The sequence below is a fragment of the Novosphingobium sp. GW821-FHT09E05 genome (assembly GCF_059416165.1).
Genome location: NZ_JBWKOQ010000001.1, coordinates 960,590 through 1,191,275 on the forward strand (window position 1 = coordinate 960,590; position 230,686 = coordinate 1,191,275).

Consider the following 230,686-nt stretch of genomic DNA (forward strand, 5'->3'; position numbering starts at 1 on the left):
TTCGAGGGCTTCGGCATCGGCAACGTCAAGACCAACCGCGACCTCTACGTTGGTGCGCGCGTCGGTTACGTCGTGAGCCCGAGGACGATGGTCTACGCCAAGGGCGGCTACACCAACGCGAAGTTCGACGTGCGCAACGCCAGCGGAACCGTGACCACCGACCGCGACATCGACGCGGACGGCTGGCGCATCGGCGCGGGCGTCGAGCAGGCGATCAGCAACAACGTCTTCGCCAAGGTGGAATACCGCTACTCGAACTACGAAAAGGGCGAACTCGACTACCGCGGCGATTTCGCGGACGGCGATCGCTTCAACCTCGACCTCGACCGTCACCAGGTGATGGCGGGCGTGGGCGTCCGCTTCTGACGATAATCTGATCGGCGTTCATGGCGCGGGGAAGGGCGTGGCCGGAAGGCCTCGCCCTTCTTGCGTCGGGCATCCGGTCTTCGCGGGCAGCATCAATCCTGTCGGTGCGGGTTTCTCAGCGCAGGCGGGCGCAGCCGATCAGGGCGGCGTCCATCGCGGAAGCCGCGCCGGGCAGTGCCCAGGTGTTGGCGAAGGGGCGTCCCCTGGCGTCGCGGGCGTTGGCGGTCATCGAAGGGGCGGAGCGCATGGCGGCGACGATCGCGGCGTTGTCGCCATCGCTGCGCGGCCAGGCGTCGCCGCCGCCGGCGGTCATCACTATCCGCTTGTCGCCGATGCGCAAGGTGACCGGCGCACCCGGGGCCAGCTGGCGCGACAGTCGCAGATGGACCTGATTGCGGACGGCGCGCCGAGGCCATGTGCCGATCGCCGCATAGGGCTGATAGTCGCGTTGCATCGTGCTCGGCTCAGCCATGGCAATGGCGTAGCAGCGGGGCACCAGCGGGTCGCGGAACGCCCCCCAGCCGCCGTAGAGCCCGAGGCTCTCTCGGGCGAGCGCGGGAGCGGCCAGCACCGCGCAGGCAAGCAACGGTAGCACGAGCAGGGATCGAGGGCGGAAAAGGCTCACGGCGCGCTCATGGCACGAAACGCCGCGCGGCAAAACGGTCAGATGAGTTTCGCGATCAGGCTGTCGACGCCGCGCTCCAGCCCACCGGCAAAATCGCCGGACTTGAAGCGCGGCAGCATGTCCTGCTCAATGACCGTGTAGCAGACCTTTAAGGGGAGCGTCTTTTCAAGCCCGCGACCCACTTCGATGCGGACTTTGCGCTCGCCGGGCGCCACCAGCACGACGACGCCATCGTTCTGTTCCTTGCGGCCGATGCCCCAGCGCCGCGCAAGATCGAGAGTGTATTCCGCGATGTCCTTCCCGCCGAGCGAGGGGGCGGTCACGATCACCATCTGGTGTCCGGTACGGTCTTCCAGCCCGCGGAGCCTATCCGCCAGCTTGCGCTCGGCCGCTTCATCCAGCAGGCCGGCGGCATCGTTCACGCGGCGCTGAAGGCGAAGGGCCTCCCCTGCCGGCTGGGTGGTCGATTCGATGAAAGCCGTCGGCGGCGCGACTTCGGTACCATCGCAGGCCGACGCGAGCAGCGCGAGGCAGACGGCAAGCAGCAGCCGGAACGATGCGGATCTACACATGCCCCGCGTCATAGTGCGTGTCCGGCGCGGCGGAAACCGGCAATCCCCTGCCGCTCCCGATTGCCCAGCGGTGGGGGCGGGCCGAAACCCGCCCCGAACGTTTAGAAGCCGTCGACGGCCTTGCTGACGAGCACGTTGACCGCGACGCGGCGGTTCTGTGCCTTGCCTTCTTCGGTGCTGTTGTCCGCCAAGGGGTCGGCTTCCGACATACCGGTGGGCGTCAGCATGCGATAGGGCTTCCAGTGGCAGGCCTGCTGGAGATAGTTGACCACTCCGCCCGCGCGCTTTTCGCTGAGCTTCTGGTTGATCTCGGGGCCGCCGGTGGAATCGGTGTAACCCACGACGAGCAACAGCGCGTTGTCCATCCCCGCAGCCGCGGTTGCCGCCGCGCAAAGGTCGCTCTTCGCCTGGGGGGACAGGACAGCCTTGCCGGTGTCGAAGTTCACGTTGGTCGTGCTCTTGACGTTGTACTGGTCGATGTCGCCCATGCGGCCGCGCAGCGCCTCGGTTGCCGCGCTCTGTTCGGCAAAGCCCTGTTCGGTGCCGTTGCGGATCATGGATGCGGTCCTGAGGTCCTTGCCCTGAAGCTTGATCTGGCTCGCCAGAAGCATGCCGCTGCCTTGCAGCGTCTTGACGGTCACGGGCACGCCGTTGATGAGCGACGTGGCCGCGAGCTTGTTGCTGTTGAGGCCGAACAGGCCTTTCACGGCAGTGATCTTGGTGGCGTCGTCGATGGCGATGACCGTCTTGGACCCGTCCTCCGCCGTGACCTGCATCCGGCTGCCGCTGCGCGCCGAAATGATGCCCTTCACCTCCGGCCCTTCGGTCATTTCAGACCGTTCGGGAGGCCGCGTGTCGGAAACGGTGACCGAGAGATCGGCCTCAGGCGGGTCCTGGGTCTGCGCCGACACGCTGCCTGCGGCCGTCCCGGCCAGCATGGCGAGCGTCAAGAGGACCTTTGGGCTTTTCCTGGAAACGAAACTCATTGCGCTACTCCTTCAAACTCGACCTGTCGGGCCTGCGCAATCGCAGCTTCTCGTCTGGCCGCCGCCCCCGTGATGGCGTATCCGGCTGCCAGAACCCCCTCCAGTAGCTTCGCAAGACATGCGGCTGTTGCCGCACCTGAACGCTATGGATGTCCTGCGTGTTCAGACTAACCTTGCGGACACATGAACACGCATACCCAACCGTTAGTTCCGCGGGTAACGCGAGGCCGAGGTGCGGCGAACCGAGGCAGATCAAGCCCTGTGCACTTCGTTCGAGTAGCGGCGGGTTACCTCGGCGGAATTTAAAAAGTGTAGCCCCGCAAGGTGCCATTGCTGGAAAATTGCGCGGGATAACGGGAATTGCCTGCGGCAACTCCCGAAGTAATCCGGTACCGACCGTGCGGACGAGATAACGGAGCGCCTGCTCCGGTCAGGCGATCTCGCGCTGGACTTCGCCGATCTTCTTGCCGTCCTCGAAGTAGCCGTGGCCGTAGTCGCCCTTTATAGTGGTGCGCAGGGTCTGGCGTTCGTACTTCGCGTCGCAGCCTTCGACCGCATGGAGCATGCGGTGGTTGTCCCAGATCACCATGTCGGTGGGCTTCCATTCGTGCCAGTAGGCGCTGGTCCCCTGGCCGAGGCGGTTGATCTCGTGCGCCGTCTCGTCGAGCAGGCAGTCGCCCGCCTGGTCCTCCTGGTGTTCGAGGCCGACGGCCATCCACGGGCCGAAGTGCATGACCTTCTCGCCGGTTTCGCGCGTCCACACGGCGGGATGCATTGCACGCGGGAACGTCGAGGCTTCCCTCAGCAGGGCGGGCGTCGAGGAATGTTCGGTAAGCGCCGTGAAGTTGACGCCGTACTTCATCGTCGAGAGGCGGGTATCGAGCGTGTAGACCACGTTCGCGCCTTCCAGCCGGGCGCGCAGCGCCTGCGGGAACTGGCGGTACAGCTCGACGCCGTCCATGAAGCCGGTGCGCCCGCCCTCGGGCGCGTTGATCGGCGCGCGCAAGACGCCCGCATAGTTGAGCTCGTCGTTGTAGCAGTGGTCGAAGTGCCAGGGCGAGAAGCGCGCCACCACCGCGCCGTCGAGCTCGACGAGGCCCTCGCCTTTCGCCACGTCGTCGCTCGGACGGTAGTGCATGTCGATGACGCCGAGCGCCTCGTCGCCGGTCTCGCCGTCGCGCGGGGTGGTCTTGGTGGGATGGTCCTTGAGCGGGCCGAACACCTTGCTGACCGCGACGTGCATCTTCGCGCTGGGCTCCATCTCGCGGAAGACGATCATGCCGCGCTCCACGAACAGCTTGCGCAGCTGCGCGCGCACGGCCTCGTCGGCGAGGGTGTCCCAGTCGAGCCCCGCGACCTGGGCGCCGAAGTTCAGGTTCTCGCCCAGCGGCGTCACGACAATGCCCGTCATCTCTCGTTACCCCGTCTCGTTGTTTTCTTGTTCTCGGGCCACCCAGGTATGTCTCCGGATGGACCTGCCGCTATTTGCTAAGCACGCTCACTATAATGCCACGAGCGGCGGGACTGCGCCAAGCGCAAAGATTGGAACGGGCCGCTTCGCTGTTGCGTTGCAGCGTGGCCGGCCGCAGAGTCGGCGCGCAACGGCAGGAGAGGACAGGGGCGGCCTTCGGGCCGTGCAATGCTTTTTGCGAGAAGGTCTTCGATGGCGGCAGTCTACGAATTCATCGTCATCGGTAGCGGACCCTCGGGCCGCCGCGCGGCGATCCAGGCGGCGAAGCTGGGCAAGTCGGTCCTCGTGATCGAAGGGCGCACGCGCGTCGGCGGCGTCTCGGTCCACACCGGCACGATCCCCAGCAAGACCCTGCGCGAGACCGCGCTGAACCTCTCAGGCTGGCGCGAGCGGGGGTTCTACGGCCGCTCCTACCGCGTCAAGAAGGAGATCGGCAGCGAGGACCTGTCGATCCGCCTCGCCAAGACGCTCGACCACGAGGTCGACGTGCTGGAGCACCAGTTCCTGCGCAACGGCGTGGATACGATGGCCGGCTTCGCGCGCTTCGTCGATGCCAACCGGGTGGTCGTGACCTCGCCCGATGGCAGCGAACTGGTGGTCGAGGGCGAGCGCTTCCTGATCGCCGTGGGCACGCTGCCGCATCACCCCGACGCGGTGGACTTCGCCGATCCCGACATCCTCGATTCCGACGAGGTCGTGAACATCCCGCGCCTGCCGCGTTCGCTGGCGGTGGTGGGCGCGGGCGTCATCGGCATCGAATACGCGACGATCTTCTCCGCGCTCGACGTCGCCGTCACCGTGATCGAGCCGCGCGCGACGTTCCTCGATTTCGTCGACCGCGAGATCATTGAGGAGTTCGTCCACCAGTTGCGCGACCGGGGCGTGACCTTCCGGCTCGGCTCACCCGCCGCGAAAGTGGAGAAGGGCACCGACGGGCGCGTGCTCACGACGCTGGGCGACGGGCGGACGGTGCGCACCGAGATGCTGCTCTACTGCGCCGGGCGCATGGGCGCGACCGCCGGGCTCGGCCTCGAGGCCTGCGCGCTGGCCACCGACCCGCGCGGGCGGCTCTCGGTCGATCCGGTCACATACCAGACCGCGGTGCCGCACATCTATGCGGCGGGCGACGTGATCGGCTTCCCGAGCCTCGCCTCGACCTCGATGGAGCAGGGCCGCATCGCTGCCTGCCACGCCTTCGGCCTGCCGCTTCCTCCGGCGCCCGCGTTCTTCCCCTACGGCATCTACGCGGTGCCCGAAATTTCGACCGTGGGCATGACCGAGGAGGAAGTGCGCACGCGCGGCATCAACTACGAATGCGGCATCGCCCGCCTGCGCGAGACCAGCCGGGGACACATCATGGGGCTGCAGCAGGGGCTGATGAAGATGATCTTCTCGAACAAGACCCGCCGCCTGCTTGGCGTCCACATCATCGGCGAGGGCGCGACCGAGCTGATCCACATCGGCCAGGCGGTGCTCAACCTGAAGGGCACGATCGACTACTTCATCGAAAACACCTTCAACTACCCGACCCTCGCCGAAGCCTACAAGATCGCCGCGCTCGACGCCTGGAACCGCATGGCCCGGTGAGGCGGGGTCGGGGATGGCTCTAGAAGCTCAGAGCCTGGCGTTGACGCTCCCCGCGAAAGGGGAGACCCCATCGCGGCCCATGTCCGGTTCCGGAACCGGATTCTCGCCCGCGAGCGTCTTGCGGAGGCGGATGTGGATGAGCCTGTGTTCGAGTATCCGCCCGAGCACCCACAACGCGAAGAAGATGCCCATGAAGACATAGGCGGTGGTCATCGAGGGTTTGCGGTTGCGCTTGCCGATCTCCTCGGCGCCCTTCTTCTTCTCGGGCTTGGGGGCGCCGAGCAACTGGTCGATCGCGCTCATCGGCACGTCTTCGGGCTTGATCTTCGAGCGCTTCTTGGCGGCCTCCTCCTTCGCCTTGACCACTTCGGGCGGGTTGCGCCACTGGTCCATGGCCACGCCGATGTGGCCGACGGCAAAGAAAAGCAACGGGGCCAGGAAGCAGGCGAGCAAGGCGCGGCTCGTCATGTCGTAACGCAGCAGGCCATCGGCGATCCGAAAAGTGCCGTGGTCGAAGACCGACATCTTGTCCTGGGGAAGCTGGGCCTTCTTGCTGAAGCTCAAGGTATCGCCCTGGACCCGGTACGTAGTGTTCTTTTCCTGCATCAGGCCGTCAAGCCGGCCGAAAGCTTCCGCGGCAGACTGAGGCGGGTCGATCGGGAGGGTCCCCTTCACCCGCCAGATCCAATCGACGAAACGTAGCTTCACGAGGTTTTCCTCTGATGGGTACCGGTTTTTAGAATGCGATCCTGGCTGGCCCCGCCGTGACGGCGCGGGCCCCTGGGCTGGGATAGAGCAGCCCCGCGCTCAGGCGCGCGGAGCCGCCTTGATCACTCTGCCGGTATCGCGGTCATCGGCTGGCGGCGGGCGAACTTTTCCTTGAGCAGCTTGTAAGGCTCGGAGAAGGTGTAGTGCATGGTTTCCACGATCGACATGCGGCGTCCGCCTTCCTGACCGAGCAGCTCTGCCTCGCCGTCCCGGCAGGTGCCGTGCATGCGGTCGATGAAGATCCAGGTGCCGGAATAATTGCTGCGGGTGCTTTCGTAGTCCTGTGCGTGATGCAGGCTGTGGTGCTCGGTGGTGTTGAAGATCTTGAACCACCACTTGGGCGTGTTGAAGCGGATGTTGCAGTGCTGATAGCTGCCCACCGCCAGGCCGAAGGCGCCCGCCAGCAGGGCGGCGCGGGGCAGGAAGTCGAACAGGCCGCCGACGCCGAGGCCGATAAGGAAGATCTCGACCGGATTGCCGACGCTGCCCTTCTGCACATTCAACTGGGTGAGGAAGTGGTGCGGCGCATGGGTGACCCACAGGGGATACCAGTTGTGCATGCCGCGGTGCATCCAGTACTGGAAGTAGTCGCCGATGAACGAGATCAGGAACGCCTGAAGCAGCAGCGGCAATCCGATGAACCAGGCGAACTTGGCCATGTCAAAGGTGTCCTGGAACCAGGTGATGATCGCCTCGCTGCTGATCGGGCCGAAAAGAACCCTGACCACCATCATGCCCATGGCGACGTAGAAGGTGTCGCAGGCGAGCTCCTTCCAGGTATGCTGCCAGCTCTTGTAGCGGGGGCTGATCCACTCCATCCCCAGCATCATGAACTTGACGCCAAGGCCGATCCACAAGGTGACCGACGGCTTGATCCACGCCGCTGGCGCGTAATAGTAGAAGGCCACCACCGCAAGCAGGAACGCGGGCTGGAAATGGGTGAAGAAGGCTTGCTTGACCGGCCCGCCCTGCACTCGGCCCAGATTGTCCAGGCCGAGGGTTATTGGGGCGCTCACCATGTACGAGGGCTTTTCGACCGCAACCGTTCCGTTCATTGGGAGTTCTCTCGATGAAGTTTCTTAGCCGATGCCAGCGACACCCGCGCGTTGGTACTTCAGACGAGCGATTATTGCGGTACGTCGTTTGACGTAGGTGGTCGCGTGGTGGGTCTGGATCGCGACGATTATCCTTGTTTTACAGGACTTTTCTGCCAGAAATTTCATGCGGTTCTAGCGTGGATGATTCCCTTCGAAGCCGGCCGGCCTGACCCCCGACGCTCGGCGCACGGCTACGGATACGTGATCCGCACGATCTCCCATTCCTTCTCGCCCGAGGGCAGGCGCACCACGCGCAGGTCGCCCACGGCGGCGCCGCGCAGGGCGCGGGCGATGGGGGCGCTCCAGCCGATGCGGCCCTCGGAGACATCCTGCTCGTCATCGCCCACCACGGTCACGGTCAGGCGCTCGTCATCTTCGTCGGCGAGGTCGACGGTGGCGCCGAAGAATACCTTGCCGCGCTCGGCCTGCGCGGCGGGGTCGACCACGCGCAGCGCCTTCATGCGCCGGGCAAGGTAGGACAGCTCGCGGTCGATCTCGCGCATGCGCTTGCGTCCGTAGAGATAGTCACCGTTCTCCGAGCGGTCGCCGTTGCCTGCCGCCCACGAGACGATCTCGACGATCGCCGGCCGCTCGGTGCCAAGGAGGTGGTCGTAGCGGGCGCGCAGGGACGCCATGCCGGCGGGGCTGATCGGGGGACCGTCTAATTTCATCGCGGTGACCTTAGGAACCCCGGCCCGCGCGGCCAAGCTCCCGCGCGTGCGATCTCCCCGGTTGCATTGCCGCAATTAGTCCGACAAATAAGATGCAACAACCAACGGGCAGAGGACAGCACCACCATGGATTTCTCGCGTCGCACCGCCATTTTCACCGCAGCCGCGACCTCGCTCGCGGGGCTCGCGCAAAGGGCGGTCGCGGACGCGCCGCTGCCCGTGTCCACGCCTTCGGGTTCGCCTTTGCCGCCGGTTTCCGCGCTCGCCCCGCGCCCGCCGATGGGGTGGAACAGCTGGAACAGCTTCGCCGGCACCATCACCGAGGCGCAGGCGCTCGAAACCGCCGCGATCATGCGCGATAAGCTTCTGCCCTCAGGCTACGACGTCTTCACCGTCGACATCCAGTGGTACGAGCCCGAGGCGAGCAGCTACACCTACAACTCCAACCCGGTTCCGGCCCTGGATGCGCACGGCCGGCTGGTGCCCGCGCCCAACCGTTTCCCCTCGGCGAAGGGGGGCAAGGGCTTCGCGCCGCTCGCTGCGAAGGTTCACGCGATGGGCATGAAGTTCGGCATCCACGTCATGCGCGGCATCTCGCGCCATGCGGTGAAGCTGAACCTGCCGGTCCTGGGCACCAAGGTGCGCGCGCAGGATATCGCCGACACCACCTCGATCTGCTCGTGGAACCCCGACATGTACGGCGTCGATATGACGAAGCCGGGCGCGCAGGAATACTACGACGGGCTGTTCAAACTCTACGCGTCGTGGGGCGTCGACTTCGTGAAGATGGACGACATGAGCCGCCCTTACGACGCCCACGCGCCCGAGATCGAGGCGGCGGCAACAGCCATCGCGCGCTGCGGGCGGCCGATGGTGCTCAGCCTTTCGCCCGGCGAGACGCCGGTGCTGCGCGGCGAGCATGTCCGCCGGCATGCGCAGATGTGGCGGATTTCCGATGATTTCTGGGACGAATGGGCGCAATTGGAAGCGCAGTTCACCCGTCTGGAGAACTGGACGCCGTTCCGGGGACCGGGCTCGTGGCCCGACGCGGACATGCTGCCGCTCGGCCGGCTGGCGCTGGGGGAGCGCAATTCCCGCTTCACGCCCGACGAGCAGCAGACGCTGATGACGCTGTGGTCGATCGCCCGCTCGCCGCTCATCATGGGCGGGGACCTGCGCCACCTCGACCCCGCGACGCTGGCGCTGCTGACCAACCCCGAGGTGCTGGCGGTCAACCAGTCGAGCAGCGGCAACCGCCCGCACTTCGTCGAGGATGGCCTGCGCGTCTGGTCGGCGGCGAGCGAGGATGGCAAGGCGCGCTACCTCGCGGTGTTCAACCTTGGCAAGGAAGCGCTTGAAGTCACGCTGCCGTTGCGCACCATCGGCGTGGACGGCCGGGCACCCGTGCGCGACCTGTGGCAGCGCCGCGACCTCGGGCCCGTCGCGGACCGGGTGAGCACCCGCCTCGCGTCCCATGCGAGCGTCCTGCTGCGGCTCGGATAAGGCTTTTCCGGCGCCGGAACCCCCGTGCGGGGGTTGCATGGTCGGCGCTCCGGCGCCAAGCACGCACGATGCGCATTGCTCTTTTCGAACCGGAAATCGCCGGAAACGTCGGCGCCGTCCTGCGCCTCGGCGCCTGCCTCGGGGCGGCGGTGGACCTCATCGAGCCGCTGGGCTTCGCGTGGGACGACCGCCGCGTCCGCCGCACCGCGATGGACTACATCGACCACGTCACGGTCGCCCGCCATGCCGACTTCGATGCGTTCAGGGCGACGATCGGTTCGAGCAGGCTGGTGCTGCTCACCACCAAGAGCCGCCACTCGTCCTACGATTTCGCGTACAGGGCCGACGACGTGCTGCTGTTCGGCAAGGAAAGCGCGGGCGTGACCGCGGCCATCGCCGATGCCTGTGACGCGCAGGTGTGCATCCCCATGCGCGCGCCGGTGCGCTCGATGAACCTCGCCACCTCGGCCGCGCTTGCGCTCGGCGAAGCCCTGCGCCAGACGGCGACGTTGCCCGCTTGAGCAAGGGCGCCGGGCCGAGGCGCGCCGGTCAGCCCGGCTGGCGCTTGCCGGGCATGAGGCGGGTCAGCTTGTTGGCGCCGTTGTAGTCCGACCGCGCCGGGTACATCGTCTCGTAGACGACGGCGTTCTCCAGCACCCGCTGGACGTAGTTCTTGGTCTCATAGATGGGGATCTGCTCCATCCAGTCGATCCAGTCGATCGCGCCGGTGCGCGGGTCGCCGTTGGCGCGCAGCCACTTGTTCACGTTGCCGGGCCCGGCGTTGTAGGCGGCGACCGCGAGCGGGGTAGCGCCGCCATAGTAGGTCATCATCCGGCCGAAATAGCCGTCGCCCAGCTGGATGTTGTAGGCGGGGTCGGTGACCAGCGCCGACTGGTTGTAGGGCAGGCCCATCTTGCCCGCCTGCTCGCGCGCGGTGCCGGGCATCAGCTGCATGAGGCCGCTGGCCCCGGCGTGGCTGAGCGCGTTCTGCGCGAACTGGCTCTCCTGCCGGGCGAGCGCGTGCACCATGGTCCAATTGGTGCCCGGCGGGGTCGGCACCAGCGGGAAGGAGATCTGGCCGAAATCCTCGAACCCGTCGGCATGGGCGGCCTGGCCGAGGATCACCGCGAGGTCGCGGCGGCCGATCTGCTGCGAGAGGTCGGCGACGAGGACATGGTCTTCCGAGGTCGCGGCCTGGTCGGCGATCTCGCGGTAGAACTGGATGCCGGTGCGCCAGTCGGCATCGCGGGCGACGTCGCGCACGGCCTGTGTGATCGGCAGCCCGTTGAACGAACTGCGCTGCGCGGCGGTGGGCACGGTTGTCGGCCGGGTGTCGAGGTTGGGGATCGGCCGTCCCAGTCGCTCGAGCGAGAGCTGGCCGTAGAAATACTGCGGGTACTTCGCCGCCATCTCGAAATAGCGGTTGGCCCCGGCCATGTCGCCGCCGATGGCGAGCGCGCGTCCGGCCCAGTAGAAGCCCTTGGAGCGGGTTCCCGGCGTCTGCGCGGCGGCGCCGTAGCGGTAGAACAGCGGCGCCGCGCGGCGCGCGTCGCCCAGCGACCACAGCGCCTTGGTCCCGCCGAGCCAGACGAGCGTCGTGTAGTCGTCTCGCACGCGGTACGAGAGGCGGCTGACATCGGTGCCGGGCGTGAAGGCGTCGTCGATCGAGCCGGCGATGCGCACCGCGTTGCTGGCGTCGGCGGCGCGTGCGGCGGTGAGCAGTTCCTTAACCCACAGCTCGGGCTCGGGCACAGGGCGAGAGAGCGGCGGGCGGTTGGCGAGGAGCGCCACCGCGCCCATCTGGTTGCCCGAACGGCGCGCCTGCACCGCGCGATTGTAGACGTAGCCTGGGTCGGACGAGATCTGTGCGGGCAGGGTGACGCCCATGGTGCCGGGCGCGGCGCCCTGCAGCAGCGAGAGGCGCTCCATGAACTCGGCCCGGCGCGCGGCGGAGACGAAGGAGACCTGCCGCTCGGCCTGCGCGGTTTCGCCCTGCCACAGCAAAGCGTCCATCCGCGCGTCGTGGTCGGCACTGGTCAGTCGGCTGGCGTAGAGCGAAAGCAGCGCGCTTTCGTCGACCGGGATCAGGCTGCCCTTGCGCCAGGCGGCGACGGCATTGGCGGAGGCATCGGCGCGGCGCATCGTCGACAGCGCCACGGCGTAGCGGCCCGCGGCCTTGCTGGTGAGCGGCGCGTAGCGGTCGAAATAGGCGATGACCGAGCCGGTGGCGGGCGATTCGGTGAGCAGCGCTTTTTCCGCATAGCCGCGTATCTTGTCCTGCTGCGGATAGCCGGGATAGCTCAGCAGGAAGCCGGCGTAGGACGCGAAGCCCATGCGGTCGCTGGCGACCAGCAGCTTCCAGCGGTCGATCGACTGATGGACCGCCATGTCGTGCGACTGCATCGACTGGGCGCGCGCCGCGTCCCATTCCCGGCCATCCTGGGCCAGGGCGGGAACGGCGAACACGGCCGCGAAAATGGCTGGGGAAATGCTCAGCAGCAGGTGGGGGGTGCGCAACATGCTGGACATTTTGGAAAGAGGCTCCTTATCAGGCGCTGAACGTGACGTTCGGGTACGGGGGCGGTTCCCCGGCCGGGCGATCATTGAACACCACCAGAGGTAAAGTCCATGTTCTCCGGCTCCATTCCCGCGCTTGTCACACCGTTTCGCGACGGAGCGTTCGATGAGCAGGCTTTCCGCCGTCTGGTGGACTGGCAGATCGAGTCGGGTTCGTCGGCGCTGGTGCCCTGCGGGACAACGGGCGAGAACTCGACGCTCTCCAACGCCGAGCACCACCGCGTGATCGAAGTCTGCATCGAGCAGGCTGCCGGCCGCGTGCCGGTCATCGCCGGCTGCGGCAGCAACGACACGATGAACGCGCTGCTGCACATGACCTTCTCGAAGAAGTCCGGCGCCGCCGCCGCGCTTCTCGTGGCGCCTTACTACAACCGTCCCAGCCAGGACGGGCTGCTCGCGCACTTCGGCTACCTCGCCGAGGCGATCGACCTGCCGATCGTCCTCTACAACGTGCCGGGCCGCACCGTGACCGACCTGCTGCCCGAGACCGTGTGCGAACTGGCGCGCCGCTACCCGGGTCGCTTCGTCGGCATCAAGGACGCCAGCGGCGACCTGTCGCGCGTGACCGACCACCGCATGGGCATCGGCAAGGACTTTGTGCAGCTCTGCGGCGACGACGAACTGGCGCTGCCCTTCAACGCGGCCGGCGGCGTGGGCTGCATCTCGGTGACCGCCAACGTCGCCCCGAAGCTCTGCGCCGAGTTCCAGGCCGCCTGCGCCGCCAATGATCTGGAGGAAGCACGCCGCATCAACGACATGCTCTACCCGCTGCACTACGCCATGTTCGAGGACAGCTCGCCGGGCCCGTGCAAGTACGCGCTGGCGCAGGTGCACGACTGGATCGAGAACGAACTGCGCCTGCCGCTCGTCCCCTGCGGCGAGAAGGCCCGGACGGCGGTGGACGAAGCGCTGGTCCACGCGGGCCTTCTGTAAGGCGTCACTTCCCGCACGGGAACTTGCAGGGCGCTGCCGGGCCGCAGACACTCTCCTCGAAAAAAGAGGAGAGGAAGACGATGGCTACAATCGCAACCGGCGCGGCGACCTGGACGACGCGTGAGGCCGTGACCGGCGAACATGCGCTCAAGGTCCTGGCCTATACCGACTGCATCAAGCGCACCGTCGAGCGCGCCAAGGAGCCCGGCTTCGACGAAAGCGGCTGGGATGACCTGGCCGCGCTGCTCGACACCGATGCGTTCCAGCGCGTTGGCAACGACAAGGCGGCGATGGGTTGGGAAGTCTATCGGGGCCTGTTGATGCAGTGGGCGACCACCACCGACTTCTGGGCCGAATTCCGTCGCATCAGCGAGGTCGGCGACAGGGTGTTCCTCGAACTCACCGAACACAACTGCCCGCGGGGCCATGCGGAGACGGTGGTCAATTCCTGCACCGTCTATCGGTTCGACGGGGCGGGCAAACTCGTCCACCTGGACATCTATTTGCAGCACGATTGATCCATCCGGCCCGCTTGGGCGATTTCCCGTCCGAAAGCGGGGTGATGGGGCGTTTTCTTTTGCCGCGCACATGCCTACATGCGGGAACATGGCACGCCCCCAGAACTCCCTTTTCGACAAAGCCAAGACCGTCGCGGAAAACCGCAAGGCTCGCTTCGACTACTTCATCGAGGACAAGTTCGAGGCAGGCATCGCGCTGACCGGCACCGAGGTAAAATCGCTCCGTTTCGGCGAGGGTTCGATCGTCGAGTCCTTCGCCGAGATCCGCGGCGGGGAATGCTGGCTGGTCAATGCCAACGTACCCGAGTTCAGCCACGGCAACCGCTTCAACCACGTCCCCAAGCGCCCGCGCAAGCTGCTGCTCCACGAGCGCGAGATTTCCCGCCTGCAGGGCGCGGTGGAGCGCAAGGGCATGACGCTGGTACCGCTCTCGATCTACTTCAACAGCCGCGGCCGCGCCAAGGTCGAATTGGCGCTCGCCAAGGGCAAGAACGCGGCCGACAAGCGCACCACCATCAAGGACCGCGAATGGAAGCGCGACCAGGCCCGCATCATGCGCGACCACGGTTGAGCGGGGAATGAGCACGATGCTTGCCCGACTGGGCGCGTGGCTGCACCGCCAGATGCCCACGCACGAACAGCTTGAGGCAAATCGCTTCACGGCGCCGCTCGCCCGGCGGCAGGAACTGTTCCGCTTCACCCGCCGCTCGGTCCCGCGCGGGGTCGCGGTGGGGTTGCTGGTGGGCATCTTCGCGCTGATCCCCGGCGTCCAGATCGTCGGCGCGGCGCTGATGTGCGTGCCGTGCAGGGGCAACATCCCCCTCGCTGCGGCGATGACCTTCCTGTCGAACCCGGCGACCACGCCCTTCATCCTCGCCGCCTCGATCTGGCTCGGAAACAAGCTGGGCTACCACGCCGATCTTTCGACCTTCTACGCGCTGTACGAAAGCGGCGCGGGAATCGGTGAGTGGGCGCACTGGCTGCTGTCCGACGCCGCACCGGCGCTGCTGGTCGGCCTTTTCGTCATCTCCACCGTCTGCGCGGCGCTGGGCTATCTCCTGTCGATGTGGTTCTGGCGTTGGTGGATCGGACGCAAGCACCATGCCCGCCGCCTGCGTCCCGCGCGTCCCCCCCGCCCGGACGCCGTCGTGGCCGAATCGGAAACTCCTGCATGAAGGCGCGTACCGATCGGGCAGGGAGCTCCTTCGGTTCGGGTTCCGACGCACTGGTGGTCGCGGCCGCCCTGCTGCTGAGCGCGCTGCTGGTGTGGCTGGTCTCGGGCGACGCGCTGCTGATGGCGGTGTTCGTCGCCGCGCTCGCCGCCTTCGGCGCGCTGGCCTGGGCGCTTTCGCGCCGCCGTGCGCCCGCCGCCGAGACCGAGTTCGCGCAGCCCGACTGGTCGGTCACCGTCGCCGCGATCGAGCGTCCCGACATGGCCATCGCCGTGACCGACCGCGCGGGTCGGCTGACATGCGCCAATCCCTGCTTCGAGGCCTGGTTCGGCGCCGGCAGCGCCCCGCCGCGCCTGCCCGTCGTCCACGCCTCGCTCGAACGTCTCGCCGACGCCACGCGCCGGGCCTGGCGCGACGGCCACGGCACCGCCGAGATCGCAGACGAGGAAGGCGGCCACTGGCGCGCCGACCTGCGCCGCGCCGGCCGGGGCGACGACTTCCTGGTCTGGCGCATCTCCTCGATCAGCGCGGTCGACCCGGTCGCCGAACTGGTCGTCCAACTCGACGGCAAGCTGGGGCGCGGTCTTGCCAAGGCGGGCATCGCTGCGGCCCTCGTCGACCCCGACGGCGCCATCCGCGCCGCCAGTTCCGGCTTCGCCGCACGCGCGGTGGGCGACGCGAAGGCCGACATGACCGGCGCGGACTTCGTCTCGCTGCTGAGCCAGGAAGAGGGTGAGCGTATCGGCTGGGCCCGCGACGGCGGACGCGGCGGCGCGCTGGTGCTCTACCACGTGCCCGTCGCCGATCCCGATCTTGCCGGCGAGCCCGACCCTGCCACCACGCCGTCGCTGATGCTGGTGATCGAGGCCGGGCAGGGCATCGGTGCCAGCGCCGGCGGCACCGGCGCGGCGCCGCATCTCGAAGCGCTGCTGAGCCAGCTCCCGCTTGGCCTCGCCATGGCCGACCGCGACGGCCGCCTGCTCTTCGCAAACCCGGCCTTCATGCGCGCGGCCGGCCACGAGGGCCATGCGCCGCCGACCTATCCGACCGACCTCGTCGTCAAGGAGGACAAGCGCGCGCTGTCCGAGGCGATCCGTCGCTTCGCGCAGGGGCCCACGGCCGCTGGCGACCTTGCCATCCGCCTGACCGCGCAGCCCGACGACCCGGTCTCGCTGAGCCTCGCCGGCGTGCGCGGGCTGGGCGAAGCGGCCGTGCTGCTGGGCCTCACCGATACGTCCGAGGAAATCCGCCTCAAGCGCCAGGTGGCGCAGGCCACCAAGATGCAGGCGGTCGGCCAGCTCGCCGGGGGCGTCGCGCACGATTTCAACAACGTGCTCACCGCGATCCTGGGCACCTGCGACCTCATGCTGATGCGCCATACGCCCGGCGATTCGGACTATGACGACATCCAGCAGATCCGCGCCAATTCGAACCGCGCCGCCTCGCTGACCCGCCAGCTCCTCGCCTTCTCGCGCCAGCAGACGCTGCGCCCCGAAGTGATCCAGCTGCCCGACGTCGTTGCCGACGTCTCGCAGATGCTGCGCCGCCTGATCGGCGAGAAGATCCAGCTCGTCGTCACCCACGACCGCGACCTTGGCCCCGTGCGCGCCGATCCGACCCAGCTCGAGCAGGTCATCGTCAACCTCGCCGTCAACGCGCGCGATGCCATGCAGAGCAGGGGCGACGGCGCCGGGCGCCTCGTCCTTGCCACCCGCAAGGTCACCACCACCGATGTGCGCGCGATGCGCAGCGAGATCATCCCGGCGGGCGAGTATACCGCGCTTATCGTCGAGGACAGCGGCGGCGGCATCCCGCCCGAGATCCTCGGCAAGATCTTCGAGCCGTTCTTCACCACCAAGGAGCAGGGCAAGGGCACCGGGCTCGGTCTCTCCACCGTCTACGGCATCGTCAAGCAGTCGGGCGGCTTCATCTTCGCCGAGAGCGAGGCAGGCAAGGGCACGCGCTTCACCGTCTACCTGCCGGTCCACCACGTCGCGCCCGGCTCGGTGCCCGAGATTGCACAGGCCAAGCCCGAACCGCCGCCGAGCCAGTGGGCAGGCGGCGGTTCGATCCTGCTGGTCGAGGACGAGGACCCGGTCCGGATCGTCGCCGAACGCGCGCTCACCCGCCAGGGCTACAAGGTCACCTGCGCGCGCGACGGCGAGGAGGGGCTGGAACTGGTCCAGGAAGGCGGCCAGTTCGACATCGTCGTCTCCGACGTCGTCATGCCCACGCTCGACGGCCCGGCCATGGCGCGCGAGATCCGCCGCTTCGCCCCCAACCTCCCGGTGCTGTTCATGTCGGGCTATGCGGAAGAGCAGTTGCGCCGGCAGATCGGCATCCCCAACGCCTGGTTCATGCCCAAGCCCTTCTCGGTCCAGCAGCTCTCAGAAAAAGTCGGGGAAGTTCTCGCGCGCATGGCGCAGGAGCAAAAGCGGGATTAAAAAACGGAAATCTGCCGAAGTTCCCCTCTTGTTCCCTGAGAACAAAGGTCGTACACCACTTCCCATGACGTTGACCTTTCCGGTCAGCCCGGTAGCACAGGGGAAGAGACATGGCTGCTCAGCTCAAGCTGATCCAGGAAGGCAAGGAAAAGGACGCAATGGACCGTCAAAAGGCGCTCGAAGCAGCGCTGGCCCAGATCGACAAGGCATTCGGCAAGGGTTCGGCGATGAAGCTGGGCTCGAAGGAGACGATGCAGGTCGAAGCGATCTCGACCGGCTCGCTCGGCCTCGACATCGCGCTCGGCGTCGGCGGCTTGCCGCGTGGCCGTGTGATCGAGATCTACGGCCCGGAAAGCTCGGGCAAGACCACGCTCGCGCTCCACGTGATCGCGGAAGCCCAGAAGACCGGTGGCACCGCCGCCTTCATCGACGCCGAACACGCGCTCGACCCGGTCTATGCCAAGAAGCTGGGCGTCAACATCGACGAACTGATCGTCTCGCAGCCCGATACCGGTGAACAGGCGCTCGAGATCGTCGACACGCTGGTGCGCTCGAACGCGATCGACGTGCTGGTGGTGGATTCGGTCGCCGCGCTGGTCCCCCGCGCCGAAATCGAGGGTGAGATGGGCGACAGCCATGTCGGCCTCCAGGCCCGCCTGATGAGCCAGTCGCTGCGCAAGCTCACCGGCTCGATCAGCCGCTCGCGTTGCATGGTGATCTTCATCAACCAGCTGCGCATGAAGATCGGCGTCATGTACGGCAACCCGGAGACGACGACCGGCGGCAACGCGCTCAAGTTCTACGCCTCGGTCCGCCTCGACATCCGCCGCACCGGCGCGATCAAGGACAAGGACGAGGTCGTGGGCAACGCCACCCGCGTCAAGGTGGTGAAGAACAAGGTTGCGCCGCCGTTCAAGCAGGTCGAGTTCGACATCATGTACGGTGAAGGCGTCTCCAAGATCGGCGAGATCCTCGATCTTGGCGTCAAGGCCGGCATCGTCGAGAAGTCGGGCGCTTGGTTCAGCTACGATTCGGTGCGCATCGGCCAGGGCCGTGAGAATTCGAAGACCTACCTGAAGCAGAACCCCGAAGTCGCCGACCGCCTCGAAAAGGCGATCCGCACCAAGACCGACGGCCTCGCCGAAGAGATGATGGCCGGTCCTTCCGAGGATGACGACGTTTAAGCCAGCGCCAGCCCAGGCGATGAATACAGGAACCCCGGCCCTCGCGCCGGGGTTTTTTATGCCGGGCTTGCGGGATGACAAAAGAATGCCCGCCAACCGAATATGTCGGGGCGGGCAGGATTTCCATCCGAGGGAAAAGTCGACCGGCGCGGCTTGGAGGGGGGGAGGGCCGCGCCGGCCTTCACTGAGATAACAACGAAGCCACTGGTCCGTTCCCGGAGACCGGCCTTTTTGTCACGCGCCTACTTCGCGACCGCCCGCAGCGCCTTCTCGATCTCTCCGCCGCAGTAGGCGTCGCCATAGTCTTCGAATGCCCTGGCCTTCAGGGCTGCCAGTGCCGGCACTTCGTGCATGCGCCGCGCCAGGCCTGCGGTGCGAGGGGCGGTCTCCTCCAGCATCCGGCCGATGGATACGAAACGGTCGCTCATGGTCGCCCATAATACGGCACTGACGATATCCGCGATGCCGGCTTCCCTCGTGCCGAGGAGGAAGCCGTCATCCGCGGAAAGTCCGTGTGCCGTGCCGATCGTTTCCCAGAACCCCATCCAGCGTTCGAGACGCGGCACGAATTCGGTCCACGATTCCGGCGTCCACATCTCGCGCCCGCCGTCGAGCGTGATCTCGTCGATCACGTCGTTGGCATCGTTCACGATCTTGGCGGTCATTGCGCGACCCTCGGCGTTGCCCGGCAGCAGGCCCAGCGTTTCACCGAGGTAGAGCGCGATCGCCGGCATTTCGGAAAGCGCGAATCCGCTTGTCCTGTCCACCAGCAGGGGCGGTCCCATGAAAGGCACCGGCTGGTCCGCCGGTGCCTTTTCCATGAGCTTGCCGATGGCGGCGGAATCGTATTCCGCCCAATCCATGCCTGCATATGCAAGGATCGCCCGGATGAACTGGCCGCGAAAAGGCAGCGGCCAGTAGTAGAAATCATAGTCGGCCATGGTCGCAATGCTCCGTCGGCTGCAGGGAAAGCGAGGTTTCCCAAGCTAACGGCCCAGCCGCGGACCCGCTCCCACGGCCCATCGCAGCACTGCCGCAGCCCCCCGCACTGGCGCATGCCTCCACTTCGGGACCATCTTATCGCGATTCCCGAACAGTCTGACCGCAGACAACCGCTTGCCGCCATGCCTCTCGTGATTTATCGGCGCGGGTCATGCAGACGACGAATGAAATCCGCCGGTCCTTCCTCGACTATTACGCCAGCAATGGTCACGAAGCCGTTCAGTCCGCGCCGCTCGTTCCGTACAACGATCCGACGCTGATGTTCGTGAATGCCGGCATGGTGCCGTTCAAGAACGTGTTCACGGGCCTCGAGACCCGTTCGACGCCGCGCGCCACCTCCTCGCAGAAGTGCGTGCGCGCCGGCGGCAAGCACAACGACCTCGACAACGTGGGCTACACCGCGCGCCACCACACCTTCTTCGAGATGCTGGGCAACTTCTCCTTCGGCGACTATTTCAAGGAGCAGGCGATCACCCACGCCTGGACCCTCCTGACCAAGGAATGGGCGCTCCCGGTCGAGAAGCTGCTGGTCACCGTCTACCATACCGACGACGAAGCGGCCGAGCTGTGGAAGAAGATCGCCGGCCTGCCGGAACAGAAGATCATTCGCATCCCCACCAAAGACAACTTCTGGGCGATGGGCGACGAAGGCCCGTGCGGCCCGTGCTCGGAAATCTTCTTCGACCACGGCGACCACATCTGGGGCGGCCCTCCGGGATCGCCGGAGGAAGACGGCGACCGCTTCATCGAGATCTGGAACCTCGTCTTCATGCAGTTCGAGCAGGCCGCCGGCGAGATCGTCGGCAACCTGCCCAAGCCCTCGATCGACACCGGCATGGGGCTGGAGCGCATCTCGGCGGTCATGCAGGGCGTGCACGACAACTACGACATCGACACGTTCAAGGCGCTGATCGCCGCCTCGGAAAGCCTGACCGGCGTGGCCGCGCAGGGTGACAGCCGCGCCAGCCACCGCGTCATCGCCGACCACCTGCGCTCGACCAGCTTCCTGCTGGCCGACGGCGTGCTGCCCTCGAACGAGGGCCGCGGCTATGTCCTGCGCCGCATCATGCGCCGCGCCATGCGCCACGCGCACCTGCTCGGCGCGCGCGATCCCTTGATGCACCGCCTGGTGCCCGCGCTCGTCGCCGAGATGGGCCAGGCCTATCCCGAGCTGGGCCGCGCGCAGCCGCTGATCGAGGAAACGCTCGAGCGCGAGGAAATCCAGTTCCGCCGCACCCTGTCGAATGGCCTCAAGCTGCTCGACGAGGCGACCGTGGACCTGGGCGAAGGCGGCGAGCTGCCCGGCGAGACCGCGTTCAAGCTCTACGACACCTTCGGCTTCCCCTACGACCTCACCGAGGACGCGCTGCGTTCGCGCGGCATCGCGGTCGACAAGGCCGGCTTCGACGCCGCCATGGCGCAGCAGAAGGCCGCCGCTCGCGCCGCTTGGAAGGGCTCGGGCCAGGCCGCCGACAGCGAGGTGTGGTTCGACATCGCCGAGCGCGAAGGCGCCAGCGAGTTCACCGGCTATACCTCGACCGCCGGCGAAGGCCGCGTCGTGGCGCTGGTCCGCGATGGCAAGGAAGTCGTGTCGGCCACGGCGGGCGAGAGCGTCACCGTGCTGACCAACCAGACGCCGTTCTACGGCGAATCGGGCGGCCAGGTCGGTGATTCGGGCACGATCACCGGCGCGGGCGGGCTCACGATCACCGTATCGGACACCTCAAAGCCGCTCGGCCGCCTGCACGCCATGAACGCCATGGTCGAGGCGGGCACGATCAAGCTGGGCGACACCATCAACCTCACCGTCGACGTGGAGCACCGCGACGCGGTGCGCGCCAACCACTCGGCCACGCACCTGCTGCACGCGGCGCTCCGCGGGCGTCTGGGCGAGCACGTCACCCAGAAGGGCTCGATGGTCGCCGCCGAGCGCCTGCGCTTCGATTATTCGCACCCCAAGGCGCTCACGCCCGAGGACATCGCGGCGATCGAGGCCGAGGTGAACGCCGAAATCCGCGCCAACGAAGCCGTGCTCACCCGCCTGATGGCGCCTGACGAAGCAGTCGAGGCCGGCGCCATGGCGCTGTTTGGAGAGAAGTACGGCGACGAGGTCCGTGTGCTGTCGATGGGCCGCCACTCGGGCGACCGCACCTATTCGGTCGAGCTGTGCGGCGGCACCCACGTCAACGTCACCGGCGACATCGGCGTGTTCCGCATTGTCTCGGAAAGCGCGGTGTCCTCGGGCGTCCGCCGCATCGAGGCGATGACCGGCGAGGGCGCGCGCCAGTGGCTGGTCGGCCGCGAGGATGCGCTCAAGAACGCCGCCAGCCTGCTGCGCACCACGCCGGAAGACGTCGAGGCGCGCGTCGCCGCGCTGCTCGACGAGCGCCGCAAGCTGGAGCGCGAGCTGGCCGAGGCCAAGAAGGCGCTGGCGCTGTCCGGCGCTTCGGGCGGCGGCGCCAAGGCCGAAGCCGCCGACGAGGAAGTGAACGGCGTGAAGTTCTCCGGGCAGGTTCTCGAGGGGCTCGACCCGAAGGACCTGCGCGGGCTGCTCGACCAGGCCAAGCAGCGGCTCGGCTCGGGCGTGGCGGTGATCGTTGCGGTGAACGAGGGCAAGGCGAGCATCGCCGCGGCCGTCACTGAGGACCTGACCGGCACCATCAGCGCGGTCGAACTCGTGCGCAAGGGCGTCGAGGCGCTCGGCGGCAAGGGCGGCGGCGGACGCGCCGACATGGCGCAGGGCGGCGGACCCGACGGCACGAAGGCGGCGGACGCCATCGCGGCGGTCAGGGACGCGCTGGCAGGCTAGGGCGATGCGCGAGGGCGCCCGCAAGGCTCTGGCCTTCGCCGGTTGCGGCCTCTGGCTGCTGTCCTCGCTCATGCCCCTGTTCGGCGGGGCCGCCAAGCACCGGGTGCTATGCCGGGGCCGGGAGTTCACCGGTGAGTTCGACGCCTGCTTCAACGACTACATTCCCGTCCTCGAGCTGTGTGCGCCGCTTGCCGCGCTGTTCCTGCTGTACGCTTTCGCGGTCTTTGCCTCGGCGGTATGGGCGCCTGAGCCCGACCGGCGCCGGCAGTTCTGGCGCCTCGCCCCGGCGACAGGGGCGGCAGCGCGGTTTCCGGGATATCCGCTGCTGTGCCTGTTGGGCTGCGGCTGGGCGCTGTGGCGCGCCTGGCTCTATCCGCTCGACCCGGTGACGCTGCCGTTCATGGCATTCTGGGCGATCTTCGCCGCGTGGTTCGCCGGCGGGGCTGTCGCCACCTGGCATGCCGGACGGCCGCGCGCGCGTGGCTGACATCGGGCGCATCGTCGCGGACATTGCCGGGGAGATGCGCGGGGAAGAGCACCGCGGCACGGTCGCCAGCTACATCCCGCCGCTGGCCTGCGTGCCCGCGGGCAAGTTCGGGCTCGCCGTGGTCATGGCCGACGGGACCGTCCACACCGCCGGGGACGCGGACGAGGCGTTCTCGATCCAGTCGATCTCCAAGGTCTTCGCGCTGACGCTGGCGCTCGGCGCGGTGGGGGACCAGTTGTGGGCGCGGGTCGGGCGCGAGCCTTCGGGCAGCGCCTTCAACTCGATCGTCCAGCTGGAGACCGAGCACGGCATCCCGCGCAATCCCTTCATAAACGCCGGCGCCATCGTCGTGTGCGACCTGCTGCTGGGCCGGCTGCAGCCGCGCGAGGCGATCGGGCAGATGCTACGCTTCGTGCGCGAACTGGCGGGCGGGGACGACACCATCCGCATCGACGAGACCGTCGCCCAGGCGGAGCAGGACACCGGTTTTCGCAACATGGCGCTCGCCAACTACATGCGCGCCTTCGGCAACATCCACGGCGACGTGGGCATGGTGCTGGGGACCTACTTCCACTTCTGCGCGCTCGCCATGAGCTGCCGGCAGCTGGCGATGGCGGGGCGCTACCTGATGCACGGCGGGCGGGTAGAGGGCCACCGCGTCATCACCGAAAGCCGGGCGCGGCGCATCAATGCGCTGATGATGTCCTGCGGCCACTACGACAATTCGGGCGACTTCGCCTTCCGTATCGGCCTGCCCGGCAAGTCCGGCGTGGGTGGCGGCATCCTGGCCGTGGCGCCCGGGATCGCCAGCATCGCGGTGTGGTCGCCCGGGCTCAACGAGGCGGGGAACTCGCACCTCGGGCAACTGGCGCTGGAACGGCTTGTGCAGCGCACCGGTTGGTCGGTGTTCGAACCGAGGGCGGGGTGAGGTTTGCGTCGAATGGCCTTCGTCAAGCCGGGGCTGGGAAGGCTGCTTTGGGTGTTTAGCTGCCGCTAGCTTCGCGTGCTTCAACCCACCATGTCCGCCCCGTGATGCTGCCGCTGAAAGCTCCCAATAGCGCAAGCCACCACCCACCGGCCGCTCCCATCCAAACCAAGACGAGCGGTGGTAATGCAAAGCCTATAATGAGCCCAACCAAGACGTATGCAGCCTCACTCTCCGATCGGAACCGAACGAGGATCGCTGTCACAGGCAAGCCCAGCAAGATGCTGGCCGGTAAGACAAATGCTAATGTTAGGGCAATCGGAAAAATGCGAAAATGAGCGAAGATATCAAACTGCCGTGCCCGTTGATCGCGTCTGGAATCAAACAGTGTCACCAAGATTGTGAAGATCATTGGCATCCACGCGCCCGCCAAGGTGCCAATCGCTACTGTTTTGAGAAAGGCGCGCATGTATTCTGTGTAAGCTATCATGCCTGCGCGTCAAATGAGTGAGAAATTAGTTCTGCCTTGGGGCGCAAGCTGCCATGTAGAGCCTTTCACCCCTGTCACTCCGCCAGCTGCCCCGACTTCAGCGTCGGCTTTTCCGACAGTCCGCCGCGCTCCATGATCATCTCGCGGAATTCGTCGCGCTTCTCGTGGATGGAGGCGATCACCGGGCCGACCGCCACGCCGGTTTCCACCAGCGCCGCCTCGCTGAGCTGGAGCGAGCTTTCGAGCGTCTCGGGCACCGCGTAGCTCGCCCCAGCCCGGTAGAGCTGCGCCGCGTGGTCGGCGTCGCGGGCGCGGGCCAGAATGGGCAGGTCGGGGAACTGCATGCGCAGCTTGCGCACGATGCGCTGGGCGGCGACAGGCTCGTCCATGGTGAGAATGATGGCGGCGGCCTCGCCCGCGCCGAGGCGCAGCAGCGCGTCGCCGCGCGCGGCATCGCCGAAAGCGACGGTGTAGCCGCGCCGGCGGCCGTCGGCGACGAGGTCGGTGTTGCTGTCGACCGCGAGATAGGGGCGGCCGTGGCGCGCCAGCATGTCCGCGACAAGGTGACCCACGCGCCCGAAGCCGACGATCAGGGTGCGAGGCTTGCCGGCGTCGACGCCGCCGTCACCGGATGGTTGGTGCGGCACGTCGGCGCTCTCGACCCGGCGGCCCATGATCTTGCCGCCGAGGGCGAGGAGCGGCGTGATCGTCAGGCCGAGTGCGGTGACGATCTGCCAGAACTGCGCGGTGCCGGGCTGGATCAGCTGCGCCGAAGTGGCGGCGGTCAGCACGATCAGCGTGGTTTCCGACGGGCTCGACATGAGGATGCCGGTTTCGGTCGCGGTGCCGCGCCGGGCGCCCATGACGCGCAGCATGAGGCCCGTCACCACGGCCTTGAGCACGACCACCACGATCGTCGCGATCAGGATCGAGCCGAGGTTCTCCCACACCACGGCGAGGTCGATGCTCATGCCGATGGTGATGAGGAAGACGCCCAGCGCCAGGCCCTTGAACGGCTCGATGATCTCCTCGACCTCCGAATGATACTCGGTTTCGGCGATGAGCAGGCCCGCGACCAGCGCGCCGACGATGGGCGAGAGGCCCGCCGCCGCGGTCGCCAGCGAGGCGAGGATCACCACCAGCAGGCTGGCGGCGAGGAACAGCTCGGGGCTCTTCGTGCGGGCGGCTTGGGCGAAGAGGGGGGGCAGCAGGTAACGGCCGAGGATCAGCAGGCCGCCTACCGCCACGGTGCCCCACAGCAGCGTGTGGAGCAGTTCGCCCACGCCGTCCGCCCCGGCATGGGGGGCAAGCGCGCCGAGCAGAAAGATGATCGGCACCAGCGCGATGTCCTCGAACAGCAGCATGGCGAGCGCGGCGCGGCCGACAGGCGTGGTCGTCTCGGTGATCTTGAGCACGAGTGCGGTCGAGGAAAGGGCGAGGGCGAGGCCGAGCGCCAACGCGCCGGAAAAGCTCTGCCCGATGGCGGCGAGGATGAAGGTCAGCGAACCGCCGATCACCAGCAGTTCGAGCGAGCCCAGCCCGAACACCATGCGCCGCATCTGCCACAGGCGGCCGAACGACAGCTCCAGCCCGATCGAGAACAGCAGCAGAATGATCCCGAACTCGGCGAAGACCTCCAGCCCGTCGGGATCGGTGATGGTGAGGTAGGACAGCCAGGGCAGGTCGAAGACGTGACGGCCGAGGCCGAATGGGCCGACCAGGAGGCCCACGAGGATGAAGCCGATGACGGGGGTGATGCGGAACCGGTTGAACACCGGGATGACGATGCCCGCCGCGCCCAGGATCACCAGAGCGTCGGACATCACGGGGGAATAGAGATCGCTGCTGCCTGCCATTCGTCGATCCTAAGGCACGGCGTGTCCCGATGGAACCGGTGAAGTGGCGGCAAGTGATGGAAATTACGCAACATGCGCATAGCATCCGAAGTTTGGCGCAACTTCACTTGGCGTTCAGCAAAGCGCTGGCTATAGACCCAACCATGTTCGAACGCTCGCGCCTGAAGACCGCCCTCCTTGTCGCTGCCGCAGGCGCGATCGTGCTGACCGCCGGCTGCGGGGGGCGCGGGGGCAAGAACCGTGACACCGCTTATGTCGCGCGCGACGTCGACACGCTCTACGCCGCTGCCCAGCAGCGTCTGGAAACCGGCCGCACCAAGCAGGCGGCGGCCCTGTTCGACGAGGTCGAGCGCCAGCACCCCTATTCGCCTTGGGCCCGGCGCGCACAGCTGATGAGCGCGTTCAGCTACTATGCCGCCCGCGACTACAACAAGTCGATCCAGTCGGCGCAGCGCTTCCTGTCGATCCACCCGGGCAACAAGGACGCGCCTTACGCTTACTACCTGATCGCCATCTGCTACTACGAGCAGATCAGCGACGTGACGCGCGACCAGCGCACGACGGAACAGGCCAAACAGGCGCTGACCGACGTGATGCGACGTTATCCCGGCACGCCCTACGCCTCCGACGCCAAGCTCAAGATCGACCTCGTGAACGATCACCTTGCCGGCAAGGAAATGACGATCGGCCGCTCCTACGAGCGCAGCGGCAAGTGGCTGGCGGCGACGCTGCGCTTCCGCAACGTGGTCGATAACTTCCAGACCACCAGCCACGCGCCCGAGGCGCTGTTCCGCCTGGTCGAGGGCTACCTCTCGCTCGGCGTACCGGGCGAAGCGCAGAAGGCCGCCGCCGTGCTGGAGCGCAACTATCCGGGCAGCGACTGGTACGCCCGCGCCTACAAGCTGATGAACCGCCACGCCCCGGAAAACGTCGCGGCCTAAACCGCTCCTCCCTCTCGCTGCGCGGCAGGGAGGTTTGGCATGCGCCCTTTTTTGGCGCCGGTAGCGCAGCGGTTCAGAAGTCTTCGGTGTCGATGCTGGCGAGCAGGCCTGCGGGATAGCGATGGCCCCGGACAGTCTGCTGGTTGATCAGTGTCCCCGCCCGCTCGAGAATCGCGGCGTCTAGCGACAGTTCTCCAGCCGCGTGGTTCTGGTCGAAGTGGGCGATGGTGCGCGTGCCGGGGATGGCATGGACATGGTCCGCCTGCGCGAGCACCCAGGCCAGTGCAAGCTGGGCCGGGGTGATCCCGGCCTCGGCGGCGAGCGCGTCGAAGCGGGCGATCATCTGTGCGTTGTGGTCCCAGTTCTCTCCCTGGAAGCGGGGCATCCCGCGCCGCAGGTCCTGCTCCGACAGCGCCGAGGGATCGCGCAGTTCTCCGCCCAGCGCGCCGCGTCCGACCGGGGAGAAGGCGACGAGGGCGATGCCCAGTTCACGCGTCGTCTCCAGCACGCCCAGTTCCACGTTGCGCGTCCAGAGCGAATATTCGGTCTGTACCGCTGCCATGGGATGCACGCCATGCGCCTCGCGGATGTGGGCCGAAGACCATTCCGACACGCCGTAGGCGCCGATCTTGCCCGCCTCGATAGCACGGGCCATGGCGCCGACCGAATCCGCGATCGGTACCGAACGGTCCAGGCGGTGCATGTAGAACAGATCGATGTGGTCGGTCTTCAGCCGCTTGAGGCTGGCGTCGAGCGAGGCGGCTATGCTGTCCGGGTGGCAGTCCACGCCCCGGCGTGGGCCGTCGACCTTGATGCCGGTCTTGGTGGCGAGCAGGAATTCGTCGCGCCGGTCCATGATCGCCTCGGCCAGGATCTCCTCGCTCACGCCGCCGCCGTAGATGTTGGCGGTGTCGAAGTGGTCGCACCCGGCGTCGAGCGCGTGGCGCATCAGCGCCACCGCATCCTCGCGCGACGGGGCGGCGCCGTAGGCCCACGCGACGTTCATGCAGCCGAGACCGACAGGGGCGACGGCGCGCCCGGCGAGATTGCGTTTGGTCATGGGGAGGGCTGTCCAGTAGTTCGAGATTGCGGGCGGGGTCGCCCATATCGGCAGGGTCGTCAAGATTTCGCCTCGGCCCCGCGAACCCGGAGACCGCTGGCAGGTCTTTAGGAGCGACCTTGCCGAGAGGCCGCGCGGCTCGGCCATCGATCCCCTGTCAAGCCGGGGACGACGCGGGGTCAAATATGCGAATAAGTCGCAATAGCAGTGGAAATGTTGCTATCGCGGCCTATGTAGGGCGCACCCCAAGCGATGGAGACGAACACCCCATGGAAACCCGCCGCGAGTCCGACAGCATCGGCGAGATCGACGTCCCAGTCTCCGCCTACTGGGGGGCGCAGACCCAGCGCAGTATCGAAAACTTCCCCTTCGGCGCGTCCGAGCGGATGCCGATCGCGATCGTCCACGCCCTCGCGCTGGTCAAGCAGGCGGCGGCGCGGGTCAACCGCAAGCACGGGCTCGACGCCAAGGTCGCCGACGCGATCGAGGCAGCGGCGGCGGAGATCGTCGCGGGCAAGCTGGACGACCAGTTCCCGCTGGTGATCTGGCAGACCGGCAGCGGCACCCAGACCAACATGAACCTCAACGAGGTCATCGCCGGCCGCGCCAACGAGGTGCTGACCGGCAAACGCGGCGGCAAGTCGCCCGTCCATCCCAACGACCACGTCAACATGGGCCAGTCCTCGAACGACAGCTTCCCGACCGCACTGCACGTCGCCGCCGCGCGCGCGGTGACTGACACGCTTTTCCCGGCGCTCGACCAGCTGTTCGCCTCGCTCGACGCCAAGGCGAAAGCCTGGGCGGACATCGTAAAGATCGGCCGCACCCACCTGCAGGACGCGACGCCGGTGACGCTGGGGCAGGAATTTTCCGGCTACGCGCAGCAGTTGAAGCTCGCAAAGCTGCGCATCGCGCCTGCCGTGTCCGAGGGCATGGCCGCACTGGCGCAGGGCGGCACGGCGGTCGGCACCGGCCTCAACGCGGCGCCGGGCTTCGACGTCGACGTGGCCGCCGAACTCTCGCGCCTGACCGGGCTGGCGTTCCATCCGGCCGAGAACAAGTTCGAGGCGCTGGCCTCCAACGACCCGCTGGTCCACCTCTCGTCCACGCTCGCGACGCTGGCGGTGGCGCTGACCAAGATCGCCAACGACATCCGCTGGCTGGGCTCGGGCCCGCGCTCGGGGCTGGGTGAACTGGACCTGCCCGCGAACGAGCCGGGCAGTTCGATCATGCCGGGCAAGGTCAACCCGACCCAGTGCGAGATGCTGACGATGGTCTCGGCGCAGGTCATCGGCAATCATCAGGCCGCGACGATCGGCGGTCTGCAGGGCGCGTTCGAGCTCAACGTGTTCAAGCCGTTGATCGGGGCTGCCGTGATCCGCTCGATCGACCTGCTCTCGGTTGGCATGGTCAGCTTCGCGGAGCGCTGCGTCGAGGGCATCGAGCCCAACCGCGCGCGCATTGCTGAACTGCTCGACCGCTCGCTGATGCTGGTCACCGCGCTCGCGCCCGAGATCGGCTACGACAATGCCGCCAAGATCGCCAAGTATGCCCACGCCGAAGGCCAGACGCTCAAGCAGGCGGCGCTGGAACTGGGGCTGGTGGACGAGGCGACCTTCGACCGCGTGGTTCGTCCCGAAACGATGATCTGATCGGTACGCGTTGAACCGCCGTCCCGGACGAGACGGGGAGGGCGGTAGCCTGCTCTAATTTTTGCAACGATCCGTTCCGATCATTGCGTTTGATCGATAGGGGGCAAGCGGGCAGGGAGGGGCTATGATGCGGCGCATGTCGCCTCATCGCCCGTTCCCTGCCGCGCCCGCCGATCGTGAGACCATGGCCGAAACCCCCGCTGAGGCGCCGAATGCCGCAGTTCCCCAGAGCGCCGAAGAGATAGCCGTCGCCGCCGGGGCGCGCGGCCTGTCGATCCTGCCCGCGTGCGAGGCCGGCGTCGCCACCAACCTCGCGCTTCTGGCGCGCCATGCCCGCACCATGCGGCAGGCCCCGACGGAAACGCAGGCATGAGGGGCGTGCGTGAGATCGCCGCCGCCGTGCGTTCGGGCACGTTGAGCGCCCGCACACTGGTCGAAGAACGGCTTTGTGCGCTGGTCCAGGACGACCGCGACCTCATCGCCGTCACCCGCGTCCTTCATGACCGCGCCCGCGCCGAGGCCGACGCGGTCGACGCGATGGTCGCCGCCGGGCAGGACCCGGGTCCGCTCGCCGGCGTGCCCTACGGCGTCAAGGACCTGTTCGACCTCGCCGGCCTGCCGACCACTGCCGGCTCCTCGCTCTATGCCGATGCGCCGCCTGCCTCCGAGGACGCCGAGGCGGTCAGGCGCCTGAAAGCGGCCGGCGCCGTCGTCGTCGCGACGCTCAACATGGATGAGTTCGCTTACGGTTTCGCCACCATCAATGCGACTTATGGCACCACCCGCAATCCCCACGACACGGCGCGGCTGGCCGGTGGTTCCTCGGGCGGCTCGGCGGCGGTGGTCGCGGCGGGACTGCTGCCGTTCTCGCTGGGCTCGGACACCAACGGCTCGATCCGCGTGCCCGCCAGCCTCACCGGCATCTACGGACTCAAGCCCAGCAACCGCGACCTGCCGCTGGAAGGCGTGTTTCCCTTCGCCGAAAGCTTCGACGACATCGGCCCCTTCACCCGCTCGGTCGACGACATGGAGCTGGTCTGGCAGGTGCTTGCCGGGCGCGAAGTCGCTCCGACCGGGAAAGAATTGCGCCTCGCCCGCCTCGGCGGCCGCTTCCGCGAGAACGCCGACCCCGACCAACTTGCTGCCATCGATTCGATCGCGCCCGGTGCCCCGCTGGTCGAACTCCCCGAGATCGCCCGCGCCCGCTCGGCCGCGTTCCTCATCACCGCTTACGAAGGCGGCGCGCTTCACCGCGAGGCGCTGGCGGCCGACGCCATGGCCTTCGACCCGCAGGTTCGCGACCGCCTGCTCGCGGGTGCGCTGCTGCCGGACGCGCTCTATGCGGAGGCGCAGGTGTTCCGCAGCCAATACCGCGCCCGGATCGCTGCGCTGGTGGCCGACTACGACGTGCTGCTCGCCCCCGCGACGCCCACCACGGCGCCGTCGGTGGAGGACCCGCGTATCGAGATCGACGGGGCGCTGTCGCCCGCCCGCGCGGACCTGGGCATTCATACCCAGCCGATCAGCTTCACCGGATTGCCGTCGCTGGCGGTTCCGCTCTACCGTCCGGACAAGCTGCCAATCGGCCTCCAGCTGATCGGCGGACTTGGCTGCGAGGCGGACCTGTTCGCCTTCGCCGCCATGCTGGAAGGGCAGAGTGTGACGGGGTTCTCGGCGCCGCAGAATATCGTCGTCCCCGCGGAGGCGGGGACCGCTGGGTACTCTTGAGGCAAGGGCTCGCCGACAGCCGCCGCCCAGCCTCGAGGTGGGCGGCGGCTCGGCCAGCGGTCCCGGATCAAGTCCGGGACGACGAGTGAAACGAATGCGCCGCAGGGGGCGGTGGAAGGGGCATAGCGTGACGCAGACGACGACCATCGAGGACATACCCGAGGCACCGCCTGCGGGCCGGCTCGACCGCTACTTCTCGCTCACCGCGCGCGGCACCACGGCGCGCACCGAAGTGCTGGCGGGGATGACCACCTTCCTCACCATGGCCTACATCGTGCTGGTCAACCCGGCGATCCTGGGCAGCGCGGGCATGCCGGTTGCCTCGGTGGCGGCGGCGACGTGCTTCGCGGCGGCCTTCGCCTCCATCCTGATGGGCTTCGTCGCCAACGTGCCGCTGGCGCTGGCGCCGGGCATGGGGCTCAACGCCTACTTCAGCTTCACCGTGGTGCAGCAGATGGGCGTGCCCTGGCCGGTGGCGCTGGGCTGCGTATTCATCTCGGGCGTGGCGTTTCTGATCCTGACGCTGACGGGGGTGCGCCAGCTGATCGTCACCTCGATCCCGCAGTACCTTTTCGCCGCCGTCGCTGGCGGCATCGGCCTGTTCATCGGCTTCATCGGCTTCAAGGACGCGGGCATCATCGTCGCCAACCCCGCGACTTTTGTCGCGCTGGGCGACCTCAAGACCCCCGGCGCGGCGCTGGCGATCTTCGGCCTCGTGGTGATCGGCGCGCTGAGCGTGTGGAACGTGCGCGGGGCGATGCTGGTCGGCATCGTCGCGACCACGCTGGTCGGCTGGATCGCGGGCATGGTCTCGGTCAGCCCCGAGCCCTATTCGCTCGCCGCGCTGACCGGCACCGCCTTTCAGCTCGACCTCGGCGGCGTGTTCGGCCTTTCGGGCAAGCACGGGCTGGGCCTGCTCGAAATCCTATTCGTGTTCCTGTTCGTCGACCTGTTCGACAACATCGGCACCCTCGTCGCCGTCACCAAGCGCGCCGGGCTGATGGACGCGGCGGGGCGGATTCCCGGCCTCAACCGCATCCTGATCACCGACGCGGTGGCCACCATGGTCGGCTCGATGGCGGGTACCAGCACCGTGACCAGCTACGTCGAGAGCGCGGCCGGCGTGCAGGCGGGCGGACGCACCGGCCTCACCGCCGTGGTCACCGGCATGCTGTTCCTGGCGACGATGTTCGTGGCGCCCTACGCCCAGCTTATCCCGCTGGCGGCGACCGCCCCGGCCCTCATCATTGTCGGCGGCCTGATGCTGCTGCCGCTCACCGAGGTCGAGTGGGAGGACCCGCTCTCGGCGATCCCCGCGTTCCTGACCGTGGCGATGATCCCGCTGACCTTCTCGATCGCCAATGGCCTCGCCTTCGGCATCACCGCTCACTGCGCGCTCAAGATCGTGCGCGGTTCCTTCGCGAAGAAGGACTGGTTCCTGCTGGTTCTGGCCCTGCTCTTCGTCGCCCGCTTCGTCTGGATGGGAGGCGCCTGATGCGCTCGTTCGCATTGACTGCCGCCGCCGCGTTCGCGCTTCTCGCCTCGCCCGCGCTGGCGGAGGAGCGGCTCGACCTCACCCCGCGGACCTTGGTGATGACCGCCTACCAGCCCGAATGGAACGCGCTCGTCCATGCGGTGACGGGAGGCAAGGAGTACCGGATCAACGGCATGACCTACCTCACCGGCACGTTGGAAGGTAAGCCGATCCTGCTGATGCAGAGCGGCGTCTCGATCGTGAACGCGGCGATGAACACGCAGCTGGTGATCGACAAGTTCACTGTCAAGCGCATCGTCTTTTCCGGCATCGCGGGCGGGGTCGACCCCAACCTCTCGATCGGCGACGTGATCGTGCTGGAGGACTGGGGCCAGTATCTGGAGGCCAACTTCGGGCGCAAGGACGGCTACGGGGACACGCCGGGCTGGAAGTCGCCCGAGGCGGTCGCGCCCGAGGCTCCGGCGAACTGGAACTTCATCTTCCCGCGCGGGGTCTCCGTCGCCAATGCCGCGACGCCGATGAAGCGCATCTTCAAGTTCCCGATGGACCCGGCCTTGCTCGCGCTCGCCCGCAAGGTGGCGCCCAAGGTTTCGATGGAGCGCTGTGTGCCGCCGTCGCCCACGCAGCTTCCCGATACCGAACTGTGCCTCGCCAAGCCGCCCAAGGTCGTCGTCGGCGGCACCGGCGTCAGCGCGGGTATCTATGCCGACAATGCCGAGTTCCGCGAATATCTCTACAAGGCGTGGAACGCCCGCGTGCTCGACATGGAGAGCGGGGCGGTGGCGCAGGTCGCCTATGCCAACCAGGTGCCGACCATCGTGTTCCGCTCGCTGTCCGACCTTGCCGGAGGCGACAGGCACAAGAACATGGAGGACACCTACGAGCATCTCGCCGCGGTGAACTCCGCGCATGTCGTGCGCGCCTTCGTGGCCGCGTTGCCGGATTGAGGACCTGACGACATGAAGACCGTAACCGCCGAGAACGGCATCGTCACCGCACCGCACTTCCTGGCCGCACAGGCCGGGCGCGATGTGCTGGCCGATGGCGGCAACGCCGTCGAGGCCTGCGTCGCGGTCGCCGCCACGCTTGCCGTCGTCTACCCGCACATGACCGGGATCGGCGGCGACGGGTTCTGGGTGATCCGCGAGCCGGACGGGCGGGTCCACTCGATCCACGGCTGCGGCGGCGCAGCTGCGAGCGCCGACCTGTCGCTCTACACCGGGCTGGATGCCGTGCCGACGCGCGGACCGCTGGCGGCGAACACGGTGGCTGGCACGATCTCCGGTTGGGCAGCGGCGCTGAGCGGAGAGGGCTGCACGATGCCGCTCGGCCGCCTGCTGCGCGACGCGATCGAACATGCCGAGATCGGCGTCTCGGTCACCACCGGCGGCGCCGGGATCGCGGCGGCCAAGGGCGACGAACTGCGCGACCTGCCGGGCGCCTATGCCACGATCTTCGAGCCCGAGGGCCGCCCGCTAATCGAGGGCGAGGTGCTGCGCCAGCCGCTGCTGGCCGAGACGCTGCGCTCGCTCGCCGCGAATGGCCTCGACGATTTCTATCGCGGCGACCTTGCCGCCCTGATTGCGCAGGACCTCGCGGCGCTCGGCAGTCCGGTATCACTGGCCGACCTTGAGGCGCACGCGGCCAGTCGCCCCGACCCGCTGCACACGGTGATCGCCGGCGCGGCGCTCTACAATTCCACCCCGCCGACGCAGGGCTTTGCGGCGCTGATGATCCTCGCGCTGTTCGACCGCCTGAAGGCCGACGCGCCCGACGGTTTCGACCATGTCCACGGGCTGATCGAGGCGACCAAGCAGGCATTCCTGCTGCGCGACGTCCATGTCGGCGACCCTGCACACACCGACTTCGATTTCCAGGGCCTGCTCTCGGACCCGGCCGCGCTCGCCGAACTGGCAGGGCGCATCGACCCTGCGAAGGCCCTGCCGTGGCCGCAGCCGCCGCAGTGGGGCGACACGTGCTGGTTCGGCGCGGCCGATAGCGAGGGCAGGGTAGTCTCCTGCATTCAGTCCACCTATTTCGAATTCGGCTCCGGCCTCGTGCTGCCGCAGACCGGGATCACCTGGCAGAACCGGGGCAGCTCGTTCCGCCTTGCCACAAGCGGCTGGAACGCGCTGAAGCCCGGCCGCAAGCCGTTCCACACGCTCAACCCCGCGCTCGCCGTGTTCGAGGACGGGCGCGTCATGGCCTATGGCACCATGGGCGGCGAGGGCCAGCCGCAGACGCAGGCCGCGCTGTTCAGCCGCTACGCCCGCTTCGGGGTGGACCTTCAGGAAGCCATAAGCGCTCCGCGCTGGCTGCTGGGCCGCACCTGGGGCGAGCAGTCGACCACGCTCAAGCTGGAGGACGGCTTCGACGAAGCGCTTTACGTGCAGCTTGCGAAGGCCGGGCACGATGTCGAGCGCGTCGGCCCGCTGACGGCGACGATGGGCCATGCCGGCGCCGTCGTGCGCCTCGCCGACGGCACCTTCCAGGGCGCCACCGATCCGCGCAGCGACGGCGGCGTGATGCCGTGGTGAGCGATCTTCCTCCCGGCGGAGCCCGCGCGGTCGCTCGCTGCGATGCGTTGCGCTTCGCGCCCTACAGCGACATGGAAGGCGGCCTTTTCCGCGCTTACCTGACGCCCGCCTACGCCGCTTCGCAGGAGGTGATCGCTGGCTGGATGGAAGCGGCGGGCATGGCGGTGCATCGCGACGCTGCCGCCAATCTCGTCGGTCGCTATGAGGGCCAGCGTCCTGACGCCCCCGCACTGGTGATCGGCAGCCATCTCGATTCCGTGCGCGATGGCGGACCCTATGACGGCCCGCTCGGCGTGATGCTCGGCATCGAGGCGGTGGCCGCGCTCCATGCACAGGGCCGCCGCCTGCCTTTCGCGATAGAGGTCTACGGCTTCGGCGACGAGGAAGGTTCGCGCTTTCCTGCCGCCATGTTGACCAGCCGCGCGGTCGCGGGAACGCTGGAAGCCGCCGCGCTGGATGTGGCGGATGCCGAGGGGATCACGCTCGCACAGGCGCTGCCGTCCGCTGCTGATTATCTGGCCGCCCGCCGCGAGCCCGCCGCTACGCTCGCCTATCTGGAGGCGCACATCGAGCAGGGCCCGGTGCTGGAAGCGGACGGCCTCGCGGTCGGCACCGTCACAGGGATCGCCGCGCAGCTGCGCTACAGCGTCACCGTCAAGGGCATGGCAGGCCACGCCGGGACCACAGCAATGCGCCTGCGCCGTGACCCGCTCGCCGGCGCGGCCGCCATGGTGCTCGCGGTCGAGCAGCTGGCGCGGGGGGACAATTCCGACGTGGTCGCCACGGTCGGTATGATCGAGGCGCTGCCCGGCGCGGCCAACGTGATCCCGGGCGAAGTTCACTTCACCATCGACGTGCGCTCGGGCTCCGAAGCGCGGCGCAACGGCGTGGCCGAGGCCATCCTCGACCGCCTGCGCGAGATCGCCGGGGCCCGCGCGCTGGAACTAGACGTGGCGCTGGTCCACGACCTTGCCGCGAGCCCCTGCGATCCGGCGCTCATGGACCTGATGGACGACGCGCTTGTTGCCGCCGGACAGCCGGTGCGCCGGCTCGTCTCGGGCGCGGGGCACGACGCCATGGTCATGGCCGCGCTCTGCCCCACTGCCATGCTTTTCATCCGCTGCAGGGACGGCATCAGCCACAACCCCGCCGAACACGTCGAGCCCGCAGACGTCGAAATCGCGCTGCAGGTGATGCTCGGCTTCATCGAACGTCTTGGAGATACCCGTGCCGCCTGAACTGGACCCGATGCTTTTCGGAGAGATCGACCCGCCCCAGCGCCTGCTGATGGGCCCGGGTCCGATCAACGCCCACCCGCGCGTTCTGCGCGCGATGAGCGCCGACCTGCTCGGCCAGTTCGACCCAGAGATGACCGGGTTCATGAACCAGGTCATGGCGCTTTACCGCCCGATCTTCGGCACCCAGAACAAGTGGACCATGCTCGTCGACGGTACCGCGCGGGCGGGGATCGAGGCCGCGCTGGTCAGCCTCGTGGCGCCGGGCGACGTGGTGCTGGTGGTGAACTTCGGCCGTTTCGGCCTGCTGCTGAGCGAAATTCTCCAGCGCATCGGCGCGGTGATCGAGATGGTCGAGGCGCCCTGGGGCGAAGTCGTGCCGCTGGAAGCGATCGAGGCGGCCATCGCCCGCGTCCGGCCCAACGTCGTCGCAACCATTCATGGCGACACCTCGACGACGATGGCGCAGCCGCTCGAAGGCTTCGGCGCCTTGTGCGCGGCGGCGGGCGCGCTGTCCTATGTCGACGCGACGGCGACCATCGGCGGCATGGAAATCGCCGCCGATCGATGGGGCGTGGACGTGGTGACGGGCGGCCTGCAGAAGTGCCTTGGCGGGCCGTCGGGCTCGGCGCCCATCACCATCTCGGACAAGGCCGCCGAGCACATCGGCCGCCGCCGCCACGTCGAGCAGGGCATCCGCGTCGCGGGCACCGTCGACGGGCAGGGCCCGCGCATCGGCTCCAACTACTTCGACCTCGCCATGATCATGGACTACTGGTCCGAAAAGCGCCTTAACCACCACACCGAGGCGACCTCGATGCTCTATGCCGCGCGCGAATGCGCCCGGATCGTGCTGGGCGAGGGGCTTGACGCTCGCTACGCCCGCCACGCCGCCGCCGGCGCCGCGATGACCGCCGGCCTGCGCGCCATGGGCCTCACCGTCTTCGGCGACGACCGCTACCGCATGACCAACGTGACGGGCGTGTACATCCCCGATGGCGTTGACGGCGAGGCGGTGCGGGGCGCCATGCGCGAGCTGTTCGAGATCGAGATCGGCACGGCCTTCGGGCCCTTGCAAGGCAAGGTCTGGCGGCTGGGCGCGATGGGGTACAACGCCATGAAGCATAAGGTGCTGCTGACCCTCGCGGCGCTGGAATCGTGCTTGCGGATGCAAGGCTTCGCGTTGCCCCTGGGCGAGGCGGTGCCGGCGGCCATCGAGGCGTGGGACCGTAGGCCGTGAATATCGCCCGCAACTGCCTCCCAAACCCGTCGTCCCCGCGAAAGCGGGGACCCCGCTTGTTCGTTGAGCGCGGTGTGGAAAACAAGCGGGACGCCCGCCTTTGCGGGGGCGACGATGGTTTTGTTGCGGGCTTTTCGTGCGCATCGACTGGCCTAGCAGGGGTTTGCCCATGACCCGCGATCTCGTCGGCTACGGCCGCACGCCACCCGACCCGCGGTGGCCGAACGCCGCCCGCGTGGCGGTGCAGTTCGTCGTCAACTACGAGGAAGGCGCCGAAAACTCGGTCCTCAACGGCGACATGGGTTCCGAGGCGTTCCTGTCGGAGATGGTCGGTGCGGGGAGCCACCCCGACCGGGCGATGGCGATGGAGAGCCTCTACGAATACGGCAGCCGCGCCGGCTTCTGGCGCCTCCATCGCCTGTTTACGGCGCGCAATCTTCCCGTCACCGTGTTCGGCGTGGCCAAGGCCATGGAGATGAACCCGGAGGCGGTAGAGGCCATGCTCGCCGCCGACTGGGAGATCGCGAGCCACGGTTATCGCTGGATCGACTACCAGTACGTCGCCGAGGACGTCGAACGCGAGCACATCGAGCAGGCCATTGCCTTGCACGAAAAGCTCACCGGCGCGCGTCCGCTCGGCTGGTACCAGGGTCGCACCTCGCCCAACACCGCGCGGCTGGTGGCGGAGGAAGGAGGTTTCCTCTACGACGCCGACAGCTACGCTGACGACCTGCCCTACTGGGACACGCGCCACGGCAAGCCGCAGCTGATCGTGCCCTATACGCTCGATGTGAACGACATGAAGATCGTCGCGCTCAACGGCTTTACCGAGGGCGAGCAGTTCTTCCGCCACATGCGTGACACGTTCGACCAGCTGCGCGAGGAAGGCGGGCGCATGATGTCGATCGGCCTTCATGCCCGGATCGCCGGCAAGCCCGGCCGCGCGCGCTGGGTGGCCCGTTTCCTCGACCACGTGATGCAGAGCGGCGATGCCTGGGTGGCCCGGCGCATCGACATCGCCCGGCACTGGATGGAGGTGCACCCCTATGCAGGTTAACGACCCGGTTCTACTCGCGGAGGTCACCCACGCGTTTCACTCCTACGAGCTGGCGCTGATGGCGGACGATGTCGCGGCGATGGACACGCTGTTCCATGATGCGCCCACCACCAACCGCTACGGCGTGGGCGAAGTGCTCTACGGGATCGAGGACATCCGCGCGTTCCGCAAGGGGCGCGGCGGCTCGCCGCAGCGCAGGCTGGGGCGCGTGGCGATCACCGTCTACGGCGATGCCTTCGCCACTGCCGACGCCGAATTCTTCCGCGAAGGCTCCGACCGCCGCGGCCGTCAGACGCAATCGTGGGTGCGGTTCACCGATGGCTGGAAGGTCGTCTCCGCCCACGTCAGCCTTGAGGGGAGCACATCGTGACGGCCCTGTTCGAACACAGTCCCTGGGTCGAGGAGCGCGCCGACGCTCGCGCTTCCAGCGGAGATCGCCATGCCGACCTGATGGCGGTGATGCATGAGGCCAGCCCCGAGGAACAGCTCGCCTTGATCCGCGCGCACCCGGAACTCGCAGGGAAAGCGGCGATCGACAGGACGCTCACCGACGCCAGCGCCGCCGAACAGGCCAGCGCCGGGCTCGACCGCCTCACGCAAGGCGAGTTCGACCAGTTCCACACCCTGAACGCCGCCTACCGCGAGCGGTTCGGCTTCCCCTTCATCATCTGCGTGCGCCTGACCGACAAGGCTGGTATCCTTGCCGCCATGGAACGCCGCCTCGGCAACGAGCGCGAGGCGGAAATCGCGACGGCACTGGGGCAGATCGGCGAGATCGTGCGCCTGCGCCTCGAGGATCAGAAATGAGCGACGTGATCGGCCTTCCGGCTCTGGAGGCGCAGCTGGCCCGCGACCTCGACCTCATCGGTTTCTACCGCCCCGAATGGGTGCGCCCGCGCCGCTTCGAGGGCGAGCCGGTGCTCGACGTCGCTGTGATCGGCGGCGGGCAATGCGGGCTTTCCGCCGCCTTCGGCCTGCGCCGCGAGGGCGTGTCGAACGTCGTGGTCTTCGACGAGAACGACGCCGGCTACGAAGGCCCCTGGGAAACCTACGCGCGGATGGTCACGCTGCGCACGCCCAAGCATCTCAATCCGATCGATTTCGGCGTCCCTTCGCTCACCTACCGCGCCTGGTGGGAAGCCCAGCACGGGGCCGCAGGCTGGGAAGCGGTCGACAAGATCGCGCGCGGCGACTGGATGGAATACCTGCGCTGGTATCGGCGCGTGCTCGGCCTGCCGATGGAGAACGGCGCTAGGCTCGCCCACATAGAGCCGCTGCCCGAAGCGGGCCTCCACCGCTTGCATTTCGAGGGCCGAGCCCCGGTGCTCGCGCGCAAGGTCGTGCTGGCGACCGGCATCCAGGGCGGCGGCGAGTGGCATACGCCCGCGATGGTGCGCGACAACCTGCCCAAGTCGCTCTGGGCGCATACCAGCGAGCCGATCGACTTCGCGAAGCTTCACGGCAAGCGCATCGCGGTGCTGGGCGGCGGGGCCTCCGCCTTCGACAACGCGAACTACGCGCTCACGCAGGGCGTGGCGGCGGCGGAAGTGTTCATGCGGCGCAAGGAACTGCCGCGCATCAACCCGATCCGCTTCATGGAGCGCGTCGGCTTCACCGCCCGCTACCCCGCGCTCGACGATGCGACCAAGTACGCGGCGATGGACGCCTTCCTCGGCCACAACCAGCCGCCGACCAACGACACCTTCGAGCGCGCGGCGGCCTGGCCCGGCTTCGCCCTGCACCTGGGCGCACCCTGGCTCGACGTGGCCGAGCATGAAGGCATCGTGCGCGTCACCAGTCCGCACGGCCATCACGACTACGACTTCGTGGTGATCTCCACCGGCCTGCTGAGCGATCCCGGCCTGCGTCCCGAACTCTCGGGCGTGGCCGATCTCATCGCCCGCTGGGGCGACCGCGTGACGCCTGCCGGCAAGCGCAACGCCCTGATCGACGCGCACCCCTACCTCGGCAACGCCTTCGAATTCCTGCCCCGCGACGGCGTGGACGGCACCCCGCTGCACGGGCTGTTCGCGTTCAACTACTCGGCGCTGGTGAGCCTGGGCCTCTCCGCTTCGGCGCTGTCGGGCCTGCACAACGCCTTGCCGCGCCTCATCAAGGGCGTCGCCGACCAGCTGTTCCTCGACGACCGCGACGTGCTGGTCGAGGATTTCCTCGCCTACGACGAACCCGAATTCCTGGGGCAATGGCCCCAGCAGGAAACAGTATGAGCACTCTCTCCACTCACGTCCTGGACACGACTCACGGCAGCCCCGCCGCCGGCATTTCCATCGTACTCACCACCGAACTGGGCACCGTCCTGTTCGAGGGCGAGACCAATGCCGACGGCCGCTGCCCCGGCGTGCCCGAACTGCCCACCGGCACCTATCGCCTGACCTTCGCCGTCGCCGCCTACTTCCGCGGGCGCGGTGTGCATCTGCCCGAACCGCCGTTCCTCGACCGCGTCGCGATAGACTTCGGCATCGCCGACCCCTCGGGCCATTACCATGTGCCGCTGCTGGTCTCGCCGTTCGGCTACTCGACCTACCGGGGGAGCTGACTTGAGCGTTCGTTTCCTCCTCGACGGTGAACTGGTGGACCGGGGCGAAGTCGACCCCACCGCCACGCTGCTCGACCATCTGCGCTACACGATGCGCCGCACCGGCACCAAGGAAGGCTGCGCCGAGGGCGACTGCGGGGCCTGCACGGTGCTCGTCGGCTCGCTCGAAGGGGACGACATCGCCTGGCGCGCGGTCAATTCGTGCATCCAGTTCCTGCCGATGGTGAACGGCAAGGCACTGATGACGGTCGAGAGCCTCAAGGCCGATGACGGCGCGCTTTGCCCGTTGCAGGACGCGATGGCAGCCAACGGCAGCTCGCAGTGCGGGTTCTGCACGCCGGGCTTCGTGATGTCGCTTCACGGCCGGACCATCGGCGCTAAGGGCTGCGACTTGCCTGTGGCGGACGTGATCGCGGGCAACCTATGCCGCTGCACCGGCTACGGCCCGATCCTCGAAGCGGGCGAGAATGCCGAGCCGCACCTCCACGACGATGCCGCGCTGGTGGAGGGCCTCAAGGCACTCACCGGGGAGGCCGCCTCGGGCGAATGGCAGGGCCGCCGCTGGTTCGCGCCGCGCTCGGCCGAGGAACTCGCCGCGCTGCTGTCGGAGCATCCCGACGCGCGCCTCGTCGCGGGCGCCACCGACGTCGGCCTGTGGGTGACCAAGGGCCTGCGGACGCTCGACACCGTAATCTTCCTGGGCGACGTCGCCGACCTCGCGCGGATCGAGGAAACTGACGAAGCGCTGACCCTCGGTGCCGGCGTGCGCTATGCCGACGCCCACGCGGCGATGGCGCGCCTGCACCCCGATCTTGGCGAACTGGTGCGACGCATCGGCGGCCTTCAGGTCCGCAACGCCGGCACGGTCGGTGGCAACATCGCCAACGGCTCGCCTATCGGCGACGGCCCGCCCGCGCTCATCGCGCTCGGCGCGCAGCTGACGCTGCGCAGCGCCTCTGGCCGCCGGACGATGCCGCTGGAGGATTACTTCGTCGCCTACGGCAAGCAGGACCGCCGACCCGGCGAGTTCGTCGAGTCCGTCCGCATCCCGCGCCCCGCCGCTGATGCGGTGATCCACATCGCCAAGCTCTCGCGCCGCTTCGACAGCGACATTTCGGCCGTCTGCGGCGCCTTCGCTCTCACCGTCAGCGATGGGACCATCACTTCCGCCCGCGTTGCTTTCGGCGGCATGGCCGCCACTCCCAAGCGTGCCGAGGCCTGCGAGGCTGCGCTGACCGGCCAGTTCTTCGCCGAGGCCACTATCGCCACCGCCGCCGAAGCGCTGAAATCCGACTTCGACCCGCTCACCGACGTGCGCGGCACATCCGCCTACCGCGTCGAGACCGCCGCCAACCTCCTGCGCCGCCTCTGGCTGCGCGAGCAGGGCACCCGCGTCTCGGTGCTGGACGTGGAGGCCGCCCATGGCTGAGCGCGATCCGGCCTGGAAGGTGCTCGCCAAGCCCTCGCACCCGCACGACAGCGCCCGCCTGCACGTCAGCGGCGAGGCGCGCTATGCCGACGACATGGGCGAGCCGGCGGACATGCTCCACCTCGCGTTCGGCCAGTCCACCGAGGCGCGCGCGCGTATCCTGTCGATGGATCTTTCCGAAGTCCGCGCGTCGCCCGGCGTGGTCGCGGTTTTCACTGCCGCCGACATTCCCGGCGCCAACGACGTCGCCCCCGTCGCGGGTGACGACCAGCTCCTCGCGGACGGGCAGGTGCTGTGCCACGGACAGGCGGTGTTCCTCGTCGCCGCCACCAGCCAGCGCGCCGCACGCATCGCCGCCCGGCTCGGCAAGGTCGAGTACGAACCGCTGCCGGCCGCCATCACCATCAGCGATGCACGAGATGCGGATTCGCACATCGAGCCGGTCCAACGCATGTCGCGCGGCGATGCGCCCGGCGCTCTCGAAACCGCACCCCACCGCCTCGCCGGCAGCTTCGAGATGGGCGGGCAGGACCACTTCTATCTCGAAGGCCAGGTCGCCGTCGCCACGCCGGGGGAGGACGGGCAGGTCCATGTGCTCAGCTCCACCCAGCACCCCAGCGAAGTGCAGCACCTGATCGCGCACATGCTGCACTTGTGTTCGGCCGACGTGACGGTCGAGGTGCGGCGCATGGGCGGTGCATTCGGGGGCAAGGAGACGCAGGCCGCGCTCTTCGCCGGAGCCGCCGCGCTGGTCGCGCACAGCACCGGCCGCTCCGCCAAGTTCCGCTGCGACCGTGACGACGACATGGTCATGACCGGCAAGCGCCACGAATTCGAGGTCGGCTACGAAGTCGGCTTCGACGGCGAGGGGCATCTGCTGGCGCTGTCGCTGCACCTCGCCTCGCGCTGCGGGGCTACGGTGGATCTCTCGCCCGCGATCAACGACCGCGCGATGTTCCATGCCGACAACTGCTACTTCCTGCCCAACGTCGATGTCGTCTCCGAGCGGTTGAAGACCAACACCGTCTCGGCCACCGCCTTCCGGGGCTTCGGCGGGCCGCAGGGCATGCTGGCGATCGAGCGCGTGATCGACGATATCGCCGCGCATCTCGGCGTGGACCCGCTGGAGGTGCGGATTGCCAACCTCTACGGTCCGGGGCGCGAGACGACTCCCTACGAGATGGTCGTCGCCGACAACATCGCGCCGCAGATCATCGCGCGCCTTCGCGAGACGTCGCGCTATGACGAGCGCGCCAAGGCGGTGGAGGCGTTCAATGCCGCCAACCCGGTGCTCAAGAAGGGCATCGCGCTCACCCCTGTGAAGTTCGGCATCAGCTTCACCACCACCCACCTCAATCAGGCGGGCGCCCTGGTTCACGTCTATGCCGACGGCTCGATCCAGGTGAACCACGGCGGCACCGAGATGGGGCAGGGGCTCTACGTCAAGGTCGCGCAGGTCGTGGCGGACGTCTTCGCCGTTCCCTTGAGCGACGTGCGCATCACCGCGACGCGCACCGACAAGGTGCCCAACACCTCGGCCACGGCGGCAAGCTCGGGCGCGGACCTCAACGGCATGGCCGCCTACAATGCGGCCACCACGATCCGCGAGCGGCTGACCGAATTCCTAGCCCGCACTTACGGCTGCGGCGAGGACGGCGTCCATTTCACCCCCGGCGGCGTGCTGGTCGGGTCGGAGACGTTCACCTTCGGGCAGGTCGCGCGCAAGGCGCATCTCGGGCGCATATCGCTGTCCTCGACCGGCTACTACGCGACGCCGGGGATCGACTACGACCGGTCGGTTTTCAAGGGCCGGCCGTTCTACTACTTCGCCTATGGCGCCTCGGTCAGCGAAGTGGTGATCGATACCCTGACCGGCGAGAGCCGGGTCCTGGCGGTGGACATCCTCCACGACGTTGGCCGCTCGCTCAACCCGGTGGTCGACAAGGGCCAGATCGAGGGCGGTTTCCTGCAGGGGCAGGGCTGGCTGACGACCGAGGAACTGGTCTACGACGGCAAGGGGCGCCTGCTCACCCACTCCCCCGCGACCTACAAGATCCCCACCGCCTCCGACCGCCCCAAGCACTTCACCATAGACCTGTGGGACGGCGAGAACGTGGAGCCGACCATCAACCGCTCCAAGGCGGTGGGCGAGCCGCCGTTCATGCTGGCGAACTCGGTGTTCTCGGCGCTGAACCGCGCGGTGGCGGCGACTGTGCCGGGCAAGCGCGCGATCCCGCCGCTCGATGCGCCCGCGACGCCCGAGAAAATCCTCAAGGCCATCGCCGGGCACAGGTCCGGCTCATGAGCCAGTGGATCGGCTGGCTGCGGCGGCTCGACAAGGACACGCCGACCGCGATGGTTTCGGTGCTTGCCAGCGAGGGCTCGGCCCCACGCGGCGCCGGCACGCGGATGCTGGTGACGGCCGGGGGGCAGGAAGGCACCATCGGCGGCGGCCAGCTCGAATACCGCGCGGTCGAGCAGGCGCGCGCGATGCTGGGTCATGCGCCGGGGACGTGGCGGGTGCAGGACTATCCGCTCGGCCCGCTGCTCGGCCAGTGTTGCGGGGGGCGGGTGCGGCTGCTTGTGGAGCGTCTCGACCCGGCGGCGCTCGACTGGCTGCACGATGCCGAGCCGGGCCGGATGCTGGCGACTACCTTCGAGCTCGCCAGCGTCGCGCGGCAGGTCTTCGAGCGCGAGACCGCCACCCGCCAGTCCGCGCGCGGCGAGCGCCCCGAGGCAGGCGTCCGCATGGTCGAGCCGGTGGGCGAGCGTCCGCGTCCGGTCTACCTGTTCGGCGCCGGCCATGTCGGCCAGGCCATCGCGCGGCACATGACCGGCCTGCCGCTCCAGCTCGCCTGGTTCGACACCCGGCCCGAGCAGGGCGGGATCGACGGCGTGACCGTAGTCGCCGAGGAGGACATCGCCCATTGCGTCGAGGAAGCACCGGCCGATGCGGCGATCCTGATCCTCACGCACGATCATCCGCTGGACTATCACCTGGCGCTCGCGGCGCTGGGGCGGGCGGAGCCGGCCGCTTTCGTTGGCCTGATCGGCTCGTCGACCAAGATCGCCCGCTTCAAGTCGCGGCTGGCGGCGGACGGGATTTCGCCCGAGGCCCTCGCACGGATGACCGCGCCGATCGGCATGGCCGGCGTCACTGGCAAGGAGCCCGACGTGATCGCGATCTCGGTATGCGCGCAATTGCTGACCTTGAGGGGCAAATGAATAGGCGAGCAAAGTTCCTCCCCGGCACGGGGAGGGGGACCATGCGAAGCATGGTGGAGGGGCACGCGCCGCGTGTCCTGACCTCCCGTAAACCGAGGATGCCCCTCCGCCACCCTGCGGGTGATCCCCCTCCCCGTGCCGGGGAGGAACTGTGATCCACGCCTATCGCGCCGAACTGCTGTCCGTCGCCCACGACCCTCGCGATGCCGGGCCCGAGGCGGTGCGCCACGAACCCGATGGCCTGCTGGTCGTCGAGGACGGCGTGGTCATCGCCCGCGGCACCTACGCCGGGCTTGCGGACAGGTACCCCGATGCCGAGCACCTCCCCGGCCTCGTCGTGCCCGGGTTTATCGACGCCCACGTCCACTACCCGCAGACCGACCGCATCGCCTCCTACGGCGAACAGCTGCTGGACTGGCTCGACAAGCACATCTTCCCTGCCGAAAAGGCCTTCGTCGACAGGGCCCACGCCGACGAGGTGGCGGCCTTCTTCCTCGACGAACTGCTGAAGAACGGCACCACCAGCGCGCTGGTCTATCCCACCGTTCACGAACAGTCGGTCGATGCGCTGTTCGAGGCGGCGCTCGAACGGCGCATGCGCATCGTCTCGGGCAAAGTGCTGATGGACCTCGGGCCCGAGGGCCTGAGCGACACCGTCGCCTCCGGCCGCGCGGCAAGCGAGGCGCTGATCCGACGCTGGAGAGGATGCGGTCGCCTAGGCTATGCGGTGACGCCGCGCTTTGCGCTCGCCTCCAGCGACGCGCAGCTGGCGGACGCGGGCGCGCTGCTGGCCGAGCATCCCGAGGTGCTGATGCACACCCACCTTGCCGAAAACGTCCACGAAGTCGCCGCCGTCGCCGCGCGCTTCCCGGACGCGGCTGACTACCTTGACGCCTACGACCGCTTCGGCCTCGTCACCCCGCGTTCGGTGTTCGCGCATGGCATCCACCTGCCGGAACGCTCGTGCGCGCGGCTGCACGAAAGCGGGGCGGGGATCGCGGTCTGCCCCTCGTCGAACCTATTCCTCGGGTCAGGGCATTTCAATTTCGGGCAGGCGGACCGGCACCGCTTGCGCCTGGGCCTCGGCACCGACGTGGGGGCGGGGACTTCGTTCTCGATGCTCCGCACCGCCGGGCTCGCCTACCAGGCGGCGCTGGCGCGCGAGGACCGGCTCGACCCGTTCCGCGCGCTTTACCTCGCCACGGCGGGGAGCGCGGCACTGCTGCACATCCAGGACCGCGTCGGCGCGCTGGAAGTGGGGCAGGAGGCTGACTTCGTTGTACTGGACTGCGCCGCGACGCCCCTGCTGGCGCGGCGCACCGAAGGCGCCGACCTCGCGACGCGGCTGTTCGCGCTGCAGATCCTCGGCGACGAGCGCGCCATCGCCCGGACTTATGTCATGGGCGAATGCGCGTGGAACCGCGACGGTTGAACACCCCGTCGTCCCCGGCTCGACCGGGGACCGCTGGCAAGACTGCGCCCCCTTGCCGGCTGGGGTGTCCAGTCTCGGTGGCACACGGAGAGTTGGCCCCCTCAAGGGTTCCCAGCGGTCCCCGATAAAGTCGGGGACGACGTGTTGCGATCAACTCTGGCATCTTGCCCCATCAAGCCCGACATTGGACCCTATGACCGACCTCTCCCAGTTCATCGCGGGCCTGCCCAAGGCCGAACTCCACCTCCACATCGAGGGCAGCCTCGAGCCCGAGCTGATGTTCGCGCTGGCGCAGCGCAACGGCGTCGCCATCCCCTACGCCTCGGTTGAGGAGGTGCGCGCGGCCTACGATTTTTCGAACCTGCAGGATTTCCTCGACATCTACTACGCGGGGGCCGACGTGCTGCGTAAGCGGCAGGACTTCCACGACCTCGCCATGGCCTACTTCACGCGGGCGGCGGCGGACGGGGTGGTCCATGCCGAGATCATGTTCGATCCGCAGACCCACACGGATCGCGGCATCGCCTTCGCGGAGGTGATCGAGGGCCTGCTGTCCGCGATGCGCGAGGCGGAAACGGAACTCGGCGTGACGTCCAGCCTGATCCTCTCGTTCCTGCGCCACCTGTCGGAGGATGCCGCGTTCGCCACGCTGGAGGCCGCCGCGCCGTGGATCGACCGGATCATGGCGGTCGGCCTCGACAGTTCCGAGGTCGGCCATCCGCCCGAAAAGTTCGCCCGCGTCTTCGCCGCCGCCCGCGCGCAGGGGCTGAAGATCACCGCCCATGCCGGCGAGGAAGGCCCGCCCGCCTATGTCCACGAAGCGCTCGACCTGCTCGGCGTCGACCGCATCGATCACGGCAACCGCGCGCTGGAGGACCCGGCGCTGGTCGCGCGGCTGGCGGCCGAAGGCATGACGCTGACCGTTTGCCCGCTCTCCAACCACAAGCTCTGCGTGGTGGACGACATGGCCGACCATCCGCTCGACCGGATGCTGGCGCTGGGACTCAAAGTGACGGTGAATTCGGACGATCCGGCCTATTTCGGCGGCTACGTGGCCGACAATTACCGCGCGGTGGCCGAGGCGCGGGGGCTGTCGCGAGAGGACCTGGTAACGCTGGCGCGCAACAGCTTCACCGGGTCGTTCCTGCCGGTCGAGGCCGTGGCAAGGCATCTGGAAAAGTTGGATGCCTACGCGGCCGGTTGATGTCCCGTCGTCCCCGCGTTCGGGGGGACGACCGACAGTCAGACGTCCCTTGCGCCCAGCCAGTGCTCGGTCTCGGGGGGCACGAAGTTGACGATGCGGTCGATCATCTTCTCGGGGTCCTTCTCGACGATCAGCATCGCGCGGTGGCGGGGCTGGAGGAAGCCTTCGTCGACCACGTTGTCGATGAACTGGCGCAGGCCCGAGTAGAACCCGCCGACGTCGAGCAGGCCGACCGGCTTGGCGTGGTAGCCCAGCTGCGACCAGCACCAGGCCTCGAACATTTCCTCGAAGGTGCCGATGCCGCCGGGCAGGGTGACGAAGCCGTCGGCGAGGTTGGCCATCATCGCCTTGCGCTCGTGCATCGTCTTGACGACGTGGAGCTCGGTGATGCCCTGGTGGTCGTGCTCGCGCGCGCGCAGGGCCTCGGGGATGACGCCGATGACTTCGCCGCCCGCCGCGCAGACCGCGTCGGCGATCACGCCCATGAGGCCGACCATGCCGCCGCCGTAGACGAGGCCGATGCCCCGCTTCGCCAGCAGGGTGCCGAACTGTTCGGCGGCTTCGCGGTACACGGGGCTGTTGCCGGCGGAGGAGCCGAGATAGACGCAGATGCGCATCGGCTTATCCGAGCCGCTCGGGCACCGAACGCGCCTCTTCGACGATGGCGTCCTTGGTGCCGACCGATTCCCACGGGAACACGAACCAGCGCTTGTCCTCGTCGCGGTCGATCGCATCGACCCACAGTTCGGCCACGGCCTTGGAGCGGGTGTTGGTGATGAGCACCGCGAACTGCAAGTTCTCCGGCGCGCAGCCGTTGTCGCCCAGCAGCTTGCGGATATATTCGATGGTGCCACCGCTGTCGTTGATGTCGTCGACGAACAGCAGGCGCTTGCCCTCGGCGCTCATGCCCGCGACCTTGCCGAGCAGTTCGTCGGCGAAACCGGGGACCTTGGAGGAATGGTCGATCGACAGCATCGGCAGCTCGAGCTGGTGCGAGATGTAGACCGCCGGCACCAGTCCGCCGCGGCCGACGCCGATGATGAACTCGGGCTTCCAGTCGCCTTCGTCGATCTTGCGCGACAGCACGCGGACCTTGGCGAGGAAGTCCTCGTAGTATTCGAGGTAGTAGAGTTCGGGTTCGGCGCTGTGGCTCATCTCTCGCGAATCCTGTGCGGGCGATGTGGGGAAGGTCCTGCGGATATATTCTGCGGGAGATAAGGGCAATCGCCGCGCGCGCTCATTCCCCGGTTTGCGTGCGCAGGCCCATCGAATCGGGGTAGCTGAGCTGCGCGAAACCGATCTCGATCTCCGAAAGCACGATGCCCGCGGCGTAGGAGGGGGTGCGCGCGGCATTGGTGCACAGCGCGAGGGTCATCGGTCGCAGCAGCGCGTCGGAGATGCGGGTGAAGGTCAGCAGCCCGGCCTGGACCTCGGCGATCACGTCGAGCGAGGAGAGGATGCCGATGCCGACGCCCTCCTGCACCAGCGAGGTGATCATCTGGATGTTGTCCGAAGTCGCCTTGCGGTCCACCTCCATGCCGGTCGCGCCCATCAGGACGGCGATCTGCTGGCCGACGGCGAGCGGTTCGGCGGGCACGATCAGCGGGGTGCCCGCACAGGCGGAGAAGCGGGCCTCCTGCTTCTTGCCCAGCGGATGGCCGGCCGGGGCGACGAAGCCGAGCACGACTTCGACAAAGGCGCGCACCGTCAGGTCGCGGTAGGTCTGCGGCTCGAACAGGATGCCGAAGTCGACCTCGCCGGAGGTCACCGCCTTGCGTACTTCGTCGTTGCCGAGCACGCGCACGCCCACGGTGATGCCGGGATAGCGCTCCTGGATCGTGCGGATGGCGGCGGGAATATGGCCCTTGGCCAGTGCATCGATGATCGCCATCTCGACATGGCCGCGCTTGAGGCCGCGCAGGTCCTCGATCTGGGCGCGGATGTCGACCATGCTTTTCTGCCAGCGGCTGCCGGCGCCCATCATGAGCTCGCCCGCCGCCGTCAGCCTGAGGCCGGTGGGCAGGCGCTCGAACAGCGGCGTGCCGATGTCCGCCTCGACGTTGAGGATCTGGCGCGCGATCGCCGAGGCCGAGACGTTGAGCTCGTCCGCCGCCTTGCGGATCGAGCCGTGGCGACCGACCGCCATGAAGTACCTGAGGAAGCGGGAGAAGGCGGGCATGGTGGGTTTTCGGGACCTGCTCTAATTTTTGCAACACTGTGTGGGATTCATTGCGTTTGCTCGGTGGGAGTCAAGTACCTTACCACCGGCGCAATACCGAAAGGTGCGATCCGAACGGCCCGCGATGCTTCGACCCTCTCCGAAGAACCGCGTCGCCGCAGGACCCGCACTTTCGGACGGGGGCGCATTTTCCAACGGGTTTCCACCGGCCCGTCGGTTGGGCGCCCCCGATTAGGGGTTCGGGGTACACATGACTGCTGTTCGATCCTGTCGCCCCCAGTGGGCCGGTCTGCGTGCGCTCGCCTGCGCGGTTGCGGCAGGTGTGCTGCTGCCCGCCGCGACGGCGCAGGCCGATGCCGTGAGCGAGACGGCAACGGCAGCGCTGGTCGACAAGCTTGCCGGCAATGCCGCGCAGCTGCGCGTGGTGTTTCAGGCGATGCCCAAGGGCGGGGACCTGCACAACCATCTGGGCGGCTCGGTCTATGCCGAGGATTTCCTGAAGGTCGCCGCCGCCAGGGGGCTGTGCGCGGACGAGGCAATCTCGCGCATCGTACCGGGGCCGTGCCCGGCCGAACGCAAGATCGCGGCAATGGCGGTCGCCGATCCGTTCACGTACGCCAGGCTGATCGACGCGATCTCCACGCGCGGGTTCCAGAAGGGCATCGGGCCGGACCTCGTCTCGGGGCACAGCCAGTTCTTCTCCAGTTTCGGCAAGTTCAGTCCTGCATTTCCGGGCGAAACGCCGCGCTGGCTGGCCGACGCCTATGCCAGCGCCGGGCGCAACAACCTCGTCTACCTCGAACTGATGTACAATCCCGACCGGCTGTCGAAGTACATGGCCGATGCCGCCGACGAGCCGCTCGACGCCTCTATGCTCGCCGCGTCGTACAAGCGCGAAATCGGCGCAGTCGAGGCGCTGCTGGGCGACACCATGGCGGACGTTACTCGCAACGACGCGGAGGCCCGCAAGCGCCTAGGCTGCGGTGCGAAAGCGGCGCGGACCGGATGCGAGGTCGCGGTGCGTTACCTCTATTCCGGCATGCGCGGCGTGGCGCCGGCGATGGCCTGGCGCTCGCTGCTCGCGGGCTTCGCGCTGGTGCACAGGGACCCGCGCTTCGTGGGCGTCAACATCGTCATGCCCGAGGACGACCCGGTCGCGCTGCGCGACTACGACCTGCACATGGCGATGTTCCGCTTCCTCGAGGCGAAGTATCCCGACGTGAAGGTGACGATGCACGCCGGTGAACTGGCGCTGGGCCTCGTGCCTCCGCTAGACCTCGAAGACCACATCGCCAAGGCCGTCGATGCCGGCGCCAGGCGGATCGGGCACGGCGTCGACATCGCCTACGAACAGGCCGCCCCGGAAACGCTGGCGCGCATGGCGCGCGAGGGCATCGCGGTCGAGATCAACCTCACCAGCAACGCGGTCATCCTCGGCGTCGAGGGCGGCGAGCATCCGCTGCACCTCTACCGCGCGATGGGCGTGCCGGTCATGCTTTCGACCGACGACGAGGGCGTGCTGCGCTCGGACATGAGCAACGAATACGTGCGCGCCGTCACCCAGCAGGGCCTGCGCTATCCCGACCTCAAGGAACTCACACGCGCCAGCTTGGAATATGCCTTCGTGCCCGGCGCAAGCCTATGGCGCAGCCATCGCTTCGATCATCCGGTCGAGCCCTGCGCGGCCTCGCTGACGGGCGCGAAGTGCGGCGCGTTCCTCGCGGCCAACGAAAAGGCGCGGCTCCAGGCCCGCCTCGAAACCAATCTCGACGCCTTCGAGCAGGGGCTCGGCAGGTTCGGAACAAAACAGGGGTCAAAGGGAGAATAGGTTTCAATACGACTTCGCGGACGCTTAAATCAGTGCAATGATGCGCCGCAGCATATAATGGATCGTGGGGAGAGGAGGGACATAAAAACCAGCTCACGGCGGGCGGGCGAACTTGCCTGGTCCGACCGTATTCAGGGGGCATAACATGATGGATATGATCAGATTCAATACGCGCAAGTTCAGTCGGCCCGCTCTCGCGGCCGCGAGCGCGCTTCTTTGCTGCACTGCGATGACGCCCGCTTATGCACAGGCCGCCGCCGACCAGCCGACCGACGCCGATGGTAACGAGATCGTCGTCACCGGCTCGCTCGGCGCCCTGCCGATCGAAGGGGTGGGCTCGGTGTTCGGCTTCGACAAGACCGTGACGGAGACGCCGCGTTCGGTGTCCACGATCAGCTCGGAGCAGATGGAACGCTTCGGTATCACCGACATCTACGACCTCGTCGCGCAGTCGCCCGGTACGTTCACCAACTCGTTCTTCGGCGTCGGCGGCGCCCTCGACATTCGCGGCACGCCCGGCGAAGTCTACTTCCGCGGCGTCCGCCGTCTCGACAACCCCGGCAACTACCCGACCCCGATCGCCGCGGCCGAGCGCATCGACATCGTGCGCGGCCCGGCCTCGCCGATCTACGGCCCTTCGAAGACCGGCGGCTACATGAATTTCGTGCCGAAATCGGCGCGCGTCCAGAACGGCTCCTACCTCGCGGCCCCCGAAGGCAAGATCAGCTTCACCGGCGGCAGCTGGGAGAAGGCGGACATCGCGGCGGAAGTGCGCGGTCCCGGCAAGCTGGGCACCCAGGAATTCGGCTACAGCCTCTACGCCGAGGTCGAGAATTCGGGCAGCTACTACGAGAACATGTCGACCAAGCAGACCATTCTGCAGGGCTCGTTCGACACCGACATCACGCCTAATCTGCGGCTTGAATTCGGCGGCATGTACCAGAACTACAAGGGCCAGCAGAACGGCGGCTGGAACCGCCTGACGCAGGACCTTGTCGACAACGGCACTTACATCACCGGCGCGGCGCAGTCGCTCGACAGCAATGGCGACGGCCAGATGTCGGTCGAGGAAATCAATGCGGCGGTACCGGGCGGCCTGTCGATCTTCGGCGGCTTCGCCTGCGGCGGCAGCCCGTTCGCGGCTTCCGTCACCGACGCCTGCTTCACCAGCTCGCCGAACAACAAGCTCAACCTTACCAATGTCGGCACCGCCAAGCTGAGCCGGAAGAAGACCCTGACCGGCAAGGACGACCGCCTCGACAACAAGGCGACCACTCTCTACGCCGACCTGATCTGGACGGGTCCGGGCGACATCGAAATCAAGAACCAGATGTTCTACGACAGCTACGAGAACATCAACGAGAATGCCTATGGCTTCTCGCAGTTCCATGACTCGTACGTGTTCGAAGACAAGATCGTCATCTCGAAGACGTTCGAGAACGATGCCGGCAAGTTCGCCGTCCAGATCTCTCCCTCGGTCCGCTACACCAACTTCAAGCACGCGGAAGACTTTAACTACGAATACTTCCACCGCGTCGACCTGACCGTCGGCTACACGCCCGCCAGCGACCGCCTGCTGTCGACCGAGTGCAACTGCAACTACGACACCTACGTCAAGGGTCACTATACCGACCTCGGCTTCGCCGGCCTCGTCGACCTTGACTTCAAGTTCGGCCTCGATGTGACGCTCGGTGCGCGTTACGACACCATCAAGGGCGTTTCCAACTTCCAGGAAGCCTTCATGGAAGCGCCCAAGGACATCGACGGCGCGAAGGACACCGATGGTGCCTGGTCGTGGTCGGCCAGCGCCAACTACAAGCTGCCCTTCGGCCTGATCCCCTACGTCACCGCCGCACGCCAGTCGGTGGTGATCGCCGGGCAGGGCGCCGAAATCGACCCGTTCAACCTCGCGGGCGGGACCTGGATCACCGCATCCAAGCTCTACGAAGCGGGTATCAAGGGTAGCTGGCTCGACGACCACCTCTATGCGGCGGTCTCGGTCTACAAGCAGAAGCGCACCGACTACAGCTCGCAGTCGATGACCGTGAACCAGGCGGTCGAGACCAAGGGCCTCGAAGCCGAGTTCCGCTGGGCGGTGGACGACCACCTCCTGCTGACCGGCGGCTATACCCGCACCAAGGTGTGGAACCTCACCGCGATCGAAGCCGGCTCGACCTTCAGCTTCTTCGGCATTGAGGATCTCGTCAACGTCACCAACCCGGCGCTCTACCTCGGCGGCCAGCCGATCGGCCTGATCCCGATCGCCGACAAGGGCGATGCCCGCCGCGCCGGTATCCCGACCAACCTCTACTCGCTGACCGCGACTTACGCCTTCGACAACGGGCTTGCCTTCGCGGGCAGCATGGTGTCGGTGGACTCGGTCTATTCGGGTGCGTCGCAAGTCGTGAAGCTGCCGTCCTACACCAAGTTCGACGCTTCGATCTCCTATGAGACCGGGCCTTGGGTGCTTCGCGGGGTGGTCAAGAACGTCACCGACAAGAAGTACTTCCGTGCGAACTTCACCGAACTGTTCGGTTCCACGATCGTGCTTCCGGAGCTGCCGCGCAGCTTCCAGGCCACCATCGCGTACAAGTTCTGAGCTGAATGAAGGGAGCGCCGGCTCGTCTGGCGCTCCCGACCTTCCGCTGCGACGGCGGCGGCGGGACAGGTTTTGAAAGGTTTCCCATGCGCTTCCAGACGCTCGCCACCCTTCTCGCGGGCGCCATGCTGTCCATCGCCGCGCCGGCGTTCGCGGCGGATGCCCCGGCCGCTCCCTCCATCGCCGACTGCGAGCCCGGCGGCCCCTGCGCCGCCCCGCTGCCGGTCAAGGTGGTGATCGTCTCACTGTTCGAGATCGGCAAGGACGAGGGCGATGTAGCCGGCGAGTTCCAGCTCTGGAAGGCGCGCCGCGGCTTGACCCAGCGCATTGCCTTCCCGCAGGGCTTCCACGACCTCTACTACAACCCCGAGACGCAGGTCCTGGGCGTGGTGACCGGCGTCGGCACCGCCCGCTCGACCGCGGCGACCATGGCGCTCGGCCTCGACCAGCGCTTTGACCTTTCGCAGTCGTACTGGCTGGTCGCGGGCATTGCCGGCATCGACCCCGAGGATGCTTCCATCGGCTCGGTCGCCTGGGCGCGCTGGACCATCGACGGCGACCTCGCCCACGAGATCGACGCGCGCGAGATCCCGGCCGACTGGAAGACCGGCTATTTCCCTCGCGGCACCAAGGGGCCGAACGACACCGTCACCAAGCCCGACGCTTCCGCTGGCGAGATATTCGCGATCAATCCGACCCTGGAAAAGTGGGCCTTCAACCTCACCAAGGATATCGAACTGCCCGACAGCCCGGCCATCGCCGCCGAGCGCGCCAAGTTCACCGACTATCCCCACGCGCAGGAGCCGCCCTTCGTGCTGGAAGGCGACACGCTTTCGGCGATGACCTTCTGGCACGGCGAGAAGATGAGTGACTGGGCCAACGACTGGACCCGCTACTGGACCGGAGGCAAGGGCGAGTTCGTCACCTCCGCGATGGAGGATACCGGCGTGATGCAGGCGATGACCTATCTCGACACTGCCGGCCGCGCCGACCGCGACCGCGTGCTGGTGCTGCGCGCCGGCTCCAACTTCACCATGCCCCCGCCGGGCGTCGATGCCGCGACCTACCTCCTGCGCGAAAACGAAGGCTATGCGGGCCTCGAGGCGGCGGTGGAGAACCTCTACACGGTGGGCTCCAAAGTGGTCGACGAACTGCTCGGCAACTGGGACCGCTACAAGGACGCGACGCGCTGATGGGGCTTGGGCGTCCCTTCCGCTTCTTTTCTCCCCATTTTCGTCATTGCGAGGGGCGAAGCCTCGCGGCAACCCAGAGCCGCGCAAACCGCCCTGGGTTGCCTCGCTGCGCCCGCAAAGACGAGGTAAGTTCAGCGTGAAGCTACTCCGTCACGCCGACGTCCTCGTCTGCATGGACGACGCGCGCCGGGAGATCGCCGACGGGGCGATCGCCTGGCAGGACGGCGTCATCGTCGCGGTGGGGACGAGCGCCGAACTCGCCCCGCTGGCCGAGGACGCCAACGAGGTGATTGACGCGCGCAGCTGCGTCGTCACCCCGGGCCTCGTCAACACGCATCACCACCTTTACCAGACGCTGACCCGTGCGCTGCCCGGCGCGATCAACGTCTCGCTTTTCGGCTGGCTCAAGCGGCTCTACCCGATCTGGGCGCGCTACACGCCCGAGGACGTGTTCGCGGCGGCGCAGCTGGGCCTCGCCGAACTGGCGCTGTCGGGCTGCACGATGAGCAGCGACCACCACTACCTCTATCCGCCCGGCGTGACGCTCGACGATTCGATCCACGCCGCGAAGGAAGTGGGCCTGCGCTTCCACGCGACGCGCGGTTCGATGAGCGTGGGCGAGAGCAAGGGCGGCCTGCCCCCCGACAGCGTGGTCGAGGAGGAAGCGGCCATCCTCGCCGACACCATCCGCGTGATCGACCGCTTCCATGACCCGCGCGAGGGCGCGATGCTGCGCGTCGCGGTGGCGCCGTGCTCGCCGTTTTCGGTCAGCACCGACCTCATGCGCGATGCCGCGCTGCTGGCGCGCGACAAGGGCGTGATGCTCCACACCCACCTCGCCGAGGACGCCGACGACGTCGCCTTCTCGCTCGAACGCTTCGGCTGCCGCCCCGGCCAGTACGCGGAAGGTCTGGGCTGGACCGGGCCGGAAGTGTGGCACGCCCACTGCGTCCAGCTCGACGCGGCCGAGATCGACCTTTTCACCCGTACGAAGACGGGCGTGGCGCATTGCCCCTGCTCGAACTGCCGGCTGGGTTCAGGGATCGCGCCCTTGCGCGCCATGCTCGACGCCGGGGTGCCGGTGGGCCTCGGCGTCGACGGTTCGGCCTCCAACGATTCCGGGCACCTGCTCGCCGAGGCGCGGCAGGCGATGCTCCTCCAGCGCGTGACGCAGGGCGCCGACCGCTTCGACCCGCGCGAGGCGCTGCACCTCGCCACGCGGGGCGGCGCGCAGGTGCTCGGCCGCAGCGACGTGGGATCGCTGGAGGTGGGCAAGCGCGCCGACCTGGTCATCTGGGACATGGCGGACGTCTCCTCCACCGGCGCCTGGGACAAGGTCGCCGGCCTCGTGCTCGCCCCGCCGACACAGGCGCGCGACGTCTTCGTCGAGGGCCGCGCGGTCGTCCGCGATGGCGACCTCGTGCAGGTCCGCCGCGCCGACGTGCTGCGCGCCGCCAATCGTTCGCTCGACCGCCTCAAGACTTTTGCCTGACAGGAACCCTGCGATGACCGCCCTGATCGCTCCCGAAATCGCCCAGGCATCCGAGCCGAGGACCGCCGCCATCGCCCCGGCCCAGGCGCGCGATCCGAACTGGTTCCCCGGCCTCGCCGTCGCGGTGCCGCTGGGCGTCCAGCACGTCCTCGCCATGTTCGTGAGCAATATGACGCCGGCGATCATCGTCGCGGGCGCGGGTGGCTTCGGGTTCGGGTCGGCGGACCCGTCGCAGATGATCTACATGATCCAGATGGCGATGCTGTTCGCCGGGATCGCGACGCTGCTGCAGACGATCGGCATCGGCCCGGTCGGCGCGCGGCTGCCGCTCGTGCAGGGGACCAGCTTCGCCTACATCCCGATCATGATCCCGATCGTCGCGGGGCGCGGCGTCGAGGCGATGGCGGCGCTGACTACTGCCGCCCTGTTCGGCGGGGTGCTGCACGCCTTCCTGAGCATCTTCGTCGGCCGCATCCGCTTCGCGCTGCCGCCGCTGATCACCGGGCTCGTCGTGCTGATGATCGGGCTGTCGCTGATGCGGATTGGCATCCAGTACGCGGCGGGCGGCGTCCCGGCGGTGGGCACGCCTGCGTTCGGAGCATGGCAGTCGTGGCTGCTGGCAGGCGTGGTCGTGGTGGTGACGCTGGGGCTCAACTTCTTCGCGCGCGGCATCTGGTCGACCGCCGCGGTGCTGCTCGGCCTGCTGGCAGGCTACGGGGTGGCGCTGGCGATGGGACGGATCGACTTTGCGCCGGTCGCCTCGGCGGGGCTCGTCATGCTGCCGATGCCGTTCCACTTCGGCTTCGCCATCTCGGCCTCGGCGATCCTGGGGTTCTGCTTGACCGGCTTCGTCTCCTCGATCGAGACCATCGGCGATGTCGACGCCATCTGCGAGGGCAATGCCGGGCGCCCGGCGACGGACCGTGAGCTTCAGGGCGCGGTCGCGGCGGACGGCGTCGGCACCGCGCTCGCCGCCGTGTTCGGCGCCATGCCCAACACCACCTTCAGCCAGAACGTCGGCCTGATCGCCATCACCGGGGTCATGAGCCGCCATGTCGTGACCGTGGGCGCGCTGTTCCTGATCGCCTGCGGACTGCTGCCCAAGGTCGGCGCGGTGATCACCACGATCCCGATCGAAGTGCTGGGCGGCGGCGTGATCGTGATGTTCGGGATGGTCGCCTCGGCCGCGACCTCGATGCTTTCGGGCGTCGAGTGGACGCAGCGCAACATGCTGATCTTCGGCGTCTCGCTGTCGCTAGCGCTGGGGTTGCAGCTGGAGCCAACGGCGCTCCAGCATGTCCCCGAGACGGCGCGCGTGCTGCTGGGTTCCGGGGTGATGCCGGCTGCGGTCTGCGCCGTGCTGCTGAACCTGCTGGTGCCGGGGCGGACCGGCGCGCGTTAGTTGAACTGGAAGCCCTTGGACACCGCCCAGGCGACGGCAACGGCCAGCACGATGCCGACAAGTGCCAGCACCGGTGACCAGCGCAGATCGGCAGCGGTCTCGCCTTCCGCGGCGGCGCGTCGGCCGGTGATCATGGCGCGCACGAGGTTCTGCCGCTTCCACACCAGGTAGAACGCCACGGCCAGCACATGCAGGCCCACGAGCGCGAGGATGCCGTTGAATATGGTGCCGTGCAGGTCGGCGGCGGTCTCGCTCTGCTCGAACGAGACGTAAGTGGCGAGCGGGCCGGATTCGATGCCATCCACGTCGCTGGCGAAGAGGCCTGCACCCACCATCGCCGCGATCACCGCGAGCATGGCGATGACGCTCCAGCCGCCCAGCGGATTGTGGCCGTCGGCCGCGTGGCCCTTGCGGGTGCCGAGGCTCTTGACGTAGGCGAGCACCGCGCCCGGTCCGCGCACGAAGCTGGAGAAACGCGCGGTGCGGGGGCCGGCGAAGCCCCAGAACACGCGGAACACCAGCAGCGCGAGGATCGCGTAGCCCGAGAGGCGGTGATTTTCCATGTCGTGCTGCTCGCCGCTCCACCACGAGAACGCGATGAGCACGACCAGCAGCCAGTGGAACAGGCGAATGGTCGGGTCCCAGATGCGGGCGGTGGAAACGGCGGGCTTGCTCATTCTCAGTTGTCCGCGCGGAACTGCTTGTGGCACGAGGCGCAGGTGCCGCCAACGGCCTTGAACTGCGCGGTGACGGCATCGACGTTGCCGGTATTGGCGGCGAGGACCAGCTTGTCGGCCTGCGCGATGTAGGCCTTCATCTGGCCGTCGAAGGCGGCGCGGTTGCTCCAGATCGCGGGCAGGGCGTCGGTCTTCACACCTGCAGAGGCGCCGCTGCCGTTCGGGAACAGCTTGGCCTGCGCGCGGCCGGTGGCGGCCAGGGTCTTGGCGGCGGCGACGGCGGCGGGCTTGGAGATCGCTCCGCTGGAGATCTGGTCCTTCAGGACCTTCATCGCGCCGCCCATCTTCTTGAAGTTGGCCTGACGGGTGGTCACGGCGGTGGCGGCAGGCGACGCGGCGATGGCCATCGTGCTGGTGGCGACGACGAGCGCGGCGGACATGCCGAGGGCGGCAAGGGAAAGGCTTTTCGTAAGCGTCATGGTTTTGTCGATCCCGTTCGGTTTGTGTGAATCAAGGATGGGCAATGGCTAACACGGGCGAGGCCTTTTGACCAAAGACTTGATCGTAAGCCGCTTTTACCGTCGCAAGGCCGCCTTCAGCCATCTGCGCGGGCGTGGTGCCCTTCTTGTTGGCAAGGTCCGGGCGAGCGCCATGGGTCGCCAGGACGCGGAGCATCGCCGGCAGTTCGGCATCCATCCCGCCGCCGAGCAGGATATGCAGCGCCGTCGTGCCCTTGCCGTCGGCGACATTGGCGTCGGGCGCGAGGGCCAGGGCTTCCTCCAGCGCGTCGGCGCTATGGCCCGAGGCGGCGGCGAGGACGACGTTGACGCCGTTCTCGGCGACGAAGCCCGGGTTCGCCCCGCCCGCGACGAGACGCTTCATCACCGCGACCTGCCCGTGCTGGGCCGCGATCAGCAGCGGCGGCGTGGGTGGAACGGGCGGCGGCGGCATGCCGAAGTTCGCCTCGGTCACCCACTTGATGCGTGAGGGGCCGGTGAGCCCGTTGGCGTCGGCGTCCTTGGCGAGGAGGACGGCGACCAGTGCTTCGTCTCCGCCGGCGGCGGCGGCTTGGAGCGGTTGCTCGCCGTTGCGGTCGCGTTCGGCGAGGTCGACACTGCCGCGCTCGACCAGCATCTGCGCGGCGCGCCAGTTCTTCTGGTACAGCGCGATCTGGAGCGCGCTGGTGTTCTCCGGTCCGCGATGGGAAGCGTCGGCGCCTGCGTCCAGCAGCAGGCGCGTGGCCTCGCCCGATCCGCTGGCGATGGCGAAGAACAGCGGGGTGAAGCCTTCGGCCGTCACGCGGTTGACCTTGGCGCCGGCCTTGAGGAGCAGGGCGATCGCCTCGACATGGCCCGCCGAGGCGGCCCACATCAGCGGCGTCTGACCGCGTGCGTCGAGCGCGTCGGCCTTGGCGCCCTTGGCCAGCATCTTCGCGACCGTGCCTGCGGTGGAATAGCGGGCGCAGATGGCGAGCGGGGTGGTGCCGTCAGGCCCGGTCTTGCGCACGTCGGCGCGGGCGTCGATCAGCTGGCTGACGATCGCTGCGCTGCCGCGTTCGCAGGCGAGGGCGAGGGGGGTGAGGCCCTCGGCGTCGGCGGTGTTCGGATTTGCGCCGCTTGCCAGCAGCAGCGCGACCATCGCCGGCTCCTGCGTCTCGATCGCGCGGGCGAGGGGGCTTTCGCCATAGGCCAGCGGCTCGTTCGGGCTGGTCCCGGCGTCGAGCGCGGCCTGGGCTCCGGCGAGGTCGCTGGCGGTGATGGCCTGGGCGAGATTGTCGCTCTGCGCGTAGGCTGGGGAGGCGAAGGCGACGAGCAACACCATGCCGAGGGCTTTAAAGAATGTACCACCTCCGTTCGTGTCGAGCGAAGTCGAGACGCGCAGGCGCCGGGTGTGGTGTCTCGACTTCGCTCGACAAGAACGGGACTTGAGTGTGTGATCTCGGTCAGGCATCGGTCAGTTCCCGCAGCGGGCCGGTGCTGTCGCCGAACTTGCCCGCCGGCACGTCCAGCGCGTTCAGACCCGCGAGCATCAGGTTCGACATGCTCGTGCCCTTTTCAACCCGGACGTGACGGCCGCCCTTCACCAGACCGCCGGCGACGACCACCGGCAGGTCCATGAAGTCGTGCTCGTTGGAATCGCCGAAGGCCGAGCCCCGGATCACCAGCGTGCGGTCGAGCAGCGAGCCTTCGCCGTCGCGCGTGTCCTTCATGCGCTGCAGGTAATGGGCGAAGAACTCCATGTGGTAGCGGTTGATCTTCGCGAGGCTCGCCATCTTGTCGGGGTTGTTGCCGTGGTGGCTGAGCATGTGGTGCGAATCCGGCACGCCGATCTCGGGATAGGTTCGGTTCGACAGCTCGCGCCCGATCATGAAAGTGCCCACGCGGGTGATGTCGGCCTGCATGGCGAGGACCTGCAGGTCGATCATCAGCTTCACGTGCTCGGCGAAATCGTCGGGGATGCCGGCGGGCTGCTTGAGGTCGGCGGCCTGCGCGGTGGCGGGCGAGGCGGCGGCGCGCTGGATGCGCTTCTCGATCGCGCGGGTTCCATCGAGGTATTCGTCGAGCTTGTGGCGGTCCGCCATGCCGAGCTGGGTGGAGAGGCGCTGGGTGTCTTCCATCACGAAGTCGAGGATCGAGGACTGGCGGCGCAGCTGGGCGAGGCGGCCCGCTTCGTCGGTGTCACCGTCGCCGAACAGGCGCTCGAACACCGCGCGCGGGTTGGCCTCGACCGGCAGCGGCACGGTCGGGGTGAGCCACGAGATGCCGTTGGTGTAGGCGCAGGAGTAGTTGATGTCGCACGAACCCAGCAGGCTCGCCTGGTCGATGCCCAGTTCCAGCGAGGCGAGCGGGGTGGCATCCCCAAGGTGGGCGGCGAAGACCTGGTCCATCGACACCCCGGCGCGGATGTCCGGGCCCTCGGTCTGGCGGGCGTGGGCACCGGTGAGGAACGCGGGGCAGGAGCGGCCATGGCCGGCGGGACGGTCGCCCATCGCAGCGGCCTGCGGGTGGCCGAGGCCGCTGATCACGGCGATGTGTTCGCGGTGCGGCGCGAGCGGCTCCAGCGTCGGCGGGAGGACGAAATCGGCGCCGGTCGCGGTGGGCTGGAAGCCCAGCATGGTCATGCCGTTGGGGGAGTAAAACACTTGGAGCCGCTTGGGCCGCGCGCCCACGTCTGCGGCGGCGCTGCTCGGCATCATCGCCTCGAGGAAGGGCAGCGCCATGGTGGCGCCGAGCCCGCGCAGTACGGTGCGGCGGGAGAGGGCGGGGCGGGTCACTCTCACTTGCGGAGGCTCCTCTGGGAAGGCTGGGCAAACGCCGCCTTGTAGCGTTCCGGCACCCGGCGCAGGGTGAAGGCGGGGCTGGTGGCGATGCCGCGCACGATAGCCTGGATGCGGTACTGGTCGGCGGCGGCGTCGGCGGAGATGGCGCGCACCGCCGGCATGTCGTTGGCGTTGAGGCCACGGGCGAGGGCGTAGGTCATCAGCCGCTCGGTGAAGGCGCGGGTGAATTCGTCCTTGCGGTCCATCAGCACGCGCTGGAGGCCGGTGATGCCTTCGAACTTGGCGCCGTCCGGCAGCGTCGCCATCGCGTCGATCGACTGGCCGGCATCGACCGTGCGCCAGGCGCCGACCGCGTCGAAGTTCTCGAGGCTGAAGCCGAGCGGGTCCATCTTGACGTGGCAGGCGGCGCAGGTCGGGTTGATGCGGTGCAGCTCGAGCTGCTGGCGCGCGGTGAGCTGGCGGCCGTCGTGCTCGGTCTTGAGCGCGGGGATGTCGGGCGGCGGCGGCGGCGGGGCGGCGGCGAGCATGTTGTCGAGGATCCACTTGCCGCGCTTCACGACGCTGGTGTGGTTGCCGTAGGAGGTGACGGTCAGGATGCTCGCCTGCCCCAGCAACCCGCCGCGATGCCACGCCGGGTCGAGGGCGACGCGGCGGAAGGCGGGGCCGGAGACGCCGGGGATGCCGTAATGTTCGGCAAGGCGCTGGTTGAGGAAGGTGTAGTCCGCCGAGATGAAGTCCAGCACCGGGCGGTTGGCGCGCAGCACGTCCGCGAAGAACATCTCGGTCTCGGTCGCCATCGCGCTCTTGAGGCGGGTGTCGAACTGCGGGAACACCTCGATGTCGGGGCGCTGCTGGTCGAGGTTGCGCAGGTAGAGCCACTGGCCTGCGAAGTTGGTGGTCAGCGCCCGCGCGCGCGGGTCGGCAAGCATGCGCGCGATCTCGGCGTTCATGACGGCGGGCTGGGCGAGCTTGCCCTGCTCGGCGAGGGTCAGCAGGCGGTCGTCGGGGATCGAGCTCCACAGGAACAGCGACAAGCGGGTGGCGAGTTCGAGGTCGGAGACGCGCGCGACGCTGCCGGGCATCGCGCCTTGCGGGTCGCGCTCGACCACGAAAAGGAACTCGGGCGAGACGAGGATCGCTTCCAGTGCGGCCTCGACGCCATGTTCGAAGTCGGACGCTTTCCGCTCCTCGGCGTAGATGCGCATGAGCGGGGCGACGTCGAAGCTGCCGACCGGCCGGCGCCAGGCGCGGCGGGCGAGGGCGGTGACGATGCGGGTGGCGCAGGCCTCCTCCTCGCTGGCCTTGCGTGGGCTGCACAGGAACACCGCGCGGCGGCTGGGGGTATCGGGCACGCCCTTGGCGTCGAACGGGCCGGCGACGTCGACTTGGAGGACGTCGCGCGGGAAGTTCTGCTGCGCATAGCGCGCGTGCATGCGGTAGCTCGGCACGCTCAGCGTCTTCGCCAGCTTGCCGTCCACCCACACGTCGAGGGGCAGCATCTTCGGCGCATCGAGCGGCACGGGCACCTTGTCGAGATCGTTGCGCAGCACCTGCACCTTCTCGGCCGGAGCGAGGGTGCGGCGGAACGACAGCGCGACGAGGTGCGAGCCCGCCTTCATCGGTATGCGTAGCGAAACCTTGTCCTCGGCCAGCCGGTCGGTCTCGTTGTTGCTGTTTGAATTGAGCCAGGCGGCGATCTCGTAAGTGCCGTCGTGGCGCGCGTAGTAGCGCTGGGCGTAGCCCCCGCGCGAGGCCAGCGGGAGGTTGGCCCCGGCGCGCTCGTTCCAGGCGGGGACGCCCGAGTTCTTGACCGAGCCGTCCTTGGGCACCTGCCAAGTGGTGACGATCTCGCGCCGGCTGGTGAGCCCCGTCGCCATACGGCCGACCTTGCCGGCCACCGCGACGTAGCGCTCCATCAGCGTGGGCGAGACGCTGAGCACGTCGGAGATGTTGTCGAAGCCGAAGCCGGAGTTGTCGGCCGGCAGCTCGCGGCTGAAATCGACGTCGAGGGAGAGCAGGTCGCGCACCGCGTTGGCGTATTCGACGCGGTTGAGGCGGCGGATCGTGGCGCGGCCCGGATCTGGGTTGGCGGCGAGGTATCCCGCGCGCGAGGTGTCGAGCCAGCCCACGAAGGCGGCGCGCATTTCGGGGGTGGGCTGGGTCTTGCCGTGCGGCGGCATTTCCCCGGCGGCGACGCGGCGCAGGATCTTCTCCCAGGCCTCGGCATTGCGGCCGGTGCGCAGGTCGTCGGCCTTGAGGTCCTCCACCGAGAGGTCGGCGACCTTGTCGATGTCGTTGTGGCAGCGCGAGCAGAATTCGCCAAGCATCGGCTCGACGAAAGCGGCCTGCTGCGGCCGCGTCATGCTGGCCTGCGCATTGACCGGCGCGTCGTCCTGCGTGGCGGCGTAGACGGTGGCGGCGGTGACCAGCGCGCTCAAAACGAGCGCGCTTCTACCGAGATTCGAATGCCTTGAAAGGCTCATGATGTATGCCAGACCCCTGTGCCGGACCGCTGCCTTGTGCGGTTCCGGTGCCCCGCCGCAGCGAGGTTCCTGTCGGGATTTTGACCTATCGGCGGGGGGTGTTGCCGTCCATTGCCATTAAATGGACAGAGTGCTGCATTTATTAGAGCAGGTCATGCAACGGCCGTCGTCCCGGGCTCGATCCGGGACGACGATTCTCTCAGAGCGAGCCGATCGCCAGGAAGCGGTCTTCGCGCTGGCGGACCAGCTGCGCGCCGCTGAGCGATGCCAGCGCGTCCAGCTCATGCCCCAGCGCATCGGCCAGCGCGCGCGCGGTGGCGGCGGGGTCGCGGTGGGCGCCGCCGGTGGGTTCGGGCACGATGCCGTCGATCACCTTGAGCGCAAGGAGGTCCTGAGCCGTCACCTTCATCGCGGTGGCCGCCTCGGCCGCCTTGTCGGAGGTGCGCCACAGGATCGAGGATGCGCCCTCGGGCGAGATCACCGAGTAGATCGCGTGCTCGAGCATCAGCACCTTGTTGGCGGCGGCGATGGCGATCGCGCCGCCCGAGCCGCCTTCGCCGACGATCGCGGCGACCATCGGCACTTCGAGCGCGAGGCAGGCCTCGGTCGAGCGGGCGATGGCCTCGGCCTGGCCGCGCTCCTCCGCCTCGATGCCGGGGAAGGCGCCGGCGGTGTCGACGAGGGTGACGACCGGCAGGCCGAACTTGCTCGCCAGCTCCATCAGGCGGATCGCCTTGCGGTAGCCCTCCGGCTTGGCCGAGCCGAAGTTGTGCTTGATGCGGCTGGGGGTGTCGTGGCCCTTTTCGTGGCCGATGACCACGACCTTGCGGCCGTCCAGCGTGGCGAGGCCGCCGACGATCGCCTCGTCCTCGCCGTAGACGCGGTCGCCGGCGAGCGGCACGAAGTCGGTGAAGATCAGGCGGATGTAGTCGAGGAAGTGCGGGCGCTGCGGGTGGCGGGCGACCTGCGTCTTCTGCCAGGGCGTGAGCTTGGCATACGTCGCGACGAGCATGCCGGAGCTCTTCTTCTCAAGCTTGCCGATCTCGCTGTCGATGTCGAGGTCGCTGCCGCTGGCGGTCGCGCGCAGTTCGGCGATGCGCGCTTCCAGCTCGGCGATCGGCTTTTCGAAGTCCAGGAACGAAATCATGGCAGTCCAGTCAGTCTTGTTTCAGCTCAGTGGGCCGCGCGCTTGGCGAGCCACTCTTCCAGCCACTTGATCGTGTAGTCGCCGGTCTGGAACTCGGGGTCTTCCAGCAGGGCCTGATGCAGAGGGATCGAGGTCTTGACGCCGTCGATCACCATTTCTTCCAGCGCGCGCTTGAGGCGCATGATGGCGCCGTTGCGGCTGCGGCCCGAGACGATCAGCTTGCCGATCATCGAATCGTAGTACGGCGGCACCCGGTAGCCTGCGTAGAGCCCCGAATCGACGCGCACGTTCATGCCGCCGGCGGCGTGGTAGTTGGTCACGAGGCCCGGCGAGGGCGCGAAGGTCCAGGGGTCTTCCGCGTTGATGCGGCACTCGATCGCGTGGCCCTTGAACTCGATCTCGTCCTGCGTGAAGGCGAGGCCCTGGCCGTCGGCGATGCGGATCTGCTCGCGCACGAGGTCGACGCCGGTGATGGCCTCGGTCACCGGATGCTCCACCTGCAGGCGGGTGTTCATCTCGATGAAGTAGAACTCGCCGTCCTCCCACAGGAACTCGATGGTGCCGGCGCCGCGATAGGCCATGTCGGCCATGGCCTTGGCGACGATGCCGCCCATGCGGTCGCGCTCGGCGGGCGTGATGACCGGCGAGGGGGCTTCTTCCAGCACCTTCTGGTGGCGGCGCTGGAGCGAGCAGTCGCGCTCGCCCAGGTGGACCGCCGCGCCGTTGCCGTCACCGAAGATCTGGAACTCGATGTGGCGCGGGTTGCCGAGGTACTTTTCCATGTAGACGGTGGCGTCGCCGAAGGCGGCCTTCGCCTCCGAACGGGCCTGGCCCATCTGGCTTTCGAGTTCCTCGGCGTTGTTGACGACCTTCATGCCGCGGCCGCCGCCGCCCGAAGCCGCCTTGATGATGACCGGGTAGCCGATCGTCGCCGCCAGCGCGCGCGCCTCGTCGAAGTCCTCGATCGCGCCGTCGGAGCCGGGGACCAGCGGTAGGCCCAGCGCGCCCGCGGTGCGCTTGGCCTCGACCTTGTCGCCCATCGTGCGGATGTGCTCGGGCTTGGGGCCGACCCACTTCAGGCCGTGCGCCTCGACGATCTCGGCGAAGCGGGCGTTCTCGGAGAGGAAGCCGTAACCCGGGTGGATCGCGTCGGCCTGCGTGATCTCGGCGGCCGAGATGATCGCGGCGACGTTGAGGTAGCTGTCCTTCGCGGCGGGCGGGCCGATGCAGACCGCGTGGTCTGCCAGGCGCACGTGCATGGCGTCGGCGTCGGCGGTGGAGTGCACCGCGACGGTCTCGATGCCCATCTCGCGCGCGGCGCGGTGGATGCGCAGCGCGATTTCGCCGCGGTTGGCAATCAGGAGGCGCTTGATGGCCATGTCAGTCCCGTTCTCAGCCGATCACGACGAGCGGCTGGTCGAACTCGACCGGCTGCTGGTTGTCGACGAGGATCGCGGTCACGGTGCCCGATTTGGGCGCGGTGATCTGGTTCATGACCTTCATGGCCTCGACGATCAGCAGGACGTCGCCCTGCTTCACGGCCTTGCCCACCGAGATGAAGTTCGGCGCGCTGGGCTCGGCGGCGAGGTAGACGGTGCCGACCATCGGCGACTTGACCGCATCGACCGGGGCGGCGGCAGGCGCGGCCTCGGCGGCGACCGGAGCGGCTGCTGCGGGGGCAGCGGCGGCGGCAGGCGCGAACGCGGGCGCGGCGGCCATCTGCTGGATCATCTGGCGCGAGACGCGGATCTTGGCGCCGCCGTCCTCGACCTCGATTTCGGACAGGCCGGTTTCGGCGAGCAGTTCGGCGAGTTCGCGAACCAGGGCGCTATCGATATTCACGCGACTTCCTTTCGTGCAAGGTATCCGAGCAGCATGGCCAGCGTGCCTTTGAGGTCCTTGCGATGGACCACCATGTCGACCATGCCGTGGGCATGGAGGTACTCGGCGCGCTGGAAGCCGTCGGGGAGTTTTTCTCGGATCGTGTCCTGGATCACGCGCTGGCCGGCGAAGCCGATGAGCGCGCCGGGCTCCGCGATCTGCACGTCGCCGAGCATGGCGTAGCTGGCGGTGACGCCGCCGGTCGTGGGATCGGTCAGGATGACGATGTAGGGCAGGCCGGCAGCCGCGAGGCGGCGGGTGGCGACCGTGGTCTTGGGCATTTGCATGAGCGAGAGGATGCCCTCCTGCATGCGCGCGCCGCCCGCCGCCGTGCAGATGACGTAGGCGCAGTTCTCGGCGATGGCTTTCTCGACGCCCGCCACGAAGGCGGCGCCCACGGCCATGCCCATCGAGCCGCCCATGAAGGCGAAGTCCTGCACGCCGAGCACCGCCTTGGCGCCCTCGATCGTGCCGAGCGCGTTGGTCAGCGCGTCAGGATAGGGATTGGCGGCGCGGGCAACCTTGAGGCGGTCGGGATACTTCTTGGTGTCCCGAAAATTCAGCGGGTTCTCGGGCACCTTCGGCGTCGGCAGGACCGCATAGCCGGCGTCGAGCAGCTGGTCGAAGCGCGCCTTGGCGCCGATGCGGCCGTGATGCTCGCACTTCGGGCAGACCGAGAGGTTGGCCTCGAAGTCCTTGGCGTAGAGCATTTCGCCGCAGCTCGGGCATTTCATCCAGAGCGTGTCCGGCGTATCGCGTTTCGAAAGGTTCGAAAGCGAATTGCGTACCTTGTCGAGCCAGCTCATTACGGTTTCGTACCAATCCTGCAGATAATAGGGCGACGAAACCCCGCCGTTTGTTCGCTTTCGGCGGCGTTCCGGGCACGTCCGGCAGGCGACCCCGGTTGCCCCTTTTCAAGGTGCCGGCGCCGGTACGAGGCGCGCCCATTAGAGGAATCCTTGCAGGGGCCGCAAGCCAAATTGGGTGCGCCTGTGGGCAACTGCCGCTTGAGGCCATCGCCAGGGCGTAGCGTTGGGGCGATGCAGCAGCGGAGATTGGATGCGTAAATGTGTTTCGCTCGCTATAATTTAGCAGAAAACCCATATATTGGATACATTGAGCGCCACCGGGGGTCGTGGCCAGTCCCCCCGCAATTTCATTGCGCCCCCCATCAGAAACCGTGTGCCCCGCGTAGGCGGGCACCGCTGAGAAGCCTTAAGACGCTCGCTCGACGACAGCCGCCCGCAAGGCCGGGGCGGCCGTGAGCTGGGCCCGCGTACGCGCTGACGACGGGCTTCGCGGGGGTGACGTGCCTTGCCAACGGCCGCGTCATCGCCGAAACGGGCGCGAGGCACAGGAGCACGGCAAGCTGGACGCAACACCCCATTCCGGAGCGCACCGCGTGCCCGCACAGCGCAGCGACTATAGCGCCGCTGCCGGCGAGCCGCGCGAACTGTCGGTCCCCATCGAAGCGCCCGTCGCCATCGAGACCAACGGCATCGCCTATGCGGTGATGATGGCGACCCCGCTGGACCTCGCCGATTTCGTCACCGGCTTCCTCATGGCGGAGGGACTGGCCGAGGCCGACGAGGTGGGCGAAGTCGCGATCCATGCCACCGACCACGGCGAATGGGGCACAGGCTATGTTGCCCGCGTCAACCTTCCACCGGAGCGCCTCGGCCCGATCCTGGAACGCGCGCGCCGGCGGGTGGGGGACAGTTCCTGCGGCATCTGCGGGATTGAAGGCGTCGAGGCGGCGCTTCGGCCGCTGCCGCCGCTGACCCGCCGCTCCGAGGCTCGCCCGCAGGCGATCCGGCTCGCGCTGGAGGCTATGCGCGAGGGGCAGGCGCTCGGCCGCGCAACCCGCGCCACCCACGCGGCGGCCTTCTTCGACGAGGCGGGCAGCGTACTGATGCTGCGCGAGGACGTCGGCCGCCACAACGCGCTCGACAAGCTGGTCGGTGCGCTCGCCCGTGAAGGTATCGAGCCGTCACAGGGGTTTATCGTCATGACCTCGCGCTGTTCCTACGAGCTGGTCGAGAAGACCGTGCGCGCCGGTTGCCCGCTGCTGGTGACGATCTCCGCCCCCACCGACCTCGCGGTGCGGCGGGCTCGGGCAGCGGGGCTGGCGCTGGCGGTGGTGGCGCGCGACGATTCGATGCTCATAGTCGATCCCCATCCGCCGTTCGTCGAGGAATGAGGGCTCGGACCGTCCGGTTTTCCTTGTAGTCGGACCACCCCGCTCATAGATTTCCCGGCATCCGGGTTTTTCACGAGGATTTGGCTTAAAATGGCAACCACTGCCACCGATACCGCGACCGAACTCAAGCTGACGCCGCCCGATCCGGTGCCGACCGTCCAGCCCGAACGCGCGGCGGGCCTCGTGCCGGTGGGCGAAGAGGCGAAGACCAAGCTGCAGGTGCGCGTGGAGGAGTTCGTCGCGGACCTCGTATCGCAGGACGCCAGCTCGCCCGAGTTCGGCCGCCGCGTCGACCAGCTCACCAACATGGGCCGCAAGGAGATCGCCGAGGCATCGGGCCATTCCAACCGCTTCCTCGACCGCCCCGTCCGCGCCATGGGCAAGGACGAGGGCGTCGGCGCCGACCTCGCCGAACTGCGCCGCACCGTCGAAGCGCTCGATCCCAGCCGCCAAGGCAACCTGATGGCGCCGCGCAAGCTGTTCGGGGTGATCCCGTTCGGCAACAAGCTGCGCAACTACTTCGACAGCTATTCCAGCTCGCAGAGCCACATCAGCGCGATCCTCGCCCGCCTGCAGGGCGGCAAGGACGAGCTGCTGATGGACAATGCCGCGATCGACGTGGAGCGCCAGAACCTGTGGGCCGCCCTCGGCAAGCTGGAGCAGATGATCTTCATGTCCCGCGCGCTCGACACCGCGCTGGAGGAGAAGGCCGAGGACCTCGACCATAGCGACCCGGCCAAGGCCAAGGCGCTTCGCGAGAGCGCGCTGTTCTACGTCCGCCAGCGCACGCAGGACCTGCTGACGCAGCTCGCGGTCTCGGTGCAGGGCTACCTCGCGCTCGATCTCGTGAAGAAGAACAACATCGAGCTGGTGAAGGGCGTCGACCGCGCCTCCACCACCACCGTCGGCGCGCTGCGCACGGCGGTCACGGTGGCGCAGGCGATGATGAACCAGAAGCTGGTGCTCGAACAGATCACCGCGCTCAACACCACCACCGCCAGCATCATCGACGCCACCGGCCAGATGCTCAAGGACAACACCGCGCGCATCCACGAGCAGGCGGCGAACTCGACGATCCCGCTGGAGACGCTGAGCCGCGCCTTCCAGAACATCTACGACACGATGGATTCGATCGACACCTTCAAGATGAAGGCGCTCGATTCGATGAAGCAGACGGTCACCGCGCTCGAGGGCGAAGTCGGCAAGTCCAAGGCCTACATCGCCCGTGCGCAGGGCCAGTCGGAAGGTCTGACCTCGGGCGACGGCGCCGGCGCGAAATCGCTGCTGGAGGCTCTGGACTAAACCGCGATGGCGCAGGTTCCCGCAAGAGTGTCGCAGGAGATCGTGCGCGCCGCCCGGCGGCAGCGTTCGATCCGGCTCTACAACGCCCGCAAGGAGCAGTGGCGGCACCGTGGCCGCCGCCTGCGCCGCGCGTTCCTGGCGATGGCGGGCATCTACATCGCGGCGCTGGTGGCGGCGCTGGCGCTCGGCGGCATCGGCTTCACGACGACGCTGCTGACGATCCTGCTGGGCCTCGCGGTCTTCACCGTGCTGTCGATCTACCCGGCGACGCCGCGCACGCACGTGGACGACCTGAGCACCGCCAGCCTGCCCGAACTGGCCGGCTCGACCGAGCTGTGGCTGGAAGGCCGCCGCCGCGCGCTACCGAACGCCGCCGTCGATACGATCGACATGATCGGCGTGCGCCTCGAACAGTTGGCGCCCCAGCTCGCCACGCTCGACGAGCGCGGTCCCGCCGCGCGCGAGGTGCGCAAGCTGCTGGCCGAGCACCTGCCCGAGATGGTCAACAGCTACACCCGCATCCCGCCTGCGCTCCGCGCCAAGCCCGGCAGCGCGGGCACCAGCCCGTCCGAGCAACTGGTCGACGGCCTGTCGGTCATCGCCGACCAGATCGAGGCGATGAGCGCGGATCTTTCGCAGGGTGATGTCGATGCCCTGGCCACCCGGCGCCGCTTCCTCGAGGTCAAATACCTCGACCATGATTGAACTGCTGACGCGCGACGGCAGCCTGCCGTTCACGGCCGCGCTGGGCGTGATGCTGGTGCTGGCGGTGATGCAGATCGTCGGGCTCGGCGACCTGCTCGGCGGGGACCACGACCTCGACGTCGACGGCGACCTGTCGGTGGACGCGGGCCTGCTGTCGATCGCCGGGAACGGGCGGCTGCCGTTCCTGATGTGGCTGATGCTGCTGCTCGGCCTGTTCGGCGCCATCGGTCTGGCGGGGCAGGAACTCATGGTGTCGCTCACCGGCCACCCGCTGACCGCCTGGATCATGGGGCCGCTTGCCGCCGTCACCGCGCTGCCGGTGACCGGTGCCGTCGCGCGCGCGCTCGGCCGCATCCTCCCGCACGACGAGACCACCGCGATCGACGTGGCGCAACTGGTCGGGCGCGAGGCCGAGATAGTCATCGGCACCGCCCGCCAGGGCTCGCCCGCGCGCGGCCGGGTGATCGACCACCACGGGCAGGCGCATCACCTGATGGTCGAGCCCGACAATGCCGACCAGCGCTTCGTCGCCGGCGAACGCGTGCTGCTGGTCCGGCGCGAGGGCGAACTGTTCAAGGCCATCGCGCGCGGGGACCACTATCTGCCGAAGCTCGATTGAGCGGAAGACGGGTTCCACGCGGAGGCGCGGAGAAGAAAAAGCAAGGGATGGTTCGCGCAAAGGCGCAAAGGCGCCAAGAGGGCGCGCTTGCGGCGAAGCCGCTTTCTCCATTTACGTTGCGTTTCGCGCACGCATGAGAAGGGAATGAAGCCTGCGGCGCAGTCCGACCCCTTCGCGCCTTTGCGCTTTGCGCGATTCCCATCCTTGTTCTTCTCCGCGTCTCCGCGCCTCCGCGTGAACCCCCTTTCTGCAATTCGTTCGCAAAAAAGCCGCTTTTCCAGTGGCGCCCCACCGATTCCCCTGTACCCTTTCGCCCAAGGGGGGTGCGATCGAGAGCGGGGCGAGGGGCGGGCCGCGGCATCCCGATCAAGGAGATGATACATGGACGGCCTTTTCGACATCGGCATCATTGTCGGCGTTGTCGTGGTCCTCTTGCTGGCGTTCGGCGTGATGCTGGCGCGGCTCTACAAACGCGCGAGCAAGGAGATCGGGTTCGTCCGCACCGGGATAGGCGGCGAGAAGGTGGTGATGAACGGCGGCGCGATCGTGCTGCCGATCTTCCACGAGACCATGCCCGTCAACATGAACACCGTACGCCTCGCGGTGGAGCGCAAGAACCAGGACGCGCTGATCACGCTCGACCGCCTGCGCATCGACGTGAAGGCCGAATTCTACGTCCGCGTCCGCCCTGATGCGAGCGCGATGGCGATGGCCGCGCAGACGCTGGGCCAGCGCACCATGCACCCCGAGGCGCTCAAGGAACTGGTCGAGGGCAAGTTCGTCGACGCGCTGCGCTCGGTGGCGTCGGGCATGACGATGAACCAGCTCCACGAACAGCGCGCCGACTTCGTCCAGAAGGTGCAGCAGGCGTCTTCGTCGGACCTGGCGATGAACGGGCTGGAGCTGGAATCGGTGTCGCTGACCGGGCTCGACCAGACCTCGATCGAGCATTTCAACGCCAATAACGCCTTCGATGCCGAGGGCCTGACCAAGCTGACTGAGCAGATCGAGCTGCGCAAGAACGCGCGCAACGACATCGAGCAGGAAACTCGCGTCCAGATCGAATCCAAGAACCTCGAGGCCGCGCGCCAGTCTTTCTCGATCCAGCGCGACAACGAGTTTGCCCGGCTCGAGCAGGAGCGCGAGGTCGAGATGCGCCGCGCCGAGCAGGCGGCCGAGATCGGCCGCGAGCAGGCCGCGCGCGGGCGCGAGGCGGACGAGGCGCGCATCCTCGCCAAGCAGCAGGTCGATGCCCGCCAGATCGAGGCCGACCGGACCATCCAGGAGGCCCGCATCGCGCAGGCCCAGGCGGTCGAGCTGGCGCGTCAGGAGCAGCAGATCGCGGTCCAGAACAAGAGCCGCGAGGAAAGCCAGGCCAAGGCCGAGGCCGATGCCGCCCGCGCCAAGGCGGTCGCCGCCGAGGAGCAGGTCACGACCAGCCGCGAAACCGAGATCGCCGAGCGCATCAAGCGCATCGAGCTGATCGAGGCCGCCAAGGAAGCCGAGCGCCAGGCCATCTCCGTCCGCGTCCATGCCGAGGCCGAGAAGGAGGCGGCGACCAACCGCGCCGAGGCGGTCCGCGTCGAAGCCGAGGGCGAGGCCGAGGCCGAGAAGCTGCGCGCCGACGCGGCGCGCGTGCGCTTCGAAGTCGAGGCGGCGGGCCAGCGCGCCATCAACGAGGCGGCCAACCTGCTGAGCAGCGACCAGATCTCGCTGCAGATGAAGCTGGCGCTGCTCAAGGTGCTGCCGGAAGTGGTGCGCGAGAGCGTGCGCCCGCTGGAGGCGATCGATTCGATCAAGATCGTGCAGGTCGACGGCCTCACCCAGCGCGGCGGCGGCTCCGGCGGTACGGCCTCGGGCGGCGGCTCGGGCAACCTTGCCAACGACGCGGTCAACGCCGCGCTCGCCTACCGCGCGCAGGCCCCGGTGATCGACGGATTGATGAAGGAACTCGGGCTGGACGGCGCCTCGCTGGCGACCATGGTGAAGGGCGCGGTGGAACCGGAAGACGAGGTTTACCGCCCCAAGGCGAAGTGAGCGCGTAACCCATACACCGTCATCCCGGTGAAGGCGGGGATCCCGCTTGTGCCTTTGCGCGCGCACAAGGACGCGGGGTCCCTGCCTTCGCGGGGGCGACGTGGCGGTCGGGCCAGGATCGCGCCGACACCATCGCGGGGGCGGCGCGCCTCTGCTGCGCCATCGTGATACTTCTCCCCGGCAAAACGACCGGGAGAGAACACCATGGCCGATGCCTACAAGATCCTGCTGTTCATGAAGCGCCGCCCCGACATCTCGGTCGAAGCCTTCCGCGACTACTACGAGACCCGCCACGCCCCGCTGGCGGAGAAGTATTCAAGCGGCGTGAGCCGCTACATCCGCCGCTACGTCGACCCCCATCCGCACCCGGAGACCGGCGCCTTCACCGATGGCCCCGACGTCATCACCGAGCTGTGGTTCGAGGACGAGAAGGTCTACCGCGCCACGCTCGCCTACATCACCACCAGCCTGATGCCGGAAGAGATCGTGGCCGACGAGAAGAACCTCTTCGACCGCGCCTCGTTCAGGATCGCCACGGTGGTGGAACGGGAGTCGGATTTCGGCTGATCCTCCCTGTTTTGGGGACGCCTTACCAGCGCAGGCCTTCTTCCTTCGGCTTCCACGCAATCGGGCGTTCGTAAGAGGGGTCTTCCCTGCTCCACTGGGCTTTCAGGAACCCCTTCACGGCATCGGAGAACACCCAGCTGGGATCGGCGTCGGCGGTCATCTCGATGGTGCAGCGGCGCACGGCGATGCGCCATTCGTCGCCGCGCTTCTCCAGCTGGTCGAGGTAGCGGCCGAACGCGATCGAGGTCTTGCTCGAATCCTTCCAGAACAGCCCGCCGACGACGTAGCTTTCGCAGTAGGCGCGATCGCCGTCGATCTCGCACAGGTGGTTGGTGATGTTGTGGCTGGTCATGTGGAAGGCGCCGCGGTGCCCGGCATTGGCACGCGCGGGATAGTCCGGCGCGAACGTGACCACCGCGCCGTGCTCGTCGACGCCGTCGTCCCACCAGCACGAGGCGATCTGCTCGACGTCCTGCCGGTCGCGAGCGCGGCATTCGCGCACGATGCAGTCGTGGATGTCCTGCTGGTCCTTGAGGTGGGTCACGGTGGCGCGCAGGTCGTCGAGTTCGCTCATGGTCGTCCTATCCCTTCGTCGAAAGCAGCCCGATGATCCCACCGTCGACCCGGATGTCGGTGCCGCTGATGTAGGAGGCGGCGGGAGAGCAGAGGAATTCGGCGACCGAGGCGATCTCGTCGCCGTGGCCCATGCGCTGCTGCGGCACCATGGTGATGAGCCCGCGAAGCTGGGCGTTTTCCTCCGCCTCGGCGCGGCCCATGGGCGTGTCGATGAAGCCGGGCGCGATCGAGGCGATGCGCAAGCCCCGCGTGCCGAACGCCGCCGCCTCGCGCTCGACGAAGTTGATGACCGCGCGCTTGGACACCGCGTAGCTCATGCCCGGGTCGTCCATGAAGCGCGCGATGCCTTCGTCGTTGCCGGTCTGGACGAAGTCGCGGATGGCGCCGAGCAGGGCAGGGTCTGCCAGCATGTAGGCCGAGACCGAGGAGATCAGGACCGCGCAGCCGCCGGGCGCAAAGCGGGGAAGGAGGCCGGCGACGAGGCGCTCGGTCGCATGGTAGTTGACCGCGAAGATTCGGCGCCCGCCGCTCATCGTGGGTGAAAGCCCGGCGGTGTGCACTAGCGCCGAGAGCGGGGCGTCGCCGAGCGCGGCGATGACCTGGGCCGGATAGTCCTCGGCGGCGATGTCGGCGGCGAGGATATCGACTTTGCCTGCAGCGGGGCGCAGTTCCCCGGCCAGCGCTTCGAGACGCTCCGCATTGAGGTCGCACAGCAGGAGCGGGCGGCCCTGCGCGGCGAAGCGCTGGGCGGCGGGGCGGCCCATGCCGCCGGCGGCGCCGGTGATGACGACGGTACCTGCGGCGGTTCCGGAAACGGTGCTCATGCTCTCTCCTCGCTTGCCTGCGCCGCTGCTGGCGCTGTCTTGCGGGTGCTAACGCGGCGACAGGCGCCGGGCCAGCCATGCGGGCGCTGCATCGCTCGGGCGTGGGCCGGGCGCATCGCCGGGGCGTCAGCCGAGGTCGAAGCGGGTGGGCGCGATCTTCACGCCCGCCACCGCCGAGCGCCCGCGCTGGAGCGTCGAGGTGCCCGACAGCGGCCGCCCGGTGCGCAGGCAGTCGCCGGCGTCGGCGGGGACGAGGGTGATGTAGACGTCGCGCCCGTCCGCGCCGCCGAAGCGGACCTGCGTGGTCGCGCCGGGCGGGGTGGGGACGGGGTCCAGTTCCTCGCCCGCCGGGGTGACGCGGCGGATGATGCCGGCGGAGTAGACGCCGGGAATCCAGATCGTGTCCTCGACGTCGATCGCCAGCCCGTCGCAGTCGTCGCGGTCGAGCAGGACGCGCTTGTCGGTGAGCTGGAGGTCCGGCGTGACGTCCCAGGCGAGGCCCTGGCCGAACGTCTCGGAGCAGTAGAACTGCGCGAGGCGCGGGTTGTAGGCGATGCCGTTGGTGAAGCGCAGGCCCTCGGCGAGGCGGATCGTCCGCCCGTCGCGCGTCAGGCGCCACAGCTCGGTCGGGCCGGTGACGCGCGCGGCGATGACGCTTTCGATATCCAGCGTGCCGAAGAACATCCCGCCTTCGCCATCGGGCCACATCTCGTTGATGCCGTTGACCGGCTGGCCGCCGAGCGTGTCGATCAGCCAGCCCGAGGCGCCGGTCTGCGGGTTGTTCCAGCGCACCCCGCCCTGGCCGCTCGACAGCACGGCGCCGTCGGCGTTGATCATGATGCCGCCCGTCCACATCCGTTCGGGGTCGAGCACGCCGACAGGGGTGCCGTCCGGTTTAACGCCGTGGATGCCGCCGCCGACGACATCGCTGTACCAGATGACGTCGCGCTCATGATCGACGGCGAGACCTTCGAGGTACACGCCGCCGGCAAGCGCGGTGTATTCTCCCGGCGACAGCTGGGACATCTCTGCCTCTCCTCGGTGCGCGGCATGTTTGCGCCGCGTTCGTCACTATAGTAGCAATCAAATATCTAAGGGCGAGAGGGGTCGTAGAGGCAACGCCGTGGCGGTATCGCCGTCGGGCAAAAAATAAGATCCATAGTCACTCATAAGCGCTTGCATCGAAGGCTGTCCCGGAGTTCAATCCGCGTCAAATTGCGGAGCTGCCAACCAGCGGCCGCCTGCGCGCAGAGAACTTTGGGAGATACCGGAATGCAGATGACAGGGGAGCAGCGCATCGCCGCGCCGCGCCGGAAGGTCTGGGAAGCGCTCAACGATCCTGCGGTGCTGGCCCAGTGCATCCCCGGCTGCCAAAGCCTCGAGCGCGACGGCGACGACCGCTTCCTGGCCGTCGCGGAAGTGAAGATCGGCCCCATCGGCGCGCGCTTCAAGGGCAATGTCCAGCTCTCCGATATAGACGGTCCGAACGGCTACACGATCACCGGCACCGGCAACGGCGGCATCGCCGGTTCGGCCAGGGGCGGGGCCAGGGTGCGCCTGTCCGATGTGGACGGCGGGGGGACGTTGGTGTCCTACGACGTCGATGCGGAAGTCGGCGGGCGCATGGCGCAGCTGGGCGGGCCCATCATCGACGCGACCGCGAAGAACCTCGCCGGCAAGTTCTTCGCCAGGTTCGGCGACGTGGTGAGCGGCGTGGCGCCTGCCGTGGGGGCACCGGGAGTCAGCGCCGCCGCCACCTCGCCTGCGAGCAGCGGCGCAGTGCCTGTCGTCGCATCGGCAGCGGGCGCACCGGTGCCGCTCTGGGGCTGGGTCGCCGCCGTCGTGCTGGCGATCGTCGTGGGCTATATGCTGGGGCAGGTCGGCTCGACCGTGACCACGCTGCTGGTCCTCGTCCTGGTGGTCGTCACCGCCGCCGCCGCCTACGAGGCCGGGCGCCGGGGGTGCGGCACATGAAGCCCGCGCCGTTCGACTACGTCCGTCCGACCAGCGTCGATGAGGCCTGCCGCATCCTCGCGGAGTCGGGCGGCGGGGCGACCGTCATCGCCGGCGGGCAGACGCTGATGCCGCTGCTCAACCTGCGGATGAGCCAGCCGTTCGTGCTCGTCGACATCAACGGGATACCCGAACTCAAGGGGGTTTCGCGGGTCGAGGGCGGCACCCGCGTCGGCCCGGCGACGCGGCAGGCCGACGCGCTGGTCGACGGGACGCTGGCGCGCCACCTGCCGGCCTTCATCACCGCGCTCGGCCATGTCGGGCATTACCAGACGCGCAATCGCGGCACGATCGGCGGCTCGGTGGCGCTGGGCGAGCCGGCGGCGGAAATGCCCGCGACGGCGGTGGCGCTGGGTGCGCGGATAGAGATCACCTCGTCCGCCGGCACCCGCACCGTCCCGGCGGACGAATTCTACGTCGGCCCGTACATGACCGTGCTCGAACCCGATGAACTGGTCACCGGGATCGTCTATCCCGACTGGCCCGACGGTCACCTCGTGCTCTTCCGTGAAGTGGCGCAGCGGCCGGGCGACTTCGCGCTCGTCGGTCTCGTCGGCGCGCTGGCGCTGGAGGGCGGGGTCGTCAGCCGGGCGGGGATCGCGTGGTTCGGCATGGGTCCGACCCCGATCCGCGCGCGGCAGGCGGAAGCGATACTCATCGGTGCCTCGCTCGCCGGGATCGACGCCGCCGCAGTGGCGCGCGCCGCCGTCGCCGATACCGCGCCGTTCGACGACCATCACGCCAGCGCCGAATACCGCCGCACCGTCGGCACGCGGATCTTCGCGCGCGCGCTCACAGAGACGATGGACCTCAGGAGCGCCGCATGAGCGAGCACAGCATCGAACTCACCGTCAACGGCCACCGCCACGCCGCCCGGGTCGAGGCACGCACCAGCCTCGGCGAATTCCTGCGCGACGGGCTGGGCTACACCGGCACCCACCTCGCCTGCGAGCACGGCGTCTGCGGCGCCTGCACCGTGATGATCGACGGGCGGGCGATGCGCTCGTGCCTGATGCTGGCGGTCCAGGCCGACGGCGCCGAAGTCACCACGGTCGAAGGCTTGGCCGAGGCGGACGGCACGCTTCACCCGGTCCAACAAGCGCTTAAGGACAACTTCGGCCTGCAGTGCGGCTTCTGCACGCCGGGCGTCGCGATCACCATGGCCTGCGTCACGCGCGACAACGCGGGCGTGGAGGCACACCGGATGGAAGACGCGCTGACCACCGCCATGTCGGGCCACATCTGCCGCTGCACCGGCTACCAGGGCATCCGCCGCGCGATCCGCCAGCTGGCGGGAGCCACGACATGAACGTGCAGGCCAAGAGCGTCGGCGCCGTCCGCTACGTCGGCACGCGCCAGCCGCGCAAGGAGGATGCGCGCCTGCTCACCGGACGCGGGCAGTTCACCGACGACGTGCGCATGCCCGGCATGCTCCACATCGCCTTCGTCCGCTCGGCCGTCGCGCGCGGGCGGATCGTCTCGATCGACCTGGCTGCCGCCCGCGAGATGCCGGGCGTGCAGGCGATCTATACGCAAGGTGACCTGGCCGCTGTGCCGGTGCAGATGCTCAGCTTCTTCTTCACCAATATCGAATCGCCGGTGACGCTGCTGGCCGACGGCCGCGTCGCCTGCGTCGGTGATCCCATCGCCATGGTCATCGCCGAAAGCCGCGCGCAGGCGGAGGACGCCGTCTCGCTGGTGGAAGTGGTGGTTGACGAGGAAACCCCGCTCGTCACCATCGCCGACGCCAAGACCGGCGCCAATGTCCACCCCGACCGCGACGACAACATCGCCGCCGAAATGGGCGACGAGGACGCGCTGGAAGCGATCCAGCCGCTGCTCGACGGCGCGGCGCACGTCGTCTCCACCCGCATCCGCCACCAGCGCATCGCCCAGTCGCCGATGGAGGGGCGCGCCTGCGCCGCCTCGCCCGACGGGGCGGAGGAAATGACGGTGTGGATGGGCTGCCAGAGCCCGCACCTCGCCGCGCGCTACCTGGCGCAGGCGCTGGGCATGCCCGCCGGGGCGATCCGCGTCGTCGCGCGGGACGTGGGCGGCGGCTTCGGCCTCAAGAACATCCCCTGGCGCGAGGAAGTGGCCGTGGTCGTTGCCGCCAAGCTGCTGGGCCGCCCGGTGAAGTGGATCGAGGATCGCTTCGAATCGCTCACCGCCTCCAGCCACGCGCGCGAGCAGGACGTTTCGCTGAGCCTTGCGCTCGACGAAGAGGGCCGCTTCCAGGCCGCCTGGTGCGACTATGCGTGCAACAACGGCGCGTGGCCGATGGGCGAGGATGCGAACATCGCCGTCCACATGTTCATGTGGCCCGCCTACAAGATGCCCGCCTACGGCTTCATCACGCGCGGCTGGTACACCAACACCATGGGGCTGGGCGGCTATCGCGGGCCATGGGCGATGGAATCGCTGGTGCGCGAGACGCTGCTCGACAAGGCCGCGCGAAATACCGGCATCGATCCGGTCGAACTGCGCCGCCGCAACCTGATCTACCTCACCGACCAGCCGCACACCTCCAGCATGGGCATCCCGGTCGAGGACATCACGCCCGGCGAGTGCCTTGAAAAGCTGATGGCGAACATCGACTACGCCGGTTTCCGGCGCGAACAGGCGGAGGCGAGGCTGGAGGGCCGCTACCTCGGCATCGGCTTCGCGACCTACATCGAGCCGACCGGATCGGCAGGTTCGATGGCGCCGATGACCGGCGAGACGGTGCAGCTGCGCATCGAGCCGACCGGCAAGGTCGTCGCCATGCTTTCCACCCATTCGCAGGGCCACGGCACCGCGACGACGATGGCGCAGGTCATCGCCGAGCAGCTCGGCGTCGCCTACGAGGATATCGCGGTCTACGAGGGCGACAGCGCCATCGGTGCCTTCTCCCCGGGCGCCGCCGGCAGCCGGCAGGGGGTCATTGCCGGCGGCGCCACCTGGCGTGCGGCGGAAATGCTGGCGGAGAAGGTCAAGGTGGTCGCCGCGCACCTGTCGAACGCCAGCGTCGAGACGGTGACCATCGACGGCGGCATGGTCCATATCGCGGGCGCGCCGGAAATGTCGCGCTCGATCCGCGAGATCGCCGAGATCGCCTATGGCGAACCTGGCCGCCTGCCGGAAGGCGCGGCGACGGGGCTGGAGGCGCAGTACCGCTACCAGCCGCCGCCGATGACCATGACCAGCGCGGCGCACTGCTGCATGGTCGAGGTCAGCGCGGAGACCGGCTTCGTCAAGATCCTGCGCTGGATCAGCGCCGAGGACTGCGGCACCGTCATCAACCCCGGTGTCGTCGAGGGCCAGATCGCGGGGGGGCTCGCGCAGGCGATCGGGCAGGTGCTGCTGGAGGACATGCCCTACGACGCGCGTGGCAATCCGCTGGCGGCGACGTTCAAGGACTACCTCATGCCCTCGATTTCCGACGTGCCGGACTTCGAGTATCTCCACGCCAACACCCCGTCGCAGACCATCGGCGGCATGCGCGGCGTGGGTGAGGGCGGGGCCATCGTCGGCCCGCCGACGCTGGTCAACGCCATTGCCGACGCGCTCTCCCCCTTCGGCGAGATCGACGAACTGGTGCTGCCGCTCACCCCGGCGCGGGTACTCGACGTGATCGAGCAGCGCGACGTTTCGGGTACGCGCGCGCATCTGGACGGGGCCCATGCGGCGGCCGTGGTCGCGGAGGCCGTGCCGGTCGAAGTCGCCGCACCGGTTGCGGCGGCCGGGATCGACGGCGACTGGAACATGGTGCTCAAGACGCCGATGGGACCGCAAGAGATGGTCGCGCACTTCGACACCGAAGGCACAGCGGTGTCCGGCTATCTCGAAGCGCCCGAGGGGCGGCAGGACTTCTCCGGCGGGACGCTCTCGGGCAGCCAGGTGAAGTTCGAGATGAAGGTCGACAAGCCCATGAAGATCACGCTCAAGTATGACCTTCAGTTCGACGGGGACACCGTTTCAGGCAAGTGCAAGATGGGCATGTTCGGCTCGGCCAAGGTGAGCGGGGAGCGGGCCTGAGCCTACCCGGAACCGGTGGGGGTGCGGTTCACCCGTACTTTCGTCATTCCCGCGAAGGCGGGAACCCAGCTGATGACAATGCGAATGGGCAAGGCATCAGATGGGTCCCCGCCTTCGCGGGGATGACGAAGAAAAAGGGACGGATCGGGCCCCCTAACTGCTCGCATCCTTCACCGTCTCCATCGCCACGAAGGTCGAGGTGCTGGCCACATGCGGCAGGCTCGAGATCTTCTCGCCCAGCACTTCGCGGTAGCGGCGGATGTCGGCGGTGCGCACCTTGAGCAGGTAGTCGAAGCTGCTGGCGATCATGTGGCACTCCTCGACCTCGGGAATGCGCCGCACCGCGCGGTTGAACTCGGTGAGCGCCGCCTCGCGCGTGTCGGACAGCTTGACCTCGGCGAAGGCGACATGGTCGAGCCCGAGGCTGGCCGGATCGACCACCGCCCGGAAGCCCCGGATCACCCCGTTCGCGATCAGCCGACGCAGCCGCACCTGGCACGGCGTCTTCGACATGCCGACGGACTTGGCGAGGTCTGTCACGGTGATCCTACCGTCCACCCTCAGTACCGCGATGATCTTGCGATCGAGTTCGTCCAGTTCGACTGGTTCTCTGGTCCTGGTCATGCAGATTGCTTTAAGATGTGCTCGATATAAGTCGAATTGATCATCTGAGTGGCGCTGAAAAGTCTGATCGACAAGGATAAATCGGTTAGATTTTTGCCATGACCACGCAGCCGCCCTTCGCCGCATTCGCTCCCGCCGTCCGCGACCTGTCGCCGCTCCGCGCCGCCATCGCCGATGCCCGCCGCCGTGACGAGGCCGAGTGCCTCGCCCCGCTGCTCGACGCCGCAACGCTTCCCGACGCCACGCGCGATGCCGTGCGCGCCACGGCCAGCGCGCTCGTCACCACGCTGCGCGCCAATCACAAGGGCACCGGGGTCGAGGGACTGGTGCAGGAATACGCGCTCTCCAGCCAGGAGGGCGTCGCTCTGATGTGCCTCGCGGAGGCGCTGCTGCGCATTCCCGACAACGCCACCCGCGACGCCCTGATCCGCGACAAGATCGCCGACGGCGACTGGAGCGGGCACCTGGGCGGCGGCAAGTCGCTGTTCGTCAACGCCGCGACCTGGGGGCTGGTGGTCACCGGCAAGCTGGTCGGCTCGGTCGATGACAAGGGCCTCGGCGCCGCGCTGACCCGCCTGATCGCGCGGGCGGGCGAGCCCGTGATCCGCCGCGGCGTGGACCTTGCCATGCGCATGATGGGCGAGCAGTTCGTCACCGGCGAGACCATCGACGAGGCCGTGAAGCGCGCCCGCGAACTGGAGGCCAAGGGCTTCCGCTACAGCTACGACATGCTCGGCGAGGCGGCGACCACTGCCGCCGACGCCGCGCGCTATTACGCGGATTACGAGAACGCCATCCACGCCATCGGCAGGGCGGCAGCGGCCAAGGGCATCTACGAGGGCCCCGGCATCTCGATCAAGCTCTCGGCCCTCCACCCGCGCTACGTCCGCGCGCAGGCGGGGCGCGTCATGGGCGAGCTGCTGCCGATGGTGAAGGCACTGGCCGTCATGGCCAAGGGCTACGACATCGGCTTCAACATCGACGCCGAGGAAGCCGACCGGCTCGAACTCTCGCTCGACCTGCTCGAAAGCCTCGCGCTCGATCCCGAGCTGGCCGGCTGGAACGGCCTTGGTTTCGTGATCCAGGCCTACGGCAAGCGCTGCCCCTTCGTGATCGACTGGATCGTCGACCTCGCGCGCCGCGCCGATCGGCGCATCATGGTGCGTCTCGTCAAGGGCGCCTACTGGGACGCCGAGATCAAGCGCGCGCAGGTGGACGGGCTGGCCGACTTCCCGGTCTATACCCGCAAGGTCCACACCGACGTCGCCTATGTCGCCTGCGCGAAGAAGCTGCTGGCCGCGCCCGACGCGGTGTTCCCGCAGTTCGCGACGCACAACGCGCAGACGCTGGCGACGATCTACCAGCTTGCGGGCCCGGACTTCGCAGTGGGCCAGTACGAGTTCCAGTGCCTCCACGGCATGGGCGAGCCGCTCTATTCGCAGGTGGTCGGCAAGGACAAGCTGGACCGCCCCTGCCGCATCTACGCGCCGGTCGGCACGCACGAGACGCTGCTCGCCTATCTCGTGCGCAGGCTGCTGGAGAACGGCGCGAATTCCTCGTTCGTCAACCGCATCGCCGATCCGGCGGTGCCGGTATCGGAAATGGTCGCCGATCCGGTCGAGGTGGTGCGTGCGATGCCCCGCCCCGGCGCGCGGCATGACCTGATCGCGGCACCGGCCGACCTCTATCCGGGGCGCCGCAATTCCGGCGGCATCGACCTCACCGATGAGTTCGCGCTGACCGCGCTGGCGGATGCTTTGGAGGCATCGGCGCGGACCGACTGGCGCGCGCTGCCCGCAGGCGCCGAAGGGACGGGTCTCCCGGTCCTCAACCCCGCCGATCACCGCGATGTCGTCGGTACCGTGATCGAACTCGCGCCCGGGGACGCGGTGGCCGCCGTCATCCGCGCCGCCGGGAGCAGTTGGCCGCAGGTCCCCGTCGCGCAGCGCGCGTCGATCCTCGAACGCGCCGCCGATCTCATGCAGGAGCGCATGGGCGCGCTGATGGGACTGGCCATCCGCGAGGCCGGCAAGTCCGCCGCCAATGCCATCGCCGAAGTGCGCGAGGCGATCGACTTCCTGCGGTACTATGCCCAGCAGGCGCGCGAGACGTTTGGCCCTGCGCAGCTGCCGCTGGGCCCGGTGGTCTGCATCAGCCCGTGGAACTTCCCGCTGGCGATCTTTGCGGGGCAGGTCTGCGCGGCGCTGGTGGCCGGCAATCCGGTGCTCGCCAAGCCCGCCGAGGAAACCCCGCTGATCGCCGCCGAAGCCGTGCGCATCCTTCACGAAGCCGGCGTTCCCGCCGATGCGCTGCAACTGATGCCGGGCGCGGGGGAACTGGGCGCAGCGCTTGTCGCGGCGCCGCAGGTGGCGGCGGTGATGTTCACCGGCTCCACCGAAGTCGCGCGGCTGATCCAGCGCCAGCTGGCCTCGCGCGTTTCGGCGGAGGGTCGTCCGATCCCGCTGATCGCCGAGACCGGAGGCCAGAACGCGATGATCGTCGACAGCTCGGCGCTGGCCGAGCAGGTCGTCGCCGACGTCATCGCTTCGGCCTTCGACAGCGCCGGCCAGCGCTGCTCGGCGCTGCGCGTGCTGTGCCTGCAGGAGGACGTGGCAGACCGCACGCTGGTCATGCTCAAGGGTGCGCTGGCGCAGCTGCGCGTGGGCAACCCGGAACGCCTCGCCGTCGACATCGGCCCGGTCATCACCGCCGAGGCGCAAGGCAACATCGTGCGCCATATCGAGGCGATGAAGGCTAGGGGTTGCCGCGTGGAGCAGGTCGAGATCGGGCAGGAAGCGGCGCCTGGCACGTTCGTCGCCCCGACCATCATCGAGATCGGCTCGATCGCCGAGCTGGGACGCGAGGTGTTCGGCCCCGTCCTCCACGTCGTGCGTTTCCGCCGCGACGACCTCGGGAGCCTGATCGAGGCGATCAACGGGACCGGCTATGGCCTTACCTTCGGCCTCCACACCCGGCTCGACGAGACGGTGGCGCGGGTGACCTCGCAGGTGCGGGCGGGCAACCTCTACGTGAATCGCAACACGATCGGCGCGGTCGTGGGCGTCCAGCCGTTCGGCGGGCGCGGGCTTTCGGGCACCGGGCCCAAGGCCGGCGGGCCGCTGTACCTCGGGCGGCTGGTCAAGGATGCGCCCGGCGTGCTTGCGGCGGGCGGCGGCATAGCCCCGCAGCTGTCGGCCTTCGCGGACTGGCTGGAGTCGCGGGGCGAAGCCTCCGCTGCCGGGGTCGCCCGCGATCTGGGCGCCTCGTCGGCGCTCGGCTTCGGGATCACGCTTTCGGGACCGGTGGGCGAACTGAACCACTATGCGCTCCATCCGCGCGGGCGCGTCCTGCTTCGTCCGGCGACGCGCGAAGGGCTGTTCGGTCAGCTCGCGGCCGTCCTGGCGACGGGCAACAGCGCCGTGGTCGAAGGCATGGACCTGCCGGAAGGACTGCCCGCCGCGATCGCCGAGGCGCTGCGCGGCGACGCGGCCGAACCGTTCGCGGCCTGCCTCGTCGAAGGCGGCGCAGAGGCGGTGCGGGCGGCCTGCGGACAGGTTGCCGCGTTGGCGGGGCCGATCGTGCCGGTCCACGCCTGGGATGGACGGGGCGCCGGACCGCACTGCGCCTGGCTGCTCGAGGAGGTGTCCGTCTCGGTCAACACCACTGCTGCTGGCGGCAACGCCAGCCTGATGATGATCGGGTGACAAACGTTTGTAATAATAGGAAATTGCCGAAATAGGGCCGAGTCGGTTGCAGATATGTCGTCGCAATGCTGGCTCGGCCTGGCCGATTCGTGCAACTCTAGCGCCGATTCGACGTTGGCACCGTTACGACTTCACTGCATCACCAACCCCGAGGGCAGGAGTAGACGAGATGGCCAGGATGATCATCGATGCCGCTACCAGCCTCGACGGCTTCTGGGCCGACACCGGCGGGCAATGCGTATTCTCCACGGGCGATCTGGATGGATCGGGGCTGTCGGGCCGGCTGTCCGACGTCTGCGGCGCCGTGGTGATGAGCCGGCGCTCGTTCGAACTGTCGGACGACACCGGCTGGATCGGCGATGCCTACGCTGCCCAGACGCCTGTCTTCGTGGTGACGGACGCCCCGCCGCCTGACGGGCGCAGGTTCCGGTTTCTCGACAGCTACGCAGGCGCGTTCGCGGCCGCCAGGATGGCCGCCGGTGACCGCGCGGTGCTGGTCGTCGGCGAGGCGGGGGCGCTCAAGGCGGCGATGCGCACGGGCGAGGCCGACGAAATCTGGCTACGCCTGATGTCGCACACGCTGGGCGGCGGCGCTTCGCTGTTCGAGGACGGCATCCCGGTCGAGGACTACTTCGTCTCGGAGATGGAAACGACGAGCGAGGCCGTTCACATGCACCTTGAAAAGCGCCTGAACGCCTGAAACGGCCTCAGACGGGGCACGCCTGCAGCGTGTCGCGCCTGTGCAGCGAGATCGTCACGAGGAATATCGCGAGCCCGCCCAGTGCCAGTCCCGAACCGATCCAGCCGGTCGAGGTCAGTCCGTAACCCGCGGAGATCGCGAGGCCGCCAAGCCAGGGACCCAGGGCGTTGGCCATGTTGAAGGCGCTGTGGTGCGCGGCGGCGGCGAGGGCCTGCGCATCGCCGGCGACGTCCATGAGACGGGTCTGCAGGATCGTGCCGAGACCGCCGCTGAAGCCGATCAGCAGCACCACCAGCGACAGCGTCCAGACATTGCCGGCAAGCAGCGCGAACAGGGCGAGCGAGGCCGCGCTGAACAGCAGGGCGGCGATCGCGGCCTTGGTCTGCGCGCGGTCGGCTACCCAGGCCCAGAACAGGTTGCCCACGGTCATGCCCACCCCGAACACCGCGAGCACGGCGGGGACCAGGCGCTCGGAGACGCCGGTGACCTCGATCATGGTCGAGGCGACGTAAGTGTAGACGCAAAAGAGGCCGCCGAACCCGATCGCGCCGGTCAGCAGCGTGAGCAGCACCTGTGGGCGGCGCAGCGCGCCCAGTTCGCGCAAGGGGCTCGCCAAAGCGTCGGGCTGCTGCACCGGGGCGTAGAGCGCGACGAGCGCCATGGTCACGAGCGCCAGGCCGGAGACGACGCCGAAGCCGCTGCGCCAGCCGAGTTCCTGGCTCATGAAGTTGGCCGCCGGAACGCCGATGATGGTCGCCACGGTGAGCCCGGACATGACCATCGCCACGGCCTGCGCGCGCTTGTTGGCAGGCACCATCGAGGCGGCGACGAGCGCGGCGATGCCGAAGTAGGCGCCGTGGGGCAGCCCGCTCACGAAGCGGCAGAGCAGCAGCAGTGGATAGCTCGACGCGAAGGCCGACAGCCCGTTGCCGATGGCGAAGACCGCCATCAGCGCGATCAGCAGCATGCGCCGCTCGATCTTGGCGGCGAGCACCGCGATGACCGGCGCGCCGACCACCACGCCCAGCGCATAGGCACTGATCGCGTGCCCCGCCTCGGGTTCGCTGAGGCCGAGGTCGCGGGCGAAGAAGGGCACGAGGCTCATCGCCGCGAACTCGGTGGTACCGATCGCGAAGGCACCCATCGCCAGGGCAAGGGTGACGAGGGCGGGATGGGTGTGGCGGGGCGTTATCTGGGTCATGCTGCACTGCAAAATAAAGGGTTGTCACGATCTAGACAACAAGCGCGACGATGAAACCTCTTCATTGGTGCGATTACTGCATGCGAGCGGGCGCGCAGGGCAATCGCCGATGACAGGGGCCTCCCCATTGCTTTGCAACAGGGAGGATCCGGCGTCAGAACACCGGATCGAAGCCGGGGGGCAGTTCGCTGGCGGGGCCGTCTTCCTGGCCGGGGACGTGGATGCCGCATTCGGTCTTGTCCCAGCCCTTCCAGCGGCCCGAGCGCGGGTCTTCGCCGGGCGCCACCTTGCTGGTGCAGGGCATGCAGCCGATCGAGGGATAGCCTTCGGCCACCAGCGGATGCGGAGGCAGGGCGTGCTCCTCGATATAGGCGGCGAGGCGCTGCGCCGACCAGTCGATCAGCGGGTTGATCTTGAGGCGGCCCTGGCTGTCCGAGGTGTCGATCTCGAAGCGCGGCAGACTGGAGCGGGTGGCGGCCTGGAACGACTTGCGACCCGTCAGCGAGGCGTCGAAGCCGAGCAGCGCCTTGGCCAGCGGCTTGACCTTGCGGATTTCGCAGCAGCCGTCCGGGTCCCACGACCAGCGCAGCCCGTTCTCGTCCTTCCTGGCCAGTTCGGCCGCGTCGGGGGTCAGGTTGACGAGGTTGGTCAGGCCGATGCGCTCGACCAGCAGGTCGCGGTAGGCCAGCGTCTCGGGGAAATGCTTGCCGGTCTCGAGGAACAGCACCGGAACCCCGGGATCGACCTGCGCGACGAGATGCAGCAGCACCGCGCTTTCCGCGCCGAAACTGGACACGATCGCGAGCTCGCCCGCCATGCGTTCCTTGAGCAGCGTCTCGAGCATCTCGCTCGTGTCGGTGCCGCGGAACAGGCGGTTGAGGCGCACCGCATCGGCCTCGGCGAACCGGGGGCCGGTGTCGATGAGGTCGCGGACGCGATCGGTTTCGGTTTCAGCACGGAGCATGGGTTATCCTTAAGCCGGGCTCAGGCGGGGTGCCGCCTGGCCCAGATCGCCTGGCGGCCGTCGACGGCGGTCGCCTGGTAGACGTTGTCCCAGCGGCCAAACGCATTCTGCGCGTCGCCGGGGTTGAGCGCCTTGTCGGGCGCGAAGGCATCGAAGCCGCAGCGCTGGAGATGGGCGAGCATGTCGATCACCAGATCGCCCACGGCGCGCAGCTCACCCTTGTAGCCGGCTTCGCGCAGGATGCGGGCGGACGAGTAGCCGCGCCCGTCGGTCCATGCCGGGAAGCTGACTTCGACCAGCGACAGGCGGTCCAGCTGCGGCAGCAGGGTGCGCGCATCGTCGCCCGGCTCGATGCGGACGGCGGTGGCGTTGGACTGCTCGGCGAAGGAATCGACCGTCACGGCGGGGTCGTTGACCGGCTCGTCGTCACGGAAGCGGAACTGGACTTCAACCATAGATAGCCTCCTTGAACGGATCCATGCCGATACGGCGATAGGTGTCGAGGAAGCGCTCCTCGCCCTGCTTGTTGGCGAGGTAGACTTGCGTGGCCTTTTCGATCGCGTCGACGACGCCGTCCTCGGTGAAGCCGGGGCCGATGATCTTGGCGAGCGAGGTGTCCGCGCCCTCGCTGCCGCCGAACAGGAGCTGGTAGTTTTCCAGGCCCTTCTTGTCGACGCCGAGGATGCCGATGTGGCCGGCATGGTGGTGGCCGCAGGCATTGATGCAGCCCGAGATCTTGAGCTTCAGCTCGCCGATCTCCGCCTGCTTCTCGGGCGCGGCGAAGCGCTGCGAGATCTTCTGCGCGAGCGGGATCGAACGCGCGTTGGCGAGGCTGCAGTAGTCGAGACCGGGGCAGGCGATGATGTCGCCCACCATGTCGAGGTTGGCGGTGCCGATGCCGGCTTCGTCGAGCGCCTTCCACACGGCGTAGAGGTCGGCCTTGCGCACGTGGGGCAGGACGATGTTCTGCGCGTGGGTGACACGCAGTTCGTCGAACGAATAGTCGCGGCCGAGGTCTGCCATCAGGCGGATCTGGTCGGCGGTGGCGTCGCCCGGAATGCCGCCGACGGGCTTGAGGCTGATCGTCGCGACGACGTAGCCCGGCTGCTTGTGGGCCTGCGTGTTGCGCTGGACCCAGAGGCGGAAATCGGGATCGGAGAGGTCGATGTCATCCGACAGGCCGGCCTCGAAGGCGGGATCGGCGAAGTGCGCCTTGATGCGCTCCAGCTCGGCGAGCGGGGGCTCGATCGGCTGTGTGAGCAGGTGGGCGAACTCCTCCTCGACCTGGCGGACGTATTCGTCGCGGCCCAGTTCGTGGACGAGGATCTTGATGCGCGCCTTGTACTTGTTGTCGCGGCGGCCATAGCGGTTGTAGACGCGCAAGGCGGCTTCGGAGAACGTGATCAGCTGGTCGAGCGGCACGAATTCGCGGATCATCGGCGCGATCATCGGCGTGCGGCCCATGCCGCCCCCGGCGTAGAACTGCGCGCCGATCTCGCCGGCGTCGTTCTTCACCATCTTGATGCCGATGTCGTGGAGGCGCATCGCCGCGCGGTCGGTGTCCGACGCGATGACGCAGATCTTGAACTTGCGCGGCAGCACCAGAAACTCGGGGTGGAAGCTCGACCACTGGCGAAGCAGTTCCGCGTAGGGGCGCGGGTCGATCACCTCGTCGGCCGCGGCGCCGGCGAACTGGTCGGAGCTGATGTTGCGGATGCAGTTGCCGCTGGTCTGGATGGCATGCATCTCCACCTTCGCCAGCTCGGCGAGGATGTCGGGCGTGTCCTCCAGCTTGATCCAGTTGTACTGGATGTTCTGGCGCGTGGTGAAGTGGCCGTAGCCACGGTCGTACTTGTCCGCGATGTCGCCCAGCAGGCGCATCTGCACGCTGCTCAGCGTGCCGTAGGGCACGGCGACGCGCAGCATGTAGGCGTGCAGCTGGAGGTACAGGCCGTTCTGCAGGCGCAGCGGCTTGAACTGGTCCTCGGTCAGCTCGCCAGAGAGACGGCGGCGCACCTGGTCGCGGAATTCCTCGACCCGGGTATCGACCATCTGCTGGTCGTATTCGTCGTACTTGTACATCAGATCACCCAGTTCAGGTCGGCGGGGTGGGAAGGCTTGACCGTCAGGTCGAGGCGCACGGTGGGGCCGAAGGCGCGGATACGCTCCTTGATGTGGCCCGGGCGCACGCCCTCGTCGGTCTTGGTGGCATCCACCACATAAGCGGCGAAGACGTTCTGGACGCCTTCCTCGCGCGCGATGATCGCGGCGCCGTGCTCGCCCACGTCGGCGGATTCGTCGACGTCGAGCGACCAGCCCACGCCGGTCCACCAGGTGACCGCACCGGTCTTGAGGTCGTTGCCCGTCAGGATCTTCACTGTACTGCCTCCAGCGCAGCTGCGCGAATGGTGTTGTCGTTTTCAACGGCGACCTGGCCGATAACGATAAGCGCGGGGCTTTGCACCCTCTCGCTTTCCACAAGATGCGAAAGACCGGCCAGCGACGAGCGCAGCACCCGCATGTCGGCGCGCGTGGCGTTTTCGATCACCGCGACGGGCACGTCGGGGGCGAGGCCGTCGGCGATCAGCTTCTCGGTGATCTGGGCGGCGGTGGCGAGGCCCATGAAGATCACCAGCGTGCGGCCCCTGCCGGCAAGGCCCGACCAGTCCTGGTCCGACAGGCCCTTGCACTGGCCCGCCACGAAGCTGACGATCGAGGCATGGTCGCGGTGGGTGAGGGGGATCTGCGCGGCGGCGGCGGCGCCCATCGCCGAGGAGATGCCGGGCACCACCTCGACATGAACACCGGCGGCGCGGCAGGCTTCGGCTTCCTCGCCGCCGCGTCCGAACACGAAGGGATCGCCGCCCTTGAGGCGGATCACGTCGTTGCCCGCCAGTGCCTCGCGCACGAGGAGGGCATTGATGTCGTCCTGCTTCATGGTGTGGCGCGAGCGGCTCTTGGCGACCGAGACCATGCGGGCAGACGGGCGGACCATCGCCAGGATCGCCGGATCGACGAGTCCGTCATGCACCACCAGCGCGGCGCCCAGCAGCAGCCGCGCGGCGCGCAGGGTCAGCAGATCGGGGTCGCCGGGGCCGGCGCCGACCAGATAGACCTTGCCCGCGATGGGCTCCTTGCGGCCGACGGAGGGGAAATTCGATTCCATGGTGGCGCAGATGGCGCTGAACGCCCCGCCGCGCCAGCCATAATGGCTTTCCCGGTGGTTAGGGGAGCTTTACGGTGATCGGCCCGGCGATGGGGCCATTCCGGCAATAATCGGAAAAGTCCGTAAATCGCACGGGGGAAGCCGCATTAATCGGGTCATTTAACCGAATCTTAACTGCACCAGTGGACGCTTCGCGCTATCCTAGGAGGCGCTATAATGCCCATTGCGGCTCATTTCGAAGTTAACAAGGCTGACGACGGACGCCCGCGAGCCGAGCGCCGCCGTCTGCTGCTCGAAACGCAAGGCGCGCTGGCATCCGGTGCCGAGACCCAGGTCGTCCTGCACAACTTCTCGCAGACCGGCGTCCTGCTCGAAAGCCAGGTCGACCTCGAGATAGGGGAATTCCTCGAGATCGACCTGCCCGAGTGCCCCCAGGCCCGCGCCCGCGTGATCTGGGCCAGCGGCCGGCTTTATGGCTGCGCGTTCGAAACGCAGATACCCGCCGCGACGCTGAGCGCCGCGCAGTTGCGTAGCGCCGTCCAGGCCGAGGCGCCGCCCACGCCGGCCGGACCCAGCCCGATCGGCGGGGAAAGCCTGGGCGAGCGGCTCCACCGCCTGCGCAAGCTGCGCGGACTGACGCAGGGCGAACTCGCCAGCCGCCTCGGCGTCAGCAAGCCGACGGTATGGGCGTGGGAACAGGGCCGCGCCCGGCCGATCGAGGAGCGCATCGAGGCCATCGCCGAAGCGCTCGGCGTCGAAAGCGCGGACCTGCGCCCCAGCCGCACGGTGCCGGGCCTGAGCGACCTGATCGCCCGCTGCCGCGACCAGATCGCCTCGGCCATGGAAACCGCGCCGGAAAAGGTGCGGATCATGATCGAGCTGTGACCGGGGTGCGCTGCGGTTGTCTACGGATCGCGGCGCCAATCACAATTTCATATGTCGCGGTGAAGTTTCGGTATTTCCGAGAACGTGGATCAATGGTAAACAAAATTATAAGAATATAATTTGTATAATCCAGTTAGCTAACAGAACTAATTTAAAAAAATATGATGTTGATTTGAAGGATGACGGGGAAATTTGGGATCTTGATGCGTTTGACAAACTCATGGCTGATGGATTGCTATTTCAATAACGGTCTTCACGGTCGTTCATTCCGTCGATTCGTTGCAGGCGGGACATTCGGGACGCACTCGGCATGGGCATGAATTTCACGTTTCAGGAAAGCTCCGTCCTCTACGGCATGCTGGCCGAGAGCACGACCGACGTCATTCTCAAGACCGACCCCAAGGGGTTCATCGTCCACGCCACGTCCGCGATCTCCGACCTCGGCAACGGCGAGCCTGCGCCGGGCGCGCTGGTGGGGCCGCATCTCCTCGATCTCGTCGCGCCCGAGGCCAAGCAGCAGGTGTCGCGCGCCCACGCCCGCGCCATGGCCGGGGAGGATGTCGACTGGATCGAGTTCCCCGCGCTGACCCGCGACAGCCGCAAGCGCTGGTTCGAAATCCGCCTGCGCGCGCTGCTGCGCCACGACGGCGCGCCCTACGGCGTGCTCGGCGTGATGCGCAACGTCGACGAACTGCGCTCGCTCAGCGAGCGGCTGTTCACCGCGACCTACACCGACCCGCTCACCGGACTGACCAACCGCACCGCGTTCATCTCGATGCTGGAGCACATGCTGGAAGCCGGGATGGACGGCTGCCTCGCGCTGTTCAGCATCGATTTCTTCCGCACCATCAACATGCAGTACGGGCAGACCGTGGGCGACGAGGTGCTCATGGTGTTCTCCGATCTCCTGCGCGAGATGCTGCGCACCGAGGACATCATCTCGCGCATCGGCTCCGAGCGCTTCGCGGTGATCCTGCCGCGCGTCTCCGCGGTGGAGGCGGAAGGCATTTGCCGGCGGGTGGTGACCACCCTGGCGGAACTCAAGCAGAAGGTCGGCACCAGCCACTTCGAGATGACCGCCAGCGCCAGCGTCGCCCGCATCGGCACGAGCCTCGATTCCACCATCGAGCGCGCCGAGATGGCGCTGTTCGTCGCCAAGGCCAAAGGCCGCAACCGCCTGGAAATGGAAAAGCCGGTCAGGCTGGCGGTGGGGTGAGGCGGGGCGCGCGGCCGTCCTGAGGTCTGCGTGGAATGCCGTGCGGAACGGCACCCGTGACGCGGCCGGTGCCCCGCTTTTCGCCGGGATCAGACAGGCTCAGGCGGAAATCCGGAAAACCCGTCGCCCTCGCGAAGGCGGGGTCCCCGCTTCCTCTGCAAACCCATCTGTGACCTCGACATTGGCTACGATGTTCGCATGTCGCATCGACGCCGTGGGTTCAAGCCTTGTGGCTTGCGAGCACGCAGCCTGTAGAGCGGGTTGGATCGGGATTTGTGCTTTCATCGGCGGATGGTTCGTGGTTGTGTTGTGGTGGAAACCAAAGCGGTAGTTTCCCGCCCTATGCGATCACCGTTTTTAGGGCGTGACGCGACAGCTCGTTCTCCCTCGCGGGCCGAGGCGCACGCTGTAACCGGAATCAAGGAGGGCACCATGGGCGTGACGGGCATCGGCGGCATGTTCTTCCGGTCGGAAAACCCCGACGCCCTGCTGAAGTGGTACCGCGAGCACCTCGGCGTCGTCATGGCAGGGCACGAACCCTGGCAGCAATCGGGCGGGCCGACGGTGTTCATGCCCTTCGCGCGCAGCACCAGCTACTGGCCCGACGACAAGCAGTGGATGATAAACTTCCGCGTCACCGATCTTGACGACATTCTGGTCACCTTGCGCAAGGCCGATATCGAGGTGGTCACGGACCCGGCATGGGACTCGGCGGAGGCCGGCCGCTTCGCCCACATCCACGATCCCGAGGGCAACCCGATCGAGCTGTGGGAACCGCCGGCCGAGTAGCCGGGGCGACAATCCGTTTTCCTACTGATCCGGCGCGGGGTTACCCTCGCCGGCATGGTCCAGCCCGGCGTTTTTCCTTCGATGCAAAGGCCTTGCGCGCCCCGCAAGGCGACAGGTTTACACGCAAGGCGACAGCGGCGAGCCAGGGTGGCACTTTTCTCTCTGGACCGTGTAAACCGTGTAAACCTGTGTCGCCTTGCGCCGACTTGCCGAGCGGGACTCTAGGGTGCCTCGTCGCTGCCCTGCCGGCCGCGAATCGCCTCGATCAGGTCGCGCATCGCCTCGGTTTCCCGCAGGTTGAGGTCGCGCTGGGGGAAGGGCACCTTGATGCCGCTCTCGCGCATCAGCCGCCAGAGCGTCTTGAGCACGTCGGAGCGCACGTTGCCGATGCCTTCCTCGGGGTCGGTGATCCAGCAGTGGATGACGAAGGCGATGCCGTTCTCGGCGAAGCTGTCGAGCCAGACGGTCGGCGGCGGCGCCGCCAGCACCCGCGGGACCGAGCGGGCGGATGCGAGCATCAGCTCCTCGGCCTGCTCGATGTCGCAGGCGTAGGGGATCACGACGGGGACCTGGATGCGCACGTTGCGGCTGGAGTAGGACCAGTTCTCGACCTGATTGATCATCAGGTTCTCGTTCGGGATCAGGTATTCCTTCTGGTCGCGCGTGGTGAGCGAGACGGCGCGGATGCCGATCCGGCGGATCTGGCCGAAGGTGTACTGGCCGCCCTGGTCAGTAATGGCTATGACGTCGCCGGGCTTGATCGACTTGTCCATCAGCAGGATGATCCCGGCGATGAGATTGCCGAAGGTCTTCTGCAGGCCGAAGCCGATGGCGAGGCCGAAGGCGCCGGAGAACACCGTCAGCGCGGTGAGGTCGAGGCCCAGCACGTCGATGCCGACGAGGATCGCGATCGCCCAGATGAACAGGCTGGCCATCTTCTCGGTCAGCAGCCGCTGCGTCACGTCGAGCCCGGTGGCCCGCGCGAGGATGCGGCTGGACAGGCGGCTGGCGCTCCAGGCCACGGTGATGACCAGCGCCAGCACCGAGACGACGACGACGAAGTCCCAGACCGAAAAGCGGGTGGCGCCCACCTGCAGGGCGAGCCGGTCGAGCGTGTTGACGACGTCGCCCACCGTATCGCTCCGCGAGGATACGGCGTCCTTGATCCCGTCGGCGCCGGACATCTGCGGCTGGCGGATCACCACCGCCGTCGCCGTGGCGGTGGGAGAGGGCGTGGCGGCGGCGACCGCGGCGCTCACGGCTCGCGCCAGGCGGCGAGCGCCCGCTCGATGTCGGCGATGAGGTCGGCCGGGTCCTCGAGCCCGATGGCGAGGCGCACGCCGTGACGGTCGCCCTCCTGCGCGGGCCCGGGCGGCCAGGGCATCTGGCTGCGGTAGCCCGATGGCTCGATCGGCAGCGCGAGGCTCTCGAACCCGCCCCAGGAGTAGCCGATGCCGAACAGCTGCAGCGCATCGACGAAGCGGTTGCGCGCGGCGGCCGTGGAGCCCTTGAAGACGAAGCTGAACAGGCCGCAGCCGCCGGTGAAATCGCGGGTCCAGATATCGTGCCCCGGCGCGCCCGGCAGCATCGGGCAGAGCACTTGCGCCACTTCCGGGCGCCCGGCGAGGTAGCGGGCGATGGCAAGCGCGCTGTCGGTCTCGTGCCGGAGGCGCAGGTGCAGCGTGCGCAGGCCGCGCAGGACCAGCGCCGCGTCGTCGGGCGAGACGACGGTGCCCAGCTGCTGCGCGCGCTGGCGCAGCCGGGCATACAGCGCCGGGCCGGCGCTGGCGCTGCCCATCATGACGTCGGAATGGCCGCCGACGTGCTTGGTCAGCGCCATGAGCGAGATGTCGATCCCGCGCTCCAGGGCGGGGAAGCCGAGCGAACTCGCCCAGGTGTTGTCGAGCACCGAGACCACGCCCTTTTCGCGAGCGATGCGGGCCAGCGCGGGCAGGTCGGCCATCTCCATCGAGAGACTTCCGGGGGCTTCGAGCAGGACGGCGCGGGTGCGATCGCAGAACAGCGCCTCGTAACCGGCGATGTCGAGCGGGTCGAAGAAGCGGGGCTCGATGCCGAGGTCGGTCAGCAGGCCCTTGCCCATCGTCCGGGTGGGATCATAGGCGTTGTCGCTGATCAGCACGACATCGCCCGGCCGCAGCAGGGTGAGCATGACGCCGGCGATGGCGGCGACGCCCGAGGGATAGAGCACGGTCCCCGCCGCACCCGGCTCGATCGCCGTCAGCGCGTCGCTGAGCGCCCACTGCGTCGGCGCGCCGCGCCGGCCGTAGAAGAAGCGCCCGTCCTCGTTGCGGCTTGGTCCCTCGGCGAGCGCGGCGGTGTCGGGGTAAAGGTGGGTGCTGGCGCGCCAGACCGGTGGGTTGACCACCGGCCCGGTCCACTCGCTGCGGCGCCCGGCACCGACGATCCGGGTCGCATCCGACAGGTCGCCCGGGCGCTTGCTGCTATCCAATGTCATCTCCGCATGTGGTCACGCTGGACCCTAGGACACTTTCGGGGGGCGGGGAAACAGCCGAAGCGGGCTTTGTTCATCCGGCCGCGCGGTGCTGGTCGGGCTTCAGCGGATAGGCGCGGGCGGCCTCCACCTCACGCGCCGCCAGCTGGCGATGCTCCTGCGGCCCGGTGTCGAGACGTACCGGGGACAGGGCCGCGGCGCCGCCGTCGACGCCGACGGTGAAGACGCGGCGCAGCGCCGGCAGGCCGCTTTCGCCAACCAGGCAGAGGCGAACGAGCGGCACGAAGAACGAGGCGTTGGCCTGCTGCAGCGGGCGGATCGCGCTGAGGGGCAGTTGCAGCTCGCCCTTCAGCGTCAGGGTCTCCCCGGCCGGGAGCGCAGGCACGGCCTTGAGCGAGGCCAGCGACTCGAGCGGGGGCGCGAGCTGTTGCTCGGGCGGGATCGAGGCATGGGCGCCGATCATGTCGCCCAGCAGGTGCCCGGCCGGAAGATCGGTCGTAGCGGTGATCGACAACTGGTACTGCAGCGTCGCATAGACCAGCGACAGCCGCAGCCCGAGCGGCTCGAACGAAAGCGTGACGGGTGCGGGAACAGGCGCCGGTTCGCGCGGGGCAAAGGCAGGTGGCGGAACGACCGGAACAGGCGCCGCGGGCATGTTCACGAGCTTCGGAGCGGGCGGCGTTTCGGCGGCGAGGGGCGGGGTGTCCTCGGGCTCGGTCCCGTCCGAACTCTCCGCAGCGGCGCGACGGCGACGCAGCAGGGCGGCGAGCGCGCCCAATGCGACGAGCAGTGCCAGTGGCGCTGCCCACCACCAGATCGGCCAGGAAGTCTCCGTGGTCCCGGCAGGAGCCGCTTCGGCCGGTGGAGCCGAGGCTGGAGCCTCTGAAACGGGCGCTTCCGGCGGTTCTGAAACGGTGGGTGCGGGAGGGGCGGCGGTGGCAGGCTCGGTCGCTTCAGGCGATGGCGGGGCGAGTGCGTGGCGTGGGGACGGGGAAGGTTGCGGGCCGGGCGCCGTACTCGCGGGAGGCGGCGGAGCGGGTCTCAGGGTCGGGACGGGCGTGGGTGCAGGCCGGACAGGCGCGGGGCTCTGCGTCCGGGCAGGCTCCGCGCTGGGGCGGACGACCGGGTTCTGCCCATCGACAGGCCCCTGCACACGCGGAGCGCTGGGCGTTGCGGTCGGTTCCGGCAGCGTCCAGGTTTCTGCCGACTGGGCGATCGCCGGGCCGGGGCCTACAAATGCGAACGCCGAAATCGCGGTCGCCATCGCCGCGCGTGAAAATATGATGTTGCTGCCCCTCATGACCCTGTTACCGTCGCCCAATCCGCTGTGAACCGCGTGTTAATGCCATGCCCACACGCGGCGAGCCGTTGCAAGCCCCGGTCAATCGACGCCATACTTGTCTTGTCGATAGCTTGGAGGCATGGCCTGACACATGAGCGATACCCCGAAAGCCCCCTCCATGCCGCTGCATCTCGGGCAGCAGAGCGCACTCCCCAATTCGCCGGAACAGGCGATCCTCGATTACGTGCCCAATCCGCGCGTCGGCAGCCTCTATCTTGTGCGTTTCGCGGCGCCCGAGTTCACCTCGCTCTGCCCGGTGACCGGCCAGCCCGATTTCGCGCATCTAGTGCTCGATTACGCACCCGGTGATGCCATCGTCGAATCGAAGAGCCTCAAGCTTTTCCTCGGTTCCTTCCGCAACCACTGCGGTTTCCACGAAGACGTGACAGTCGGGATCGGCCAGCGGTTGTTCGACGAGATGAAGCCCAGGTGGCTGCGGATCGGCGGATACTGGTATCCGCGCGGCGGCATACCCATCGACGTGTTCTGGCAGTCAGGCGCTCCGCCGGAAGGGCTCTGGGTTCCCGATCAGGGCGTCCAGGGTTATCGCGGTCGGGGCTGAGGCTCAGTACGCGTCGGCGAAACGTACTCCGTTGACGCGGGTCAGGTCGATGACACCGTCGCCGATGGACGCCATCTGGCGAGCGCTCAGGCACTGCGCATAGACCGTCGGCGCTTCGGCGCGGCGAGCCGCGTCCGTGTCTAGCGCTTCGTCGAGCCCGGCGGTGCACATCGCGCGCGTTTCGTAGGTCTGGACGGGAGTGGCGAGACGCTCGCAGGCCTTGCCGTCGTCGGAGCAGGCGAACAGGGCGAGGGCGAAGAGAGTAGCGCTCATAAGATGTCTCCTTCCTGTTGAGAGAACGAGGCGCCGCCGACTTGTATCCCGCCGGCCCGAGAAAAAGCCGAGTCCGATCAATATGCTGCGCTGCGATGAAAGCGCTGGAACCTCCGGCCTCCCGGCGCGTACTACGTCCACCCATGGACCAGACAAAAGCCAAGCTCGTCATCCGCCAGGCCACCGTTGCGGATGCGCCGGCGATCGCCCGCCTCTCCGTCAAGGTCTACGGCAAGGCGGACGCCTTCACCCGCGCCGAGATACGCGGCCAGGTCATCAATTTCCCCGAAGGCCAGTTCGTCGCCGAGTACGAGGGCAAGGTCGTCGGCCACTGCGCCACGATGATCGTCACCTCCGAACTCGCGTTCAAGCCGCATACCTGGGAAGAGATCAGCAACGGCGGCTACGGCCGCCCGCCCGCGCCCGAGGGCGACGTGCTCTACGGTTTCGAGGTCTGCGTCGATCCCGACTATCGCCGCCTGCGCATCGGCCAGCGCCTCTATCGCAAGCGCCGCGAGGTCTGCCAGTACTTCGAGCTCAAGGGCATCGCCTTCGCGGGTCGCATGCCGGGATACTCGCGCCGCAAGCGCCAGTATCCCGATCCGGCGGACTACGTGCAGGCGGTGCGCGACAAGAAGGTCCGCGACCAGGTCGTCAACTTCCAGATGAACGAGGGCTACGAGCCGCGCGGCATCCTGCCCGACTACATTCCCACCGACCGTGAAAGCGGCGGCAACGCGGTCCTGATGTACTGGAGCAACCCGCTCGCCCCCCGCGATACCGGCAAGGCGGTTCCCGGCCTCAAGGAGCGCGTGCCCTCCAGCGTGCGCGTCGCCACCGTCCAGTTCCAGATGCGCAAGATCGAGGCGATCGACGAGTTCGAGGCCCAGGTCGAATACTGGATCGACGTCGCCGCCGACTACGAGAGCGACTTCGTGGTGTTCCCCGAGCTGTTCACGCTCGAACTGCTCTCGATCGAGGAAACCAAGCTCGAGCCGGTCCAGGCGATCGAGAAGGTCGCCGAATATACCGAGCGTTTCGTCGAGTTCATGCAGCGCATGGCGGTGAGCTACAACATCAACATCATCGGCGGCTCGCACCCCACCCGCGTCAAGCTGGGCGGCGGCAAGAGCGAGATCCGCAACATCGCCTATACCTTCCTGCGTGACGGCGCGGTCCACGAGACGCAGAAGCTGCACCCCACACCGTCCGAGCGGCGCTGGTGGAACGTGCGCGGCGGTTACGGCGCCAACGTCATCCAGACCGACTGCGGCCCGATCGGCGTGATGATCTGCTACGACAGCGAGTTCCCCGAGCTTGCCCGCCACCTCGTCAACCAGGGCGCGCTGATGCTGTTCGTGCCGTTCTGCACCGACGAGCGGCGCGGCTATCTGCGGGTGCGCTACTGCGCCCAGGCCCGCGCGGTGGAGAACCAGTGCTACGTCGTCACCTCCGGCGTTGTGGGCAACCTGCCCAACGTCGAGAACATGGACGTCCATTACGCCGAAAGCGCGATCCTGACGCCCAGCGACTTCCCCTTCGCCCGCGACGGCGTGGCGGCGGACACCGCGCCCAACACCGAGACCATCGCCATCGCCGACCTCAGCCTCGATGCGCTGCTGACCGCGCGCCAGTCGGGCGCGGTGCAGAACCTCAAGGACCGGCGTTTCGACCTCTACCGCGTCGAGTGGACGCAGACGAACGGCTGAGCCCGCCCAAGCGTCGGAGCGGATATTGCCGCTCCGGTGCATTCGTGATTTGGCGCGGCGCGCGCATGGGGTTATGCGCGATCGTATACCGCTTGATGGAATATCCATGATCAAAGACCCGTCTCCCCTGGCCGTACAGGGCGTCGCCAGCCAGCGCGTCGCCGATATTCTTGCCGAGCGCATCCTGTCGGGCGACCTCGCGCCCGGCGCCCGCATCAAGCAGGACGAACTGGCCGACGAACTCTCGACCAGCCGCATCCCGGTGCGCGACGCTCTGCGCATGCTCGAGGCGCGGGGGCTCGTCACCATGCGGGCCAACGCAGGCGCGCGCGTCACCAGCCTGACCCGCCGCGACCTCGAGGTGTCCTACGAAATCCGGGAGCGCATCGAGCCGCTGCTGCTGGCCGACAGCGTTCCGCACCTGACCGACCAGGACATCGCCGACCTGCGCGTGGTGATGGAGCGCAACGAGTGTGTCACCGACGTCGACGAGGCGATCGCGCTCGGCCGCGAATTCCACTGGATCACTTACCGCCGCCACTCAACGCCGCTCCTCGCCCAGATCGTCGAGCGGGTCTGGGACACCACGCAGAGCTACCGCCGCGCCTACATGAAGCTCGCGATGGGCAACACCACGACGGGCGGCGGTCGCACCCACGACATCGAGCACCAGCTGCTGTTCGACTGCATCGCCAAGCGCGAGGTCGAGACCGCGCAGGCCGCGCTCGTCATGCATATCCGGCGCACCCGCATCGGGCTCGTGCGCTATGGCCACCTGCTGAGCGGCAGCGGCGACGCGGCGCCCTATCCCCCGCCGCTCGCGGCCGAGTGACATCGCCAACGTATACATTAGCCGCTTGCACCACGCGGCAGGTAGGTTAGGCAGGCACGAGTTTCGGCCAACCGGAGAGAGCCCATTCCGATGATAACCCTCGACCAAGCCCGCACCCTGATCGCTGCCACCCGGGCCAAGGGCCGGGAGATGAGCCTCAATCCGCTGACGATCGTCGTGCTCGATTCGGGCGGTCACCTCGTCGCTATGGAGCGCGAGGACGGCTCGGGCTACGGCCGTCCCGACGTGGCGAGCGGCAAGGCGGCGGGCGCGCTGGCGATGGGCGTGTCCAGCCGCAAGCTCGGCGACATGGCCGCTGATCGCCCGCAATTCATGGCCGCGCTCTCCGCCGCCTGGAACGGCAGGCTGATCCCGGCGGCCGGCGGCGTTCTGGTCAAGGACGAGGCCGGCAACCTGCTCGGCGCCATCGGCGTCAGCGGCGACCTGTCCGACAAGGACGAGGAAGCCGCCTTCGCGGGCGTCGACGCGGCGGGTCTCGTCGCCGGCTGACGGTCTTCGCGCGCCGCAAGGCGACACCAAGTTTACACGGTTTACACGGTCCAGGGGGCAAACTGCCGTCCCGGGGCCGGAACGTGTCGCCTTGCGCGGGCAAGGCGACACGCTTGCCTTGGCGCCGAGGATCGTGCGGTAACGGGGTTGCCGGATCATGCGATGGATATACCGCACCGTCAGGCAGGTAGGAAAGCGGACTGCCCGGACGTGCCCCAAAGCGCACCTTGCCTGTAATGGCGGGTCAGCGCCCCGTTCGGGCCATTGAGCTTGGGCCGGTCCCGCTATTTCGGCAGCGTCGTCATGGGATCAGTCGTTCGGCGCGCAAACGCTCGAAGAGGGCGAAAAATGCATCGTCGGTGGGCTGATATGCGGTGAACCCCAGCCGCCGGCTTTTCGACATATCGGTCACGACCTCGATCGGGCGCCCCAGATCAGCGTCGGTGTGCCAGGGTGAGGCGAGGCGTGCGAGATCCGGCTCCGACAGTCCCTCCCGGGTCGCAATTTCGGTCCAAAGCGCCGCGTCTTGCGCCATCTGCCGTTCCAGAGGCCGCACCGTGCCGTCAAACGACGCCGCTTCGATCCCGAACCAGTCGGCGATACGGCTCCACATCCACTGCCAGCGGAAGATGTCGCCGTTGACGACGTTGAACGCTTCGTTGTGCGCGACCTCGGTCTCCGTCGCCCACAGCAGGTGACGGGCGAGTTGACCGGCGTCGGTCATGTCGGTGAGCCCCGACCATTGCGCCGCGGATCCCGGGAAGGTGAAGGGCCGTCCGGTTTCGCGGCACAGCGTCGCATAGACCGCCAGCGTCGTGCCCATGTTCATCGCATTGCCGAGGGCGAGGCCGATTACGGTGTGGGGGCGGTGCACGCTCCAGGTAAAGCAGTCACGCGCCGCCGCGGCGAAGAGCTCGTCTTCCTGTGCGTAGTAGAAATTTTCGATGTCGAGCCGATCTTGCGTCTCACGGAAAGGGGTATCGGGCAGGGCGCCCTTTCCATAGGCCTCGAAGGGCCCGAGGTAATGCTTCAGGCCGGTGACCAGCGCGACATGGCGCGGGCCGGTGGGCTTGGGCAGGCCATCCAGCATGTTGCGGACCATGGCCGAATTGACGCGGATATTCTCCGCCTCGCTGTCTTGCCGGAGCCAGGTCGAAATGAATACGGCGTCGGGATTGATCGTGCGCAGCGCCTCGGCTGTACCGGCCGGGTCCTGCAGGTCCGCCGCGACAGGTCGCACCCCGACCTGATCCGTCGGCCGTCGTGCGAGACCGTGTACCCTCCAGCCTTGATCGACCAGAAGCTTCGCCGCCGCGCTGCCGACGATGCCGCTTGCGCCTACCACCAATGCCGTCTTCGTCATGATTATCTCCTTGCGCCATCCGAACTAGGCATTGTCACCCGCACGTTCTAGACGGCACCATTTGCGACCCCAGGCACCGAAAGGTAAACACATGCAGCCCGGAACGTCCGACGATGAATGGCGGGAAGACTGCGCGCCGCGCCGCGTGTTGGAACTCTTCACAACGAAATGGACCAGCATGGTCCTGCACACTCTGCATGCCCGTCACGGTGGAAGCGCACGTACCGGCGTACTGCTGCGCAGCCTGCCGGGGATTTCCAAGAAAATGCTGACCCAGACCGTGCGGGACATGGAGGCCAGCGGGCTGCTCAGCCGGCATGTGCAGAGCACTATTCCGCCCATGGTCGAATATCACCTCACATATCTTGGCCGAAGGTTCGTCGAGCCGGTGGAGCTTCTGTATGAATGGGGCCGGGAAAACGCCGACGCGCTGGATCAGCTCGTTCCCCGTCCAAGCTCGCGCCGCTCGTAAGCAGGCCTTCGCGCCGTTCGGCCCCGCAGATAGTTGAGTGCCGGCAGTCGGCGGCTTATGCTGAACCGGCGATCGGCGCGGTTTGCTTGCTGTCTGACGGGGCGGCTTGCCCGCGCGAACGGCCGCCTCCCACCCATTGCCGCCGCGCTTCACACGCTGGCGCTGAAAACCTCCCGTCCTGCCACCGGCATCTCGGCCTTGTAGACCGTCCCCGTGCTCGACTCGGTGAAGAACAGCCACTTGTTGTCCAGCCCGCCGTACGCCGCGTTCGTGGTGTATCGACCCTCGGGCACGTTGATCCGCAACAGCGGCTCGCCCCGGTCGGAGAACAGCCATACCGCGCCGAAGCCGACATGGCAGACGACGAGGTTGTCGTTGGCGTCGATGGTCAGCCCGTCGGGACCCGAACCGCCGGACATCTGGATATAGGTCCCGACCTTGGAGATCACTTCGCCCCCCGGCTCGCCGCTGGCGTTCACCAGCGGGCAGCGCCACACCGCATTGGCGCGGGTGACGGCGAGGTAGAGCGCGGTCTCGGCCCTGTTGAGCACGAGGCCGTTGGGGCTGGGGATGTTGTCCAGCATCAGTTCGAGGCGCTTGCTTCCGGCGCGCACGCGGAACAGGCGGCCGTTGGGGTTGTGCCACCCGGACTGGCCCTGGTCGGTGAACCAGATGTCGCCGTTCTTCGCGATCGTCAGGTCGTTGCAGCCCAGGAACGGCTCGAGCAGGTAGCGTTCGAACCACGGCTCCGTCCTGCCCGTCGCGGGGTCGCAGATGACCATGCCCTTGTGGTGGTCGGCGACGAGCAGGCGGCCGTCGGCGAGGAACTTCATGCCGTTGGGCTGGCCGTCGTATTCGAAGCCGACCTCGCATGTGCCGTCCGGGCTGATCCTGAACAGGCGGCCCCAGGGAATGTCGGTGACCCACAGGTTGCCCGCCGCGTCGAACACCGGGCCTTCGAGGAAGACCGGGGCGGCGGCGCCGTGGAGCTGGACCTGCGCCCATTCGGTGGTCTCGCCGAAACGGCGGAAGTGATCGGGAATGCGGCAGAAGACCTCGGCCGTGACGGCGGGGGGCGCGGCGAACATCGCTCTCTCCTAGAAGTGATCGCCCGGACGGCTTACGCCCGGATCGGATACATGTTTATCCCGGTGATCCCTATTACGCCTTGACCGCGAGGCAAAGTGCTTTCACCAGAATGACCAGCACAGGTCGCCCGATGGTATACATAGCGCGGGCGCAGGAGGGGAAAAACGATGGGTTCGCGTGAACTCGTCTGCATAATAGATCCAATCCATCCGGCCGGAACGGAACGCATCGCCTCGGCGCATGACGTCATCGGTCCGGACGGGTGGCGCGATGATCCGCGGCTGGCCGGGACGAGCGTGATCGTGATCCGCACCAGTCCGCTGGGTCCCGATATCTTCGGGTCGATGCCCGGCCTCAAGGCCATCGTGAAGCACGGCGCGGGGGTGGACAACATCGCCATTCCCGCCGCCAGCGCGCAGGGCGTGATGGTCGCCAACACGCCGGGCGGCAACAACTCCACCGCCGTCGCCGAAGGAGCGGTGGCGATGATGCTGGGCCTGCTGCGCCGTACGCGCGACATGGACGCGCTGGTCCGCGAAAACCGCTGGGACGAGCGCTGGGGCATCCGCCTCGGCGACCTGACCGGCGCGAAAGTCGGCCTGATCGGTTTCGGCCGCATCGCGCGCTACGTGGCGAAGATCTGCGGCGCCGGCTTCGGGGCGGAGGTTGCCGCATACGATCCGATGCTGTCCGACGACGATGTCCGCGCCGCCGGGGTCGAACCGATGGACCTCGCCGGCATCCTCGGGCGCGATATCGTATCCATTCACACGCCCCTGACCGAGGGCACCCGCAACCTCATCGACACCGTCGAGCTGGGCATGATGAAACCGCACGCGATCCTCGTGAACTGCTCGCGCGGGGGCATCATCAACGAAGCCGCGCTGGCGGAGGCGCTGCGTGTCGGGCAGATCGCGGGCGCCGGGATCGACGTGTTCGACGCCGAGCCGCCCGCCGCCGACCATCCGCTTTTCGGCCTGCCCAACTGCCTGCTCTCGCCCCACGTCGCCGGTGTCACCGAGGCGGGGATGAAGGACATGGCGCTGAACGTGGCGGCCGTCATCGAAACCGTCAGCCGGGGCGAGGTCCCTGAAACGCTGCTCAACCCGGAGGCTCTCTCGTGACCGTGCCCGTCAAGTCCGTGATCTATGCGAAGATCAACCGCCCCGACCCCGCGCTGCTCGAACGGGCCGCGAAGTTCGGCATTGCCGACCTTCACGAGGGGCTCGGCGAGATCGCCGGGCGCATGTGCCTGATGAGCCCCGGCATGGTCCCGATCGCGCCAGGCCAGAAGGTCTGCGGCCCGGCGGTGACGGCGTGGAACTTCCCCGGTGACAACCTCGCCATCCATGCCGCGCTCTACACCGCCGAGGCGGGCGACGTGCTGGTGCTGACCAACGGCGGCGGCAGCCAGGGCGCGCTGTGGGGCGACGTCGCCTGCGGCTTCGCGAAGAAGAAGGGCCTCGCCGGCACCGTCGTCCATGGCGCCACGCGCGACGTCGATGCGATCCGTGAACTGGGCTATCCGGTATGGTCGACCGCCGTCTCGGTCGAGCATCCCAAGAAGCGCGGACCCGCGGCGGTCAACGTGCCGCTGGTGGTGGACAACGTGCTGGTCGAGCCGGGCGACGTCATCGTCGGCGATTCGGACGGGGTGCTGGTGATCCCGCGCGCGCTGCTTGAACTGGCCGTCACCAACGCCGAGGCGCGCGCGGCCAAGGAAGTCGAATTCCGCCGCCGCATCGCCGAGGGGGAAGTGCTGTTCGATATCCTCGGGATGCGCCAGCTGGTCGAGGATCTCGGCATCGAAATCAAGGACTGCACCTGGGAGGAGGACCGCTAAGGTCCATGCAGGGAGGCCGGGTCCGTCCGAAAGGGCGGGGCCGGCCTTTTTTTGTCGGGCGGGACTAAACGCAATATACTCGTCGTCCCCGCGCAGGCGGGGACCCCGCTTGTTCTTTCTGGCGAGGCGCAAGGAAGCGGGGCCCCCGCCTGCGCGGCGGCGACGGGGTTTTCATACCGTGGGCTGGCGGCTTGCGGTTGTCGTGAGCCTCACTTCCGGCTGAACCGCGCCAGCCGTTCGGCATGGTCGGGGGCGAAGCCGGGGTAGTTTTCGAACTCGTATGCAAGCCCCTGCGCCAGCGTCATCCCATCGGTGGCCGCGAGCAGCTTCTTGGTCTCCACGTTGGTGTGCCACGAATTGCCGAGCACCTGCGCCGCCAGCTGCGCCACGCGCGCGTCGAGTTCCCCGTCCTCCACCAGCACGTCGACCAGCCCCAGCGCCGCCGCCTCGGGTGCCTCGATGGCCTGCGCGGTGAACATCAGCCGCTTGGCCTGCGCCATGCCGATGCGGCGGGGCAGGCGCTGGGTCATGCCCCAGGCGCCGACGAGGCCCCACTTGCCGTGGGTGTCGGCGAACCGCGCCGAGCGCTCCGCCGCGATCAGGTCGGCAGCGAGCGCCAGTTCCAGTCCGCCGGTGAAGCACGCCCCGTGGATCGCCGCGATGACGGGCTGGGGCAGGGCGGCGAGGCGGGCGACGACGCCGGGCTTGAAGCGGTTGTCGGTGAAGCCCTGCCCGATGCCGCCGATGTCCGCGCCTGCGCAGAACGCCCGGCCGGCGCCGCGCAGCACCACGCAGCCGATGCGGTCCAGGTCGGCCGCCAGAGCGGCGCAGTGGGCGTCCAGTTCCTCGAACGTCGCGGTGTCGAGCGCGTTCAGCTTGCCGGGCCGGTTCAGCGTCAGCGTGCAGAGGCCGCCGCGGTCCTCGCGCAGAATTCGTGATGTCATCGGCCTCTCCCGGGGTGTCGCAAAAGGATAGCGCGGCGCGGCGGCGCGGCCAAACGCCCCGGCGGTTAGGGTGGGCAGCTAAATTCATGCGGCACTGCACAATGGCTCTTGCCGCATCGCAGCCCTGTGGTAGCCATGATGTTCAGGAGACGAGGAGAGGGGCGTAAAACCCGCTTCCTGACCCCGGTCCTGTCGATAACCGGCGCCGTCCGGGCGAGCCGACGAACGGTGCTCGTGGCGGCCTGACAAGGAGTGCTCCCGTGGCCAGCGAACCCGTGTCCGACACCAAGCCCGTCACTTCCTCCGACCTCGACAAGCACATCATGCGCGTGCTGCGCAACCGTGTCGGCAAGGACGAGCGCGCGGCGCGGCCGCACGACTGGTATCGCGCCGCGATCTACGCCCTGCGCGACGAGATCATCGACGCCTGGTTCGCCTCGACGCGGCGCACCTACGATGCCGAGGGCAAGCGGGTCTACTACCTCTCGATGGAGTTCCTGATCGGCCGCCTGCTGCGCGATGCCCTGTCGAACATGGGGCTGACGCGCGAGATGGAGCAGGCGCTGGCCGCCCACGGTCTCGACCTCGCCGAGCTGGAGGAAATGGAGCCCGACGCGGCGCTGGGCAACGGCGGCCTCGGCCGTCTCGCCGCCTGCTTCATGGAGAGCCTCGCCACGCTCGACATCCCGGCCTACGGCTACGGCATCCGCTACGTGAACGGCATGTTCCGCCAGCGGATCGAGGACGGCTGGCAGGTCGAACTGCCCGAGACCTGGCTGGCCCACGGCAATCCCTGGGAGTTCGAGCGGGTGGAGAGCACCTACCTCGTCGGCTTTGGCGGCGAAGTCGCGGCAGAGGGCGACGGCGTGGTCTGGAATCCCGCCGAGAAGGTCGAGGCGACGGCGGTCGACACCCCGGTGGTCGGCTACAAGGGCAAGCGCGTGAACACGCTGCGCCTGTGGACCGCGAACCCGATCGACCCGCTCAAGCTCGATGCCTTCAACGCCGGCGACCACCTCGGCGCGCTGTCCGAGCAGATGCGCGCGCAGAGCCTCGTGCGGGTGCTCTATCCCGCCGATTCCAGCCCCTCGGGCCAGGAACTGCGTCTGCGGCAGGAGTACTTCTTCACCGCCGCCTCGATCCAGGACATCGTGCGCCGCCACGTCCAGTACGCGGGCGATATCCGCACCCTGCCGGACAAGGCGGCGATCCAGCTGAACGACACGCACCCTTCGGTCGCCGTCGCCGAGCTGATGCGCCTGATGGTCGATGTCCACGGGCTCGAATTCAACGAGGCCTGGGAGGTGTGCAAGAAGACCATCTCCTACACCAACCACACGCTGCTGCCCGAGGCGCTGGAAACCTGGCCGCTGCCGCTGTTCGAGCGGCTGCTGCCGCGCCACATGCAGATCATCTACGCGATCAACAGCCGCGTCCTGCGCGAGGCGCGCAAGGCCGGGCTGACCGACGCGCAGATCGCCGCGATCTCGCTCATCGACGAGAGCGGCGAGCGGCGCGTGCGCATGGCGAACCTCGCGTTCGTGGGTGCGCACTCGATCAACGGCGTCGCCGCGCTGCATACTGAACTGATGAAGGAGACGGTCTTCGCCGATCTCCACGCGCTCTACCCGACGCGGATCAACAACAAGACCAACGGCGTCACCCCGCGCCGCTGGCTGCAGCAGTGCAATCCGGGGCTGACCAAGGTCATCAAGGACGCCATCGGCCCCGACTTCCTGGACGATGCGGCGAAGCTCACCGACCTCAACGCCATGGCGGGCGACGCCGCGCTGGGTGAGCGGATCGGCGAGGTCAAGCGCGCCAACAAGGTCGCGCTGTCGGACCATATCCGCAGGACCATGGGCATCCGTCTCGATCCCGATGCGCTGTTCGACGTCCAGATCAAGCGCATCCACGAATACAAGCGCCAGCTGCTCAACCTGATCGAGACGGTCGCGCTCTACGACCAAATCCGCAGCCATCCCGAGCGCGACTGGGTGCCGCGCGTGAAGATCTTCGGCGGCAAGGCGGCGCCGAGCTATCATAACGCCAAGCTCATCATCAAACTGGCGAACGACATCGCCCGGCGCGTCAATTCCGATCCCTCGGTCGGCGGGCTGCTCAAGGTGGTCTACGTGCCCAACTACAATGTCAGTTATGCCGAGCGGATCATCCCGGCCGCGGACCTGTCGGAACAGATCTCGACGGCGGGCATGGAAGCCTCGGGCACCGGCAACATGAAGTTCGCGCTCAACGGCGCGCTCACCATCGGCACGCTCGACGGCGCCAACGTCGAGATCAAGGAGCACGTCGGCGACGACAACATCGTCATCTTCGGGCTCACCGCGCAGGAAGTCACCGACAAGCGCGCCGCAGGATACAATCCGCGCGAGGTGATCGAGGGTTCGCGCGAACTCGCTCAGGCGCTGTCGGCGATCTCGTCCGGCGTGTTCTCGCCCGACGATCCGACGCGCTACGAGGGCCTCGTCAACGGCATCTACGACCACGACTGGTTCATGTGCGCGGCCGACTTCGACGCCTATGCCGCCGCCCAGCGCCAGGTCGATGCGCGCTGGGAAGACGTCGCGGGCTGGCGGGCCTCGGCGATACGGAACATTGCGAATGTCGGGTGGTTCTCCTCGGACCGGACTATCGGTGAGTACGCCAAGGAAATCTGGAAGGTCCTGTGAAGCCAACGGAAAGCGCCATCGAGTCCCTGCTGCAAGGAACGAACGCTGACCCGTTCTCGCTACTCGGCACCCATCCCGGCCCGGATGGCACGCACCTGCGCGCGCTGCTGCCGGGTGCCGATTGCGTCGAGGCGTTCAGTCTCGACGGGCACTGGCTGGGCAAGCTCGACAAGGTGGACGACCGGGGGCTGTTCGAAACCCGCCTGCGTATTCCGCCGCAGCCGATCCGCTACCGCTGCACCGCGGGCGGGCACGACTGGCTGGTCACCGATCCCTATACCTTCGGCCCTGTGCTCGGCCCGGTGGACGACCTGCTGATCGCGCAGGGCACCCATTTGCGCCTGTTCGACAAGCTCGGCGCCCACCTGATCGAGCACGAGGGCGCGGACGGCGTCCACTTCGCGGTCTGGGCGCCGAACGCCCGGCTGGTCAGCGTCGTGGGCGATTTCAACGACTGGGACCCGCGGCGCCACGTGATGCGCAGCCGGACCGACATCGGCGTCTGGGAAATCTTCATCCCCGACATCGGCGACTACCGCGCCTACAAGTACCACATCGTCGGCACCGACGGATCGGTGCAGCCGCTGAAAGCCGATCCCTTCGCCTTCATGGCCGAGATCCGCCCCTCGACCGCCTCGATGACCGCCATTCCGGCCAAGCTCGACTGGGGCGACGAGGCCCACCGCGCGCACTGGGCGGCGGTGGACGCGCGCAAGGTGCCGGTCTCGATCTACGAGGTCCACGCCGGCTCGTGGCAGCGCGACCGGTTCAACTGGTTCCTCAGCTGGGACGACCTTGCCGACCAGCTCATCCCCTACGTCGTCGAGATGGGCTTCACCCATATCGAGTTCATGCCGATCAGCGAGCACCCCTACGATCCTTCGTGGGGCTACCAGACCACCGGCCTCTACGCGCCGTCCTCGCGCTTCGGCGAGCCCGCCGGTTTCGCCCGCTTCGTCGACGGCGCCCACCGCGCCGGGATCGGCGTCCTGCTCGACTGGGTGCCCGCCCACTTCCCCAAGGACGAGCACGGCCTCGTCCGCTTCGACGGCACCGCGCTCTACGAGCACGAGGACCCCAAGCTCGGATTCCAGCCCGACTGGAACACGCTGATCTACAACTTCGGCCGCCGCGAGGTCACCAGCTTCCTCGTCAACAACGCGCTGTTCTGGGCCGAGCGCTACCACGTTGACGGCCTGCGCGTGGATGCGGTCGCCTCGATGCTCTACCGCGACTATTCGCGTAAGGCGGGCGAGTGGATTCCCAACCTGGAAGGCGGGCGCGAGAACTGGGAGGCGGTCGATTTCCTGCGCGCCACCAACCGCGCGGTCTACGCCCAGCACCCCGGCTTCATGACCATCGCCGAGGAATCGACCTCGTGGCCCGGCGTCACCCAGCCCGCCTACGAGGGCGACGGCAAGGCGAAGGAAACGGCGCTCGGCTTCGGCTTCAAGTGGAACATGGGCTTCATGCACGACACGCTGCGCTACATGGCGCGCGACGCGGTGCACCGACGCTACCACCATGACGACCTGACCTTCGGGCTGGTCTATGCCTTTTCCGAGAACTTCGTGCTGCCGCTCAGCCACGACGAGGTGGTCCACGGCAAGGGCTCGCTGCTCGGCAAGATGAGCGGCGACGACTGGCAGAAGTTCGCCAACCTGCGCGCCTACTACAGCTTCATGTGGGGCTATCCGGGCAAGAAGCTGCTGTTCATGGGCCAGGAATTCGCCCAGCGCCGCGAATGGAGCGAGGAACGCGCACTCGACTGGGACCTGCGCGACGCGCCCTCGCACGAAGGCATCCGCAACCTCGTCAAGGACCTGAACCGCCTCTACCGCTCCAAGCGCGCGCTTCACGCCGCCGACTGCGACCCGGACGGGTTCGAATGGCTCATCGTCGACGACGCCGAGAATTCGGTCTTCGCCTGGCTGCGCAAGGCGCCCGGCGTCAATCCGATCGCGGTGATCGCCAACATGACGCCGACGATGCGCACCAACTACCAGGTGCCGCTGCCGCTGGCGGGCAAGTGGAACGAGATCCTCAACAGCGATTCCGTCCACTACGGCGGCACCGGCAAGGGCAACCTGGGCCAGGTCAAGGCGGCGGACGGCAAGGCCACCGTCACGCTGCCGCCGCTGGCGACGATCATGCTCGAATACGCCGGCTGAGCACCGGCAAAGAACAACGGCAACGTCGCGGGGGCGACCATGGAGAGTGAGCGATGAGAACACCGTCTGGGCCGCTGGCGCGCGATGCCATGGCCTATGTGCTCGCCGGCGGGCGAGGCAGCCGCCTGCGCGAACTGACCGACAACCGCGCCAAGCCCGCGGTCTATTTCGGCGGCAAGGCGCGCATCATCGATTTCGCGCTGTCGAACGCGATCAACTCGGGCATCCGCCGCATCGGCGTCGCCACCCAGTACAAGGCGCATAGCCTGATCCGGCACATGCAGCGCGCGTGGAACTTCATGCGCCCTGAACGCAACGAGAGCTTCGACATCCTCCCCGCCAGCCAGCGCATTTCCGAGCTGCTCTGGTACGAGGGCACCGCCGACGCGGTGTACCAGAACATCGACATCATCCAGCCGCACGATCCCAAGTACATGGTCATCCTCGCGGGCGACCACGTCTACAAGATGGACTACGAGCTGATGCTGCGCCAGCATGTCGACTCGGGCGCCGACGTCACCGTGGGCTGCCTCGTCGTGCCGCGCATGGAGGCGGTGGCCTTCGGCGTCATGCACGTCGACGACAAGGACCGCATCACCGCCTTCGTCGAGAAGCCGGCCGACCCTCCGGGAATTCCGGGACAGGAGGACATGGCGCTCGCCTCGATGGGCATCTACGTCTTCAACACCGATTTCCTGTTCGACCAGCTGCGCCGCGATGCCGCCGACCCCGACAGCAAGCGCGATTTCGGCGGCGACATCATCCCCTATATCGTCAAGCACGGCACCGCTCAGGCCCACCGCTTCACCGACAGCTGCATCCGCGCCGCCGAGGAAATCGGCGAATACTGGCGCGATGCGGGCACGCTGGATGCCTATTTCGACGCCAACCTCGACCTGACCGACACCGTGCCGCAACTCGACATGTATGACCGCGAATGGCCGATCTGGTCCGACGCCGTCGTCGCCGCCCCGGCCAAGTTCGTCCACGACGAGGACGGGCGGCGGGGCCATGCGATCTCCTCGCTGATCTCGAACGACTGCATCGTCTCGGGCGCGCTGGCAAAGCGCTCGCTGCTGATGACCGGCGTCAAGATGGGCAGCTTCTCGTGCGTCGAAGAGGGCGTGATCCTGCCCTATTCGAACATCGGCCGCAGCGCGCGGCTGCGGCGCGTCATCATCGATTCCGGCGTGCGCATCCCCGAGGGCCTCGTGGTCGGCGAAGACCCGGAACTCGATGCCCGCCGCTTCCGCCGCACCGACAACGGCGTCTGCCTCATCACCAAGCCGATGATCGACCGGCTGGAGCTGTGATGCTGCAGGGCGGGTTCGGGCACCAGCGCGTCACGTTCAGCTGGTGCCCGAACCCGCCCTGCCACCCAAGATTAGTCGTCCCCGCGAAGGCGGGGACCCCGCTGGTTCTTTCGACGTCGGAAGGAAGCGGGGCCCCCGCATTCGCGAGGGCGACGAGGGTGCTTGATCTGCCCTCTTGCGAGTCTATTCCAGCACGATGACCCTCAAAGTTCTTTCCGTAGCCTCCGAAGCCGTGCCACTCGTCAAGACCGGGGGCCTCGCTGACGTCGTCGGCGCGCTGCCCGGCGCGCTTGCCCCGCACGGGGTGGAGACAACAACGCTACTGCCCGGCTACCCTGCCGTGCTCGCCGCATTGGGGCGACCGCGCGCGGTCCACGCCTGGGACTCGCTGGTTGGCACCCCGGCGCGCCTCCTGTCCGGCACGCTCGACGGTCATCACCCGCTGCTGGTGCTCGACGCGCCAGCGCTCTACGCCCGCGAAGGCGCGCCCTATACCGATTCCGCCGGCCGCGACTGGGGCGACAACTGGCAGCGCTTCGCGGCGTTGGGCCGCGCCGCCGCCGACCTCGCGGGCGGCGCCATGGTCAGGCGCGGCAAGCCGCAAGCCTTCGACCTCGTCCATGCGCACGACTGGCAGGCGGCGATGACCCCCGCCTACCTGCGCTTTGCCCCTTACGGCGAAGGCGGGCGCAGGCCTTCCGTCGTGACCATCCATAACATGGCGTTCCAGGGCTGGTCGGGTGCCGAAGTGTTCCCCCGGCTCGGCCTCCCGCCCGAAGCCTTCGCGATCGACGGCGTCGAGTACCATGGCGGCGTCGGCATGCTGAAGGCCGGTCTCGCCTGCGCCGACGCGGTGACCACGGTCAGCCCGACCTACGCGCGCGAAATTCGCTCGGCCGCCTTCGGCATGGGCCTCGAAGGGCTGATCGTCGCGCGCGGCGATGCGGTCCACGGGATCCTCAACGGCATCGACGCGCAAGTGTGGGATCCGTCCGCTGATGCGGCGCTAACCGCACGCTATGGACACCGCAACCTCGAGCGGCGCCGGACGAACAAGCGCGCGCTGGAGGCCGAGTTCGGCCTCGATCCTGACGATGCACCGCTGTTCATCGTCGTCACCCGCCTCACCTGGCAGAAGGGCATGGACGTCCTGCTCGAGGTCATCGACCACCTCGTCGGCATCGGCGGCAAGCTGGCGCTGCTGGGCTCGGGCGACGCCGCGATCGAACGCGCCTTGCTCGAGGCCGCCGGCCGCCATCCCGGCCGCATCGGCATCCGCATCGGCTACGACGAGGGCCTGTCGCACCGCATGCAGGGTGGGGGAGACGCGATCCTCATCCCCTCGCGCTTCGAACCCTGCGGCCTGACCCAGCTCTACGGCCTCGCCTATGGCTGCCTGCCGGTCGTCGCGCGCACCGGAGGCCTCGCCGACACGGTGATCGACGCCAACCCCGCCGCGCTCGCCGCCGGCTGCGCCACCGGCGTCCAGTTCGACGGCGTCGACTACGACACCCTTGCCGCCGCGCTCACCCGCACGGTCGCGCTGTACCGCCAGGGCGACGTCTGGGAGCGGCTGCAGAAGAATGCGATGAAGTGCGACTTCTCGTGGAAGGCCAGTGGCAAGGCCTACGCGGACCTCTACGCCGCGCTGACCGCATGACCCCGCTCGGTGCGCGCGTCGAGGGCGGCACGACCCGCTTCGCTGTGCGCTCACCCCGCGCCGACATGGTCTGGCTCTGCCTGTTCGACGGCGGGACCGAAACCCGTCATGCGATGGAGCGTGACGGTCCCGACTGGACGCTCCACCTGCCCGGCGATCGCGCCGGCGCCCTTTACGGCTACCGCGCCGCCGGCGAATGGGCCCCCGATCGCGGGCTGTGGTTCGACCTAGCCAAGCTTCTCGTCGATCCCCATGCCCTCGAACTCGACCGCCGCTTCGTCCAGGACCCGCGCCTCGCCGTATTCGGCGAGGACACCGCCGACCTCGTTCCGCGCGGGGTCGTGACCGCACCGTCCGCACCTGTCCCGCCCGAGCCGCCCCGTTTCGCGCGGGGCGGCCTCGTCTACGAACTCAACGTGCGCGGCTTTACCATGCTGCACCCCGATGTTCCCGAGCCGTTGCGCGGTACCGTGGCGGCGCTCGCGCACCCCGCGATCGTCGCGCATCTCAAAAAACTGTCCGTCACCGCCGTCGAACTCATGCCCGTGGTGGCCTGGATCGACGAGCGCCACCTGCCCCCGCTCGGCCTTGTCAACGCCTGGGGCTACAACCCGGTGGCGATGATGGCACTGGACCCCGGCCTGTGCCCCGGCGGCGTGGCCGAACTGCGCACCACCGTCGCCGCGCTCCATGCCGAGGGCATCGGCGTGCTGCTCGATCTCGTCTTCAACCATACCGGCGAAAGCGACACGGCCGGCGGCGTACTGTCGCTGCGCGGTCTCGACGACGCGGCCTATTCGCGCGCGCCCGGCGGCCAGCTCATCAACGACACCGGCTGCGGCAACACGCTCGATTTCGCCAGTCCCGCCGTCCGCCGCCTCGCGCTGGATACCCTGCGCCACTTCGTAGGGCAGTGCGGTGTCGACGGCTTTCGCTTCGACCTCGCGCCGATCATGGCGCGCGAGCCCGGCTTCGATCCCGCCGCGCCGATCTTCGCCGAGATCGCCGCCGACCCGCTGCTCGCCGATCGCATATTGATCGCGGAGCCCTGGGATGTCGGACCGGGGGGCTACCAACTGGGCAAGTTTCCCTCCAACTGGCTGGAATGGAACGACCGCTTCCGGGATGACGTGCGCCGCTTCTGGAAAGGCGAGGGCGGCATCGGTGCTCTGGCGACGCGCATGGCCGGTTCGTCGGACGTCTTCGGCGCGCCGCAGCCGGATTTCGGCTGCCGATCGGTCAACTTCCTTGCGGCGCATGACGGGCTCACGCTGGCGGACACCGTATCCTACGAGCAGCGTCACAACTGGGCCAACGGCGAGCAGAACCGCGACGGCCACGGCGAGAACTTCAGTTGGAACAACGGTGTCGAAGGACCGAGCGATGATGCCTCGATACAGGTCGCGCGCCGATCGGACCTGCTGGCGCTGCTGGGCACCCTTTTCGCGTCGAGCGGCACGATCATGCTCACCGCAGGCGATGAATTCGGCCGCAGCCAACAAGGCAACAACAATGCCTATTGCCAGGACAATCCGATCGGCTGGGTCGACTGGACCGGCCGCGACATCGTCCTGGAAGACCATGTCGCAGCCCTGTCGGCCAGGCGGGCAGCGCATCTCGACCTCTTCAGCCGCTTCCCCGAGCCGGTACGCTGGCTGACGCGAGGCGGCGCCGAGATGTCGGTGGACGATTGGGATCGGCCCGGTGAAGACTGGCTCCGCTGCACATCGGTAGATGAGACGCAAGCGTTCGCCTGGACCATAGATCGGCAGGCCCGTCTGGCGAAATTGGGCGAGTGACGAGGGGGGCGTAGCTGGATTCTCGCCCGGCTTTCCTGAATGCGGCGAATGCGCTCAACGATGAACGCCATGCGCAACCTGGCGTGTACGGCCAGGATCAGCACGCAGGCGGCGGGCGCGAGCTGCTACAAATGCCGCAGTTCGGCAGCGACCTGAACGTTCTTCACAATGGATGCGGCGGCATTGATCTCAATAGACTCCGCGCGAGGCGAGTACCGCAGGGACCGTACGCAGGCAGATGCCCAGGTCGTAGATCGCGGACTTGCGGCGGGCATAGAGCGCATCCAGCCTTACCCGCGCCTCGTAGGACACCTCGTTGCGGCCGCTGACCTGCCAGAGTCCCGTCAACCCGGGGCGTACCGAACAGTAGGCATCGAAACGCGCGCCATAGCGGCGGATTTCGGCCTCGATGATGGGACGCGGCCCTACCACGCTCATGTGTCCGGCAAGGATGTTGAACAGTTGGGGCAGTTCGTCGAGGCTGCTTTTGCGCAGGATCGCGCCGATCGGGGTGATACGCGGATCGATGCGGAGCTTCTGGTCACGATCCCATTCGAGCCGCGCTTCTGGCGATGCCGCGAGGAGTTTGTCGAGTACCTCCTGCGAATTGACGACCATGGTGCGGAACTTGAGGCAGGGAAACAGCGCTCCGTCACGACCCACGCGGCGCTGCACGAACAGGACGGGGCCCGGCGCGGACAGCTTTATGGCAAGCGCCGAGAGGATCAGGAAAGGCAGGAACACCAGGATCGCGACACAGGCGACGGCGATGTCCAGGATGCGCCCTCTGAGCAGAGTGGATTCCTCTATCCGCGGACTTGCGCTGGCGGCTGGCAAGCTGATGGCGCCGGATCGCGCATCCTTTGGTTCAGCGCCGTGGCCTGCGAAGTTTTGGTAAACGGTGAAGGGTGCCGGGTCTGGCTTCCGTACCGTTGCGGTATAATGAGTCGAAAGTGCCGCCATCGATCCATCCATATGTTAAGTAACGGAAATTCCGACCGCTAACGGCCATCCCCGAATGGTTACGGCATGGTAATATAAGTTAAGGGTTGGTCAATAAGGGCTTGCTGCATCGCGGAATCAATATTCCGTCCAGTTCGAAGCAAGTGGAATAGTCAATCATTGTTGATTTTTAAAATAAGATGCAAAATCACGGATAAATTGAGAATATTATAATCCATAATGGATGCTGCATTCTCAAATAACTTCATATCGGATTTTTTGTTCGCGTAAGCGGACATTTCCTGATCCGATTCCGAGCATGTTTGCTAGGCGATTACAGCATGGCCACGCGTCGCAGATCGAGTGCACGTCGCCCGGCGTGGTCGACGGTGGCGGTGCGAGATGCAGCATGGCGCCTGCGTCAGCCTTCTCGGAAAGCGCGGGCGAGCTGGTCCGAAAGCGGCTTGAGGATGTAGCTCAACATCGTCCGTCGTCCGGTCTGGATGAAGGTCTCCGCCGGCATGCCGGGTCGCAGGCGTAAGTCACCCAACCTTGCGACTTCCCCTTTGTCCAATGTTACCGTCACGCGGTAGAAAGCGCTGTGATTGGCTTTGTCGTCGGTGCGGTCGGCGGAGACGTGCGTGACCGTGCCTGTAAGCTCGGGGGTGGTGCGTGTGGAAAAGGCACTGAACCGCACCGTCGCTTTCTGGCCGGCGCGGACCTGGTCGACGTCCACCGGAGAGATGGTTGCCTCGACGATCATGTCGTCGTCGTCGGGCACGAGTTCGAGGATGGTCTGGCCCGGGGGCACGACGCCGCCCACTGTTCGATAAGCAAGCTTGTCGATCACGCCGGCTTGAGGAGCGCGGATTACGGCGCGATCGAAGCTGTCGTCGGCAGCGACCTGGGCCCGGCGCAATTCACTGATCCTTGCGAGCACGTCCATCAGTTCACCGGCGGCGGAACTGCGCGCTTCCGCTTCGATCGAGCCCATCTGCAACCGCAGTTCGCCGATGCGCGCGGTGCCTGAGACCGCACTTTCGCGTGCACTGCGTGCCTCGGCCGTCAGGCCGGAGGCCGAGCGCTCCAGGGCGTTCAGGCGGTCGAGCGTCGTGTAGCGCTTTTCGTATAGCCTGCGGGTTGCATCCAGTTCGCCGGTTATCAGGGTGGCTTGATCAGAGTAACTCTGCGCCTTGGTGCGCGAACTGGCGACATCGGCCTGCGTCTGGCTGACGCGCTGGCCGAGCTGTGCGACCATCGACCGGCGCGCATCCCGGCGCAGCGCGAAGGTCTTGCGTTCCTGTTCCAGGAGTGCGGCGATGTTGGGATCGGCGGCTCGCCGCGACAGTTCGGGAGGGAAGGCAATTCCTCCCGCCCGGTCCCGCTCCGCCGTCAGGCGGGCCGCCCGGGCCAGCAGCTGATCGACGTTCTCGCCCGTATAGTTGGCCGCCGCACCGGTGACCTTGGAATCGAGGCGCAGCAGCGCCTGTCCCTTGCTCACATGATCGCCATCGCGGACCATTATGTCCGCGACGACCCCGCCGGACGGATGCCCGATCTCTTTCACGTAAGTCGATACGGTGACTTCTCCCGGTGCGATAACGGCGCCCGTCATCGGCAGGAAGGCCGCCATGCCGCCCAGTCCGAAGACAAGCGCTCCGCTCAGGATGAGCCCCGCGCGCACCTCCCTGCGCAAGCTGCGTTCGGGTTCGTAGGGAGGGCCTGCGGGCGAGGCCTGCAGGGCACCGGATGGAATGGCGATCTGGCTGGACACGGGGCGTTACTCGACTGGCGTGGAAGGAGGGGATGCCGGCGCGGCGTTGAAGTTGATGCGCCTGAGCATCTCGGCCCGCTCGCCCATCTGCATGACCTGGCCGTCAGCCATGATCATGATGCGGTCGACATGCGCGAAGACGGTCGGGCGGTGGCCGACGATGACGACGATCGCCCCGCGCTCCTTGGCCGCGCGAACGGCCGAGACGAGGGCATCCTCGCCGGCGGCGTCCAGGTTGGAATTGGGTTCGTCGAGCACGATGAGGAAAGGGTCGCCATACAGCGCGCGGGCCAGCGCAATCCGCTGTTTCTGCCCGGCCGAAAGTCCACCGCCGCCGGGCCCGCCCAGAATATAGTCGTACCCCCCGGGAAGTGCGACGATCATGTCGTGGACATCGGCGGCCCGGGCGGCAGCGATGATCGCATCAGCGTGGGCATGCGGGTCGAAGCGAGCGATGTTCTGGGCGATCGTTCCGTCGAAAAGTTCGATCGCCTGAGGCACGTAACCGATGTCGCGACCAAGTTGCACCGGGTCCCACTGTTCAAGCGACGCGCCGTCCAGCCGCACCGCACCGCGGAGCAACGGCCATGCGCCGGTGATCGCGCGCATCAACGTGGACTTGCCCGATCCGCTATGGCCGATGACGGCAAGGGCTTCGCCTGCTGCGAGCTGCAGCGATACGTTCGCCACCGTTACTTTCTGACGGCCGGGTGGCCCGCAGACCGCGCCCTGCACGTCGAGGCTGGCGCTGGGGCGGGGGAGCGGCATCGGCGCTTCCCGTAGCGGAACGCGCTCGAGCAGGGCGCCAAGACGCCGCCATGCCTGGCTGGCTTCGGTCATCGGCTTCCATTGCCCGATGGTCTGTTCCACCGGCATCAGGGCGCGCGCGCTCAGGATCGAGCCGGCGATGATGACGCCGCCCGTTGCGCGCCCGTCGATCACCAGGAAAGCGCCGAGGGCGAGCACGAACGATTGCAGGAACAGCCGGAAGGCCTTGCCGATCACTTGCGTGCGCCCTGACACATCCGCGAGTTCGTCGTGCGCGGAGATCAGGTTGAGACTAACGGCGTCCCAGCTTGCGCGTCTGCGACCGCCCATGCCCAGCACACGCAGCACCTCGCCATTGCGCCGGACATCCTCGGCCATGCTGAAGCGCGCGGCAGCCACTGCAGCGGCCTGCAATGCAGGCGTCCGGGTGCGCCGGTCTCCCAGGACCATCAGCGCGACCATGATGAGGACTCCCGCCATCGTCGCCAGCCCGAGGACCCAGTGGAACAGCGTCAGGATCAGCAGGAACATGATCACATAGGGAAGGTCGAGCAACGCCAGCGGACCCGGGCCGGTGATGTAGCCGCGGACGAGATCGAGATCGCGCACGGGCGCCGCACCGGACGGCAGCGGCCCCACTTCCTGTTCATATCGGCTGATGACGTCATAAAGACGATCGCACAGCCGCCGGTCGGCCTTCGCCCCGCTATGCAGCATTACGCGCGAGCGGATCACGTCGATCGCGCCTTGGAAGACGTAGGCTACGGTCACCATCAGCAGGAGCCCGGCCAGCGTCGCACCACTGCGGCTGGCAAGCACGTCGTCGTATACCAGCAGCATGAAGAACGAGCCCGCTAGCAACAGCACATTGAAAACGGCGCTGAACACCATGATCGGCCAAAGCACCGGCAGCACAGCCTGCAACATGCCCCGCACGCCAGCGAACAGGTTTTCTCGGGCGGAATGCATCTAGCGTCCTTTGCTTGGGCTGGGTAGCATGGCAGCCGGGTGGGGCATTCATTGGTCCGCTGGTTCGGGGGGCATGTCGTGCCCGGGTTCGGCGTCGCTTTCGACCTGGATCGGCGACGGCCTGAAGCTGCTGTCCAGCGCGATCGAATCGATCGCCTCGACGAGCGGCCCGGTCGGCAGGCCGGCATAGGGAAGCGGACTGTAGGTGTCGGGATCGAACGGCGGCGTACCGGGCGCGAAGCTTTCCACCCGCAACTGTCCCATGGTGCCGAGGAGCAGGGCATGCTGGACGTAGAGCTGGGCTTCGGCCTGCGCCTGCGCCTGGCGGGAATTGAGCAGGTCGCGCGCGGTATCCAGCACGTCGAGCGAGGTCATCTGGCCGGCAAGCTGCTGCTGGCGCGCGCCGTCGAGAGCGGTCTGTGCAGAGGCGACCGCGCGGGCGTAGGCCGGCAGGGCGCGCCGGGCCGCAGCCAGTTGGTCCCAGTAGCTGGCTATATCCTCGCGCACGTCGCGCGATGTCTGTTCGAGCTGTTGGCTAGCCGCGTCCGCGAGTTGGGATGCCTCGCGGATGCGTGCGGACAGTAGTCCGGCGGAATAGAGCGGCACGGTCAGTCCGACCTGCACCTGGGCGGCCAGTTCGCGTGGATCGTCACTCTCGATCGTCAGGGCCGAGCGGGAGAGACTTCCCTGTATGCCGACATAAGGGCGTGCATTGCCGCGGGCCTGCGCGATACGGCCCTGCGCCGCGGCGAGGTCGAACCGGGCAGCTTCCAGCACGGGATTGGAGGCCGCGCCCATGGCCTGCGCTTCTTCGACGGTGCGCGGCAGCGGGGGGAGTTGAGGGAGCGGCGCCAGCGCATCGGGGTAATGCCCCAGCAGGTTGCGGTAGGTGTTGCGGCTGGCGAGACGGTTGCCCTGCGCCGTTTCCAGCTGCGCCTGGCCGCTGAAGATGCGATTGCGCGTCTGCTGCAGGTCTGTTTCGGTAGCATATCGCGCTGAATAGCGAGCGTTGATCTGGTCCAGCTGCTCGGTCAGCTGCGAGAGATTCTCGCGTGCTATTTCGACGAGCTTTTCGTCGCGCAGCACAGCGGCATAAGCGATGATGACGTTAGCCATCAGGTTTTGCTCGCTGGATCGCATGTCCGCGACAGATGCACCGTAACCGGCTCCGGCGATCCCGCGCTGCGCGCTGAGGCGGCCAAACGCGAACAGCGGTTGGTCGATGGATAACGACAACTGCGGGGTGAAGCCATCCTGCCGAAGCGCGGTGGCGCCGTTCTGGGTGACGCGGCGCCACGCATAGAGATAGCTTGCCTGGGCGGTCAGCGTGGGGCCGAACTGCGCCTTGGCCTGGCGAACCCGTTCCTCGGCGGCGCGCGTGGAGGCACGGCTTCCCTCGACGGCCGGGTTGTGCCGGTAAGCCGTCGCCATCGCCTCGCCCAGGGTCTCGGCGCCGACGGGCGTATTGCCGGCGGTCGTCAGCAAGAGCATCATCCAGCCGAACCGGTGCCACGAATTCGGGAGCATATGGGGCAGGAGCAGGTGGGAATGTTTCATCGTTCTGCGCCCTTCGTGAACCGATATGGCGAGCGTCTTTCGAGGCTTCCCGGCGGTTGCATCGGGTTGCCTGCAGGCCCGGAATCGACTTGCGCGGACCCGGTTTCGGAAGCGATCACAGGGCATGGGATAGGTCGCCCTGGAAGCCTATCCAGCGCCGGTTGCGGTCGGACAGGCATTGGTTGTCCGCCGGGCGGTTGAAGCGGGCGCAGTCCCACAACACCATCTCGACGCCGGTGCGTTTGTCGCTCACATACAGGAACGCCACGGTGCGAAGCACGGGGTTCTGCGGCGAACCATAGTCCTGCGAGCGCCGGTCCCAACCGATGACCTTGCAGTACCGTTGCCCTGCGCACTGGCTGAGGCCCTGCAACGCCAGCTCCGTTCCGTCGCCGCCGCCGTCCACGAGGATGAAATGATCGCCTTCCCGCGGATGCAGCGTTCCCGTGACGCCAGCCGGCTCGGTCAACGGCGGGGCGCCGACGGATTCATGGCTGGCAGCGAGGCGTGGGGCAGAGGGGTCGCGATGAACTGTCGACAGCAAAGCCAACTGGGATTCGTAGGGCTCGGTACTGGCGTAACGCGAGATGAACGCCGACCTGCGTCCCCACATGCCCCGCCAGCGGAAAAAGAGATGCGTATCGACGCGCACGACCTTGTCGAGCGTCGCGCTCCAGTAAGGGTGTACCCAATCGGTGTGGTAGTGGGTGGCCATGCCCACTGCAGGATCCGTAGTCCCCTCAAGAAAGGCGGACGCCATCCTGCGGGCGCGTTCCCAGGCTGTGGTCGAGGGCGCTCGGCGCAGCGCGCCGTCACAGGTGAATGTGAACTGGCACCCCGTCGTCCGCTCGGCTCCCTGATAGACGACCGCGCACACCGAACTGGGAAAGGCAGGGTGGCGCACGCGATTGAGCACGACCTGCGCGACCGCCGCCTGTCCGGCCGGATCGTCTCCCGCCTCATAGAGCACAGCGCTGGCCAGACAATCGCGAGCGCGTGCGAAGTCGTCGGTTCCCTGCTTGATTGCGAACGGTAACGGGGCATCCGGGCCGAGCGGTACATAAGGCACTGCTGCGTTGAGTTTGCGCGCCGTCCGTGCATCGACTTCGGCAAACACCAATGGCTCGACTTTCGGAGTGTCGTGAAGCCGGGAAACCGCGGCGGGAGCCTGCTGCATCCGGCCGGCTTCGGTCGAAGAAAGCGTCGGCTCCGGTCGCGTCAGGGCTAGCGCCACCAAGATGGCCACGGCCAGCGATGATGCCAGCGCGGACACTGCGATCATGGCCATGCGCCGGGGCAGGAGCGAGGCCGCCGGAACGAAGATGACAGCGGCGAAGTTGCTCCATGGCCTGCGCGGCGCGGCGGGACACAAGAATCGCAGGACCACTGGCGACCGAAAGGCGCAGGCGGACATTGCCATCATCGTGCCAAGGTGACCGAAATCAGGCCATAGACTTGCGAATAGGGTTCGAACGGCGCCAGCCCGCTTACGATCCGTTTCGCGAAACCGAGGCTGGCATCGGCAGAAAGCCAGCGGTTGAAACGCAGGCGTGGGCCCGCCGATACTTCGAAGCGGCGGGCGGAGTAGTCCTCCCGCGCGTAGTCTTCCAGCGTGACTTTCGTCGCGGCGTACCACGACAGGCTGCGGCGCATTTCATATTCCACCTCGACGCGGCCGGTGGTCAGCGTGACCGCCCCGACGAGATCGTAGGGGCTGGTGGTGTTGCTCTGTTCGATAATGCCGCGGACGGCGACCAGGCGGGACGGGAAATAGCGCAAGTGCCCCGATACCGCGATGCCGGAAATGGCACCAAGTCCGGGGTCCTTGAAGTCGTATCGCCGATAACCCACGCCGAGTTGGGCGTAGAGAATGCGTGTTATTTCGTAGCGAATTCCCGCCGTACCGCTCCAGTTGCCGGCATCGCGGTTTTCCAGCAGTGGTGATCGGGCATAGTCGAACTTGTCGTAGTCGAGCCCGGCGAAAAGCGCGGTACGCCCACTGATCTCGTAGGAGGCGATACCGTGAAGGCCATAGCGCACGACGTTGCGGAAATGCTGGTCGATCACTCCCCCCGCGTTTTCTTCGATATCCTCGTAGCGTTGCCGCACGGCAATCGCCTGTAGGTCGATCGACAGGCGGTTGAACTGTTTGCGGCCGGTCAATGACCCGTGAACAACCCTCCGCATGAGCGGTTCCCCGCCGACGAGATCGTTTTCGACCGTGCCGCGCTGGATCGCCTCGCGGCGGTAACCCGCATTTACGGCAATGGAGTTGGGGCTTGTGGTTCCGCGCGTGTAGGTGGCTTCCAGGCGAAACTCGGTGGAGTCCTGGTCGGTCAGTTGAACATAGCTGCTGGTGCGCGCCATGGCATCCAGCGCGATGGTGTTGAAGCGGTTCTCCTTGCGGAGCCGGAGGCGCGGTTCGGCCTGAAGTATGGCGTCCGACTTCTTCACGCTTGTTCGCGTGAACACGTTGTCATCCACGTGCACGCCAAAGCTGACGGCAGGCAGGACATCGAAGCCTGCCAGATCGTAGCCGATCGGTGCATATTCGGGAATGACCCTGCGGCCTGGGACATCGTCGGGTTCGCGGATCAAGGGGCCAATGGTCTGGGCGCCTGCAGCCTGTGCGCAGGCCGTCGACAGCGCGAGAAAGGCAAGGCCGCCGCTCACACGGCAGCTTGACGTCGCAGGTCTCGGGCGGCGACGATCGGGAACGCCCGACTGCATTCCTAGAACCTCCGCTCGAGGATGCGGACCGTGTCGCCCGGTTGTACCGGGGTCGTCCCGTCAAGCCGGTAGAGGACTTCGCCGGCGCCATCCTTGTGGCGGATGAAAACCCTGTTCTCGTCGGCGCGGTAGGTGAAACCTTCGGCCTTGGCCACGGCGCTGAAAACGGTCAGGCCCTCCGCGAAAGGGAATTCGCCCGGTTTGTTCACTTCGCCCAGAATGTAGTAAGGGCGTAAGTTGAGCACGTCGATCGCGACGCTCGGATTGTCCAGGTACCCCTTGCTGAGTGCGTCCTCGAGTCGGATGGCCAGCGCGGGAGCGGTCAGCCCCCTGGCAGGGATCGTACCAATCAATGGGAACGCGATGGCGCCTGCGCCATCGACGAGATACTCACCAGTCAGCTTTTCTTCGCCGTAAACGGTGATCCGAAGTTTGTCGCCCGCACCCAGAGTGTAACTGACGTCGGCACCGGCCTGGGCCACACGGGGCAATTCACTACTGGTGGTGCAGCTAACCGTCATGCAGATCACCGCGATAAGTGACAGTCGAGACAGTAGTCTTTGCATTTACGTCGCCTCAAAATCATGAATACGGGAATGGATCATCGTATCGAGGCCATGATGAACCGCGTGATGCGCATATATCAAAGAGTTCAGGGTTCAATTGCGATGCGATTGATCATAATTGGTTCCGATATTGAGCAGATTTGCTCTAGGTCTTTGCCAAATCCGATGATCGGCAAAGGAAGCTGCGGCTTCGATGTAGATGATGGCATCTGCATCCATGGCGCAGCCCGTACGGCAGTCTGATCGCTCGGCGCGATGCCTTGGGGCCGCGTCGACGGTGCCCGTCAGAGCCGGCAGCAGAGAATTTGTGTCGCGGTTTGGCTCGGCAGGCGGGGGCGCGGCGCCGCAATTGGGCCCTGTGGTAAGAGGGAGGCGCTGACGCGCCTCCCTCAGATACCGGGCTGTGCTGCCAGAAATACCGCAGTATCTCAGTTGTAGAAATTGTAATCCCCCAGCACCAGCTGGTTTCCATTCACCGAACCGATGGCGATCACGTAATCGAGACCGGTAGTGGTGCTATGGATAGTGTAATATTGGGCATGGATGTCGCCGCCGGGGTTCGTGCTGTTGTACCCGTACCCCGAAAACGTGATCGTCGATCCCGCGCCGAAGCCGTCGAGGTAGAGGAAGTCGTTGTTGCCCGCCTCGTATACGCCCGCGCCGTGGAAATCGTAGATGAAGTCCTGCGCCTTTGCCCCTGGCGCGGAATTGGACGAGAGCGAGGCGTCCATGTCGGAAAGGCGTATCGTGAAGCAGTCGCTTCCGTCCCCGCCATATAGATAGTCGATGCCCTTGCCGCCCGCGATGGCATCGTTGCCGCTGGTGCCGGCGATGTGATCGCTGCCAGATGTCCCTAGAAATATTGGCATGTATTCCTCCTGAGTAAAGCTACTTATTGCGGCCGAGAAGGTCGCGAATACTTGGGCGGTTTTCTCCCGCTTCGCGCATCGACGCCGGAGAGTCGTAAATCCCGATATGTTTACGGCTCGTTCAGTATAAATCCAAACGATGCAGTTTCTCAAGGACTGTGAGTGGTCGTGATTTCGAAGGAATCGCGAATATATCCAATACGGATTCTTATGGGATTTAAGATCGTAAATATTTTATGTATTTTCATTTAGAGAAGTGCACCCAAATGAGGCGCATAGTCTGGCCGCTCAAGTTGGTGTGGCGGCGAGGCATCACTCGATTGGTTCATAGTGGATGCGAATTGTTTCCCGGCGGCACGTATGCCGTACTCCAGGCAGTCGATTTCGAAAGAATTATCTGAATTTGCCGTCACCGGATGCAAGGATGCCCCACGAAGGCCGGCACTTCGGAGCCTCCAATCGATATCGGATCATCGTTGAAGACGGGCGTTTCATCTGTGTCGCGGAAGGGGAAGTTTGATGAGACTGCTGCGCTACCGACCGTCGGTTCCCAATTTCGGCGACGATCTCAATGACTTCATCTGGCCTGCGCTCGCTCCTGCGGTGTTCTGCGACGCCGGACGCGGGGACGCGGGCGGGGATGCATTCGTCGGGATCGGCACCATCGTGGGGATCGATCCCGGCTGCAGTCGGCGCCTTCACGTGTTCTCCAGCGGCGCTGGGTACAGCGCGGCAGATCGATGGACGGGGCTCGACGTCGAATATCATTGCGTCCGAGGACCGGTCACAGCGCGAATCCTGGGTTTGCCATCGGACCGCGTACTCACAGACGGTGCCATCCTAGCGCCTCTCATCGAGGGTTTCAGGTTCGGCACGGCCGGTGACGGCCGGCGCGGGATTGCCGTGGTGCCGCATTACGAGACCATTGCGTTCCCCGGTTGGGCACAGGCGGCAGACCTGGCGGGGTTTAACCTTGTCGATCCCAGGGGCACGCCGGCGCAGGTCGTTGCAGCGCTGGCGGGAGCCCGTCTGGTACTGACCGAATCCCTGCACGGCGCCATCCTGGCGGATGCCTTCGGCGTGCCGTGGCGGGGGTTTGCCGTGTCACGAAATTTCTCGACCGCCAAATGGGCTGACTGGACGGCGTCGCTGGACATCGCTGCCGACATCACCCTGCTTCCGCCGCCGGACGCGATGCCGCTGCTTCGCTTCGGCAAGCGCCACGAGCCTTTCGGAAGCGCGATTGCGCTGGATTCGGAGTCGGCCTTCCGCGAATTTAGCAACCGTATCGCACCCGCAACCCGGGTGCCGTTCGTGAAGGTGCAGGCCAAGCGGTTCCTAGAGGCTGTGCCGGCCAGCAGGCGATTGCTGGGGTTCAGTCCGGAGCGGACGGCGGCGGCGCTCGTGCAATTCGCCGCCGGTAAGCCTGACCTGAGTGACCCATACAAACGCGAGACTCTTCGCGACGTGATGCTGGAGCGACTGGCGCAACTGGCTAAACGCCAAGGCCATGCGCAGGGCGTTCTCGCCTGAAACATGGTGGACTAGGCCGTGAATTCAAAAATGACGCCATTGAGGTGAAATGGCTCAGCGCAAGGGGGCAGGACGAAGGAATATGTCGATATTTCAATAGCTGCCGACGCGGCGCCGGTCATACCAAGGCATATTCGCAGCGCCCGGGCTTTCGTATTCGGGGCAGGCTGCATGCGTCGACGAGATCCCATTGTCCGGCCGGGATGGGCGGTCGGCGCTGTCGTCCGGGTTTGTCTTCGGTTCCTGACGATCATCGCAGTGGGGCGGCGAGTGCCATTCCCGGACCGTTCGTCATGCTGCGATTGCCTGTATTTCGGATGTTCTTCACGTTGCGGGACAGCGCTGCCGCCGCGTAGGCTGGCATCTTTCAAATGGCGTGGCTCGCGCTCGGCCTAACGCGGCGCGGGAGCCATCCCGTCTGGAACGGATCGGCGATGGCTTGACCGCGACGCCGCTAAACGGGGGTGTCGTGAGCAAGAACCTTTCTGTTTTCCTCGACTTCCTGCGCCTGTTCGCGGCCCTGCTGGTGCTCGTGGGGCACGCAGGCGAGGTCTATCATATGGCCCTGCCTGACATCGTCGCCCACAGCGCAAAGGAAGGCGTTGCGATCTTCTTCGTGCTTTCGGGATTCGTGATCGCATTCGTCACCGCCCGGAAGGAAAGGCACTGGCGCGACTTCGCCCGGGCAAGGGCACTTCGCATGTATTCTGTCGTACCACTGGCAGTCGCAGTAATGCTCGCGTGCTACGCGGCGGGCCGTGCCATCGATCCCGCATTGTACGGAGCAGGGACATCGCCCGGCAGCGCCATGAATGGAGGCGCCATCGGCAATGCACCGGATTGGCTGTCCGTACTGCGCTATCTGACCTTCACGAACGAACTCTGGTTCGACCGCGCCGTCGTCAGCACCGGGGCACCGTTCTGGTCGCTCGGCTTCGAGGTGGCGTACTACCTCGCATTCGCGGTGCTCTTCTACGCGCGTGGCTACTGGCGTTGGGGACTGGCGCTGGTCTGGCTCGCGGTCTGCGGGCCGCGCATCGCCGCAGCTTTCCCGCTCTGGCTGGTGGGTGTCGGCGCGTGGTCCGTCATGCAGAAGCAGCCAAGGCTTGGGCGCACTGCGGGTTGGGGCTGCCTGGCCCTCCTGGCGCTCCTGGCTCTGGGCTGGCGCAAGTGGGCGGGCGGCGTGGCCGCGCCGCTCTTCGAATGGCCGAGCCCTGGCGTGCTGGCGGTCAGCATGACGTATTATCTCGTTCTTGGGGGAATCGTCGCCGGCGCAATGGTGGCCTTTGCCGCGTGCACGCCGGAGAGGTCGATCTGGCCGCGTGCCGTCGAAAGCGCGGTGCGTTACTGCGCGGGCGCCAGTTTCACGCTCTACATAGCGCATCTGCCAGTCATGGTGCTCATCGCGGCGGTCTGGCCGGCCAGTGGCAGATCGACGCCTGGCGGATTCGCGGCCACCGTCGGCACTATCCTCATCATGTTCGCTCTCGCCGAACTGGGAGAGCGCCGGAAGGCGATGTACGCGCGAATTTTTGCGCTATCGACAATAACCAGAAAAAATATGGTGCATGCTCAGGTCTCTGCAGTCGATTAAAATCGGTTTACCAGAGTCCTTATGTCAGAATTGTGAATAATCGGAATAGCAATTTCGCCAACACGAAGAAGCAATTCGGCTTCTGTGGCGAGGTTGTTAATCATGGCTTTTTCGTACAAGAATTCATATGGGAATTTACTTAATAGCTCTGCTGCCGCGGTAAAGGCATTTACCGGAACCGGTGGTGCGGATACTCTGAAGGGTACCGTACAGGCCGACATCATGCGCGGCTATGGCGGGGGTGACAGCTACTACGGCGGCCAGGGTGACGACACCTACATCATCTCGTCCGAGAAGGACCGGGTGTTCGAGGTCAAGGGCGAGGGCATCGATACGATCCGCTCGTCGGTCTACCACACCCTTGAGGCGAATGTCGAAAACCTGATCCTCGAAGGCAGCGGCGCCTGGTATGGCGGCGGCAACGCGCTCGACAATATCATCCTGGGCAACGAGTTCGCCCAGCAGCTCAACGGCGGCGGCGGCAACGACGTACTGGTCGGCGGCGCCGGCAAGGACACCTTCATCGTCACGGCCGGGAATGGCAGCGATGTAATCGCGGATTTCGCGACCGGCGTCGACAAGATCCAGCTCGGCGGATATGGCGTGACCGGCTTTGGCCAGTTGCAGGCGCTCGCCCGGCAGGTGGGGTCGGACACCGTTCTGCACTTCGGCAATGGCGAGGACCTGATCCTGCGCGGCGTGAAGGCGACCAGCCTGGTGGCTTCCGACTTCACCTACGAGATCAACCGTTCGGCCCTGACGCTGAACTTCGGCGATGAATTCAATGCGCTGAGCCTCTATTCCAAGGGCGGCACCTGGCGCACCGAGTACGGCAACGGCGGCCCGGGCACGGTTGCCAGCCGCACGCTGCGTACCGAATCCGAAGTCTACATGGATGCAGACTGGGGCGGCACCGGCAAGAAGCCGCTGGGCGTCAATCCGTTCGCGATCAACGACGGCGTGCTGACCATCACGGCGGCGCCCGCCACCGCCGCAGTGCTGCCTTACATCGACGGACACACTTACACCTCGGGCCTGCTGACCACCAAGTTCACGTTCGCGCAGCAGTACGGTTACTTCGAAATCCGCGCCGCGTTGCCGGCCGGGCAGGGCTTCTGGCCGGCATTCTGGCTGCTGCCGACGGACAACAGCTGGCCGCCCGAGCTCGACGTGTTCGAGATGTTGGGTAACGACCCGAACGTCGTCTACATGACCACGCACGGGCATGACGGCGGCAAGAACACCATGGGCCAGGACCGCGCGGTGCTCGATACGACCCAGTTCCACACGTACGGCGTGGATTGGAACGGCGACCGCGTGGTCTACTACATCGACGGCGTGGAAGTGGCGCGGCAGGCGACGCCTGCGGTCATGAACAAGGAAATGTACATGCTCGTCAACCTGGCCGTCGGCGGTCAGGGCAGCTGGGGCGGCGCGGCCGATGCGACGACGGGCACCGGCGAGATGAAGATCGACTACGTCCGTGCCTATCGGACCGCCGATACCGTGTCGGCGACGATCAACGGCGTGCATACGACCTATTCGGCCGGCGGCTCGGCGCCCAGTGCGCCCGTCACGACGACACCGGTGACGGCGCCTCCGGTGACGACCAGCCCGGTCACAAGCGTGCCGAACACCGCGGCCGGCTCCGATAGCGGCAACGCGACCGGCAAGACCTACACGGGCGGCACCGGCAACGACACGTTCCGCGTCAGCTCCAGGCTCGACAAGATCGCCGAGACCGTCAACGGCGGCATCGACACGGTCCTGGCGAGCGACAGCTACGTCCTTCCCGTCAATGTCGAGAACCTGACGTTGACCACCGACAAGGCGCTCGACGGCACCGGCAACGCGCTGGACAATCGTCTCGTCGGCAACAGTGCGGTCAACCTGCTCAAGGGGCTGGCCGGGAACGACTATCTTGACGGTGCAGGCGGTGCCGATACGCTCCAGGGCGGGCTGGGCGACGACATCTACCGCGTCGACAGCGCAGCGGTGAAGGTGGTCGAAGCGGCCAAGGAAGGCAGTGACACCGTCGTGAGTTCGGTCGCCTATACGCTCACCGCGAACGTCGAGAACCTGCGTCTCGATAACGCCGCCAACATAAACGGCACCGGCAATGCGGAAGACAACCGCATCATCGGCAATGCCGGCGCGAACGTCCTGACGGGTCTGGCCGGCAACGACTACCTCGACGGTGCCGGCGGCATAGACACGCTGGTCGGCGGCAAGGGCGATGACACCTACATCGTCGGTCAGATCGGCGAGCGCGTGGTCGAACTGGCCAACGAAGGCAACGACACCGTGATGTCGGCGATCAGCTTCACGCTGCCCGCCAACGTCGAGATACTGCGCCTGACGGGCACCGCTGCGATCAATGGCGCCGGCAATGCGCTGGGGAACAAGCTCTATGGCAACGAGGCGGCGAACAAGCTGTTCGGCCTGGCGGGCAACGACCTGCTCGACGGAGGTCTCGGCAACGATATCCTGAACGGCGGGGCCGGCGACGACATCCTCACCGGCGGCGTCGGGGCGGATACGTTCGTCTTCGGATCCGGCTACGGAAAGGACAGCGTTTCCGATTTCCAGCACGGCGTGGACAAGCTGGTGCTGGTGGGTGCGAAGTCGAGCGGCGTTTCGATCAGCCACACGGCGAATTCGACGGTGGTCTCGATCGGTGCCGACAAGATCACGCTGGTCGGGGACGCGCTTTTCGGCATGTCCGACATCACCTTCATGACTGCCGTCGACTATGGCAATACAATTGGTCTGATGGCCTGATCGCCCCGGCAACTTCGTCCAGAATGACGCAGTCTTCCCGGCGGTCCGGTCGACCGGACCGCCGGGGCCCTGTATCGAAGCCGTGGCACCAACCGGTGTCGCGGCTTCGGGGGCTTTCAGGGGATGCTTCTCAACATACAGGCCCTGCGTGCGGTGGCGGCGCTTTTGGTGGTGATCGTCCATCTGGAGACGCTTGGCGCCTTGCTCGGTCTTGGCGCAGAGTTCTTCAACCTGTTCGCCGTGGGTGTCGACCTGTTCTTCGTCATCAGCGGCTTCCTCATGGTCCACACCACCTCGCGCCGGCCGGTTTCACCAGCAGCCTTCCTCGCCAACCGGCTCCTGCGTATCGCGCCGCTCTACTGGGTGCTGACGCTGTTGGTCTTTGTTCTGGCGATGGTCCGCCCCTCGCTGCTCGGCCATACGCGGGCGGACTGGGATGCACTGGCGAGTTCGCTCGCCTTCGTGCCGCACCTTCGGCCTGACGGCACGATGCGTCCGATCCTATTCGTAGGGTGGTCGCTCAATCTCGAGATGGCGTTCTATCTGCTTTTCGCGCTGGCATTGACGGTGTCGGACGTAGGCCGAAGAGTGCTTCTCGGCGTTCTGCTGCTGGGGTCCGCGATCGTCTTCGGGATCGTGTTCGGCGCCTCGTTGCCATCCGAATTGCGCTTCCTGACTCAGCCGATCCTTCTTGAATTCGCGGCAGGAATGGCGATCGGCTGGTTCTATCCGCGACTGCCCCGGTCACATCGCGCGGCGCGATGCGCCAAGGCGGTGGGCGCATTTGCCCTGGTGACCCTGGTTTTCGTCGCCAGGTGGCCGCTGCCGGGAGGCTGGCCGGTGTCGCTCCCTCCCGCCGCGATCCTCGTGGCGGCGGCGCTGGTCGCGGAAAAGGGCGGGGCGGTGATGGCGTGGAAGCCCGCGCAGGCGATCGGAGACGCAAGTTACGCGCTCTACCTCACGCACCCTTTCGTGACGCAGGCGTGGACGCTGGGTGCGGCCAAGGCGGGACTGCTCACGCCCTGGACGGCGCCCATGCTTATGGTGCTGTCCATCGGCAGCGCAGCGGCGGTCGGACTGGCCGTGCACCGCCGGGTCGAACGCCCGCTCGGACGGCTGGCGCAACAAGGCATGACAAGGATGGCGGCGATCGCCGGATTGGGCATGGGACGGCGCTGGCAGGAGGAAATATCCAAGTGAACGCCACGCTGGCCACTGCGCAGGCGTCTCGCAGCCGCTTCGGCGATCTGATTGCGAGGCGCGGCGTTCAGGACGGCGTCTTCGCCGGGCTGATCGTGGCGGTTCGTATTCCGGCCAATCTCGGGACGTCCGGCGGTCTTGCTTTCATCGTCCTTGCCGGCCTCTACGCGATGCTGCGCGCGGAGCAGGCGCGTGATGCCTTTTCCCGATGCTGGCTGCAGTTGGCCTATCCCGCCTTTGCCCTGCTTTCGGTCGCCTGGGCCGTCTACCCGGAAGTCACTTTGCGCGCGGCCATCCAGATGGCGCTCACGGTTTTCGCGGGACTGCTGCTATCGCAGGCTACGCGCCCCCGCGCGGTTCTCGTCGGCCTTTTCGTGGCTTATGCCGGCTATACGGTCGCTTCGTTCCTGGTCGGCAACAGCCGGCCCGATGGTAACGACGGCATCATGGCGCTTTATGGCCTGGGCGGTGAGGCAAAGAACTTCTTTGCGGACACGTCGGGCACCGCCGCGCTCCTGGCGCTCGCCATGCTGGCGGTATGTCTGGAGCGGCGCCGCATCCTGCTTGCGGTATTGAGTAGTTTGGTGACGGCTGCGTGTGTCGCTGCGACCATGCGGGCTCATTCCGCCGGCGCCATGTCGTCGCTCGTGTTGGCGGGCGGCCTGCTCGTTGTCCTGCTGACCCTCAGAAACGGGGCGCCTTGGTTCAAGCTGGGCATCGCAGGGGTATTGGTCTGCCTTTTCGCTTTCTCCGTGGTGTTTTACCAGTCCCTGCTGGCGTTGATGCAGGAACTGTCGTCCAAGGATGCGGGCCTGACGGGGCGCGCCTATCTCTGGTATCGCGCCGACTTCATCATTGCCCTGCGGCCGTGGCTGGGAGTGGGGTACTTCGGGTTCTGGACACCCTCCAACCCCGAAGCGATCGGACTGTGGCGGTATTTCGACGTGCGCCAGGAGGGTACGGCTTTCTCGTTCCACAACAGCTACGTGCAGACGATCGTGGAGACGGGTTATGTCGGTCTCGGCATCATGGTCTTTTGCTGGGTCGCGGGGGCGCTGGCGCTATTGCGCCGGTTCGTCCTGACGCCCTCGCTCGCGACGTGCTTCTGGCTCAGCTATCTCGCGCTGCAGCTGAGCAAGTCTCCGGTGGAGCCGATCCGTCCCGGCACGCTGGTTGCGCCCACCATTATGTTGTTCGCGGCACTGGGGTTCGGCTGGTTTCCCGTCAGCCGCCGCAACACGAGCCAGTGGGACAACCGCACAGGCGTGTCAGATCAGTCATCCGGATAAGGCCAAGCCGTTATCCGCCGAATCTCGTAGCGCCCGGGAAACGTCGTGGTGTCATCCGGGTATCCGCCCCAGGCCCCGCCGACGGCCAGGTTGGCGATCATGTAAGCCTTGCGATCGGTCAAAGCGCCCGGTGTCGGCGAATGGGCGACGGGCTTGCGATCGACGAACCAAGTCAATTCGCTGGGACCCCATAGAACCCCGTAGCGGTGAAATTCCGCCGAGGCGTCAAACTCCAGGCGTATGCGCGTGGTTCGTTTCTGCTTGCCGGAAATCACTGTGCAGAAGATCGTGCGCGGATTGCCCAGGCCTTCGAGAATATCGATCTCACCCGCATCCGGCCAGTCGCCGCTTTCGGGCATCAACCAGAATGCAGGCCACATTCCCTTGCCTGCGGGAAGCCGTGCATCGATTTCGAAGTATCCGAATTTCTGCGAAAAACTGAACTTGGTGGTGATGGCTCCGCCATAATAGGGCTTGTTCCACGCGATGGAACGCACTGACGGCGGCGTCTTTCGAGCGAGAATAGTCAGCTTGCCGGGGATATGCAGGAAGGGGTCGAGCCCCAGAGGCCGGCGGCTCGGGCCTGAAGCGGTCATTCCCGTGAATCGTGCGTCCGAAGCGAAACTGGCCGCCGACATTTGACGGTTCGAGACGGATGCGGCCCCCCCATAACCGAATACGGTGCGCCAACGATGGGGCTGGCGCGGCCGTGCCTGGTCGGTGGCCTGATCGAAACGGTCAAACCGCTCGTCGAACGATGGTTCTCCCAGCTGCTCCAGCGCCGTGGATGTGCTGGCGACAGCGGCGTCAGAGGGCCGCACGAGCAGAAAGGCAGCAAACACAAGCATGGCCGGACCGACTGAGACGTACCGTTTGTGCCGGCTTGGCGTGCGACCTGTGGGCTTGACCATTCGCGACATCTCCGTCGGTGCTGCGATACCCAGTGGATGTATCGTACTGTCCCAGCTTACGCCGACGATGCGGCGCGATAGAAATTATCGGATCCGGAATGGATGACATTGCCATTCTGGGCGCACCGATACTGTATTAGAATTACTGCGTATTTTCCCGGGATCAAACACCCGCTTCAATCATGTCGAGGCAGCGATGACCGTACCTCTGGTGTCGATCCTGATTGTAGCCCGCAATGCTGCAAAGTTCATCGACGCGGCCATTCTTTCGGCGCGGGCGCAGTCGATGGCCGATATCGAAATCGTCGTTGTCGACGATGGATCGATCGATGGGACGGGCGGCATTGCCCGCACCCATGCGGCTGAAGATGGCCGCGTGCGGGTCCTGCAGGGTCCTGGCCGGGGGCTCGGTGCGGTGCGCAACGCCAGCCTCGCCGGGGCAAGGGGACGGTACGCTGCCATTCTCGACAGTGACGACATCCTCGACGTGCGGCATGTCGAGGGGCTCGTGTCGTGCCAGGCACGAAACGGTGCCGAAATCTGCGCCAGCAACATGATCGAGTTCCAGCAAGACGGATCCGCGTTCACGGCCCGTGTTTTCGCACAAGGCAGTCCGTGGCGCCATGCGCGCTCGATCGAGGCGGAGGAATTCCTGGATCGAGGCATGATCGGCGCCTCGGATGTGTCGCTGGGCTATCTCAAGCCTATGCTAGACCTCGATTTTCTGCGCTCGCACGAAATCACGTATGACGAAGACCTGCGTATCGGTGAGGATTTCGATCTGGTCTTTCGCGCGATGCTGGCGGGGGCTCGCTTCGTATATGCGCCGCAGACGACGTATTTTTACCGTAAGCACGCCGCCTCTACTTCCCACCGGCTGGCGCATGCGGACCTGCAAGGCCTGCTCGCGGCGACGAAAGGATATGACTGCGACAGGCTGGGTCCGGTTGCCTCTCGCCTCAAAGCACGTGTGGACAACCTGAGAGGCGCGTTGCTTCATCTCGATACGATCGCAGCCATAAAGGCGGGCCGGTCGATGGCCGCGCTGCGGCTTCTGGCCAGCCATCGCGAAGCGCGGCGGCTGACCGTTGCCAGCTTACGCGAAGCCGCAATCAAACGCATGGGGCTTTTCCGGTGGTCACCCAAGGATGGGCGAGCGGAACACCTCGGCCAGGGTGAAACCCTGGGAGATCGCCTGCAGGCGCTTTCGCAGACCTTGCCGACCGGCATTCCAGGTTCATGATTGGAGTCACGATGCGTCCGCTGATTTTTCTCTTTCCCCATGATCGCATGGACGTTGGCGGCAACACGGCCCAAGTTCGGTTTCTTGAAGCTTGCGGCGCGTTTGCCTGCGCCAACGCGGCATTTTATGGAGAGAGGATAGCTGGCCGACCCCACCTGGACGACTATTTGGGCCACGACGCGCCGCGCGCACTGCAGCCCATATTCGTGATCCACTGGGGTCCTGACATAGCCATGCTTTTGGACCGGTTGCGAGAGCGCGATGTCGTCTACATTGCCCACAGCACCGGATGGGGTATGGCATTGCCTCCGCATGTTCCGATCCTCTGCGTCAGCCGCCATACGATGGCCTACTGGGGCCGGCATGCGCCTAATTCCTACATTGCCCATATACCCAACATCGTCGAGGTCGGCGGTTTCACCGCGTCGGAGCCGCGCGACATAGACGTGCTTGTGCAGGTCCGAAAATCCTCGCGATATCTGTTGGAGCAGCTGGTTCCGACGCTGCGCGAAAGGTGCAGGGTGACGGTGCTGGACGGCTGGGTGGACGATCTTTCGGAGTGGTTCAGGCGCTCGAAAGTGTATCTGTACGATTCGCTGGAGCATTGGATCGATGTCGGTGCGACCGAGGGTTTCGGCCTGCCACCCCTCGAAGCGATGGGGAATGGCTGTGTGGTCTTCTCCAGCGTGAACGACGCCCTGGCCGACTACCTCGATCCCGGCTTCAATTGTCGCAAGCTTCGCGTCTACTCCCGTGAATGGGATGTCGCGGAGATTTTGCGCGCCGTGGATCAAGGGACGCCGGCGCCTTCGATACAGCTCGATGCCTATTCCCAAGGCCAGGTCGCGAAACGGCTCGAAACCGTATTCGCCGACGCGTGCCGCCTTTTCGAGTTGACCGCCAAAACAGAGTCCAACATCGACGACTTGTGGGTCGCCCGCCGCCCCACGCCGCTTCAACGGGTGCGGCGCGCAACCAGGGTTCTCGTCGGCATTTGAAAGGTGCCGATCGACAGGCCTGCTCGTCGCGCATCGAGCCTGCTGCCAGCCTTTTTTTGGGCGGCCTGTCGTCGCAGGACTTTCTGCCAATCGCCAGAAGATGCCGTCGAGCGACTGATTGTACCACGCGGTTTGCCTGGTTGCGGTTTTGCGGCCCGATCAACAGGGGGCCTTGGCAACACGCCGTTCTGCCTAGGAGTTCCTGCTCATCTCCGCTTCGTTCGGGGCGGAACTCTGCCGACGTGCCAAAATCAAATTGTGAAGCTGAGCGACTATGCGGGGATCTTGCCAAAAGTATGTCGCGAAGTAGATCAGGGCGCCTGCGGGCAGCCAGATTGAGACCACGACCATATGCGGCAAGCGGTCTCCGCAGGCATGCACTCCCAAAAGGACGACCACCATCATCACGGTCGCGCTCGCCATCGCTGGACGGATGCTGGCGGCGACGTCCCGGAACCGGATGCCGGTGTGCTTGCGCAGGACGTAAAAACCGTAAGGCAATATCAGATATCCGCGCGCGACGCCCGTTACCAGCATGACTTGCCATCCCCAGCGGCTGGCGGCAATTGCGGCGGCCCCGCCGAGCACGATCTGGGCGGTGGTCCAGGACAGCACCGTGCGCGATCCCCCTACCGCGGTGATGGCGGCCAACAGCAGATTGTTGATCTGCGATGCCACCACGGCGGCGGCGAAAATCTGGATCGCGTCGGCCACGGGTTCCCAACCGGGGCCGAACACGAGCGCCACGATTTCCCGAGCCAGGGCTAGGCTGCCGAAAAAGGCCGGAAACATGATGAAGGCCGATAGCCTGCTGAGCCGCAGGTACGTGTTCTTCAGAATGTCACGATCGTCGGCGGCGCGGGTGAGCAGGGGCATCGCGATCTGGTGGAACGGCATATAGGTAATCTGGTTGAGCACCTCCACGATGCGCGATCCGGCGCGAATGAAAGCAACGGCAACCGGGCCGACGAGCGCGCCCGAAATCACCTCGGCGCTGCGTATGTTGAGCTGATTTAACGTGCCGGATATACCGATGTAGATCCCGAAGCGGAGCATTTCGGCGCAGGATTCATACCGAAAGCGCAGGCGCGGCAGCCAGGGGAAGCTCGCCCAGGCGGTGATCGCCATTGCGGCGGCAACTGCCAGGCGTTGCCCCACCAGCGCCCACGCGCCGTACCCGGCGAGTGCCATCGGCAATCCCACCGCAGCCCCGGCCAGCGACGAAGAAAGGTTGCGCATGGCGATGGAGCGGAACCTGAGTTCACGGGACAATCGTGCCGTGTGGATTGCACCTAGCGGAGTGATCGCGAAGATCGCAGCCAGGGCGGCGACGATGGGCGTTAGGTCGGGTTCGCCGAAAAGGCATGCCACCAATGGCGCGCCCGCCACCGCGGCCAAACAGAATGACAGACCGCAGATGAGGTTTGTCCAGAATGCGGTGTCAGCGTCGGTTTCGTCGAGGGTGCGACGTTGGATCACCGCCTCGTTGATGCCCGCATTGCTGATCACCAGCAGCAGGTCGATCACCAGGGCGGCGAGCGCGACAAGGCCGAATGCGGGCGCGCCAAGCATGCGGGCCAGAATGGCAAAGGTCAGAAACGACAGGGCCTGTGTTCCCAGGCTTGATGCCGTGGACCACATCAGTGAAGAAGTGAGGGGCTGCCGGGATAAGGTCACCCGGCAGGTCCCGACCCGCAGACGCAGCCAGTGCGGGGCCGGTTCTCTTCGAGCCACGCAGTGAATTGCGCGTGGCAGGCACGGGCCGAGAAATGGTCCCGCGCTACCGCCAGTGCCGATGCCGCGAGGGAAATGCGGCGCTCATCGTCGGTCAGCGCGAGAATGGCATCGACAAACGCGTCCGGATCGTCGGCGTGTGCAACTGCCCCGGCGCACGCCTGTTCCACGCCCTGTAGAGTGACACTGGTGGCAACGACTGCCTTTCCTTTCGCCAGAGCTTCCACAAGCTTGATCTTGAGCCCCGATCCGAAAGTCAAAGGGGAGACGATCACGCCCGCCCGTGCGTAGAGGGGATCGAGATCCTCCACCATTCCGTGGAAGACGACGCCGCGCGGGCCACCGCAAGGAAACGCGGCGGCGACGGTGCCGGCGATGTCGAACGTCAATTCCGGAGCCAGTTCGCGCAGCCGGGGCCAGATGGTGTCGAACATCCATTGCAGTCCGACTATGTTGGGCGCGGTATTGCTGCCGACAAAGAGCAGGCGATTGCCCGCACCCGGCTGGGGGACTTGGACCGGATGCACGGCCATCTGCGCAAGTATGGGACGGACCGAGGAAACGTGTTCGGCCAGGAAACCGGCCTCGGCAGACTGGATGGCGATCACGGCATCCGCCCGGGACAGCAGGGCTATCTCGGTTGTACGGTCGAGGCCGATCACGGAATCGCTGGCGCCACCTGTCTCGCGGCTGTGGAACAGATCATGCATGACGATAGCGGATGGGCGGCCTGGCAGGAGATCGAGAGCTTCGGCCTGAAAAGCGTAATCGGCGATCACGATGTCCGCACGCTCGTGGCTGTGCCGCGTGACGAAGGCACGATCAGCACGCGTCCACGACCCGGAGATGGCGTAGGGACGGGGACGATCCGCGATCCAGCTTCCAGTCAGGCCCATACGCCTGCCCAACCGCGATGCAACACCACGCAAGGCGCCAAGGCCCACGCGCGGATCGCATGCGACCACCCAGCGACCGGCGCGCAGGACACCGCGGATACCGTGAGTCTCGAACACCGACATTTCGGGGCGCAGGCGCATGATCGGCCAGCGGCCCATAAGGTTGGGTGAGGGTTGAAGAAGATGAGGTGTGAAGCCTGCCCCTCGGACCGCTTCCGCCAAGGCGAGAAGGTACGAACTGCTGCCATTGGTCCGACCCACGATACGCTGCCGACTGACGAACAGGACGTGTCCCTTCGTAGAGCTCGCGGCTTTGCGGTCGTGTTTCGTCGGCATGTCCGATCCTTTATCGAGTTCCGGGGGACGGGACGGTGATCGTCTTGCGGGTGGCCAATGCTGCAGAAAGGGGGGGAGCGGTCGATGGGGGAGCGGCGGGTGCATCGAGAGTTGAGGCATGGTTTCAAGCGCCTTTGGGCAGACGGGAAGGCGTCGCAAGCACTTGGGTGCCCTCCGGGCGTCTGGTTTCAATTCGAGCGGCCAGCCACTTTCTTAACGGCGGATCGATGACGATGCCGATGAACCAGGCTGCAAGCACGGCGGTGGCCAAAGATACGGCCAGCAGCGGCAGGAAAGTGAGGGGCAAGGTCGCTTCGAGCAGATGCTTGACCGGAGCGTGAACGGCGTAGAGCGGATAGGAGATCATGCCCAACCACGCCGCGATCGCCTCCCGGCGTGGACCACCTGGCTGCGTCACCGCAGTGAGCATCACCAGTGCGGGAGAAAAAATCACAACGAAGGCGATGTCGTACAGGGACCGCGATGTGCCGCTGAAATCCGGCGCCAGAGCCGCCAGGCATGCCGCCAACAGCCATGGCATGGGCAACTTCGGCAAGCGAGGCATCCATTGGTGCCGTCGTCGCTGTATGAGGACGCCCAGAGCGAAAGAGAACGTAATGCGAGCCAGCGCAATCGGTGCATCGCCCAGCACAACGCCCTTGTCGAGATTGCCGATCATCGCGACGGATGCCGTCAATCCGATCAATCCCAAGATACACACGGTGATTACCGCAAATTCGAACGAACAGGTGGGACCCAGTCGATCCGGCCTGGCGCGTTTTACCCCTACCGCATAAATCGCGTTCGCCACCAATTCATAGAACATGGACCAGGCAGGCGGGTTGAAAAGGAAAATTCCCCAAGGAAGCAGGAGGTTGGGTAGCATCAGCAAATTGACGGGAAGCGAAGTCGCGATGGCGAACAATCCGACTGCGGTCTTCACCGCCAGCAGCTGCTGACCGAGAGCCAGTGAAAAGCCGATCAGCGTGGCGATCGCGATGACAGGCTGCAACCGTATGAAACGGGCCATCATGAATTGCCGCCACGACACGGAGGTCAGCAGCCGTTGCTCGTAGGCGTGGGAGATGACGAAACCACTCAGCAGGAAAAACAGGTCTACAGCCAGATAACCGCTGCCGAAGACCGAACCGCTGTTGATCGGGGCGCCTGCCGCATGGAGGCTGCGCAAGTGGTAAAACAGCACCGCAAAAGCAGCGGTCCCGCGCAGCGCGTCGAGTGCGAGGTAGCGCTGGACGCCTGGGGCTGAGCGTTCAATCGGCATAGTAGCCCTTGAATTTCTTGTAGTAGCCAAAGGCATCCGTCAGCCCTGCGCTGGCGTATTCTTTGATGTTCACCAAGCTCAGCGCAACGCCGCCGATCCTGCTTCCATTTTGCGTAAGCAGGTCGAGCGCCGTGCGCACTGCCTTCACGGGCGTGGTTCGCCACCGGGCTACCACCAGTGTAATGTCGGAGAGGCGCGACACGATGCGTGTTTCGGCTACACCGAGCACCGGTGCTGAATCGATGACGATCACGTCGAAACGCTCCTTCAATACGGCGATGAGCGCCGCCATGTTTTCCTCGGTGAGGACGTCGTCGGTACTCGCCTGCCCTAGCGTGGTGAGAATCTGCAACCCGGTGACGTCATCGGCGGTAAGCGCGTCAGCCAAGGCCATCGATCCATCGAGCACACGGAAAAGGCCCTCGATGTCACGATCAGGTGCGAGGGCGTCCGATGCCGAATGATGGCGCACGTCGGCATCGATCAGGACGACCTTGCGTTTACCCATCGCAAGGGTGCGCGCCAGGCACATGGAGGTGGTTGACTTGCCCTCGCGCGGGAGCGGGGAGGTTATCGTGACGACGACGGCGCCGGCGTTGCTGGTCAGACCGAGATAGGTGGCAAGGTTGCGCAAGCTTTCGGTAAACAAGGACATGCTGCGAACCGTCACGTAATCCTGCGGAGTAATGCCCCCCGCTTTCGATCGTGTGGCGGAATCGAGCGTGGGGATGGCGCCTGCATAGACGACGCCCAGTTCACCCTCGATATCGGCCCGCGTCGCCACGGTGTCTTCCAGATATTCCGCAATGCCGGTGGCGATGCCGGCGACGAGAACGGCCGCGGCAAATCCGGCCACCGCTCCCACCAGGTAGTTGGGGGAGGAGGGGGTACCGGGCAGCCGTGCGATCGAGGCTATGCTTGCATCGGCATTTGGTAGGGCGCCGACCTGTGCTGTTTCCTTGGCGCGGGTGAGGTAGGCGTTGTAAATCGCCCGGCTGGCTTCGGCTCGCCGTTCCAGTTCCAGTCGCTCGACCTGTGCGGCGCCGTTCTGTGCGAGCGAACCCCTGGCCTGTGCACGGCTGGCAAGCAGCGAACCGAGACGCGACTCCGCGATCTGGACGTCGCCGCGCAGCCCCGACAGAATACGCGATAGTTCGCCGTCGAGATGTTGGCGCACGTCGGTCAATTCATCGCGTGCCTGCACCACCTCGGGGTGGATGCTGCCGTATCGCGCATCGACCTGGGCGAGGCGCGCGCTCGCCTGCGCTTCCTGCTGGCGCAGTTGCCGCACCGTCTCGGACGCGAGCGCGGCGCCGATGTCCGCTCCGCCGCTTCCACGGGCGATCTGTGATTGTGCGGCCGCGAGGCGTCCCCGCTGCTCGGCCACCTGGGCTTGAGCGGCGGCGATCTGGCGGTTCAGTTCCGATACTTCCTGCTCCGCCATCGTCGCCCCTTCGGCGCTCATCAGATTGTTGCGGATCATGTAATTCTGCAGCGCGGCATCGTCGGCCACAGCGTGCTTTCGCAGAGCGGTGGCCTGACCTTCGACGTAGCGGGCTGATTGTGCATTGCGGGACCGCTTCTTCGCGGCGTCCAGATCGATGTAACGTTGCGCCAGCGCATTCGCGATGCGAGCGGAAATCTGCGGACTTGCGGAAGATGCCGATATCTCGACGAGGTAGGTGACCCCGACCCGCCGCACATACGTGCTGGCAAGAAGCGCGGCGACCGCCCGGCGCTCCGCAGCGCTCATCGGCGCGGCGTCGTCGGTTTTTGCCGCAGCCGGGTTTCCGTCGTTGCGGGTGGCTTCGGCAGAGCCGCCGAATTCCGGCACACGGTCGAGCTTGAGGCTGCGGACCACGTCGAGCGTCAGCGTGGGAGATCGGATGATCTGAACAGCGGTATCGATGAGATTGTCGTCGGCCGGCGCGACGAAACCGCGATCGTTGACCTTCACCGGCTGCGCCTCACGCGGCTCCAGGAGAAGGGCGCTGGTTGCCGTGTACCTCTGCGGCAGCAGGCTGATTGCCACGGCAGCGATCATCAGTGTGATGAGGAACGCGAGGGCGAACGTCCAGCGCCGGCGATAGAAAAGTACGCCTATTTCGGACGAGTCGGGAAGTAAGCGGGCCGAAGGCGTCACGGTTATTTCGTCCGCAGCAGCCTCACGATGACGATCGCTCAAGACATTCCTCCAAATAGGATGTTGTACGTATTCAATAAGGATTATTTGGGCGGCTATTGTGTTGCCGTTATCAATTACAGCAATTTTCTTAGGTACAATGCCGATATGCAATCGGGTTGGGAACAGAAGTTCACTCCGTTTATGAGCAAGTTTGGGGGTTTTTCGATGGAATCGGATCGGAACGGCAATGTGTCGCTCGCTTATCTCGTGCACGATTTAAGCGATGCAGCTGTCGGCCGTCGGGCAAAGCTGTTTGCGGAGGAGGGCTTTGTGGTGGCCATTGCGGGCTTTCACAGACATGCAGGATCGCTTTCGGACGATGCGCCGGCCAGCGTGCTGGACCTGGGGCGGACGATGGATGCACGATTGCTTCAACGCGTGCGCACCGTGGTGAAGTATCTGATAGCGCCAGGTGCGATCCGGAATCTGTGCAGGGATGCGCCGGTGATAGTCGCGCGCAACCTGGAGATGCTGGTCCTGGCTTGGCGGGTTCGTTCGCCTGGGCAGCGGCTGGTCTACGAATGCCTCGACATCCACCGAATGATGCTGGGCGCAGCGCCCAAGTCGCGCTTGCTGCGCTGGATAGAGCGACGGTTACTGGCCTGCACGGACCTGGTCATCGTCAGTTCCCCCGCTTTCGCGAGCGACTATTTCGCGGCGCGGCAGGGGCGCCGTGATGCGGTGGTGCTGGTCGAGAACAAGGTCCCCGGAGAGCGCTGCCCGGCGGCGCCGAAAGTCCCCGCGGAGGCGGGCGGCGCCGTGTGGAAGATAGGCTGGTTCGGCATGCTGCGGTGCCGCAGGACACTGGAAATGCTGGCGTCGCTCGCCCGAGGATCGGGCGGAACGATAGAAGTGATCATCGCCGGCATTGCGAGCCCTGCCGAATTTCCCGATTTTGCCGGGCAAGTCGCGGGCTGCCCGGGGGTGCACTATCTCGGGCCCTTCCGGCAGGAGGACCTTGCGCAGCTTTATGAGAAAGTCGATTTCGTATGGACCATCGACTATTTCGAAGAAGGGCTGAACTCCCGCTGGCTGCTCCCCAATCGGCTCTATGAAGGCCTTGCCAGCGCTGTCGTTCCGATCGCTCTCTCGGGCGTGGAGACGGGTCGCTGGCTCGCGCGGAACGGGGTCGGGATGCTGATCGACGATCCGCTGGCCGAACTGCCGGCTCGCCTTGCTGCTCTGCAGGTCGGCGAATATCGCAAGCTGAAGGAAAACATCGCCCGGCTGCCCGTGCACGCGCTTTATCAGACTGCCGCCGAGCGGCATCAGATCGCGGCAGTAATCACCGGCCGCGCATATGCTTGACGACAGGGGCCATGACGACATTCTGATAGTCGTCCCGTGTCTTGACGAGGAGGCGCATCTGCCTGTCGTCCTGGAATCGCTGCTGCGCTCCGCCGGGGGCGCTCTGGTGGTCGTCGCCGATGGGGGAAGCACGGACCGCAGTCGCTTCATCGTCGAGGAACTGGCGCGCAGCCATGCCAACCTCGTCCTGCTGGATAATCCGCGGCGCATACAAAGCGCTGGCCTCAATCTTGCGGCACGGCGCTTTGGAATGGGGCGCAAATGGCTGGTGAGGATCGATGCGCACGCCGAATATCCCGAGGGCTTCATCGATCGGCTATGCCGCGCAGCCGAGGTCTCAGGGGCCACATCGGTCGTCGTTCCCATGATGACGCGGGGGGAAACCTGTTTTCAGAAGGCTGCGGCCGCTGCCCAGAATTCCCTGCTGGGAACCGGCGGTGCAGCCCATCGGCATGTCGGAGCGGCCCGGTGGGTGGAGCATGGTCACCATGCACTCTTCGACCTTCGCATGTTCATGGCGGTGGGCGGCTATGACGAGGATTTTGCCGCCAACGAGGACGCGGAGCTCGACCGCAGGCTGGTCGCGGCGGGCGGCCGTATATGGCTGGAGCCGCATGCGGCGATCACGTACTTTCCTCGTGGCACGATCGCCACGCTGTTTCGTCAGTATCGCAATTACGGACGTGGACGCGCCTGCAATATCAGGCGCCATCCGGCCCCCGTCAGGCTGCGCCAGGTCCTGCCGCTCGCCGTGCCTCCGGCCATCGTCGCCGCGCTGGCGGGTGCGCCGATCGCGGCGGTGCGGGGGGAGGCGCTGCTGCTTTTGCTCCCCATGGTGTGCTGGCTCGTCGGTGCTACCGCGATGGGGCTCTTCCTGGGGTGGCGTTCACGCTCGATATGCGCTGCCGGCTCGGGCATCGCTGCGGTGACGATGCATGCCGGATGGTCGCTGGGTTTCGTGGAGGCGGCCTTGCTCCGCCGGCATCTGCCACCGCCGCCGACGGCGCTGGGTTTTGATGCTTCCGGTCCGACAGCAGATGCGGGTGTAGTCGCTTAAAGCCTGGCCGTCCGGTTGCCGGGTCACGGCGGGCTTGTTGCACCGTCCTATCCGCCTCGATTGCGGAGCTGGTGAGGGGGCGTTGCGGCGGTGGATACCTGTCCGGCGAACGAGCCCGCGCCTGTGGCCGACATGCCGCAGTTCGCGGACGCGTGGCCGATCTGTCGGGCGGGCCCTTGCCATCTCGGGCTGCTGCGCTGCACAAGGCGGGTTCCATGCGCATTGCCATCATCGACGAAAGCGCGGCCCGCGCATCGATCATCCAGGAAGGGCTGGCTACCCTGGAGGACTGCGAGCTGTTCGTGGTGACCGACCGGCGGGGCCTTCTTGCGCGCATCGCCGGGTTCGATCCCGATATCGTTTTGATGGACCTGGGTAATCCCTCCCGCGACGTGCTGGAGGAGTATTTCGCCGTCAGCCGAGCGTTGCAACGGCCGATCGCCATGTTCGTGGACGAATCGGACGACGAATCGATCATCGCGTCGGTCGATGCGGGAGTATCCAGCTATGTCGTGGCTGGCCTTGCGCCGAATCGGATACGCCCGATCCTCGATCTGGCCGTCACCCGCTTCAATGCCTTTTCCCGGCTGCAGCGCGACCTGGCCGAAGCGAAGGGGAAGCTGGCGGAACGCGACGCCGTCGACAAGGCGAAGCGGATCCTGATGGACACCCGCGCCTTGCCGGAAGCCAGGGCCTACGCCGAGATGCGCAAGGCGGCGATGAACCAGGGAAAACGCATCGTCGACATTGCGGAGGCGATCGTGACTGCGCACAAGCTGATGGGCGGAGCGTGATGCATATCGGCCCAGTCCACCCATGCTCAGGGGGAGTAACAGCGTGACGAGCGAACTGACGATCGGCTTCCTGCCGCTGGTCGATGCCTGCCTGCCGATCCTTGCGCACGAGCATGGCTTCGCCGAGGAAGCCGGAGTTTCGCTGCGCCTGGTGAAGGACATGAGCTGGGCGACCGTGCTGGACCGCCTTCTTTACGGTCACAGCGACGTCGCGCATCTGGTGGCGCCGCTGGCGATCGCGACCACCTTGGGTCGAGGTCGCCCGGCGCAACCGCTCGCGGTTCCGTTCGTGCTGGGGCTGAACGGTAATGCAATCACCTTGCGGCCCGGGTTGGCGCGGCGTGTCAGGCCGGCGGACCGCATCGGCGAACCGGCCGAGGTGGGCCAGGCGCTACGCACGATCGTCCAGGAGCGGCTTGCCGCCGGCGATCCGCTGCGCTTCGGCGTGGTGCATCGCTACTCGAGCCATAACTATATGTTGCGCTACTGGCTTGCCGCCTGCGGCATCCAGCCCGACCGTGACGTCGAGATCACGACGGTGGCGCCGCCCTTCTGCGCCGACGCACTGGCACAGGGAGAGGTCGACGGAATCTGCGTCGGCGAGCCGTGGAACAGCGTCGCGGTGGAGCAGGGGGCGGGGGAGATCGTGCTCTCCACCGCGCAGATATGGCGGCGCGGCGTCGAGAAGGTGCTGGCCATGCGCGAGCCCGTGCTCGACGAGAAACGCGATGCGGTGGAAGCGCTGATCCGCGCCCTGTGCCGGGCGGGCGCGCATTTCGTGGACCCTGCGAACTGGGAGCAGAACGCGGCGATCCTTGCGCGGCCGGACTATCTCGACGGGTCGGCGGAGCTGATCCACCGGGCTATTTCGGACCGGCTCCTGATCTCGCGCGGGGGCGCCTTGATCCATTATCCGGATTTCATGTTCCAGTACCGGGAAGCGGCGAACTTCCCCTGGGTCAGTCAGGCGGAGTGGCTCTACACGCAGATGGTGCGATGGGACGCGATGGACTTCGATCCCGCGGACGCGGCGAAGGCGGCGCGGGTGTTCCGTCCCGATGTCTACCGCGCCGCGCTGCTCGGGACCGGAGAGCCGCTTCCCGGCGCCAGCTCCAAGGTTGAGGGCAGCCTTGCCGCGCGAACCGTCGTGGGTACGCAGCAGGGGGCGATGATGCTGGAGGCGAACAGCTTCTTCGACGGCGGCATTTTCGATCCCCACGATATCGAAGGCTACCTTTCAAGGCGGCCCTGACGGCGACACGACCGCCGGAATGTAAGGGCGGGTCCCGCTGGCGATCTCATCGCCCTTACATTCCCGGCAAACGACATGGCCGGATTTTCCCCTTTCTTCTCCGCGTCTCAGCGCCTGTTGGTGAACCTCGCGCCGAGGTGAAACGTGCTGCGCTGCAAAAACCGCTTTACGCCAAGTCAGCGAATCGCTTACATAAGGACCAAGCAGAACGGTCGGCTCCCAAGGAAGGGAGCGCTCAAGTACCGTTCCGTGGCTTTCAAGAACAGTGGCAACGTGGCCGCCCGATGTAGTCCAACCGGACTTGCGTCGAGGCGGCTTTTTCGCGTTTTGCCTTCAGGCGGGGTTGGTTTCGATGAGCAAGGTTCGGGGGAACGGTTTCACGCGGCGCGCGGCCGTGATGGCACTCATGGCAGGCGCCGCGCTCACGGGTTGCGGCAAGAACGACGCGCCGAGCGAGGCCGCCAAGGTGGCCGCGGGCGGGATCGAGAAGCCCGCGCTCAAGCTCGGTTTCATCAAGCTCACCGACATGGCGCCGCTTGCCATTGCCCGCGAGAAGGGCTTCTTCGCCGAGGAGGGCCTCAACGTTACGCTCGAGCCGCAGGCCAACTGGAAGGTCCTGCTCGACGGCGTGATCGGCGGGCAACTCGACGGGGCACACATGCTCGCGGGCCAGCCGATCGCGGCGACGCTGGGGCTGGGCACCAGGGCCGAGATGATCGCGCCGATCAGCCTCGACCTCAACGGCAATGCCATCACGCTGTCGAACCGGGTGTGGGCCCTGATCGAGCCGACCTTGCCCAAGGGCGCCGACGGCAAGCCGGTCCACCCGATTTCGGCCTCGGCGCTGCAGCCGGTCGTCCAGAAATACCGGCAGGAGGGCAAGCCCTTCAAGATGGGCATGGTGTTCCCGGTCTCCACCCACAATTACGAACTGCGCTACTGGCTGGCGGCGGGCGGGCTCAATCCCGGGTACTACCTGCCCGGCGACGTCGGCGGCACGACCGGCGCGGACGTCCAGCTCTCGGTGACCCCGCCGCCGCAGATGCCCGCTACGCTCGAGGCCGGCACGATCGAGGGCTACAGCGTCGGCGAGCCGTGGAGCCAGGCGGCGGTGAAGAAGAAGATCGGCGTGCCGGTCATCACCGACGACCAGATCTGGCACGACAATCCCGAGAAGGTCCTCGGCCTGCGCAAGGACTTCGCCCAGAAGTACCCCGGCACCACCGCCGCGCTGCTGCGCGCGATCATCAAGGCGCAGCAGTGGCTCGACGCGGACGGCGGGAAAAACCGCGCGGAAGCGGTGCAGATCCTGAGCAAGTCCAACTATGTCGGCGCCGATGCCGACGTCATCGCCGCCTCGATGACGGGCAAGTTCACCTTCGGCCCCGGCGACACCCGCGATGCGGCGGGCTTCAACGTGTTCTTCGACAGGTTCGCCGGCTATCCGTTCTACTCCGACGCGATCTGGACGATGACGCAGATGCGGCGCTGGGGGCAGATTTCGGCAGACCACGACGATGCCTGGTACGCGGCGCAGGCGAGGGCGGTCTACCGGCCGGACCTCTACCTCACCGCCGCGAAGGCGCTGGCGGACAGGCACGTGATCCCGGCCGCCGCGATCCCGCAGACCGATGGGTTCAAGCCGCTCGATACCGGCTTCATCGACCATGTGCCCTATGACGGGCACCAGCCCAACGCCTACATCCAGTCGCTCAGGATCGGCCTGAAGCGGGGCCAGAAGGTCACCGCATCCGGCGTGACCGGCAGCTGATCCGACCACCGAGGAGAAATTCGATGGCAACCGCTTTCGCTGATATCGAGCCGGTGGACCGGGCTCGGGCCGTTTCGGAGCCCCCCATGACGCCCGCGCAAAATGCTGCACCGGGCGTGCCCGGTAAGTTGCAGCAATTGCTCGCCCGCAACGGCAAGGCGCTGCTGGCGCCGCTGATCGGCATCGCAGCATTCCTCGGCCTGTGGGCAGCGCTGGCGCCGATGGTCCAGACCTCGCTCGGGGCGTTGCCGGGGCCGGTCGCCGTCGCCGCGCAGGGCGGGGCGCTGTTCGAGGAATGGCAGGCGTCGAATGCGGCCAGGGCGCAGTTCCATGCAGAGCAGGACGCGCGCATAGCGGCGGGGACGCAGGCGATCGCTTTCGACTATTCCGGCTCGCCCACGTTCGTCGACCAGGTGGTCACCTCGCTGGAGACGGTGGCGCTGGGCTTCGTGCTGGCGACCATCTGCGCGGTGCCGATCGGGCTGGCTGCGGGCCTCTCGCCGCTGTTCAATGCGGCGATCAACCCTTTGGTGCAGATCATGAAACCGGTCAGCCCGCTGGCCTGGCTGCCGATCGTGACGATGGTGGTCTCCGCCACCGTGACCGGCGCCGACCCGGTGCTGGCCAAGAGCTTCGTGATCTCCGCGATCGTGGTGATGCTGTGCTCGCTCTGGCCGACGCTGATCAACACCGCGATCGGTGCAGCATCGATCGACAAGGACCTGCTGAACGTGGGCCGTGTGCTCCGTCTAGGCGCGTTCCAGAAGCTGACGCGCCTCGTGCTGCCAAGCGCGCTGCCCTTCATCTTCACCGGCATGCGCCTGTCGCTGGGGGTAGGCTGGATGGTGCTGATCGCCGCGGAAATGCTCGCGCAGAACCCCGGCCTCGGCAAGTTCGTCTGGGACGAGTTCCAGAACGGGTCGAGCCAGTCGCTGGCGCGGATCATGTTCGCGGTGGTCGTCATCGGGCTGATCGGCTTCCTGCTCGACCGCGTGATGATGAGCCTCCAGGCGCTCGTCAGCCGCAACCGTACCGTCTGAACGAAGGAGCACGGACCATGGCCACGATCCTCTCGCTGCAGGGCGTCACCAAGGACTACATCGGCAAGTCGGGCGAGAAGACCCGCGTGCTGGGCGGTATCGACCTCGATGTCGAGGAGGGCGAGTTCATCGCCGTGCTCGGTTTCTCGGGCGCCGGCAAGACCACGCTGATCTCGGCCATCGCCGGGCTGATAGAGCCCGATGCCGGGGCGATCCTCCTGCGCGGCGAGCCGGTGAGCGGGCCCGGTAAGGACCGGGGGCTGGTGTTCCAGTCGTACTCGCTGTTCCCGTGGCTGACCGTGGAGCAGAACGTCGCGCTGGCGGTGGATGCGGTCCACAAGGATCGCTCCAGATCGGAGCGGACTGCGCTGGTGCGCCAGAAGGTCGCGCTGGTAGGCCTAGGCCATGCGATGGACCGCAAGCCGTCGCAGCTCTCCGGCGGGATGCGCCAGCGTGTCGCGGTGGCGCGCGCGCTCGCCATGGAGCCGGAAATCCTGCTGCTGGACGAGCCGCTTTCGGCGCTCGATGCACTGACCCGTGCCAAGCTGCAGGACGAGATCGAGCGCATCCGCAAGGAGGAGCGGCGCACCATCATCCTCGTCACCAACGACGTGGACGAGGCGCTGCTGCTGGCCGACCGCGTCGCCGTGCTGACGCCCGCGCCGTCGGCCACGATCGGGCGGCTGTTCACCGTGGACGTGCCCCGCCCGCGCGACCGCGAGGCGGTGAACGACGACGCGCAGTTCCAGGCGCTGCGCAAGGCTATCGTCGAATACCTCGGCGCGCTGAACGCGCAGGGGCCGGGCACAGCGGACAGCGCAGTGACGCTACCCGCCGTCGCGCCGATCGACCTGTTCGCAGGGCGCAAGGAGATCGAGCTTCCCGCGGCCTATGTCGCCGCGGGCAAGTCGGCGGTCGAACGGCGCTATCTCGAGTTCTTCCGGCTGCACAAGGTCTACCCGACGCCCCGGGGGCCGCTCACCGTGGTCGAGGACTTCAACCTGCTGATGGACAAGGGCGAATTCGTCTCGCTGATCGGCCACTCGGGCTGCGGCAAGTCCACGGTGCTGACGATGGCGGCGGGGCTCAATGCGATCAGCGCGGGGGGCATCGTCCTCGACAACCGCGAGATCGACGTCGCCGGGCCGGACAAGGCAGTGGTGTTCCAGGCGCCGAGCCTGATGCCCTGGCTCACCGCGCGGCAGAACGTGGCGCTGGGCGTCGAGCGGGTCTACCCCCACGCCAGCAAGGCCGAGCGGCGCGATATCGTCGACTATTACCTGGGCCGCGTCGGGCTGGGCGGGGCGATGGACAGGATGGCGGCGGAGATGTCGAACGGCATGCGCCAGCGGGTCGGTATTGCGCGGGCCTTCGCGCTGTCGCCCCGCCTGCTGCTGCTCGACGAGCCTTTCGGCATGCTCGACAGCCTGACGCGCTGGGACCTGCAGGACGTGCTGGTCGAGACCTGGAACCGCACCAAGGTCACCGCGATCATGGTGACGCACGACGTGGACGAGGCGATCCTGCTCGCCGACCGCGTGGTGATGATGACAAACGGGCCCAACGCCACGATCGGCAAGGTGCTCAAGGTGGATCTGCCGCGCCCGCGCGACCGCAAGGCACTGCTCGATGATCCGAAATTCTACCAGTACCGGCAGGAGGTGCTGCACTTCCTCGCAGAGTACGACCACGGGCCGGCGGTGAAGGCGGCCTGAGTTACGAATGCGTTGAATGGCTGGCAATGCGCGCGCTCGTGAGGGGCGGCGGCGGGCAAGGGCGTCCGTCGATCGACGCGTGAACGAAAACACGGCGGGCAATGGCGTCTGCCTTCGATCCAGTTTCGGAGGGCACACCCATGAAGACCGCGATTTCGCTGGCAGCATTGTCTGCAGCACTCACCGCCACCCCCGTCCTTGCCGCGCCCGGTGTGCCGGTCAAGGTCAGCGAGGACCTGACCATCGACCCGATCGTCGATGCCCGCCTGCGCTGGGAATCGGTGGACCAGCCGGGCGTCGACCGCGATGCCGATGCCGTCACCATGCGCGTGCGCGCCGGGGCCGAGCTGAAACTGCACAGTCTGTCGCTGCTGGCCGAGGGCGAGGGGGTGCTGGCGCTGGCGGACGGGTACAACGCCTTCCCCTTCGCCAACGGCACGAGCGGCCAGTACCGGCCCGGCCGCTCGGTGGTCCCCGATCCCGAGACGGTCGGCCTCAACCGGCTGCAGATCGCCTACAAGGTCAAGGGCACGGGCGTTACCGTGGGCCGCCAGCGCATCAATCTCGACGACCAGCGCTGGGTCGGCTCGGTCGGCTGGCGGCAGGACGAGCAGACCTTCGACGCGGTGCGCGGCGAGGCCCGGATCGGCCCCGTCGCGCTCGACGCGACGTGGAGCTGGAGCCAGCGCACGATCTTCGGATCGGAATCCGGACCCCGCCAGTCCTACGGCGGCGACCTCTTCTTCGGCGGCGCGGAAGTGAAGGCCGGGCCGCTGGCCCTGAAGGGCTTCGCCTATCTCCTCGACTACGACGACCCGCTGCAGGTCGCCAGTTCCAGCAAGACGTATGGCGCGCGTGCCACCGGCGCTTTCCCGCTGGGCAAGTCCGCCAAGCTGGACCTGACCGCGTCCTACGCCCGGCAGTCCGACTGGAAGACCACGGCGAAAGACTACGCCGCAGACTACCTCGCGGGGGAGGCGGGTGTCGCCTTCAAGGGCCTGCGCCTTGCCGGGGGATACGAGAAGCTGGGTGCCGACAACGGCTTCGCGCTCCAGACCCCGCTCGCCACGCTGCACAAGTTCAACGGCACCGCCGACGTTTTCCTGACCACGCCAGCGCAGGGTCTGCAGGACGCCTACGCCAGCGCGACCTACAAGCTCGGCGACCTCGGCGCGCTCAAGGGCGTCGCTGCGAACGTCACCTGGCACCAGTTCGACAGCGACGCCGGTGACAGCGAATACGGCACCGAATGGAACGCGCAGGTCACTTTCAAGCTCAGGCAGGTCGCCGTGCTCGCCAAGTACGCGCGCTACGACGCGGTCACGCTGCCCGTCACCGGTGACGTCGAGAAGTTCTGGCTCAGCCTCGAATTGGCATTCTGATCCATTCTGGCGTTGTCGGCCGCCTTCGCCGTCGCCGTCCAGACCGGGCAGCCTAAGAAAGACGATGCTGCATCGCAAAAATGCCGCTTGCAGTGACCCCGGCGAATCAGGTACACCTACGGCAGCGATAGAGCGCTCGTCCACCGCCGGACGAACCAGCGCCTCGCATCACATGACAGAACGCGTGGCAATGAAGCCGCCCGTACCTCTCCCTTTCCGGGACAGGCACGAGGCGGTTTTTTTGCGTGCGCGTTGCGGATGGAGACGTGACGTGAATGCACCCGTGAACTTCGAGAGGGACAGCTTCCCCGGCAGCGGCAGGGAACGGCTGGTGGTGATCGGCAACGGCATGGCGGGCTGCCGCGCGGTGGAGGAAATCCTCGCCCGCGATCCGCTTCGCTTCGAGGTCACGATCTTCGGCGCCGAACCGCGCGTGAACTACAACCGCATCATGCTTTCGCCGGTGCTGGCGGGCGAGAAGACCTTCGACGAGATCGTCATCAACACGCGCGAATGGTACGAGGACAACGCGATCACGCTCGTCTCGGGCGACAAGGTGGTGGCGATCGACCGCGCGGCGCAGAGCGTCATCGCCGCCTCGGGCCGGGTCGAGCCCTACGACCGGCTGCTGATCGCGACTGGCTCCGATCCCTTCATCATCCCGGTGCCGGGCAAGGACCTCGACGGCGTGGTGACGTTCCGCGACCTCGACGACGTCGACCGGATGCTGAGCGCGGCGGATCGCGGCGGCGCGGCCGTGGTGATCGGCGGCGGGCTGCTCGGGCTGGAGGCGGCGCACGGGCTCAACCTGCGCGGCATGAAGGTGACCGTGATCCACCTGATGCCCACGCTGATGGAGCGCCAGCTCGACGAGGCGGCGGGCTATCTGCTGCGCTCGGAACTGGAGCGGCGTGGCCAGACGATCCTGACCGGCGCCAACACCAAGGAAATCCTGGGCGAGGGCGGCCGGGTAACCGGCGTCAGGCTCGAGGACGGCACCGAGATCCCCTGCGACATCGTCGTCATGGCGGTGGGCATCCGCCCCGCCACCGCACTCGCCCGCGAGGCTGGGCTGGACGTGGAGCGCGGCATCCTGGTCGACGACCACATGGTCACCTCCGACCCGGCGGTGCTGGCAGTGGGCGAATGCGTGCAGCACCGCGGCACCTGCTACGGCCTCGTCGCGCCGCTGTGGGAGATGTGCCGCGCGCTCGCCGACCATGCGACCGGCGCTCCGACCGGATACGAGGGCTCCGTCACCTCCACCAAGCTCAAGGTTTCCGGCATAGACCTGTTCTCCGCCGGGGACTTCTCGGGCGGTGAGGGCTGCGAGGACATCGTCATGCGCGATGCCGCGCGCGGCGCCTACAAGCGGGTGATCGTCAGGGAAGACCGCCTGATCGGCGCGGTGCTCTACGGCGATACGGCGGATGGCTCCTGGTACTTTGATCTCATGAAGAAGGGCGAGGACGTATCGCCCATCCGCGAGGCGCTGATCTTCGGGCAGGCTTTCGCGTCCGGGGGTGCGCTCGCGGACCCTAACGCCGCCGTTGCCGCCCTCTCGGACGATGCCGAGATCTGTGGCTGCAACGGCGTTTCCAAAGGCACGGTGGTCAGGACCATCCAGGCGGGCGCCTGCTCGCTCGATGCCGTAAGGAGCAGTTGCAAGGCCTCGGCCTCGTGCGGGTCCTGCACCGGCCTGGTCGAGAGCTTGCTGGCGCTCACGCTCGGCGGCGAGGTCCAGTCGGGGCCGAAGACGCTGTGCAAGTGCACCAGCTTCACTCACGACGACGTGCGCCGCCTGATCGTCGAGAAGGACCTGCGCCTCATCCCTCAGGTCATGCAGGAGCTGCACTGGACGACCCCGGACGGCTGCTCCTCGTGCCGGCCGGCGCTCAACTACTACCTGCTCTGCGCGCTGCCGGGCGAGTACGTGGACGACCAGAAGAGCCGCTTCGTCAACGAGCGCATGCACGCCAACATCCAGAAGGACGGCACCTATTCCGTCGTCCCGCGCATGTGGGGCGGGCTCACCAACCCCCGCGAACTGCGCGCCATCGCCGACGTGGTGGAGAAGTACGAAGCGCCGATGGTCAAGGTGACCGGCGGCCAGCGGCTCGACATCTTCGGCATCAGGAAGGAGGACCTGCCCGCCGTCTGGGCTGACCTCAACGCCGCCGGGATGGTTTCGGGCCATGCCTACGGCAAGTCGCTGCGCACCGTGAAGACATGCGTCGGCAGCGAATGGTGCCGCTTCGGCACGCAGGATTCGACCGGCCTCGGCGTCAAGATCGAGCACATGACATGGGGCTCGTGGATGCCGCACAAGTTCAAGATCGCCGTCTCGGGCTGCCCCCGCAACTGCGCGGAAGCGACGATCAAGGACTTCGGCGTCATCTGCGTGGACTCGGGCTACGAACTCCACGTCGGCGGCAACGGCGGCATCAAGGTGCGCGCCACCGACTTCCTTTGCAAGGTCGCGACCGAGGAGGAGGCGATGGACATGTGCGCCGCCTTCACCCAGCTCTACCGCGAGGAAGCGCACTATCTCGAGCGAACCGCGCCGTGGATCGAGCGGGTCGGCCTGCAATACGTCAAGGACCGGCTGGCCGAGGAGGGCGCGGTGGAACGCTACGCCGCCCGCTTCCGCTACTCGCAGCAGTTCATGCAGGACGATCCCTGGGCGAAGCGCGCCGCAGGCGAGGACGCTAAGCTGCACCAGCACCTCGCCGAGGTGCGACCTTTCCCGGCATCCCCGAAGCCGCAGCTGGAGAACGCATGATGATCGGCAACTGGCTTGATATCGGCCCGGTCACCCAGATCGAACCGGGCACCGCGCGCACGCTTCCGGTGGTCGGCGGCGACGAGATCGCGGTGTTCCACACAATGCGCGGCGAGTTCTTCGCGCTGCGCAACCAGTGCCCGCACAAGCAGGGCCCACTCAGCCAGGGCATCGTCCACGGCGAGGTGGTGGCCTGCCCGCTCCACAACTGGAACATCTCGCTGCGCACCGGCAAGGCATTGGGGGACGACGAGGGCTGCGTGCCGACGATCCCGCTGAAGGTCGACGCCGGGCGGCTCTACCTCCTGCGCTCGGCAGTGGTCGTCCGGGCCGAGGCGGCCTGACGGGGATGGCGCCGATCCGCACCACCTGCGCCTACTGCGGAGTGGGCTGCGGCGTCTCCGCCACGGTCACCGGCCCGCGCGCGGTCGAGATCCGGGGCGACGCCGCCCACCCGGCGAACCACGGCCGCCTCTGCTCCAAGGGCACGCACCTGGGGGAGACGGTCAGCCTCGACGGCCGCCTGCTCGCGCCGATGATCGGGGAGCGGGAAACGTCGTGGGACGAGGCGCTGGACCTGGTCGCCGGGAAAATGCGCGACTGCATCGCCGAGCACGGGCCGGACAGCGTCGCCTTCTATGTCTCCGGCCAGCTGCTGACCGAGGACTACTACGCCGCCAACAAGCTCATGAAGGGCTTCGTCGGCAGCGCCAACATCGACACCAATTCGCGCCTCTGCATGGCGAGCGCCGTCGCCGCCCACAACCGGGCTTTCGGCGAGGACGTGGTGCCGTGTTCGTACTCCGATCTCGACGAGGCGGACCTCGTGCTGCTGGTCGGCTCGAACACCGCCTGGTGCCACCCGGTCGTCTGGCAGCGGCTGGAGCAGGCGCGCGCCGCGCGCGGCACCAGACTCGTCGTCATCGACCCGCGCCGCACTGAAACCGCCGAGCAGGCCGACCTCCACGTGCCCGTCGCACCCGATGGCGACGTGGCGCTGTTCAACGCCCTGCTGGCAGAGCTGCGCCGGCGGGATCTGGTGGACGAGGAATACCTCGCCGCCCACGGAGAGGTGGACGCCGGGTTCTGGGAGGCACTCGATGCCGCGCCCGGCGTCCCCACAGAGACTTTCGCCGCGCTCGTGGACCTCGTCGCCGCGCATCCGCGCATGGTCACGTTGTTCAGCCAGGGCGCCAACCAGTCGGTCTGCGGGACGGACAAGGGCAACGCGATCATCAACCTCCACCTCGCCACCGGCCGCATCAACCGCGCCGGGGAGGGGCCCTTCAGCATCACCGGCCAGCCCAATGCCATGGGCGGGCGCGAGGTCGGCGGGCTGGCCAACACGCTCGCCTGCCACCTCGGCTTCGGCGCGGACGAGCGGGCCGATGTCGCCGCGTTCTGGGACGCGCCCAGCCTCTGCGGCGGCCCTGGCCTCAAGGCGGTGGACCTGTTCCGCGCCGTCCATGACGGGCGCATCCGCTTCCTTTGGATCATGGCGACCAACCCTGCGGTCTCGATGCCCGACAGCCATTTCGTGCGCGAGGCACTGGCGCGTTGCCCCACCGTGGTCGTGTCCGACATCATCGCCGACACCGACACCGGGCGCATCGCCCACGTTCGCCTCCCCGCGCACGGCTGGGGCGAGAAGGACGGCACCGTCACCAATTCCGAACGCCGCGTCAGCCGCCAGCGCGCGCTGTTCGCCCCTCCCGGCGAGGCCCGCGCGGACTGGTGCATCATCGCGGATGTCGCCGCGCGGATGGGCTGGGCGGAGCACTTCGCGTGGGACGGTCCTGCCGCGATCTTCCGCGAATTCGCCGCGATGACCGGCCTCGCGGGACGGCGTGGCAAGGCGCTCGACCTTACCGCCCACGCCGCACTCACCGACGACGAGTATGAGACGCTCGAACCCTTCCAGTGGGGCGGCGCGCATCCCCTTGGACGACGCTTCCCCACGCCTTCGGGCAAGGCGCGGCTGGTGCGCGTGACACCGGCCGCGCCTGTGGTCGACGCCGACTTCCCGCTGCGCCTCAACACCGCGCGCTACCGCGACCAGTGGCACACGATGACGCGCACCGGCTTCTCTCCCACGCTCTCGCAGCACCGGCCCGAGCCGCTGCTGGAGGTCCATCCGCTCGACGCCGCCGAACTGGGACTGACCGAAGGCGGCTTAGGCCGGGTGGAGACGCGGCACGGCGCCAGCCTCTACCGCGTCGCCGTATCGCACGGCCAGCGGCGCGGCGAGGTCTGCGTGCCGATGCACTGGACCGACGCGATGGCGGGCGAGGGGCGCGCGAACCGGCTGCCCTCGCAGGCGGTGGACCCGGTGTCCGGCCAGCCCGGCTTCAAGAATGCCGCCGCGCGCGTGGTCGCCGTCGCGCCCGACTGGCGCGGCTTCCTGGTGCGCCGCGACGTCATGGCGCCGGGCGGGCTGCTCTACTGGACCCGGGCGCGCGTCAAGGCGGGCTGGCTCTACGAACTGGCCGGGGAAGGCGCGATCGACCTCGACGCGCTGCTGCCCCCGGGCGAGCGGATCGAGGTGGCCGACGTGGTGCGCGGCATGCGCCGCATCGCGGTGCGGGACGCGGCAGGCGCGCTGCGCGCCGCCGTTTACCTGACCCGCTCGGGACAACTGCCGCCGCGCCAATGGGTCGCCGGACAGCTCGGCCTTGGCGATGCCAGCGCCACCGAACTGCTCGCCGGACGCCCCAGCACGCCGCTGCCCGATCGCGGTCCGATCGTCTGCGTCTGCCACGGCGTCGGTGAAAAGGACATCGCCGTCGCAGTCGGTGAGGGCGCGGCGAGCGTCGCCGAGGTTGGCGTCTGCACGCGTGCGGGAACCAATTGCGGCTCGTGCCGCCCCGCCATCGCACGGCTCATCGAAGCGAGTTCCCCCATCGCACTGGAGGCTGCGGAATGACCGATTTTCCTCACGGCACGGTCTGGCTCGTCGGCGGCGGCCCCGGCGACCCCGAACTGCTCACCCGCAAGGCCGAGCGGCTGATCGGCGAGGCGAGCGTGGTGTTTTACGATGCGCTGGTCGGCCCCGGCATCCTCGAGATGGCGGCGTCGTCCGCGCGCCTCGTGCATGTCGGCAAGCGATCGGGGCGCCATTCGAAGGATCAGAAAACGATCGACAGCCTGATCGTCGAGGCCGCGCTGGCGGGGGAGAAGGTCGTGCGGCTCAAGGGCGGCGATCCGGCGATCTTCGGCCGCGCCACCGAAGAACTCGAGGCGGCCCGCGCGGCGGGCGTACCGATCCGCATCTGCCCCGGCGTCACGGCGGCGAGCGCGGCGGCGGCCAGCCTCGGCGCCTCGCTCACCTTGCGCGGGCTCGCCCGCAGGCTGACCTTCGTCACCGCCCATGCCCGCGCCGGCGAAGTGCTCGACCTCGACTGGGCGCGGCTGGCCGATCCCGAGGCGACGCTGGCGGTCTACATGGGCAAGGCGGCGGCGGGCGAAGTCTCCGCCCGGCTGATCGCGGCGGGCCTGCCGGCCGCGACGCCGGTGGCGCTGGTCGAGAGCGCGAGCCTGCCGGGCGAGCGCCATTTTCACACCAGCCTCGGCCTGCTCCCGCTCGCCGCCCGCGCCGCGCTGGGCGACGGCCCGGCGCTGCTGCTGATCGGCGCGGCCATGGCCCGGCCGGTGGCGGACGCGGCGGCGCATCTGCGGGAACGCGCGATCGGCGGCTGAGGCGTTTGGCCTAGCGGCCTTCCTCCGTGGTCCGGTGATAACTCTGCGGCGCATCCGCGTCCTGGATATCGTACGCGAACCACGCGGCCTGGGCATGATCGTAGACCTGCACGACGCCGCCTGTGACCTGGGCTTCGTAGGCGCTCGACGAGCCGCGGTCGTAGCCGCGCACTGTCGTCCCATCAATTTCGAAGGCGACGAAAGTCCTGTCGCCCGCATCGTAGATTTCCGGGAGCGTGCCGCCGAACTTGACCGCGCGGTCGCCATCGAAGCCTTGCAGCTGGTTGTCCCGGCTTTCCGCCGCGATCCGCCGGTCCCGTCCGGCCGAGTGGTCGTAGAGGCCTGCGACCTTCTTGCCGGTGACGAAAGAGAAGGCGGCTGCGGCGATCATCGCGCGGATGTGTGGGCTCATGCCGGCACTTGGCATCCGGATGAGCAGGAGATCAAGCGGTCATCGCGGCGGGAGGCGCTTTTACTTCGCGAGGCCGGATTGGGCAGACGGGAACGAGGCCCCGCAGGCGTGTGCCTGCAGGGCCCCGTCACCATGACCGGGAACGGATGGTCAGAGCTCGAGATCCTCGATCTTGCCGTCGAAGTTGCCGCCCAGCTTGTTGGTTGCCGCCGCCAGCTTTTCGGCGGGCTTGCCGGCAAGGTAGCCGTCGATGATGCGCTGGTAGTTGCTGATCATGCCCTCGACCTGCGAGGAGAGGCGCATGAACTCGAAGCCCGAGGCGTGCAGGCCCTTCTGCTGGATCGGGATGTTCGAGTAGTCCTGCCGCGGGATCGGCGGGAATTCCGGGCTGTCGTAAGGAAGCACGGTGGCTTCCATGATCGGCTCGGGCTCCTCGCCTTCGGGGAAGAAGGTCAGCGACCAGATCTCGAAGAAGCAGCTTTCCGGGCCCAGCGGGCGGATGCGATAGGCCGACATCGAGCTGAAGTAGGGCAGCAGGAAGTAGTGCGGGAACAGGAACTCGACCGCGTTGATCGGGTGCGTCTGCGCCACGGCGCACAAGTCGGGGATCGGCTCTCCCTTGGCCTTCAGGCGCTCGGAGATCTGGTGCATCACCATGCCGAGCCACATGAACATGGCCTGGTTCTTGTCTTCGGGCAGGCCTTCCTCGATGCCGATCATGCTGCGCGCAATCTCGACTTCCTTGGCATGGATCATGCCGGCCATGCCTTCGCCGAGAAGGCCCATCGACTTGACCTGGAGTTCCTGGTTCTCGGTATGCGAGAGGTCTTCCATCGCCATTTGCGGGAAGGCGCCGCGCGGCACCGCGTACATGCTGTCGTACATCATCGGCGCGGCATGCTGGAGCTGCGGATGCGTCTGCTGGACGTGGTAGCCTTCCATGAAGGCCTCCATCGCGATCTTCCAGTTGGCCGGAAGCACCGCGCCGTAGCACCATTCGGCGCGCAGCTTGTCGATGTTGTGCGCCTCGAGCCGCTCGGCGAGCGGGCCGATCGATGCGCGCACGGGCAGGGCGTCGTTATCGTGGTTGATCCACACGCAGCCGATGAAGGTCTCGGCCTTGCAGGGGATGAGGTTGAGTTCGGCGTCCTGCAGCTGGTGTTCGGAGAACAGGTGCTTGCCGTAGATCTTGGTGCTTTCGCCGTCCATGTTCCAGCGCCAGCCGTGGAACGGGCAGACGAACCCGCTCTTCGAGCAGTTGCCGTGCGCGGTGGCGTGGGATGAGCCCAGCGGCGAGCCGCCGGCGAAGGGCACGCCGCGGTGGCGGCAGGCGTTGTGGAACGCCTTCACGCCGGTCGACGTGCGCACGACGATCACCGACTTGCCGACGTTCTCGTACTCGATCCAGTCGCCCACTTCGGGGATCTGCTCTTCACGGCAGGCCATCTGCCAGACGTTCGGCCACAGATGGTCGAGTTCCGCCTGGTAGAAATCCGCATCGAAGTAGCGCTTGACCGGAATGCGTTCGGGATCGTCGATCGGGAACGGCACGGGTCGAAGACCGCCGTCTGCTGATTTGAGCACTCCCATACCTCTCGTTAGTCTTGTTCCTGTTGAACGAATGTACAGTGCCCGTCGGGGGAGGCAATGGCGCAGGGCCTCTGCCTCATCGCGGTCACGGTAAATGCGCCTGCAGGGGCAAGGGCGGCGCCGGTCGCGGCGCGGCTTCCCATGATGCGGCCGAGCCGATAGAGGCTTGATTCAACGCGGCGCGCGCACTGGAAGGACACGGATTTGGCAACCGACGGGGCGGACACGAAGCCGGCGCGCAGGCGGCGGCGCTCTTCGGAGGAAGTGGCCGACCGCATCCTCGAGGCGGCGGCCGAGGAGTTCGAGATTTCCGGCTACTCCGGCGCCACCACCGCCGCCATCGCCCGGCGCGCCGAGGTGACCGAGGCGCAGATCTTCCGCTTCCACGCCTCGAAACAGGACCTGTTCCGTGCGGCGATCTTCACCCCGCTCAACCGCCACTTCGCGGATTTCCAGGCGCGCACGGTGGCCGATCCCGCGCTTGACCGGGACGGCAAGGACCTTGCGCGCGCCTATATCGGGGAGTTGCAGGACTTCATGGCGCGACACTCGCGCATGTTCCTCTCGCTGGTGGTGGCCAACGCCTATTCGCCCGGCACCACCGGGGGGATCGATGCGCTCGACGGGCTGCAGGCCTACTTCGACAAGGGCAAGTCGATGATGACCGCCCGCGTCGGCGAGACCCCGCGCGTCGCGCCCGAACTGATGGTGCGGGTGTCCTTCGCGGCGGTGCTGGCCAACCTGATGTTCCGCGACTGGCTGTTTCCGCCGGGGCTCGCGGGCGAGGACGAGATCCGCGAGGCCATCGCGGCCTTCGTGATCGAGGGCATCGAGGCCAACGGACGGATATAGGGGTGAATGCCCGCTCCCCCGAAGGGGAGCGAGCCGGGCGCGCGACTCCTGGTCCAGGCCATCGCCGGGTTTTCGTTCGCTGCCACGATGGTCAATCGCTTTGGCGCCGCGAGCGTCATCCCCGCCTTGAAGCTCCGCGCGCCATGGCATAGCCGGGTGCGGGGCCGCCTGCGCAGATCGACGGCCGAGAGGGAGTTGCAGCGACCATGCCATTCAAGACCCGCGTCACCGAGATGCTCGGCATCGAACACCCGATCGTCCAGGGCGGCATGCAGGGCGTCGGTTATGCCGAACTCGCCAGCGCGGTGTCGGAAGCGGGCGGTCTCGGCACGCTCACCGCGCTGACCCAGCCGAGCCCCGAGGCTTTGCGCGACGAGATCGAGCGCTGCCGCTCGATGACCTCCAAGCCCTTCGCGGTGAACATCACCGTGCTGCCGACGATCCTGCCGCCCGACTACAAGGGCTATGCCCAGGCCGCGATCGACGGCGGCGTCAAGATCATCGAGACCGCCGGCACCCAGCAGGTCCGCGAGATATGGGAGATGGTGAAGCCCCACGGCATCACCGTCCTGCACAAGTGCACCGCGGTACGCCACGCGCTTTCGGCCGAGCGGGCGGGCTGCGACATCATCTCCATCGACGGGTTCGAATGCGCCGGTCATCCGGGCGAGGACGACATTCCCGGCCTGATCCTGATCCCCGCGGCCGCCGATAAGGTGAAGATCCCGATGCTGGCCTCGGGCGGCATCGGCGACGGGCGCGGCCTCGTCGCCGCGCTGGCGCTGGGCGCGGAAGGCATCAACATGGGCACCCGCTTCTGCGCAACGCAGGAAGCGCCGATCCACGACAACGTGAAGGCCAAGTACGTCGAGAACGACGAGCGCGGCACCAACCTCATCTTCCGCAAGTTCAAGAACACCGCGCGCGTGGGCAAGAACTCGGTCTCGGACGAAGTGGTCGAGATCTCCGCCCGCCCCGACGCGCAGTTCGAGGATATCCGCCACCTCGTCGCCGGCGCGGTGGGCCGCGAACTGCTGGCGAGCGGGGACCTCGACAAGGGCATCTTCTGGGCCGGCATGGTCCAGGGCCTGATCCACGACGTGCCGACCTGCCGCGAACTGATCGAAAGGATCATTGGCGACGCCGAGGAAATCGTGAAGGGACGCCTGGGCGCCATGCTCGCCTGATCGACCTCGCCCGGTATCAAGGAGTTCCCATGAGTTACGAGCATATCCTCTACAGCCTCGAGGACGGCGTCGCGCGCATCGCGCTCAACGATCCCAAGACCATGAACGGCGTCACCGAGGCGATGGGCCACGAACTGGTCGACGCGCTCGACATCGCCGCGCGCGACGCCCGCGCCGTGCTGCTGACGGGCGAGGGGAAGGGCTTCTGCTCGGGCGCCAACCTGGCAGCGGCGCAGGACCTGCTCGCCGATCCCATGCGCGACATCGGCGGCCAGCTCGACCGCGCGTTCAACCCCGTCATCATGGCGATCAAGCGCATGGAGCAGCCGGTCATCACCGCCATTCGCGGTCCGGCGGCGGGCTTCGGCGCGGGACTGGCGGCGGCGGGTGACGTCGTGCTGATGGCCGAGGGCGCGTACTTCTTCTGCGCCTTCTGCCATGTCGGCCTCGTGCCCGACGGCGGCGCCACCTACCTGTTGGCGCAGGCGGTCGGCCGCGTGCGCGCCATGCAGATGATGCTGCTGGGCGAGAAGATCGACGCGCGGACCGCGCTCGACTGGGGCCTCGCCACCAGGGTCGTTCCCGAGCCCGACCTCGACGGCGAGGCGATGAAGCTGGCGAAGACCTTGGCGCGCGGCCCCCGCTCGCTGGGCCTCATCAAGCGCATGGCCTGGGACGCGCTCGATTCGAGCCTCGAAACCGCGCTTCAGAATGAGCGCAGGGGCCAGCGCGATGCGGGGCGGACCGGGGACTTCCTCGAAGGCGTCAATGCGTTCCTCGAAAAGCGCAAGCCAGCGTTCACGGGGAAGTAGGCGCGGCTGCTAGCCGGCCAGACGCGCGGCTTTTCCGCCTTTCAGAAAACCCCGTCGCCCCCGCGTAGGCGGGCAACACCTCGTCCTGCCGCCCAGCGGGATCCCCGCCTGCGCGGGGATGACGGATGGGGGCGGAACAGGCGCAAACTCACCGACCAGCGGAGGACGGTGCAATCCATTTTCCTACAGGTGAGGGGCTGCGTACCGTCCCGGTATGAAGCCGCTGGACCCTCCGCTGCCCCGTCCCTGCCTCCCGCGCAAGGCGACACTTCTTGCGCGCAAGGCGACACCGGCCCCGCGCAAGGCGACACCCAAGGCGACACTGGCCGCGCGCAAGGCGACACATTTCGCCCCGGCGGACGCTCTTTGCCCCCTGGACCGTGTAAACCGTGTAAACCTGTGTCGCCTTGCGCAAGGCCAGCGCCATCAGGCGCGGTGCGAGGCCTCGATCATCTGCTCGACCGCGACGAACTTTTCGCGCGGGGCGCCATCGCGGGCATTGGCGATTTCGGCTTCCTCGATCTTCTGCCAGTCGGTGAAGCGCACGACCTCGATCCCGCGCTGTTCGGCGAGGGCGTCGAAGCCGGGGCGGCCGGGCTTGGCCGAATCGCCCGGCATGTCGGCGGCGATCTTCTCGACGATCGCGAAGCCGTCGGGGCGGTTGGTTCCGATCGTGCCGGTCGGCCCGCGCCGTGCCCAGCCCACGCAGTAGAGGCCCGGTGCGATGCGGCCCTCGACATTGGCGAAGCGCCCGCCCTGCTCGTCGAAGGGCACGTCCGGGATCGGCGAGGTCTGGTAGCCGATGCAGGCGACGACGAGCCCGGCGGGAATGCGGTAGGTCTCGCCGGTGCCGACCGCCTTGCCGTTCTCCAGCCGGGTACGTTCCACCTCGACCGCCTCGACGCGGGTGTCGCCCAGGATCGCGCGGGGGGCGGCGAAGAAGTCGAACTCCACGGTCACCGCGTCCGCGCCCGGCCGCGCCTGCCCGGTCGCAAAGGCGCGCAGGTGGGCGACGGACTTGCGCAGGCCCGCCTCGAGCCCGGCATCCTCGGCCGGGTCGGGAAGGTCGAGGGGATCGACCTCGGGATGCGCGCGGGTGAGCCTGGCGAGCTCGGCGAGTTCCTTGGGCGTCATCGCGACCTGGTGCGGTCCGCGGCGGCCGAGGATCACGATCCGGCGCACCGCCGAGCCGCGCAGCGAGGCAAGCGCATGCGCGACGATGTCGGACGCGGCGAATTCCTCCTCCGACTTGGCGAGGATGCGCGCCACGTCGAGCGCGACGTTGCCGTTGCCGACGACGACGGCGGTATCGTGGCTGAACTGCGGGTCGAGCCCGGCGAACTGCGGGTGCCCGTTGTACCAGCCCACGAACGCGGCCGAGCCGAAGACATTGGCCAGGTCCTCGCCCGGCAGGCCGAGCTTGCGGTCGTGCGGGGCGCCGGTCGCGAGGATCACGGCGTCGTAGAGGTCCTGAAGCTCGGGCACCGATACGTCGCGGCCGAGCATGACGTTACCCACGAAGCGCACGTTGCCCAGCCGCGCGGTCGCCTCGTAGCGGCGGGAGACGGCCTTGATCGCCTGATGGTCGGGTGCGACTCCGGTGCGGATCAGGCCGAAGGGAACGGGCTGGCTGTCGAATATGTCGACCCGGACCTTGTCGCCCCACTGCTTGTGGGCTGCTTCGGCGGTGTAGTAACCTGCAGGGCCGGATCCGACGATGGCGATGTGGCGCACGGACGTTTCTCCCGTTGTGCCGGCTTGTCTGCCGGCTGTTTGCGTCAAGCAAGCACGGGCATAACGCTCGGGCAAGCGAAATGGTTACCACATCCCGACCGGCGGAAAGGTAGCCACGACCGCTTCCGTTTAACCGTTTCGAAATGGGCGCGCGGCCATGGTGGCGTCATGGCGAAAATGGGTCTGCGTACGAAACGACAGGCGGTGCTTCCGGGTGCCGAGAGCGGGGCTGCGCCCGCTGGCGATGGGAAGGCCGTTGCCGTGGACGGCATGGCGCAACCGGGGGCATTCGGCGGGTTTTCCCGGTCCCGGGCACGCCCCGCCGCAACCGATGTCCTGCACTATTTCATCTCGTCCCGCTGGGTACTGATGGCGCCGACGCTGCTCGCCTGCGGACTGTTGATGGCGTTGCTCACCGGGTTCCCGCCGGACGGGACCTCGGGGCTCTGCATGGCCGCCGCGATGGTTCTGTGCCTCCCCGCGCCGCTCTATGCCCGGCTGGAGCGACGCATCCTGCATGACGGCTGGCAACGATATCCGCTGATGGCGCTCGCCGTGCTGCTGCCGATGGGCCTGTTCGGCTTCGGCACGGCCCGCTGGACCCACCTGCATGCCGGGCTGGACTGGGACGTGACGGTCAACATCTACGTCATCGTCGTGCTCATGGCGACGGCACTGCTGGAGAACCGGCTGACCTCGATCATCGGCGCAACGATCGGGCTGTGGGGCGGGGCCTCCATGCTCGGCGGCACGATGGCGGCATTCGGGCTGCTGGCGGTCGGCGGGACGATCGGTCTGGTCATCGCGGTCAGGCAATCGCGCCACGCGGCGTCGCAGTCGCTCGCCGATGCCGAACGCGAGCGCGAACAGCGCCGGGCCGAGCAGCTCCTGCGCGAATACGAGCAGACCGGGCAGGGCTGGTTCTGGGAAACCGATCGCCTGGGCAAAATCACTTATGTCTCCGAGCGCATCGCGGTACTGCTGGGCAAGCGCACCGGCGAGCTGGAGGGGCGACCGTTCACCAGTCTTTTCCTGCTCGAATCGCAGGGGCAGCAGACCGAACGTACGCTGGTGTTCCACCTCAACACCCGATCCTCGTTCCAGGAACTCAACGTGCGGGCGGCGGCGGATGTCGTGGCGGTGGCCGGCGACGAGGCGGACGACGGGCGCTGGTGGTCGGTCTCGGGCCGGCCGGTGCTTGACCAGTTCAACAATTTCATGGGCTTTCGAGGCTCGGGTACCGACCTCACCGAAAAGCGCCGGTCGCAGCAGCACGTCACGCAGCTCGCCCGCTTCGATTCGCTGACCAAGCTCGCCAATCGCTTCCAGATGGCGGAGTGGCTGGAGAAGATCCTGACCAGCCCGCGCATCGAGATGCGCGCCTGTGCGGTGTTCCTGCTCGACCTCGACCGCTTCAAGCAGGTCAACGACACGATGGGCCATCCCGCCGGTGACGCGCTGCTCAAGCAGGTCGCCGAGCGGCTTGGCGGCACCGTGGGCGACCGGGGCCGCGTCGGTCGCCTGGGCGGCGACGAGTTCCAGGTGGTGCTCCACGGCGCCCAGCAGCGCGAGGGCCTGGCCCATCTTGCGCGCCGTATCATCGAGAACCTGTCCCAGCCCTACTCGATCGACGGCGCCAGGGTGACCATCGGCGCTTCCATCGGCATCGCGCTGTGCCCGGATGACGGCAGCACCTCCGAGGCGCTCATCCGCAACGCCGACCTCGCGCTCTATGCCGCCAAGGGCAACGGCCGCGGCCGACATCACTTCTACAACGAGGACCTGCACGCCGATGCGCGCGAGCGCCAGCAACTGGAAGAGGACCTGCGCGACGCGATCGAGGGCGGCAAGCTGGAACTGCATTACCAGCCGCAGGTGCGCACCACGAGCGAGCGCATCACCGGCTTCGAGGCGCTGCTGCGCTGGAAGCATCCGGTTCATGGCTATATGTCGCCCGTCCGTTTCGTGCCGGTGGCCGAAGAAACCGGCCTTGTCGCCCAGATCGGCGAGTGGGCGCTGCGCACCGCCTGCCGCGACCTTGCCGCCTGGCCCGAGGACGTGCGCGTGGCGGTCAACGTCTCGCCGCTGCAGTTCTCCAACCCGGCGCTGCCGGCGATCGTCACCAACGCCATCGCGGCCGCCGGGATCAGTCCGTCGCGGCTGGAACTGGAGATCACCGAAAGCGTCTTCCTGGGCGAGGACAAGTCGACCGAATCGATGTTCACTGCGCTCAAGGGCATTGGCGTGCGCCTTGCCCTCGACGATTTCGGGACCGGCTACTCCTCACTCGGCTATCTGAAGAAGGCGCCGTTTGACAAGATCAAGATCGACCAGAGCTTCGTGCGCGGCGCCACGGTGCCGGGTAGCCGCAATGGCGCGATCATCGCCTCGATCGTCAGCCTTGCCGAGGCGCTGGGCATGGAGACGACGGCGGAGGGCGTGGAGACGCTCGACGAGCTGGACCTCGTGCGCGTGCTCGGTTGCAGCCATGTGCAGGGCTACATCTACGAGCGGCCGATCACCTTCGAGGCGGCCTCGGCCAAGCTGTCCGAAAGCCTCATAGCAGTGGCGCAGGGGCCGCGTTCCGCCCGTGCGCCGCGCCAGACGATGCTGCGAAAGGTCATGCTCGACCATGGGTCGCACGTCTATTACGGGACGATCCGCAATATCTCGCAGTCGGGCGCGATGATCGAGGGGCTGTGGAACGTGCCGGCAGGCACCGTCTTCGGGGTCCACCTCGCCGAGGACTACCTGATGATGGCCACCGCGCGCTGGAGCAAGGAGGACCGCATGGGCGTCGAATTCGCCCAGGCGCTCGAACTCGACCACACCGGCGCGGTGCTGTTCGCCTCGCCCCGGCAGCGGCGGGATCGCTCGGAGCAGGCGCCGCTGCGCAGGGTGGGCTGAACCGGTCGGATTCGGCGGCTGACATCGCTTCAAAGCACTGCTAACGGCGCATCATGACCGAACTCGCGCAAATCCGTAACTTCAGCATCATTGCCCATATCGACCACGGCAAGTCGACGCTCGCCGACCGTCTGATCCAGACGACCGGCGGCCTGACCGAGCGCGAGATGAGCGCCCAGGTCCTCGATAACATGGACATCGAGAAGGAGCGCGGCATCACCATCAAGGCGCAGACCGTGCGCCTGAGCTACACCGCCAAGGATGGGCTCACCTACGAGCTCAACCTGATGGACACGCCCGGCCACGTCGACTTTGCCTACGAAGTCAGCCGCAGCCTTGCCGCCTGCGAAGGCGCGCTGCTGGTGGTCGATGCGGCGCAGGGCGTGGAAGCGCAGACGCTCGCCAACGTCTACCAGTCGATCGAGCACGACCACGAGATCGTGCCCGTCATCAACAAGATCGACCTTCCCGCCGCCGAACCCGAAAAGGTCCGCGCCGAGATCGAGGAAGTCATCGGCATCGACGCCAGCGGCGCCGTGCTCGCCAGCGCCAAGTCGGGCATCGGCATTGCCGAAGTGCTCGAGGCGATCGTCACCAAGATCCCGCCGCCCAAGGGCGAGCGCGACAAGCCGCTGAAGGCGATGCTCGTCGATTCGTGGTACGATCCGTACCTGGGCGTCGTCATTCTGGTGCGCGTGATCGACGGGGTCATCAAGAAGGGCGTGAACGTCAAGTTCATGCAAGGCGCGACCGAGCACCTGATCGACCGCGTCGGCTGCTTCACGCCCAAGCGCGTGGACCTGCCCGAACTCGGCCCGGGCGAGATCGGCTTCATCACCGCGCAGATCAAGGAAGTCGAACAGGCCAAGGTCGGCGACACCATCACCACCGTGAAGGGCGGCGCCACGCAGGCGCTGCCGGGCTACAAGGAAGTCCAGCCGGTGGTGTTCTGCGGCCTGTTCCCGGTCGACGCCAACGACTTCGAGAAGCTGCGCGAATCTATCGGCAAGCTGCGCCTCAACGACGCGAGCTTCTCGTTCGAAATGGAATCGAGCGCGGCGCTGGGCTTCGGTTTCCGCTGCGGCTTCCTCGGCCTGCTGCACCTGGAGATCATCCAGGAACGCCTGAGCCGCGAATACGACCTCGACCTCATCACCACCGCGCCTTCGGTGGTCTACCGCCTGTCGATGACGGACGGCTCGGTGAAGGAGCTGCACAATCCCGCCGACATGCCCGATCCGGTGAAGATCGACTTCATGGAGGAGCCGTGGATCAAGGCGGTGATCTACACGCCGGACGAATACCTCGGCTCGATCCTCAAGCTGTGCCAGGATCGCCGTGGCATCCAGAAGGACCTGACTTATGTCGGCGGGCGCGCCCAGGTGACGTACGAACTGCCGCTCAACGAAGTGGTGTTCGACTTCTACGACCGCCTGAAGTCGATCAGCCGTGGCTACGCCAGCTTCGACTATGAGCAGATCGGGCTTCAGGAGGGCGATCTCGTGATGATGAACATCCTCGTGAACAACGAGCCGGTCGATGCGCTCTCGATGATCGTCCACCGCAACCAGGCCGAACCGCGCGGCCGCGCGCTGGTGGAGCGGCTCAAGGAACTCATCCCGCGTCACATGTTCAAGGTGCCGATCCAGGCCGCGATCGGCGCCAAGGTCATCGCCCGCGAGACCATCAGCGCCATGCGCAAGGACGTCACCGCCAAGTGCTACGGCGGCGACATCAGCCGCAAGAAGAAGCTTCTGGACAAGCAGAAGGAAGGCAAGAAGCGCATGCGCGAATATGGCAACGTCCAGATTCCGCAGCAAGCCTTCATCGCCGCGCTGCGGATGGGCGAGGAATAGAACCGATCCGGTTGTAGTTGCCCGGATACGGGGAGGGGGCGGGCGCATTTCCTTCATGCCCCTTTGTCCGAAATCGGTACTATGAACGCCCTACAAACGCTCCATTTTTGTCCCGGCAGGCCAAGTCGTTCGCCATACCTCACGCTCGAAGTGGGTGTTTTTTCGCCCGTGCCGCCTAGTGGTTAATATGGAGTAAACCATCCTTATCGTTGCGCTTTTGGCATATCTCTGCCTAAAGCGTCCGAAGGGGCGGGGGTCTCTATAGATGAACAAGGGTCTGCAAAATCAGGATGTGATCGACCAGCGTCGTCCGGTGCTCGGTGACATCTTTCCACGCCTGACGCCGAAGCAGCACGAAGTGCTGGTGTTCGTCGCCGAAAATCGCACCAGCAAGGAAATCGCCTGGGAGCTGGGCATATCCGAAAGCGCGGTCAACCAGCGCATCGAAGGGGTTCGCCTGAGGGCCGGATCGCCCCCGCGGGCGGAGTTGGCCAGGGCCTATCGCGCCTACCAGCAGGACCTCGCACGAGCCTGTAATCCGATACCAGATAAGATTCCTCAGGTTCCGGAATCGCACCCGGACGAGGCAATCGAGAAGCGGGACGAACGTGTCGAACCTCTCGCCCTGGCAGACGCCGTGACCTACACCGTCACGGCGCCCTGGCAGCGCGCGACATTCGATACGATCGTTCCGGAGGTGCTCGATGGGGCAAATGCCGGGCTCAGCCGGACCGCCGCCATGATCGTCATCGCCGGAGGCATGTTGCTGATGGCGATGGTCGGACTTGGCGTGGTTCGGGCTCTGAGCGAACTGATCTGACGGATCGGACCGGCCTTGTCCCAGCCTCCTGAATCGATTGCGTATGGCGCACCGAATGGGCCGGTGCCGCCTCCGGGGGATCTTTATGTCGATGACCATTGCCGCTGCAACTGCCCGTATCTCGCGCCAGCTGCCCGAAGCCGAACTTTCGCTCGATTCGGCGCTGCTCGCATCCGCGAGACTGATGGAATCGATGCTGCTCGCCCGTCAGGCCGAAGGTCTGGAAGTCTATACCGGCCAGACCGCTCTGATGCGGCTCGCCAAGGCGCAGCGCACCTTGATCGAAAGCCAGAACGACATGCTGCGCGTCCATCAGGAACTGCGCGGCATCGGCCGCGACGTGAAGGCGCTGGGCGACGAGGAAGGCAGCTGCCCCACCAAGGGCGCAGGCGACTGGGAGCCTCTGCTCCGCACCGCCTGACCGGAGCATCGACCGGCCTGGAGCGGGGAGGGCAACGGCATGCCTGATCCGTCCTGGCCGGTCATCCTCTGGCATATGAAAAGTCACATCCAGGTAGCCTGCTATGTCCTGCTGTTCCTCTATTCACTCGGACGCGGGGCCGCGGCGCCGGAGCGGATACTTTCCGGCCTGCTCTGCGCGATGCTTCTGGTCGACAGGATATATCATGCCGTTTCGCCGCAACCGATCCTTTGGGGCCACACGGATCTCGTGCATCTCGGTATCGATGCGACGATGCTCGCCTGCACCTTCGTCGTCGCGCTCCATGCCAACCGCGTCTATCCCCTGTGGATAGGGGCGGCGCAGATCATTGCGGTATCCGGCCATATCTACCGCCTGGCGCTCACGCAGATCAACGAATTCGCCTACGACATGATGGTGATGCTGCCCTCGTACATCCAGCTGGTCGCGATGACCCTGGGGCTTGCTTTTCACATGTCGCGGCGCAGGAGGCTGGGCAATTATCCGTCCTGGCGGCGCTCCTCGAGCCTTACACCGGCGGCGGCGAGGACATCGCTCGCCGCCTGATCGCTCGGTTCGGATCGCTCCGCACCATCTACTCCGCCTCGCTGGACGCCCTGGCCGATGCGCTCGAAGCAGTCGACGGACGGGCCGGGGTCGCCTCGGCCATCGTCGCCGCGCGCCGTCTCTCGGAAGCCGCGACCCGCGAGGTGCTGCTGGGGCGACCCGCCGACACCGATACGCCGGAATTCCGCCATTACCTCGTCAACCGCCTCGGTAGCCGCCGCGAGGAATGCGTGATGATCCTCTTTCTCACCGGCGAGGGGTTGTACATCGCGGAAGACCTCTACGTCGGCGGGAAAAGGGCGGAAATTCGCATACCGCTGCGCCGCACCGTGCGCCGGGCCTTCGACCTCGACGCACGGCGCCTCGTCATCGCGCACAATCACCCTTCCGGGATACCCCGGCCCAGCGCCGCCGACATCGCGGCGACGACCCGCTTCCGCGAGGTCGTCGAGGCGCTCGAGATTGGCCTCGACGACCACTGCATCGTCAGCAGCAACCGCGTGGTGAGCATGCGGGCGATGGGACTGCTGTGAAGGTCTTCAGTTCTTCAGGCGCAGGCTGACGAACAGCGTGCGACCAACCTCGGGATAGCCGTCGACCGTCGTATAGTTCTCGTCCAGCAGGTTGCGACCGCCGACGCCCAGCGTCGCCCATTCGGTGACGTCGAAGTCGACCCGCAGGTTCGCCAGCGCGTAATCGCCGGTCTGGTAGTAGCGCGTACCGGCCGTGTTCACCGTCCAGCGCTTCGATGCGATGTCGAGGCTGGGCAGGATACGCAGCGCCGCGACCGGCGACCATTCGGCCCAGACGAAGCCCGAGTGCTCGGGCACGCCGATGGGGTGGAAGGCCGGGATCGAGGGATCGTCCAGCTTGCGATGGACCCAGCCGTAGTTGGCGCCTGCCCGCAGCCCCTCGGCGATCTGCGCGGTGGCCGAGACTTCCGCGCCGTAGTAGTCGCCAGAGCCCACGTTGCGGCTCTGGGCGACGGCGTTGCCCTGGTAGACGAACGGGAACGAGACGATCGCGTCGTCGAGCTTGGCGTACCAGCCCGACGCCTCGATGCGGAGCGGACCGAACTGGCGCGCGCCGCCCAGTTCGACCTGCGTGGCGCGTTCGGCCTTGAGGCCCGGGTTCGAGACGGCGCCGCCGAAGCGGGTGCTGAAACGCTCGAAGATGGTGGGGAAGCGGGCGCGCGAGGAAACCGAGAGATGCAGGTTCGTGTCGGCGTCGGGCGTCCACAGCAGCTGGCCCTGCGCGTTCCAGGCATCGCCGTTGCGCAGCTTGTAGTAGACGAAGGCGCCGGCGGTGTAGTCCTCGGCCCGGCGCAGGTCGCGCCAGTCGTAGCTGGCGCCGATCACCAGTTCGAGCTGCGGGGTCAGCTTGTAACCGTTCTCGATCGCGGCGCTGTAGGTTTCCTCGATCGTCGTCTGCCACGGCTCGAACACGCCGCTGGGGAAGCTCTGCTGGATCTCGCGGTGGCGGTCGTTGCGGTAGTGGAAGGCCACGCTCAGCCGCTCGGCGTCACTCGGGCGCAGGTCCAGCGAGGCCGAGCCGCCATAGGCGCGGTCGCTGTAGGCGCTGTTGAACGAGCTGCCGCGCGTCTGGGTGCTCAGCGTCGCATCGTCGAAGCTGTCGAGGCTGTTCTTGAACGTGTTGTAGTAGGCGCGCGTACGCAGCGTCGCGATCTCGCCCAGCTGGGTGGTCGAGAGGAAGTAGACGTTCTGTAGGTTCCAGTAGGGCCAGGTCCAGTAGCGCAGGCCGGTGCTGTCGGAGACGTGCGTCGGCGCCAGCTTCTCGCCTTCCTGGCGGGTGTAGCTGATGGCATATTCGTCGGTGGCGTTGGGGGTGAAGCCCACCTTCGCGTTGACCCGCCAGTCCTCGGTCCGCGACAGGTTCCGCTCGCCGCCGTCCTCGTTGCGGGTCGGCTTGAAGTCGTTCGAGAGGTCCCAGTGGTCCGTGAAGTTGCGGGCGTAGCTGGCCTGCGCGTACCACGTGTCGTGCCGGGTGCCGAGCGAGGCGAAGCCGGTGTAGCCCGCATAGTCCGCGTCGTTGTCGAGGTTGAGGCTGAAGCGCGCCTCGGCATCCAGTTCCTTTTCCGGCTTGCGGGTGACGAGGTTGACCGCGCCGCCCATAGCGCCGGGGCCGTTGAGCACCGAGACGTAGCCCTTGGCGACCTGGATTTCGGCGACGTCGGGCGTCAGGAAGCGGCCGTAGTCGAGGCGTCCGTCGGCGGGCAGGTAGACGCGGATGCCGTCGATCGAAAGCGGCACCTGGTAGCGGTCGAAGCCGCGTACGTAGATCAGGCGCTCGTTGCGCGCATTGCCCGAGAGGCCCGCAGTGACGCCGGGGATGAGCTTGACGGCATCGTCGAGGGTATCGCGCGAGAAGTCGTAGATGGCCTCGGCATTGACCGAGGACGAGGTGATGTCGCTTTCGGCGGCACGCGGCGCGGTCACCACGATCTGTCCGAGACCGAACGTCTGGCTGTCGTCCGCCGCGAAGGCGGGTACGCCTGCGGCAGCGGCCAGCGATGCGGCAAGTGCCGCGGTTACGCGATATTTCATGAAAACCCCCTTGAAACCTATTAGCATCCGCGCTTTGAGCGAATCTATATCGCGTCGTATATAAATGATCCTTGGAGCTGCAAGCATGATACGAACTCTGGGCGCGCTTTTCATCGCGGGTGCGGCAATCTCGGCACCCCTCCTGGGGGCCGGAGCGTCGGCGCAGGAGGCGATGGACGGCCGTGAGCATGCCGCCTGTACCGCTGCCGCCACCCTCCCTGCCGACCTCGCAGGCTGGAGCGCCGCCCATCGGCCGCTCAAGGCTGCGGTGAAGTCCTCGGGAACGAGCAAGGCCTTGCTGCTGCAGGGTACTGCCTTCGATGCCACCCTCGCGCCGACGCCCAAGGTCGAATACGTGCTGGAGCCGGGCAAGCCGGGCGGCTCGGTCAGCTACGGCGGTCTGTTCGCGTTCGACGTGGCGCAGGCCGGGCGCTACCGCGTCGCGCAGAACGGGCGGTCGTGGGTGGACGTGATCGTCGATGGCAAGGCGGTGACTTCGGCGGCGCATGGTCATGGGCCGGAGTGCTCGGGCGTGACCAAGATGGTCGAGTACGACCTCCCCGCCGGGCGTCACCTGCTGCAGATCGCCGCGAACGGCGAAGCGGGGCTGACGGTGATGGTCGCGCCTGTCCAGTGATCGGCGCGCGATGAGCAGGGCGGTCCTGTTCGGTTGCCTGCTCGTGGTGGCGGGGGCCGGTGCCGCCAGGGACACGGGCTCGACCGGGGCGGCCGAGGTCGCGCTCGGGCGGCGGCTGTTCCACGACGGGGACCTCTCGGTCAACGGCACGCTGTCATGCGCGACTTGCCATGATCCGCGCCACAGCTTCGCCGACGGGACGCGCGCCCACCCTGGTGCCCACGGCGAGTCGGGGCTGCGCAACGTGCCCTCGCTGGTGAACGTGGGGGCGCTGTCGCCGCTGACCTGGGGAAACGACACCCTGACCACGCTCGAACTGCAGGCCATGGTCCCCATCGCGGGCGAGGACCCGGTCGAGATGGGGATGAAGGGCCAGGAGGCCGAACTGGCGCGGCGGCTCTCGGCCAATCCGTGCTACCGCAAGCTGTTCAAGGCGGCCTTCCCCCGGACGCGCGGGCGGATCGATTTCGCCTCGGTTTCGTCGGCGCTGGCGGCGTTCCAGCGGACCATCGTCAGCCACGAGACCGCCTGGGACCATGGCCGGCTGACCGCTCCCGCCGCACGCGGGGAAGCGGTGTTCCGGGGCGAGGCCGGATGCGCCTCGTGCCATTCGGGGGCCGAGTTCACCGACCTCCGGTTCCACCGCCTCGCCGCCGAGCCCGAGGTCGCCGCCAATGGCGACCATGGTCTCGCCAGGGCGAGCGGGCGGGACGAGGATCGCGGCCGCTTCCGCACGCCCTCGCTCCGTAACGTGGCGCTAACCGGCCCTTACCTGCACGATGGCAGCGCCGCGACGATGGCCGAGGCGGTCGCCCGCCACGGCATCGCCCTGGCCCCTCGGGACGCCGCGGACGTGGAGGCCTTCCTGGAAGCGCTGACCGACGCAGCGGTCACCACCGATGCCCGCTATGCCCGTCCCGGCCGGACATGCGAGGTGTCCTGAAGGCCCGTCTCAGGCCGTGACGCAGCGGTTGCGCCCGGCGCGCTTCGCTTCGTAGAGCGGCACGTCGGCGCGGGCGATCCAGTCTTCGACGCCGACGACATCGTCGCCCAGCGCGGCGATGCCAAAGCTCGCGGTGATCGCGATAGTGCGCGCCGGCCCGATGGCGATCGGATGCGAGGCCACGGCCGCGCGGTAGCGCTCGGCGGCGGCGAGCGCGGCGGCGGCGCTGGTTTCGGGCAGCAGCATCGCGAATTCCTCGCCGCCGATGCGGCCGAGCAGGTCCGCCTGGCGACCGGAGCCTTCGAGCACTTCCGCCAGTTCGCGCAGCACCGTGTCGCCGGCCGGGTGGCCCCAGGTGTCGTTCACGGACTTGAAGTTGTCGACGTCGATCAGCAGCAGCGACGCGGCGTGGCCGTGACGGCGCGAGCGCGCGATCTCCTGCTCGACCTTCTCGATGAAGCCGCGCCGGGTGAGGGCGCCGGTGAGCTGGTCGCGCTCGGCGATGCGGCGCAGTTCCATCTCGTTGACGACGATGCTGGCGAAGTTGCGCAGGATCGCCAGTTCGCCCTCGGTGAACTCGCGCACCTTGGTGTCCACCGCGCAGAGCGCGCCGACGTTGTATCCGTCCGAGGTGACCAGCGGCACGCCGGCATAGCTGCGCACGTGAGGGTCCTGCGTCACCGCCCCGTAATCCGCGACGCGCCGGTCGAGCGTGGCATCGGGAATGAGCAGCGGCGCGCGCTGGCCGATGGCGTGCGCACAGAACGATTCGCTGCGCGGCGTCTCGCTCGCGTCGAGCCCGGCGATCGCCTTGAACCACTGCCGGTCCTCGTCCACCAGCGTGACCGCCGAGATCGGCACGCCCAGCACGGTGCGCACAAGATTGACGATGTTCTCGAACGGCTCCTCGGGCGGCGTGTCGAGGATCGCCAGGCGGCGCAGGGCGGCGAGGCGGGCGGTTTCGTCGGCAAGGGCGTTATCGGCGTACATGCGGCAGGAAAACTCGTTCGGCGCGCATTCCCTGCGCTGGGACCCGGTGCGACGGAGCTTTGGCAATCCTCGCAGCTTTACGGGGGAGGCGGTAAAGGAAGTGCGAACGTGGGGCAACTTCCCTCCGCTTGCTGCATTGCCGCCATCAACCATTTGACAATGCGCGGCCCGACACGAAAGTGTCGCGCAGTGCGCACATGCCGTTCCGGCGCGAAGATCGCCCTACACTTGGAGACGCTTGCTTGACCCAGATCGTCACAGTCCCGACCACGCCCTTCGACGGGCAGGCGCCCGGCACTTCGGGCCTGCGCAAGAAAGTGAAGGTCTTCCAGCAGCCGGGCTATGCCGAGAACTTCATCCAGTCGGTCTTCGACGTCGTGCAGCCGCAGCCGGGCGCGGTGCTGGTGATCGGCGGCGACGGGCGTTATCATAACCGCACCGTGATCCAGCAGGCGATCCGCATGGCGGCGGCCAACGGCTACGGCCGCGTGCTGGTCGGGCAGGGCGGCATTCTTTCCACCCCGGCGGCAAGCCACGTCATCCGAAAGTACCAGGCGAGCGGCGGTCTCGTCCTCTCGGCCAGCCACAACCCCGGTGGCCCGGACGAGGACTTCGGGATCAAGTACAACATCGCCAACGGCGGCCCCGCGCCGGAAAGCGTGACCGACGCGGTGCTGGCGCGCACCAAGACGATCGAGCGCTGGCTGACCGTGGAGACGCCCGACATCGACCTCGACACGCTGGGCGAGACTTCGGTCGGCGGCCTGACCGTCGCGGTGCTCGATCCCGTCGCGGACTATGCCGACCTCATGGAGGAGCTGTTCGACTTCGCCGCCATCCGCAAGGCGGTGGCCTCGGGCTTCACCATGCGCATGGATTCGATGAGCGCGGTGACCGGGCCCTACGCCGTCGAGATCCTTGAAAATCGGCTGGGCTTCGCGCCGGGCACCGTCGTCAACGGCGTCCCGCTGGAGGACTTCGGCGGGCATCACCCCGACCCGAACCTGATCCACGCCAAGGACCTTTACGACCTCATGATGTCGGACGACGCGCCCGACATCGGCGCCGCGTCGGACGGCGATGGCGACCGCAACCTCATCATCGGGCGCGGGCGCTTCATCACGCCATCCGATTCGCTGGCGATGCTTGCCGCCAACATCCAGATCGCCCCGGCTTACCGCGGACGCCTCGCCGGTATCGCCCGCTCGATGCCGACCAGCGCCGCCGCCGACCGCGTCGCGGAAGGCCTGGGCGTGCCCTGCTTCGAGACGCCGACCGGCTGGAAGTTCTTCGGCAACCTGCTCGATGCGGGCAAGGTCACGATCTGCGGCGAGGAGAGCGCGGGCACCGGTTCCGACCACGTGCGCGAGAAGGACGGGCTGTGGGCGGTGCTGCTCTGGCTCAACATCCTGGCGGTGCGCGGCATCAGCGTCGACGAGCTCGCGAAGGAGCACTGGGCGCGCTACGGGCGCAACTACTACGCCCGGCACGACTACGAGGGTATCGAGACCGCCGGCGCCAACGCGCTCATGGACGGCCTCAAGGCGCAGCTGGCCACGCTGCCGGGCAAGAGCTTCGGCCCGCAGGTGGTCAGCCATGCCGACAGCTTCTCGTACACCGATCCGGTCGACGGCTCGGTCAGCGCCAACCAGGGCATCCGCGTATTGTTCGAGGACGGCAGCCGCATCGTCTTCCGCCTTTCGGGCACCGGCACGCAGGGCGCGACCTTGCGCGTCTACCTCGAACGCTACGAACCGCGTGCGGGCGACCTCGACGCCGAGACGGGCACGATGCTGGGGCCGCAGATCGCCGCGGCCGAGGTCATCGCCGGCATCGCGGCGCACACCGGCCGGACCGCGCCCGACGTCGTGACCTGAGGGGCTGGCCCTCCGCACAAGGCGACACAGGTTTACACGGTTTACACGGTCCAGGGGGGAAACACGCCTTTCCGGGGCGAAAAGTGTCGCCTTGCGTGCCGATGTGTCGCCTTGCGGCGGTAAAAGTGTCGCCTTGTGCCGAAAACTGTCGCCTTGTGTGGTGACAGGTGTCGCCTTGCGTCCCGCGCAAGTGTCGCCTTGTGCGATGGTCATGGCGCTGCCTGCGGCGGGCGAGGGATGGCGGCGGGGCATGACCGGAGCATGCCGTGACCCTAACGCGGCGGCGGGCCTGTAGGAAAACGGTCTGTCCCACCGTCGCCCCTGCGAAGGCGGCCCCCGCTTCCTTGCGCGCGGCCTGGAAGGAACAAGCGGGATCCCGGCCTTCGCGGGGATGACGGCATGGGGGAAGCGGCATGTGACGCCCCGAACGCTTTCCTCATCCCCGCGCAGAGCCGCTCCTGCGATCAATTGGATATGTTGCACCGCGCAAAACGCCAGATTTCACGATAATCGGCTATTCTCGCCCGCCATGTGTATACATCATGGATCAGTCCCCTCTTGCCTCCCGGCTCGCCCCCCGCCATCACGCGGGTAAGAGAGAGGACCGCGCCTTATGAGCAAGCACATCCATCTGGTCAGCTTCCTGATCAATTCGCCGATCAACCACACCGTGCTCAGCTGGGCGCAGCCGGGCGACAACCGGCTCGACGCGCTGCACGACCTCAGGACGTGGCAGGAACTCGCGCAGACGCTGGAGCGCGGCAAGTTCGACGCCATCTTCTTCGCCGACACCCCCGGCGTCTTTGACCGCTACCGCGAGAGCCACGAGGACGCGGTGAAGTACGGCGTGTGCTGGCCCTGCATGGACCCCGTGGTGCTGCTCTCGGCGCTGGCGGCGGCGACCACGCACCTCGGCCTGGCGACGACGATGTCGACCAGTTCGTACCAGCCCTGGACCATCGTGCGCCAGCTCGGCACGCTCGACTACCTCTCGGGCGGGCGGATCGGCTGGAACATCGTCACCGGCCACCTGCGCGGCGAACACCGCGCGCTGGGTCTCCACCAGCTCGAGCACGACCGCCGCTACGACCGCGCCGATGAGTACATGGAGGTCTGCTACAAGCTGTGGAACTCGGTGAAGCCCGGCGCCATCCTCGCCGACCGCGAGAGCGGCATCTACGCCGACCCCTCCAAGGTCGAGTTCATCGACCACCAGGGCGAGTTCTTCTCGTGCCAGACCGTCGCGCCGGTGCCGCCCTCGCCGCAGGGCCATCCGGTGCTGTTCCAGGCGGGCAGCTCCGGGCGCGGCCAGCAGTTCGCGGTCAGCCACGCCGACGTGGTGTTCTCGATCCAGCCCAACGTGCCCGGCATGAAGCGCTTCATGACCAACCTCGAGGACGCGGCCAAGGCGGCGGGCAAGAAGACGCCTGGCGTCAGCTTCGGCATCCAGCCGATCGTCGGCGGCACCGAGGAGGAGGCGAAACGCAAGCTCGCCGACCTCGTCGACAGGCTGCCGATCGACGCCTGCCTCACGCGGCTGTCGGGCACCATGGGCGTGGACTTCGCCGGCATGGACCTCGACCAGCCGCTCGCCGAGATGCAGACGCAGGGCTCGCAGGGGCTGATGAAGGCGTTCTCCAACATCGAGGGCGACAAGCCGCTGACCCTGCGGGAAGTGGCGATCCGCTGGGGCCTCGCCGTCGGCAAGCCGCAGATCGTCGGCACGCCCGAGCAGGTGGCGGACGAGATGGAGCGGATCTGGCGCGAAACCGGCTGCTACGGCTACAACGTGACCCCCACCGTCATGGCCAGCTCGGTCACCGACTTCGTCGACCAGGTGGTGCCGATCCTCCAGGCCAAGGGCGTCTACCGGACCGAGTACGAAGGCACCACGCTGCGCGAGAACCTGGGGCTCTGATGAAGGCACACAACATTGCGCAGATGAGGGAGCTGGCGAAGCGCCGCCTGCCGCGGGCGATATGGGAGTTCATCGAGCGCGGCACCGAGGACGACGTGCTGGTGAACTGCAACGTCTCGGCGCTGCAGGACGTGCGGCTGCTGCCGCGCTCCTTGCGCGACGTGTCGCAGCGCTCCAGCGAGATCGAGCTGTTCGGCCGCCGCCAGCCGCTGCCGCTGGTGATCGCGCCGACCGGCGTTTCCGACCTGCTCTGGCACCGCGGCGAGCGCGCCATCGCCTCGGCGGCGGCGTCGGCAGGAATCCCCTTCACCCAGACCACCAGCTCGACGACCAGCTTTGCCGACATCGCCAAATGCGCGACCTCGGGCCACTGGATGCAGATGTACCTGTGGGAGCGGCGGGACCTGTCGTGGGCCGTGGTGGACGCGGCGCGCGAGAACGGGGCGGACGTGATCGTCCTCACCGTCGACACGCCGATGTGGCCGCTGCGCGAATTCAACAAGCGCGCCGGCATGTCGAACCCGATCCGGCCCAACGGGACGCTGGTGTCGGACTTCCTCAAGCGGCCCTCGTGGTTCGCTTCCGTGATCTGCCGCTACTACTTGCAGGGCGGTCTGCCGCAGTTCGCCAACTATCCCCCCGAGGTCGGCGGCAAGCTGACCGGCACCGTCAGCCGCGTGTCCAATTCGGCGTCGGTCAACTGGACCGACGTGGACGAACTCCGCCGCCGCTGGCCGGGCAAGCTGGTCATCAAGGGCGTGCTCTCGGCCGAGGACGCGAAGATCGCCGTGGAGCGCGGGGTCGACGGCATCGCGGTGTCCAACCACGGCGGCCGCAACTTCGACAGCTCGCCGCCCGCGATCGACGTGCTCGCCGGGATCGTCGATGCGGTGGGGGACCGCACCACCGTCCTGTTCGACAGCGGTGTGCGGCGCGGCGCCGACGTGCTCAAGGCGCTGGCGATCGGCGCCAAGGCGGTGATGATCGGCCGCGCCACGCTCTACGGCTGCGCGGCCGGGGGGCAGGCGGGGGCTCGCCATGCGATAGACCTGCTGGCGAACGAGATCGACGTGGGGATGGCGATGCTGGGCGTGACCCGGCTGGATGAACTCGACCGCAGCTATCTGGTACCGGGGACATATCGGGGCTGATTGGCCGCATCGGCGCCCACCCAAACCACGCTTGACCCCGCGCAGGGGGGGCGCATGCGCGCGGGCGATGGTGGTTTGATATTGGGGAGGATCAGGCCCCGGCCTTGCGCTCTGCGTCCAGTGCGGCCACCCGAGCCGCCGTACCCGGCTCCTCCAGCAGCACCGACAGCGGCGCGTCCAGCCGGCGCCGCCAGTTCGGATGCTCGGTGATCGTGCCGGGCAGGTTGGGTTGCTCGCGCTGCGCCAGCAGGTCCTCGAGCGGCGCGATGGCGAGCCCGCAGGGGGTGCGGCCGATGTGGCGCAGCGCCGCCTCCACCACCGGAGCCGGATCATCGGGCGAAGGACGCGGTGCGCTATCGCCCGTGAGCGTCGCCCAGAGCAGGCCCCGGTCCCAATCCCGGCGCTGCTCGGCCAGCGCCCGCGTCATGTCTGCCGGCAGTCGGCCCAGCTTCTCGGCCCAATCGAGGTCGCGCCCGCTCCACCAGCCGGCGACGGTGGCGGTGTCGTGGGTGCCGGTCATGGCGACGGCCTGCGCGGCATAGTCGGCGGCGCCGATGAAGCCGTCGTCCTGCGCGCGCTCGAACCACAGCACGCGCATGCCCAGCATGCCGCGTGCGGTGATGGCCGGGCCGAAGCCGTCGGGGAAGGTGCCGAGATCCTCGGCGACGATCAGCGCGCCGGCGAGGTGCGCTTCCAGCGCCACGAGGCGCACGAGGTCCTCGAACGGGTAGCGCAGGTACGCGCCCGCGCTGGACGGCTGGCCTTCGGGCACGACCCATAGCCGTGCGAGGCCGAAGGCATGGTCGATGCGCAGCGCGCCCGAGGTCGCCAGCGCGGTGCGGAGGGTCGCGATCCACGGGCCATAGCCGCTGCGCGCGAGGCCGCGTGGGCTGAAGCCGGTAAGCATCCAGTTCTGCCCGAGCGGCCCCAGCGGATCGGGCGGCGCGCCGATCGTCAGCCCCTGCAGCAGCGCGTCGCCCATCGACCAGGCATCGGCGCCGCCGGTGTGCACCCCCACCGCGAGGTCGGCGAGCAGCCCGACCGCCATGCCCGCCTCCCGCGCCCGCGCCTGCACCACGGCGAGACTCTCGCGCGCCAGCCACTGGGTGAACAGGTGGAAGGCCACTTCCTCCGCGTTCTCCCGCGCGAAGCGGGCCACCGCCGCGCCGTCGGGGTCATGGTACACCGAGGGCCAGGCCTGCCAGCCGTGCGCGCCGCGCGCGCGGAAATGGACGTCGAGCGCGTCGTAGAGCGCCTGGCGCTTCAGGCCCTCGCCGTGCGGGGCATTGTCGCGCGCGATCCGCTCGTGGGTGGCCGCGTCGAGCCCGGCGAACACCGTGCGCAGCTGCGCCAGGCGGCAGGGCAGGGCGCTTTCCCAGTCGATCAGGCCCTCGGCATGGATCGTATCGTGGGGCAGCGGCGGCAGGCCCAGCAGCGCGGGGTCGCCCATCGCGCCGTTGAAGTAGAGGCGGCTGGAGGGCGAATAGGGACTGAAATCGTGGCCATGCCCGGCGAACAGCGCGTGGACCGGGTTGATCGCCAGCGCATCCGCACCGCGCGCGGCGAAGGCATCGACCGCCTCGGCGAGTTCGGCGCAGGTTCCAAAGGGACGCGGCGCCGCGCCGCGCAGGGCGGGGATCTGCACCGCCGGGCCCCATATGCGGCCCTCGCCCAGCGCCTCGACCGAGGGACATTCGCGCGGGGCGACGGCGAGGGTGAGGGCGTGGCCATTGAGGGTGAGCGGGTAGTAGCCCGGCTCGTCCACCGGCGGCAGCGTCCAGCCGGAGGTGTCGAGGCTGCGCGCGGTGCCATCCGATCCCGTCAGTTCCGCCCGGGCGAAGCTCGGCGGCAGAGGTGTCGCCGCGCCGACGTCGGTGACCAGCATCACCGGCGCTTCGATGCGTTCGCGGCGGACCAGTTCGAGGCTGGCGGCGATCTCGGCGGGCGTGTCGGCGGGATAGCCCAGCGCCGTCGCAATGGCTGCCAGCGAGGCATCGCCAACCGTCTGCTCGACCCCTTCCGAGCTCCACCAGATGCGCATGAGGCCGATAGCCTCGGCCAGTCGGTGGAGTTCGGGCATCTGGACTGGCTGCATCCGGGGTCTTCGCTCCTTGCGGCGGTGCGAGTGGAGGGTGGTCGGTCGGGTTGAAGCACCTCGCTCGGTTTGTGTCGAGTGAAGTCGGGGGCTGGGCTTTTTGTCGCGCGGGGACGACGGGGTGGTTGGGATGGGCCGATCCGGCAACCGCCCTGACCCGCCCCCCCTCGCGAACCGCGCGGGCGATCGTTCCAAGGCGGGGACTTGCGCCCTCGGCCCCGGCGCTCGACGATGCCCGCAAAGACAAGGGAGAGAACAGATGGCCAAGATCGACATCGGCGGGATCGGCATCGCCTACGAACTGCTGGGCAAGGAAGGCGATCCGGCCATCGCGCTGACGCCGGGGGGGCGCTTCACCATGGACGTGCCGGGCCTGCGCGAGATGGCGGACGAGTTCGTCAAGGCCGGCCGCCGCGTGCTGATCTACGACCGACCCAACTGCGGCCTCTCCGACGCCTGCCTGCTGGGCGAGAGCGAATCGGAGATGCAGGCCGAGGCGCTCTCGGGCCTGATCCGCAAGCTGGGCCTCGGGCCGACGGTGATCGCGGGCGGATCGGGCGGCAGCCGCGTCTCGATGCTGGCGGCGGCGCGCGATCCGGAAATCTGCTCGCACCTCGCGCTGTGGTGGATCTCGGGCGACCCGATCGGCCTCATGCAGCTGGCCACCTACTACTGCGGCGAGGCGGGATCGCTGGCGAGCGTGGGGGGCATGGAAGCGGTGCTGAAAGCCACCAGCTGGGCAGAGAACTTCGCCAAGAGCGAACAGTCGCGCACGTTCATCAGGGCGCAGGACCCGGACAAGTTCATCGCCGTGATGCAGAAGTGGGCAGCGGCCTACGTGCCTTCGCCGATCACCCCGGTGCCCGGCATGACCCCGCGCGACTTCGCCCGGCTGACGATGCCCACGCTGGTGTTCCGCAGCGGCAAGAGCGATCTCTCGCACACCCGCGCGACCTCGGAATGGGTCCACCGGCTGGTGCCGCACTCGCTGTTCCTCGATCCGCCGTGGAACGACGACGAGTGGAACTACCGCTCGGCCCAGACCATGTCGGGCACCGAGGGGCACACGCTGTTCCGCTCGTGGCCGAAACTGGTGCCGCAGATCCTCGACTTCATCGGCGGGTGACAATTCGTGCCGGGCATGAAGCATCGTCGGGGCGACGGCGCGGCGTGTGGCGGACATTTTCGAGATTAATCGGGTAAGTTGTTGTCAGTATGCAATATTGGAGCGACGATCGCTCGTTCCGCGCGGGCGCGCGGGCGCTCCGGCAGCCGTTGGGGACGAGCGGTGATCCCGCCCGCACTTGACAGGTGTACAATATTGGAGCGACGTTCGGGCTGAACGAGAGGCGGCGGGCGACAGGTCCGACCACCCCCGGGGAGGATCACTGGAAGCACCGGGGCAGGCGCCTCCGCGCCGTTTTCCCAGCTTCTCCCCCATGGCCCGCGCGGGCTCTCGAACGCATGGGGGCAGGGTCCGGCAAGGGCCCGCCCGCGAGGTACAGGGAGGGAAGACAATGAACCGATCCGAGATCCGCCGCGTCCTGGCACTGGGCACGAGCCTGGCGGTGGCCGCGCTGGCCACCCCCGCCATCGCGCAGGACACCGCCGCCGATGACGTGGTCGATCCGAACGCCATCGTCGTCACCGCGCGCCGCACCGAGGAGCGGCTGCAGGACGTGCCGATCTCGATGACCGTGTTCAACCAGGACCAGCTGACCCAGCGCAACGTCGTCAGCACGGCGGACCTCGCCACCTACACCCCCTCGCTCTCACTCAACGCCAAGTACGGGCCGGAGAAGGCCTCGTTCGTGATCCGCGGCTTCGTGCAGGACCTCGCCACGCAGCCATCGGTGGGCACCTACTTCGCCGACGTCGTCGCCCCGCGCGCCGGCGGCTCGACCACCTCGGGCAACGGCGTGGGCGTGGGCGCGATGTTCGACCTGCAGAACGTGCAGGTGCTCAAAGGCCCGCAGGGCACGCTGTTCGGCCGCAACACCACCGGCGGCGCGGTGCTGCTGGTGCCCCGCCGCCCGACCGACATGCTCGAAGGCTACGTCGAGGGCACGCTCGGCAACTACGACCAGCGCCGCGTGCAGGCGGTCATCAACCTGCCGCTGGCCGACACCTTCAAGGTCCGCCTCGGCATCGACCGCATGAAGCGCGACGGCTATCTCGAGAACCACTCGGGCATCGGGCCCGACGCGCTGGGCAATTCGAATTTCATCGCCGCGCGCCTGTCCGTGCTCGCCGAACTGACGCCGGACCTCGAGAACTACACGATCGCCAGCTTCTCGGACGCGGACAGCTACGGCACGATCGCCCGCGTCGTGGGCTGCAACCCGGCCTCGCCGCTGGCCACGTTCTGCCAGCGGCAGGTCGACCGCCAGGACGCGCGCGGCGACGGCTGGTGGGACGTCGAGAATTCCGAGCCCGACCCGCGCCTGCACATGCAGACCTGGCAGGTCATCAACACCACCACGCTCACCGCCAGCGATGCGCTGACGATCAAGAACATCGCCAGCTACGGCGAATTCCGCGAGACCACGCGCCTCAGCCTCGAGGGCGAATACTACACCAACGCCGCGAACCAGCTGGCGCAGACGCTGATCCGCATCAACAACACGCCGGGCTACAACAACGCCAGCCAGTCCACCTGGACCGAGGAACTGCAGTTCCAGGGCCGCAGCGGCGACGGCAAGCTCAACTGGCAGGGCGGCGGCTACTACGAGGCGAGCGACCCGATCGGCTTCACCTCGCAGGCGACCACGCAGCTCACCAACTGCCAGAACGCCTACGACCAGCTCGGGAACTACCTCGCCGGCGGCCCCGTCGTCAGCTGCCCGCCGGGGTCGAGCGCGAGCATGTCGATCCCGTTCCAGAAGACCTGGTATCGCAGCAAGGGGCTCTACGCGCAGGGCACTTATGCCTTCACCGACCAGCTCAGCCTGACCGGGGGCCTGCGCTACACCTGGGACACGATGACGCACCGCTACGACGGCACCAACCTGCGCTTCCCGCTGACGGGCGGCACGACCATCGGGTGCAGCAACGCCGTGCGCGTGACCAATGCCAACGGCACTCCCGTGGTGCTGGGCTCGCTCGCCGAGCATGCCCGCTGCAACGTCACCTTCACTGCCAAGTCGGACAAGCCGACCTGGCTGGTCGACCTCGACTACAAGCGCAGCGGCGACGTGCTGCTCTACGCCAAGTGGGCGCGCGGCTACCGCGCGGCGGGCGTGGCCTCGGCCAACGTGCTGCTGGAGACCTGGGGGCCGGAGAAGGTCGATACCTACGAACTGGGCGCCAAGACCAGCTTCCGCACCGGCGGCATCCGCGGCTATTTCAACGTAGCGGCCTTCTACAACGACTTCCGCGACCAGCAGATCTCGGCCGCGCTGATCCGCAATCCGCGTCCGGGCAACCCGTTCATCGGCGGCAACGCCATCGTCAACGCGGGCAAGTCGCGCATCTGGGGCGTCGAGGTCGATACCTCGGTGAGCCTGCTGGACGGGCTGAAGGTCGACGCGGGCTATACCTACCTCAACACCGAGGTGCTCAAGCTCACGCCCCCGGAAGTGCCTGCCGAGGCCGCGCAGTTCTACACCGCGCTCGTCCCCACCGCAGTCGAGGGCGGGCGGTTGGCGCTGTCGCCCAAGCATCGCCTGACGCTGACGGGCAGCTACACGCTCCCGCTCGACGACAGCATCGGCAAAATCAGCTTCGGCGCGACATACGTCTACACCAGCGAGCAGGTCCTGAGCCTTGCCACCGCGCCGCAGTTCCGCAACGCGCCGCCAAGCAACCTGCTGAACCTCAACGCCAACTGGAACGACGTGCTCGGCGCGCCGATCGACGCCTCGTTCTTCATGACCAACGTCACGAAGGACAAGTTCCCGCTCAACGTCAACAACGCCTACGCCTCGTTCGGCATGGAATCGCAGATCGTGAACGAGCCGCAGATGTATGGTTTCCGCCTGAAGTACCGCTTCGGCTCCTGACCCGCAGTTGGATGGCGGGCGGGTTATGCCGGGCCATCCACCGGTTTTGCCGGAGTTGTCCACAGGGCTTGGCGCGGGCGTTGTCGGGTCGGCCTAACCCTCCGTCGTCCAAACCTTCGCGGGGACGGCGGGGTTTTGCCGATGAGGTCGTATGCGTGGCATCGCGGCCGATCCTCCCTGTCGCGAAGCGATGGGGAGGAATTGGCCCGGCCTCTCAGACTTCCAGCAGCCTCGGCATCAGTTCGACGAAATTGCAGGGGCGGTTGCGGCTGTCGAGCTGTTCGGCAAGGATGCCGTCCCAGCCGTCCTTGACCGCCCCGTTCGAGCCGGGGAGCGCGAACAGGTACGTCCCGCGCGCGACGACCGCCATGGCGCGGCTCTGCACGGTGGAGGTGCCGATGGTCTTGTAGCTGAGCCAGCGGAACAGCTCGCCGAAGCCGGGGATCTCTCGCCCGCCCAGTCGGCCTAGCGCTTCGGGCGTGACGTCGCGCCCCGTCAGGCCGGTGCCGCCGGTGGAGACGACGGCGTCCACTTCGGGATCGTCGATCCAGCCGTTCAGCAGGTCGGCGATCTGCGCGGCGTCGTCGCGCTCGATGGTGCGGCGCACGAGATTGTGGCCGGCGTCGATAATACGCTGGGCGAGGATGTCGCCCGAGGTATCGTTCTCGGCCGTGCGGGTGTCGGAGACGGTGAGCAGGGCGATGTTGATGGGCTTGAACGTCCGCGACAGGTCAACGGCCACGCAGCAGGGCTCCGTTCGAGGCCATGCGCACGCCCTGCGATCCGGCGAGGCCGGGGAAGGTCGGCCACTCGCCCTGCGCCAGTTCCATGCGGCTTTCGGACGCGCCGCCGGCCTGGCGTTCGTACATCCAGTAGTTGCGCATGACGATGTTCACGTAGCCGCGCGTCTCCCAGTAGGGGAGAGATTCGATCCAGAGCAGCGGATCGCCCTGGCAATTCACCTCGGTGTTCCAGCGGCGCACGGGCAGCGGGCCGGCGTTGTAGGCGGCCATCACCTTGGGCAGGAGCCCTTGCGTGCCGGGGTCGTTCCTCAGCGTCTCGAGATGGCGCTGGCCGAAGGCGAGGTTCACTTCCGGCTTGTTGAGGTCGGTCGCGTTGCCCGACACGCCGAGCGCGGCGGCATGGTCCTGCGCGGCGGCGGGCATGATCTGCATGAGGCCGCGCGCGCCCGCAGGGCTGACGACATTGGCGCGGAACACCGATTCCTGCAGCGCATGGGCATAGACCAGCGCCGGATCGACCTTCCACCCGCCGACCGGCGTCCACTTGGGCGTCGGGAAGCGCGTCGCCGGTTCGGGCTTGCCGCCGTAGGGCGCGTTGTAGGCCATCCACAGCTGCGTGCCGGGCAGGCCGAGGTCGCGTGCCAGGCGGGTGAGGGGGGCGTATTCCGAGGCGCTGCCGATGCGGGCCTGGTGGCGCAGCACTTCGTCGGCGAGGCTGTCCTTGCCGATCTCGGCGAGTTCCACCGCGGCGCGGACGTTGGGATTGGCGCGCAAGGCTTGCCAGTCGGCCTGGGTGAAGTCGGCGGCGGCGTGCTGCTCGGGGATCCTGAGGCCGAGCTGTTCGGACGCGAGCATGCCGTAGAGCGTCTCGTCGCGCGCGGCGGCGAGGCGCAGCGCGGCGGCGGCCTGCTCGGGCTTGCGGCAGCGCACGAGCGCGCGGCTCTTCCAGTAGTGCGCGGCGCTGGTCAGCTCGGCATTCTCGGAGGACTGGGCGGTGCGGCCGAAGGCATCGGCAGCGCCGTCGCAGTCACCCAGCCGCCAGGCGGCGAGCCCGGCGACCCACCAGGCCTCGCCCACCCACGGCCCGGTGCCGAGCGCGGCGAGCTGGGCCATCTGGTAGGCCTGCGCGTCCTGGTTCTCGATATAGAAGCTCCAGGCGACCTTCTGGCGCCATTCGGCCTGCGTCGAGGTGCTGAGATTCGCGTCGATGCCGTCGAGCAGCAGACGGGCGCCCATCGGGTCGTCGTTCTTGATGCGGTCGAGGATGCCGGCCGATATGGAGCCGGGCATCGTCCCGTCCTCGATCGAGGCGGGACGCACGCGCTTCGACATCGAGGGCAGGCGCGCGAAGCTCTGTTCGCTGGGGAGGGCGGGGACGCTTTCCGCCCCACGCTTGAGGGCAAGGCGGCTGATCTGGTCGGCGCCCGGAAGCTCAGCCCCCTGCGAGAGCCAGGACTGGAGTTCGGCCAGCTCGATCTTGGGGGAGCCGGAGGCGAGGTAGTATTCGGCGCGGACCTGCTGGTGCAGCGGTCCGTCGGGGCGCTGGGCGAGCAGCAGCTTGACGGTGGCCCAGTCCTTGCCGTCGATCGCGTCGAACACCTGCTTGTAATATGCCCGGTCGTCTTGGCTCAGCAGCGAGGGGACGGCGGTGCGGTCCGCGCGGGTCCGGAAATAGTCGACCGCCGCGCTGTTGGCGAAGGCGGGAACGGCCGAAACGGTCGCGGCGAAGGCAAGCCCGGCCAGCAGTCCCGTTCTGGTCAGGCCGGGGCCGGCCCTGGTAATTCGTTTCAAAATCTTTTTCCCCGCGATCCTGTGCGATGCCTGCCGGCGGGAGACGGACGTTTCAAGCCGACGTCCATTCCAGCCAAGCCTTCCAGAGCACCGGCTTCGCGCGCGGTTGACCGAGCAGCGAGGGCAGGGCCCAGGAGGCAAGCAGGGGTATCGATCGCCCTTCATGGTTGAAACTTCGTAAAACGGCAGGCCGTTGCGGCGATTCGTGGCCGATTAGCGACAGGACGTTGCTGCCGAGCACGAACAGCCGCTTCGGAGCCACCAGCCCTACGTGATGCGTGAGCACCTGGCCGAGCCCGAACGCGCCCGCCTGGGCCCAGTCGGCGCCCGGCGTGTGGCGCGGCAGGGCGCTGGCGAGGTACACCTCCTCGCGCCGGGTGCCGAAGGCGGCGAGGATGGCGTCGAGCAGGCGCCCCTGCGTGCCCGTGAGCAGCGCGCCGCTGTCCTCGGCTTCGGGTTCCTCGACGACGACCATGATCTCGGCGCCGGCGGGTCCCTGCGGCGCGACGCGGGCGGCGAGGTCGCCTCCGCCCAGCAGCGGCTCGCTCATCCACCAGGCGGCGAAGGCGGCGAGGTCGACGGGCAGGGCGGCCGGGTCGAGACGGGCGGGCGGCGGCGGGGCATCGACGTCGGCGACGGGCGGACGCGGCGGGCGGCGATCGGCGGGGCGTTGGCCCTCCGCCTCGGTCGGCGCGAGCCAGGTGACGGGTTCGTCGAGGAAGTCGCTGTCCACGCCCGCCTCGCGCCACCAGTCGAGCGCACCTGTGATATCGTGCAGAAATTCAGGATTTGGCGGTTGATCCATCGCGCGGGTCTTGACCTGCCGCGCGGGAGCAATCAAGGCTCAAGACGATTTAATCGCTCGACTAAGCCAAAAGGCTATGGGCAAACACGGAATTTGACGGGGCTGCCATGATTGAACGCGAAGAGATGCCTTACGACGTCGTCGTCGTCGGCGGTGGACCTGCGGGCCTGGCCACGGCGATCCGGCTCAAGCAGGTCGATCCCGAACTGCAGGTCTGCGTGCTCGAAAAGGGCTCCGAGATCGGCGCCCACATCCTCTCGGGCGCGACGATCGACCCCAAGGCGCTCGACGAGCTGCTGCCCACCTGGCGCGAGGACGGCTGCCCGCTGGCCGAGACGCCGGTGACCGACAACTGGCATTGGCACCTGACGAAGAAGGGCAAGATCGGTCTTCCGCACCTGATCCAGCCGCCCTTCATGTCGAACCACGGCAATTACACCGGTTCGCTGGGCAACCTGTGCCGCTGGCTGGCCGAGCAGGCCGAGGCGCTCGAGATCGAGATCTTCCCCGGCTTCCCCGCCGCCGAAATCCTCTACGACGACAAGGGTGCCGTCGTCGGCGTGCAGACCGGCGACATGGGCGTCGACCGCGAAGGCAACGAGAAGGGCGACTTCCAGCCCGGCATGAACCTGCTCGGCAAGTACACCGTCTTCTGCGAAGGCGCGCGCGGCCACCTGACCAAGCGGCTCAAGGCGAAGTACGACCTCGAAGCGAACTGCCAGCCGCAGATCTACGGCCTCGGCATCAAGGAGCTTTGGGACATCCCGGCGGACAAGCACGTCCCCGGCCGGGTGATCCACACCCAGGGCTGGCCGATGAGCGAGAGCGACAGCTGGGGCGGCGGCTTCCTCTACCACCAGGCCAACAACCAGGTCGCGCTCGGCTTCGTCACTGCGCTCGATTACAAGAACCCCTACGTCTACCCGTTCGAGGAATTCCAGCGCTGGAAGCAGCACCCGGAAATCCGCGCGATCCTCGAAGGCGGCAAGCGCGTGGCCTACGGCGCGCGCGTCATCAACGAGGGCGGCTGGCAGTCGGTGCCGCAGCTGGCGTTCCCGGGCGGCGTGCTCGCGGGCTGCTCGGCGGGCTTCGTCAACGTGCCGCGCATCAAGGGCACCCACACCGCGATGAAGAGCGGCATGCTCGCCGCCGAATCCATCGCCGCCGCCATCAAGGCGGGGCGTGAAGCGGACACCCTGCAGGACTACGACGACGCCGTGCGCTCCAGCTGGATCGCCAAGGAACTGAAGCTCGTGCAGAACGCCGAGCCGATGGTCGCCAAGTGGGGCACCGAGCTGGGCACCGTCCTCGCCGGCGCCGACATGTGGCTGCGCACGCTGTTCGGCTTCGGCCTCGCCAAGCCGATGAAGCACCACACCGACGCCAGCGAGACGCAGCGCGCCGACCTCTACAAGCCGATCGCCTATCCCAAGCCCGACGGCGTCATCAGCTTCGACCGCCTGACCAGCGTGGCCTACTCCTTCACCAACCACGAGGAGGACCAGCCGGTCCACCTCAAGCTGAAGGACCCGGCGATCCCGACCGAGATCAACCTGCCGATCTATGCCGGGCCGGAAGCGCGCTACTGCCCGGCGGGCGTCTACGAATTCGTCGATGCCGGGGCCGGGCCGAAATTGCAGATCAACGCCCAGAACTGCGTCCACTGCAAGACCTGCGACATCAAGGACCCGACCCAGAACATCGAATGGGTGACGCCCGAAGGCGGCGGCGGTCCGAACTACCCGAATATGTGATCTCCGAAGGTCATTTGCGAAAACGAAGGAGCGTCGGGGTTGCCCCGGCGCTCCTGTCGTTTCAGGGAAGGCGCGATGACACTTTCGGAAACCGCCTACGCCAAGATCAACCTCGCGCTCCACGTCCGCCGCCGGCGCGAGGACGGGTATCATGAGCTGGAAACCCTGTTCGCCTTCGTCGATGACGGCGACCGGCTTTCGGCCTCCCCCGCCGGCGCCGACAGCCTCTCCACCCACGGCGAGTTCGCGGGAGGAATCGCCGATCCGTTCGGCAACATCGTCGCGAAGGCGCTGCTCGCCCTGCCGCATGGGACGGGCTGGGCGGTCGAACTCGAAAAGCGGCTCCCGGTCGCGGCGGGCCTCGGCGGCGGGTCGGCGGACGCGGGCGCGGTGTTCCGCATGGTCGAGGCCGCGCACGGCCTTCCCGGCGGCTGGCAGGCGAAGGCCGCTAAGCTGGGCGCGGACGTGCCCGCCTGCGTGCGATCGGTAACCTGCATCGGCACCGGTACCGGCACCGACCTCGCCCCCGTCGAGAGCGACCTGACCGGCACCCCGGTGCTGCTGGTCAACCCGCGCGTGGCCCTGCCGACCGGGCCGGTGTTCAAGGCCTGGGACGGACTCGATCGCGGGCCGATGCCGAGCGGCTCGGTGCGCGCCGCCGCGCTCGAAGGCCGCAACGACCTCGAGGCGCCGGCGATCGCAATCTGCCCCGTCATCGCGCAGGTTCTGGCGGCCCTGCGCGCAACCGATCCGTTCCTCGCGCGTATGTCCGGATCGGGCGCGACGTGCTTCGCGCTTTACGAGAACGAGACGCAATTGCACGCGGCGGCGGAAAAGCTGACGAAAGCCTGGCCCCGGTGGTGGCAAATGGCGGGCAAGTTGCGATAACGTCCGGCACGTCAGGTCTGGAGGTCAGTTTGGAATCCGATTTTCACCGTCTGCTCGGCACGCCGCAAACGGGCGGCGTGCTCGTCGTCTCCGACCATGCCTCGAACCGTGTTCCCGACGACATCGACCTGGGCATCGACCCGGCGCTGATGCAACTCCACATCGCCATCGACATCGGCGTCGCAGGCATCGCCGAGCGGATGGTCGGCTCCGGAACCGCCGCCTGGCTCGGCAACGTCAGCCGCCTCGTGTGCGACTACAACCGCAAGCACGATGTCCCCGGCATGATGCCCGAGGTCAGCGACGGCCACGCCATCCCCGGCAACATGCTGACGCCCGAGCAGCGGCAGGGGCGGGTCACGCGCTTCTTCGAACCCTACCACGCCGGGCTGGCGGCGCTGCTCCGGGATACCCCGCCCGCGCTGATCCTGTCGCTCCACAGCTTCACGCCCGACCTTGCGACCTGCGACAAGCCGCGCCCGTGGCAGGTCGGCGTGCTCTACAACCAGGACGAACGCGCCGCGCGCCTCGCCATTCCCTACCTCGAAGGGCTGGGCCTCGTCGTCGGCGACCAGGAGCCGTACTCTGGCAAGCTCCTCAACGCCTCGATGAACCGCCATGCCGAGCCCAACGGGCTGCCGTACCTCAGCATCGAAGTGCGCCAGGACCTGATCGCCGACGCCGCCGGACAGGCCGAATGGGCCGAGCGGCTCACCGGCGTCTGCCGCGCCGTGGTGGCGGGGCTCGCCGCCTAGCCCTGCGGCCCGGCATCGGGGGGAGGTGCCTTGCCGTCCGCGCCCGGTTTTCTCAGCCCCAGCAGTTCGAGCAATCCGTTGCGCAGCTTGCCGAGCGCGAGCACCAGCGCCGTCAGCGCCACCACCACGGCGGTGACCAGCTTGAGCCAGACCGGCGCCTGCTCCAGCGAATCTCGCACATAGCCGAGCGCGGTGACCTCGACCTTGAAGCCGTAGGAGCGCGGCGTGCTGACGACGTTCCAGTAATTCCCTTTGCGATCCTTGACCTGAACGGTGGTGGTGATCGTCATCATGTGGTCGCCGCCGCGTTTGGGCGTGACCTGCCAGCCCCACACCGTCGAGGGATAGGGATGGCCGAGATGCACGCGCTGGGTGCGCTCGCGCAGCGTCTTGATCTCGAAGGTGTCGTCGCCCTGCAGGTCGGCGGCGACGAATTCGCCCACCATCATGCCGAAGTGCTCGACGTGGCCTGGCATCTGCTCGACCACGTCCTCGGGCGCCGGGGCCAGCGGGCCGGTCGGCGCGGACGGGGGCATCGGCAGGACGACCTCGGGATCGTCGGTCATGGCATCGGAAGGCGCAGCCGAGGGATCGCCCGAAGGGGGCGGCGGGGGCGGGGGCGGTGGGGGAACCGGCTCCGTCACCGGCTTCGGCCGGTCGGCGGCCACCGCGAGCCAGACGGTGAAGCTTTCGCCGCGCCGCAGCGGGTTGGGAGCATTGAACGCAGCCGTACCCGGGGTCTGGCGCGCGGCCTGTTTCTCGAAATCAGCGCAGTCCTCGGGCGGCACGTAGTCCTGGACGATCTGGCAATAGTCGCCGCCGCTGGCGGATGTGTTCCGACCCGAGCCGCCGTCGCACCCCGGAAGGGCGAGCAGCGCGGCGGCCAGAAAGGCGCAGCTAACAAGATGGTAGGACCGTGACATGTCCACCCCCCAACATATGACGTCCCCATCGCAAGGGTTTCACGGCGCAGCGGACCTGTCAATCGGGGGGCTTTACCGACCCGCTTCGCTCACGCGAAATATAATTACGAAAACTGCCGTTGAATTGAAACCTAATGCCGTGTAGGGGCGAGCCCAATCCAGCGCCCCCGCGCCCATGACCCGGAGTCCCTGACAATGCCCGCCTATCGTTCGCGCACCTCGACCCACGGCCGCAACATGGCGGGCGCGCGCGGCCTGTGGCGGGCGACCGGCATGAAGGACGGCGACTTCGGCAAGCCGATCATCGCGGTGGTGAACTCGTTCACGCAGTTCGTGCCCGGCCACGTCCACCTCAAAGACCTCGGCCAGCTGGTCGCGCGCGAGATCGAGGCGGCGGGCGGCGTCGCCAAGGAATTCAACACCATCGCGGTCGATGACGGCATCGCCATGGGCCACGATGGCATGCTCTACTCGCTGCCCAGCCGTGACCTCATCGCCGACAGCGTGGAATACATGGTCAACGCCCACTGCGCCGACGCCATGGTCTGCATCTCCAACTGCGACAAGATCACGCCGGGCATGCTGATGGCCGCGATGCGCCTCAACATCCCCGCCGTGTTCGTGTCCGGCGGCCCGATGGAGGCCGGCAAGGTGATCCTCAAGGGCAAGGTCCAGGCGCTCGACCTCGTCGATGCGATGGTCGCCGCCGCCGACGAGAGCTACACCGACGAGGAAGTCGCCGCGATCGAGCGTTCGGCCTGCCCGACCTGCGGCTCGTGCTCGGGCATGTTCACCGCCAACTCGATGAACTGCCTGACCGAGGCGCTGGGGCTCTCGCTGCCGGGCAACGGCTCGACGCTGGCGACCCACTCCGACCGCGAGCGCCTGTTCCTCGAAGCGGGCCGCGTCGCCGTGGACATGTGCCACCGCTACTACGAGCAGGAGGACGAGAGCGTCCTGCCGCGCAATGTCGCCAGCTTCAAGGCGTTCGAGAACGCCATGAGCCTCGACATCGCCATGGGCGGATCGACCAACACCGTGCTCCACCTTCTCGCCGCCGCCGCCGAAGCGGGCGTGGACTTCACCATGGCCGACATCGACCGCCTCAGCCGCAAGGTGCCCTGCCTCTCCAAGGTCGCCCCGGCCAAGTCGGACGTCCACATGGAGGACGTCCACCGCGCCGGCGGCATCTACGCCATCCTCGGCCAGCTCGAACGCGCGGGGCTCCTGCACACCGACCTGCCGACCGTCCATACGAGGACGCTGGCCGAGGCGATCGAGCGCTGGGACATCAGCCGCACCACCGAACCTTCGGTCGAGCATTTCTACAAGGCCGCGCCCGGCGGCGTGCCGACGCAGACCGCGTTTAGCCAGTCGGCCCGCTGGGAGGAACTCGACCTCGACCGCGAGAACGGCGTCATCCGCTCGAAGGAGCATGCGTTCAGCCAGGACGGCGGCATCGCCGTGCTCTACGGCAACATCGCGCGCGACGGCTGCATCGTGAAGACCGCCGGTGTGGACGAGAGCATCCTCAAGTTCAACGGCACCGCGCGCGTCTATGAAAGCCAGGACGCGGCGGTCGCGGGCATCCTCGGCGGGCAGGTCGGCGCGGGCGACGTCGTCGTCATCCGCTACGAAGGGCCACGCGGCGGGCCGGGCATGCAGGAAATGCTCTACCCCACCAGCTACCTCAAGTCGAAGGGCCTGGGCAAAGCCTGCGCGCTGCTGACCGACGGGCGTTTCTCGGGCGGCACCTCGGGCCTCTCGATCGGCCACGCCTCGCCCGAAGCGGCCGAGGGCGGCGAGATCGGCCTCGTCGAGAACGGCGACGCCATCGAGATCGACATCCCCGGCCGCACCATCAACCTGATGGTCTCGGACGAAGTGCTGGCCCACCGCCGCTCGCAGCAGGAAGCGCGCGGCGACGACGCCTGGTCGCCGGTGCACCCGCGCCCGCGCAAGGTCTCGGCCGCGCTCCAGGCCTACGCGGCGATGACCACCAGCGCGTCCAAGGGCGCCATCCGCGACGTGACGCAGCTCAAGCGGAAATAAGCCTTCAATCCTGCGCAAGCGGGACCGTTCGGAGACAGGGAGGTCGGTCACGCGGGGGCGTGAACCGGCCTCTTTCTTTTCCGCTTCCCACTTTCCCGTGCGGCGCAGCCCCTGTACGAAGCCTGCATGCCCATCAAATTCGCCAGCTCCGTCTCCCTCGCCCTCGTGCTCACCGCCTGCTCGTCGAACAGCGAGCCGCCGCCTGTCGCGGCCGGAAGCGAGCATATCGCGTGCGCGGTCGGCGGATCGGCGGAACTGAAGCCGGTCTGTTCGGTCGAGCGGTCCGAGGCGGACGGCAAGCTCACGCTCGTGGTGCGTCACCCGGACGGCGCGTTCCGGCGCTTCGACGTCATGACCGACGGGTCGGGCCTCGCGGTCGCGGACGGCGCGGAGAAGGCCGTCACGCGCCTTGAGGGCGGCAAGCTCGACGTCACCGTGGGCGCCGACCGCTACCTGTTCCCAGCGACGAAGAAAGCCGATGCCGGCAAATGACCAGATCCTCACCGCGGCGCAGATGCGCAGCGCGGAAGGCCGGCTGATCGACGCCGGATCGAGCGTCGATGCGCTGATGCAGGTCGCAGGGCGCGGCGCGGCGGAATGGGTCTGGCGCCTTGCCGGACACCACAAAGTCACCGTGCTCTGCGGCCCCGGCAACAACGGCGGCGACGGCTATGTCATCGCCGAAGCCATCCGCGAGCGGGGCGGTAACGCGGTGGTCGTCGTGGCCAGCGAGCCCGCCACCGACGCCTGCCGCAAGGCCCGCGCACTGTTCGGCGGCGACGTGCTCGATCCCGATGCGCAAGTCTCGGGCGAGGTGCTGGTCGACTGCCTGTTCGGCAGCGGCCTGACCCGCCCCCTTACGCCCGCACATTTCGCATTGCTGTCCAGCCTCGCGGCCTCGCATAGCCGTCTTGTCGCCATCGACGTCCCGAGCGGGGTTCAGGCGGACTCCGGCGCGTTGCTGGGCGAAGGGTTGCCCGACTACGATCTGACGATCGCGCTCGGCGCTTGGAAATTCGCGCATTTCCTGATGCCGGCAACCGTCCGCATGGGCGCGCTGCGGCTGGTGTCGATCGGCGTCGAAGCCGTCGACGGCGCAGCGCGGGCGATTACGCGGCCGCGCATCAAGGCTCCGGCGCCGGACTCGCACAAGTACCGGCGCGGATTGCTGGCGGTGGTCGGCGGCGCGATGCCGGGCGCGGCCATCCTCGCCTCGATCGCGGCGCAGGGGGCAGGGGCGGGCTACGTCAAGCTGTTCGCCGGGTCCGGGCCCAACGCACCCGCCGACCTCGTGGTGGATACCGGGCCGCTGTCGGACGTGCTGACCGACGACCGCAACCGCGCGGTGCTGGTCGGTCCCGGCCTCGGTCGCGACAGCGCCGCCCGCGAGCGTCTGGCCGTGGCACTGGCGGACCGGGCGGCAGCGGTGGTCGACGCCGACGCGCTGATGCTGCTTGCGCCGCGCCACCTGGCCGAGCGCACCGCGCCCACCATCGCCACCCCGCACGAGGGCGAACTGGCCGCGCTCGAACGCGCGTTCGACCTCGAAGGCGCGGGCACGCGGCCGCAGCGCGCGCTCGCGCTGGCCCGGGCGAGCGGCATGGTGGTGGTCGCCAAGGGGCCGGACACCGCCGTCGCCGCGCCCGACGGACGGCTGGCCTGTGCACCGCGCGCATCCTCGTGGCTGTCGGTGGCGGGGACGGGCGACGTGCTGGCAGGCGTGATCGCCAGCCGCGTTGCCACCGGGCTCGGCGCGTTCGAGGCCGCCTGCGAAGGCGTCTGGCTCCACGGCGAGGCGGCGCGGCTCTGCCCGCCGGGCTTCACCGCCGGGCAACTGGCCGAGCGCGTGCCTGCGGCGCTGGCGGAGTGTCTCCGGGCCGGCTGAACGCCCGTCTGTTCTATTCCGGCCCGTCCTGCTAGGGGCGCGCCATGAACGAATCCGAGGAAATCCTGCGCGTCGCCTCCAAGGGCGACGGCGTGACCGCGTCCGGCCGCTTCGCCTGGGGCGCAGCGCCGGGCGACATGCTGGCCATCGACGGCACGCTCGAATGGGGCCCGCACCATGTCCAGCCGCCGTGCCGGCACTTCGGCACCTGCGGCGGCTGCCAGCTCCAGCAGCTCGACGAGGAGAGCCTTGCCGCCTTCGTCGAGGGCCGCGTCGCCAATGCCTCGGCCGCGCAGGAGCTGGGTGCGCAGGTGCTGGGCGCGCCCTACCTGTCGCCGCCGATGAGCCGCCGCCGCGCCTCGCTGCGCGCCGAGAGTTCGGGCGGCCGCGTGGTCATCGGCTTCCGCGAGGCGAAGTCGCACCGCCTGGTCGAGATCGAGGAATGCCACGTCCTCGCGCCCGAATTCATCGCGCTGCTCGGCCCCATGCGCAAGCTGCTCATCACCATGGGCAAGGCCGCGCCCGCGAAGAAGGGCGGCCGTCCGGGCAAGTCCGCGAAGCACGCCACGCCGCGCATGGCGGCCGATATCGAGATGACGCTGGTGGACCAGGGCGTCGACCTCGGCGTCAAGGGCCTGACCGCCGAGGGCCTCGCCGCCACCGAGGCGATGCTCGCCTTCGCGCAGGAGCACAAGCTCGCGCGCCTGACCATGGACGGCGGCTACGGCTTCGAGACGGTGTGGGAGCCGGTGCCGGCGACGGTCACGCTGGGCGGCGTAAAGGTTCCGTTCCCCCCGGGCTGCTTCCTCCAGGCGACCAAGGACGGCGAGGAGACGCTCGTGGCCGCCGCGCGCGAATGGCTGGCGGGCGCGCCGACCGTGGCGGACCTGTTCTCGGGACTGGGCACTTTCGCCTTCGCGCTCGCGGGGCCGGAAACCAAGGTCTACGCCGCCGAAGCCGCGCGCGACATCCACCAGGCCTGCAAGGCGGGCGCCGACCGCGCGCAGCTGCCGATCTTCAGCGCCCACCGCGACCTGTTCCGCAACCCGCTCCAGCCCGACGAACTGGCGCGCTTCTCCGCCGTATTGCTCGACCCGCCGCGTGCCGGTGCGCGCGAGCAGGTAGAGTGCATCGCGGATTCCACTGTGGCGCGCGTGGTCTATATCAGCTGCAACCCGTCGAGCTGGTCGCGCGACGCGGCGCGGCTGATCGAAGCGGGATTCCGCCTCGCGGAACTGCGGCCGGTGGGGCAGTTCCGCTGGTCCACGCATGTGGAACTGGCGAGCTACTTCGTTCGGGGATAGCGCGCGAGGCGCCATCCCCTTTCGCGCCCGGTCACACCGCTTCCAGATCCCGCTCGCGGACCATCAACCCCTCGGCCATGCGGTCGGCGACGAGCGGCGGGGGCAGGTTCTCGGCGGCGGCGGTCTCGAGCAGGTCGCGGGTGCGCGGGCCGATCTCCATGACGCGGCCGCGCACCTGGTCGGCGCTTTCGCCGAGGTATTCGGCGGCGACGTTGATGATGCCGCCGGCGTTGACCACGTAGTCCGGCGCGTAAGTGATCCCCCTCGCCATCAGCACGTCGGCGAGGTGGGGCGCGGCGAGCTGGTTGTTGGCCGCGCCGCAGACGATCCCGGCCTTGAGCATGGCGACGGTCGCTTCGTCCAGCGCGCCGCCAAGGGCACAGGGGGCGAAGACTTCGGTCTCCTCGCCGGCAAGCGCATCGATGCTGACGGTCCGCGCGCCGGTCTGCTCGGCGAGGCGGGCACAGCGCACCGGGTCGATGTCGGCGATGACGAGGCGCGCGCCTTCGTCCGCCAGCAGGTGGCAGAGCCCGGCGCCGACGTTGCCCACGCCGAGCACGGAAACGGTCACGCCCGAGAGCGAGCTGCCGTGGCGCAGGCGGACGGCCTCCTTCATCGCCTCGAACACGCCGAGCGCGGTCCAGGGCGAGGGATCGCCGCCCGCGAGGCCGGGCATCGCCGTGCGTCCGGCGACGTGGCGGGTGTGGCGCGCGGCGCATTCCATGTCGGCGACGCCGGTGCCGACGTCCTCGGCGGTGACGTAGCGGCCGTCCAGCTTCTCGACCGCGCGGCCGAAGGCTTCGAACAGGGCGCGGCGGTCGAAATTGCCGGCGGGACGGCGCAGCACGGCCTTGCCGCCGCCGAAGGGCAGGCGGGCCATGGCGTTCTTGTAGCTCATGCCCTCGGCGAGGCGGAAGGCGTCGGCCATGGCCTCGCTCGAATCGGCGTAGGACCACAGGCGGCAGCCGCCCGCCGCGGGCCCGCGCGCGGTCGAATGGATCGCGATCACCCCGTCGAGACCGGCGGCTTCGTCGAACAGGCGGACATATTCCATCGGTGGCATCATGCGTCGGGTTCCGGCTACCATTTTTGCGCTCCTGAGCGAGCTTGGGTCAGGATGCCATTATCGCAGCGATGCCGGGGGCAATCTCACCTCGTTTTGGGCCGTGGAGACCAATTCTCGCAAGACGCGTTCTGGATGGACGTGATATAAGGTCAGAATGACCGATCTTGATCCATTCGAGCGAAAAATTCTCCGCGAGCTCCAGCGCGATGCGAATCAAACGACGGCGCAGATCGCCGAGCGCGTCGGCCTCTCCGCCTCGCCCTGCTGGCGGCGGATCGACAGGCTGGAGCGCGAAGGCGTCATCCAGCGGCGCGTCGCCATCGTCGACCGGCACAAGGTGGGCCTGAACGCGCATGTCTTCGCGCAAGTGAAGCTGAACGCCCACGGCCGCGCCAACCTCGACGAGTTCGCCGCCAAGATCCGCGAGTTCCCCGAAGTGCTCGACTGCTACGTGCTGCTGGGGTCGGTGGACTTCATGATCCGCGTGGTGGCCGAGGACATCAGCGCCTACGAGCGCTTCTTCTTCGAGAAGCTGTCGCAGCTGCCGGGCGTACAGGAAATCACCTCGACCGTGGCGCTGTCGGAGATCAAGGCGACCACGGCGCTGCCGATCTAGCGGTCGGTCATCTGACGCCGATCCATGGCTGGCCAACTCAGGAATGACAAAATGTATCGTCATCCCCGCGTAGGCGGGGATCCCGCTTCGTTCTGCTAGGTCGCGAGAAAAGCGGGGCCCCCGCCTTCGCGGGGGCGACGGGGTTTTTTGTAAGCATTCAGCCGTCCGCGTCGGGCTGGGTCGAGGGATGCGCGGCTGCGACCTCGGGGATTGCGCGCATCGCTTCGCCTGCCGCCACCAGCGCGGGGTAGGGCGAGAGATCGACGCCGAACCGCTCGGCGGAATAGAGCTGGGGGACGAGGTAGCAGTCGGCGAGCGTCGGCGCCCGGCCATACGCGAAGCCCGCGTCGTGGCGAGCCACCTGCGGTTCCAGCGCGGCAAAGCCGTCGCCGATCCAGCGGGCGATCCACGCATCGACCTGCGCCTGCGAGGCGCCGAACTCGGTCCGCAGCGCCGCCAGCACGCGCAGGTTGTTGAGCGGATGGATGTCGCAGCCGATCAGCGCCGCCATCGCGCGCACCGCCGCGCGTCCCCCGGCATCGGCGGGAAGCAGCGCCGGCTCCGGCCAGCTTTCCTCGATCCATTCGAGAATGGCGGGGCTCTGCGTCAGCACCATCCCGCCCGTCTCCAGCGCGGGGACCAGCCCCTGCGGCGCCAGCGCCAGATAGGCCGGGTCGCGCTGGCCGCCGGTGCGCAGGTCGTGGGTGACCTGCGCATAGTCCACGCCCTTCAGGGCGAGCGCGATCCGCACCCGGTAGGATGCCGTGGAACGCCAGTAGCCGTGAAGGACGGGGGCGCTCATGCCGCGGGGAGCACGGAAGCGCGGCACTCGCCGAAGCCGATCGGCACGTAGCCGTCCGCGCGGGCGACGGCCTTGAGGGTGACTTCGTCGCCGTCTTCGAGGAAAGTGCGCTCCTCGCCGTTCGGCAGCGCGATCCTGGTCTTGCCGTTGCCCGACAGCTCCATCAGACTCCCGAAGCCCTCGGGCGTCGGCGTCGAGATCGTGCCGGTGCCGAGCAGGTCGCCGGGGCTCAGGTTGCAGCCGTTCGAGGCGTGGTGGGTGACGATCTGCTGCACGGTCCAGTACATGTTCGACGCCGGGCCGACCGAAAGGCGGTGCGGCTCCGCCCCGGCCTCGCGCATCCGCGCCGTCGAGATGTAGACTTCCAGTTCGATGCCCAGCGCGCCGCCGGCCTGATCGTCCTTGTCCCACAGGTAGGGTAGTGGGCGGGGGTCGCCCTCGGGGCGCGGCGGCTGGGCGATGCGGAACGGGGCCATGGCCTCGGCCGTCACCACCCAAGGCGAGATCGTCGACTGGAAGCTCTTGGCGAGGAACGGGCCCAGCGGCACGTATTCCCAGGCCTGGAAATCGCGCGCCGACCAGTCGTTGAGCAGGCAGAAACCGGCGACGTGGTCGGCCGCGCGCTCGATCGGCACGGTGTCGCCCAGCGCGTTGCCGCGCCCGATCCAGACGCCGAGTTCGAGTTCGTAGTCGAGCCGCGCGGTCGGGCCGACGACGGGGACTTCGGCCTCGGGGGGCTTACGCTGCCCGCTCGGCCGCCGGACCGGCACGCCCGAGGGACGCACTGACGAGGCGCGGCCGTGGTAGCCGATCGGCACGTACTTGTAGTTGGGCAGCAGCGGATTGTCGGGGCGCAGCAGCTTGCCGATGTTGGTGGCGTGATGGATGCCGACGTAGAAGTCGGTGTAGTCGCCGATCGCGGCGGGCAGGTGCATCGCGCAAAGCGAGGCGGCGTGGAGGTGCGGGCGCAGTGTTTCCTCGCGGCCGGCGTCGCACAGCAGCGCGCTCAACGACTTGCGCAGCGCGAGGCGGCCGGGCGAGGGAAGCGCGAAGAGAGCATTGAGGGTGGCGCCGCCCAGCGCCTCGCGCACTTCGAGCGGCAGGAGGTCGGCGATGGCGGCGAGGTCGAGGATCTCGTCGCCGATGGCCACGCCGATGCGGCGGGTGTCATGGCCGGGCGAGAACACGCCGTAGGGCAGATTCTGGACGGGGAAGTCGGCGTGGCCCTCGGCGCTCGCGACCCAGCTTTTCAGCGCGGGATCGTGGGTTTCGTCGATCTTGGGAAAGGTCATGCGTCGGGCCCTTTGGCGGTGTTGGCGGGAAGCCGGGCCTTGCGAAAGCCGGTCCAGCAGTCGTCGTAGTCGAGTTGGCACAGCGGCGTTTCCTGCGCGAAACGCGTGGTGCGCAAGGGAAAGCGGCTTTCGAACATGAAGGCCATGGTGTTCTCGATCCGATGCGGGACGAGGGTGGCGCCGACCGCCGCCTCGTAGCTCGCGCGGTCGGGGCCGTGGCCCGCCATGCAGTTGTGGAGCGAGGCGCCGCCGGGCGCGAAACCGCCTGCCTTGGCGTCGTAGGCGCCGTGGATGAGGCCCATGAACTCGCTCATCACGTTGCGGTGGAACCACGGCGGGCGGAACGTCGCCTCGGCCACCATCCAGCGCGGCGGGAAAATCACGAAGTCGCAGTTGGCGGTGCCCGGCGTATCGCTGGGCGAGGTCAGAACGGTGAAGATCGAGGGGTCGGGATGGTCGAAGCTGACCGTGTTCATCGTGTTGAAGCACCGCAGGTCGTAGCGGTAGGGCGCGAGATTGCCGTGCCAGGCGACGACGTCGAACGGCGAGTGGGGCAGCGTGGTGGTCCACAAGGTGCCACAGAACTTCTGGACGATCTCGAAGGGTTCGTCGTCATCCTCGAAGCGGGCGACCGGCACTTCGAAGTCGCGCGGATTGGCGAGGCCGTTGGAGCCGATCGGGCCGAGGTCGGGAAGGCGGAAAAGCGCACCGTAGTTCTCGCAGATATACCCCCGCGCCGCGCCGTCCGGCAGTTCGATCAGGAAACGCACTCCGCGCGGGATGACGACAATCTGCTCGGGTTCGACGGGGAGCACGCCCATCTCTGTCACGACGCTAAGCCGGCCTTGTTGCGGCACTATCAGCATCTCGCCGTCGGCGTTGAACAGTGCGCGGCGCTCCATCGAGCGGTTCGCGGCGTAGAGGTGGACGCCGATGCCGGCCCCCGCCGCCGGGTCGCCGTTACCGCAGTAAGTGACGAGGCCGTCGATGAAATCGGTGGGCTCGGCGGGCAGGGGGAGCGGGTCCCAGCGCAGGCGGTTGGGGGTCGGCGGCGCGTCTTCGAACGGCCCGCTGCGCAGGCGGGTGGGCGCGGCGTAGGGCTGGAACGCAGGATGATTGGCGGTCGGACGCAGGCGGTAGAGCCAGCTGCGGTGGTTTTCAGCGCGGGGCGCGGTGAAGGCGGTGCCGGAGAGTTGCTCGGCATAAAGGCCGAAGGGCACGCGCTGCGGCGAATTGCGCCCGACCGGCAGCGCGCCCTCGAGAGCCTCGGTGGCGAAGTGGTTGCCGAACCCGGTCATCATCGCCTCGTCGCGCACGCCTGTCTCCCGCAGATGGTAACGTTTGATACTACATAAGGATTGATGGCTTGGTGTCAAATGTTACTAAACCCCATGACCGAGCATCGCCTGCACCTCGACGCCTTCATTCCCTACCGCCTGTCGTTCACCTCGACGCTGGTGAGCGACAGCATAGCGCGCACCTATGGGCGGCTGTTCGGCATCGGCGTGCCAGAGTGGCGGGTGATTGCCTGGGTGGCGCAGGCGGACGGCATTACCCAGCAGGAGATCTGCGCGCGCACCCGGATGGACAAGATGACCGTAAGCCGCGCCACCGCCAGCCTGACGAAGCGCAGGCTGCTGGAGCGGATGCCCCATGCAGGAGACCGCCGCTCGCACCTGCTGGTACTGAGCGGCGAAGGCCGCGCCCTCCACGCCGATATCGCGCCGAAGGCGCTGGAACTGGAGAGCCGGATATTCTCGCGGTTCGAAGATCGCGAGATCGCCGATTTCGTGCAGATGCTGCGGCGGATCGACGCGGCGGTGCTGGATATTGAAGATCCGCCGGGTCAGGAATCGTCCTGAAGAACTGCGTCCAAAACCCCGTCGTCCCCGCGTAGACGGGGATCCCGCTTGTTCCTTGGGGCTCGCGTAAGAAAGCGGGACCCCCCGCATGCGAGGGGGCGACGGAAAGGGCTGGGGGTGGATGGTGTCGGGCGGGCGTTACCCGCCCGCGGCCTTGTCCATCATGTCCATGAAATCCCGCGCGGTGTTGCGGTCGGCCTCGTTGTCGAAGGCGACGTCGAGGTCGGGCGCGGCCCCGAACATGAACATCAGCGTCCACAGCGCGAAGCGGCGTCCCTTGTCCTTCTCCATGCCGAAGTCGACGCGCATGCGGTCGATCCCGGTTTCGAGCGTGGTGGGCGCGATCGTCGAGAGATCGTCGGTGCCGAAGTAGCGGCGCAGCTGGTCGTCGAAGTCCATGGGCTATTGTAGGATCTGCCGGGCGTGGGAGAAAGCGAAACCTGCCTGCGTTTTGCCGAGCGCAGTTGAGACACCTCGCGCGCCGTCAGCGTGTCTCGACTGCGCTCGACACGAACGGAGAGGGGAAGCAAGTGCCTGTCCGCACATTCACCCCGTATCCGCGTCCCAGCCGCAGCAGCCACCGCAGACCGGATAGGCGACCGCACCCCAGGCGCTGGCGACGAAGCCGAGGAAGAAGGTGGGCCAGCCCAGGCCCCAGTTCTCGGCCAGCAGCGCGTCCGCCAGCGTCGCCAGTGTGATCAGGATGAAGAATGCCTCCACGCCGATGTAGGCGAACTTGAACGGCCTCATCGCGTGGACGGGACGTCCTTTGCCCATCGCCTGCTCCGACTCTCTTCGTGTCGTTATGCCGTCATATACCGCGCCGAGGCCCCCGTTTCCATGGGGATTTGCGCGTTCAGTCCGTACCGGACAGGACTCTGGCGAATGCCTCCGCATCGGTGTTTCCGCCCGAGAGCACCACGGCGGTGCGAGGTCCCAGTTCGACCTTGCCTGCCAGGACCGCCGCCAGCGCCGCCGCGCCGCCCGGCTCGACGACGAGGCGCAGCTTCGCGAAGGCCAGGCGCTGCGCGGCGCGCACTTCTGCCGGGGTGACGACGAGGCCGAACGGGCAGCGCGCCTGCAGGATGGCGAAATTGATCGGGCGCGTGGCGGGCGTCTGCAGCGCGTCGCAGGCGGTCGGCGGGGCGTCTGGCGCGACCCGCTCGATCCGCCCGGCGGCGAGGCTGCGGCAGACGTCGTCCCAGCCCTCGGGCTCCACGGGGACGATGCGCGCATCGGGGCAGGCAAGCGCGAGTCCGGCAGTCAGGCCGCCGCCGCCGCAGGGGGCGACGACGAGGTCGGGCGGGCCGCCGGCCAGCGCCTGCATCTGCGCGGCGATCTCGATGCCGGTGCTGCCCTGGCCCTCGATGATCCACGGGTCGGCGTAGGCGTGGACGAGGGTGGCGCCGCGCTCGATGCACAGTCGCTCGGCCACTTCGTCGCGGTCCTCGCCTCCGGGGCGGTCGTAGAGCACGACTTCGGCGCCCAGCGCGCGGGTGTTGGCGAGCTTCACGGCGGGGGCGTCTACGGGCATGACGATGGCGGCGGTCACGCCGAGGCGGCGGGCGGCCCAGGCGACGCCCTGCGCGTGGTTGCCGCTGGAGACGCCGACGACGCCGGCGGCGCGCTCGGCTTGGGTGAGGTCGGTCAGACGGTGCCATGCCCCGCGAATCTTGAACGCGCCGACGGGCTGGAGGCACTCGGCCTTGCACCAGATCGTGCGGCCCTCGATCTCGAGCGGGAGCAGGGGGGGGGCGGGCAGAATCTCGGCCACCTTGCGGGCGGCGAGGGCGACGCCTGCGGCGGTCGGGGTGCGGGTCGGGGTCATGGGGGGCTTCTAGGCGCGAGCGAGGCTCAACAAAACCCTCGTCATTCCCGCGAAGGCGGGAACCCATCTGGTGCCGCTTCAATCGGCCACGTCAGGAGATGGGTCCCGGCCTGCGCGGGGACGACGCGTTCACCGCGACAGGCGCACGATCTGGTAGTAGCCCAGCGGCCCGCGCTGGTGCTCCAATCGCAGACCATGGACGCGCGCCACGTGGGCCGCCGCATTGCCGAGATCGAGACGAGGGGTGACGTGGAAGCGCGCGAGCCAGCCGGTCAGCAGGGCGCGCAAGGGGCGCGGAAGGCCGGCGCAGTCGCCGAAGTCGACCACATGGAGCGAACCACCCGGCGCCAGCGTAGCGGCGGCCTGCGCCAGCGCCGCTTCCCAGTCGGGGATCATCGACAGCGCGTAGGACAGCATGACGCGCTCGAACCCGTCGCGGCCGAGCAGGTCCATGGCGTCGAAACGGGTCGCGTCGCCCAGCGCCAGCGTGCCCGACCGGCCGAGCCGCTTGCGGGCGCCGCGCAGCATCTCGCCCGAGATGTCGAGGCCGTGGAGCCGCACCCCGCGCCAGCGCTTCGCCACCATCGCCAGGTTGCGCCCGGTGCCGCAGCCAATCTCCAGCACGGACATGCCGGGCTTGGCCTCGAGTTCGCGGATCAACCGGTCGCGGCCGAACAGATAGTACTTGCGCGTCAGGTCGTAGATCGGGCGCTGCCAGCGGTAGACGCGGTCCATCAACGCGGCGTGGTCGGATGCTGTGGTGGCCACGGCGGTCAGCCCCTGAACACGTAGAGGTGGACGCCGCCGTAGATCGAGGAACGGTCGGCGCGGTTGGCCTTGTGCGATTCGGCCTCGCGGTAGTCCCAGCGGTCGAGGATGGCCTCGGGCACGCGGCCGGGCAGCAGCGAGGGTTCGGCGGCGGTGCGGAACAGCACGCGGGCGCCGGGGCGGGCGGTGCGGGTGATCTCGGTCCACAGCTCGGTCAACTGCGCGTCGGTCATCCAGTCCTGCGCGTCGAGCAGGACGTAGCGGTCGTAGCTGGCGTCATCGGCGGCGGCGAGGACGTGGGTGAAATTGGCGTGGCGCAGGTCGAGGCGGCCCAGCCGTTCACGCACCTGCGGCAGGTTGGCCTCCTGCAGGTAGGGCGGCAGGGGTGCTTCCACGCCCTTGCCGTAGCCGCGCGAGAAGGCCTGCCAGGCGAAGTAATTGTCGTTGACCGGGAAGTCGCACGAGAGCTTTTCCAGCCGCCCGCGCAGCACGTCGGCCATGGAGTGCCCGCCGGCGAGCGCGTCGTACTGCGCTGGGGGAATGCCGAGGCCGAACAGCGAGGCGGGGTGGCGGGTCAGCCAGCGCACCAGCGGGCGCTCGAACATAGGGGCGAAACGCTCGTCGAAGACGCGGCGCTGGTCCGCGAGGGTGTCGGCGGCGAGGATTTCGGCGGGGTCGATGCGGTGGAGCCTGGCGATCAGGTGCGCCGCGCCGATGAAGCTGCCGAGCAGGCCGTGGCGGTAGACGCCGCGCGTGAAGGCGCCGATGCGGCGACGGCCGACGAGGTCGCGGCCTTCCCAGTAGCGGCGGGTCGCGTCGCTCAGGTGCGGGGCGAGGCTGTCGCGGTAGAGCGCGAGGTTCCCGGGGCGGTCGGCCTCGGCGACGAAGCGGCGCAGGTCCGCGTAGTCGAGGTGGCGCACCGCGGCGTGCTTGAGTTCGTTGAGCGCGATGTGGGCGGTGTTGAGGTCGACTACGGTGATGTGCTCGGGATTCGCGGTCAGGTACGATAGCGCGTTGCAGCCGCCGCTGGCGATGGTGATGATGCGGCTGTCGGGCTGGATCTCCATCGCGTCCATGTCGGCGACTGGGTCTTCCCAGATCTGCGCGTAGACCAGGCCCTTGAAGGCCATCGCAAAGGCCTTGTCGAGCAGGCGGCTCTTGCGCGAACTGTCCTCGCGGACGACGGCGCCTTCGATGAGGCTGGGGCGGGGAGAGGTCATGGCGCCGGGTTCCTTCGTAGGAGTTGTGGCGCAGATGCCCCCGTGCGGTGACCGGGTGATGACGCGGCGATGGCAGTTTGTGACAGGCACGGGCTAGGATAAGCCTGTGTGCGACCAGGTGTCGTTATTGTGCGGTTCACGCTCGGCAGTTGAGTTGTCACACAGCGGCCCTATATGGCCCTCTTTCTTTTGTTGCCCTCCCGAAGGAGACAATCCGGTGAGCAAGGTTCTGGTGATCGGCGCAGGCGGCGTCGGCTCGGTCGCGGTCCACAAGATGGCGATGAATGCCGACATCTTCTCGGATATCCATCTCGCCAGCCGCACCGTCAGCAAGTGCGAGGCGATCGCCGAATCGGTCAAGGCGCGCACCGGCGTGACCATCGGCACTTATGCCATCGACGCCGACGACGTGGCGGCGACCTCGGCGCTGATCCGCGAGATCGGCCCCAAGCTGGTGGTCAACCTTGCGCTGCCGTACCAGGATCTCGCGATCATGGACGCCTGCCTCGCGACCGGCACCCATTACATGGACACCGCGAACTACGAGCCCAAGGACGTGGCCAAGTTCGAATACCACTGGCAGTGGGCCTACCAGGAGCGCTTCAAGGAAGCAGGCCTGATGGCGCTGCTCGGCTCTGGCTTCGACCCGGGCGTGACCTCGGTCTTCGCGATGTGGCTCAAGAAGCACAAGCTCGCCACCATCCGCACGCTCGACATCCTCGACTGCAACGGCGGCGACCACGGGCAGGCCTTCGCGACCAACTTCAACCCGGAAATCAACATCCGCGAAGTGACCGCGCCCGCGCGTCACTGGGAGAACGGCCAGTTCGTCGAGACCCCGGCGATGGCCAAGAAGGTCAGCTTCGACTTCGAGGCCGTCGGTCCCAAGAACATGTACATGATGTACCACGAGGAACTGGAAAGCCTCGCGAAGTTCGTCCCCGAGATGGAGCGCGCGCGCTTCTGGATGACCTTCGGCGACGCCTATATCCAGCACCTCACCGTGCTGCAGAACGTGGGCATGACCCGCATCGACCCGGTGATCTACAACGGCGTCGAGATCGTGCCGCTGCAGTTCCTGAAAGCCGTGCTGCCCGAGCCCGCCTCGCTCGGCCCCACGACCAAGGGCAAGACCAACATCGGCGACATCGCGACCGGCCAGGCGCTCGACGGTTCGGGCGAGAAGACGTTCTACATCAAGAACATCTGCGACCACGAGGACGCCTACGAGGAAACCGGCAACCAGGCGGTCAGCTATACCACCGGCGTGCCCGCGATGATCGGTGCGGCCATGGTGCTGACCGGCGCGTGGAGCGGCGAGGGCGTATTCAACATCGAGCAGTTCGATCCCGATCCCTTCATGGACATGCTGAACAAGCACGGCCTGCCGTGGACGGTCGAAGAACTCGCCGAGCCGCTGCCGTTCTGATGCGGGTGTTTCGGACGATCGCCATGACGGCGCTGGGCGCACTCGCGCTCGGCGCCTGCACCCCGCAGGCCGCTGCGCCCGAAACGGCGCCCGCGGCTGAGGGCGGCCAGTCCTTCTCGCGCGACATGAGCGCGGCGGACAAGGCGGCCTGCACCTCCGGCGGCGGCACCGTGCAGCGGCGCGGGCGAATGCAGGCGGAAAGCTGCGTCCACGCCTTCGCGGATGCGGGCAAGCAGTGCTCTGACAGCGCGCAGTGCCAGGGCAAGTGCGTTGGCAGCGCCGGCGACACCGGCTCCACCGCTGCCGTCACCGGACAGTGCCAGGCCGACGATCGCCTGTTCGGCTGCTACGCCGAGGTCAAGGGCAGCAAGGCGACGGGCGCGATCTGCGTCGACTGAGCTCGGGGGTGCCCGGTGCTTTGCCCGCAACGGTCGCGGGGATAGCCCGTGACAATCGCCCGCGCTTTGTACGGTGTCTCGACTTTGCTCGACACGAACGGACCTTGGTTCAGAAACTCTAGGACGAAGCACATGGAAACCAGAGCCGGCGATCCGGGCGCCTTCGCCCAATTCGACCTCGCGCGGGTCGACAGCCCGGCCTTCGTGGTCGATGCGGCGAAGCTGCGCGACAATCTGCGCATCCTCGCCGACATCGGCGAGCGTTCGGGCGCCAAGGTCCTCTCGGCGCTGAAGGCTTTCTCGATGTGGTCGACCGCCCCGATCGTGGGCGAATACCTCGACGGCGTGTGCACCTCGGGCCTGTGGGAAGCGCGCCTTGCCTCGGAGTTCTACGACGGCGAGATCGCGACTTACTGCGCGGCCTACAAGGAGGAGGACATGGACGAGATCCTGCGCCTCTCCGACCACGTCGTCTTTAACTCGCCCGCGCAGATCGAGCGCTTCTGGCCCTTCATCGAGCTGGCCCGGGCGCGCGGCGAGATCTTCCACATCGGCCTGCGCATCAACCCGCTGCATCCAGAGGGAGAGGTGCCAAAGTACGATCCCAGCGCCGCGCACTCGCGCCTCGGCTTCCCGATCGACCAGCTGACCGAAGAGCATGTCGGCATGATCGACGGCATCCACTTCCACAACCTGTGCGAGCAGGATTTCGAGCCGCTGCAGCGCACCTGGGACAAGGTGTTCGACTACCTCGAGCCCTATTTCGGCGAGCTCAAGTGGATCAACCTAGGCGGCGGGCACCACATCACCCGCGCCGATTACCAGCGCGACGAACTGGTCGAATTCCTCGCCGACATGGCCGAGGACACCGGCGCGCAGATCTACATCGAGCCGGGCGAAGCGGTGGCGCTGGATGCCGGCATCCTCGTCGGCACCGTGCTCGACGTGGGCTGGAACGGCATGCCGGTCGCGGTCGTCGACATCTCGGCCACCTGCCACATGCCTGACGTGATCGAGGCGCCCTATCGCCCCGCCATGCTGGGCGAGCTGCCGGTTGAGGACGACGGCCTCGTCGATGCGGGCGAGGGCGGGGCAGTGCGCCTCGGCGGGCCCTCGTGCCTCGCCGGCGACGTGATCGGCGACTACCGGTTCCCCGGGCCCATCGAGCCCGGCCACCGCTTCGCCTTCCTCGACCAGGCGCATTATTCGATGGTCAAGACCACCACGTTCAACGGCGTGCCCCTGCCCTCGATCTGGCTGTGGGACTCGCAGAACGACGGCCTCGAATGCGTCCGCAAGTTCGACTACGAGGACTTCCGTAGCCGCCTGAGCTGACATGGCCGCCTTTCTCCGCCCGCCGCGCCGCAGGCCCGACCAGTCCCGGATTTGCGAATCGCCGGGAGCAGAGAAGGGCATCCGCACGTTGCAATCCTCGACGACCGTTCGCCGAACTGGCCCCGTGAGGCGTCATCCGGCTGTCACGGAGAGAGCATATGCAAGCCACTGGTTTATTTTAGAAAAAACCCGGATTTTGTAACGGCGTTTTCGCGCCCGGCTCCTGTATGACGTTTTTGTGAAAGGGGTCTATTTTTTCTTGCGAATCGCCAAAGCAACCCTATATCCGGCCCCTCGCTGCCCCATGGGGACTTCCAAACCGCAAGGCAGCCCTTGTCATTAACATCGGTGGTAACACACCGTTTGGGGGTCCCTTGAATTGCACATTTACCCTGACGCATCGGTTGTAGCTGGTACCCTTTCGCCAGACGAACCCGTGATTATCAACCGTCCGCACGCTGCTGCGCGGGCGGCCCGTTTCTTCGCCACGAAGTTTCCGGGCAAGTCGCTTTATGCGGTAAAGGCGAATCCCTCGCCGGATCTCATCCAGATCCTCTGGGACAACGGCATCACGCACTACGACGTTGCCTCGATCACCGAGGTGCGCATGGTGCGCGCGACGCTTCCCGACGCGACCCTGTGCTTCATGCACCCGGTCAAGACCGCAAGCGCGGTCCGCGAGGCCTATTTCCAGCACGGCGTGCGCACCTTCAGCCTCGACACGCTCGAGGAAGTCGAGAAGATCGTCGAAGCGACCGCCGACGCCGAGGGCAACCGTGCCACGGACCTGCGCCTCTGCGTGCGCCTGCGCGTCTCGTCCGAGTATTCGGAACTCAGCCTCGCCTCGAAGTTCGGCATCGACCTTGCCGACGCGGGTGAGCTGCTCCAGGCGACCCGCCAGGTCGCCGACTGGCTGGGCGTGTGCTTCCACGTCGGTTCGCAGGCTATGACACCCTTCGCCTACGTCCAGGCGCTCGAGCGCGCGCGTGCCGCGATCGCCGATGCGGGCGTGGTCATCGACATGATCGACGTGGGCGGGGGCTTCCCCTCGTTCTACCCGGGCATGGAGCCGCCGCCGCTCGAGGACTACTTCGCGATCATCCATCGCCACTTCGAGGCCCTGCCGATCGCCTACAACGCCGAGCTGTGGTGCGAACCCGGCCGCGCGCTGTCGGCCGAGTACAACTCGCTGATCGTCAAGGTCGAGAAGCGCCGCGGTGACGAACTCTATATCAACGACGGTGCCTACGGCGCGCTCTACGATGCCGCGCACGTCGCCTGGCGCTTCCCCGTCAAGGCTATCCCGCGCGACGGTGAGCGTTCGAGCGAGCTGAAGGAGTTTTCCTTCTACGGCCCGACTTGCGACGACGCGGACTTCATGGAAGGCCCGTTCATGCTCCCCTCCGACATCAAGGCGGGCGACTGGATCGAGGTCGGCATGCTGGGCGCCTACGGCGCGGCCATGCGCACCGCCTTCAACGGCTTCGGCGGCGGCGAGGTCGTGATGGCGCAGGACGAGCCGATGGCGAGCCTCTACACCGGCCGCAAGGACCCGCGCGTCTCGGACAACGTCGTCTCGCTGCGCTGACGCACGGCGGGCGGCGTTACGCTGCCCGCGCCTTACGCAGATCAGGCCCTCCGGTGCTTCGGCTTCGGAGGGCCTTTCGTTGCGGTCAGCGGCGCCGGGCGCGCAGTGCCGCCATGCCGGACAGCGCGAGCGCCAGCATGCATCCCAGCAGCGCGGCGAGGCTTGCCCCGGCGGCGATGCGCTGGCGGAGTGGGCGCGCATAGGCGAACGGGCGATACCGGCTGAACGCCTCGGCCTGCGGGCGCTGGGCGAGCGTGAAGGCGTCGCCGGGGCGGCACTGGTTCTCGGCCGGGAAGACGTAGCAGGCGGGATTGCGGAGATTGGGCCGTCCGCCGCTCACGCCGAGCGCAGGTCCCGGGGCGAGCGGGCCCTGCGGGAAGACTTCCATGCGGTAGCCGAACATCGGCTCGTAGCAGGGAAAGTCGCTCACCCCGTCGGCTACGGCGTCGTTGCGGGCGGTCAGTTGCTCGCCGCTGCCCTCCCACGGATCGGCGATGCGGGTGATGGCCGGGACCTTGCCTCCCGCCGCGACGCGCGCGTGGGCGGCCATCAGCGGAGCGGGATCGTAGGCCTGCTGCTCGTAGTAGGTCATATCCGTCGCGGCCGTCTGCGCGATCGTCAGCACGATCGCCCCTGTGGCCCACCATGCGCGGCCGATGGGAGCAGCGACCAGATAGTCGAGCAGGACGGCGGTCAGCACGCAGAGCAGCGGCACGTAGGCGAACCAGAACCGCAGCATCACCGACATCATCTTGACCACCGGCAGGTGCAGCACCAGCCAGCGCAGGCCGAGCGCGTCCCAGTTCACCAGCATCGGGATCAGCAGGAGCATCCCCAGCGCCAGCAGGAGGAGCCTCCTGCCCGGTGCGGCGAGGCGGCGAAGGTCGCCCCGCCGGATGGCGGCCCACAGAGCCCAGCCGAGTGCCAGCAGCGGCACGATGCCCACGCCATACTCGAACTCGGCCCGGTCGAGCACAAGCTTCTCCGGCGGCAGCCACGCGAGGACCTGCGGGACAAACAGCGAGGCACCGGCTCCCCCGACCAGCATGGGCAGGCTCTCGGTCATGCGCAGGCTGACGGGCCGCACGACCTCGGCGGCAAAGGCCAGCGCGGGCAGCAGCTTGTACGCGCAGAGCGCTATCCAGATCACGGCCGCGACTGCCGCGAGCGGGACGATCCCGGAGTGCCAGCGGCCGCACCAGGCGAGCATCAGGGCCAGCATCGCCAGCGCCAGCATCATCGGCAGGATGGTGTTGGTGCCGCCGCTGTAGAACAGGTAGGCCAGCAACAGCGCGCTTGCGGTGCAGCGCGCGGCGGCTCCCGTCCATCGTGTGCGCCCTGCGGCGGGCTGCGGGAACAGGAGCAGGGCGATCAGCGGCAGCAGCATCACGCCGTGGAAGGTCACATGTCCGACGATCATGCGGCTGACGTAGAAGCCGTTGAGCAGGAAGATCGTCCCCGCCACCAGTGCCGCCGGCGCGGACGCGGCGAAGGCGTGCCTTGCGAGCAGGTACATGCCGGCGCCTCCCGCCAGTCCGAAGGCGGTCCACGAGACGATCAGGCTCGCCATCGGCGGCATCACCGCCATCAGCATCTGCGGCAGCGACCAGTAGACGGACTGGGGATTGAACAGAAACGGCGTACCGCCACAGAACGACGGCAGGAACTCGGGGGGGACGAGGGGGCCGTTCACGGACTGCCAGAAATACCCGCCCGTGAACCAGGGCAGGAACAGCCCGTAGTCATAGCCAAGACGCCCGGATGCGTTCGGAAAGAAGCGCGCGATGGTGAACACGAACAGGACCACCGCCCCGGCCGCTGCCGCCCACGTCACCCTTGTGGCGATCGATCCGCCCGACCGGCCTTCCATGCTCTGCCCCCGCATACCTGAATGTCAGGCCGCAGGAAGCCGTCCCGTCTGCGCAAGTCAAGCGACGGCGGGCGCTCGCCGCGCGCTAAAGCAGCAGCGATCCCGGCGCGGGACAGGACATCGACGAATGCCTAAACGCCGCGCGCCGGGGTCGGCGCCGTTTTCGTCAGGCGCTGACGAACAGGTCCTTGTAGCGGCGCGGCTGGCTGCGCAGGAACTGCGGTGCGACCTTGATCTGCGCGCCCAGCGCGGCGGCGGCGTGCCACGGCCAGCGCGGGTCGTAGAGCACGGTGCGGGCAAGCGCGATCATGTCCGCCTCACCGGTGGCGATGATCGCCTCGGCCTGCTCGGGCTCGGTGATGAGACCCACCGCCACGACCGGGATCGACACTTCCTCCTTCACGCGGCGCGCGAGCGGGACCTGGTAGTTGGGGCCGACCGGAATCTTCTGGTCGATCGACAGGCCGCCCGAGGAGACGTGGATAGCCCCAGCGCCGCGCGCCTCCAGCGCTTTCGAGAAGGCGACGGTCTGCTCGATGTCCCAGCCGCCTTCGGCCCAGTCGGTGCCCGAGAGGCGGACCGTGACGGGCTTGTCGGCGGGGAAGGCGGCCCGCACGGCGTCGAAGACCTCGAGCGGGAAGCGGAGCCGGTTTTCAGGGCTGCCGCCATATTCGTCGGTGCGGTGGTTGGAGAGCGGCGAAAGGAACTGGTGCAGCAGGTAGCCGTGGGCGGCGTGGATCTGGATCGCGTCGATGCCGAGCCGGGCGCAGCGGCGGGCCGCTTCGGCGAAGGCGTCGCGGATGCGGGCAAGGCCTTCCTTGTCGAGCGCCACGGGGGGATTCTCGTGCGCCTCGAAGGGCAGGTCGGAAGCCGAGAGCGTCTGCCAGCCGTTGGGAGCATCGACGGCGATCTGCGCGCCGCCGTCCCACGGCTTCGCGGTGCTGGCCTTGCGCCCGGCGTGGGCGAGCTGGATCGCGATCGGCATGTCGGACCAGCGGCGGACCGCCTCGAGCACCTTGGCCATGGCCTGCTCGGTCGCGTCGTCCCACAGGCCGACGTCGGCGTAGGAGATGCGCCCCTCGGGCGTCACGGCGGTGGCCTCGATCGTCAGGAGCGCGGCGCCGGACTGCGCCAGCTGGCCCAGATGCATGGCGTGCCAGTCGGTCATGCGGCCGTCCTCGGCGGAATACTGGCACATCGGCGCGATGACGATGCGGTTGGGCAGGGTAAGATCGCCGACGGATATGGGCTCGAAGAGCTTGGCCATGGATATTCCTCAGGTCATTGCGGCTGCGGGGGATGCGATCCTGCTCAGGCGCGGATCGTTGCAGCGAGCGTGCACTTGGGAACGCAGGGCCCCGGAAAAAAGGGGCTGCACCCGGTCAGGCGGCGGCTTTCCGATAGAATATCTTGCAACTGCGAAAGCGCGCAGCGGTATTGGCCTCAGGAACCGGAGCCGCAGGCGCACGGCTTCGAGGACATCCGACGAGAGCTGCGGCGAGACGCATCCTGAACGAACCTAACCCATTCCGCCGTGCCACAGCCCGACATGCGCGCGGGGCAGGTGTAAGGGGGTCAGGCGGCCTCGCGCATTTCCAGGCGTTCCCAGATCTCGGCGAGAGCGTCGGTGAGTTCGCGCATCATCGCCTCGGTATGCGCGGGGCCGGGGGTGAAGCGCAGGCGCTCGGTGCCGCGGGGCACGGTCGGGAAATTGATCGGCTGCACGTAGGCGCCGTACTCGGCGAGCAGGATGTCGCTGATCTGCTTGGCACGGACCGGATCGCCCACCATCAGCGGCACGATGTGCGTGGTCGAGTCCATGACCGGCAGGCCGGCGTCGCGGAACATCTGCTTCATCATCGCGGCCGAGCGCTGCTGGCCCTCGCGTTCCTCGCTCGAGCTCTTGAGGTGCTTGACCGAGGCCAGAACGCCCGCGACCAGCACCGGCGACAGCGAGGTCGTGAAGATGAAGCCCGGCGCGTAGGAGCGGATGCAGTCGATGATCTTGGTGTTGGTGGCGATGTAGCCACCCATCACGCCGAACGCCTTGCCCAGCGTGCCCTCGATGATGTCGATGCGGTGCGCCGCCTCGTCACGGTCGGTGATGCCGCCGCCGCGGGGGCCGTACATGCCGACCGCGTGTACCTCGTCGATGTAGGTGAGGGCGTTGTACTTGTCCGCCAGGTCGCAAATCGCGTGGATCGGCGCGACGTCGCCGTCCATCGAATAGACCGACTCGAACGCGATCAGCTTGGGCACGTTTTCGTCGGTTTCGGCCAGCAGTTCCTCGAGATGATCGAGGTCGTTGTGGCGCCAGACCTTCTTCTCGCAGCCCGAGTTGCGGATGCCGGCGATCATGGAGGCGTGGTTCAGCTCGTCCGAGAAGATCACGCAGCCGGGCAGCAGCTTGGCGAGGGTGGAAAGCGTGGCGTCGTTCGAGACGTAGCCGGAGGTGAACAACAGCGCGCCCTGCTTGCCGTGCAGGTCGGCCAGCTCTTGCTCCAGCTCGATGTGGTAGTGGGTGTTGCCGCCGATGTTGCGGGTGCCGCCCGAGCCGGCGCCGACATCGTGCAGCGCCTCTTCCATGGCCTCGATCACCTTGGGGTGCTGGCCCATCGCGAGATAGTCGTTCGAGCACCAGACCGTGATCGGCTTCGGGCCGTTGTGGCCGGCGAAGCAGCGGGCGTTCGGATAGGCGCCCTTGTTGCGCAGGATGTCGATGAAGACGCGGTAACGGCCCTCGGAGTGGAGCCGCTCGATCGCCTGGTCGAAAATGTGTTCGTAGTTCACGGTTGAGACTGTGTCCTGCGTTGCCTGTCCTGCGCGCCCCACCGGGACACCAGATAGCTTTTCCGGCGGCCAATACCTTATCGTGTGATCCATTGCCAGTCGCTTGTGCCTTGGGTCTAATCGGAAAACGTACCAGCGGAAAACGGAACTTTTACCAGGTCGTGCCCGCTCACGATCACCATCTGCGGCACGGCGCGGTGCAGCGCATGGATCGTCATCAACCACGACTGGTTTTCATGGCGATACCCTGCCGGTTCGCCGCGTGTGGCGAGGCGCGCGGGCAGGCGCTCCTCCAGCCAGTTCGCCCGGAGCCTGGCGACGTCGCCGGTGAAGAGGTACTCGCGTTCGTCCGCCATCCAGACGTAGATCATCGCCAGACCCCGCGCGAGGCCGGGGACGGGGATCACCACCACGCCGGGCGCCGGGGCGTAAGGCGCGGTGCCAGCGGGAGGAAGCTCCTTTCCGGCGCGGCGTACACCCGGCGCATGGCCGCCGTTGTGTATGGGGCGGTCGGCCAGCAGCAGGCGATGGACCGCCTTGGCCAGCGCACGATCGACGCGGGCCTGTGCGACGCCGTCGTAGCGATCGAAATCATACGCCAGCGCCGCCTTGGCCGACGTGCCCGCATCGATCACGATCGGACCGCTGCCGGGCACCACCAGTTCGTAAACGCGCACCGCCGTTGCGGTCGGCCGCAATCCGCTGCCGGCTACCAGCATGTTGCGCGAGACGTAGCGGTATCCCACCGTTTCCATCCGCAGTTCGGTCGGACGCGCGCCTTCCGGCCCGGCCGCCAGTGCGCGGAGCTGGGCGATGGTGACCGGCTTTGCCATGGGCTCGGCATTTCCCCTGCCGGCACCCCGGTCGAACCCGGGGTCGACCAGATACCAGTAGTAGGGAATTCCGATGATGAGCAGTACCGACAACAACCAGATATTCAGGCGTCGCGTCAAAACCTCTGGACCTCAAGCAACCCGTACTGCGCCAGCTTCGTGCGGTACGCATCGGGCACGTCTCCCGCCGCGGTAAATAGCGCGCGGTCTGGGGCTTGGCGAGCGTATTCCTGTCCCGCAGTGAGACGCGCGACCTGACGCGCGATGCCTTGCGCGCCGTGTACGAAGCGGACCTGCGGGCCCAGCGCCTCGGCCAGTTCCGCCTCGACCAGCGGGAAGTGGGTGCAGGCGAGGACGACGGTGTCGATCAACTCGCCGCCGGGCTGGCTGCGCAGCGCGTCGGCGGCGTGGCGTATCGCGGCGGGATCGACCGGCTCGCCGCGCAGCTTGGCCTCCGCCGCCTCGACCAGACCCGGCGCGCCGTGGCGCAGGAGGCGCTTGTCGGCGGCGAATTCCTGCTCGAGCCGGTCGACGTAGACCTGCCGCACGGTCGCCTCTGTTCCGAGCAGGCCGATCACGCCGGTGCGGGTCATCGCGGCGGCGGGCTTGATGGCGGGGACGGTGCCGACGACCGGCACCTCCAGCACTTCGCGCACCATGCCCAGCGCAATCGTCGAGGCGGTGTTGCAGGCGATGCAGACGAGGCGCGGGCGGAAGCGCTCGGTCATGCGGCCGAGCAGTCCGGCGACGCGCGCGGCGATCTGTGCCTCGGTTTTGGAGCCATATGGCAGGCCGGCCGTGTCGGCGGCGTAGATTATCGGCGCATCGGGCAGTGCGCGGCGCACTTCCTCAAGCACGGTGAGGCCGCCCACGCCCGAGTCGAACAGCAGGATCGGCGCCGATGGATCGATATCGGCGGCACTCGGGGTAGCGCCCCTGGGCGCGCTCGTCGTATCGGAAGGCATCGTTTTTCCCTGGACCTTGCCACCTGTTAACCGCCCGGGCGTGGACAGGGCAACGTCCAATGCTGCAACCCGTCTTCTGCTCGGCGCGATAGGGCGCTAAGGCACAGCTCATGGAGTGGATTTACGCAATTGCGATCGGCTACGCCCTCGGCTCCGTGCCGTTCGGCCTCATCATCACCCGCCTGTTCGGCGCCGGAGACCTGCGCTCGATCGGCTCGGGCAACATCGGGGCGACCAACGTGCTGCGCACCGGCCGCAAGGGGCTGGCCGCAGCAACGCTGCTGCTCGACCTGGCGAAGGGGCTTGCCGCCGTGCTGATCGTCGCGCGGTTCTGGCCGCAATGGGCGGCGCTGGCGGGGCTGGGGGCGTTCTTCGGGCACTGCTTCCCGGTGTGGCTGGGCTTCAGGGGCGGGAAGGGCGTCGCCACCACGGCGGGCATCGCCTTCGGGCTCGCCTGGCCGGCCGGGCTGGCCTACGCGGTGACGTGGATCGGCCTTCTCGCCGTGGTGAGGATTTCCTCCGTCGCCGGCATGACCGCTGCGATCGTCGCCCCGCTGGCGGCTTTGGCGCTCGGGCTGCACCAGGTGGCGCTGGTGCTGGCGGTGATCGCCGCCCTCGTCGTGTTCCTGCACCGCGAGAACATCGCCCGCCTGCGCGCCGGTACCGAACCGCGCATCGGGAGCGGCAAGAAGGGATGAGTTCGGCGGCGGAGAGGACGCGCGCGCTTTCGCAGGAAGAGGCGTTCGCGCGCATCCGCCTGCTGCGCTCGCCCAACGTCGGGCCGGTAACCTACCGGCAGCTGATCGCCCGTTTCGGCAACGGCGCGAGCGCGATCGAGGCCTTGCCCGACCTCGCCGGGCGCTCCGGGCGGCCCTATTCCCTCGCGGCCGAGCGGCGCATCCACGATGAAATCGCCGCTGTGCGCAAGGCAGGAGCCCGCTACCTCTTCCACGATTCGCCGGAATATCCGCGCCCGCTCGCAGAAACCGAAGGCGCGCCGCCGATCCTGACCTTCCGAGGGGACGCTTCGGCGGCGCTGCAGCCCTGCATCGCCGTCGTGGGCGCGCGCAATGCCTCGGCCGCCGCCGTGCGGCTAGCGCGCGACATATCGCATGACCTCGCGGCGGAAGGCTGGACGATCGTATCCGGCCTCGCACGTGGCATCGACGGGGCCGCGCACCAGGGTGCGCTGGCGACGGGCAGCACCGTCGGGGTCATCGCCAGCGGCATCGACATCGCCTACCCGCCCGAGCACGCGTCGCTGCAGGAAGAGGTCGCCGCGCGCGGCCTGCTGCTCGCCGAACAGCCGCCGGGAACGGAGCCATTGGCCCGCCATTTCCCGGCGCGCAACCGCATCATCGCCGGGCTCGCCGCCGGTACGCTGGTGGTGGAAGCCGCCCCGAAGTCGGGCTCGCTCATCACCGCGCGGCTGGCAGGGGAGATGGGGCGGGAGGTCATGGCGATCCCCGGCTCGCCGGTCGATCCGCGCTCGCACGGCTGCAACCAGCTGATCCGCGAAGGCGCCATGCTGGTGCAGGGCGCGCGGGACGTGATCGAGCAGTTGTCCGGCTTCACCGGTGTTCCGCGCCCGATCGCAAGCAATGCGGCGCGGGACTGGCCTTCGCAGGAGTGGCTGGTCGAGGAGCCCGTCCATCCCGTCGATGTGAGCGGCTTGCTCTCGGTCGCGCCGGTCGCGGTGGATGAACTCATCCGCCAGTCGGGTGCCAGTGCGGCTTCGGTCCAGCTTGCCCTGCTCGAACTCGAACTGGCGGGACAACTGGTGCGCCACGCCGGGGGGCGGGTCAGCATCGGCTGAACGACTGTCAGCAACGGTTCATCCGTGAAGACCAAGATTGCGGGCAACTGCGACGAGGCGAGGGGGCAACGATGCGCAAGGCCATTTCCACGATCCTGATCCTGGCGCTCGCGGGAACGGCCATGCCTGTGCTGAGCGATGCACCGAAGCCGACTCAGGCCAGCACGTCGTCGCGGGAGGGTTTCTGCCGCCGCCCTGGTCCACTGCCCGACCTTGGACCGGAGGACGCCTCGGATCGGCAGCGTCCCCGGCCGCTGCCGGTGTACGCGGCACGCGGAGAGGAAAGCGCAGCGATTTCTGTGACCGGAAGCGAAAAGATCGTCACGACGGCACGCCGGGTCGAGGAACGCTCTCCGCGCGAAATGGAGACCCCGCCACCTCCGCCTCCACCCCCGCCTCCTCCCCCTCCGGCGGCGCCATCCGCTTCGGACGATGTGGAGGCTGCGGCCGCCCCGGCGCCGGTGGCCTCGCCTACCGTAGGTGCGTCCGACAGTACCGGCCGCATGATGCCCGGGTATCCGCCGCGCCCCCAGCCCCGGCCCCAGAGCGGCACGCTCACCGCCGGCGAGCACGACGACCTGCTCAACCCAGAGCTTTACGCCGCCTATGTCCGCCGCTCGAACCTCGGCCAGCAGGTTCCCGCGCTTCCGGCGCTCGACACCGCGCGGCTCGTCACCGTCGAGGTCAGGGACGCGCGCGGCCGCCCGGCGCCGTTCGTGCCGGTCGAACTGCGCTGCTCGGACGGCAACAGCCTCACCTTCACCACGCAGGCCGACGGCACCGTCGTGTTCTTCCCCGGCATGGACCGCCTGTCCGATACCGTGCGCGTCCGCGCCGGGGGAGGGGAATGGCGCAGCCTCGACGTGCCGC

Annotated in this window: 193 protein-coding genes (2 of these 193 cut by a window edge); 116 read left to right on the forward strand and 77 right to left on the reverse strand. The window is 67.5% G+C overall.

Translation table 11 applies throughout. The annotated features are described in order from the left end of the window. Positions 1-366, forward strand: the 3' portion of a protein-coding gene (locus AC07M9_RS04435; RefSeq protein ID WP_494881644.1) for an outer membrane protein. 303 nt of this gene lie to the left of the window's left edge; only the last 366 of its 669 coding nucleotides appear in the window; the start codon falls outside the window, past its left edge; its stop codon occupies positions 364-366. Between the two features lie 115 nt (positions 367-481). Here the strand turns inward: AC07M9_RS04435 and AC07M9_RS04440 are convergent, their stop codons facing one another. The 4 genes from AC07M9_RS04440 to AC07M9_RS04455 form a co-directional block, all read right to left on the reverse strand. Further along, on the reverse strand, positions 482-991 hold the full coding sequence (locus AC07M9_RS04440) for a hypothetical protein (protein WP_494881645.1): 510 nt from the start codon (positions 989-991) through the stop codon (positions 482-484). 38 nt (positions 992-1,029) lie between these two features. Then, positions 1,030-1,575, reverse strand: a complete 546-nt coding sequence (locus AC07M9_RS04445; RefSeq protein ID WP_494881646.1) for a TPM domain-containing protein — start codon at positions 1,573-1,575, stop codon at positions 1,030-1,032. An 89-nt stretch (positions 1,576-1,664) separates the two neighbouring features. After that, positions 1,665-2,549 carry an OmpA family protein gene (locus tag AC07M9_RS04450; RefSeq protein WP_494881647.1) on the reverse strand — a complete coding sequence of 295 codons (885 nt, stop codon included), beginning with the start codon at positions 2,547-2,549 and terminating at the stop codon, positions 1,665-1,667. Between the two features lie 430 nt (positions 2,550-2,979). Beyond that, complete coding sequence (locus AC07M9_RS04455) at positions 2,980-3,960, reverse strand: TauD/TfdA dioxygenase family protein (RefSeq protein ID WP_494881648.1); 981 nt, start codon at positions 3,958-3,960, stop codon at positions 2,980-2,982. 252 nt (positions 3,961-4,212) lie between these two features. Between AC07M9_RS04455 and sthA the strand changes: the two genes are divergently transcribed. Beyond that, the gene (gene sthA / locus AC07M9_RS04460) at positions 4,213-5,607 is read left to right on the forward strand and encodes a Si-specific NAD(P)(+) transhydrogenase (protein WP_494881650.1); all 1,395 of its coding nucleotides are present in this window, start codon (positions 4,213-4,215) and stop codon (positions 5,605-5,607) included. A gap of 27 nt (positions 5,608-5,634) precedes the next feature. On the opposite strand, the gene AC07M9_RS04465 is transcribed toward sthA, so the two are convergent. The 3 genes from AC07M9_RS04465 to greB form a co-directional block, all read right to left on the reverse strand. Beyond that, positions 5,635-6,315 carry a hypothetical protein gene (locus tag AC07M9_RS04465; protein ID WP_494881652.1) on the reverse strand — a complete coding sequence of 227 codons (681 nt, stop codon included), beginning with the start codon at positions 6,313-6,315 and terminating at the stop codon, positions 5,635-5,637. A gap of 122 nt (positions 6,316-6,437) precedes the next feature. Next, positions 6,438-7,430 (reverse strand): sterol desaturase family protein, encoded by a 993-nt coding sequence (locus tag AC07M9_RS04470; protein WP_494881654.1) that lies wholly within the window; start codon positions 7,428-7,430, stop codon positions 6,438-6,440. Between the two features lie 233 nt (positions 7,431-7,663). After that, complete coding sequence (gene greB, locus AC07M9_RS04475; protein ID WP_494881655.1) at positions 7,664-8,143, reverse strand: transcription elongation factor GreB; 480 nt, start codon at positions 8,141-8,143, stop codon at positions 7,664-7,666. A 126-nt stretch (positions 8,144-8,269) separates the two neighbouring features. Between greB and AC07M9_RS04480 the strand changes: the two genes are divergently transcribed. Together AC07M9_RS04480 and AC07M9_RS04485 are read left to right on the forward strand one after the other, a co-directional pair. Then, positions 8,270-9,646: a glycoside hydrolase family 27 protein gene (locus AC07M9_RS04480; protein WP_494881657.1), complete on the forward strand. Its 1,377-nt coding sequence runs from the start codon at positions 8,270-8,272 to the stop codon at positions 9,644-9,646. A 68-nt stretch (positions 9,647-9,714) separates the two neighbouring features. Further along, positions 9,715-10,167, forward strand: coding sequence for a tRNA (cytidine(34)-2'-O)-methyltransferase (locus AC07M9_RS04485; protein ID WP_494881659.1), 453 nt, complete (start codon positions 9,715-9,717; stop codon positions 10,165-10,167). A 28-nt stretch (positions 10,168-10,195) separates the two neighbouring features. On the opposite strand, the gene AC07M9_RS04490 is transcribed toward AC07M9_RS04485, so the two are convergent. Beyond that, the gene (locus AC07M9_RS04490) at positions 10,196-12,175 is read right to left on the reverse strand and encodes a lytic transglycosylase domain-containing protein (protein WP_494881660.1); all 1,980 of its coding nucleotides are present in this window, start codon (positions 12,173-12,175) and stop codon (positions 10,196-10,198) included. A 99-nt stretch (positions 12,176-12,274) separates the two neighbouring features. Between AC07M9_RS04490 and dapA the strand changes: the two genes are divergently transcribed. The 6 genes from dapA (at position 12,275) to recA (ending at position 18,474) form a co-directional block, all read left to right on the forward strand. Continuing rightward, the gene (dapA, locus tag AC07M9_RS04495; protein WP_494881661.1) at positions 12,275-13,156 is read left to right on the forward strand and encodes a 4-hydroxy-tetrahydrodipicolinate synthase; all 882 of its coding nucleotides are present in this window, start codon (positions 12,275-12,277) and stop codon (positions 13,154-13,156) included. 80 nt (positions 13,157-13,236) lie between these two features. Then, positions 13,237-13,674, forward strand: a complete 438-nt coding sequence (locus tag AC07M9_RS04500; RefSeq protein ID WP_494881663.1) for a hypothetical protein — start codon at positions 13,237-13,239, stop codon at positions 13,672-13,674. An 88-nt stretch (positions 13,675-13,762) separates the two neighbouring features. Beyond that, on the forward strand, positions 13,763-14,245 hold the full coding sequence (smpB, locus tag AC07M9_RS04505) for an SsrA-binding protein SmpB (protein ID WP_007678650.1): 483 nt from the start codon (positions 13,763-13,765) through the stop codon (positions 14,243-14,245). A gap of 7 nt (positions 14,246-14,252) precedes the next feature. Continuing rightward, positions 14,253-14,849 (forward strand): DUF2062 domain-containing protein, encoded by a 597-nt coding sequence (locus tag AC07M9_RS04510; RefSeq protein WP_494881664.1) that lies wholly within the window; start codon positions 14,253-14,255, stop codon positions 14,847-14,849. Continuing rightward, positions 14,846-17,290, forward strand: coding sequence for a hybrid sensor histidine kinase/response regulator (locus AC07M9_RS04515; protein ID WP_494881665.1), 2,445 nt, complete (start codon positions 14,846-14,848; stop codon positions 17,288-17,290). Before AC07M9_RS04510 ends, AC07M9_RS04515 begins: the two co-directional genes overlap by 4 nt. A gap of 110 nt (positions 17,291-17,400) precedes the next feature. Then, positions 17,401-18,474, forward strand: a complete 1,074-nt coding sequence (gene recA / locus AC07M9_RS04520; RefSeq protein ID WP_007678647.1) for a recombinase RecA — start codon at positions 17,401-17,403, stop codon at positions 18,472-18,474. Positions 18,475-18,716: 242 nt separating this feature from the next. On the opposite strand, the gene gst is transcribed toward recA, so the two are convergent. Then, entirely contained in the window at positions 18,717-19,415 is a 699-nt protein-coding gene (gene gst, locus AC07M9_RS04525; RefSeq protein ID WP_494881666.1) for a glutathione transferase, Atu5508 family, read from the reverse strand. A gap of 212 nt (positions 19,416-19,627) precedes the next feature. On the opposite strand from gst, the gene alaS reads away from it, so the two are divergent. The 3 genes from alaS to AC07M9_RS04540 are packed head-to-tail and all read left to right on the forward strand — an operon-like array spanning position 19,628 to position 23,700. Then, positions 19,628-22,285, forward strand: coding sequence for an alanine--tRNA ligase (gene alaS / locus AC07M9_RS04530; RefSeq protein WP_494881668.1), 2,658 nt, complete (start codon positions 19,628-19,630; stop codon positions 22,283-22,285). A 4-nt stretch (positions 22,286-22,289) separates the two neighbouring features. Beyond that, positions 22,290-22,772 carry a hypothetical protein gene (locus tag AC07M9_RS04535; RefSeq protein ID WP_494881669.1) on the forward strand — a complete coding sequence of 161 codons (483 nt, stop codon included), beginning with the start codon at positions 22,290-22,292 and terminating at the stop codon, positions 22,770-22,772. After that, positions 22,744-23,700, forward strand: a complete 957-nt coding sequence (locus AC07M9_RS04540; protein ID WP_494881670.1) for a glutaminase — start codon at positions 22,744-22,746, stop codon at positions 23,698-23,700. Before AC07M9_RS04535 ends, AC07M9_RS04540 begins: the two co-directional genes overlap by 29 nt. Positions 23,701-24,261: 561 nt before the next feature. Here the strand turns inward: AC07M9_RS04540 and AC07M9_RS04545 are convergent. Beyond that, entirely contained in the window at positions 24,262-26,043 is a 1,782-nt protein-coding gene (locus AC07M9_RS04545; protein WP_494881671.1) for a cation:proton antiporter domain-containing protein, read from the reverse strand. A 143-nt stretch (positions 26,044-26,186) separates the two neighbouring features. On the opposite strand from AC07M9_RS04545, the gene AC07M9_RS04550 reads away from it, so the two are divergent. Continuing rightward, entirely contained in the window at positions 26,187-26,984 is a 798-nt protein-coding gene (locus AC07M9_RS04550) for an outer membrane protein assembly factor BamD (protein WP_494881673.1), read from the forward strand. Positions 26,985-27,057: 73 nt separating this feature from the next. Here AC07M9_RS04550 and AC07M9_RS04555 read toward each other — a convergent pair whose 3' ends face one another. Next, positions 27,058-28,044, reverse strand: coding sequence for an aldo/keto reductase (locus tag AC07M9_RS04555; protein ID WP_494881675.1), 987 nt, complete (start codon positions 28,042-28,044; stop codon positions 27,058-27,060). Positions 28,045-28,313: 269 nt separating this feature from the next. On the opposite strand from AC07M9_RS04555, the gene fumC reads away from it, so the two are divergent. From fumC to AC07M9_RS04645, 18 genes are all read left to right on the forward strand, one after another. Then, complete coding sequence (gene fumC, locus AC07M9_RS04560) at positions 28,314-29,696, forward strand: class II fumarate hydratase (protein WP_494881676.1); 1,383 nt, start codon at positions 28,314-28,316, stop codon at positions 29,694-29,696. Positions 29,697-29,832: 136 nt separating this feature from the next. Then, positions 29,833-30,069 (forward strand): hypothetical protein, encoded by a 237-nt coding sequence (locus tag AC07M9_RS04565; RefSeq protein ID WP_494881678.1) that lies wholly within the window; start codon positions 29,833-29,835, stop codon positions 30,067-30,069. After that, positions 30,066-31,424 (forward strand): AtzE family amidohydrolase, encoded by a 1,359-nt coding sequence (locus AC07M9_RS04570; RefSeq protein ID WP_494881680.1) that lies wholly within the window; start codon positions 30,066-30,068, stop codon positions 31,422-31,424. Before AC07M9_RS04565 ends, AC07M9_RS04570 begins: the two co-directional genes overlap by 4 nt. A 127-nt stretch (positions 31,425-31,551) precedes the next feature. After that, positions 31,552-32,919, forward strand: a complete 1,368-nt coding sequence (locus AC07M9_RS04575; RefSeq protein ID WP_494881682.1) for an NCS2 family permease — start codon at positions 31,552-31,554, stop codon at positions 32,917-32,919. After that, positions 32,919-33,866 (forward strand): 5'-methylthioadenosine/S-adenosylhomocysteine nucleosidase, encoded by a 948-nt coding sequence (locus AC07M9_RS04580; RefSeq protein WP_494881684.1) that lies wholly within the window; start codon positions 32,919-32,921, stop codon positions 33,864-33,866. Before AC07M9_RS04575 ends, AC07M9_RS04580 begins: the two co-directional genes overlap by 1 nt. A 12-nt stretch (positions 33,867-33,878) precedes the next feature. Next, the gene (locus AC07M9_RS04585) at positions 33,879-35,456 is read left to right on the forward strand and encodes a gamma-glutamyltransferase family protein (RefSeq protein WP_494881686.1); all 1,578 of its coding nucleotides are present in this window, start codon (positions 33,879-33,881) and stop codon (positions 35,454-35,456) included. Further along, complete coding sequence (locus tag AC07M9_RS04590; protein WP_494881688.1) at positions 35,450-36,694, forward strand: allantoate amidohydrolase; 1,245 nt, start codon at positions 35,450-35,452, stop codon at positions 36,692-36,694. Before AC07M9_RS04585 ends, AC07M9_RS04590 begins: the two co-directional genes overlap by 7 nt. Before the next feature lie 49 nt (positions 36,695-36,743). Beyond that, positions 36,744-37,931 (forward strand): pyridoxal-phosphate-dependent aminotransferase family protein, encoded by a 1,188-nt coding sequence (locus AC07M9_RS04595; RefSeq protein ID WP_494883887.1) that lies wholly within the window; start codon positions 36,744-36,746, stop codon positions 37,929-37,931. Between the two features lie 169 nt (positions 37,932-38,100). Continuing rightward, positions 38,101-38,988, forward strand: a complete 888-nt coding sequence (gene puuE / locus AC07M9_RS04600) for an allantoinase PuuE (RefSeq protein ID WP_494881690.1) — start codon at positions 38,101-38,103, stop codon at positions 38,986-38,988. Beyond that, a complete protein-coding gene (gene hpxZ / locus AC07M9_RS04605; RefSeq protein WP_494881692.1) occupies positions 38,978-39,358 on the forward strand; it encodes an oxalurate catabolism protein HpxZ in 381 nt (126 codons plus the stop codon). Before puuE ends, hpxZ begins: the two co-directional genes overlap by 11 nt. After that, the gene (gene uraD, locus AC07M9_RS04610) at positions 39,355-39,795 is read left to right on the forward strand and encodes a 2-oxo-4-hydroxy-4-carboxy-5-ureidoimidazoline decarboxylase (RefSeq protein WP_494881694.1); all 441 of its coding nucleotides are present in this window, start codon (positions 39,355-39,357) and stop codon (positions 39,793-39,795) included. The genes hpxZ and uraD overlap by 4 nt, the downstream gene beginning before the upstream one ends. Further along, the gene (locus AC07M9_RS04615; protein WP_494881696.1) at positions 39,792-41,216 is read left to right on the forward strand and encodes an NAD(P)-binding domain-containing protein; all 1,425 of its coding nucleotides are present in this window, start codon (positions 39,792-39,794) and stop codon (positions 41,214-41,216) included. The genes uraD and AC07M9_RS04615 overlap by 4 nt, the downstream gene beginning before the upstream one ends. Next, a complete protein-coding gene (gene uraH / locus AC07M9_RS04620; RefSeq protein WP_494881698.1) occupies positions 41,213-41,545 on the forward strand; it encodes a hydroxyisourate hydrolase in 333 nt (110 codons plus the stop codon). Before AC07M9_RS04615 ends, uraH begins: the two co-directional genes overlap by 4 nt. Before the next feature lies 1 nt (position 41,546). Continuing rightward, complete coding sequence (xdhA, locus tag AC07M9_RS04625) at positions 41,547-42,974, forward strand: xanthine dehydrogenase small subunit (protein WP_494881700.1); 1,428 nt, start codon at positions 41,547-41,549, stop codon at positions 42,972-42,974. Then, positions 42,967-45,279 (forward strand): xanthine dehydrogenase molybdopterin binding subunit, encoded by a 2,313-nt coding sequence (xdhB, locus tag AC07M9_RS04630; RefSeq protein WP_494881702.1) that lies wholly within the window; start codon positions 42,967-42,969, stop codon positions 45,277-45,279. The genes xdhA and xdhB overlap by 8 nt, the downstream gene beginning before the upstream one ends. Then, positions 45,276-46,199, forward strand: coding sequence for a xanthine dehydrogenase accessory protein XdhC (gene xdhC, locus AC07M9_RS04635; RefSeq protein WP_494881704.1), 924 nt, complete (start codon positions 45,276-45,278; stop codon positions 46,197-46,199). Before xdhB ends, xdhC begins: the two co-directional genes overlap by 4 nt. Before the next feature lie 151 nt (positions 46,200-46,350). Continuing rightward, the gene (gene guaD, locus AC07M9_RS04640) at positions 46,351-47,631 is read left to right on the forward strand and encodes a guanine deaminase (RefSeq protein ID WP_494881706.1); all 1,281 of its coding nucleotides are present in this window, start codon (positions 46,351-46,353) and stop codon (positions 47,629-47,631) included. 193 nt (positions 47,632-47,824) lie between these two features. Further along, positions 47,825-48,835 carry an adenosine deaminase gene (locus AC07M9_RS04645; RefSeq protein WP_494881708.1) on the forward strand — a complete coding sequence of 337 codons (1,011 nt, stop codon included), beginning with the start codon at positions 47,825-47,827 and terminating at the stop codon, positions 48,833-48,835. Positions 48,836-48,873: 38 nt separating this feature from the next. On the opposite strand, the gene AC07M9_RS04650 is transcribed toward AC07M9_RS04645, so the two are convergent. The 3 genes from AC07M9_RS04650 to AC07M9_RS04660 form a co-directional block, all read right to left on the reverse strand. Then, positions 48,874-49,452 carry an LOG family protein gene (locus tag AC07M9_RS04650; RefSeq protein WP_494881709.1) on the reverse strand — a complete coding sequence of 193 codons (579 nt, stop codon included), beginning with the start codon at positions 49,450-49,452 and terminating at the stop codon, positions 48,874-48,876. A 4-nt stretch (positions 49,453-49,456) separates the two neighbouring features. After that, positions 49,457-49,990, reverse strand: coding sequence for a phosphoribosyltransferase (locus AC07M9_RS04655; protein ID WP_494881711.1), 534 nt, complete (start codon positions 49,988-49,990; stop codon positions 49,457-49,459). 82 nt (positions 49,991-50,072) lie between these two features. After that, a complete protein-coding gene (locus AC07M9_RS04660; protein WP_494881713.1) occupies positions 50,073-51,014 on the reverse strand; it encodes a LysR family transcriptional regulator in 942 nt (313 codons plus the stop codon). 250 nt (positions 51,015-51,264) lie between these two features. On the opposite strand from AC07M9_RS04660, the gene AC07M9_RS04665 reads away from it, so the two are divergent. The 5 genes from AC07M9_RS04665 to AC07M9_RS04685 all read left to right on the forward strand — a co-directional run bounded on the left by AC07M9_RS04665 (position 51,265) and on the right by AC07M9_RS04685 (position 59,528). Further along, positions 51,265-52,842: an adenosine deaminase family protein gene (locus tag AC07M9_RS04665; protein ID WP_494881715.1), complete on the forward strand. Its 1,578-nt coding sequence runs from the start codon at positions 51,265-51,267 to the stop codon at positions 52,840-52,842. A 148-nt stretch (positions 52,843-52,990) separates the two neighbouring features. Further along, the gene (locus AC07M9_RS04670; RefSeq protein WP_494881717.1) at positions 52,991-55,441 is read left to right on the forward strand and encodes a TonB-dependent siderophore receptor; all 2,451 of its coding nucleotides are present in this window, start codon (positions 52,991-52,993) and stop codon (positions 55,439-55,441) included. 86 nt (positions 55,442-55,527) lie between these two features. Beyond that, positions 55,528-56,634: a purine nucleoside permease gene (locus tag AC07M9_RS04675; RefSeq protein ID WP_494881719.1), complete on the forward strand. Its 1,107-nt coding sequence runs from the start codon at positions 55,528-55,530 to the stop codon at positions 56,632-56,634. Positions 56,635-56,770: 136 nt separating this feature from the next. Then, positions 56,771-58,126, forward strand: coding sequence for an 8-oxoguanine deaminase (locus AC07M9_RS04680; RefSeq protein WP_494881721.1), 1,356 nt, complete (start codon positions 56,771-56,773; stop codon positions 58,124-58,126). Between the two features lie 13 nt (positions 58,127-58,139). Next, positions 58,140-59,528: a uracil-xanthine permease family protein gene (locus AC07M9_RS04685; protein ID WP_494881723.1), complete on the forward strand. Its 1,389-nt coding sequence runs from the start codon at positions 58,140-58,142 to the stop codon at positions 59,526-59,528. On the opposite strand, the gene AC07M9_RS04690 is transcribed toward AC07M9_RS04685, so the two are convergent. The 9 genes from AC07M9_RS04690 to accD form a co-directional block, all read right to left on the reverse strand. Beyond that, positions 59,525-60,205 carry a cytochrome b/b6 domain-containing protein gene (locus AC07M9_RS04690; RefSeq protein WP_494881725.1) on the reverse strand — a complete coding sequence of 227 codons (681 nt, stop codon included), beginning with the start codon at positions 60,203-60,205 and terminating at the stop codon, positions 59,525-59,527. The two genes, AC07M9_RS04685 and AC07M9_RS04690, sit on opposite strands and share 4 nt — an antisense overlap. A 2-nt stretch (positions 60,206-60,207) precedes the next feature. Then, entirely contained in the window at positions 60,208-60,684 is a 477-nt protein-coding gene (locus tag AC07M9_RS04695) for a c-type cytochrome (RefSeq protein WP_494881727.1), read from the reverse strand. 31 nt (positions 60,685-60,715) lie between these two features. Continuing rightward, complete coding sequence (locus AC07M9_RS04700; RefSeq protein WP_494881729.1) at positions 60,716-62,026, reverse strand: ankyrin repeat domain-containing protein; 1,311 nt, start codon at positions 62,024-62,026, stop codon at positions 60,716-60,718. A gap of 121 nt (positions 62,027-62,147) precedes the next feature. Next, entirely contained in the window at positions 62,148-63,485 is a 1,338-nt protein-coding gene (locus AC07M9_RS04705) for a DUF1552 domain-containing protein (protein ID WP_494881731.1), read from the reverse strand. Further along, positions 63,482-65,923 carry a DUF1592 domain-containing protein gene (locus tag AC07M9_RS04710; protein WP_494881732.1) on the reverse strand — a complete coding sequence of 814 codons (2,442 nt, stop codon included), beginning with the start codon at positions 65,921-65,923 and terminating at the stop codon, positions 63,482-63,484. Before AC07M9_RS04710 ends, AC07M9_RS04705 begins: the two co-directional genes overlap by 4 nt. 244 nt (positions 65,924-66,167) lie before the next feature. Further along, positions 66,168-67,115, reverse strand: coding sequence for an acetyl-CoA carboxylase carboxyltransferase subunit alpha (locus AC07M9_RS04715; RefSeq protein ID WP_494881734.1), 948 nt, complete (start codon positions 67,113-67,115; stop codon positions 66,168-66,170). A 26-nt stretch (positions 67,116-67,141) separates the two neighbouring features. Further along, positions 67,142-68,494, reverse strand: a complete 1,353-nt coding sequence (gene accC / locus AC07M9_RS04720; protein ID WP_494881736.1) for an acetyl-CoA carboxylase biotin carboxylase subunit — start codon at positions 68,492-68,494, stop codon at positions 67,142-67,144. A gap of 13 nt (positions 68,495-68,507) precedes the next feature. Further along, entirely contained in the window at positions 68,508-68,957 is a 450-nt protein-coding gene (gene accB, locus AC07M9_RS04725; RefSeq protein WP_494881738.1) for an acetyl-CoA carboxylase biotin carboxyl carrier protein, read from the reverse strand. Further along, a complete protein-coding gene (gene accD / locus AC07M9_RS04730; RefSeq protein WP_494881740.1) occupies positions 68,954-69,802 on the reverse strand; it encodes an acetyl-CoA carboxylase, carboxyltransferase subunit beta in 849 nt (282 codons plus the stop codon). Before accD ends, accB begins: the two co-directional genes overlap by 4 nt. A gap of 596 nt (positions 69,803-70,398) precedes the next feature. On the opposite strand from accD, the gene fdhD reads away from it, so the two are divergent. The 6 genes from fdhD (at position 70,399) to AC07M9_RS04760 (ending at position 76,426) form a co-directional block, all read left to right on the forward strand. Then, on the forward strand, positions 70,399-71,196 hold the full coding sequence (gene fdhD, locus AC07M9_RS04735) for a formate dehydrogenase accessory sulfurtransferase FdhD (protein WP_494881742.1): 798 nt from the start codon (positions 70,399-70,401) through the stop codon (positions 71,194-71,196). A gap of 90 nt (positions 71,197-71,286) precedes the next feature. Further along, the gene (locus AC07M9_RS04740; RefSeq protein ID WP_494881744.1) at positions 71,287-72,498 is read left to right on the forward strand and encodes a toxic anion resistance protein; all 1,212 of its coding nucleotides are present in this window, start codon (positions 71,287-71,289) and stop codon (positions 72,496-72,498) included. Between the two features lie 6 nt (positions 72,499-72,504). After that, positions 72,505-73,203, forward strand: a complete 699-nt coding sequence (locus tag AC07M9_RS04745) for a hypothetical protein (protein ID WP_494881746.1) — start codon at positions 72,505-72,507, stop codon at positions 73,201-73,203. Beyond that, positions 73,196-73,822 carry a YqiJ family protein gene (locus AC07M9_RS04750; protein WP_494881748.1) on the forward strand — a complete coding sequence of 209 codons (627 nt, stop codon included), beginning with the start codon at positions 73,196-73,198 and terminating at the stop codon, positions 73,820-73,822. Before AC07M9_RS04745 ends, AC07M9_RS04750 begins: the two co-directional genes overlap by 8 nt. A 381-nt stretch (positions 73,823-74,203) precedes the next feature. Then, entirely contained in the window at positions 74,204-75,859 is a 1,656-nt protein-coding gene (locus AC07M9_RS04755) for a flotillin family protein (RefSeq protein ID WP_494881750.1), read from the forward strand. A 204-nt stretch (positions 75,860-76,063) separates the two neighbouring features. Beyond that, positions 76,064-76,426: an EthD domain-containing protein gene (locus AC07M9_RS04760; RefSeq protein WP_494881752.1), complete on the forward strand. Its 363-nt coding sequence runs from the start codon at positions 76,064-76,066 to the stop codon at positions 76,424-76,426. Between the two features lie 22 nt (positions 76,427-76,448). On the opposite strand, the gene AC07M9_RS04765 is transcribed toward AC07M9_RS04760, so the two are convergent. The 3 genes from AC07M9_RS04765 to AC07M9_RS04775 all read right to left on the reverse strand — a co-directional run bounded on the left by AC07M9_RS04765 (position 76,449) and on the right by AC07M9_RS04775 (position 78,852). Then, entirely contained in the window at positions 76,449-77,000 is a 552-nt protein-coding gene (locus AC07M9_RS04765) for a nuclear transport factor 2 family protein (RefSeq protein WP_494881754.1), read from the reverse strand. A 7-nt stretch (positions 77,001-77,007) separates the two neighbouring features. Further along, on the reverse strand, positions 77,008-77,826 hold the full coding sequence (locus tag AC07M9_RS04770) for an SDR family NAD(P)-dependent oxidoreductase (protein ID WP_494881756.1): 819 nt from the start codon (positions 77,824-77,826) through the stop codon (positions 77,008-77,010). Positions 77,827-77,952: 126 nt separating this feature from the next. Then, positions 77,953-78,852 carry an SMP-30/gluconolactonase/LRE family protein gene (locus AC07M9_RS04775; protein WP_494881758.1) on the reverse strand — a complete coding sequence of 300 codons (900 nt, stop codon included), beginning with the start codon at positions 78,850-78,852 and terminating at the stop codon, positions 77,953-77,955. A gap of 246 nt (positions 78,853-79,098) precedes the next feature. Here AC07M9_RS04775 and AC07M9_RS04780 point away from each other — a divergent pair, with 246 nt between their 5' ends. Genes AC07M9_RS04780 through AC07M9_RS04795 form a run of 4 tightly spaced genes read left to right on the forward strand, consistent with a single transcriptional unit; the run spans position 79,099 to position 83,856 of the window. Further along, entirely contained in the window at positions 79,099-79,800 is a 702-nt protein-coding gene (locus AC07M9_RS04780) for an SRPBCC family protein (protein WP_494881760.1), read from the forward strand. Then, a complete protein-coding gene (locus tag AC07M9_RS04785; protein ID WP_494881762.1) occupies positions 79,797-80,666 on the forward strand; it encodes an FAD binding domain-containing protein in 870 nt (289 codons plus the stop codon). The genes AC07M9_RS04780 and AC07M9_RS04785 overlap by 4 nt, the downstream gene beginning before the upstream one ends. Next, positions 80,663-81,148, forward strand: coding sequence for a (2Fe-2S)-binding protein (locus AC07M9_RS04790; protein ID WP_494881764.1), 486 nt, complete (start codon positions 80,663-80,665; stop codon positions 81,146-81,148). The genes AC07M9_RS04785 and AC07M9_RS04790 overlap by 4 nt, the downstream gene beginning before the upstream one ends. Next, positions 81,145-83,856, forward strand: coding sequence for a xanthine dehydrogenase family protein molybdopterin-binding subunit (locus AC07M9_RS04795; protein ID WP_494881765.1), 2,712 nt, complete (start codon positions 81,145-81,147; stop codon positions 83,854-83,856). The genes AC07M9_RS04790 and AC07M9_RS04795 overlap by 4 nt, the downstream gene beginning before the upstream one ends. A gap of 153 nt (positions 83,857-84,009) precedes the next feature. Here the strand turns inward: AC07M9_RS04795 and AC07M9_RS04800 are convergent, their stop codons facing one another. Then, on the reverse strand, positions 84,010-84,480 hold the full coding sequence (locus tag AC07M9_RS04800) for an Lrp/AsnC family transcriptional regulator (protein WP_494881767.1): 471 nt from the start codon (positions 84,478-84,480) through the stop codon (positions 84,010-84,012). A gap of 98 nt (positions 84,481-84,578) precedes the next feature. Here AC07M9_RS04800 and putA point away from each other — a divergent pair, with 98 nt between their 5' ends. Both putA and AC07M9_RS04810 read left to right on the forward strand, forming a co-directional pair. Then, positions 84,579-88,184 carry a trifunctional transcriptional regulator/proline dehydrogenase/L-glutamate gamma-semialdehyde dehydrogenase gene (gene putA / locus AC07M9_RS04805; RefSeq protein WP_494881768.1) on the forward strand — a complete coding sequence of 1,202 codons (3,606 nt, stop codon included), beginning with the start codon at positions 84,579-84,581 and terminating at the stop codon, positions 88,182-88,184. A 169-nt stretch (positions 88,185-88,353) separates the two neighbouring features. Then, positions 88,354-88,884, forward strand: a complete 531-nt coding sequence (locus tag AC07M9_RS04810; protein ID WP_494881769.1) for a dihydrofolate reductase family protein — start codon at positions 88,354-88,356, stop codon at positions 88,882-88,884. Positions 88,885-88,891: 7 nt separating this feature from the next. Here the strand turns inward: AC07M9_RS04810 and AC07M9_RS04815 are convergent, their stop codons facing one another. The 6 genes from AC07M9_RS04815 to cobA (AC07M9_RS04840) form a co-directional block, all read right to left on the reverse strand. Continuing rightward, a complete protein-coding gene (locus AC07M9_RS04815; protein ID WP_494881770.1) occupies positions 88,892-90,085 on the reverse strand; it encodes an MFS transporter in 1,194 nt (397 codons plus the stop codon). 154 nt (positions 90,086-90,239) lie between these two features. Continuing rightward, on the reverse strand, positions 90,240-91,049 hold the full coding sequence (locus tag AC07M9_RS04820; RefSeq protein WP_494881772.1) for a phosphoadenylyl-sulfate reductase: 810 nt from the start codon (positions 91,047-91,049) through the stop codon (positions 90,240-90,242). A 20-nt stretch (positions 91,050-91,069) separates the two neighbouring features. After that, positions 91,070-91,504 carry a DUF934 domain-containing protein gene (locus tag AC07M9_RS04825; RefSeq protein ID WP_494881773.1) on the reverse strand — a complete coding sequence of 145 codons (435 nt, stop codon included), beginning with the start codon at positions 91,502-91,504 and terminating at the stop codon, positions 91,070-91,072. Beyond that, complete coding sequence (locus tag AC07M9_RS04830) at positions 91,497-93,131, reverse strand: nitrite/sulfite reductase (protein ID WP_494881774.1); 1,635 nt, start codon at positions 93,129-93,131, stop codon at positions 91,497-91,499. Before AC07M9_RS04830 ends, AC07M9_RS04825 begins: the two co-directional genes overlap by 8 nt. Beyond that, positions 93,131-93,427 (reverse strand): DUF2849 domain-containing protein, encoded by a 297-nt coding sequence (locus AC07M9_RS04835; protein WP_494881776.1) that lies wholly within the window; start codon positions 93,425-93,427, stop codon positions 93,131-93,133. The genes AC07M9_RS04830 and AC07M9_RS04835 overlap by 1 nt, the downstream gene beginning before the upstream one ends. Continuing rightward, on the reverse strand, positions 93,424-94,215 hold the full coding sequence (cobA, locus tag AC07M9_RS04840; RefSeq protein WP_494881778.1) for a uroporphyrinogen-III C-methyltransferase: 792 nt from the start codon (positions 94,213-94,215) through the stop codon (positions 93,424-93,426). The genes AC07M9_RS04835 and cobA (AC07M9_RS04840) overlap by 4 nt, the downstream gene beginning before the upstream one ends. Before the next feature lie 216 nt (positions 94,216-94,431). Here cobA (AC07M9_RS04840) and AC07M9_RS04845 point away from each other — a divergent pair, with 216 nt between their 5' ends. The 3 genes from AC07M9_RS04845 (at position 94,432) to AC07M9_RS04855 (ending at position 97,105) form a co-directional block, all read left to right on the forward strand. Continuing rightward, entirely contained in the window at positions 94,432-95,100 is a 669-nt protein-coding gene (locus AC07M9_RS04845; protein WP_494881780.1) for a helix-turn-helix domain-containing protein, read from the forward strand. Positions 95,101-95,416: 316 nt separating this feature from the next. Continuing rightward, positions 95,417-96,316 carry a GGDEF domain-containing protein gene (locus AC07M9_RS04850; protein ID WP_494881782.1) on the forward strand — a complete coding sequence of 300 codons (900 nt, stop codon included), beginning with the start codon at positions 95,417-95,419 and terminating at the stop codon, positions 96,314-96,316. Positions 96,317-96,748: 432 nt separating this feature from the next. Next, entirely contained in the window at positions 96,749-97,105 is a 357-nt protein-coding gene (locus AC07M9_RS04855; protein ID WP_494881784.1) for a VOC family protein, read from the forward strand. A gap of 221 nt (positions 97,106-97,326) precedes the next feature. On the opposite strand, the gene AC07M9_RS04860 is transcribed toward AC07M9_RS04855, so the two are convergent. The 3 genes from AC07M9_RS04860 to AC07M9_RS04870 all read right to left on the reverse strand — a co-directional run bounded on the left by AC07M9_RS04860 (position 97,327) and on the right by AC07M9_RS04870 (position 100,233). Then, positions 97,327-98,364: a mechanosensitive ion channel family protein gene (locus tag AC07M9_RS04860; protein ID WP_494881786.1), complete on the reverse strand. Its 1,038-nt coding sequence runs from the start codon at positions 98,362-98,364 to the stop codon at positions 97,327-97,329. Next, complete coding sequence (gene metC, locus AC07M9_RS04865) at positions 98,361-99,581, reverse strand: cystathionine beta-lyase (protein WP_494881788.1); 1,221 nt, start codon at positions 99,579-99,581, stop codon at positions 98,361-98,363. Before metC ends, AC07M9_RS04860 begins: the two co-directional genes overlap by 4 nt. A gap of 70 nt (positions 99,582-99,651) precedes the next feature. Continuing rightward, entirely contained in the window at positions 99,652-100,233 is a 582-nt protein-coding gene (locus AC07M9_RS04870; protein WP_494881790.1) for a hypothetical protein, read from the reverse strand. A 778-nt stretch (positions 100,234-101,011) separates the two neighbouring features. Here AC07M9_RS04870 and queF point away from each other — a divergent pair. Continuing rightward, complete coding sequence (gene queF / locus AC07M9_RS04875) at positions 101,012-101,482, forward strand: preQ(1) synthase (RefSeq protein ID WP_494881792.1); 471 nt, start codon at positions 101,012-101,014, stop codon at positions 101,480-101,482. Between the two features lie 3 nt (positions 101,483-101,485). Here the strand turns inward: queF and AC07M9_RS04880 are convergent, their stop codons facing one another. Continuing rightward, a complete protein-coding gene (locus AC07M9_RS04880) occupies positions 101,486-101,755 on the reverse strand; it encodes a hypothetical protein (RefSeq protein WP_494881793.1) in 270 nt (89 codons plus the stop codon). 143 nt (positions 101,756-101,898) lie between these two features. Here AC07M9_RS04880 and AC07M9_RS04885 point away from each other — a divergent pair, with 143 nt between their 5' ends. From AC07M9_RS04885 to AC07M9_RS04895, 3 genes are all read left to right on the forward strand, one after another. Next, the gene (locus tag AC07M9_RS04885) at positions 101,899-103,464 is read left to right on the forward strand and encodes a GNAT family N-acetyltransferase (protein WP_494881794.1); all 1,566 of its coding nucleotides are present in this window, start codon (positions 101,899-101,901) and stop codon (positions 103,462-103,464) included. A 106-nt stretch (positions 103,465-103,570) separates the two neighbouring features. Next, entirely contained in the window at positions 103,571-104,296 is a 726-nt protein-coding gene (locus tag AC07M9_RS04890; protein WP_494881795.1) for a GntR family transcriptional regulator, read from the forward strand. Between the two features lie 90 nt (positions 104,297-104,386). After that, positions 104,387-104,806, forward strand: coding sequence for a GlcG/HbpS family heme-binding protein (locus AC07M9_RS04895; RefSeq protein WP_494881796.1), 420 nt, complete (start codon positions 104,387-104,389; stop codon positions 104,804-104,806). 301 nt (positions 104,807-105,107) lie between these two features. Here the strand turns inward: AC07M9_RS04895 and AC07M9_RS04900 are convergent, their stop codons facing one another. Further along, complete coding sequence (locus tag AC07M9_RS04900; RefSeq protein ID WP_494881798.1) at positions 105,108-106,169, reverse strand: SDR family oxidoreductase; 1,062 nt, start codon at positions 106,167-106,169, stop codon at positions 105,108-105,110. A gap of 91 nt (positions 106,170-106,260) precedes the next feature. Here AC07M9_RS04900 and AC07M9_RS04905 point away from each other — a divergent pair, with 91 nt between their 5' ends. After that, positions 106,261-106,641 carry a winged helix-turn-helix transcriptional regulator gene (locus AC07M9_RS04905; RefSeq protein WP_494881799.1) on the forward strand — a complete coding sequence of 127 codons (381 nt, stop codon included), beginning with the start codon at positions 106,261-106,263 and terminating at the stop codon, positions 106,639-106,641. Positions 106,642-106,790: 149 nt separating this feature from the next. Here AC07M9_RS04905 and AC07M9_RS04910 read toward each other — a convergent pair whose 3' ends face one another. Beyond that, on the reverse strand, positions 106,791-107,729 hold the full coding sequence (locus AC07M9_RS04910; protein ID WP_494881800.1) for an SMP-30/gluconolactonase/LRE family protein: 939 nt from the start codon (positions 107,727-107,729) through the stop codon (positions 106,791-106,793). Positions 107,730-107,897: 168 nt separating this feature from the next. Here AC07M9_RS04910 and AC07M9_RS04915 point away from each other — a divergent pair, with 168 nt between their 5' ends. Next, positions 107,898-108,854 carry a hydroxyacid dehydrogenase gene (locus tag AC07M9_RS04915; RefSeq protein WP_494881802.1) on the forward strand — a complete coding sequence of 319 codons (957 nt, stop codon included), beginning with the start codon at positions 107,898-107,900 and terminating at the stop codon, positions 108,852-108,854. Further along, positions 108,851-109,573 (forward strand): 4-carboxy-4-hydroxy-2-oxoadipate aldolase/oxaloacetate decarboxylase, encoded by a 723-nt coding sequence (locus AC07M9_RS04920; RefSeq protein ID WP_494881803.1) that lies wholly within the window; start codon positions 108,851-108,853, stop codon positions 109,571-109,573. The genes AC07M9_RS04915 and AC07M9_RS04920 overlap by 4 nt, the downstream gene beginning before the upstream one ends. A gap of 209 nt (positions 109,574-109,782) precedes the next feature. Here AC07M9_RS04920 and AC07M9_RS04925 read toward each other — a convergent pair whose 3' ends face one another. Beyond that, positions 109,783-110,517: an enoyl-CoA hydratase/isomerase family protein gene (locus AC07M9_RS04925; protein ID WP_494881804.1), complete on the reverse strand. Its 735-nt coding sequence runs from the start codon at positions 110,515-110,517 to the stop codon at positions 109,783-109,785. A gap of 260 nt (positions 110,518-110,777) precedes the next feature. Here AC07M9_RS04925 and AC07M9_RS04930 point away from each other — a divergent pair, with 260 nt between their 5' ends. The 5 genes from AC07M9_RS04930 (at position 110,778) to glgX (ending at position 120,150) form a co-directional block, all read left to right on the forward strand. Then, on the forward strand, positions 110,778-113,207 hold the full coding sequence (locus AC07M9_RS04930; RefSeq protein ID WP_494881806.1) for a glycogen/starch/alpha-glucan phosphorylase: 2,430 nt from the start codon (positions 110,778-110,780) through the stop codon (positions 113,205-113,207). Beyond that, entirely contained in the window at positions 113,204-115,378 is a 2,175-nt protein-coding gene (gene glgB / locus AC07M9_RS04935; protein ID WP_494881807.1) for a 1,4-alpha-glucan branching protein GlgB, read from the forward strand. The genes AC07M9_RS04930 and glgB overlap by 4 nt, the downstream gene beginning before the upstream one ends. A 53-nt stretch (positions 115,379-115,431) precedes the next feature. After that, positions 115,432-116,691, forward strand: a complete 1,260-nt coding sequence (gene glgC / locus AC07M9_RS04940) for a glucose-1-phosphate adenylyltransferase (protein ID WP_494881808.1) — start codon at positions 115,432-115,434, stop codon at positions 116,689-116,691. Between the two features lie 196 nt (positions 116,692-116,887). After that, positions 116,888-118,351, forward strand: coding sequence for a glycogen synthase GlgA (gene glgA, locus AC07M9_RS04945; RefSeq protein WP_494881810.1), 1,464 nt, complete (start codon positions 116,888-116,890; stop codon positions 118,349-118,351). Further along, positions 118,348-120,150: a glycogen debranching protein GlgX gene (gene glgX / locus AC07M9_RS04950; protein WP_494883888.1), complete on the forward strand. Its 1,803-nt coding sequence runs from the start codon at positions 118,348-118,350 to the stop codon at positions 120,148-120,150. The genes glgA and glgX overlap by 4 nt, the downstream gene beginning before the upstream one ends. A gap of 189 nt (positions 120,151-120,339) precedes the next feature. On the opposite strand, the gene AC07M9_RS04955 is transcribed toward glgX, so the two are convergent. From AC07M9_RS04955 to AC07M9_RS04985, 7 genes are all read right to left on the reverse strand, one after another. Then, positions 120,340-121,113, reverse strand: a complete 774-nt coding sequence (locus AC07M9_RS04955) for a sugar transferase (RefSeq protein WP_494881812.1) — start codon at positions 121,111-121,113, stop codon at positions 120,340-120,342. A gap of 400 nt (positions 121,114-121,513) precedes the next feature. Further along, positions 121,514-122,866, reverse strand: coding sequence for an HlyD family type I secretion periplasmic adaptor subunit (locus tag AC07M9_RS04960; protein ID WP_494881814.1), 1,353 nt, complete (start codon positions 122,864-122,866; stop codon positions 121,514-121,516). 6 nt (positions 122,867-122,872) lie between these two features. Further along, positions 122,873-124,603, reverse strand: a complete 1,731-nt coding sequence (locus AC07M9_RS04965) for a type I secretion system permease/ATPase (RefSeq protein WP_494881816.1) — start codon at positions 124,601-124,603, stop codon at positions 122,873-122,875. Between the two features lie 48 nt (positions 124,604-124,651). Then, complete coding sequence (locus tag AC07M9_RS04970; RefSeq protein WP_494881818.1) at positions 124,652-126,160, reverse strand: TolC family outer membrane protein; 1,509 nt, start codon at positions 126,158-126,160, stop codon at positions 124,652-124,654. 115 nt (positions 126,161-126,275) lie between these two features. Further along, on the reverse strand, positions 126,276-127,442 hold the full coding sequence (locus tag AC07M9_RS04975) for a cell wall hydrolase (RefSeq protein WP_494881820.1): 1,167 nt from the start codon (positions 127,440-127,442) through the stop codon (positions 126,276-126,278). 137 nt (positions 127,443-127,579) lie between these two features. Beyond that, complete coding sequence (locus tag AC07M9_RS04980) at positions 127,580-128,833, reverse strand: outer membrane beta-barrel protein (protein WP_494881822.1); 1,254 nt, start codon at positions 128,831-128,833, stop codon at positions 127,580-127,582. A 59-nt stretch (positions 128,834-128,892) separates the two neighbouring features. Continuing rightward, positions 128,893-129,456: a polysaccharide biosynthesis/export family protein gene (locus AC07M9_RS04985; protein ID WP_494881824.1), complete on the reverse strand. Its 564-nt coding sequence runs from the start codon at positions 129,454-129,456 to the stop codon at positions 128,893-128,895. Positions 129,457-129,486: 30 nt separating this feature from the next. Here AC07M9_RS04985 and AC07M9_RS04990 point away from each other — a divergent pair, with 30 nt between their 5' ends. Then, complete coding sequence (locus tag AC07M9_RS04990; protein WP_494881826.1) at positions 129,487-129,699, forward strand: hypothetical protein; 213 nt, start codon at positions 129,487-129,489, stop codon at positions 129,697-129,699. A 185-nt stretch (positions 129,700-129,884) separates the two neighbouring features. Here the strand turns inward: AC07M9_RS04990 and AC07M9_RS04995 are convergent, their stop codons facing one another. Then, positions 129,885-130,325: a hypothetical protein gene (locus tag AC07M9_RS04995; RefSeq protein WP_494881828.1), complete on the reverse strand. Its 441-nt coding sequence runs from the start codon at positions 130,323-130,325 to the stop codon at positions 129,885-129,887. A 519-nt stretch (positions 130,326-130,844) separates the two neighbouring features. On the opposite strand from AC07M9_RS04995, the gene AC07M9_RS05000 reads away from it, so the two are divergent. The 5 genes from AC07M9_RS05000 to AC07M9_RS05020 all read left to right on the forward strand — a co-directional run bounded on the left by AC07M9_RS05000 (position 130,845) and on the right by AC07M9_RS05020 (position 138,722). Beyond that, positions 130,845-131,858 (forward strand): polysaccharide pyruvyl transferase family protein, encoded by a 1,014-nt coding sequence (locus AC07M9_RS05000; protein ID WP_494881830.1) that lies wholly within the window; start codon positions 130,845-130,847, stop codon positions 131,856-131,858. A gap of 469 nt (positions 131,859-132,327) precedes the next feature. Beyond that, the gene (locus tag AC07M9_RS05005) at positions 132,328-133,452 is read left to right on the forward strand and encodes an acyltransferase family protein (protein WP_494881832.1); all 1,125 of its coding nucleotides are present in this window, start codon (positions 132,328-132,330) and stop codon (positions 133,450-133,452) included. Between the two features lie 102 nt (positions 133,453-133,554). Then, positions 133,555-136,233: a family 16 glycosylhydrolase gene (locus tag AC07M9_RS05010; protein WP_494881834.1), complete on the forward strand. Its 2,679-nt coding sequence runs from the start codon at positions 133,555-133,557 to the stop codon at positions 136,231-136,233. A gap of 123 nt (positions 136,234-136,356) precedes the next feature. After that, positions 136,357-137,433, forward strand: a complete 1,077-nt coding sequence (locus AC07M9_RS05015; RefSeq protein ID WP_494881836.1) for an acyltransferase family protein — start codon at positions 136,357-136,359, stop codon at positions 137,431-137,433. Next, positions 137,430-138,722, forward strand: coding sequence for an O-antigen ligase family protein (locus AC07M9_RS05020; protein ID WP_494881838.1), 1,293 nt, complete (start codon positions 137,430-137,432; stop codon positions 138,720-138,722). The genes AC07M9_RS05015 and AC07M9_RS05020 overlap by 4 nt, the downstream gene beginning before the upstream one ends. Here AC07M9_RS05020 and AC07M9_RS05025 read toward each other — a convergent pair. Further along, positions 138,707-139,633 carry a glycoside hydrolase family 16 protein gene (locus AC07M9_RS05025; protein WP_494881840.1) on the reverse strand — a complete coding sequence of 309 codons (927 nt, stop codon included), beginning with the start codon at positions 139,631-139,633 and terminating at the stop codon, positions 138,707-138,709. The genes AC07M9_RS05020 and AC07M9_RS05025 overlap by 16 nt on opposite strands. A gap of 196 nt (positions 139,634-139,829) precedes the next feature. Here AC07M9_RS05025 and AC07M9_RS05030 point away from each other — a divergent pair, with 196 nt between their 5' ends. Both AC07M9_RS05030 and AC07M9_RS05035 read left to right on the forward strand, forming a co-directional pair. Beyond that, a complete protein-coding gene (locus AC07M9_RS05030) occupies positions 139,830-140,876 on the forward strand; it encodes a glycosyltransferase family 2 protein (RefSeq protein WP_494881842.1) in 1,047 nt (348 codons plus the stop codon). Between the two features lie 11 nt (positions 140,877-140,887). Next, entirely contained in the window at positions 140,888-141,874 is a 987-nt protein-coding gene (locus AC07M9_RS05035; RefSeq protein WP_494881844.1) for a glycosyltransferase, read from the forward strand. A 192-nt stretch (positions 141,875-142,066) separates the two neighbouring features. Here the strand turns inward: AC07M9_RS05035 and AC07M9_RS05040 are convergent, their stop codons facing one another. From AC07M9_RS05040 to AC07M9_RS05055, 4 genes are all read right to left on the reverse strand, one after another. Continuing rightward, positions 142,067-143,551, reverse strand: a complete 1,485-nt coding sequence (locus tag AC07M9_RS05040; RefSeq protein ID WP_494881846.1) for a lipopolysaccharide biosynthesis protein — start codon at positions 143,549-143,551, stop codon at positions 142,067-142,069. Next, the gene (locus AC07M9_RS05045; protein WP_494881848.1) at positions 143,548-144,840 is read right to left on the reverse strand and encodes a glycosyltransferase; all 1,293 of its coding nucleotides are present in this window, start codon (positions 144,838-144,840) and stop codon (positions 143,548-143,550) included. The genes AC07M9_RS05040 and AC07M9_RS05045 overlap by 4 nt, the downstream gene beginning before the upstream one ends. Positions 144,841-144,964: 124 nt before the next feature. After that, positions 144,965-146,122 carry an acyltransferase family protein gene (locus AC07M9_RS05050; protein WP_494881850.1) on the reverse strand — a complete coding sequence of 386 codons (1,158 nt, stop codon included), beginning with the start codon at positions 146,120-146,122 and terminating at the stop codon, positions 144,965-144,967. Then, complete coding sequence (locus AC07M9_RS05055; protein WP_494881852.1) at positions 146,112-148,307, reverse strand: GumC family protein; 2,196 nt, start codon at positions 148,305-148,307, stop codon at positions 146,112-146,114. The genes AC07M9_RS05050 and AC07M9_RS05055 overlap by 11 nt, the downstream gene beginning before the upstream one ends. On the opposite strand from AC07M9_RS05055, the gene AC07M9_RS05060 reads away from it, so the two are divergent. The 12 genes from AC07M9_RS05060 (at position 148,293) to cobA (AC07M9_RS05115) (ending at position 165,104) form a co-directional block, all read left to right on the forward strand. Beyond that, positions 148,293-149,615: a glycosyltransferase gene (locus AC07M9_RS05060; protein ID WP_494881854.1), complete on the forward strand. Its 1,323-nt coding sequence runs from the start codon at positions 148,293-148,295 to the stop codon at positions 149,613-149,615. The genes AC07M9_RS05055 and AC07M9_RS05060 overlap by 15 nt on opposite strands. Continuing rightward, entirely contained in the window at positions 149,608-150,672 is a 1,065-nt protein-coding gene (locus tag AC07M9_RS05065) for a glycosyltransferase family 2 protein (RefSeq protein WP_494881856.1), read from the forward strand. Before AC07M9_RS05060 ends, AC07M9_RS05065 begins: the two co-directional genes overlap by 8 nt. Before the next feature lie 215 nt (positions 150,673-150,887). Next, positions 150,888-151,466 (forward strand): ANTAR domain-containing response regulator, encoded by a 579-nt coding sequence (locus AC07M9_RS05070; protein WP_494881858.1) that lies wholly within the window; start codon positions 150,888-150,890, stop codon positions 151,464-151,466. Between the two features lie 43 nt (positions 151,467-151,509). Beyond that, entirely contained in the window at positions 151,510-152,718 is a 1,209-nt protein-coding gene (locus AC07M9_RS05075) for an ABC transporter substrate-binding protein (protein ID WP_494881859.1), read from the forward strand. Positions 152,719-153,070: 352 nt separating this feature from the next. Continuing rightward, positions 153,071-154,489 carry a CmpA/NrtA family ABC transporter substrate-binding protein gene (locus AC07M9_RS05080; RefSeq protein ID WP_494881860.1) on the forward strand — a complete coding sequence of 473 codons (1,419 nt, stop codon included), beginning with the start codon at positions 153,071-153,073 and terminating at the stop codon, positions 154,487-154,489. An 86-nt stretch (positions 154,490-154,575) separates the two neighbouring features. After that, the gene (locus AC07M9_RS05085; protein ID WP_494881861.1) at positions 154,576-155,529 is read left to right on the forward strand and encodes an ABC transporter permease; all 954 of its coding nucleotides are present in this window, start codon (positions 154,576-154,578) and stop codon (positions 155,527-155,529) included. A 17-nt stretch (positions 155,530-155,546) separates the two neighbouring features. Beyond that, complete coding sequence (locus tag AC07M9_RS05090; protein ID WP_494881863.1) at positions 155,547-157,244, forward strand: ABC transporter ATP-binding protein; 1,698 nt, start codon at positions 155,547-155,549, stop codon at positions 157,242-157,244. A 140-nt stretch (positions 157,245-157,384) separates the two neighbouring features. Continuing rightward, entirely contained in the window at positions 157,385-158,626 is a 1,242-nt protein-coding gene (locus AC07M9_RS05095) for an alginate export family protein (RefSeq protein ID WP_494881865.1), read from the forward strand. Positions 158,627-158,897: 271 nt separating this feature from the next. Then, positions 158,898-161,408 carry a nitrite reductase large subunit NirB gene (nirB, locus tag AC07M9_RS05100; RefSeq protein WP_494881867.1) on the forward strand — a complete coding sequence of 837 codons (2,511 nt, stop codon included), beginning with the start codon at positions 158,898-158,900 and terminating at the stop codon, positions 161,406-161,408. Beyond that, on the forward strand, positions 161,408-161,752 hold the full coding sequence (gene nirD / locus AC07M9_RS05105) for a nitrite reductase small subunit NirD (protein ID WP_494883889.1): 345 nt from the start codon (positions 161,408-161,410) through the stop codon (positions 161,750-161,752). The genes nirB and nirD overlap by 1 nt, the downstream gene beginning before the upstream one ends. A gap of 5 nt (positions 161,753-161,757) precedes the next feature. Next, entirely contained in the window at positions 161,758-164,331 is a 2,574-nt protein-coding gene (locus AC07M9_RS05110; protein ID WP_494881869.1) for a nitrate reductase, read from the forward strand. Further along, positions 164,328-165,104, forward strand: coding sequence for a uroporphyrinogen-III C-methyltransferase (gene cobA, locus AC07M9_RS05115; RefSeq protein WP_494881871.1), 777 nt, complete (start codon positions 164,328-164,330; stop codon positions 165,102-165,104). The genes AC07M9_RS05110 and cobA (AC07M9_RS05115) overlap by 4 nt, the downstream gene beginning before the upstream one ends. 10 nt (positions 165,105-165,114) lie before the next feature. Here cobA (AC07M9_RS05115) and AC07M9_RS05120 read toward each other — a convergent pair whose 3' ends face one another. Both AC07M9_RS05120 and AC07M9_RS05125 read right to left on the reverse strand, forming a co-directional pair. Next, the gene (locus AC07M9_RS05120) at positions 165,115-165,516 is read right to left on the reverse strand and encodes a hypothetical protein (RefSeq protein ID WP_494881872.1); all 402 of its coding nucleotides are present in this window, start codon (positions 165,514-165,516) and stop codon (positions 165,115-165,117) included. Between the two features lie 150 nt (positions 165,517-165,666). Beyond that, complete coding sequence (locus AC07M9_RS05125; protein ID WP_494881874.1) at positions 165,667-167,100, reverse strand: aromatic ring-hydroxylating oxygenase subunit alpha; 1,434 nt, start codon at positions 167,098-167,100, stop codon at positions 165,667-165,669. A gap of 210 nt (positions 167,101-167,310) precedes the next feature. Between AC07M9_RS05125 and AC07M9_RS05130 the strand changes: the two genes are divergently transcribed. The 3 genes from AC07M9_RS05130 (at position 167,311) to AC07M9_RS05140 (ending at position 169,957) form a co-directional block, all read left to right on the forward strand. Further along, entirely contained in the window at positions 167,311-167,958 is a 648-nt protein-coding gene (locus tag AC07M9_RS05130; RefSeq protein WP_494881876.1) for a TetR/AcrR family transcriptional regulator, read from the forward strand. A 206-nt stretch (positions 167,959-168,164) separates the two neighbouring features. Continuing rightward, complete coding sequence (locus tag AC07M9_RS05135) at positions 168,165-169,145, forward strand: NAD(P)H-dependent flavin oxidoreductase (protein WP_494881878.1); 981 nt, start codon at positions 168,165-168,167, stop codon at positions 169,143-169,145. A gap of 29 nt (positions 169,146-169,174) precedes the next feature. Further along, entirely contained in the window at positions 169,175-169,957 is a 783-nt protein-coding gene (locus AC07M9_RS05140; protein ID WP_494881880.1) for an enoyl-CoA hydratase-related protein, read from the forward strand. 426 nt (positions 169,958-170,383) lie between these two features. Here AC07M9_RS05140 and AC07M9_RS05145 read toward each other — a convergent pair whose 3' ends face one another. Continuing rightward, on the reverse strand, positions 170,384-171,691 hold the full coding sequence (locus AC07M9_RS05145) for an FAD-dependent oxidoreductase (RefSeq protein ID WP_494881882.1): 1,308 nt from the start codon (positions 171,689-171,691) through the stop codon (positions 170,384-170,386). Between the two features lie 168 nt (positions 171,692-171,859). Between AC07M9_RS05145 and AC07M9_RS05150 the strand changes: the two genes are divergently transcribed. From AC07M9_RS05150 to AC07M9_RS05175, 6 genes are all read left to right on the forward strand, one after another. Then, positions 171,860-174,598, forward strand: coding sequence for an EAL domain-containing protein (locus AC07M9_RS05150; protein WP_494881884.1), 2,739 nt, complete (start codon positions 171,860-171,862; stop codon positions 174,596-174,598). Positions 174,599-174,651: 53 nt separating this feature from the next. Then, positions 174,652-176,454 (forward strand): translation elongation factor 4, encoded by a 1,803-nt coding sequence (lepA, locus tag AC07M9_RS05155; protein ID WP_494881886.1) that lies wholly within the window; start codon positions 174,652-174,654, stop codon positions 176,452-176,454. Between the two features lie 265 nt (positions 176,455-176,719). Continuing rightward, the gene (locus tag AC07M9_RS05160; protein WP_494881888.1) at positions 176,720-177,274 is read left to right on the forward strand and encodes a helix-turn-helix transcriptional regulator; all 555 of its coding nucleotides are present in this window, start codon (positions 176,720-176,722) and stop codon (positions 177,272-177,274) included. Between the two features lie 85 nt (positions 177,275-177,359). Then, positions 177,360-177,695, forward strand: coding sequence for a hypothetical protein (locus tag AC07M9_RS05165; protein WP_494881889.1), 336 nt, complete (start codon positions 177,360-177,362; stop codon positions 177,693-177,695). Positions 177,696-177,734: 39 nt separating this feature from the next. Continuing rightward, on the forward strand, positions 177,735-178,262 hold the full coding sequence (locus tag AC07M9_RS05170) for a hypothetical protein (RefSeq protein WP_494881891.1): 528 nt from the start codon (positions 177,735-177,737) through the stop codon (positions 178,260-178,262). 143 nt (positions 178,263-178,405) lie between these two features. After that, positions 178,406-178,795 carry a JAB domain-containing protein gene (locus AC07M9_RS05175; RefSeq protein ID WP_494881893.1) on the forward strand — a complete coding sequence of 130 codons (390 nt, stop codon included), beginning with the start codon at positions 178,406-178,408 and terminating at the stop codon, positions 178,793-178,795. A 6-nt stretch (positions 178,796-178,801) separates the two neighbouring features. Here AC07M9_RS05175 and AC07M9_RS05180 read toward each other — a convergent pair whose 3' ends face one another. After that, entirely contained in the window at positions 178,802-180,826 is a 2,025-nt protein-coding gene (locus tag AC07M9_RS05180; protein ID WP_494881895.1) for a TonB-dependent receptor plug domain-containing protein, read from the reverse strand. A gap of 85 nt (positions 180,827-180,911) precedes the next feature. On the opposite strand from AC07M9_RS05180, the gene AC07M9_RS05185 reads away from it, so the two are divergent. Beyond that, a complete protein-coding gene (locus tag AC07M9_RS05185) occupies positions 180,912-181,463 on the forward strand; it encodes a homogentisate 1,2-dioxygenase (protein ID WP_494881896.1) in 552 nt (183 codons plus the stop codon). 10 nt (positions 181,464-181,473) lie between these two features. Further along, a complete protein-coding gene (locus tag AC07M9_RS05190; protein WP_494881897.1) occupies positions 181,474-182,406 on the forward strand; it encodes a cytochrome-c peroxidase in 933 nt (310 codons plus the stop codon). Positions 182,407-182,415: 9 nt separating this feature from the next. Here the strand turns inward: AC07M9_RS05190 and AC07M9_RS05195 are convergent, their stop codons facing one another. Beyond that, positions 182,416-183,396: a GGDEF domain-containing protein gene (locus tag AC07M9_RS05195; protein ID WP_494881899.1), complete on the reverse strand. Its 981-nt coding sequence runs from the start codon at positions 183,394-183,396 to the stop codon at positions 182,416-182,418. A gap of 242 nt (positions 183,397-183,638) precedes the next feature. Between AC07M9_RS05195 and AC07M9_RS05200 the strand changes: the two genes are divergently transcribed. The 3 genes from AC07M9_RS05200 (at position 183,639) to AC07M9_RS05210 (ending at position 188,342) form a co-directional block, all read left to right on the forward strand. Further along, positions 183,639-185,273 carry an alpha-D-glucose phosphate-specific phosphoglucomutase gene (locus AC07M9_RS05200; protein ID WP_494881900.1) on the forward strand — a complete coding sequence of 545 codons (1,635 nt, stop codon included), beginning with the start codon at positions 183,639-183,641 and terminating at the stop codon, positions 185,271-185,273. Positions 185,274-185,886: 613 nt separating this feature from the next. Further along, complete coding sequence (locus AC07M9_RS05205; RefSeq protein WP_494881901.1) at positions 185,887-187,191, forward strand: LLM class flavin-dependent oxidoreductase; 1,305 nt, start codon at positions 185,887-185,889, stop codon at positions 187,189-187,191. Next, positions 187,191-188,342, forward strand: coding sequence for an alpha-hydroxy acid oxidase (locus AC07M9_RS05210; protein WP_494881903.1), 1,152 nt, complete (start codon positions 187,191-187,193; stop codon positions 188,340-188,342). Before AC07M9_RS05205 ends, AC07M9_RS05210 begins: the two co-directional genes overlap by 1 nt. A 91-nt stretch (positions 188,343-188,433) precedes the next feature. Here the strand turns inward: AC07M9_RS05210 and malQ are convergent, their stop codons facing one another. Next, a complete protein-coding gene (gene malQ, locus AC07M9_RS05215) occupies positions 188,434-190,437 on the reverse strand; it encodes a 4-alpha-glucanotransferase (protein WP_494881904.1) in 2,004 nt (667 codons plus the stop codon). 259 nt (positions 190,438-190,696) lie between these two features. On the opposite strand from malQ, the gene AC07M9_RS05220 reads away from it, so the two are divergent. Together AC07M9_RS05220 and AC07M9_RS05225 are read left to right on the forward strand one after the other, a co-directional pair. Continuing rightward, positions 190,697-191,563 (forward strand): alpha/beta fold hydrolase, encoded by an 867-nt coding sequence (locus AC07M9_RS05220; protein WP_494881905.1) that lies wholly within the window; start codon positions 190,697-190,699, stop codon positions 191,561-191,563. A 391-nt stretch (positions 191,564-191,954) separates the two neighbouring features. After that, entirely contained in the window at positions 191,955-194,438 is a 2,484-nt protein-coding gene (locus AC07M9_RS05225; protein WP_494881907.1) for a TonB-dependent receptor, read from the forward strand. Positions 194,439-194,652: 214 nt separating this feature from the next. On the opposite strand, the gene moaB is transcribed toward AC07M9_RS05225, so the two are convergent. The 3 genes from moaB to AC07M9_RS05240 form a co-directional block, all read right to left on the reverse strand. Continuing rightward, complete coding sequence (moaB, locus tag AC07M9_RS05230; RefSeq protein ID WP_494881909.1) at positions 194,653-195,180, reverse strand: molybdenum cofactor biosynthesis protein B; 528 nt, start codon at positions 195,178-195,180, stop codon at positions 194,653-194,655. Next, positions 195,170-196,942 (reverse strand): lytic transglycosylase domain-containing protein, encoded by a 1,773-nt coding sequence (locus tag AC07M9_RS05235; RefSeq protein ID WP_494883890.1) that lies wholly within the window; start codon positions 196,940-196,942, stop codon positions 195,170-195,172. The genes moaB and AC07M9_RS05235 overlap by 11 nt, the downstream gene beginning before the upstream one ends. 82 nt (positions 196,943-197,024) lie before the next feature. Further along, positions 197,025-197,777, reverse strand: a complete 753-nt coding sequence (locus tag AC07M9_RS05240; protein ID WP_494881911.1) for a uracil-DNA glycosylase family protein — start codon at positions 197,775-197,777, stop codon at positions 197,025-197,027. 107 nt (positions 197,778-197,884) lie between these two features. Here AC07M9_RS05240 and AC07M9_RS05245 point away from each other — a divergent pair, with 107 nt between their 5' ends. The 3 genes from AC07M9_RS05245 to AC07M9_RS05255 all read left to right on the forward strand — a co-directional run bounded on the left by AC07M9_RS05245 (position 197,885) and on the right by AC07M9_RS05255 (position 201,174). After that, on the forward strand, positions 197,885-199,531 hold the full coding sequence (locus tag AC07M9_RS05245; RefSeq protein ID WP_494881913.1) for an electron transfer flavoprotein-ubiquinone oxidoreductase: 1,647 nt from the start codon (positions 197,885-197,887) through the stop codon (positions 199,529-199,531). Positions 199,532-199,606: 75 nt separating this feature from the next. Continuing rightward, positions 199,607-200,419: a 4-(cytidine 5'-diphospho)-2-C-methyl-D-erythritol kinase gene (locus AC07M9_RS05250; RefSeq protein ID WP_494881914.1), complete on the forward strand. Its 813-nt coding sequence runs from the start codon at positions 199,607-199,609 to the stop codon at positions 200,417-200,419. 29 nt (positions 200,420-200,448) lie between these two features. Next, complete coding sequence (locus AC07M9_RS05255; protein ID WP_494881915.1) at positions 200,449-201,174, forward strand: N-formylglutamate amidohydrolase; 726 nt, start codon at positions 200,449-200,451, stop codon at positions 201,172-201,174. Here AC07M9_RS05255 and AC07M9_RS05260 read toward each other — a convergent pair. Further along, entirely contained in the window at positions 201,171-202,097 is a 927-nt protein-coding gene (locus AC07M9_RS05260; protein ID WP_494881917.1) for a hypothetical protein, read from the reverse strand. The genes AC07M9_RS05255 and AC07M9_RS05260 overlap by 4 nt on opposite strands. A gap of 195 nt (positions 202,098-202,292) precedes the next feature. Here AC07M9_RS05260 and ilvD point away from each other — a divergent pair, with 195 nt between their 5' ends. The 4 genes from ilvD (at position 202,293) to AC07M9_RS05280 (ending at position 207,338) form a co-directional block, all read left to right on the forward strand. Next, positions 202,293-204,149 carry a dihydroxy-acid dehydratase gene (gene ilvD / locus AC07M9_RS05265; RefSeq protein ID WP_494881919.1) on the forward strand — a complete coding sequence of 619 codons (1,857 nt, stop codon included), beginning with the start codon at positions 202,293-202,295 and terminating at the stop codon, positions 204,147-204,149. Positions 204,150-204,275: 126 nt separating this feature from the next. Further along, positions 204,276-204,641: a hypothetical protein gene (locus tag AC07M9_RS05270; protein ID WP_494881921.1), complete on the forward strand. Its 366-nt coding sequence runs from the start codon at positions 204,276-204,278 to the stop codon at positions 204,639-204,641. After that, complete coding sequence (locus AC07M9_RS05275; RefSeq protein WP_494881922.1) at positions 204,628-206,034, forward strand: NAD(P)H-hydrate epimerase; 1,407 nt, start codon at positions 204,628-204,630, stop codon at positions 206,032-206,034. The genes AC07M9_RS05270 and AC07M9_RS05275 overlap by 14 nt, the downstream gene beginning before the upstream one ends. A 44-nt stretch (positions 206,035-206,078) precedes the next feature. Continuing rightward, positions 206,079-207,338 carry a class I SAM-dependent RNA methyltransferase gene (locus AC07M9_RS05280; protein WP_494881923.1) on the forward strand — a complete coding sequence of 420 codons (1,260 nt, stop codon included), beginning with the start codon at positions 206,079-206,081 and terminating at the stop codon, positions 207,336-207,338. 31 nt (positions 207,339-207,369) lie between these two features. Here AC07M9_RS05280 and AC07M9_RS05285 read toward each other — a convergent pair whose 3' ends face one another. Beyond that, positions 207,370-208,425 (reverse strand): Leu/Phe/Val dehydrogenase, encoded by a 1,056-nt coding sequence (locus AC07M9_RS05285; protein WP_494881924.1) that lies wholly within the window; start codon positions 208,423-208,425, stop codon positions 207,370-207,372. A 133-nt stretch (positions 208,426-208,558) separates the two neighbouring features. Here AC07M9_RS05285 and AC07M9_RS05290 point away from each other — a divergent pair, with 133 nt between their 5' ends. Next, the gene (locus AC07M9_RS05290; protein ID WP_494881925.1) at positions 208,559-209,020 is read left to right on the forward strand and encodes an Lrp/AsnC family transcriptional regulator; all 462 of its coding nucleotides are present in this window, start codon (positions 208,559-208,561) and stop codon (positions 209,018-209,020) included. 157 nt (positions 209,021-209,177) lie between these two features. On the opposite strand, the gene maiA is transcribed toward AC07M9_RS05290, so the two are convergent. The 3 genes from maiA to hmgA are packed head-to-tail and all read right to left on the reverse strand — an operon-like array spanning position 209,178 to position 212,412. After that, on the reverse strand, positions 209,178-209,822 hold the full coding sequence (gene maiA, locus AC07M9_RS05295; protein ID WP_494881926.1) for a maleylacetoacetate isomerase: 645 nt from the start codon (positions 209,820-209,822) through the stop codon (positions 209,178-209,180). Next, entirely contained in the window at positions 209,819-211,114 is a 1,296-nt protein-coding gene (gene fahA, locus AC07M9_RS05300; protein ID WP_494881928.1) for a fumarylacetoacetase, read from the reverse strand. The genes maiA and fahA overlap by 4 nt, the downstream gene beginning before the upstream one ends. Continuing rightward, positions 211,111-212,412 carry a homogentisate 1,2-dioxygenase gene (gene hmgA, locus AC07M9_RS05305; protein ID WP_494883891.1) on the reverse strand — a complete coding sequence of 434 codons (1,302 nt, stop codon included), beginning with the start codon at positions 212,410-212,412 and terminating at the stop codon, positions 211,111-211,113. Before hmgA ends, fahA begins: the two co-directional genes overlap by 4 nt. A 93-nt stretch (positions 212,413-212,505) precedes the next feature. On the opposite strand from hmgA, the gene AC07M9_RS05310 reads away from it, so the two are divergent. Further along, positions 212,506-212,976 carry a MarR family winged helix-turn-helix transcriptional regulator gene (locus tag AC07M9_RS05310; protein ID WP_494881929.1) on the forward strand — a complete coding sequence of 157 codons (471 nt, stop codon included), beginning with the start codon at positions 212,506-212,508 and terminating at the stop codon, positions 212,974-212,976. A gap of 138 nt (positions 212,977-213,114) precedes the next feature. On the opposite strand, the gene AC07M9_RS05315 is transcribed toward AC07M9_RS05310, so the two are convergent. The 5 genes from AC07M9_RS05315 to AC07M9_RS05335 form a co-directional block, all read right to left on the reverse strand. Continuing rightward, the gene (locus AC07M9_RS05315; RefSeq protein ID WP_494881930.1) at positions 213,115-213,375 is read right to left on the reverse strand and encodes a hypothetical protein; all 261 of its coding nucleotides are present in this window, start codon (positions 213,373-213,375) and stop codon (positions 213,115-213,117) included. Between the two features lie 147 nt (positions 213,376-213,522). Beyond that, entirely contained in the window at positions 213,523-213,753 is a 231-nt protein-coding gene (locus AC07M9_RS05320) for a hypothetical protein (RefSeq protein WP_494881932.1), read from the reverse strand. Between the two features lie 79 nt (positions 213,754-213,832). After that, positions 213,833-214,804, reverse strand: a complete 972-nt coding sequence (locus AC07M9_RS05325) for a threonine ammonia-lyase (RefSeq protein WP_494881934.1) — start codon at positions 214,802-214,804, stop codon at positions 213,833-213,835. A gap of 129 nt (positions 214,805-214,933) precedes the next feature. Next, entirely contained in the window at positions 214,934-215,572 is a 639-nt protein-coding gene (locus AC07M9_RS05330; protein WP_494881936.1) for a class I SAM-dependent methyltransferase, read from the reverse strand. A 5-nt stretch (positions 215,573-215,577) separates the two neighbouring features. Then, complete coding sequence (locus tag AC07M9_RS05335; RefSeq protein ID WP_494881937.1) at positions 215,578-216,792, reverse strand: BtaA family protein; 1,215 nt, start codon at positions 216,790-216,792, stop codon at positions 215,578-215,580. Positions 216,793-217,009: 217 nt separating this feature from the next. Between AC07M9_RS05335 and AC07M9_RS05340 the strand changes: the two genes are divergently transcribed. The 4 genes from AC07M9_RS05340 (at position 217,010) to AC07M9_RS05355 (ending at position 221,542) form a co-directional block, all read left to right on the forward strand. Then, entirely contained in the window at positions 217,010-218,221 is a 1,212-nt protein-coding gene (locus AC07M9_RS05340; RefSeq protein WP_494881938.1) for a saccharopine dehydrogenase family protein, read from the forward strand. Positions 218,222-218,244: 23 nt separating this feature from the next. After that, the gene (locus AC07M9_RS05345; protein WP_494881939.1) at positions 218,245-218,619 is read left to right on the forward strand and encodes a hypothetical protein; all 375 of its coding nucleotides are present in this window, start codon (positions 218,245-218,247) and stop codon (positions 218,617-218,619) included. Between the two features lie 132 nt (positions 218,620-218,751). Beyond that, the gene (locus tag AC07M9_RS05350) at positions 218,752-219,954 is read left to right on the forward strand and encodes a carboxynorspermidine decarboxylase (protein ID WP_494881940.1); all 1,203 of its coding nucleotides are present in this window, start codon (positions 218,752-218,754) and stop codon (positions 219,952-219,954) included. A 379-nt stretch (positions 219,955-220,333) separates the two neighbouring features. Next, complete coding sequence (locus AC07M9_RS05355) at positions 220,334-221,542, forward strand: type III PLP-dependent enzyme (protein ID WP_494881942.1); 1,209 nt, start codon at positions 220,334-220,336, stop codon at positions 221,540-221,542. Between the two features lie 85 nt (positions 221,543-221,627). Here the strand turns inward: AC07M9_RS05355 and AC07M9_RS05360 are convergent, their stop codons facing one another. From AC07M9_RS05360 to murI, 5 genes are all read right to left on the reverse strand, one after another. Beyond that, positions 221,628-223,412, reverse strand: coding sequence for a hypothetical protein (locus AC07M9_RS05360; RefSeq protein ID WP_494881943.1), 1,785 nt, complete (start codon positions 223,410-223,412; stop codon positions 221,628-221,630). 166 nt (positions 223,413-223,578) lie between these two features. Then, complete coding sequence (locus tag AC07M9_RS05365; RefSeq protein ID WP_494881945.1) at positions 223,579-224,679, reverse strand: NADH:flavin oxidoreductase/NADH oxidase; 1,101 nt, start codon at positions 224,677-224,679, stop codon at positions 223,579-223,581. 308 nt (positions 224,680-224,987) lie between these two features. Continuing rightward, positions 224,988-226,202, reverse strand: a complete 1,215-nt coding sequence (gene hemA, locus AC07M9_RS05370) for a 5-aminolevulinate synthase (RefSeq protein WP_494881947.1) — start codon at positions 226,200-226,202, stop codon at positions 224,988-224,990. A gap of 116 nt (positions 226,203-226,318) precedes the next feature. Beyond that, positions 226,319-227,128, reverse strand: coding sequence for a hypothetical protein (locus AC07M9_RS05375; RefSeq protein WP_494881949.1), 810 nt, complete (start codon positions 227,126-227,128; stop codon positions 226,319-226,321). Positions 227,129-227,151: 23 nt separating this feature from the next. After that, positions 227,152-228,000, reverse strand: a complete 849-nt coding sequence (murI, locus tag AC07M9_RS05380) for a glutamate racemase (RefSeq protein WP_494881951.1) — start codon at positions 227,998-228,000, stop codon at positions 227,152-227,154. A 110-nt stretch (positions 228,001-228,110) separates the two neighbouring features. Between murI and plsY the strand changes: the two genes are divergently transcribed. From plsY to AC07M9_RS05395, 3 genes are all read left to right on the forward strand, one after another. Next, the gene (plsY, locus tag AC07M9_RS05385; RefSeq protein ID WP_494881953.1) at positions 228,111-228,698 is read left to right on the forward strand and encodes a glycerol-3-phosphate 1-O-acyltransferase PlsY; all 588 of its coding nucleotides are present in this window, start codon (positions 228,111-228,113) and stop codon (positions 228,696-228,698) included. Beyond that, positions 228,695-229,816: a DNA-processing protein DprA gene (gene dprA, locus AC07M9_RS05390; protein WP_494881954.1), complete on the forward strand. Its 1,122-nt coding sequence runs from the start codon at positions 228,695-228,697 to the stop codon at positions 229,814-229,816. Before plsY ends, dprA begins: the two co-directional genes overlap by 4 nt. A 503-nt stretch (positions 229,817-230,319) precedes the next feature. Continuing rightward, a protein-coding gene (locus AC07M9_RS05395; protein ID WP_494881956.1) for a vWA domain-containing protein crosses the window boundary here: on the forward strand, positions 230,320-230,686 show its 5' end (the start). The gene runs 776 nt beyond the window's last position; 367 of the gene's 1,143 nt are visible here — the first part of the coding sequence; it begins with the start codon at positions 230,320-230,322; its stop codon lies beyond the right edge, outside the window.

Bases quoted from the DNA above. Each gene is read 5' to 3' on its own strand.
- AC07M9_RS04445 (WP_494881646.1), bottom strand. From the start codon at position 1,575: ATGACGCGGGGCATGTGTAGATCCGCATCGTTCCGGCTGCTGCTTGCC.
- AC07M9_RS04450 (WP_494881647.1), bottom strand. From the start codon at position 2,549: ATGAGTTTCGTTTCCAGGAAAAGCCCAAAGGTCCTCTTGACGCTCGCC.
- AC07M9_RS04455 (WP_494881648.1), bottom strand. From the start codon at position 3,960: ATGACGGGCATTGTCGTGACGCCGCTGGGCGAGAACCTGAACTTCGGC.
- sthA (WP_494881650.1), top strand. From the start codon at position 4,213: ATGGCGGCAGTCTACGAATTCATCGTCATCGGTAGCGGACCCTCGGGC.
- AC07M9_RS04470 (WP_494881654.1), bottom strand. From the start codon at position 7,430: ATGAACGGAACGGTTGCGGTCGAAAAGCCCTCGTACATGGTGAGCGCC.
- greB (WP_494881655.1), bottom strand. From the start codon at position 8,143: ATGAAATTAGACGGTCCCCCGATCAGCCCCGCCGGCATGGCGTCCCTG.
- AC07M9_RS04480 (WP_494881657.1), top strand. From the start codon at position 8,270: ATGGATTTCTCGCGTCGCACCGCCATTTTCACCGCAGCCGCGACCTCG.
- AC07M9_RS04485 (WP_494881659.1), top strand. From the start codon at position 9,715: ATGCGCATTGCTCTTTTCGAACCGGAAATCGCCGGAAACGTCGGCGCC.
- AC07M9_RS04490 (WP_494881660.1), bottom strand. From the start codon at position 12,175: ATGTCCAGCATGTTGCGCACCCCCCACCTGCTGCTGAGCATTTCCCCA.
- dapA (WP_494881661.1), top strand. From the start codon at position 12,275: ATGTTCTCCGGCTCCATTCCCGCGCTTGTCACACCGTTTCGCGACGGA.
- AC07M9_RS04500 (WP_494881663.1), top strand. From the start codon at position 13,237: ATGGCTACAATCGCAACCGGCGCGGCGACCTGGACGACGCGTGAGGCC.
- smpB (WP_007678650.1), top strand. From the start codon at position 13,763: ATGGCACGCCCCCAGAACTCCCTTTTCGACAAAGCCAAGACCGTCGCG.
- AC07M9_RS04510 (WP_494881664.1), top strand. From the start codon at position 14,253: ATGAGCACGATGCTTGCCCGACTGGGCGCGTGGCTGCACCGCCAGATG.
- AC07M9_RS04515 (WP_494881665.1), top strand. From the start codon at position 14,846: ATGAAGGCGCGTACCGATCGGGCAGGGAGCTCCTTCGGTTCGGGTTCC.
- recA (WP_007678647.1), top strand. From the start codon at position 17,401: ATGGCTGCTCAGCTCAAGCTGATCCAGGAAGGCAAGGAAAAGGACGCA.
- gst (WP_494881666.1), bottom strand. From the start codon at position 19,415: ATGGCCGACTATGATTTCTACTACTGGCCGCTGCCTTTTCGCGGCCAG.
- alaS (WP_494881668.1), top strand. From the start codon at position 19,628: ATGCAGACGACGAATGAAATCCGCCGGTCCTTCCTCGACTATTACGCC.
- AC07M9_RS04535 (WP_494881669.1), top strand. From the start codon at position 22,290: ATGCGCGAGGGCGCCCGCAAGGCTCTGGCCTTCGCCGGTTGCGGCCTC.
- AC07M9_RS04540 (WP_494881670.1), top strand. From the start codon at position 22,744: ATGCCGGACGGCCGCGCGCGCGTGGCTGACATCGGGCGCATCGTCGCG.
- AC07M9_RS04545 (WP_494881671.1), bottom strand. From the start codon at position 26,043: ATGGCAGGCAGCAGCGATCTCTATTCCCCCGTGATGTCCGACGCTCTG.
- AC07M9_RS04550 (WP_494881673.1), top strand. From the start codon at position 26,187: ATGTTCGAACGCTCGCGCCTGAAGACCGCCCTCCTTGTCGCTGCCGCA.
- AC07M9_RS04555 (WP_494881675.1), bottom strand. From the start codon at position 28,044: ATGACCAAACGCAATCTCGCCGGGCGCGCCGTCGCCCCTGTCGGTCTC.
- fumC (WP_494881676.1), top strand. From the start codon at position 28,314: ATGGAAACCCGCCGCGAGTCCGACAGCATCGGCGAGATCGACGTCCCA.
- AC07M9_RS04565 (WP_494881678.1), top strand. From the start codon at position 29,833: ATGTCGCCTCATCGCCCGTTCCCTGCCGCGCCCGCCGATCGTGAGACC.
- AC07M9_RS04570 (WP_494881680.1), top strand. From the start codon at position 30,066: ATGAGGGGCGTGCGTGAGATCGCCGCCGCCGTGCGTTCGGGCACGTTG.
- AC07M9_RS04580 (WP_494881684.1), top strand. From the start codon at position 32,919: ATGCGCTCGTTCGCATTGACTGCCGCCGCCGCGTTCGCGCTTCTCGCC.
- AC07M9_RS04585 (WP_494881686.1), top strand. From the start codon at position 33,879: ATGAAGACCGTAACCGCCGAGAACGGCATCGTCACCGCACCGCACTTC.
- AC07M9_RS04595 (WP_494883887.1), top strand. From the start codon at position 36,744: ATGGGCCCGGGTCCGATCAACGCCCACCCGCGCGTTCTGCGCGCGATG.
- puuE (WP_494881690.1), top strand. From the start codon at position 38,101: ATGACCCGCGATCTCGTCGGCTACGGCCGCACGCCACCCGACCCGCGG.
- hpxZ (WP_494881692.1), top strand. From the start codon at position 38,978: ATGCAGGTTAACGACCCGGTTCTACTCGCGGAGGTCACCCACGCGTTT.
- AC07M9_RS04615 (WP_494881696.1), top strand. From the start codon at position 39,792: ATGAGCGACGTGATCGGCCTTCCGGCTCTGGAGGCGCAGCTGGCCCGC.
- uraH (WP_494881698.1), top strand. From the start codon at position 41,213: ATGAGCACTCTCTCCACTCACGTCCTGGACACGACTCACGGCAGCCCC.
- xdhB (WP_494881702.1), top strand. From the start codon at position 42,967: ATGGCTGAGCGCGATCCGGCCTGGAAGGTGCTCGCCAAGCCCTCGCAC.
- xdhC (WP_494881704.1), top strand. From the start codon at position 45,276: ATGAGCCAGTGGATCGGCTGGCTGCGGCGGCTCGACAAGGACACGCCG.
- AC07M9_RS04645 (WP_494881708.1), top strand. From the start codon at position 47,825: ATGACCGACCTCTCCCAGTTCATCGCGGGCCTGCCCAAGGCCGAACTC.
- AC07M9_RS04650 (WP_494881709.1), bottom strand. From the start codon at position 49,452: ATGCGCATCTGCGTCTATCTCGGCTCCTCCGCCGGCAACAGCCCCGTG.
- AC07M9_RS04655 (WP_494881711.1), bottom strand. From the start codon at position 49,990: ATGAGCCACAGCGCCGAACCCGAACTCTACTACCTCGAATACTACGAG.
- AC07M9_RS04660 (WP_494881713.1), bottom strand. From the start codon at position 51,014: ATGCCCGCCTTCTCCCGCTTCCTCAGGTACTTCATGGCGGTCGGTCGC.
- AC07M9_RS04665 (WP_494881715.1), top strand. From the start codon at position 51,265: ATGACTGCTGTTCGATCCTGTCGCCCCCAGTGGGCCGGTCTGCGTGCG.
- AC07M9_RS04670 (WP_494881717.1), top strand. From the start codon at position 52,991: ATGGATATGATCAGATTCAATACGCGCAAGTTCAGTCGGCCCGCTCTC.
- AC07M9_RS04675 (WP_494881719.1), top strand. From the start codon at position 55,528: ATGCGCTTCCAGACGCTCGCCACCCTTCTCGCGGGCGCCATGCTGTCC.
- AC07M9_RS04685 (WP_494881723.1), top strand. From the start codon at position 58,140: ATGACCGCCCTGATCGCTCCCGAAATCGCCCAGGCATCCGAGCCGAGG.
- AC07M9_RS04690 (WP_494881725.1), bottom strand. From the start codon at position 60,205: ATGAGCAAGCCCGCCGTTTCCACCGCCCGCATCTGGGACCCGACCATT.
- AC07M9_RS04695 (WP_494881727.1), bottom strand. From the start codon at position 60,684: ATGACGCTTACGAAAAGCCTTTCCCTTGCCGCCCTCGGCATGTCCGCC.
- AC07M9_RS04700 (WP_494881729.1), bottom strand. From the start codon at position 62,026: ATGGTGTTGCTCGTCGCCTTCGCCTCCCCAGCCTACGCGCAGAGCGAC.
- AC07M9_RS04715 (WP_494881734.1), bottom strand. From the start codon at position 67,115: ATGATTTCGTTCCTGGACTTCGAAAAGCCGATCGCCGAGCTGGAAGCG.
- accC (WP_494881736.1), bottom strand. From the start codon at position 68,494: ATGGCCATCAAGCGCCTCCTGATTGCCAACCGCGGCGAAATCGCGCTG.
- accD (WP_494881740.1), bottom strand. From the start codon at position 69,802: ATGAGCTGGCTCGACAAGGTACGCAATTCGCTTTCGAACCTTTCGAAA.
- AC07M9_RS04740 (WP_494881744.1), top strand. From the start codon at position 71,287: ATGGCAACCACTGCCACCGATACCGCGACCGAACTCAAGCTGACGCCG.
- AC07M9_RS04745 (WP_494881746.1), top strand. From the start codon at position 72,505: ATGGCGCAGGTTCCCGCAAGAGTGTCGCAGGAGATCGTGCGCGCCGCC.
- AC07M9_RS04750 (WP_494881748.1), top strand. From the start codon at position 73,196: ATGATTGAACTGCTGACGCGCGACGGCAGCCTGCCGTTCACGGCCGCG.
- AC07M9_RS04755 (WP_494881750.1), top strand. From the start codon at position 74,204: ATGGACGGCCTTTTCGACATCGGCATCATTGTCGGCGTTGTCGTGGTC.
- AC07M9_RS04760 (WP_494881752.1), top strand. From the start codon at position 76,064: ATGGCCGATGCCTACAAGATCCTGCTGTTCATGAAGCGCCGCCCCGAC.
- AC07M9_RS04765 (WP_494881754.1), bottom strand. From the start codon at position 77,000: ATGAGCGAACTCGACGACCTGCGCGCCACCGTGACCCACCTCAAGGAC.
- AC07M9_RS04770 (WP_494881756.1), bottom strand. From the start codon at position 77,826: ATGAGCACCGTTTCCGGAACCGCCGCAGGTACCGTCGTCATCACCGGC.
- AC07M9_RS04775 (WP_494881758.1), bottom strand. From the start codon at position 78,852: ATGTCCCAGCTGTCGCCGGGAGAATACACCGCGCTTGCCGGCGGCGTG.
- AC07M9_RS04780 (WP_494881760.1), top strand. From the start codon at position 79,099: ATGCAGATGACAGGGGAGCAGCGCATCGCCGCGCCGCGCCGGAAGGTC.
- AC07M9_RS04785 (WP_494881762.1), top strand. From the start codon at position 79,797: ATGAAGCCCGCGCCGTTCGACTACGTCCGTCCGACCAGCGTCGATGAG.
- AC07M9_RS04790 (WP_494881764.1), top strand. From the start codon at position 80,663: ATGAGCGAGCACAGCATCGAACTCACCGTCAACGGCCACCGCCACGCC.
- AC07M9_RS04795 (WP_494881765.1), top strand. From the start codon at position 81,145: ATGAACGTGCAGGCCAAGAGCGTCGGCGCCGTCCGCTACGTCGGCACG.
- AC07M9_RS04800 (WP_494881767.1), bottom strand. From the start codon at position 84,480: ATGACCAGGACCAGAGAACCAGTCGAACTGGACGAACTCGATCGCAAG.
- putA (WP_494881768.1), top strand. From the start codon at position 84,579: ATGACCACGCAGCCGCCCTTCGCCGCATTCGCTCCCGCCGTCCGCGAC.
- AC07M9_RS04810 (WP_494881769.1), top strand. From the start codon at position 88,354: ATGGCCAGGATGATCATCGATGCCGCTACCAGCCTCGACGGCTTCTGG.
- AC07M9_RS04815 (WP_494881770.1), bottom strand. From the start codon at position 90,085: ATGACCCAGATAACGCCCCGCCACACCCATCCCGCCCTCGTCACCCTT.
- AC07M9_RS04820 (WP_494881772.1), bottom strand. From the start codon at position 91,049: ATGCTCCGTGCTGAAACCGAAACCGATCGCGTCCGCGACCTCATCGAC.
- AC07M9_RS04825 (WP_494881773.1), bottom strand. From the start codon at position 91,504: ATGGTTGAAGTCCAGTTCCGCTTCCGTGACGACGAGCCGGTCAACGAC.
- AC07M9_RS04830 (WP_494881774.1), bottom strand. From the start codon at position 93,131: ATGTACAAGTACGACGAATACGACCAGCAGATGGTCGATACCCGGGTC.
- cobA (WP_494881778.1), bottom strand. From the start codon at position 94,215: ATGGAATCGAATTTCCCCTCCGTCGGCCGCAAGGAGCCCATCGCGGGC.
- AC07M9_RS04845 (WP_494881780.1), top strand. From the start codon at position 94,432: ATGCCCATTGCGGCTCATTTCGAAGTTAACAAGGCTGACGACGGACGC.
- AC07M9_RS04850 (WP_494881782.1), top strand. From the start codon at position 95,417: ATGAATTTCACGTTTCAGGAAAGCTCCGTCCTCTACGGCATGCTGGCC.
- AC07M9_RS04855 (WP_494881784.1), top strand. From the start codon at position 96,749: ATGGGCGTGACGGGCATCGGCGGCATGTTCTTCCGGTCGGAAAACCCC.
- metC (WP_494881788.1), bottom strand. From the start codon at position 99,581: ATGACATTGGATAGCAGCAAGCGCCCGGGCGACCTGTCGGATGCGACC.
- AC07M9_RS04870 (WP_494881790.1), bottom strand. From the start codon at position 100,233: ATGCCCGCGGCGCCTGTTCCGGTCGTTCCGCCACCTGCCTTTGCCCCG.
- queF (WP_494881792.1), top strand. From the start codon at position 101,012: ATGAGCGATACCCCGAAAGCCCCCTCCATGCCGCTGCATCTCGGGCAG.
- AC07M9_RS04880 (WP_494881793.1), bottom strand. From the start codon at position 101,755: ATGAGCGCTACTCTCTTCGCCCTCGCCCTGTTCGCCTGCTCCGACGAC.
- AC07M9_RS04885 (WP_494881794.1), top strand. From the start codon at position 101,899: ATGGACCAGACAAAAGCCAAGCTCGTCATCCGCCAGGCCACCGTTGCG.
- AC07M9_RS04890 (WP_494881795.1), top strand. From the start codon at position 103,571: ATGATCAAAGACCCGTCTCCCCTGGCCGTACAGGGCGTCGCCAGCCAG.
- AC07M9_RS04895 (WP_494881796.1), top strand. From the start codon at position 104,387: ATGATAACCCTCGACCAAGCCCGCACCCTGATCGCTGCCACCCGGGCC.
- AC07M9_RS04900 (WP_494881798.1), bottom strand. From the start codon at position 106,169: ATGACGAAGACGGCATTGGTGGTAGGCGCAAGCGGCATCGTCGGCAGC.
- AC07M9_RS04905 (WP_494881799.1), top strand. From the start codon at position 106,261: ATGCAGCCCGGAACGTCCGACGATGAATGGCGGGAAGACTGCGCGCCG.
- AC07M9_RS04910 (WP_494881800.1), bottom strand. From the start codon at position 107,729: ATGTTCGCCGCGCCCCCCGCCGTCACGGCCGAGGTCTTCTGCCGCATT.
- AC07M9_RS04915 (WP_494881802.1), top strand. From the start codon at position 107,898: ATGGGTTCGCGTGAACTCGTCTGCATAATAGATCCAATCCATCCGGCC.
- AC07M9_RS04925 (WP_494881804.1), bottom strand. From the start codon at position 110,517: ATGACATCACGAATTCTGCGCGAGGACCGCGGCGGCCTCTGCACGCTG.
- glgC (WP_494881808.1), top strand. From the start codon at position 115,432: ATGAGAACACCGTCTGGGCCGCTGGCGCGCGATGCCATGGCCTATGTG.
- glgA (WP_494881810.1), top strand. From the start codon at position 116,888: ATGACCCTCAAAGTTCTTTCCGTAGCCTCCGAAGCCGTGCCACTCGTC.
- glgX (WP_494883888.1), top strand. From the start codon at position 118,348: ATGACCCCGCTCGGTGCGCGCGTCGAGGGCGGCACGACCCGCTTCGCT.
- AC07M9_RS04955 (WP_494881812.1), bottom strand. From the start codon at position 121,113: ATGGCGGCACTTTCGACTCATTATACCGCAACGGTACGGAAGCCAGAC.
- AC07M9_RS04965 (WP_494881816.1), bottom strand. From the start codon at position 124,603: ATGCATTCCGCCCGAGAAAACCTGTTCGCTGGCGTGCGGGGCATGTTG.
- AC07M9_RS04970 (WP_494881818.1), bottom strand. From the start codon at position 126,160: ATGAAACATTCCCACCTGCTCCTGCCCCATATGCTCCCGAATTCGTGG.
- AC07M9_RS04975 (WP_494881820.1), bottom strand. From the start codon at position 127,442: ATGATCGCAGTGTCCGCGCTGGCATCATCGCTGGCCGTGGCCATCTTG.
- AC07M9_RS04985 (WP_494881824.1), bottom strand. From the start codon at position 129,456: ATGCAAAGACTACTGTCTCGACTGTCACTTATCGCGGTGATCTGCATG.
- AC07M9_RS04990 (WP_494881826.1), top strand. From the start codon at position 129,487: ATGGATCATCGTATCGAGGCCATGATGAACCGCGTGATGCGCATATAT.
- AC07M9_RS04995 (WP_494881828.1), bottom strand. From the start codon at position 130,325: ATGCCAATATTTCTAGGGACATCTGGCAGCGATCACATCGCCGGCACC.
- AC07M9_RS05000 (WP_494881830.1), top strand. From the start codon at position 130,845: ATGAGACTGCTGCGCTACCGACCGTCGGTTCCCAATTTCGGCGACGAT.
- AC07M9_RS05010 (WP_494881834.1), top strand. From the start codon at position 133,555: ATGGCTTTTTCGTACAAGAATTCATATGGGAATTTACTTAATAGCTCT.
- AC07M9_RS05015 (WP_494881836.1), top strand. From the start codon at position 136,357: ATGCTTCTCAACATACAGGCCCTGCGTGCGGTGGCGGCGCTTTTGGTG.
- AC07M9_RS05025 (WP_494881840.1), bottom strand. From the start codon at position 139,633: ATGGTCAAGCCCACAGGTCGCACGCCAAGCCGGCACAAACGGTACGTC.
- AC07M9_RS05030 (WP_494881842.1), top strand. From the start codon at position 139,830: ATGACCGTACCTCTGGTGTCGATCCTGATTGTAGCCCGCAATGCTGCA.
- AC07M9_RS05035 (WP_494881844.1), top strand. From the start codon at position 140,888: ATGCGTCCGCTGATTTTTCTCTTTCCCCATGATCGCATGGACGTTGGC.
- AC07M9_RS05045 (WP_494881848.1), bottom strand. From the start codon at position 144,840: ATGCCGACGAAACACGACCGCAAAGCCGCGAGCTCTACGAAGGGACAC.
- AC07M9_RS05050 (WP_494881850.1), bottom strand. From the start codon at position 146,122: ATGCCGATTGAACGCTCAGCCCCAGGCGTCCAGCGCTACCTCGCACTC.
- AC07M9_RS05060 (WP_494881854.1), top strand. From the start codon at position 148,293: ATGACGATCGCTCAAGACATTCCTCCAAATAGGATGTTGTACGTATTC.
- AC07M9_RS05065 (WP_494881856.1), top strand. From the start codon at position 149,608: ATGCTTGACGACAGGGGCCATGACGACATTCTGATAGTCGTCCCGTGT.
- AC07M9_RS05070 (WP_494881858.1), top strand. From the start codon at position 150,888: ATGCGCATTGCCATCATCGACGAAAGCGCGGCCCGCGCATCGATCATC.
- AC07M9_RS05080 (WP_494881860.1), top strand. From the start codon at position 153,071: ATGAGCAAGGTTCGGGGGAACGGTTTCACGCGGCGCGCGGCCGTGATG.
- AC07M9_RS05085 (WP_494881861.1), top strand. From the start codon at position 154,576: ATGACGCCCGCGCAAAATGCTGCACCGGGCGTGCCCGGTAAGTTGCAG.
- AC07M9_RS05090 (WP_494881863.1), top strand. From the start codon at position 155,547: ATGGCCACGATCCTCTCGCTGCAGGGCGTCACCAAGGACTACATCGGC.
- AC07M9_RS05095 (WP_494881865.1), top strand. From the start codon at position 157,385: ATGAAGACCGCGATTTCGCTGGCAGCATTGTCTGCAGCACTCACCGCC.
- nirD (WP_494883889.1), top strand. From the start codon at position 161,408: ATGATCGGCAACTGGCTTGATATCGGCCCGGTCACCCAGATCGAACCG.
- AC07M9_RS05110 (WP_494881869.1), top strand. From the start codon at position 161,758: ATGGCGCCGATCCGCACCACCTGCGCCTACTGCGGAGTGGGCTGCGGC.
- cobA (WP_494881871.1), top strand. From the start codon at position 164,328: ATGACCGATTTTCCTCACGGCACGGTCTGGCTCGTCGGCGGCGGCCCC.
- AC07M9_RS05120 (WP_494881872.1), bottom strand. From the start codon at position 165,516: ATGAGCCCACACATCCGCGCGATGATCGCCGCAGCCGCCTTCTCTTTC.
- AC07M9_RS05135 (WP_494881878.1), top strand. From the start codon at position 168,165: ATGCCATTCAAGACCCGCGTCACCGAGATGCTCGGCATCGAACACCCG.
- AC07M9_RS05140 (WP_494881880.1), top strand. From the start codon at position 169,175: ATGAGTTACGAGCATATCCTCTACAGCCTCGAGGACGGCGTCGCGCGC.
- AC07M9_RS05150 (WP_494881884.1), top strand. From the start codon at position 171,860: ATGGCGAAAATGGGTCTGCGTACGAAACGACAGGCGGTGCTTCCGGGT.
- lepA (WP_494881886.1), top strand. From the start codon at position 174,652: ATGACCGAACTCGCGCAAATCCGTAACTTCAGCATCATTGCCCATATC.
- AC07M9_RS05160 (WP_494881888.1), top strand. From the start codon at position 176,720: ATGAACAAGGGTCTGCAAAATCAGGATGTGATCGACCAGCGTCGTCCG.
- AC07M9_RS05165 (WP_494881889.1), top strand. From the start codon at position 177,360: ATGTCGATGACCATTGCCGCTGCAACTGCCCGTATCTCGCGCCAGCTG.
- AC07M9_RS05170 (WP_494881891.1), top strand. From the start codon at position 177,735: ATGCCTGATCCGTCCTGGCCGGTCATCCTCTGGCATATGAAAAGTCAC.
- AC07M9_RS05180 (WP_494881895.1), bottom strand. From the start codon at position 180,826: ATGAAATATCGCGTAACCGCGGCACTTGCCGCATCGCTGGCCGCTGCC.
- AC07M9_RS05185 (WP_494881896.1), top strand. From the start codon at position 180,912: ATGATACGAACTCTGGGCGCGCTTTTCATCGCGGGTGCGGCAATCTCG.
- AC07M9_RS05190 (WP_494881897.1), top strand. From the start codon at position 181,474: ATGAGCAGGGCGGTCCTGTTCGGTTGCCTGCTCGTGGTGGCGGGGGCC.
- AC07M9_RS05195 (WP_494881899.1), bottom strand. From the start codon at position 183,396: ATGTACGCCGATAACGCCCTTGCCGACGAAACCGCCCGCCTCGCCGCC.
- AC07M9_RS05205 (WP_494881901.1), top strand. From the start codon at position 185,887: ATGAGCAAGCACATCCATCTGGTCAGCTTCCTGATCAATTCGCCGATC.
- AC07M9_RS05210 (WP_494881903.1), top strand. From the start codon at position 187,191: ATGAAGGCACACAACATTGCGCAGATGAGGGAGCTGGCGAAGCGCCGC.
- malQ (WP_494881904.1), bottom strand. From the start codon at position 190,437: ATGCAGCCAGTCCAGATGCCCGAACTCCACCGACTGGCCGAGGCTATC.
- AC07M9_RS05220 (WP_494881905.1), top strand. From the start codon at position 190,697: ATGGCCAAGATCGACATCGGCGGGATCGGCATCGCCTACGAACTGCTG.
- AC07M9_RS05225 (WP_494881907.1), top strand. From the start codon at position 191,955: ATGAACCGATCCGAGATCCGCCGCGTCCTGGCACTGGGCACGAGCCTG.
- AC07M9_RS05240 (WP_494881911.1), bottom strand. From the start codon at position 197,777: ATGGATCAACCGCCAAATCCTGAATTTCTGCACGATATCACAGGTGCG.
- AC07M9_RS05245 (WP_494881913.1), top strand. From the start codon at position 197,885: ATGATTGAACGCGAAGAGATGCCTTACGACGTCGTCGTCGTCGGCGGT.
- AC07M9_RS05250 (WP_494881914.1), top strand. From the start codon at position 199,607: ATGACACTTTCGGAAACCGCCTACGCCAAGATCAACCTCGCGCTCCAC.
- AC07M9_RS05260 (WP_494881917.1), bottom strand. From the start codon at position 202,097: ATGTCACGGTCCTACCATCTTGTTAGCTGCGCCTTTCTGGCCGCCGCG.
- ilvD (WP_494881919.1), top strand. From the start codon at position 202,293: ATGCCCGCCTATCGTTCGCGCACCTCGACCCACGGCCGCAACATGGCG.
- AC07M9_RS05270 (WP_494881921.1), top strand. From the start codon at position 204,276: ATGCCCATCAAATTCGCCAGCTCCGTCTCCCTCGCCCTCGTGCTCACC.
- AC07M9_RS05275 (WP_494881922.1), top strand. From the start codon at position 204,628: ATGCCGGCAAATGACCAGATCCTCACCGCGGCGCAGATGCGCAGCGCG.
- AC07M9_RS05280 (WP_494881923.1), top strand. From the start codon at position 206,079: ATGAACGAATCCGAGGAAATCCTGCGCGTCGCCTCCAAGGGCGACGGC.
- AC07M9_RS05285 (WP_494881924.1), bottom strand. From the start codon at position 208,425: ATGGTAGCCGGAACCCGACGCATGATGCCACCGATGGAATATGTCCGC.
- AC07M9_RS05290 (WP_494881925.1), top strand. From the start codon at position 208,559: ATGACCGATCTTGATCCATTCGAGCGAAAAATTCTCCGCGAGCTCCAG.
- maiA (WP_494881926.1), bottom strand. From the start codon at position 209,822: ATGAGCGCCCCCGTCCTTCACGGCTACTGGCGTTCCACGGCATCCTAC.
- fahA (WP_494881928.1), bottom strand. From the start codon at position 211,114: ATGACCTTTCCCAAGATCGACGAAACCCACGATCCCGCGCTGAAAAGC.
- hmgA (WP_494883891.1), bottom strand. From the start codon at position 212,412: ATGACCGGGTTCGGCAACCACTTCGCCACCGAGGCTCTCGAGGGCGCG.
- AC07M9_RS05310 (WP_494881929.1), top strand. From the start codon at position 212,506: ATGACCGAGCATCGCCTGCACCTCGACGCCTTCATTCCCTACCGCCTG.
- AC07M9_RS05315 (WP_494881930.1), bottom strand. From the start codon at position 213,375: ATGGACTTCGACGACCAGCTGCGCCGCTACTTCGGCACCGACGATCTC.
- AC07M9_RS05320 (WP_494881932.1), bottom strand. From the start codon at position 213,753: ATGGGCAAAGGACGTCCCGTCCACGCGATGAGGCCGTTCAAGTTCGCC.
- AC07M9_RS05325 (WP_494881934.1), bottom strand. From the start codon at position 214,804: ATGACCCCGACCCGCACCCCGACCGCCGCAGGCGTCGCCCTCGCCGCC.
- AC07M9_RS05335 (WP_494881937.1), bottom strand. From the start codon at position 216,792: ATGACCTCTCCCCGCCCCAGCCTCATCGAAGGCGCCGTCGTCCGCGAG.
- AC07M9_RS05345 (WP_494881939.1), top strand. From the start codon at position 218,245: ATGACGGCGCTGGGCGCACTCGCGCTCGGCGCCTGCACCCCGCAGGCC.
- AC07M9_RS05350 (WP_494881940.1), top strand. From the start codon at position 218,752: ATGGAAACCAGAGCCGGCGATCCGGGCGCCTTCGCCCAATTCGACCTC.
- AC07M9_RS05360 (WP_494881943.1), bottom strand. From the start codon at position 223,412: ATGGAAGGCCGGTCGGGCGGATCGATCGCCACAAGGGTGACGTGGGCG.
- AC07M9_RS05365 (WP_494881945.1), bottom strand. From the start codon at position 224,679: ATGGCCAAGCTCTTCGAGCCCATATCCGTCGGCGATCTTACCCTGCCC.
- murI (WP_494881951.1), bottom strand. From the start codon at position 228,000: ATGCCTTCCGATACGACGAGCGCGCCCAGGGGCGCTACCCCGAGTGCC.
- plsY (WP_494881953.1), top strand. From the start codon at position 228,111: ATGGAGTGGATTTACGCAATTGCGATCGGCTACGCCCTCGGCTCCGTG.
- dprA (WP_494881954.1), top strand. From the start codon at position 228,695: ATGAGTTCGGCGGCGGAGAGGACGCGCGCGCTTTCGCAGGAAGAGGCG.